Raw genomic sequence first — 224810 nt, 5'->3', positions numbered from 1 at the left:
CACAGACCTATAGCAGCGTCGCCACCATAGCGACGGCCCGAATGGCAACGCTTGGCGGTGCGGCGAACAGCCTTGGTCGCGCGACTGGCATAGCCGCGGCCGGATTGACGACGCTCGGTCGCGTGGCAGGTGCCATCGCCGGCCCGCTCGGCTTCGCTGCCACCCTTCTGATATCGGCCGCTACCGCTGCGGGTCTCTTCCGCGACCGCTACCGCGAAGCCATGAACACCGTCCGAGATGGCGACCTGTTCACGTCCAAGAAGGAACTGGAGGACGCACGCGCCGGCCTGGACGACATCAACGGGCAGCTTCAGCTTTACGGCGATATCGTCGCCGGGCTGGAGGGCAAGAGCGCGCTCAGCGGGTTGCAGCAAGCCGAACTGAAGAGCGCACGCGAGAAGATCGCCGAGCTACAGCAGCAGCGTGCAGCGCTCGAAAAGACCGTCGCTCAAAGCGAGCGCTACGTTTCGTCGACAGACACGGAACGGAAAGTGTCGCAGCGCGTGCGGTTGATTGCGGACATGGAAACGAAGGTCCGCAACGAATACCGCGCGACCATGGAAGAGCAAGACCGGCTCGCCAATGCCGGAACTATCTCACAAGAGGAATATAACCGCAGCCGATTGGAGGCGATGAACCGCCTCACCGATGGCCTCAGCGCGGTCTATCGCCAAGCGATTGACGAACAGCGGACGGCGCTCGCCACCGCGACCAAGGAAGACGCGGCGGTTATCTCCGGCGTGATCGCGGAGCTTCAGGAGCGTCTTAGCCGGATCACCGCGCAAGCTGCGGCACAACGAGAGTTGCAGGCGAAGCCGCCGACGTTCGTCGCTCCCACCAGCGACAGCCCGGCACAACAGCGTGACAGCGACAGGCTTGAAAACCGGCTCGACCAGATGCGTGCGAAGGCGTCGCAACTTCGTGCCGCCCTGGCTGATACCGGCACCGAGTTGGCGAAGTGGACCACGCTGTTCAAGGAAGGCCAGTTCGCCAACGCCTCAGACGCCACAAAGACCAAAATCCTACAAGCCGCAGCCGAGCTTGACGAACTTGACGCACTCCGGGCGAAGGCGGCTGAGGCAGCGAACGCGCGTGCGAGCGCACGACAGGAAGTCGAAACCATCGCCGAACAGACACGGGCGATCCGCCGCGGCTTCATGGATCGCGCCGCGGCCGGACAAGACTACCTCAATTCGGAGATCGACAGGCTACGGCGTCTCCTAGAGGCGACCGAACTCACCGGTGCCGAACGCAAGCGCGCAGAGGCCGACGTTCAAGCATACGTTGCCGCCCTTCGCGAACAGACCGCGCGCGAGACGGAGTCTCAGGTGGACGCCCTCTTGCGCCATTGGTCAGACGGAACCGAGCGCATGGGTAACGCGACCGCTAATTGGCTTCAGGACGCGACAGACAATCTTGCGGAGTTCGCGACCACCGGCAAGCTGAACATCCGGGACTTCGCGGAGTCCGTCATCCGCGACATCATCCGCATTCGTATGCAGGCCAACATTGCCGAGAAGGCGAGCGGCTGGCTTGGTTCGCTGATGGATAAGGCGGCGAGCGTCATCCTTGGCGGCATCGGCGGATCGGCCGCGCCCTCCGCTCAATACGCCAACATGGGCGGCGGTGGCTATGAGTTGCACACGGGCGGCGTTCCGGGCCTGGATACTGCCTGGATGGGCGCGCCTCGCTACCACACCGGCACCGGCGGGGCGGGTCTCCGATCTGACGAGATGCGCGCCGTTCTTCAGGTTGGCGAAGGCGTCTTCACCAAGGGCCAGATGAAAGCCATGGGCATGATGGGCAATCTGGCACTCAACACGCCCATGATGATCGACGCTGCCATCGGTCGTGCCCTGAACGGCACCGCGCCACACGGCATTGCGATGAATGCCGAGCGCGGCACCGCCCCCCGTCAGACGCAGCAACCCATCTCCGTCGAGATCCATAACGAGACTGGCGTTGCCGCAGAGGGTCACGCGAATACGCGCGTCAATGGGGAGAAGGTCGTTCTCGACATCGTGCTGAAGGCGGCGAGTCGACCGGGACAGTTCCGGGACTCGATGAAATCCTTCATGCGCAGTTGATATGACTACGATCCTATCGAGGATAAAATGATGAGGCAGCTTCCCGCCCGGCGCCTGGAACTCGGCAGGCGCTATCGCAATATTTTCAATGACTTGGCGCGCCAGATCGGACGCGCCGAACCGGCTCCCAGCGAGGTCCAGATGCTTCGCCGCGCCGCGACCCTCGCGCTGTTCTGCGAACGCGACGAAGAGGCCGTAGCGAACGGCGATCCGATTGACCAAGACAACTACCGGCGGAACGTCGCGGCGCTGAAGCAAGTGCTCGTCGCACTCGGCTTGGCGAAGAAGGCGCGCGACGTCACCAAGGCCGACAGCCGGTTCATCGACCAACACACGGCGGCGCTGATCGACGCCGACTGACGATATTCCTCTTGTGTTACGTTTCCATACGAACATATATAAACGTAACACGAAGGGGAAAGCCGATGGCATCGGGCAAGTTCGTCAGCTACATCCGGGTCTCGACAGCGCAGCAAGGTCGTTCCGGGCTTGGCCTGGAAGCGCAGCAGAAGGCGGTGCGCGACTACCTGAACGGCGGCTCTTGGGAACTGGTAGCCGAGTTCGTCGAGGTCGAGTCCGGCAAGCGCACGGATCGCCCGGAGCTAGACAAGGCCATCAAGGCAGCCCGGAAGGCTGGCGCGACCCTCATAATCGCCAAGCTAGATCGCCTCGCCCGTGACGTGCACTTCATCTCCGGGCTGATGAAGGCAGGCGTCGAGTTCACCGCCGTCGATATGCCGGCCGCGAACCGCCTCACGATCCACATTCTCGCTGCCGTCGCTGAGCACGAACGCGAGATGATATCCGCCCGCACCAAGGCAGCCCTACAGGCAGTGAAGGCGCGCGGCGTGAAGCTCGGCAACCCGACCAACCTAGACGTGGCGCAAGCGAACAGCCGTGCGGTGCGTGTCGCGCGGGCGGAACAGCATGCCGCGAACATCCTGCCCATCGTGCGCCAGATACAGGCAGCCGGTGCCACGTCTCTACGTGCCGTCGCTGCGGCCCTGAACAGCCGCGGCGTTCGCACGCCACGCGGTGGCGAGTGGTGCGCGACCCAAGTAAAGCGCGTGATCGATACAGCAACCGCCTAAAAGGCCCGCAGAGCGACGCGCATAAGCGACAGACTATTTCCGCACCCTGACAGTCACGCGAACCAGAACGCGCATCAGAGATGCCGCAAGAGCGTCTGCGGCAACCCCACCCCCTCGTCAGCATTACAGCGACTGAGCCGGGAGGGGTGTCTTTCGACTAGGCTGACGCTCTCGCTAAAGCGTATCCACTTCTCGTGTCTTCAGCCCGAGAGGTTTGCCCCGCCGCTCTACAATCACGTTCTTCATCATCATGGCGATGATATCAAGATCGTCCTTAAGCCACTGAATTTGCTCGTCCACCTGTTCATCCGAAAGGCAGCCTGGACAAAGCGCCCCACCGACGGCCGTCACGTGGACACCACTAGCGTCGAACTGAACACCGAACTTACCGACAGCCGAGGTCATGGTTTCCTCCTCCATTGCGCCAACTATATCTCAAGCGCGGCCCTCAGTGCGAGTCCATGCTCGCAGATTAAATACCTTCGACCATGCCCAGCGCTTGCTTCATGGACAAAGCGCGAGCATGTCAGATGACCATCTGACACATTTCCAATCTGACAGATGAGTGAAGCCACCAATCTAACACCAAAAACAAGCATCATCTGTCAGACAACTTGTCGTATTAATTGCAGGCAATTCCGGCTATAATATACCCCTCACAGAATGCCACGATAGCCGGAAGCCCTATGCTCGATTATGACAAGATCAACACCCTTGACGACCTGAACGCGGCCCTTCAAGAGCGTGGCCTTCCCTATACCGCCTCCAAAGCGACCAAGGGGCCGGACTACCGGATTGAGCTACACGACCGGCGGACCGATGCCCTTGCGTTCTTCGCCCCACCCGGCGCGCCGTGGCAACTCGTCCTTATGCTGATCGAAGCGTTCATGTTCGGCTGCTGGCACTCGGCGCTGATGCTGCGCAGCGAGGTCGACGCCGTCATGACGCGCATCGCCCAGGCTGAACGATCCGTCGCGGCCCTGAAAGCGACGCAGGCTATCGACCCGGCCGCAGCCACGATCAACTGACGTGTCGACCATGTCCAATTTGGTCACGCGCCGGGACCGCCTGAACTGGCAACGCGACCTCCACACCCTATACGCGCTGCGGCTTGCCCGCATCCTCCGCGATCCGGTGCGCACGCCACGTTCAGTATATTGGGTAGATCCTACCACCGATCTCCAAACCCAGATCGACCACCATGCGAGCCAACACGAAGGCGGACTCTTCATCTCTCAGAAGTTCCCGGAGTGGTCGCGAACGACGCCAAGGATCAAGGCCACATACGGCACCGTAGCGCTTGGACAGACGAGCGTTCCCCGCTTCATGACGGTAAGGCTGGGGCCGAACCGTATCGAGCGCGCCCGGAAAGACCCGCGATCATTCCTGCGGAGCGTCAAGCGCGAGATGGACGCCAAGCTATACCGCCGGCTCGACCGCAAGCTCGACTATTGGTTCATCGTCGAAACGTCTGTCACCTCCAACCCATGGGGCGGCAGGACGAAGGTCACGGACCCGCACATACACGGCGTGATCGGCGCAGCCTCAGCGGAGCTTGAAGCCGTTGAGGAAGCCCTCCGGTCCCTCTCAGGCGACTACGGCGACGACAGGCCGACCGAGAAGGGCCGCAAGATCGCCAAGAGGCTCGCTGTCGAACTACAGCCCATCACCAACTCCCTCGCTCTCGCCGGCTATGTCACCAAGGACCCGCGGTTTGCGGCCATGTGCGTCCACGGCAACAACTTCACACAGACCCGGAACCTCAACGCCATCGGCAAAGCTAATTATGAGTTCCACACGAAGCTATTCGGCGCTTGTAAATCAGCTATGACTGAATATTCGATAAATCACAATTCCACGCTTTCTAGTCATTGACTCGGCTCGCGCAGCCCAGATAACCTCCGATCACTAACGCAATCGGAGACAATCAACTTGAACACCAAGACCATATCCCTGGAATCTTCCGTCGACCTGATCGAAGCACTCACGCGCCACGACCTGACCCGCTGCGGTGCCGCCTTCATCCACCGCGGCGAGCATCCCGACCTCGGCGCCATCGTGGTTGTTCAGTCAGACGATGCCGCAACCGTTATCACCGGCACGCGCTGAGGCTGCCGGTCGACCGAAAAAAAGCACGTGCCGTGAAGAAATCCGGAGCAAACCGAAGATCGCTGTCTATAACGAGTCCGAGCCCACCGGAACGAACGAGCAGCGCAGCAGACGGGAGAACAAAATGGAGTTGATGCGGCAGTCATATACGATCACGCGGGACTACGGGACGATGCTGGCGAAGTCCGGTGACGGCAGCACGCGAAAGGCGATCCGTTACGATTACGGCGGGGCGGCGGGCTTTGCTTATCGAGGGATCAAAATTTACGGTGTCGGCCGCAGCCCTGTCGACGTTTTCTTTTGCGACGACGGCACGACTATCATCACGTTTACCGACATCATCGCCTTCCGTCGGAACTACGGAGACGAAAATGTTGTCGCGCATGCGCTGCGGCAGTCGGAACGCAGCGTGGCAGAGAATGTGCCGGAAGGGCGCATGCAGGCACTTCGCGAGAAGCGCGACCACGATTTCGCCGACGCCTTCGTGAAGGCGTATCACGCCTGCCATGGGCTGGCGCGCGAACGAATGGACCGCGACTGCATCGCGAAGAAGGGCGAAAGCTGGATGCGCTACGTGAACCTACTCGACGCAGCCTAGCAGGCAGCACATACCGACGACGTAACGGCCGGGCACTCCCCGGCCGTTTTTGTATTCTCGCCCTCGGAGTCGGCTATCCCGACGCTCAGCAAGCCCAGACCACCGCGGCTCGCTACGCCTTAGCGCTGCCTCCGACTGCTACACATTGCGCCGGCCGACAGGCTCTAGGATGCTGATTTCACTGGAAAATCAAGGCTATGGCTGGGGCGCCAGGATTCGAACCTGGGAATGGCGGGATCAAAACCCGCTGCCTTACCGCTTGGCTACGCCCCAAACGCGGCTAGGGAAATAGAGCGAAAGGCGGTCCGCTGCAACGCCGAGAGTGCGGCGCGACGCGAGTCGTGGCGTCCATGTGACGCAGATTGCTTCCTCCTCGGGCACCCGCGTAGCATGGTCCCGTCATAAACAGGCCCGGATCAGCGGCACAGGATCGGCGGCCGCAGGCAGGCAGGCTCGATTTCTCGGGGGAGACGCAGCCATGCTCGAGGATTTCAACGTGGTCGACGTCCTCAATACGGGCGTGACCGGCTTCGCCTTCCTGATGCTCCTTGTCGGCTACCGCCTGCTCTCCACGGTGCAGTCGAAGGTCCTGGACAAGCGCGTCGAGGACTTCAGCTCGATCGAGTATTTTCGCGAGTGGCACAACCTGGTCAACGGCCAGCTGGCGAATACGCGGTACTTCATGATGTTCTCCGCGCTCCTTTTCGCCGGAGGCATAGCCCTGCTGGTCTACCGCCCCGTGAGCAGCATCTCCCTCGTCGTCTTCCCTTCCGAAGGCGTCGCGCCGCGCATCCTGCTTCAGCATGAGGAGGTCGCGCTCGACCGCAACGGTGCCGTCATGCTGCGGGTGAGAACCGACCAGAATGTGACGGTCCGCCTCGACGATCTCCTCAAGGAGATGCAGGAGCGTGCGCTCGAAGTGAAGAATCTTCGCGCACAGATGAACACGTTCGTGGCGCGGACGGAGGCGACCTCGCACGAGGTCGGCTTCTGATGCGATTCCTCCGTTACGCGATCATCGCCCTGGGCCCATGCTACGCTCCCCTATCCGCAGCCCTTGCCCAACAGGCGGTGCAGCAGCGCCTCGATGAGGCGAGAACCCTGGTCGGAAAGCATGACTACGACGCCGCGATCGAACAGCTTCGTCAGGCGCGCGACGCGGCCGGGGACGCAGACAGGGCGCGGGTCGACAACGCACTCGGCTGGACGCTGTTCACCGCGGGCGACGCGAAGGGCGCACAGCAGCAGCTCGAGCAGGCCCAGCGGCAGGCGGAGCGGTCGGCCGATGCGGATCTCAAGACCCGGATCGCGAACAATCTCGGCGTCGTGCTGTTCAGCCAAGGCGAGTTGGAGAAGGCGCGCGCGCAGTTCGAGGGGCCTGCGGCGCGCGGCAGCGACCTTGCGATCCGCTATCTGGGCCTCATCGACGAGCAGGTGCAGGCGAACCGCGTCAACGAACTGATCAGCGAAGGCATCTATGCGCGGCGCGCGTTGATGTTCGAGGCGGCGACCGAAGCCTATACGAAGGCGCTTGAACTCGCGCCGCGCAATCCGCGGGCGCTGGAGTATCGCGGCTATGCAAATTATCGCCTCGGACGTCTCGATGCGGCGCTGCCGGACCTGGAGCGCTCCCGCGAGCTAGACCCGGCCAACATCAACACGGTCATCAATCTGCTCAAGGTTCACTGCAAGGCCCGCAACGGCGCGGCCGCCGAGAGGGTGGCCGCAGACGCCCGGAACCTGCTCCTCGAAAACATGGCGGTGGTGCAGAGCGACCGCGAACTTCGCGAGGTTTGCGGCCGCGACCTCGCAAGGTTGCTTCCGTGAAGGATCACAAATCGAGGGTCTGCGACGGATCGACGATCCAGCCTTCGAGCGGATCGCAGGCGGCGGGAATGCCGAAGTTGGGCCGCCCGAGCGCCCAGGCTGCCTGGACTGCGCACAGCAGGGAATCGAGCCTGTCGCCGGTCGCGTCGGCGACGAGGTCGGTCGCCGCGGCACGATCCAACGCGACCGCAAAGCCGTAAGCATCGTGGAATGCCGATGACGCCAGGCCGGTGACGATTGCCTCGCGCGCGGCGTGCTGCGCGACGGACTGTCTTCCGCGGTCGTCGGACTTGTAGCCCGCCCGGCCAACGAAGCGGCGGGCCACCAGTGCCGGATAGGCCTCGAGAATCACGCGATCATCGGTCGTCGTCCGGCAGGGCGGGATGCTGGCCCGCGCCCCGGCGATGCGTGGCGCGCCGGCATGGTACATGCGCCCTACCGGCACACCGTAGAGCTTCTGCGGGCTGATGGAGCGCGCAAGTCGATCTGTGACCCGCCGGTGCTCCTTGTCACCCAGGGCACGATAGCGCTTGTAGTCCTCCAGCACCGCGACGAACGCCGGCCGGGTCAGCGCGCCGGCCATTTCGGCGCACAGCTGCCACTCGATGGGCCACCCGACACCCTCGACGAAGCGACGGGACTGTCCGAACGGGAAGTCGAACCCGACGATCCAGGGGCCGGGTTCGGCGAGCATCGCCTGGAAGGCTTCGAAGCCGGGGATCGCGCGGATCCGCTCCAGTAGGAGCGAACCCTGGACGAGCCGGCAATCGGCGCGGGTGATCGGCTTGCGTCGCGACGGTGCGCAGGTGAAGTCGACGCCGCCGATCAGCATCGATGCCTACTGCCGCCGCGGACGTCGGCGGATGCGCCATTCGGTGCAGGGATCGCCATAGTCCTGCCGCCGCAGAACCTCCAGCACGAGGAAGCGGTCGTGCACGTCGAGCATACCCTGCCAGAGTCCGTTCCAGCCGTCGAACACCGAGGGTGCCAGCGGACCCAGGTCCGACATCAGGCGCCAACCCGTCTGGCGGACCAGTACCGCCTCCCCGTCCGCCTCGACCTCCGCATGATCGCCTTGGCCGGTGATGAAGGCGGCCATCAGGTCGGCGAAACCCCGGGGCGATCGGTCGGTCACGCCGAGGATGCCGGCGATCTCCTGATAGTGCTGCAGGCCGACCAGGCGCCCGGCGGTATTGCCGAGATAGGCCGCGTCGTTCGGCCCGAAGAGTTCGGCCAAGCGCGGAAGGCCGGTGCGGATATACTCCATGGAATAGTTGCGGTTGGCCTTGGCGAGTCGCTCCGGTGGCCAGCTGCCCTCCGGCAGGCGCAGCGCGGTGTCCGGGTCGAACGGCGGCGGCTCCTCGCCGGGCGAGAAGATCAGGCGCTCCTCCGGCGAGAGGTCGCGGTCGTACTCGCGGAAATAGCCGGCGAGGCCGTACTGCGCGTCGGTCGTCTGCGCGGTGCAGACGAAGCCGAGCCGCGGATTCTTCAGGCTGATGCCGTTCTGAGCGTACCAGCCGCGCAGCATGCCGCGCGAGACTTCGGTCGGGACGCCGCAGATCGCCACGCCATCGTACACCCAGCGCGGCGGCACGAAGCGGACCCAGGCCTTGGTGTCCGATTCGCGCATGAACTCGACCTGCACGCCGCCGACGCTGTTCGACAGGTAATGGTAGCCGGCGCAGGCCACGGCGTGCGGCAGCCCGCTCAAGCCGAGCTTCTCCAGGCCCGGGAGGAACTTCTGGTGATGCTGGTGGCGGAAAATCCGGAACATCCACTCGCCGGCGTCCGCTCCGCCCTTGCGGCTGGCCACCGTGAGGATGAGACCGGTGAAGTAGCGATGGTAAAGGGCGGCGACGGCGCGCCAGCCGGCGGCCTCGTCGGCGGGTACGAAGGCAGTCACGATGTTGCGGCTCCGCGCTTCAGGAGGTTGGTCCAGTCGGCGAGCCCCTGCAGCATCTCGCCCATGATCTTGCGGGTACCCTCGTCGGTCAGTCGACCGTCGGCGTCGAACTTCTGCGGCGCGCCGCCGATGAACACTTCGGGCCGGTTGAGGACGCGTCCGTCGAGGAAGATGAAGCACTGCCGCAGGTGATACTGCGCGCGCGCCGTGCCGAGCACGCCGCCGGACGCGCCCATGATGCCGATCGGCTTGCCCGCGAACGGCTGCTCCGGCGGGCGCGACGCCCAGTCGATCGCGTTCTTCAGCACGCCGGAGATCGAGTAGTTGTACTCAGGCGTGGCGAACAGCAGTGCGTCGGCGCCGCGGATCGCGTCGCGTAGCGCCTCCGCCGACGGCGGGAAGCCTTGCTGGCGAACGTCGTCGTCATAGAGGGGGAGCTCGCCGATGCGGTCGAAGATGTCGATCGTCATCCCGGCCGGCGCGAGTTCTTGCGCTGCACGCAACGCGGCCGAATTGTACGAGCCCTTTCGCAGACTGCCCGAAATGCCGAGCACCTTCAGCACGCTCTCGTCCGCCATGACACCAACCTCCTCGTTGCGAGCCAGCAGCGTACAGGCCGCCCGCCGCTGGTCAATCGTCGCCGGTCCGTTACCGCCCATCCGCGGGAACCGGCGATCGGGGCGATGCGGTGGCAGCGGCGCGACACCACGTTCCAACCGAACGTCGCCGCCTGAGAAGGATCCACGCCCGGGATGGGACGAGACCGCCGCGAGCCAGCACCGCCCGTGACGCCCGAACGGCTGCATGCTGCGGCACTCCGGCATCTGGCGCGCTATGCCTGTTCGGTCGCGAGCCTTCGGCGGGTGCTGGGTAGGCGGGTGGACCGGTCGGTCCGCGCCCACGGCACCGATCCCGAAGCGGGTCGGCAGATGGTCGAAGCGGAACTGCAGAGACTGATCGCGGCGGGGCTGCTCGACGACGCGACCTATGCCGACACGCTGGCGCGGTCGCTGCGCCGGCGCGGCGCCTCACGCCGGCTCGTGCGTGCACGCATGAGCGAGAAGGGCGTCGGCGGCGATCTCGCGGTGGCGACGCTCGCCGAGGAGGAGGACCCGGCCGCAGCGGAACTGGAGGCGGCGATGGCGCTCGCGCGCCGCCGCCGGCTCGGCCCCTGGCGTTCCGAGGCCGAGCGTGCCGCACGCCGCGACCGGGACCTTGCCGCACTGGCCCGGGCCGGATTCGATCTTCAGACCGCACGGGCGGTCATCGACGCCGAGCCGACGGCCGACTGAGCTTCCATCTCGCGGACCGCTCGGACCGTATGCGATTCCGTCGGCCGGGCGAGACCGCTATCTTCCGTCAGCCGAAGCCGGAGCAGCCGAAGATGTCGCTCGAACTCGCCCACACCGAATATGGCCCGACCACGGACCTGCCGACCCTGTTCGTGCTGCACGGCCTCTACGGCTCGGGCAGGAACTGGGCGACCGTCGCGAAGACGCTCGCCGACGACCGCCGCGTGGTGACCGTCGATCTGCGCAACCACGGCGACTCGCCCTGGGCGGACGCCATGGACTATCGCAGCATGGCGGAGGATGTCGGGGCGCTGATCGAAAGGCTCGGTGCGGCGCCTGCGGCAGTGCTCGGGCACAGCATGGGGGGCAAGACGGCGATGATGCTGGCCCTGATCGCGCCCGATCTCGTCGAGCGACTGGCGGTGGTCGACATCGCGCCGGCCCCCTACGACAAGCCGGGCGTGCTGGTCTACGCCGACATGCTGAAGAAGCTCGATCTATCGACCATGTCTCGGCGCGGCGACGTGGAGCGTGCGCTGACGGCCGACGTCCCCGATCCGACCGTCCGCGCATTCCTGGCGCAGAACATCGTCACGGGCGACGACGGCGCACTCCACTGGCGGCTGAACTTGGATGCCATCGACACCGGCATCGCCGACCTGATCGACTGGCCCACGCTGCCGGCCGGCGCCAGGTACGAAGGTCCGGTGCTCGTCCTGGACGGGGGCGCGTCGGGTTATGTGCGACCGGACGACGAACCGGTCATCGCCGCGCTGTTCCCGAACGTCCAGCGCCAGACCATTCCCGGCGCCGGGCACTGGGTGCATTTCGAACAGCCGAAAGCCTTCCTGGCGGCGATCAGTGCATTCCTCGACCGGCGCTGACGCCACCTCCGACCGCGCCGTCGCTTTCCGGATTTCGCTCTACTACGCCATGCTGTTCGGGATGGTCGGCGTGGTACAGCCGTTCTTTCCGGTCTGGCTGAAGTCGCGCGGCTTGGATGCGGCCGAGATCGGCGTCGTGATGGCGGCGATCATGTGGGTGCGCGTCGTCTCCAACCCCGTGGCGGCCGGCTTCGCCGATCGCTTCGGCCGGCGCAAGCGCATGGTGACGATGCTCGCGCTGGGCGGCGCGCTGACCGGTCTGCTCTTTCCGTTCAGTTGGGGCTTCTGGGCCGTACTGGCGGTGGCGGCGCTGCAGACCGCCATCCAGGCGCCGGTCATGCCGCTCGGCGACAACCTGATCCTCCTGACCGCGCGCGACCGCGGCCTCGACTATGGCCGGATGCGGCTGTGGGGATCCGTGGCGTTCATCGTCACATCCATCGGGATCGGCACCGCGCTCGCCGGCCACGGCGAAGATCTGATCATCTGGACCATCGTCGGCTGCCTGTTCGGCGTGTTCATCGCCACCTCACTGCTTCCGAACAGGACGACGCCACCCGCGCATCGCGGCAGCCGTCCGGCACTGGCATTGCTGGGCATGCCGCCGTTCCTGCTGTTCGTCCTGTGCGGTGGGCTGAACATGGCGAGCCATGCGGTGCTGAACGCCTTCGCGACGATCCACTGGCGCGCCGCCGGGATCGGCGAGGACTTCATCGGCATGCTGTGGGCGATCGGCGTCATCGCCGAGGTCGTCGTCTTCGCCTTCGGCCAACGGCTCCTGCGCCGCCTCGGCATCGTCGGGCTGATGGCCCTCGGCGCCGGCGCGGGTGTCGTGCGATGGACCGGACTGGCGCTGACCGAGGATCCGATCCTCCTGCTCGGCTTCCAGTCGCTGCACGCGCTGACCTTCGGCGCGATGCACCTGGGCGCCATGGCCTTCATCCAGCAGGCGGTGCCGACGCGGCTCTCGGCGACGGCACAGGCGCTCTATGCCTCTCTCAGCATGGGCGTCGCTGTCGGCCTCACGACGATGGCGTCCGGCCTCGTCTACGAGGCGCTCGGTGCCTACGCGTTCCTGGCCATGACGGTGCTGTCGCTCGGCAGCCTCGCTGCGAACCTCGCTCTGCGCCGCGTCTGGCGCGGCGAGGAGATCGCCTGAGGCTGTCGGGTCAGACGATCGAGCCGCGCGCCGAGATCCCCCCGTCGATGGTCACGATGCAGCCGGACATGTAGGCGGCCTTCGGCGACGAGAGGAAGACCATCAGATCGGCCACCTCCTCGGACGAAGCGGCGCGTTTCGCCGGGAAACCGCGCAGCAGGTCGGGCCAGCGCTCGGCATCGCCAAAATCGGTCTGGGCGCGCTGGCGGAGCATCTTGTCCATGCGCTCCGTCGCGACCGGCCCCGGGTTCACCGCCAGCACGCGCACGCCGTGGTCCAGGCCGCGCCCGCCCATCGCCTTGGTGAAGGCCATCAGGCTGGCGTTGCCGGCCGAGCCGGCGACGTAGTTGAAGTCCGGGTTCTCGCCGGAATTGCCGATGTCGTTCAGGATCACGCCGTGCCCGCGCTCGCACATGCGCGCATAGAAGGCGCGCGTCATGGCGATGTAGCCGAAAACCTTCAGTTCCCAGCCGTCGCGCCACGCCTTTTCGTCGACCGCGTAGATCGAGCCCGACGGTATGGCGCCGGCATTGTTGATCAGGATGTCGACGTCGAGAGTCGCGGCGATCAGCTTCTCACGCGCCGCAGCGTTGGTGAGGTCGAGGGCATGCGGATGAACCTTGGCCGGGCTACCGGCCTCGATCTCCGCCTTTAGGCTCTCCAGTTCGGCGCCCGACCGCGCGGTCACATGGATCGCCGCGGCGCCCTCCCGGGCGAAGGCGAGGGCCGTGGCCCGGCCGATGCCCTTCGAGGCGCCGGTGATCAGGACGCTGCAGCCCGTCAGTCCGAGATCCATGCCCGCCCTCCGTCAGTAGTCGTGATGCCGCAGATGCTCGGCATAGCGCCGGAGACCGTCAGCCAGATCGATGCGCGCCGAGAAGCCGAAATCCTCGCCTGCGGCGTCGGTGGTGAGCAGGCCGATGGGGTAGTCGTGCGGATGGCCGTCGCCCTCCAGCACGAAACCGGCACCCGGCACGGCGGCTGCGATCTGCGCCCCGATCTCTTCCATCGGCAGCCGGGTGCCGCCGGACACGTTGTAGACGGCGCGCGGCAGGCTACTCGCTGCGAGCGCGCGAACGATCGCGTCGACGACATCGTCGACGTGGATGTACTGGCGCGGCCAGCCGCGACCGTAGGGAAGAAACAGCGGCTTTCCCTTGAAGCCCGACCTGATCGCGTTGCGCACCGGACAGGCGGTGGTACGGCCGGGACCGTAGACCATCGCCACGCGCAGGGAGGTGCCGTCGATGCCCTGCGTGCGGACGTAGGCGCGCATCAACGCCTCGCCGCAGATCTTGCTGGCGCCGTAGGGGTCGGTGGCGCGCAGAGGGGCCGCCTCGTCGACGACTTCGGCGTCATGCGCGCCATAGGCCATGATCGACGACAGGAAGATCACCCGCTTGGCGCCGCTGTGGCGCGCCGCTTCGAGCAGGCTCTGCGTGCCCTGGATGTTCGCCTCGAAGACCTGCTCCGGGTGGTCGTTCGCCACCATCGGGCCAGAGATGGCGCCGCAATGTGCGATGCGGGTCACGCCGTGCTCGCCGATCAACCCGATGACCCGGTCGATGTCGTTCGTCGTGGTCTCCGCGAGAATGCAGCCGGAGAGAGTTTCGGCCAATCCAGATGGGAGCACCTTGTCGAGGCCGACGACCGTCTCGCCCGCGTCGGTGAGCCGGCGGCAAAGGGCGCGGCCGATCATGCCGCCGGCGCCGGTGACGAGGATCGCCATCAGGCGCCCCTGCCGCTGACGAGAACGTAGCCACCGTCGGCGACCAGCGTCTCGCCGACCACGTAGTCCGCGGCCGGCGACGCGAGGAACAGCGCCAGTTGCGCCATCTCGCCGGCACTGCCGAAACGGCCGCTGGGGATGCCGGCCAGGGCCTTGGCGCGGTCCATCGGATCGGCCAGCAGCTTGGCGTTCATCGGCGTCAGCGTGCGGCCCGGACCGAGGGCGCAGACGCGCACACCGAGCGGCGCCCATTCCGCACCGGCCGTCTTCGTGAACTGGACGAGCCCGGCCTTGGCGACGGCATAGATGCCTCGGCCGATCGCGGCGTCGAAGGCGAGCTGCGAGGCAGTATTCACGATCACAGACATCGTATCGGCACTCCTCGCCCGCTCGGCCATGCGGGGCGCGAGCAGCCGGGCGAGGGTGATCGGCCCGATCAGGTTGGTGCGCAGGATCCGGTCGATCACCGCCGGGTCGGTCTCGATCAGCGGAGCGACCTCCAGGATGCCGGCATTGTTGAGGAGGATGTCGACGCCGCCGACCGCCTCGGCGAGGGCGGCGATTGAGCCGGCGTCCGACTGGTCGAAGGTGAACGCCTCGCCCTTCACGTCGCCGGCGATCTTCGAGAGGCCGTCCGCCACCCTGTCCGCCAGAAGCAGCTCCGCTCCCCCCGCGGCGAAGGCACTGGCCATAGCCGATCCGATCCCGCCGGCGGCCCCCGTGATCAGAACCCGCTTGCCGATCAACCAATCCGTGTTCGTCTGCATGTCGTCCTCAATGCGCCCCGGGAGACGTCAGTCGCCGCACCTGCACCCTGCTGCCGGGCGGCGCGCCGAGAATGGCGATGCCCTGCTCGTCCAGCAGCAGACGACCGGCGCCGACGTCGGTGTCGATCCTGGTCCAGGCGCGCAACGCGGCACCCGTCGTCGGCACGAGTTCCAGCATCGCCCCCTCGACCAAACCCAGCTTCTCGGCGTCTATCGGATTGAGGCGGCAGATGCGCCGGCGGCTCGGCCCGTTCTCGGCATAGCCGGACAGGTCGGATCGCTCGACCGTCAGGTGAAGGCGCCCGGCGCGGATCGCGGCACGCCGCGCCGCCGTCGCTTCGGCATCCGCCGTACCCTCGTCCGTCACGACGACGCCATAGATCGTGTACGCGGTCTCCGCCGAGACGTAGCCTTCCTCGGCGTCGTCGGCGACAACCTCCGGGTCGCGCTCGAGCGGATCGCCGTAGCCGCCGCCGCCGGCCGACTGCAGCAGCAGCGCGTCGCCCGCACGGATCGGATGACCGCCGATCTTGCCGGGCGTCGGGAAAGGCAGAAGCTTACCGTCACGGCGCAAATAGGAGGCGACCGTGGCGCCGCTCTCGCCCCCCTGCACGCCGAACGGCGGCACGACCGCGCCGTCCGCGAGCAGCGAGTAGGACGCTTCGCCGCGCACCAGCTTCAGCGAACGGCGCAGACCGAGGCCGCCGCTGTGCATGCCGGGCCCGCCGGAATCGGTGCCGAGGCGCGACCACTCGACATGCAGCGGATAGCGCACTTCGAGCACCTCGCTGGACTGCACGGTGTGCAGGTCGCCCCAGTCGATCGCCGCCATGGCGCTCGGCCCGTCCGCTTCGAGGAAGCCGCCGTTGCCGCCGCAGGACCATTCGTAGTGGACGTATTCCTTCTTCGTCTTTGGGTCGATGCCGCCGATATTGTTGTGGAACGACGTCCGGTGGATATCGCCCGACACCAGTTCGGGACAGGCGCGGGACAGGGCCCCGAGCATGCAGGCGATGACACGTTTGCGGATCTCGCCGTGCGATCCCGCCGGCGCCGGGTGCGTGACGTTCACGATGGTTCCGAGCGGCGCCACGACCTCGACCGGCCGGAACGAGCCCTGGTTCAGGGCCTGCTTGGGGTCGAGCACCGACTTCAGCGTGATGAAGACCGAGGCGGCCGAGACCGCGAGGGTCGAATTGACGGGCGCCGCGACCTGACGCGAAGCGCCGGTGAAATCCGCTTTCAGCGTGTCGCCGGTGATCTCCAGCCGCAGCGGGAGGAGCAGCGGCTCCAGGCCGTTCTCGCCGAATGTCTCCAGATAGTCCTCGTAGAAGAAGACGCCGTCCGGCAGCGTCGCGATGCGCGCCCGCATGCGCGCCTCGGACCGGTCGAGGTTCAGTTCGACGCAGCCCAGCAGCGTCTCGAGTCCGTAGCGGCGTACCAGTTCCCCGATGCGACGCTCCGCCGTCCGGCAGGCGGTGATGCCCGACTGGAAATCGCCGACCCGCTCCTCGCGCACGCGCATGTTCGAGAACAGGATCTCGAGCGCCGCCTTGTTGGGGCGTCCAGCCTCGATGATCTTGATCGGCGGGATACGGATACCCTCCTGGTAGATGTCGCGCGCCGTGCCCGACATCGACCCGGGAACCGAGCCGCCGACGTCCGACCAGTGCTCGCGCACCGCCGGGAAGAAGACGAGGCGGCCGTCCAGGAAGACGGGATAAATGATCGTGACGTCGTTCAGATGCGTGCCGCCCCGATAGGGGTCGTTCATCAGAATGACGTCGCCCGGCTGAATGTCCTCGCCGAAGTCTGCCAGCGCCGCCTCCACCGACCAGGGCAGGGGCACGACGTGGCTGCCGATGTCCTCGGACTGGGCGACGACCTGGCCGGCCTTGTCGAAGAGGCCGCAGGAGAAATCCCGCGCCTCGTAGATCGCGACCGACCGCGCGGTGCGGAACACCGTCGCCCGCATCTCGCGGACGACGGAGATGAGGCCCTCGGTCACGACCTCGAGCGTGATCGGATCGATATCAGCCATGGGTCGCCATCCGGTCCAGCAGCAGGTTGCCATGCGTATCGACGCTCGCCCGGAAGCCCGGCGGCACCAATGTCGTGGCGCCGATCTCCTCGACGATGGCGGGACCGTCGAACGCGGCACCCGCGAACAGGCCTGCGCGGGCATAGATCGCCGTGGGCAGCGCCGCACCGCCGAACACGACGGGGCGGGTGCCGAGAAGGGCAGCGCGGAGTTCGCCGCCGGGCGGCATGGCCGGCAGCGGTGGCTTGTCGGTCATGCCGATGGCGGTGACGCGGAACGCGACGACCTCGACCGGCGCATCGTCCGCCTGGACGTAGCGCTCGGCGTAGACGGCGTGGAAGGCTCGGCGGATATCGTCCGGCCCGGCCTCGGCCCCCTCGATCACCGCCCGAAGGTCGAAAGACTGGCCGATATAGCGCATGTCGAACGAGAGTTCGAAACGCGTGCGGTCGGCGGCGAAGCCGTCCTCCGCGACACGGCGTGCGGCCTCCTCGCGAAGCGGGGCCAGCACCGCCTCGACGTCGGCCGGGGTCGCATCGTCGAGCCACATGATCCGGGTCTGCATGACCTCGTGCCGCACGTCGGCGACCAGCAGGCCGTAGGCCGAGAAATTTCCCGGCATCGGCGGGACGACGACGCGCGGCATCATCAGTTCTTCGGCGACGAGTGCCGCGTGGAGAGGGCCCGCGCCGCCATAGGCCAGGAGCGAGAAGTCGCGCGGATCGAGCCCGCGGGTGACCGAGATCTCCTTGATCGCCGCGGTCATCCGGACGACGGCGAGCTGGATTATTCCCTCGCCCATGGCCCGCGCATCGAGGCCGAGCGTGGCGCCGACCTCCGCGATCATGGTCTCCGCCGCCGGCGCGTCCAGACGGATATGCCCGCCCAGAGGATCCGCCGGTGCGAGCCTGCCGAGAACGACGTTCGCGTCGGTCACGGTCGGCTCCGTCCCGCCCTTGCCGTAGCAGGCTGGACCCGGAACGGCACCGGCGGAGCGCGGACCGACGGCGAGGAAACCACCCGCCTCGACCGTGGCGATGCTGCCGCCACCGGCGCCCACGGTGACGATCTCGATCTGCGGGACGCGATTCGGGAAGTGGCCGACCATGCCTTCGGACGTGACCTCGAACCGGTAGCCTCGAATCATGGCCACGTCGCTGCTCGTCCCACCCATGTCGTAGGTGATGATGTCGCCGAGACCGGCGAGCGACGCCACGTGGGCAGCCGCGATCACGCCGGCCGCCGGCCCCGACAGCATCGAATGGACCGGCAGTGCCGCGATCCGTTCCGCCGACCAGGTGCCGCCGCCGGAGGTCATGACCGCCACCGGCCGCGCCAGGCCCTGCGCGGCGAGGGCGTTCTGCAGATTGGTCAGATAGCGGCTCATCGGCGGTGCCACCGCAGCGTTCAGTGCGGTGGTCGAAAAGCGCTCATACTCGCGATATTCGGGCAGCACGTCCGCCGAAGCGCACAGCGGCATGCCGGGCAGCAGCTCCGCGCAGATCGCCGCCGCGCGATGCTCGTGCGCCGGGTTGCGATAGCTGTTGATGAAGCAAACAGCGACCGTCTCGTAGCCCTTGGCGGCGATCGCGCCGCAGGCGGCGCGGACACCGGCTTCGTCCAGCGGCTCGATCTCCTCGCCGTCGGGCCCCAGCCGGCCTCGCACCTCGAACACGTCGGACCGACGGACCATGCCGGGCGGACGCGTCGCCTTGATGTCGTAGACCTTCAGCCGGTTGCCTCGCCCCAGGATGAGCACGTCCCGAAAGCCCTCGGTCGTGATCACCGCCAGGCGTGCGCCCTTGCGCTCCAGTGCCGCGTTGGTGGCGACGGTGGTGCCGTGCGCGAAGGTCTGCACCTCCGGCAGCGCACCCCCGCTCGCCGCGACCGCGGCCACCACGCCGCGCGAATGATCGCCGGGCGTCGACGGAACCTTGGCGAGGCTCAACCGTCCCGCCGCAGCGTCGTAGAGAACAAGGTCGGTGAACGTGCCGCCGACGTCGACACCCATCCAAAGCACTCGACTACTCCTAAACTGAGACGTGAGGATGGGGCGCGGTTGCTAGCGCCCCAGATAGGAGGCCAGAACCTCAGGGTTGCCGATCAATTCGGGCGCAGGGCCGCGATAAGCGATCTCGCCGTCCTTGAGGACGTAAGCCTGGCCCGCAACGGCGGCAGCGACGCCGACATTCTGCTCGACCAGGAGCATCGTCAGGCCGCGACCATGCAGCAGCCTGATCGTTTCGATCAGGGCGTCGACCAACACAGGCGAGAGCCCCACCGACGGCTCGTCGAGGAGCAGCAGCTTCGGGCGCGACATCAGCGCCCGTGCCACCGCCACCTGCTGCTGCTCGCCGCCGCTGAGCGAGCCGGCCTTGTGGGTCTGCTTGTCGCGCAGGCGCGGGAAGAGGCCGTACATCTCCTCCAGGTCGTCGCGGATGCCCTTGCGGTCGGTGCGGGTCGCAGCGCCGAGATCCAGGTTGTCGCGGACGCTCATGTTGGCGAAGACCTCGCGGCCCTGCGGCACCTGGACGATGCCCGCCTTGACCATGGCGTCGGACGGCCTGCCGGCCATCTCGGTGCCGAGGAACCGGACCGTGCCCTTGCGCGGCGTCACCATGCCACTGAGCGTGTTGATGATCGTCGTCTTGCCCGAGCCGTTGCCGCCAAGCAGTGCGACGAGCGCTCCCTGCGGCACCTCGAAGGAGACGTCGCGGAGCACCTCCGTCACGCCGTACCAGACGTTCAGGTTGGCGACCTCAAGCATGCTGCTGATGTCCGAGATAGGCTTCGACGACGCGCTGGTCGGCGCGCACCGTGTCGGGCAGGCCCTCGGCGATCTTGCGCCCGGAGCCGAGCACGACGATCCAGTCGGAGACGCCCATCACCAGACGGATGACGTGCTCGATCATGATCAGCGTGATCCCCCGCTCGTCGCGGATGCGGCGGAGCAGTGCGTCCAGTTCCGCCACGCGGTTGACCGACAGACCGACGGCCGGCTCGTCGAGAAGTACGACCTTAGGCTCGTAGATCAGCGTGCGTGCGATCTCGACGATGCGCTGCTGGCCGAAGGAGAGTGCGCTGCCCGGGCGGTCCGCGAAATGGGCGAAACCGACATAGTCGAGCGCCTCCATCGCACGGCGACGCATCTCCGCCTCCTCGGTGCGCATTTTGGTCGTACGGAAAACGGCGCCAGCGAGGCCGGACGAGCTCATCAGGTGCAGCCCGGCCATCATGTTCTCCAGCACGGTCATGCCGGCGAACAGCTGCGAGGCCTGGAACGTGCGGCGCAAGCCGAGGCCGGCGATCCTGCTGGGCTTCATGCCCGTGAGGCGCGTGCCGTTGAGCAGGACCTCGCCGCTCGTCGCCGGCGTCATGCCGCAGATGACGTTGAGCAGCGTCGTCTTGCCGGCACCGTTCGGGCCGATGATGCCGGTGATCTTGCCAGGCTTGAAGTCGATGCTGATGTCGTCGAGCGCGTGGACGCCGCCGAACGCGACCGATGCACTGATGACCTGGAGGACGGACTGCATCAGTCTTCTCCGGCCTGCGCGGCGGCGGGTGCGGGCTCGGTCGCCGCCCTCCGGACCCGGCGCGGCGCATAGCGCAGCGGCTCCTGCCAGCCGGGCAGCCAGCGCTTCAGGAGGACGACGACGCCCGTCGGCTGGAAGAGCATGAAGAGCAGCAGCAGGCCGCCGAACACGATCTCGATCGGGAAGGCGATCTCCTTCACGCCCTCCTGCAGGACGACGATCAGCACGCCGCCGATCAGCGAGCCCGCGATCGAGCCCATGCCGCCCAGCACGACGGCGGCCTTGTGCATGACCATCTGCAGCAGGTCGAAACTCTCCGGCCCGACGAAGCCGAGCACGCCGGCATAGAGCGCGCCGGCAGCACCGGCGAAGAAGCCGGACATCGCGAAGGCGAGCGCCTTGTATTTCAGCAGATCGATGCCGAGCGACTGGGCGGCGATCTCCCGGTCGCGGATCGCGACGAAGGCCCGGCCGATCGGCGATTCCATCGTGTGCTTGGCGACGAAGAAGAGCAGCAGGCACACGACCCAGGAGATGAAATAGATCGCTTGGCCGCCGGAGACGGGCAGGCTGCCGAAGTCGATCGGCGGCGGCACGAACCCGCCGGCGCCGAATGTGACCGGCGTCCAGTGCATCATCAGCCACAGCGTGAACTGCGCGAAGGCGAGCGTCGTCAGCGCCAGATAGATGCCGCTGAGCCGCAGCGCCGGCAGCGCCAGTAGGGTGCCGACGCTCATCGCGATCAAGGTGCCCGCCGGTGCGCTGAACCAGTAGGGCAGCGCGAAATGCTTCATCAGCAGGCCGGTGCCGTAGGCGCCGATGCCGTACATCGCCGCGTTGGCGAAGGCGAGCTGGCCGGCGAAGCCGATCAGCAGGTTCAGGCCGAGCGACAGGATGATGAACAGGATCATCAGGTTGGCGACGAACAGGAAGTACTGGTTGGCGCCGAACGGGATGACGAAGAGGAAGGCGAAGACGGCGAGGCAGAAGGCGCGCCGCCCGACGAGGTGGCCCAGCATCAGACCCTCCGCCCGGCGCGCTGGCCGAACAGGCCGGTCGGCAGGAAGACCATCACGACCATGATCACGATGAAGGCCGCCACCTCCTGCAGGCCGGTGTCGATGTAGCCGGCCGACAGCTGCTCGATGATGCCGATCAGCAGCCCGCCGACGATCGCGCCGGTGATGCTGGTCAGGCCGCCGAGCACCGCGGCGGCGAAGGCCTTGATGAAGAGGGCGAAGCCGATGTCCGGATAGAGCATCGTCAGCGGCGCCATCAGCACCGCGGCGGCGCCGGCGACGGCGGCACCGACGGCGAAGGTGTACATGTAGACGCGGTCGGTACGCAGGCCGACCAGCTTCGCTGCCTTCGGGTTGTCGGCCGTCGCCTGCATGAACCGGCCGGCGCGCGTCAGGCGGAAGAAGAGGACGAAGACCAGCATCACCGCCACGGCGGCGCCGACCACGACCAGCTGCTGCGACATGATCATGATGCCGCCGAACAGGATCGGCTCCGGCGAGACCAGCGGCGGGAAGGTCAGGAAGTCGCCCTTGCCGCCCCACAGCCAGCGCGCCACGCCCTTCAGCACGAAGGAGAGGCCGACCATCGCCAGCAGCACGCTGACCAGCGACTGGCGCTGCATCAGCGGCCGGAAGGCGACGCGGTCGACGACGATGCCGAGGACGAAGGCGCCGATCACCGCCAGCACGAGGGACGCCAGGTAGGGCCAGCCGAACATCACGTGGAACGTGAAGGCCATGAAGCCGCCCAGCATGAACATCTCGCCGTGCGCGAAATTCACCACCCCCGTCGCCTTGTAGACGACGACGATGCCGAGGGCGACGAGGGCGTAGAGCGCCCCCGTCGTGATCCCCGTCGCCAGCAGATAGCTGAACATCTCCATGACGCGGACCCGTACCTTCTGCGTGCCGACCGGCGGAGGCCCGCGGTCAGTCGATGATCGTCGGCTTGCCGTCGACCAGCTTCAGCCAGCCCGGGTCCTGGTTGCACTGGCTGGGGTTGGGCTCGCCGCCGCAGCTGATCTCGCCGGCGTAGACCGCGGTCTCCATGCCCTTGATCGTGCCCATCGCCTCGAGGAATTTGGCGCGGGTGAGGTCAGGTCCGGCGCGCTTCAGCGCCTCGACCATCACCTGGGCGCTGCCGATGCCGTTCAGGTTGAAGGTCGACAGCTCGTCGTTCGGGAAGAGCGCCTTGATCCGGTCGGCCCAGGGCTTCATCTCCGGGCTGCCCGGCTGGTACTTGGTCGGCGTGATCGTCACGAACCTGTCGAGCGCGCTGTCGACGCCGACCTGCTTGCGGAAGGCGTCGAGGTCGTTGATGCCCGTCTGGCCGATCCACATCGGGCTGTAACCGAGCTTCAGCGAGTCGCGGATGATGACCGCACCCGGCTTCGGATAGAGCAGCATGACGATCGCGTCGGCGCCCGACATGCGCAGCTTCAGCGCCTGCGGCGTGGCGTCGTTCGCGTCGATCTGCAGCTCGACGTTCTCGACGAACTTGACGCCCTTCTGCTCGGCATAGGCCATCAGCGGCTTGTAGCGCGCCTCGGCCCAGGCGTCGGTCATGCGGATGACCGCGATCTTCTTCGCCCCGCTCTTCAGCGCCCGGTCCAGCTGCGCCCGGCTCTCGATCGAGGAGGTCAGCTGGGTCGTGTAGATGTTCGGCTTCACCGGATCGGTGATCGCGTCGGCGACGGCCGAGTTGATCACGGTCGGGATCCCCGTCTTCTCCAGCTCCGGCGTCGCCGCCAGCGTCGCGTTGGAGCAGGCGCCGCCGATGATCGCGAACACCTTCGTCTCGTAGGCCAGCTTCTTGACCGCCGCGATGGCGCCCTCGGGCTTGCAGTTGTCGTCCTCGCGGATGAGGACGAGCTTGCGGCCGTGGACGCCGCCCTCGGCGTTGACCTTGTCGAAGACGGCGTCGACGCCGTTCATCACCAGCTTGCCGTACATGTAGACCGGGCCGGCAAACGGGCCGAAGGCGCCGATCTCGATCCGGTCCTTCGTCACGCCGGGCACGTCCTGCGCGGCGGCGGGCAGCGCCCCCGCCATCGCGGCCAGTCCCGCAAGTCCGGCAGCCCCCGCCAGCGTCACCAGTGTCCTGCGCATGCGCCCTCGCCTCCCCGTCGGTCGGAACTCCCGCCGTCGGATCAGCAAGGACCGGGCCAACGCCCCGCGCCCCCCGCACCGCGAGCCCCGGGAACGCCTCTTGCAAGACGCTGCCGGAGAAGCCCGCACCAGACGCCCGCAACGGAGGCACGCCTTGAAGGTCGGCATCTACCTCGCCACGCAGTTCACGCCCGGCACGCCGCTCGGCCCCCAGGTCGACAACCTGGTCGAGCAGGTCCGCGTCGCCCGGGCGAACGGCTTCGCCTCGGTCTGGGCGGCCCAGCATTTCATCACCGCCCCGGTCCAGATGTTCCAGACCGTGCCGCTGCTGGCGCGGCTGGCGCCCGAGGCGGCGGGCATGCAGATCGGCCCCAACATCCTCGTCTTCCCGGCGCTGGAGCCGGTCATGGTGGCCGAGGAGAGCGCCACCATGGACTGGCTGAGCGACGGCAACTACGTGCTCGGCGTCGGCCTGGGCTATCGCGGCGAGGAGTTCGGCGCCCTCGGCCGCAGCCTGGACGAGCGCGTCGGCCGCATGCGCGAGGGCCTCGACCTCGTCCGCCGCCTGTGGACCGAGGACCGCATCACCCATCACGGCAAGCACTTCCACCTCGACGACGTCGGCCTCTCGCTCAAGCCGAAGCAGCCGAAGGGCCCGCCCGTCTGGGTCGCCGCCGTGGTCGAGAAGGCCATCGAGCGCGCCGCCGTCCTGGGCGACGAGTGGCTGATCACCTTCTACCCGACCATTACGGCGCTGGAGGGCCAGCTGAAGCTCTACCGCACCGCCCGCGCCGCGGCCGGCCTGCCCCCCGCCACCGACTATCCGCTCTGCCGCGAATGCTATGTCGGCCCCGACATGGCCGCCGCACTCGCCGCCGCCGAGGGGCCGCTGAAATACAAGTACGCGGCCTACGCCTCCTGGGGACAGGACAAGATCCTGGCCCACGAGGACCGCTTCGACCAGCCGTTCGGCGACTTCCGCACCGACCGCTTCATCATCGGCGACGAGGCCGCCGTGCGCGACGAACTCCAGCGCTATCGCGACCGGCTGGGCGTCGAGCACTTCATCATGCGCATGCAGTGGCCCGGCCTGGACCAGGACCTGGTCCTGAAGAGCATCGAGCGCCTGGGACGCATCGCCGCGACGCTGTGATCCCTTTCCTTCCGTCATTGCGAGCCGAAGGCGAAGCAACCCAGGGCCACGGCCTGAGCGCTCGCCCTGGGTTGCTTCGGCGCTGCGCGCCTCGCAATGACGGAGGTGAGGGGCGCGCAATGACGGAGCGAACGGCCACCGCCACCGATTGACGACACCTCCCGCCCGGGCGGACCATCCGTCCGCCCCCCATCCCCACCGCACAGGAGCGAGCCCTTGCCCACCATCACCACCGACGACGGCGTGAAGCTCTATTACGAGGAGACCGGCTCCGGCTCGCCGATCGTCTTCGTCCACGAGTTCGCCGGCGACCACCGCAGCTGGGAGCCGCAGGTGCGCGCCCTGTCGCGCCGCCACCGCTGCATCACCTACGGCGCCCGCGGCTTCCCGCCGTCCGACGTGCCGCCCGATGCGTCCTCCTACTCCCAGGCCCGCGCCTGCACCGACATCCGCTGCGTCCTCGACGGGCTCGGCATCGACAAGGCCCATATCGTGGGCCTCTCGATGGGCGGCTTCGCCACCCTGCATTTCGGCCTCACCTACCCCGAGCGCGCCCTCTCCCTGCTCATCGCCGGCTGCGGCTACGGGGCGGAGAAGGAGCAGAGCGCCAAATTCCGCGGCGAGGCCGACATCATCGCCGACCGCCTGCGCCGCGACGGCATGCCCAAGTTCGCCGAGACCTATGCCCTCGGCCCGACCCGCGTGCAGCTCCAGAACAAGGACCCGCGCGGCTGGCGGGAATTCGCCGACCAGCTCGCCGAGCACTCCGCCGAAGGTTCGGCCAACACCCAGCAGGGCGTGCAGAAGGAACGGCCGTCGATCTTCGACCTGGAAGAGGGCATGAAGAAGATCACCGTCCCCACCCTCATCGTCACCGGCGACGAGGACTGGCCCTGCCTCATCCCCAACATCTTCATGAAACGCGCCATCCCCTCGGCCGCCCTCTTCGTCATGCCCAACACCGGCCACACCCTGAACCTGGAGGAGCCGGACCTGTTCAACCGCGCCATCGCCGACTTCGTCGCCCAGGTCGAAGCCGGCCGCTGGCCCATGCGCGACCCCCGCGCGACCATCGAAAGCATCACAGGGGTAAAGTGACGCGGCGCGGCCGCGGGCGGTCAGTTGGTGCGGCGTCGCGGGCGGAGGGTCCACCGCGACGGCGGCCCGGCCGCGAGGCCGGGATAGGTTTTTGTGGGGTTTTATGGGGGTGCCGCGGCCCCTTGTGAAACGTTGTGGAACACTATTCGGGAAACGTTGCACGGCGGGCGCGGCGCGCCTGCTGCGCGACGGATGGTGTTTCATTCCCTTTCGTGGGGTGCCGCCGCAGCCTGTGAAACGTTGTGGGACACTATTCGGGAAATGTTGCACGGCGGGCGGCGGAGCGCCTGCGGCGCGGAGGGTGGTGTTTCATTCCTTTTCGTGGGGGTGGCGCGGCAGCCTGTGAAACGTTGTGGAACACCGTTCGGCGACGTTTCACGACGGAGCGGCGGAACGCGCGCGCGGCGGTCGTCCTTCCCGCCGCCCGGACACGCCGCCCCATGGCCGGCATCGCCGGCCGGTAGCGCCTGTCTCGACCATGTCCAACAGCAGTGCCCCGCGCGGGGGGAAGAGCCACTATATCGGATCATTATCCTAGGTCGCCAGTGCGAACCGTCGCGTCGCCGGCAGATTCAGCCGGCTTGACCGGCGGCGCGCTTTCAGTTGACCTCTGCCCGATTTAAGGGGTGGCGGAAACGATTCGGACCGTCGGCCGGCTGGCATTGCCGTCGCGACCCGCGCTGACCGATCACGACGCCGTTCGTTGAGGAAACAGGTGATCAAGCAATTTGTCGAAGGATCAATAGAGGAGCAGAATGGCTACAGATGCGGATCTTTTGAATGTCAGCGCAGCGTCTGAGCGCTTTTTCCGGCTTTATCAGGGGCATTGCCGCTCGCCCAGTCGGGACACGCTGTTTGCCTTGCTTGAGGCGGGGCACAGTTTGAACGATCGACTGAGAATTAGCCTAGGCGTAGATTTTTTTTCTATCCCGGAATTTACAGCCCTGAAGTGTCTTCGCAATTATTTTCACCACAGACAAGAATTACGGCACATCATCCGAATAATCCCGGTCGGCGATTATCCTATTTTGACGGACTTGATGATATTGTGCCTTGTTCCCCGAGATTCTGTCATTGCGGCAATTGACGAGACTACGCCTATCAGAACGAGGCACGGAAAGCTTGTGAGGACGTTTTCCATTGGTACGGCCCGCTTGTAAATATAAACCCTGCACTATTTAATTTTGTGGTGGCCGCTTACGAGCGGCTGACCGATCAGGGCGTCCACTTAGCAGGAGATGCAGTCGAAGAATTTGAGGCCAGCTATCGCTATGAGGAGGAGCATGACCTTCTTCATGTTGTCGACGGCAGGCTTGCCACCTCAGCAGGAAGCATCAGTGACGTGCTTACTGACATTGCGGCCGGGTGGACTGATCATGAATCGGGAGCACGGCAGAAGAGCTAGCTATGTTAGTTGAAGTAACCGCCGTTGATCAGGAAGACTAAGATCAAAATGGGAACACTCAAGCATTCTATGCATTCGAATCCGAAAGCCCAGTTCGCTGGTTGATAGAGCGATTGAGAAGCCTCATTGCCATCGCCTGAGCATACGCCCCCCGGTCCCACCGCCGGAAATAGGAGTGGACGACCTGCCAGGGCGGGTAGGTCGTGCGGGAGCAGATCCTAGCCCCATGTCGATGCGTAGGAAATTGAGCATCGCATTCCCCGACTCGCGCGAAGCCGCCTTGCGCGGCCGAGCGCCGGGGTTCGCTTCGGTGAACAGCGGTGCGATCAGCGTCCACTGACCGTCCGTCAGGTCGGTGTCATACGCTCGCCGCTGCGGCGCTTCCGTCTCGGCATCGGCGTCGGTTCTCCACGTCGGGTCCGACACGCCAAGAATCACAGAACTGCCGCAGTGGGAACCTTTCTCAAACTCCTCTCAGTACCCGTATTTCAGGCGACGCATTTCGAACGCGGCTTTGCCGCCTTCGAGGGTTTCCCCAACGAGTTCCCGAACATACTCCGAGTCAATCGAACCGAGATTCCGGTCCGGCAGGTGCACTTCTGATCCGTCCGAAGATCCGGCAGGTTCCAGCGCCGCAATGAGTTCGGCGTCGCCAAGGACAGGAATGTTCGCGTTATGTGTCGCGAAAACAAACTGACGACGCCGTTTCTCCTGCTTGATCTGCGGCACGATCCCATCGGTAATGAACCGATTGTCCAGATCGTCCTCAGGCTGGTCGATCAGAAGCGGCCCCGGCGATTCCAGCAGGAGAAGCAGGAGAACGGCCGTGGCCTTTTGTCCGGTGGATAGCTCGTCCAGTTTACGCCACACGGCCGGAGCTCCTTCCCGCGCAACATTTAGCTGCACGGTTGTGGTCGCCGGCAGGTCGATCTCTTCCAACTCCATGATGAAGGACGATTCTGCACCGGCAAGCTTCTCCGCCTGTGCGGGTGGCATGGGAAACGCGTCAACTATCGCCCCCTTGCCTTCGCGGCAGGCCTGCGCAAGCGCACGCACCGAAAGCGGCTGCTTTTTGTTCAGCGCATTCACCATATCGGAGACGCGGCCGCCGAGCCTGCGCAGATGTTCTTCAAGCGCGGCCCGATCGCCTGTCGCGGTAACGCTCACCCGAACCCGATCGCCCAGTTTGCGGCTAACCTTCTTCGCGGCGCGTTCAAGCGCGCGGAATTGTGCGGATTTCGTATCCTCCCATTCCTCGAGCGCCTTGCGGCGCTTCTTGTTCGCCTCCTTCAGATCATCCCCCAGCTTGGCCTGCCGGCTCTTTTTCGGCTCAAGCTGCTCGATCCGTTGCAGCACGGCGGTGTACTCGCTCCCGTCTATGCCGTCCTTCGCGAGTTCTCTCAGCGTCTTCTGGTGCGCTTCCTCCACCTGTGCGCTGCGGCCAGCCCATTCCGTGCGAACGTCCTGCAGACCCGCCCGCGCCTTTGTGATCGCATCGTCAAGGCTTGCTAGCGCAGCAGCGGTTTCGGTCTTGAACGTCTCGATGTGCGGCCTGGCCTTGCGAAGGATGTCGGCGCCGCCGAGTTCTTTCAGGCCGTCTTCGTCTAAGCGGGAGACGTCGGGAACGTACTCGTCGCCGAAGGCGTCCCGCATTTCCTGGGCATCGTCGATGATGGAATCGACGCTTTTCAGGACACCTTCTTCCGTGACGAGCTGCTTCTTGTCTTTCAGCTTCTCCTCAAGACCGAGATCCTTGTAGCGCTGCAGAGTTTCGCGCAGTCCGGGAAGCGCGGCAAGCTCCTCGTCGATCCGCTTCAGTTGCGTCTCGATACCGGCAATTTCCGTCCTCGTATCACCGAGACGATTGCTGAGTTCGCTGCGCTTTGCCGCATCACCGGGGGCGGTATCGACAAAGCGATCAAGAAGTCCCGTCAGGCGTTCAGGGCTGCGAGCTAGCTCCGATATCTCATGCTGTCCGAATATCTCGATTCCGACAGATACGTCGCGGGTCGAAAGCTCTGTCAGCTCGCCGGACGAATCCTTCACGGTGGGGCGGTTCCCCACAGTGCGCTCGATGAGATATTCTCGTGGCGACGGGGTATGCGAGCGCAGAAGAAGTGAAACTTTCGTTCCGGCGCCGAGCACCTGCGACACGAACGACTTGTGCAACTTGCCGGCTTCATCGCCGAGAGGCGCGATATCCAGCACAAAACGCACACTTTCGATGATGGTGGACTTGCCGGTTCCACGGCCGCCGATCATCACATTTAGGTTTTCATTGAAGTGAATACCGATTCCGTCGAGAAAGCCGCCCTCCCACGCAATCGCCAGCAATTCACTGTGATCCTCCGGCTCGTCATCGGAGACGAGACGGATGCGAGATACCGGGTCAAGGAAGGCTTGTTTCAGACCCTCCACCGATACCGATGCCATCTTGATCCAGCAGCACGCGCCCGGCGCGGCAGCCTGCGCAGGCGAGCTCACGTCCTGTGCGTTGACAACTGCGATCGGACGCTCGCGCATATAGTCCGCATTACGGTTCTGGATGATCGGCCGATGGTTCTCCGGTGCGCGGTCGACCGGCCCCGGAAGACAGCAGGCGTGCAAATGCTCGTGCCGCCAAGCCTTGATGGCTGGCTGCCCGCGTAGCGTTGCCAGCAAACCGCCGGCGGAACATACATGAGCGGCCACCGGAATACCGCCCCATCGCCGGGTGCAGGCCGTCATCAGTTCGTCGCAGTCCTTGGTTCCTGCGGGAGAATCTTCCGAATCATCATGAACGCCGCATTCGCCAATGAACCGATCGATCTTGTCGACATCAGTACCGGGATCGAAGAGACACAGGATATGCACGCCGTCCTTCGAACAGGCTTCGAAGCCGCGGAAGACATGCAGGCCGCGCTGCTCCGCAGCGACCGCAAGACTAAGCCCGGACTTCACGCGGTAATGATCGGTGATGGCAATGACTTCGACGCCCTGGTCCTGCAGCGCATTGAGCACGGCAGCGTTATAGCTGTCCTCATCCGCGAAGCTCTCCCCCTTCGGATGGCGCTCCACATACTCGTATGGATTGACCTGCAATGCGCATTTGTAGAAGCGTGCGCCGGATGGACGCTGCAAGGCAGCGCTCACAACAGGGGGCAACTTCCCGATCCCTGCCGATTGCTCCATTGAAGTCTCCAGTTTTGTCACCTGATCCTGAATTTGACATAGAATAAAACATTTATATCTGGGCAATTACCGGCATTTTATTCGCGGGCAACTGAAAACTTCGCGCCATACCCAGGCAATGCGGTGAACACCGATATGCGTTAGCCGTCCATTGAGTTTATGAGTTTAGCCGACAGAGGAGCGTGGTCCAGCCGCAACCGGCGCAGATGACTTGCAGACCCCCGCCCGGCGCAATTTTTACCACTGCCCCTTCACGCGCTCCGCAGCCGCGGCAGGAAATACGCGAGCAGGCCGATGGCGGGCAGGAAGGAGCAGATACGGTAGACCGTCTCGATGCCGTACTGGTCGGCCGCCTGGCCCAGGATCGCCGCGGCGATGCCGCCCAGGCCGAAGGACAGGCCGTAGAAGAAGCCGCCGACCAGGCCGATGCGGCCGGGCAGCAGCTCGATGGCGTAGATCAGGATTGCGGCGAAGGCGCTGGACATGATCAGGTTGATGATCACCGTCAGCACGCCGGTCCAGAACAGGTCGGCATAGGGCAGTGCCAGCGTGAACGGCAGCGCCCCCAGGATCGAGAACCAGATGATTCGGTTGCGGCCGATCCGGTCGCCCAGCATGCCGCCGCCCAGGGCGCCGGCCGCCGAGGAGACCAGGAACAGGAACAGCATCACCTGCGAGAACTGGACGGACACGTCGAACTTGCCCATCAGGTAGAAGGTGTAGAACGAGGTGAAGCTGGACGAGTAGGCGCTCTTCGAGAACAGCAGGATGATCAGCACGACGATGGCGCCGACGGCGCCGGCCGTGATCGGCGCGGGCGCCTCGGCGGCGTGGCCCACCTGTCCCTTCGCCAGCCGGCGCGGTGCGAAGGGCGCATAGCGGCCCGCCGTCCACACCATCAGCACCATCGCGACCAGGGCGGCACCGGAGAACCAGCCCAGGCTCTCCTGGCCGCGCGGCACGATGATGAAGGCGGCGAGCAGCGGCCCGAGCGCGCCGCCGGCCTGGCCGCCGACCTGGAAGATGCCCTGGGCGAAGCCGTGGCGGCCGCCCGAGGCGTTGCGCGCCATGCGCGTCGCCTCCGGATGGAAGATCGACGAGCCGATGCCGACGCACGCCGCCGAGACCAGCAGGAAGCCGTAGCTGCCGGCATGCGCCAGCCCCAGCAGGCCGGCCAGCGTGAAGCCCATGCCGACGACCATGGAATAGGGCATCGGGTGCTTGTCGGTGTACATGCCGACCACCGGCTGGAGCAGCGACGCCGAGATCTGGAAGGTCAGCGTGATCAGCCCGATCTGCACGAAGTCGAGCCCGTAGGCGTCCTTGATGATCGGATAGATCGCCGGGATCAGCGACTGGATCATGTCGTTCAGCAGGTGCGTGACGCTGAGTGCGACCAGCACGGGCAGGGCGGCCTGCCGGGTGGACAAGGCCGGGGCGCTGATGGTCATGGGGTCCGATCCGGCGATGAGGCGTTGCGGGGGTGACGCCTGCGCGTCGGAAGGTCGGACGCGATCGTACGGTCCCGGCGCGGCAAAAGGGAAGCGGCCGAGCGCCCGCGGTGCCGCGGGGCTGCCATGCGCCGAAGTCTTGCGGCGGCCTAGGGCGGGGCAAGCCCCGCCCCTACGCGGGCGCCTGGCCTCGCGCCTTGCGGCGGGCGTCGCCGATGGCACGCAGTCGCTCGCGGTCTTCCGGGCGAACGCGGTTGTAGCGGTCGCGCCAGTCGGGGTCGTCGGACTTCCAGTCGAACGGCGCACGGACGGTAGTGCGCGGGCCGGTCGCGGTGTCGAGCAGGTGCAGGGCGCGGCGCAGGATCTCCGTCTGCATGTCCGCGTCCCACGGATGGCCGCAGGGGTTGCCGAGCGGAAAGTCCGTGAAGAGGAAGCGCGGCACGCCGCAATGCTCGACGATGTCGCGCGCCGAGCCCAGGACCACCGTCGGGATGCCGTTCGCCTCGAGATGCCGTGCGGCCAGACTCACGGTCTGGTGGCAGACGGGTCAGAGCGCGGTGAGGATCGCGGCGTCGGCGCCGTCTTCGCGCAGGCGCCGCAGGATCTCGGGCGCGTCCTGGCCGATCGTCTTCTGCTGGCTGTAGTCGGTGGGGGCCGCGTGGAAGTGCGCCGCCAGCGCGCCGAGCGTGCCCTCGGCCACCAGCCGCCGCGCGGCGTCGATCGGCAGGAAGGTCTCGCGGTCGTCGGTGTGGGTCGACTCCTTGTCCCAGGCGACGTCGGTGTCGAAGGTCGCCGGCGGATGGTCGACCGATCCGCTCCACACCTGCTTGCGGTTGCGCGCGTCGCGGTGCGAGCGATCGCCCGGCCCGGCGGTGCAGATCAGCGCCACGGTCATATCCGCCACCGGCTTTTCGGGGCGCGCGAACGGCACGTCGTCGTGGTGCGCCCAGACATAGTCGTTGGCATAGCCGAGGGCGCGATAGTAGAGCCGCGTCCGCTCCATGTAGGGGACGGGCGGCCCCGAAGCCTGGTCGTGAGCCTGGGCTGGCATGGCGATCCTCCGCTTCTTCTTGTGCGAACCCATCCATTGAAGAGCGAACCGGGGGCGGCTGCAACATGCGGCTGCTGCCCGTGCGTGGGCTCTGGGTCCCGGCGTTCCGCTTCGCTCCAGCCGGGAAGGTGCGGCATTGGGGGGCGATGGCGTTTCGGGGGCGGCGGGTTCATCCTGGCGCCGGCGAACGGGTGGGAGTCGGGGCGGCATGGCGCTGGATGCGGAGACGTTTTCGCTGCTGCTGGAGGCGACGCGGCGGCTGGTGGACGGGGTGCTGATCCCGGCCGAGGCCGAGGCCGACCGGACCGGCGACATTCCGCCGGCCGCGCAGCGGGCGATGCGCGAGATGGGGCTGTTCGGGCTGACCATCCCGGAGGCGCACGGCGGGCTGGGCCTGAGCCGCAGCGAGGAGGTGCGCTTCCTGTTCGAGTTCTGCCGCGCCTCGCCGACCTTCCGCTCGCTGATCGGCACGACGGTGGGCGTCGGCGGCAAGGCGATCCTGCTGGACGGCACCGAGGCGCAGAAGACGCACTGGCTGCCGCGGATCGCGCGCGGCGAGACCATCGTCTCCTTCTGCCTGACCGAGCCGGACAGCGGCTCCGACGCCAAGGCGCTGAAGAGCCGGGCGCGGCGCGACGGCGACCATTGGGTGATCGACGGGTCGAAGCGCTTCGTCTCGAACGCGCCGCACGCCGGGCTGTTCGTGGTGATGGCGCGGACGGATGAGAGGGTGACGGCGTTCCTGGTGCCGGCGGACACGCCGGGCATCACGGTGGCCCCGCCGTGGAAGAAGATGGGACAGCGCGGCGCGCAGGTGGCGGACGTGTCGTTCGACGGCTGCCGCGTGCCGGCGGACGCCGTGCTGGGCGGCGAGGCCGGCATCGGCCGCGGCTTCAACACGGCGATGAAGGCGCTGGACGACGGGCGGCTGCACATCGCGGCGGTGGCGGTGGGATTGGGCCGGCGGCTGGTCGAGGAGATGCTGGCCTACGCCCGCACCCGCCGCCAGTTCGGCGAGCCGATTGCGTCCTTCCAGCTGATCCAGGCGATGCTGGCCGACAGCGAGGCGGAACTGGCGGCGGCGCGCGCCCTGGTCGAGGCGACGGCGGCGCGGCGCGACGCCGGCGAGCCCGTCACCCGCGACGCCGCCAGCGCCAAATATTTCGCGACCGAGGCCGTGTGGCGGATCGCCGACCGCGCGGTGCAGCTGCACGGCGGCTACGGCTACATGAACGACACGCCCGTCGAGCGCCTGTTCCGCGACGCGCGGCTGCTGCGCCTGTTCGAGGGGACGAGCCAGATCATGCAGCTGGTGATCGCGCGCGAGATGCTGCGCGACGCGTGAGGCCGGCCGGCGTGAACCCGCCGGGCTGCCGCTCGCTACGAAGATATCGGTGCCGATCCGGCCCGCACGGCGTTCCTCCACGCGGGAGCGCGGCCAGGGAGGGCGCGCGGGCACGGAGCGGAACGGCGGATGGCGGAGGCGCGCGAAACGGGACTGCTCCGGCCGGGGGCGACCTGCTGGCGGGTGGAACGGGCGCGGCGGGCGGCGATGCTGCCGGACGGGGCCGCCTATTTCGCGGCGATGCGGGCGGCGATGGAGCGGGCGCGGCGGTCGATCCTGCTGGTCGGCTGGGACTTCGACGCCGAGATGCGGCTGGGGCCCGCCGGCGGCGCCGAGGCGGAACAATTCCATGAGCTGATGCGCCGGCTGCTGGCGCGGCGGCCGGAACTGCGGGTGCGCATCCTGATCTGGGACATGGCCTTCGCCTTCCGCATCCAGCGCCGCTCAGGGCCGCGGCAGGCGGCGGCGGCCCTGCCGCGCGGCAACCTGGACTTCCGCCTGGACGGCGGCCACCCGTTCGGCGCCTCGCACCACCAGAAGATCCTGGTCGTCGACGACGCGGTCGCCTTCTGCGGCGGGTCGGACTTCTCGCGCAACCGATGGGACACGCCACGGCACCTGCCGCGCGACCCGCGCCGGCGCAGCCGGGAGAACGCGATCTACGGCCCGCGCCACGACGTGATGATGGCGGTCGACGGGCCGGCGGCGGTCGCCCTGGCCGACGTGGTGCGCGAACGCTGGCGGCGCGCGACGGGCGAGACGCTGGCGCTGGAGACCGCCGGGGCGGAGGATCCGTGGCCGGAGGATCTGGTCCCCGACATGCACGACGTCGCGGTGGGGATCGCGCGGACGGAGCCGGCGCGCGACGGGCGGCCGGCGGTGCGCGAGGCGGAGGCGCTGCACCTGGCGGCGATCGCGGCGGCGCGGCGCTGGATCTACATGGAGAACCAGTATTTCACCTCGCCGGTGATCGGCGCCGCCCTGGCCCGGCGGCTGGCCGAGCCGGACGGGCCGGAGGTCGTGGTCGTCACCGCGGCGCAGAGCGGCGGTCGCTCCGACCGGCTGACCATGGACCATGCGCGCAACAGCCTGATCCACCGCCTGCAGGCGGCCGACCGGCACGGCCGCTTCCGCGCCTTCGCGGCGATGGCCGACGGCGACGTGCCGATCATCGTTCATTCCAAGGTGACGGTGGTCGACGACCGGCTGCTGCGGGTGGGCTCGACCAACCTGAACAACCGCTCGATGGGCTTCGACACGGAATGCGACATCGCCGTGGAGGTGCGCGACGAGGATGGGCGGACCGCCGTGCGGCACATGCTGGACCGGCTGCTGACCGAGCATCTGGGCCGCGGGGCGGGCGAGTTGGAGGCCGCGCTGTGGCGCACCGGCAGCCTGACCGCCTGCGTCGATCAGCTGAACCCGGCGACCGGGCGGCGGCTGCGTCCCTTCGACGTGCCGCGGCCGACGTTCATGGACCGGGCGATGGGACGGCTGCACCTGCTCGACCCGTCCGGGACGGGGGACAATCTGCAGCCGTGGCGGCGGCTGCGGCTGGGCCGGGGGACCTAGCGGCTGCGCCAGCGGTGGAGCTCGGCGGCGGCGAGCAGCGTGCTGCCGAGCAGCAGCGGCACCAGGAAGTAGACGACCCGGAACAGGATCAGGGCGCCGGCCACGTCGCCCTGGGACAGGAGCGCGCCGACGACGTATTCCAGCACGCCGAGCCCGCCCGGCACGTGGCTGACCAGCCCGGCGAGGTTGCCGAGGACGTAGGCGCCGACCACGTCCGCATAGGCCGCGCCCCGGCCGAGCAGCTGGTACAGGGTGGCCGCGACGAAGGCGAAGTTGACCGCGCCGAGCGCCACCTGCGCCGCGGCGATGCCGACGGTGGGCAGGCGGAAATCGTAGCCGCGGATGTGCAGCGGCCGGCGCAGCCGCCAGGCGAGCAGCACATAGGCGGCGGCGGCGGCGAGGCAGAGGCCGCCGACCGCGGCGGCGGCACCGGGCGGCACGCCGATCATGCGGCCCAGGTCCGGCCGCAGCAGGAGTGCGCCGCCACCGAGCGACACCAGGCCGAGGGCGACCGTAACGCCGCAGAAGAGGATCACCTGCCCGACCTCCACGGCGCCGACGCCCCAGCCCGAATAGAAGCGCCAGCGCAGGGTGCCGCTGCTGAGAGCGGCGACGCCGACATTGTGGCCGATGGACAGGGCGACGAAGGAGGTGAGCGCCACCCGGCGATAGGCGAGCGGCCGGCCGACATGGCGCAGGGCGAGCGCGTCGAAGCCGGTCAGGCACAGATAGCTGGCGGCGGCACACAGGAAGGCGAGCCCGATGTCGAGCCCGGCGATGGCGGCGAGCGAGCCCACCACGCCGTCCCAGCCGGCCGCGCTGAACGTCCGCCAGCCCAGCCACAGGCCGAGCGGCAGCATCAGCAGCGGGATCAGGATGGAGAGGCGCCGCAGACGGGCAGCCATCCGCGGCCCCCTCCTCCGCGCCGTCTCAGTAACGGTCGTAGCTGTCCCGTCGATCGCCCAGGATGCCCCACGGCCTGCCGGCGGCGGCGCCGCCCATCGCAGCGGCCAAACCGAGCAGGGAAGCGATCGTCAGCCACGTCGCGGTGGTCGCCAGCACCGACGCGGCGGTCTGCGCCATCTCGAGGGCCTTCTGCTGGATCTGGTCCAGCGTCTGCCTGACGTCTTCGACGGCTGCCTCGATGCGCGCCTCGGTCGCCTGAAGGATCTGTCCGGCCTGCTCCGGCGTGACGCCGAGGCGGCGCTCGAGGGTGCTCAGCACCTCCTGGCGATCCTCTTGCGAGAAAACGGCATCCGGACCCGCCACCAAGCTGTCGACCGCCTCGTTGACGTCGGTGCCGATGTCGCCCGGCGTCCGCAGCGCGTCCGTCAGCGCGTCACGCAGGACGCGGATCGCACGCTCCTGCTCCCGCTGGCTGACGACATTCCGGAAGGCCTCACGCGCCTCCTGGCGCAATTGCGCCGGCGTGATGTTGTTCTGCTCGAGCGTCTGCCGGATCTCCGGCGGCAGCGCATCGGCGGAGATCTGAGAGGCGATTTCGGAGAAATCGGGAAAGGAGAGGTCGTCCGGCACCACCGTCTGCGCCACGTTCGCGGCGCCACGGGCCGTATTGCCGATCATCGTGGAGGCCGACCCGAAAAGGGCACCGCCGCCGGCGATCGCTGCCCATGCCAGGAGAAGCGTCGCCAGCGCCCAGACCGCGACGCCGTGGAGGAGGGACGCGACTGTGCGCGGAATACCTGCGAGCCGCGAGCCGACAAAGCCGCCGACCGCCAGCGCGATCAGCTGCGTGATGATGAAGTAGATTCCGGATCCGATCGCCATCCCGGACAGAGGGTCGCTCTCGTAGAGCGGATCGACGGCGGCCGCGCCGATCGCCAAGCCGAGCGTGGTGAAGAATACCATCAGCGCCATCGCGACGACCGTTCCGGCGAAGATCGCTCCCCATGAGACGCGCCGGATCATCGTATCGCCGGACAACATCGTGCCGCCGTTGGTAACGCGGGCTGCATTCATGTCCTGCCGTCCTCTAAGTAGCGGTTTGCGGTGCGACGCCCGATCGAGCGGCGGCGGGGCAGGTCCGGCACGTGGCGGGCCGGACACGTGGCGGACCGGACACGAGCCGATGCCGGCATCACCTCCCGAGGCGGCGCCGTTCGGCGTTCAACCCTGCCGCCTGCAGAGAGTTCACGCGAGCCGGACAAAAACAGCCGGCGGAGGGTCGGCGCCGGCGCGTGGGACGCCGCAGCCCGCTTCATCTGCACACGCGCAGCACGAGGAACAAAGGCGTGCGGCTGGAGTTGCCGAGGGCGAACACGATGAGGTTCGCATGAGGGATCCGCAGAATCGGGTTCGCACAACCAGGTTCGCACAACCGGGTTCGCGCACGAAGGGGAGTCATGGTCGGTTCGAAAGACGGCGGACGCCACCGCTGGTCGCGGTTGATCCTCCGACGGATCCTTCCGCTCGTGATCCTGGGCCTGCTGGCGGTCGCAACCGCGGTGTCGTTCCTGCCGCTGATCGAGACCAATGCCTGGTGGGTGAGGTACGCGGACTTCCCGCGACTCCAGCTGGCGACCGCCATCGTCCTGCTGCTGGCGGCGCTCCTGGGGCTCGGCCGGCACGCCGGAAAGCGTGCCCGCACGACGGCGCTGCTGGCGGTCGTGCTGCCGGCGGCGGCGGTCGGCTACCACGCCCATAAGCTCTATCCGTACACGGGATTGTCGGCGCAGGCGGCGGCGGGCGTGGAGGAGTGTCCCGCCGAGCGCACGCTGAGCGTGATGGTCGCCAACGTCCAGAAGCGGAACGAAGACGCTTCGGAATTCCTGAGGCTGGTCGAAGACGTCGACCCGGACGTTCTGCTGGTGATGGAGACGGACGGCTGGTGGGACCGGCGCCTGTCGCCGCTGAGATCCACATTCCCGGAGGCGGTGCAGCACATTCCCGAAAGCCACGGGGCCTTCGGGATGCATCTTTTCTCGAAGCTGCGGCTGGCTTCCCCGGCGTTCCGTTTCCTCTTCGATGCGGACACGCCCACCCTCTTCACCGGGATCGACTTGCCGAACGGGGTGACGGTGCAGTTCCTGGGCCTGCATCCGCGTCCGCCGCTGGCGTGGTCGCAGCCGACCGCACTGCGCGATGCGCACCTGCTGAGCGCGGGACTGGAAGCACGGTCGACCAAGATGCCGACGATCGTCGCCGGCGATTTCAACGCGGTGCCGTGGGAGCCGGCGACCCGCCGCTCGGCCCGGATCGGCGGCCTCCTGGACCCGAGGATCGGCCGTGGCTTCTACCCCACGTTCCGGACGGACGACCTGCTGATCTCCTGGCCCCTGGACCAGATTCTGTACCAGGAGGCGTTCGGGCTGCTCGATTTCGAGACGCTGCCGGCCTTCGGATCGGACCATTTCCCGGTCTTTGCCCGGCTCTGCCACGGGGCGCCCGGCCTCATGCCGCATGCGGCACCGGCACTGCGGCCCGGCGACCTGGAAGAGGCGCAGGTATCGATCGAAGCCGCCCGCGCCTCGATCCGGGACAGGAGCCCGGAGCGGCGGTGAGGCTCTTCAGGGTCCGGACGCCCGACCGGCGCCATGCAGCCGTACGCGCCCGGTCTCAATCGGCCGGCGCCGCCGCATAGTCGGCGTCGCCGACCTTCTCGAACCATTGCGTGCCGCCGCTGCCGGGCTCGACCTCGGACATGGCGAGGTGGACGAAGAGGCGGTCGGGCGCCGCCCCGTGCCAGTGGCGCACGTCGGGAGGTATGCGCACCGTGTCGCCCGGATAGAGCGCCCGCACCGGCCCGCCCTCTACCTGGAAGCGGCCGATGCCGGAAAGGACCCACAGCACCTGGCCCAGCGGATGCGCATGCCACGCGGTGCGCGCGCCAGGGGCGAAGGACACGCTGGTCGCGCGCATGCGCGACGGCGCCTCGCCGACGACCACCTCGTCCTGCCAGACCTGGCCGGTGAAACGGTCGGGCGGCGCGGTCCGGGTGGGACGGTCGGCGGCGCGAATGATCTCCATGGGCTCCTCCACTGGACCGGCCCCTCCATGGGCCGTTCTTCACACCGGGTCATCGCTCGGCTTCTCGAGCACAGCCTAGCGCGCGGTGCGGAACGGCGGTAGGGGCGGAGGTGGCCAGGGATGGAGGTGCCAGGGGATGGAGGTGGCAGGGGCGGCTGTCCGGGATGGCCGCCGGTCAGCCGCCGAGATGGCGGCCCGGCGGGTCGGCGGCACCCTCCTCGCGAGGCCGCTCCGGAACCGTCGGCGAGCTCTCCGCCGCGGCGCCGGCGCCCGCGTCGGGGGACGCCGCCGACTGGAACGGGTAGAGCGTGATGAAGCCGTCGCTCTCGACGGCAGCGTGCGTCGTCCTGGTGAACAAGGCGCGTCCCCCCAATTTTTTGTTGTTGTCTGTTGTTCGTGTCTTTCTCGCTAGCCCGTTCGGCCGATTCTACACCGGGCTTTTCCCAATGCGCCCCCAATCTGACGGATGTCATCCTTTTGAAGCATAGCCTAGCCGAGGTCCATCCTGTAATGAAACAGGCAAGGCGGGTATCGCCTCGACAGTAATGCTACGCCAATACTACCATCGTACTCCGCACTAATCTGCGGATCGGCGGCGATGTTTCGCCTCGCGGCCTGCAGCGCCCGCCGGGGAAAGCCATCGGGGGTTTCCGACAACGAAAGAACAGCACATGAACCGGAGACTGGGATTCCTCGTCAGCGTGGGATTGTGCCTGGGGTCGGCCCAGGCCGGTGCGAGCATCGACATGAGCAAGGCGCGCATCCTCTCCTGCGCCGGGCCGCCCAACCATGAGGTCCGCGTCGGTTCGCTGGAGTATCTGTACTACAAGGGCCGCGTCGCGACGGGCGCACTGCCGACCGGCACGGCGGAACTGATCCGCGGCGAGGAGTGCGAGACGGTCATCGTGCTGCAGAACGGCCGCGGCGTCAGTGCCGACTGGCGCCGCTCCACAGACATCCTGCGCGGCCAGCTGTGCACGCCACGGGTCAACCGCTGCCTGCAGGACTGACCGCGGAACGCGCGACGGCTCGGCAGTCCCAGTAAGCCCGGTGGTCAGTCCGGCGCCCTGCTCCGCCGTCAGCCCATATAGCTGCGCAGGCCGCCGTCGCGCAGAAAGATGCGCACGAGGTGGCGACGGCGATCCTCGTCTGGCCAGTCGACATACTCGGTACGGCAGTGGGCGACGGCCATGTTGTTGAGGAACTGGATCTGGCCGGCCTCCAGCGTGAAGTCGACGCGGTGGCCCGGCAGGCTCAGCGTGTCGAACAGTGTCTCGATCGCCTCGCGGCCGAGGGCGTCGAAGTCCTCGCCGACCAGTTCGTAGCCCTTGTAGAGCAGCCACTTCACGAAGCGCGCCTTCACCCGCCCTTCATGCCGCCAGAAGACCGGATAGCGGTGGACGATCGGGTCGTCCTCCGGGTGCTCGCCCTGGCGGTTCCAGACGAACGGCTTGTATAGCCGCGCCAGCAGATCCGGCCGCGCACGCGCCAGTTCCTCGTGCGCCGTCAGGAAGCTGGAGACCGAACTGAGGCCGCCCGACTGCGCCGTGCGCAGGACCAGCAGGCCGATAGTGGGCGGCGGAAAGTTGAAGCCGTAGTCGGTGTGCCAGGACAGGTCCTGGTTGGTCAGGTCGCCGCGCACCCGCGTGTCCATCTTCACGCCGATGTCGCGCACGTCGTAAAGCAGCCGGCCGTCGAAGGACTGCGCCACCGGCCGCGCCAGCATCGACGAGAGCACCCAGTAGACCGCCTTCATCTCCTCCTTGGAGTAGCGATCGACGGGCAGCCGGTCGAGCACGGCGAAGCCGACGCCGTCGTCCAGCGTGCCGCGCACCGTGCCCGCCATGAATTCGCGGCAGGCGTCGAGCGCATAGTCCTCCTGCCCCAGCAGTTCGATGCGCATCGGGTTGCGGCGCAGGGTGGCGACGAAGCGGTCGATCTCGGCCAGGCACGCGGGCGGGATCGGCTTCAGCCAGTCGCCGCGCCCGACATCGGCCGCGGCCCAGACGGCGGGACCGGTAAGCGGCGCCGACGGCGGCAGGTCGGTGCCGGTCGGGATGATCTGCATGGGGTGCCTCGGGCGTTGCACGGTCAGGGGACGTGGCCGCATTGCAAGCGCCGGGCCGCCTACCATGGCATGTCCCTTGCTTCGATGGCGCAGGAGAACGGGTGGCGTCGCCGCCGCGCTGCCGCCGCGATCGCGGGAAACCGCCGGCGGACAATCGAAGAGCAGGGGCTTCATTCCATGCGTATGACCAAATGGCTCGGCGCGCTGGCGCTGACCGCGACGATGCTGTCCGGTGCGGCCCTCTCCGGCGGCGCACTGTCCACCGCACATGCACAGGAGATCAAACTGCGCATCGGGCATGTGCAGTCGATCACGACGCCGACCGGGCAGGCATCCACCCTGCTCGGCACGACGGTGAAGGACCAGACCAAGGGGGCCGTCACCGTGGACATCTTCCCCGGCGCGCAGCTGGGCGGCGAACTGGAGATGCTGTCGCAGGTGCGCCTGGGCAGCCTCGACATGGCGATGCTCGGTTCCGGCATCGTCGCGGCGATCGAGCCCTCCTTCAGCCTGACCGAGCTGCCCTACATCTGGAAGGACGGACCGACCGGCTGGAAGGTGCTGAACGGGCCGGTCGGCGAGAAGATGCTGGCCAGCCTGGAGGCGAAGGGCATGAAGGGGCTGGCCTTCGGGATCTGGGGCGACCGCGGCATCCTGCTGAACGGTCCGAAGATCGAGAAGCCGGAAGACCTGAAGGGCCTGAAGATCCGCGTGATCGAGAACCCGCTCTACGTCCGCACGGTCCGCGCCTACGGCGCCAACGCCGTGCCGATGGCGTGGCCCGAGGTCTATACCGGCCTGCAGCAGAAGACGATCGACGGCGTCGAGACCAACTATCACGGCATGGACGATTCCAAGCTCTACGAGGTCGGCAAGGAACTCGCCGTGGTCAACCACATCTACACGGCGACCGTCTACGTCATGAACCTGAAGAAGTTCAACGCGATGACCCCGGACGCGCAGAAGGCCATCGTCGCGGGCGCCAAGGCTGCGGGCGCGTTGCTGAACCAGAAGAGCGCTGACGCCAACGCCGACGCCATCGCCAAGATGGAGAAGAGCGGCGTGCACATCAGCCGGCCCGACCTCGCCGCCTTCCGCGCCGCCACCAAGCCGGTGCGCGACTATTTCACCACCATCGTCGGCCCCGAGCTGATGCAGGAGGTCGAAGAGGCGCAGAAATAGGCGGCCGGCACGTAGCGGGGCGGAGGCCGCCGCCATGCCGTTCGTCACCGTCGACGGCGTGCGTCTCTGGTACGAGGATGTCGGCGAAGGCTCGCCGCTCGTCCTCTGCCACGAGTTCGCCGGGGACATGCGCGCCTGGGAGCCTCAGGTGCGTGCCCTCGCCCGCCGCCACCGCATCGTGCGCTGGAACTATCGCGGCTATCCGCCGTCCGACGTGCCGCCGGACGAGGCCGACTACGGCCACGACCGGCTGGTGGCCGACCTGCTCGGCCTGCTCGACGCGCTCGGGCTGGAGCGGCCGCACGTCGGCGGCATCGCGACGGGCGGCAACCTGGTCCTGAATTTCGGCATCGCACACGCCCACCGGGCGAAGAGCCTGATCGTCTGCGGCGCCGGCGCCGGCACGTCCGACCGGGCGAACTGGCTGGCCGGAGCCGCGAAGATGGCCGACGACATCGACGCCATGGGCGCCGAGGGCATCGTCGCCAACGTCGAGCACGCCGCGCAGCGCACGGTCTTCCGCGACAAGGATCCGAAGGGGTGGGCGCAGTTCGTCGCGACGATGCGCACGCTCGATCCGGTGGGCGCGGCGCACATGGTGCGCAACGCCCTGTCACGCCGCCTGCCCGTCACCGACCTGGGCGAGGCGATCGCCGCCCTGCGCATGCCGGTGCTGGTGGTGGTCGGCGACCAGGACGTGCCCGCCTTCGAGGCGAGCCGCTTCATCCGCGACACCGCCCCCCACGCCGGCCTCGCCGTGCTGCCGATGTGCGGACACACGCTGAACCTGGAGGAGCCGGCGGCGACCAACGCGCTGTTCGCCGACTTCCTGGCCGCTGTCGACGCCGGCCGCTGGGGCGGCTGGTCGGCGGGACCGTAACAGCCCGAAAGGCACGCCATGTATTGGGGCATGTACGAGATACCCCTGGGGTTTCTCGTCTTCTCCGGGATCATGCTTCCCGTCACCGCAGTGCTGCTGTGGAGCATCCGCGACGACTTCCGCACCCGCGGCGGCCGGTTCGACGCGATCAGGCTGATCGAGAACGCGATCGGGCTCTACCTGCTGACGGCGATGGTCTGCGCCGCGGGTATGCAGGTCCTGGTGCGCTATATCGGCGGCGAGTTCGACTTTCCCTGGACCGAGGAACTGGGCCGGCTGCTGCTGGTGTGGACCGCCTTCTGGGGTGCGGCCGTGATCCAGCGCTCCGGCGACCACATCGCGGTCTCGATCCTGTTCGACCGCCTGCCCGCCGCAGCACGGCGGATTGGCATGGTGCTGATCCAGCTGGTGACCGTGGCGGCGATGGCGCCGGTCGTCTGGTACGGCTGGCAGACGGCCCAGTCGCTGAACATCATGGCGACGCCGTCGCTGAACCTGCCGCTCTCCGCCTTCGCCTATCCGGTGCCGGTCGGCGGGGCGCTGTTCATCGTGCACACCCTGTTCCTGGCCTGGCGCTACGCCACCGGGCAACGGGTCGACTCCGAGGCCGAAGGCGAACAGGAGGCGGCAGTCTGAGCATGGATCCGCTTCTCGTCGTCTGCATCACCTTCTTCTCCCTGCTGTTCCTGCGCGTGCCGGTGGCGATCGTCCTGATCGTCGCTTCGCTCACCGGCCTGCTGCTGTCGCCCAACGCCATCCAGATCGAGACGCTGCCGACCGCGATGTGGCAGGGCGTGAACCACTTCGTGCTGCTGGCCGTGCCCTTCTTCATCCTGCTGGGCGACCTGGCGCTGGTCAGCGGCGTGACGATCCGGCTGGTCAACGTGGCGCGCGCCTTCGTCGGGCACATCCACGGCGGGTTCGCCCACGTCACCGTGCTGACCAACATCGTCATGGCCGGCATGTCGGGGTCCGACCTGGCCGACGCCGCGGCGACTGGCAAGCTGCTGATCCCGGCGATGGACAAGGCGGGCTATCCACGCGCCTACGCCGCGGCGGTGGTGGCGGGTGCCGCGATGATCGCGCCGCTGATTCCGCCGTCGATCGCCTTCATCCTGTTCGCGGCGGCGACCGAGGAATCGGTCGGCCGACTGTTCCTGGGCGGTGCCGTTCCCGGCCTGCTGCTCGGCCTGCTGATGATGGTGCAGGCCTATGTCGTGGCGCGTCGGCGCGACTATCCGCGCGAGGCGAAGGTGCCGTACCGCGAGCGGGCGCGCCTGACCGTCGTCAGCCTGCCGGTGCTGTTCATCCCCTTCGTCGTGCTGGGGTCGATGCGCGCCGGTTACGCCACGCCGACCGAAGCGGCGATGCTGGGCGTCATCGCGGTCGTCGTCATCGGCGGCCTGATCTATCGCGAGTTGACCCTGCCCGCCATGGCGCGGCAGTCGCTCGCCGCCCTGCGCACCATCGGCTCGGTCTTCATCCTGATCGCCGCGGCGTCCCTCTTCGGGCAGGTGCTGACGCTCTACGGCGCCGCCGACGGCGTGGCCGAGTGGGTGAAGGGCGTCACGGACGACCCGGTGCTGTTCCTGCTGGGCATCAACCTGCTCTACCTGCTGATGGGCTGCATGCTGGATTCCGTGCCCATCATCCTGGTGTTCGTGCCGCTGATCATGCCGGCGGTCGAGCAGCTGGGCATCGATCCGGTGCATTTCGGCGTGATCACGGTGTTCAACCTGATGATCGGCCTGGTGACGCCGCCCTACGGCCTGACCATGTTCCTGCTCTGCCGCATCGCCGGCATCTCGGTCCAGTCCTTCTGGCGCTACATGTGGCCGATCTTCCTGACCATGGTCGTCACCCTGCTGCTGCTGACCCTGATCCCCGGCCTGTCGACGTGGCTGCCGAACCTGCTCATGCCGCTCGGCTGAAAACCGAGCGCGCCGCCGCGGCGCAGCCCGGACAGCGGGTCACGCGATCGTAACCCGCGGCCCCTCATTCTCCATCCCGCGTCGAACCTGAGCCGGCGAACAGCTTCTCCCGCACAGGCCGCCTGCGTCGGATTTCGAAGGCGAACACGAGCGACGGAGCGACCGGGCCGGACTGCCCGCCCCCGACCGTCGGTCAATCGCTTTCAGGCGCGCGCGCTTCGACGATTTCCTTGAGGCGTTCCACCAGGAGCGCCCCCATCAGGCGTTCGCCACGAATTGAGAAACTGGTGCGCCCGGCAGGATTCGAACCTGCGACCCCAGGATTAGGAATCCTGTGCTCTATCCTACTGAGCTACGGGCGCCGGGGATGGTGTGGGACCGGTCCGTAGGTGACGGGTAGCATATTCGGGACCGGTTTGCAGCAGGGTTGGCCGGGGCCACGGGAAGGCGGCCCCGGCTCGTCTTCAGCGCATGACGAAGGGGTTGGCGGGGGCGTCCTGGGACGTGGAGATCCACACGCTCTTGGTCTCCAGGAACTCGCGGATCGACTCCATGCCGTTCTCGCGGCCGAGGCCGGAATATTTCATACCGCCGAAAGGCATCATGTAGCTGATCGCGCGGTAGGTGTTCACCCACACCGTGCCGGCCCGCAGCGCCTTCGACAGGCGCACCGCCCGGCCGATGTCGCGGGTCCACACGCCGGCGGCGAGGCCGTAGATCGTGTCGTTGGCGATCCGCACAGCCTCAGCCTCGTCCTCGAAGCCGATGACCGACAGCACCGGCCCGAACACCTCCTCGCGCGCGATCTGCATCTCGTTCGTCACGTCGACGAAGACGGTCGGCTCGACGAACTGGCCGCCGCGGATGCCCTCGCCGCTGGCCGGCTGGCCACCGAGCACGCAGCGGGCGCCCTCGGACCGGGCGATGTCGATGTAGCGCAGCACCTTCTGATACTGCGCCGGCGTCGTCACCGGGCCGATGTTGGTGGCGGCATCCATCGGGTCGCCGATCCTGGCGGAGCGCGCCACCTCCAGCAGCTTCTCGACGAACTGTTCGCGGATCGAATTCTGCACCAGCAGGCGCGAGCCCGCGATGCAGGTCTGGCCGGTGGCGGCGAAGATGCCCGACACCGCGCCGGACACGGCCGCCGTCATGTCGCAGTCGTCGAAGACGATGTTCGGCGACTTGCCGCCCAATTCCAGCGACACGCGCTTCATGCTGCGCGCGGCGGTGGCGTAGATCTGGGCGCCGGTCGTGTCGGAGCCGGTGAAGGCGACCTTGGCAACGTCGGGGTGGACGACGAGGGCGTTGCCCGCCTCCTGGCCATATCCGGCAACGACGTTGAACACGCCGTCGGGGAAGCCCGCCTCCTTCGTCAGCGCGGCGAATTCGAGCGTGCTGGCCGAGGCGAACTCGGACGGCTTGACCACCACGGTGCAGCCGGCGGCGAGGGCCGCCGCGCACTTGAAGGCGACGAAGAGCAGCGGCGAGTTCCAGGCCGTCAGGCAGGCGACGACGCCGACCGGCTCGTGCCGGGTGAAGGCGAACATGTCGGGCTTGTCGATGGGAACCACCGCGCCCTCGAGCTTGTCGGCGAGGCCGCCGTAATACCACCACCATTCCGGGTGGTATTTCAGCTGGCCGAGCATCTCGGAATAGAGCTTGCCGTTGTCGCGCACCTCGACCTCGGCGAGGCGCTCGGCATGCTGCACGACGAGATCGCCCAGCCGGCGCATCAGCTTGCCGCGGGCGGAGGCGGTGAGCGCCGGCCAGGCGCCCTCGCGGAAGGCGCGCGCGGCGGCCTTGACCGCCAGGTCAACGTCCTTGTCGGTCGCGCGCGGGATGCGCGCCCAGACCTCGCCCTTGTAGGGGTCGACGCTGTCGAACCATTCCTTGCCGACCGGGTCGACATAGGCGCCGTCGATGAACAGCTGATAGGTCTTCATGTGAGGCTCCAGCAGAATTGCCGCATTTTCCGGTGACCGCCCGCGCCCTCAGAGCGTGAGCTTCATGCCCTCGTGGCTGGCGGCGAAGCCCAGGCTTTCGTAGAAGCGGCGGGCGTCGGGGCGGGCCTTGTCGGTGGTGAGCTGAACGAGGCCGCAGCCGCGGGCGCGGCATTCGGCGATCGCCCATTCGAACATGCGACGGCCGAGGCCGCCGCCACGCTGCGATGCGGCGATGCGCACGCTCTCGACCTGGCCGCGCCACAGGCCGAGGCGTGACAGGCCGGGGATGAAGGAGAGCTGCAGGCAGCCGACGACCGTGCCGGTCGCCCTGTCCTCGACCACGGCGAGAAACTGGTTGGGGTCGGCGTCGATGGCCGCGAAGGCGGCGACGTAGCGCGGGTCCGGCGGCATGGCGGGATTCTCGCGCCCAGCCCCCAGCACGTCGTCGGCGAGCAGGCCGACGATGGCGGGCAGGTCCGCCTCGGTCGCACGGCGGAAAAGGAGATCTTCGGTCATCGTGCGAGCGGGAAGGGCGGCGGATCGCGCCGCCCCTCCCGTCCCTCTGTCGTCAGGCCGTCAGCCGACGTCCGGCTCGTTCGAGAAGATGACGGTGCCGGACGCGGCGAACATGCCCCCGACGCCGTGGCAGACCGAGATCTTGGCACCCGGGACCTGCGCCTCGGAGGTGCCGCGCATCTGCCGCACGCTCTCCTGCAGGGCGTACATGCCGTACATGCCGGAATGCATGTAGGAGAGGCCGCCGCCGTTGGTGTTCAGCGGCAGCTTGCCGCCCGGCGCGGTGTTGCGCTCCCAGATGAAGTCGCCCGCCTCGCCGCGGCCGACGAAGCCCAGATCCTCCAGGCCGTAGAGCGGCAGGTGGGCGAAGGCGTCGTAGATCATCAGGTGGTCGACGTCGGCATGCTTGATGCCGGCATTGTCGAAGGCCGTCTTGCCGGCCACGCGGAAGGCGCGGCTGGTGGTGAAGTCCTCCATCTGGCTGACCATCGTCGTCTCGACGCTCTCGCCGGTACCGAGGATGTAGACCGGCTTGGTCGGGAAGTCCTTGGCCCGGTCGGCGCTGGTCAGGATCAGGGCGCCGCCGCCGTCTGTGACGAGGCAGCACATCAGGATGCGGAACGGCCAGGCGATCATCCGGCTGTTCAGCACGTCGTCGACGGTGATCGGGTCGCGGAACGAGGCGCGCGACTGCTTGGCGGCCCACTCGCGCTGTACGACGGCGACGTTGGCGATCTTCTCCACGTCGATGTTGTACTTCTTCATGTAGCGGAGCGCCGGGATGGTGAACATCGTCGTCGGTCCGTAGGTGCCGTAGGGCGCCTGGAACTGGCCCTCCAGCTGGCTCGGGCCGATGCCGACGATGGGCTTGCCGATCATCGACTTGCCGCTCTCGCCGTGCGTCACGAGCACGGTCTTGCACAGCCCGGACTCGATCGCCGCGATGGCGTGGCGGACGTGGAGCATGAAGGAGCAGCCGCCGACCGTCGTGCCGTCGACCCAGGTCGGAACGATGCCGAGATAGTGGGCGAGCTCTGTCGGGATCTCGCGCGCCGTGGCAATGCCGTCGATGTCGGACGGCTTCAGGCCGCAGTCGGCCATGGCGTTGAGGGCGGCGTCGGCGTGCAGCTGGAGCTGCGACATGCCGGGGACCTTGCCGAGTTGGCTGGTCTCGGAGGCGCCGACGACGGCGATGTTCTTACGCTTCATCATGGCCGGATCACCCTTTCGCCGGACGGAACTTGGGCAGGTGAATGGTGTCGCTCACCTTCTCGAAGGTGACCTCCAGCGCCATGTCGAGCGGCAGCGCCTCGGGCGTCTGCTCGGAGTCCACGATGTTGGTCATCATGCGCGGGCCCTCGGCCAGCTCGACCACGGCGATGGCGTAGGGGGCGTCCTTCTCGAAGCCCGGCGCCGGCCGATGGTTGATGACGTAGGAGTAGAGCGTCGCCTTGCCGCTCGCCGTGAACGTCTCGATGTTCTTCGAGCCGGTGTAGGGGCTGAACGGACGCGGCGGGAAATACGCCTTGCCCGTGTCCTTGCAGCGCTGGAGGATCAGTTCGCCGCGCGCACAGCCATCCCAGAAATGCTGGGTCTCGGGCGTCGGTTTCGGAATCGGCTTCTTCGCTTCGGCCAAGGGTCACCTTCCCTTCGTTGGGCCCCTTCCCGGGGGCGCTGGATCTGAAGTGGCGCGATTGTCGCGGCGCGGGCCGGGATGCGCAAGGGAGGCGCGGCGGGCGGATGGAGCCGCCGCGTCAGAGATGCCGCCCGATATCCATGCGGACGTGGAGGATGCGGACGACGACCAGCCGGCGGTCGTCGATCCGGTAGACGATCACGTGCGACCCGCTGTCGGCGGCGCGGCAGCCCGCGGAGACATGGCCGATATCGCGTCCGGTCGACCTGCCGGTGCACAGAGCCTCGCACACGGCATGGATCTGCCGGACATAGCGCTCCGCCTGCTCGGTCCCCCAGGTCTCCGCCGAGTAGTCCCAGATGCCTTCGAGATCGCCGCGCGCCAGCGGCGTGAAGGCGATGCGCCTCATCGCGCGCGGCCGGCCGTCCGCTTGCGCTCGATGAAGGCGTCGAAGTCGAACGGCTCCGGCGGTCCGCTTGCGTCGCCCTCCGCGATCGCGTCGCGCAGCGCCTTCAGCTTCAGCTCCTGCTCTTCGAGAAGGCGCAGGCCGGCGCGGACGACCTCGCTCGCGGAGCCGTACCGCCCCTCCGACACCCGCGAAGCGACGAAGGTGGAGAAGTGATCGCCGAGAGCGATGGATGTCGTCTTCGCCATGAACCCCTCCTGGACCGGCGGCCGGCTGAGATTACCAAATATTGGCAACGAGGCGGCGCCGCAAGCCGCTTGAATTTCGAACCGCGCCGTCCTTTTTAAGGTCGGCTCCGACCCCTCCGAGGCTCTCCTTGAACGCCACCGGCTCCTCCGCGACACCGCCGCGTCCCAGTCTGCGCGACCGTATCGGCGCCTGGGTGGACTCGCCGCTGGTGCAGCGGGTCGTGATCGGCCTGATCGTACTGAACGCGATCACGCTGGGCCTGGAGACGTCGCCGACGGCGATGTCCGCGGTGGGGCCGTTCCTGCTCGCGCTCGACGTCGCCATCGTCGCGGTGTTCACGGTCGAGGTCGGGCTGCGCCTGTTCGCGCGCGGGCGGCACTTCTTCCGCGACGGCTGGAACCTGTTCGACCTGGCCATCGTCGTGCTGACGCTGGCGCCGGCGAGCGAGAATCTGAGCGTCCTGCGCACCTTCCGGATCCTCAGGGTGCTGCGCATCATCTCGGTCGTGCCGCGGCTGCGGGCGGTGGTCGAGGCGCTGATCCGCTCGCTCCCCGGCCTGGGCGCCATCGCCGGCCTGCTGGTCGTGCTGTTCTACGTCGCCGGGGTGATGACGACGAAGCTCTACGGCGCGTCCTTCCCGGAATGGTTCGGCAGCGTCGGCGCCTCGATGTACACGCTGTTCCAGGTGATGACCCTGGAGAGCTGGTCGATGGGCATCGTCCGGCCGGTCATGGAGGCGCATCCCTATGCCTGGATCTTCTTCGTCCCCTTCATCCTGGTCGCCAGCTTCACCGTCCTGAACCTGTTCCTCGCGATCATCGTGAACTCGCTCCAGCACCTGCAGCAGGAGGAGACCGAGCACGCCCTGGAGACGGCGCGCGAGATCGCCCACGACGAGGCGGCAGCCCTGTCGCGCGACATCGCCGCATTGCGCCGCGAGATCGCCGACCTGCGCGCCGGCCTGGGACACGGCGCCCCGCCCGAAACGCGCCACGAGACCGGCCCCGGGGAACGACGGGGCGGCTGAAGGCGTTCGGAACGACGAGCCTCACAGGAGCCGCCCATGCCCGAAAACACCGCCCCCGGCCGCGCCCCCGGTTTCGCCAAGCGCCCCGACTACAAGCTCCTCTTCGAGCCGACCGAGAAGCGGGTGCGGGTGCAGCTCGGCGGCCAGACCGTGGCGGACAGCACGGCGACGCTGCTCGTCCTGGAGCAGGGCCATACGCCCGTCTACTACTTCCCGCGCGACGACGTCCGCATGGACCTGCTGACGCCGACCGACCGCAGCACGCACTGCCCGTACAAGGGCGACGCCCGCTACTGGACCGTCGCGGCCGGCGGCCGCACCGCCGAGGACGCCGTCTGGAGCTACGAGGCGCCGTTCGACGAGACGAAGGCCATAGCGGGCTACATGGCCTTCTACTGGGACCGCATGGACCGCTGGCTGGAGGAGGACGAGGAGGTCTTCGTCCACCCGCGCGATCCGCACGTCCGCATCGACATCCGCGGCAGCAGCCGCCCGGTCCGCGTCGAGCTGGACGGCACCCTCCTGGCCGAGACCAAGCGGGCGCGCGTCCTGTTCGAGACCGGCCAGCCGGCCCGCTGGTACATCCCGCCCGAGGACGTGCACACCGAGCTGCTGGTCAACTCCGACGACACCCACACCGCCTGCCCCTACAAGGGCACCGCCCGCCACCTCTCGGCCCGCATCAAGGGCGCGGTCACCAAGGACGTCGCCTGGACCTACGCGATGCCGACGCCGGAAGCGCGCCGGGTGGCGGACTATGTCTGCTTCTACCCGGAGAAGGTGACGCTGTCGGTTGGCAGGGGTAAGGACTGAGCCGGCGCCTCCTCTCTAACCCCCCTTCTCCTCTCTCACCGCACCTTCCCGGACGCGGCGCGCCAGCGTCGCGCGCCGGGATCCAGGGCGGGCGCTGGGGCGGGGCGTGCGGGGAGGTTTTCCGGGCGGCTCCTGGGTCCCGGCGCTCCGCTGCGCTGCGGCCGGGAAGGTGTGAGAGGGGGAGGCGGCGCCTCACCCCGGCCGCTCCCATTCCGGGTCCCAGCCGTAGAGGTCGGACTGGCCGCCGCGGACGAGCGGGTCGGGATGCCTCGCCCAGGATGGGGCGGCGGGGTTGAGGGCGATGGGCGGGGCGATGCTGCGGAGGTAGGCGAGTTCGGCTTCGAGCGCCGCCTCGGCGCGGGCTTCGCGGGAGGCGATGGGATCGGGGTCTTCGTCTTCGACGTCGTCGATGGAAGGTTCCCTTTCCTTCCCTTCCATTCCTTTTTGTTGGTCGCCCCGGGGGTCGAGCCCCATCCGTTCCAGGTCGGTGAAGGGCGTGAACTCGTCCAGCGGCCGGCCTTCGAAACCCTCGTAGACGTGCGGCACGATGATCGGCTCCGGCTTCTCCTCCGGTTCCGGCGCCAGGCCCCGGCGCCATTCGGCGAGCCAGCCCTCGGCCTCCGCGGCGGCGTGGCCGGGCCATCTCGGGTCGATGCCGTCGAGCAGCGGGTCGGATCCGGCGAAGCCGCCGCAGGGGCTGGCCGCGTGCTTGTCCGGGATCAGGCCGGTGGCCTTCGCCTCGATCTCGATGCAGCGGACGGCGGTGCGGTAGTCGCCCTTGGCGGTGGCCAGCTTGGCGAGTGCCCGGAGCCGGTCGACCATCTCGGCGATGCCGGTCTGGCGGGCGATCTCGCGGCGGACGCGGAGGTCCTCGACGCGGCGGCGGATGTGCGGGCGGCCCAGCATGACGCTCGCCTGCTTGGCGGCACTGTCGGGGGCATATCCGGCCCAGCGCGCGGCGGCGGCACCGCTGGCACCGCGGGCGACGTGGCGGCAGAAGATCTCCTGGCGATCGGTGAGGGGCGGGGGTGTGTCGGGCATGGCGGTCCTCCCAGGGGGAGGCACCATCATGCGCTTATAGTCCTAGGAATACAAGTCCTCACTCGTCCTCCCTCACCACTTCTCCGGCCGCAGGGGCGCAGCCCCGGAGAGCCGGGGCCACTGCGACGGATGGTGCGTGGGCCCTGGGCTGCTTCGTCGCTCTGCTCCTCGCAGTGACGAAGGAGAGGGGGCGCTCCGGCCGGGGAAGTGGGACGGGGCGTCGGAGCGGGAGGGGGCCGGTGAACGATCCGGAGGGCCGCGGCTTCATGGTCCGTTGGATGGGCGTTCGCGTGCCCGCGCGTCATGATGGGCGCGCGGCGCGCGCGGATGCGACGCCGTCGACGACTGGGGGTCCCGTGTTCGGATTCGAAGCCTACCATGTCCTGTTCGCCGCACTCGGCGTCAGCATCATCCTGTCCTTCTGGCTGCCGCGCTTCCTCTCGGGCCGGGAGCCGGCGACGTCCGCCCTGCTGATCCTCACCGGCCTCGCGGCCTTCGTCTGGATACCGGGCATGCCGCAGGCGATCGAACCCGTGGCGTCGCCGCGCGTGTGGGAGCTCGTGAGCGAGCTCTGCGTGATCGTCGGCCTGTTCGGCACGGGCCTCAGGATCGACCGCTTCGCGAGCCGCCCGCGTTGGATGCCCACGGCGCGGCTGCTGGTCGTCGCGATGCCGCTCTGCATCCTGCTGATCGCGCTGGTCGGCTGGACCGTCGCCGGCATGACGCTGGCCGGCGGGCTCCTGCTCGGCGCCATCCTGGCGCCGACCGATCCGGTGCTGGCCGGCGACGTGCAGGTCGGGCCGCCGCACGAGGGCGGCGAGCATCCGGTCCGCTATGCCCTCACCACCGAAGCGGGGCTGAACGACGGCCTCGCCTTTCCCTTCGTGCATCTGGGGATCGCCGTGGCGGTCGCGGGGGGATTCAGCCTGGAGCTGGCCGGCGAATGGCTGGTGCGCGACCTGATCTTCCGCGTCGTCGTCGGCGCGGTGGCCGGGGCGGCGGTCGGGTGGCTGCTCGGCAAGATCCTGTTCGACTGGCCACGCGACAACGCCCTGTCGAAGACCGCCTCGGGCGTCGTCGCCCTGGCGGGCGTCCTGCTCGCCTACGGCCTCACCGAGCTGCTCGAGGGGTACGGCTTCATCGCCGCGTTCGTCTCGGGGTACGCGCTGCGCCGGTCGGAGACGCATGACCGCTTCCACCGACGCCTGCACGATTTCTCGGAGTCGCTCGAACACGCGCTGACCGCGATCATCCTGATCGCGCTCGGTGGCGCGCTGCCGGCGCTGTGGCCGCATTTCTCCTGGTCGCACGCGGCGACGGGTTTGGCACTGATCTTCCTGATCCGCCCGCTGGTGGGGTGGGTGTCGCTCGCCGGGACTCGGATACGGGGGCGCGAGAGGCTCGTCGTGTCGTTCTACGGCGTGCGCGGGATCGGCTCGGTCTATTACCTCGCCTATGCCGGCCATCACGTGGAACTCGTGAACGAGCACCACATGTGGGCGACGGTCGCCTTCACCATCCTCCTCTCCACCATCGTCCACGGCCTGACCGCCGGCTTCGCAGTCGAACACGTCACCGGCGAACACCAGACCGGCCCGACAATGCCGCCGCGTGGCGCGGAGCGGTGATGGGCGGGAGGTGCGGCGGCGGCGCCGCTGGCGACGTGGCGGCAAAAGAGGCCCTGGCGGTCGGTGAGGGTCGGGGGCGTGTCGGGCGTGGCGGGTCTCCCCGGGGGGAGATACCATCATGCGCTTATAGTCCTCGGAACATGGTGTCTGATGCGCCGTTCGGGGCTCTCCCGGCAGAGCGTCCTGCTCCATCACTCCGCGGGCAACGAGTTCTGCGCAACCAAGCCGCGGCCCTCAAGCCTACCGTGGCACTCCAACATTGCGCCGCTACTCAATCACCAGTTGTCTCATCTTTTCTCTATAGCGCATTAAGTGCTTGTTCACCTGCTCCATGTCCGCTCGGAGTTCATCAAATCTAGGGAAATTCTTTTGAATATCCTGAGGATCAATCACAAGCTCCCCACTGGTTTTGTTGATCTCATTATCATACCAGCGCCTAAATCGCGCCTGCCACTGCGTGAGGTGCGGCCGCAATCCCTCATTGAGCACCTCAATAGACAGCTTTACGATCGCCTGGGTGCTGCTGCTTCGCACACGCTTTACTGGAACAGATTTTACAAGCTCTCGTGTTACGGCGAAAAAATGATACCAGGAATCGTATATCTCCGCCACCACATCATGATCGAAATCAATCGGAAGGCCGATCTTGCGCGTACTGAGTTCGACCCAGATTGCATACGCCACTTGTCTGTCATCTAGATTAGGGCGAAGCTTGATTTTGCTGCTGCCGACGCCAATTTCTGCCTCGTCGATCTCAAAACTCTTCCACGCCCGTTCGACGAGCAGTTTGCGCGCGATATACGACAACCCCAGTAGCAGCAGAACCCCGCCCACCCATACGCTCACGGTGACCGAGATCGTCCAGTCTGGGAGAAGTTCTACCGACAGGAGGTTTAGCGGTTCAGCCATGTTATTCATTGTTCGCAGTAGGCAAGATTATAATCAGGTAGGTCGCGAGCGGGCGAGGCTAACTCGGCGCCGCGCCTAGGGGGCCGCCGGCCAGTCCACAGCTTTCCAGCTCTGCAGCGCTCATTGGCTCGAACCAGACTTTTCGACGTCTTAGATCGGCCCTCACGACCCCCCGCCGCTTTTCTTGTAGTTCGCGAAACACAGCATAGCCCTGCAATATCGCTGACTCCCAAAGCCACATCGGTAGCTTCTCAGCCTCGTATCCGCGGACAAAACGTTTCACGTCCTTCAGCAAATCCAAGCCGAGTGTCTGAGTGTGAGCGAAAAAATGGTGGCGCTTTGCCGTTTCGAAAATCCAGGTGGTCAGACCTTCTTCTATCAGGTTTGCACGCGCCCCGTCCTCATTTTCATCAACCGCTCTTTGACTTTTCCGCTTTATCTTCAATAACGCGCGCGTAGTTGGCGACCAGCCTAGCACGGCGGCATGGGAGAGATGAAATACATCATGGAAGCGATAGTCGTCCTCAGGCTGATGATTGTCGGTCAGCCGGTCACCAAGTAACATTCCCCCGGATTTCTGAAATACATAATCTGTACCATTGACGTTGCGCTCATAGATGAGCACGCGCATCTTGCGCGGTAGTTGCTCGTCAATATGCAGACCCTCATCCGGCGCATTCGGAAAAACGCGCTTTGTCGGCCATCTGTCCTCTGTTTTATCTATGTTGTACTGCGCAGCCTCTTCAAGACTGACCTCGGCGGCGGCGGCGGCGCGCGCAAGAGGTCGAAAAAATTTGATGAGATCGCCTCTCAGTGCGTCAGGATTGCTCCGGTGCGCGCCAGCGGCAAAGCGCTTAGCCAGGTCGCCAGCTTCGCCCGCCAGCTCCAGCAGCGCCGCCTCGAATCCAGCTTCAGACGGACCAAGCGCTCCATGTAGGTCTGAAAACCGCAGGGCCTCGTCGCCAACGCCTGCCGCGGCTGTTCGGGCAAGAACCTCGACCAGGGACGTACCACCACGACGGGCAATTGCGCTACTATACCATAGTACATCGCCGAGTTCCTCTGCCACCGCTTCATGATAGCCAAAAAAGCCGTCGGTATCGCGACGCTTCTTTTTGAAAGCACTGATCAGGCTCCCAACCTCGCCTACCAGCCCAAGGAGCGCAGTATCGGTGTCGCCAGCGTGGAGTTGGTCTGTTCCCGCTGCATGCGCCTCAAATTCCGCTACTGTTACCCGTCGTACGCTTGCCATGCCCGTCTCCCACGTGCCTACTGCTATCTGTATGGCTGACAGCGCACATCGTGGGGCTATAATCCGCCCAAGCTCAATACCACTCGTGGAGAATCATCATCCGTTCCCCCTCGCCCTCGCCGCCTCGGCGCGGTGCCTCGTCGATTGCGCCGACGGCAGTTTATGATACCTACTGGTTCTTCGCTGCAGAACGGCTCGCTACGTATTATCGCCGGATCGCCGGGCTGCGAGGGCCCTGGTCAATAGACCCTATCCTTAACACGTATCGATTTACAAATACATTCCGGGCGGCTGACCGCGTCAGCCAGTACCTCATTCGGGAAATTCAATACAACGAATTTCGATCCCAAGACCCCGATGAGTTATTCTTTCGGACCTTGCTGTTCAAGATATTCAACAAAATTGAAACGTGGGAGCGACTTGAAAGTGTACTAGGGCCGCTGTCTTGGTCCGACACGCCAATGGAACAGATTGATGCCACACTGGAATCCATTATCCGAGATCGTCGGAGCATATACTCCGCGGCCTACATAATGCCTGTGCCGGCACTTGGTGGAATTCGAAAGCACAGTAACCACCTTCGCCTTTTGGGACGCATGATGGCGGACCGGCTGCCGGATCGGATACGTCAAGCGCCTGATTTACAGAGTGTATTCGAGCATCTTCTCCAGTACCCAGGAATCGGTCGATTTTTAGCGTTTCAGTATGCGATTGACTTGAACTATTCCTCGCTTTTGGATTTTGAGGAGAGCTTTGTAATTGCCGGCCCGGGCGCACTCGACGGAATTGCGAAATGCTTTGGCGCTGCCGCTGTTGAGTTTCCCGAAGAGATCATCTACCATGTAACAGAACGGCAAGCGGATGAACTGACGAAACGGGGGCTGAATTTCGCCGGGTTGTTTGGACGCCCGTTGCATCCTATCGACGTTCAGAACTTGTTCTGCGAAGTTTCGAAGTACGCGAGGGTTGCTCATCCTAATGTGGTCGGCATATCGAATCGTACGCGAATAAAGCAGATATACAGAACCTCTGACCGCCCGTTTTCCCCGCCGATGTTCCCGCCAAAGTGGAATGTCCAATGCGATGGCTTTGCCGAGGGCACCGCTAAACCCTCAAAGCAATTCTTACTTATTTAGCAACGTTATGCGCGCACACGTCAGTTTTACTCCGATTTGAGCGCCCGCTTTGCGACAGATAATCTAAATGATTCGGTCAGACCGTATGGAGTACCGTGCCTCGCTCTGTCTGAATTGAAACGGGTCGCCAAGGACGAGGTTAAAGCACTGTCCGTATGTCTCAGTGATCCAGCGTAACAATGGGCGGCATGTCGGCTCGTCGTAAGTTCGGTGACTTCGTTGATTCCGATATCCAATTGCCGTTAGAATCGCCGGAGGCACCCTGGGCGCATTCTCTCCGAAATAGATAAAACGGTCAGATAGTAAAACCCGATCAGTGCTGGTATCGTGGCTCATATTGTACGGATCTGCAGAGCCGTCTGGACGGCTATGATGCGAATCTGCCTGCCGCCAAGTGCACGGATAGCCCTCCTGGTGGTAAATATTATCACCAACCATCGCTTTGCGACTTCCATTCCGAGAGGGCCGCTTCCGCTTAAAATCAGGGTTCGCCCAGTATTCGCTGAATGTCATTGAGCGCGTAACCTGCATCGCAAAGATGCAGCGCCCGGTGGCCTTTAGCTTCGAGCCTCCCATGCCGATCACCCAGTCTCCTAGAACAGCCACCCGGCGAATGGTCGGCTTGCAGGTGGCGAGCGTGCAGATGCCATGAAACGGGTTCGGTGCGAACCCAAAATCACGCGCTACCACGTAGACGTAGACCTTGCTCATCTTTAATCAGCAGCGGGAAGTGGCGGCACCAAAAGTCGGTTCGCGTGAAGCTCCATCAGGCTTTTTGAAAGAATTATCCTGACCTTCGACCGCAGAAATAATGCTGTCCGCGTTCCAGTTCACTATCGCATCGCCGTAGTCGTTGAGCGCCGCGGGTATATCTGCCTCGGTACCTCCGCGGGCGTAAACGCCCAAGATTCGCTTCCCAAGTTCGTTCGCTTTGCGGATCTCCCAATTCACCCAGTCACGTGAATGGGTTTCCTTGCCGATTATAACTATCACGGTCGATGCCCATGACATTTTCATACGAAGCAAGCGCTTGATGGTGTTGTCGCTTACCAAGCCCCGTTCCAGGCGGCGCTGGTTGGCTGGCTTCGCTCGTATCGAACTGTTACGGATCTCGTATCCTGCCCGCGCAAGCATGCTGGTGAGCCGAGAAACATGAGCATCGTCGGCGTGATGATGACTGATGAAAACATGCTTTCGCCGTGCCATCCGACATGCCTCCCGTGCTCTTGAAGCGAGATATCAAGGAGGTAGTCATTCGGAGTAAGTTGGTCCACCACTACTTTTCGCGCATGCGCCAAAACCACCAACTCCATCGCCTCCCGCTTGCCCCGCAGCAGGGCGTTCCTGCCCCGCAACGGCGCTCCCCGACGGCAGAATGCGGGAGTGGAGGGTGCGGCCTGGAATCGGACATCGCTGATACGCCCGGCTATGGCAGCGTGGCGGGCTTGGCCGTAAGGGGGCGGAGGGGGCAAGTGGACATGGCGGCCACTTCGGCGGCCCGACCGCCCCCTCAAACCGGTCGCCGCGCCTTGAACGCCGCCGTCAGGGTGCCGTCGTCGAGATAGTCGAGTTCCCCGCCGACGGGGACGCCGTGTGCCAGGCGGGTGACCGCGACACCGCTGTCCGACAGGCGTTCGGCGATGTAGTGGGCGGTGGTCTGGCCGTCGACGGTGGCGTTGGTGGCGAGCACCACCTCGGTCACCGCGCCGGAGGCGATGCGGCCGAGCAGGGCCGGGATGCGCAGGTCGTCCGGCCCGACGCCGTCGAGCGCCGAGAGCGTGCCGCCGAGGACGTGGTAGCGGCCGCGGAAGCCGCCCGCGCGCTCCAGCGCCCAGAGGTCGCCGACGCCCTCGACGACGCAGATGGCGGCATGGTCGCGCGCCGGGTCGCGGCAGATGGCGCAGGGGTCGGTGGCGTCCAGGTTGCCGCAGACCGAGCAGGTACGCACCGAGGCCGCCGCCTCGGTCATGGCGCGCGCCAGCGGCTCCAGCAGGGTCTCGCGCCGCTTCAGCAGGTGCAGCACGGCACGGCGCGCCGAGCGCGGCCCGAGGCCGGGCAGGCGCGCCAGCAGCTGGATCAGCCGGTCGACGTCGGAGAGGGCCACGCGGGGTCCGCCACCTCTACGGGAGCGCTCGGGACGGCCCGCCTCAGAAGGGCAGCTTGAAGCCGGGCGGCAGCGGCAGGCCGCCGGTGAGCTTGCCCATCTCCTCGGACATGCGCGCCTCGACCTTGACCCGGGCGTCGTTGAAGGCCGCGGTGATCAGGTCCTCCAGCACCTCGACCTCGTTCGGGTCGACGATCGCCGGATCGATCTTCAGCCGGCGCAACTCGCCCTTGCCGTTGAGCGTGACGCTGACCATGCCCGCCCCGGAGGAGCCGGAGACTTCGGCGGCGGCGAGCTGCTCCTGCATCTCGCCCATCTTCTGCTGCATCTCCTGCGCCTGGCGCATGAGATTTCCGAGATTCTTCATGTGTCTTCCTCGTCGAAGCCGTCACTGAAATCGAGATCGGCCATGTCCGCGTCGAAGGGGGCGGAGGGCCGGCCGTCGGGCATGGACTCGTCGGGCATCGCCTGTTCCGCGGCGGCCGCGGGCGGCTCGTCGGCGGGCGGGCCCGGCTCGCGCACGGTGGCGATCGCCGTGCCGGGGAACGCGGCCATCACGGCCCGGACCAGCGGGTGTTCGGCCGCCGTCTCTCGCAGGCGCTGGAGGCGGGCCTCCTCCTGCTGGGCGAGCGTCGGCTCGCCCGCGTCGCCGGAGACGCTGACCACCCAGCGGGTGCCGGTCCACTGCGTGAGCTTGGACGCCATCGTGCCGGAGAGGTTCTGCGGCGCCAGCGCCGTCGGGCGGATCTCGATGCGGCCGGGGCGGAAGGCGACCGGATGGACGTTCCGGCAGAGATTGGCGTGGAGCAGCATCTCGCCGTGGCTGGCGAACATCGCCACCGCCTCGGCGAAGGAGGCGGGGCCAGCGGGGGTTCCGGTGGGCGTTTCGGGGGCCTGGACGACGGGTTCGGGGGGTGGCTCGGCGCGCGGCGGCTCGGGCGGCGTGGTGCGCGCCGGCTCCGGGTCTTCGTGGCGCGGCGCCAGGGCGGCGCGGGCCTGGGCGGTATGCGTCGGTGCGGAAGCGCTCGGACGCGGCGGCTCGGGTTGCGCCGGGGTGACCAGGGGCGGCAGGGGGCGCGCCTCCCGGGCCGGGGCGGGCGGCGCGGAAGCCGTCGGGGCGGAAGCCGTCGGGGCTGTCGCTGCCGGCCGGTCGGCGGCGGACGCCGTCGCGCGGGCGGTGGGGTGTGCCGCCGTCTCGACCGCCGGGTGGGCCGCGGGCACGACGCCGCGGGTGCCGCCGCCGCCAGAACCGGAACCCCCGGCGGGGCCGGCTCCGCCCTCGCCGGCGAGCTGCGCCACGATCTCGGCCGGCGTCGGCAGGCTGGCGGCATAGGCGATGCGGACGAACAGCATCTCCACCGCGAGGCGCGGCGCCGGCGCGTGCTGGGTCTCCGACAGGCCCTTGAGCAGCAACTGCCAGAGGCGCGTCAGAACCGGCATGGAGAGCTGCGCGGCGAGGCCCTTGCCGCGCACCCGCTCGGCCTCGGCCACCGTCATGTCGTCGGCGTCGTCGGGCGCCACGCGCAGGCGGGTCAGCCAGTGCGTCAGCTCCAGCAGGTCCTGGATCAGCGCCACCGGGTCGGCGCCGGCGTCGTGCATGTCGGCGAACAGCACCAGCGCCGCACGCGCCTCGCCGCGCAGCAGCGCCTCGGCCAGGTCGAAGACGCGCGTCCGGTCGGCGAGGCCCAGCATCTCGCGCACCTGGCCGGCCGAGACGGGGGCCGGGCCGGCATGGGCGATCGCCTGGTCGAGGATCGACAGGCCGTCGCGCACCGACCCGTCGGCGGCGCGCGCGACCAGCGCCAGCGCCTCGGGCTCCAGGGTGACGCCCTCGGCGCGCGCGACGCGCTCGAAATGCGCCATCAGCACCTCGGAGGCGACGCGGCGCAGGTCGAAGCGCTGGCAGCGCGACAGGACGGTGACGGGGACCTTGCGGATCTCGGTGGTGGCGAAGATGAACTTCACATGCTCGGGCGGCTCCTCGAGCGTCTTCAGCAGGCCGTTGAAGGCCTGCGTCGAGAGCATGTGCACCTCGTCGATGATGTAGACCTTGTAGCGCGCCGAGACGGGGCGGTAGCGCACGCCCTCGATCAGCTCGCGCACGTCGCCGATGCCGGTGCGGCTGGCGGCGTCCATCTCCAGCACGTCGACATGCCGGTCCTGGGCGATGGCCACGCAGTTGTCGCACACGCCGCAGGGCTGGATGGTCGGGCCGCCTTTGCCGTCCGGCCCGGTGCAGTTCAGGGCGCGGGCGATGATGCGCGCCGTCGTCGTCTTGCCGACGCCGCGCACGCCGGTGAGGATGAAGGCGTGCGCCAGCCGGCCGGATTCGAGCGCGTTGGACAGGGTGCGGACCAGCGCTTCCTGGCCGATCAGCTCGGAGAAGGTCTTCGGCCGGTACTTGCGGGCGAGGACGCGATAGGGCTGCGCCGCCTCGCCGGAGGGAGGCGGAAGTCCGGGAAGGCCCGGTTCGGTGGGGATATCCGGGGCCGGCGACTGGCCCGGTGCCGACTGATCGTCCATCGTGGCCCGTGGCAACTCAAGAATGCGGCGGCGCGGAATGAGGTGGGAGACTGGACGGCGACCCGAGCCGAAACTCGTTACGGCTGCTTCCTTCCGGACCTGACCGGGTTGGCGAGGGACTCGTCCGCCGCCAGCCTCCCACGGCACTATATCAGGAGGCGGGGTACGGGTCGCAAGTCTCCCAAGCGCTGGACGGCGCGTTCAGCGATCGTCAATCTCATAGCGCCTAACCTGCGATCCGCGGCCGCCGTCCGGCAGCCGCCAATCGTCTCCGGAGAAAATTAGATGTTGCGTCGGTTCGTCACTGCCGGCCTGCTCGCGCTCGGCCTGTTCACCGCCGCGGGCGCCCACGCCCAGGGCAAGCAGGATTTCACGCTGATAAACAAGACCGGCTATACGATCGAAGAGGTCTATGTCGGGCCGACCAAGTCGGACGAGTGGGCCGACGACGTGCTCGGCAGCGACGTTCTCGAGACCGGGCAGCGGCTGAACGTGACGTTCCCGAAGCGGGCGGGCACCTGCAAATGGGACGTCAAGGTCGTCTACGACGATGCCGAGGAAGCCGAGTGGTACGGCTTCGACCTCTGCACGGTCTCCAAGATCACCCTGTTCTACAACCGCAACTCCGGCGAGACTTGGGCCGAGTACGAATAGGGCGCGGCAACGGCACCAGGGGCGCCGCTGCCGCCGCGGGAGCGGACGAGAGCGGGACATGCGCATAGGGGTGCCGCTCAACGCGCTGCGCGCCTTCGAGGCGGCGGCGCGGCACGGATCGGTCAAGGCGGCGGCCGAGGAACTGGGCGTCACGCCGTCGGCCGTCAGCCACCAGCTGCGCGTGCTGGAGGAGGTGCTGGGCGTCGACCTGCTGCGCCGCTCGGGCGCCGGGCTGGAGGCGACGGCGGCCGGCCGGGCGCTGGCGCCGGACCTGACCGCCGGCTTCGGGCGCATCGCGGCCGGCCTCGCCCGGCTGACCGAGGCGCGGACGGCGGGGCCGCTCCGGCTCAGCATGCTGCCGACCTTCGCGGTGCACTGGCTGTCGCCGCGGCTGGCGACGTACCCGTTCGAGACGGCGGGGAGCGCCCTGCTGATCTCGGCGACGCAGGAGGCGGTGGATCTCGCCGCCGGCGACGCGGACGTCGCCATCCGGCATGGCCGCGGAGAATGGCCGGGGCTGGAGGCGGAGCTGCTGTTCGCCGAGACGGTGACGCTGCTGGCGGCGCCCGGGTTCGGTGCCGGTGCAGACCCGCGCGCGGCGGTGAACGGCGCCAACCTGTTCCTGTCGCAGCACCGGCGCGCCGACTTCGAGGCCTGGAACGCGTCGCTGCCCGGCGGGCCGCTGCGGCCGGCGGCGGTGACCACGGTCGATTCCGCCGGCCTCGGCCTGTGCGCCGCCATCGACGGCGCCGGCGTCACCCTGGCGGGGATGGAGATCGCCGCCGCCGACATCCAGGCGGGGCGCCTCGCGGCGCCGTTCCCGCACCGGCTGGAGACCGGCGGCGCCTACTGGCTCGTCTACCCGCCCGGCCTGCGCCGCGACCGCCGGGTCAGGCGCCTGCGCGCGTGGCTGGCGGCACAGGTCGGGCCTCCCGGCCACCACCGCCGGCTCGACCCCTAGCCCGCCGCGCTCACGCGAACCCGAACCACCAGACCGCACCGGGAACGGCTGCCGACAGCAGGGTCGCGGCGAAGACCAGGGCGCCGTCCCGCATCAGCATCCCCGCCGCGAACAGCGCCACCACCGTCGCGGCGATCGAGCCCGACGTCGGGACCACCTCCATGAAGGGCATGAACAGGGCGATGCAGAGCATGAGCGACAGCGGCAGATAGAGCCACGGGCGCTTGATCAGGAACGTCATCCGCGGCCGGAGCACGCGCTCGACCGCATGTACCGGCCTGCGCAGCCAGCCGATCGCCTGGCACACGCGCTGCGACGGGATGCGCCGCCCGGCGAGGAAACCGGGCAGCCAGATGCAATCGCGCCCGGCGAGCATCTGGACGACCATCACGGCGACCGCGAGGCCGACCGTCGCCGTCAGCCCCGGAACGGCACTGGCCGGAGAAGCCGCGAGCAGCGCGAAGATCATGATCATCGCGGCGAAGGATTTCCTGCCGAGTGCGTCCATCATGTCCTGGACGGTGATGCTCCGGCCGTGCACCGACCGCTCCAGGTGTTCCAGGACCTCGCTGAGCGCGCGTGTGCGTTCTTCCGGCATGGGGGCTCCTCGGCGCCGACGGATCCGCCCCGTTTCCGGATCGGCGCTTGCGGCGGTCGGCGGAAAACGCCCGGCCGCCACGCGAGGTTCCGGCGGTTGCGGCGAGTCTCCGCAGGGAAAGCCGGCGTGGCTGATGGTGCTCGTCGCGGCAGGCGGACTGACGGATCGGGAGTCGGATGCCGCATTGCGGGGCTACCGAGCGCTCTTCTGGGCCGGCATCGCCGTCATGACGAGCCTCGTGATCTGGTACGACCGCGCGCTGTTCAGGACGGGATCGCCCGTCCTGAACCAAATGCCGCCAACGCCGGAGCGACGGATCTTCCGCCCGAGCGGGCTGGGCCTCGTCTCCTGCTTTATCGGCGTCATCGCCTATGCGACCGCGAGCGTTGCCGCAACGGCATGGCTCTGCCTGACCCACGGGATGGGCGGAGACGGCCGGCGCGCCTTCACGATGATCGCGGCGACCCTGTTGAGCGCGCTGCTCTCGGCGCTGGCCGTCGTCGTCCTTTGGCGGGTGGGAAGCGATCCGGACCGCGCCAGTCGCCAGGCCCTGATCCTCGACCGGAACGGCCTCACGATCGACGGTTGGAAGCCGCAGCGGTTCGACTGGTCGGACGTGACGGACATCCGGCATTTCACCCTGTCTCGGAAGGGCTTCAGACAGCACCAGCTCGAAGTGCGGCTGCGCGACGGCGCACCGGGGTTACGGCGCCGCTGGTGGAGACGGCAAAACATCGTCCGGCATCCACTGGCAAACCTGCCGGAGTACCCCGACCAAATCGTCGGCGAGGCGAGAGCCTTCCTCGACCGTGCCCGGCGGGAGCAGGCCGCCGCGCCGCCTCACCCCTCCCCCTCCCAATAGTCCACGCCGTCGCGCGTCCGGACGTTGAGTGCCACGCGGCGGGCGGCCTTGTCGCCGCCGGGGGCGGCGCCGGCGAAGACGGTGAGTTTGCCGGAATCCGGGTATTCCATGACGTCGGGCTCGTTCATCGTGCTGACGGCGAGGTAGCGCAGCGGCTCCGGCCCGAGGGCGGCGATTTGGTGGGCAGTCTCGGGGCCGCCCGAGGGACAGACGACGACGTCGCCGGCGGCGACGGCGTGGACCTGCCCGCCGAAGCGCAGTTCGCCGCGGCCCGACAGGATCACGAACATCTCGTCGTTGGCGTGGTGGCAGTGATACGGCCAGGCCTTCTTGCCGGGCGGCACCTCGACGAGGCGGGCGCCGAGGCGGCGGGCGCCGGCCGGTGCCGCCACGGGCGCCATGCGCGCCTCGAAACTGTCGCCGTGCGCCTGGGTCTGCAGGGGGAGGCCGGCGAGCGTGACGACGGGGGACGGCGGCATGGGAACCTCGCAGGGGCTTTTAGGTGGGGTGGCTGTGGGCACGGCGCCCATGGGAGCGCCAGCCGCCGAACACCGCAACTGAGAAAGGCTCAGCCGGACCGGCATTCTCCTCAACCCGTCCTGGTCAAGGTTCCCTGGCGCCCGGTCCTATCGGTCGTACAGGAGCTTGCGGCGATAGGCCTCCGCGGTGCCCATTCCCAGGTTGGCGATGTTGATGAGGCACGCGGTCAGGAACCGCTCGCGCGCCACCACGTCGCGATTGTCGGTCGCGGCGATGGCTTCCTGGTTCTTCAGGTTCGCACTGTTCCAGATATCGTTGCCGACATAGTCGGCGAGGCCGCGGAACGTGGCGTCCTGCACCTGGTCGAGGACCTGGATCCCCTTCGCCGTCCGGGCGAGCCGCGAGACGGCCTCGTAGTCCCGCTTCGACATCAGGCCGACCTGCTCCGACTTCAGCGCCTGCTGCGCGACGAGGTGGCAGTAGAGCATGTCGTCGGGACGCATCATGTGCATCTTCTCGGGTTCCTGCTTCTCCGCCTGTTGTTTCTCCGTCTGTTGCTTTTCCGGCGGCTGCTGAGCGGCCGCCGTCCCGGCCAGCGCGAGCAGCACCACGAGCCATCGGTACATCGTCCACCTTTCAGCGTCTCATTCCGGACCGGCGTTCGTCGCGAAGCCGTTCGGGACGAACCACAGGCACAACGCCGGAACGGCCGTCGCGTCACCAATTTCGTCCGCGCCCGTCATCGGCACGGCACGTGACGGCTTTTCTGGCCTGCGTCACGTCGTCTCGCTAATATCGCGTTTTTCCCGCCCCCGCGGAGACAGGCGCGATGCGCGATTTCCATATTCCCGGCCGCTCTGCGGCGCGTTCCACGAACGCCATGGTGGCGACGTCGCAGCCGGCGGCGAGCCTGGCGGCACTCGACGTGCTGCGCGCCGGCGGCAACGCCGTGGACGCCGCCGTCGCCGCCTGCGCCGTGCTCTGCGTGGTCGAGCCGGAATCGACCGGCATCGGCGGCGACTGCTTCTGCCTCTACGCGCCGGCCGGTTCGGGCAAGGTCATCGCGATGAACGGATCCGGCCATGCGCCGGCCGCCGCGACCGCCGACTGGTACCGCGAGCGCGGCATCACCGCGATCCCCGACATGACGCCGCACTGCGTGACGGTGCCGGGCGCCATCGACGCCTGGTCGCGGCTGGTCGCCGACCATGGCCGCAAGGGCCTGGACGAGCTGCTGCAGCCGGCGATCCGCTATGCCGAGCAGGGCTTCGTCGTGCACGGCCGCGTGGCGCTCGACTGGGCCGGCGAGGCGGCGAAGATGCGGAAGGACGAGTCCGCCGCGCGCCTGTTCGGCACGCCGCTGGCCGAGGGCGAGCGCTTCGTCCAGAAGGAACTGGGCCGGACGCTGCGCATGGTGGCCGAGGGCGGCCGCGACGCCTTCTATACCGGCGAGATCGCCGAAGACATCGTGGGCTACCTGCGGTCCAAGGGCGGGCTGCATACGCTGGACGATTTCGCCGCGCAGCAGGCCGAATATGTCGAGCCGATCACGACCGACTATCGCGGCTATACCGTGCACGAGTGCCCGCCGAACGGGGTGGGCATCATCGCGCTGCTGATGCTGAACATCCTGGAGGGCTACGAGCCGGCGCCCGGCGGGCCGCTGTCGGTGACGCGCCTGCACCGCCTGATCGAGGCGACGCGCCTCGCCTTCCGCGACCGCAACGCCTTCGTCGCCGACCCGCGCATGGCCGACGTGCCGATGGCGCGCCTGCTCGACAAGGCCTATGCGGCCGACCTGCGCGGCTTCATGAGCGACGAGCGCTCGATGGCCGACCTGCCGCCGGCCGGGCTGCCGCCGCACGAGGACACGGTCTATCTCTGCGTGGTCGACGAGGACGGCAACGCCTGCTCGTTCATCAACTCGCTGTTCAAGGCGTTCGGCAGCGGCATCATGGCGCCCAAGTCCGGCGTGATGCTGCAGAACCGCGGCCTGGGCTTCGTGATCGACCCCGACCATCCGAACTGCATCGCGCCGCGCAAGCGCCCGATGCACACCATCATCCCCGGCATGCTGACCAAGGGCGGCGAGGCGGTCATGCCGTTCGGCGTGATGGGCGGCCACTACCAGCCGGTCGGCCACGCCTGGGTGCTGACCAGCATCCTGGACTACGGCATGGATCCGCAGGCGGCCATCGACCTCGCGCGGCTCTTCGCCTTCGAGGGCCAGGTCGAGGTCGAGCGCGGCATCGGCTTCGAGGCGTGCGAGGCGCTGAGCCGCCTGGGCCACAAGCTGAAGCCGATCGACAAGCCGCACGGCGGCGGACAGGCGATCTGGATCGACCGCGAGCGCGGCACCCTCACCGGCGGGTCGGACCCGCGCAAGGACGGGCTGGCCCTGGGCTACTGACCCGCCGATGACGACCGCAGCAGCGCCGGCCGCCGGCCGCGAGGTCCGGGCGATCGGCCTCGTCACCAGCGCCCATTTCCTGAGCCATTTCTATCAGCTGGCGCTGCCGCCGCTGTTCCCGCTGATGGCGCAGGCATACGGGCTGAGCTTCCTGCAGCTGGGCGTCATCATGACGGTCGCCGGCGTGTCGACCGGCCTGACCCAGACGCCCGTGGGGTTCCTGGTCGACCGGATCGGCGCGCGCAACCTGCTGATCGGCGGCCTGTCGCTCTATGCGGTCGCCATCGCGGGGTTCGGCCTGACCGACAGCTACTGGATGATGATCCTGCTGGCGGCGATCGGCGGGATCGGCAATTCGGTCTTCCACCCGGCCGACTTCTCGATCCTGTCGGCCTCGGTCGACAAGGGGCGGCTGGGCCGCGCCTTCAGCTATCACGCCGTCAGCGGCAACCTGGGCTGGGCGGCGGCGCCGATCGTGATGATCGCCCTGGCGCAGCTGTTCGGGCTGCACGTCGCGTTCCTGGCGGCGGGGGCGGCCGGCCTGATCGTGGCGGCACTGCTCGCCAGCCAGTTCAGCCGGCTGGCCGAGGAGAGCGGGCGCAAACCAAAGGGTGGCGCGTCGGCGGGTGGCTCCGCGGCGGGTGGCGAGGTCAGATCCGGCGTGGCGCTGCTGCTGTCGCGGCCGGTGATGATGTGCTTCCTGTTCCAGTGCGTCTTCGCCATGGCCTTCGGCGGCATCCGCAATTTCAGCGTGGCGGCCCTCGACGTGCTCTACGGCGTGCCGCTCGCCGTCGTGACCACGGCGCTCAGCGCCTACCTCGTCGGCAGTTCGTTCGGCAACCTCGTCGGCGGCTGGCTCGCCGACAAGACGCACCGGCCGCTGCTGCTGTTCGTCGCCATCGTGCTCGCCGTCTCCGCGCTGACCGGGATCGTGGGCGCGATCGCCATGCCGTTCGCCGTGCTGACGGCGGTGTTCGGCCTCGCCGGGACCCTGCAGGGCAGCCTGCTGCCGTCGCGCGACCTGCTGGTCCGCTCGGTGGCGCCGCCCGGCCAGATCGGCAAGGTGTTCGGCTTCGTCTCCAGCGGCCTCGGCCTGGGCGGCGCCGTGACGCCGGTGCTGTATGGCTGGATCATGGACAATGGCGACCCGCGCTGGGTGTTCTACGGCAGCGCGCTGTTCATGCTCCTGGCGCTCGCGACCTATGTCGAGACGAACCGGCAGGTGGTGTCCGGGCGGGAAACGAACCCGGGGTGACGCGGCCGCCCCGCCTACCCTAAGCTTCCCCCTTCCGATCCGCGCAAGACGGATCGCGACGGGAGGAGACAGACCATGACCGCCATACCCCGCCCCTGGCTGCTGGCCGGGGCGATCGCCCTGGCCGCCGCGGGCGCCACCTGCAGCGTGCAGGCGGCCGAGAAGATCACCTGGAACCTGTCGACCTGGGGCCCGCAGCGCGCCTACACCGCCGGCATCGAAGCGATGGCCGAGCAGGTGGAGAAGGCCAGCGGCGGCAACTTCACGATCCGGATCCACTACAGCGAGGCGATCTCGCCGGCGAAGGAGAACCTGGACGGGCTGAAGATCGGCGCCTTCGAGATGGCGACGATCTGCACCGCCTATCATCCCGGCAAGAACCCGGCGATGACGACGCTGGACCTGCCGTTCCTGCCGCTGCCGACCCTGAAGATCCAGCAGGACGTGTCGGAGGAGCTCTACAAGGAAGAGGCGATCAAGAAGGAGATGGCGCGCTGGAACGCCGCCGTCACCTTCCGCTCGCTGCTGCCGCAGTCCGAGTTCATGGGCAACGGGCCGGCGCCGCTGAAGCTGGAGGACTGGAAGGGCATGCGCGTGCGCGCCCTGGGCGGTACCGGCCAGGCGATGACCAAGCTGGGCGCGGTGCCGACCACCGTCCCGGCGCCGGAGGTCTATACCGGCATCGAGCGCGGCATGTTCCAGGCGGCGGCCTTCCCGTTCAGCTACTCGCACGGCGCCTATAAGATCCACGAGGTGTCGAAGTGGTACACCTTCAACATGGCGCCGGGGTCGAACCACTGCCCGACACTGCACAGCATCACCGCCTTCGAGGCGCTCCCGGCCGAGTACAAGGAGATGCTGATGGCGACGAAGGAGCCGGCCTACGAGGCGCTGATCGCCGGATACAAGGCGGCCGACGACAAGTGGATCCCGATCTTCGACAAGGCCGGCCTGACGCGCATCACCTATGACGACGCGCAGCTGGCCGAGCTGCAGGAGAAGGGCGCAAAGCCGGTCTGGCAGGACTGGGCGAAGGAGATGGACGGCAAGGGGGTCCCCGGCCAGCACCTGCTGGACGTCGTGCTGAAGGCGGCGAAGCAGGCCTCGGGCTCCTGACCCGGCCGCCGCCCACGTTTACTTCGGCAGGGGCGATGCATAGGTAGCTCGGACCGATCCGAGGAGCCACGCCATCGCCCCCGCCGCCCGCACAACCGTCCGCACGTCCCGCCGATGCATCCGCGCGCTGGCCGCCTTGGCGATGGTGGCGGTCTCGGCCGCGAATCCGGCCGGTGCCGCGGAAACGATCGAGGTCGCGGACGGCCGGCCGGTGGCCGTGCACCGGCCGGCGGAGGCCCCCGACACCCCGATGCCGCTCGTCCTGGTGCTGGCGGGCGGCGGCGATACGGCCGAGGACGTGCTGAAGCGCCAGGGCTGGACCGGCACGGCCGACGCCTCCGGTTTCGTCGCGGCCGGCCTGGAGGCCATGCCCGCCGACCCCGGTGCCCCGGCACAGCCGCTCCGCAACCCGCGCGTCTGGACCGACGGCTCGGCGCCGCCCGCCGCAAAGCCGCGGCCGGACGACGTGGCCTATGTGCGCGCCGCCATCGAAGCGGTGTCGCGGCGCCACCCGATCGATCCCGGCCGCATCTATGCCGTGGGCTTCGCCGACGGCGGCGGGATGGTCCAGCGGCTGGCGGTCGAGATGCCGGGCCGCCTCGCGGCGGCGGCGTCGGTCGCCGGCCATCTGCACGTTCCCGGCAACGGCGAGCGGCCGCCGCCGCTTCTCCTGATCTTCGGCGGCAGCGACCCGCTGGTGCCGCTGAACGGCGGTCAGGTCTCGGCGCCCGGCATCTCCGACCACCGTCCGCCCGCGGTGCTCGCCACCGTCGGCCGCTGGGTCGCCGCACTCGGCTGCCCGGACGCGCCGGCCGCGGCGGTCGACGGGCCGCGCGTCGAGCGCCGGCTGTGGGCGCCCTGCGCCGGCGGCGGCGAGCTGGCTGTCGTGCTGGTGCGCGACCTCGGCCATCACTGGCCGGGCAGCGGCGGCGGCGGCCCCCTGCCGGCGCGCCTCGCCGGGCCGACCAGCGACGCCGTCGACGGCACCGCCGAGATCTGGGCGTTCCTGCGCCGGCACGCGCGAACCAGGGGCGCGGCCGCGCGCTGAAAATGCGCCGGCGCGTAGATTCGAATCAGTCGCTGGCGCCAGACCCGTAGGCTATAACCGCCGCCATGCGCACCGAGACACGCACTCGCGCCGAGGAGATCCGCCTGCGGCTGGCCGACGATATCGTCTGCGGCCGGCTCGCCCCGGGCATCGCGCTCGAGGAGGAGGAACTGGCGCGCCAGTTCGGCGTGTCGCGCACGCCGGTGCGCGAGGCGATCCGCCAGCTGGAGGCGATCGGCCTGGCCGTGGCGCGGCCGCATCGCGGCGCCGTCGTGGCGCCGATCACCGGGGAGCGCCTGGACGAGATGTTCGCGGTGCTCGGCGAGCTGGAGGCGGTGTGCGCGCGGGAGTGCGCGACGCGCATGACGGGCGGCGAGCGCAGCGCGCTGTCGGCGCTGCACGAACGCATGCGCCGGGCCGTGCGCGACGGCGAGCTGGAGGCCTATGCCGGCCTGAACGACTCCTTCCACGACGCGATCGGCAACGGCAGCGCCAACGGCTTCCTGACCGACCTGACGCTCTCGGTCCGCGCGCGCCTGCAGCCCTTCCGCAAGGCGCAGTTCTATGCGTCGCTGGAGCGGCTGAGCCAGTCCTGGGCGGAGCACGACCGGGTGGTCACGGCCATCCTGCAGGGGTCCGGCCCGGCGGCCGAGAACGCCATGCGCGACCATATCCGCACGTCGCGCCGCAACTACGACGTGATCGCGCCGCGCGCGGTGAGCCGCATCTGAGAAGTGTGGGCCGGCTTGCCATCGAACGGCGGGGTGCGCTATGGCAGCAGGCGTCGATGCGGACGTGGCGAAATCGGTAGACGCAGCAGACTTCAATTGGAGTGCCCGCGGGGAAATCCGCGGCGTAGAACCGCTCAAAGTCGGGGAAAGCTGAGGGGCCGCGGCCCGATGCCGATCCCGAGCCAAGCCCCGGCCGCGCCGCCGGGGAAGGTGTAGAGACTGGACGGGCGGCGCCTAACGCCGGTGCGACGCGCACCGGCCAGGGCGAAGGGACAGTCCAGACCACGAACGCCGGCCGCACGCGCCGGCGGCGGCGAAAGCCGAAGTGGTACGAAAATCTGCCTCTCTCAGAGAGTACGGGTTCGAGTCCCGTCGTCCGCACCACGTTTCCGCCGCACCTACGCGAAGTAGTGCGGCACGAAGCGGCTGGTGTTCTTGGTGACGGCGTCGTCGTCCTCGCGGATGCCGATGCCGGCGGGCTGCGAGGCGATGACCCAGGAGCCGATGACGGCGCGGTTGCCGCCGAAGTCGGCGAGCGGCGCGAAGCCCTGGTAGACCTCGCCGGGGCGGGCGTCGGTCAGGCCGCCCGGGTGGACGACGACGCCCTGGCCTTCCCGGCCGAGGGCGGGCTTGGCGACCACGGGTCCCGCTATGTCGCGCGGGTCGAGCGAGGCGGGCAGCAGGTTCGGGTGGCCCTCGAACATCTCCCACAGGATCGGCAGGATCGCCTTGTTGGAGAGGACCATCTTCCACGGCGGCTCGATCACCTGGAGCCGCGACGGGCCGATATAGGCACCGAAATTCTCCTCGATCAGCCACTCCCAGGGATAGAGCTTGAAGAGGCTGCGGATGTGGCGGTCGTCGGCGTCGACGAAGCCGAGCCCGTCCCAGCCGATCTCGTCGATGAAGAGGAAACGCGTGTCGAGCCCGGCCTGCAGGGCGGTGTCGCGCAGATATTCGGTCGTGCCGAAATCCTCGTCGTGGTCGCGCACGCAGGTGAAGTACAGCGTCTCGGCGATGCCGTACTTGCCCCAGGCCTCGACCAGCTTCTCGTGGATCGAGTTGAACTGGTCGTCGTCGGGGCGCAGGGTCTGCAGCCACTCCCACTGCACGACGCTCGCCTCGAACAGGGCGGTCGGCGTGTCGGCATTGTATTCGAGCAGCTTCGGCGGGCCGCTGCCGTCGAAGCTGAGGTCGAAGCGACCGATCATGTTGCGGTCGAAACGGCGCCAGCTCTCGTCGATCAGGCCGTGCGCCGCCTCGGGAATGGCGAGCCGGGTGTAGAGGCCCTCCTGGACGACGCGGTCGACCGCCAGCAGGCAGATGCGCTCCAGTTCCGCCGTGGCGTCCTCGATCGCGTCGATCTCGGCCGCGGAGAAGCGGTAGCAGGCGTCCTCGGTCCAGTAGCGCTGGCCGTCGATGGTGTGGAAGCGGAAGCCCATCGCCTCCGCGCGCTCGCGCCAATCGGCGCGCGGTTCGATCGCGATCCGCTCCATGCCGTCCCGCTCCCTGGCTTATCCGCTCTCGGTCGTTCCGCCCCCGCCGGTCAGCTCGACGAGCTGTAGCCGGACCGGCCGAAGCCGCCGCGCGCCACGTTCTGCTGGCGCGCCATCTCGAACTTCGGCACGCCGACGCTGCCCGCGGCGCGCGCCGGCGGCGGCATGCGCGCGCTGTCGAGACGGCCGACGGTGCGGTCGCGGCCGGTATAGGCGTTGTTCTGGGTGTCGCGGTAGATCGGCGCCGCGGCATAGCCGCCGCCCATCATCCGGCCCATCATGAAGCCCATCATCGCCGGCATGAACCAGCTGCCGCCGCCGGCGTTCGCCTGGGCGGGGTCGCCCTCGGCCGCGGTCTGGCGCGGCGCGGGGGTGCAGTTCTCGACCCCGAACTCCGCCTCGCACTCCTCGCGGTTCGCGAACTTCGGCGCCGTCTCCACATGGGCCGTCTCGGCGCGCTTGTAGGCTTCGAGACACTCCTTCTGGTCGTAGGAGGATTCGCAGGCCTGCGCGTCGGTGAAGAGCTGGCCTTTCGTGGCCACGTCGACCGGATCGTCGCAGCCGGAAAGCATGAAGGCGCCAGCACTGCCCAGCAGCACGAGACGGATGGAGCGGGAGCGTTTCATGCGGTTTTCCTGCCTTCTGTCGAGCCTGACGGAATGTGGTGCGGCAACACGCGAGATTGAAGGTTCGCCGATACCTACCATGTCTCTGCCCAGGGCGATGCTCCGACCATGTGCGTCGGCGGACATTTCGTGCCGGGTGGCGTGATCGCTTCACCGCACGCGCTCACCGGCACAGGAGTCTGGCACTCGGGATGCGAGAGTGCTAAAAGCTGCGCCAGCGATTTCAGATCGTGAGAAGGAGACACCACATGCCGGCATTCAAGCCGTTGCACGACCGCGTACTCGTGAAGCGCATCGAGCAGGAAAAGAAGACCTCCGGCGGGATCATCATCCCGGAGACCGCCCAGGAGAAGCCGCAGGAAGGCGAGATCGTCGCCGTCGGCCCGGGCGCCCGCGACGAGAGCGGCCGTCTGCAGCCGCTCGACGTCAAGGTCGGCGACCGCATCCTGTTCGGCAAATGGTCGGGCACCGAGGTGAAGATGGATGGTCAGGAATTCCTGATCATGAAGGAGTCGGACATCATGGGCGTCGTCGCCTGACCGGCTGACCGACCTCCCGTTCCGGCCCTCTACTCTACAATCCAAGGACAGAAACACATGGCAGCCAAAGACGTGAAGTTCGGCGGCGACGCGCGCGACCGTATGGTGCGCGGCGTCAACATCCTCGCCGACGCCGTCAAGGTGACGCTCGGCCCGAAGGGCCGCAACGTGATCATCGACAAGGCGTTCGGCGCGCCGCGGATCACCAAGGACGGCGTCAGCGTCGCCAAGGAAATCGAGCTTTCCGACAAGTTCGAGAACATGGGCGCGCAGCTCGTCAAGGAAGTCGCGACCAAGACCAGCACCGAGGCCGGCGACGGCACGACGACCGCCACGGTCCTGGCCCAGGCGATCGTCCGCGAGGGCGTGAAGGCGGTTGCCGCCGGCATGAACCCGATGGACCTGAAGCGCGGCATCGACATGGCCGTCGAAGCCGTCGTGAAGGACCTGCAGTCGCGTTCGCGCAAGGTCTCGACCAACGACGAGATCGCCCAGGTCGGCACGATCTCCGCCAACGGCGACCGTGAGGTCGGCCGCATGCTCGCCGAGGCGATGCAGAAGGTCGGCAACGAGGGCGTGATCACGGTCGAGGAGGCCAAGAGCCTCGAGACCGAGCTCGACGTCGTCGAGGGCATGCAGTTCGACCGCGGCTACCTGTCGCCGTACTTCATCACCAACGCCGAGAAGATGATCGTGGAAATGGAGGACTGCTACATCCTCCTGCACGAGAAGAAGCTCTCCGGCCTGCAGCAGATGCTGCCGGTGCTCGAGGCCGTGGCGCAGAGCGGCAAGCCGCTGCTGATCATCGCCGAGGACATCGAGGGCGAGGCGCTGGCGACCCTGGTCGTCAACAAGCTGCGCGGCGGCCTGAAGGTCGCGGCGGTGAAGGCCCCGGGCTTCGGCGACCGCCGCAAGGCGATGCTGGAAGACATCGGCGTCGTCACCGGCGGCGAGGTCATCTCCGAAGACCTCGGCATCAAGCTGGAGAACGTGACCCTCGACATGCTCGGCCGCGCGAAGCGGGTGCGCATCGACAAGGACAACACGACGATCGTCGACGGCAACGGCGGCACGGACGATATCCAGGCACGCTGCACGCAGATCAAGGCGCAGATCGAGGAGACCTCCTCGGACTACGACCGCGAGAAGCTGCAGGAGCGTCTGGCGAAGCTCGCGGGCGGCGTCGCGGTCATCCGCGTCGGCGGTTCCACCGAGATCGAGGTGAAGGAGCGCAAGGATCGCGTCGACGACGCGATGCACGCAACCAAGGCGGCGGTCGAGGAAGGCGTCCTGCCCGGCGGTGGCACCGCGCTGCTGTACGGCACCAAGGCGCTGGACGGCCTGAACCCGGTGAACAACGACCAGAAGGTCGGCGTCGACATCATCCGCAAGGCCCTGCAGGCTCCGGCGCGCCAGATCGCCGAGAACGCGGGCGCCGACGGCGCGGTCGTCGCGGGCAAGCTGCTCGAGCAGAACGACACGAACTTCGGCTACGACGCCCAGACCGGAACCTATGGCGACCTGGTGAAGGCCGGCATCATCGACCCGACCAAGGTCGTGCGCCTCGCCCTCCAGGACGCCGCGTCGGTGGCGGCCCTGCTGGTCACCACCGAGGCGATGGTCACCGACCGTCCCGAGAAGAACGGCGGCGGCGCTGGCGGCGGCATGCCCGGCGGCATGGGCGGCATGGGTGGAATGGGCGACATGGGCGGCATGGGCTTCTAAGCCCGGCGCTCAGGTAAGCCGGCCACCCGGCCCGAGCTCACGCTCGACGCCGGACCACGACGAGGAACCCCGCCGCCGTACCCACGGCGGCGGGGTTTCTTTTTGCGTGGCGGCGCGGCCGCGGTACCGTCCGCGACTGCGGCCCGGGCCTTCCATCCCACCCGATCGGTCCCTTCCGATCGATTGGAGGGGCGACCCTTCCGCCAGCCGAGGCGTTCGCCCGAGATGCTGTCCGTCTTCGACCTGATCGCGATCCTGCTGGTGCTGACCGCCCTGTTCGGCTGGGTCAACCATCGGCTCATCCGCCTGCCGCACACCATCGGCCTGTTGATGATGGGACTGGTGGCCTCGCTGGTGCTGGTCGGCGTGGAACTGCTGTTTCCCGACGAGACGGTCTACGAGCAGCTGATCGACCTCCTCCGGCGGATCGACTTCCAGAGCACCGTGCTCGAAGGCATGCTCGGTTTCCTGCTGTTCGCCGGGGCGCTTCACGTCGACCTGGCCGTGCTGCGCAGCCGTGCCTGGGCCGTCGGATCGATGGCGACGCTCGGCGTGCTGATCTCCACGGCAATCGTCGGCGTCGGCTTCTGGCTGGCGGCCGGGGCGCTGGGCGTGGCGCTGCCGTTCACCTGGGCGCTGGTCTTCGGCGCGCTGATCAGCCCGACCGATCCGGTCGCGGTGCTGTCGACCCTGAAGGCGGTCCGCGTCCCCGAAACTCTCGAGACCGACATGATCGGGGAATCGCTGTTCAACGACGGCGTCGGCGTCGTGATCTTCACGGTGGTCCTGGCGGTGGCCGCCGGCGCCGCCGGCGAGGGCATCGATCCCCTGCATGTCGCCGAACTGTTCTTCGTCGAGGCGCTGGGCGGTGCGCTGCTGGGTCTCGCCGCGGGCTACGTCGCGTACAAGGGGATGGAGGCGATCGACGACTATCCGATCGAGGTCCTGCTGTCGCTCGCCCTGGTGACCGGCACCTACGCGCTGGCGACGCACCTGCATCTCAGCGGGCCGATCGCCATGGTGGTCGCCGGCCTGCTGATCGGCAACCACGGCCAGCGCCACGCCATGAGCGACCGCACCCAGCGCTACCTCTTCGGCTTCTGGACGCTGATCGACGAGATCCTGAACTCCGTGCTGTTCCTGCTGATCGGCCTGGAGGTGCTGGTGCTGCGGTTCGACCTGTCGTTCCTGTGGCTCGCGGCGGCCGCCGTGCCGCTCGTCCTGTGCGCGCGCCTCGCCGCCGTCGCGGTGCCCGTCGGGCTGCTGTCGCGGACCCAGCGGTTCATCCCGGGGACGATCCCCTGCCTGACCTGGGGCGGGCTGCGCGGCGGCATCTCGGTCGCCCTGGCGCTCTCCATCCCGGAGGTCGCCGAGAAGTCGACGATCCTGGCGGCGACCTACACGGTGGTGATCTTCACCATCGTCGTGCAGGGCCTCAGCCTGCGCGCCCTCGTGGCCCGCGTCGTCAGGTCCGACGGATGACCCGCGGCCGGCTGGTACGCTTCGCGCGGGAACTCTACGAGGGCGGCACGCCGCGCGCGCACGCCTTCCGCTACGGGCTGCTCGTCTTCGACATCGTCACGATCCTGTTCGTCATCGCGACGTCGTTCCTGCCGCACACCGCGACGACCGAGGCGCTCGACGCCGTCTTCGGCCTGCTGATCCTCGCCGACTTCACGGCGAGAATAGCCATCGCCCGGCGCAGGACGGCGACGCTGCTCCACCCGATCAGCGTCGCCGACATGGCAGCGATCGTGTCGTTCCTGATACCCTTCACCGGTGCCGGCCTCGGCTTCCTGCGCGTCCTGCGCACCCTGCGCCTGCTGCACACCTACCAGATGCTGGGCCGTCTGCGCGGCGACTTCCGCTTCTTCCGCCGCAACGAGGAGATCCTGGTCGCCGTCGTCAACCTGCTCGTCTTCATCTTCGTCATGACGGGGCTGGTCTACGAGACCCAGCACTGGAGCAATCCCGACATCGCCAACTATGCCGACGCCCTGTATTTCACCGTCACGGCGCTGACGACGACGGGCTTCGGCGACATCACCCTGCCCGGCACGGGCGGACGGCTGATATCGGTCGCGATCATGATCGTCGGGGTGACGCTGTTCCTGCGCCTCGCCCAGGTGCTGTTCCGGCCGACCAAGGTGCGGCACGAGTGCCCGACCTGCGGCCTGACCCGCCACGACCCCGACGCGGTCCATTGCAAGCATTGCGGCGAAACCCTGCACATCGAGACCGAGGGTGCGCTCTGAGAATCGGGCGGTAGCCGGCCTGCGCGTCTCGCGACACCGGGGTGCCGATTGACACCGCGCTCGATTGGCCGACACGATGTCCGGACAAGCAAGATGTCCGCACGGTTCACGCGCGGACGACAAAACATCAGGAGGAGACGCGGATATGCTGCATGGACTCATGCGAGTGGCCGCGCGGGCGGTGCTTCCGGCGGTCGCCCTGGGCATGCTGTCGACCGCCCAGGTCTCGGCGCAGACGCCGGCCGTGCCGGATTATTATCCCGCCGACTACGCGAAGATGATCGAGGCGTCGAAGAGCGAGGGCGATCTCCTCGTCTACTCGATCATGGCCCAGTACAACTGGGCGCCGGTCCTGGAAGACTTCAAGAAGCTCTATCCCTGGATCAACGTCAGCACGCTCGACCTCAACAGCAACGAAGTCTTCACGCGCTACTATGCCGAGCGCAGTTCCGGGGCGAAGACGACGGACCTGATCGTCAGCGCCAACGTGGACGGCTGGCTGGAGTTCTTCGACAAGGGCGCGGTCGAACCCTACGCCTCGCCCGAGGAGAGCAAGCTGCCGAAATGGGCGAAGCCGCACGACGGCGCCTATGCGGTCTCCACGACCCCTTTCACGATCGTCTACAACAAGCTGGTCCTGCCCGAGGACAAGCGGCCGCGCGGCATCCAGCACCTCGCCAAGCTGATCGAGGAGAACCCGGCGCTCTTCAAGAACGCCATCGGCGGCTACAACGTCGAACTGTCGCCCTTCGCCCAGGCCGTCAGCCTGGCCTATCTCGCCAAGACCGGCGAGGCCGGGCAGAAGGCGCTGGAGACCGTCTGGAAGCAGACGCGGCCGGAGATGTCGACCGGGCCGATGATGGCGAAGCTCGCCAGCGGCGAATACAAGGTCCTGTACTTCGGCTCGGGCGTCGTCGTCTTCCCCAAGATCAACGACGCGGTCAACAAGAAGGTGATGGGCTGGAACTTCATCGAGGACGGCACACCGTTCTTCCTGCGCCTGATGGCGATCCCGAAGGGCGCGCCGAATCCGAACAGCGCCAGGCTGCTGCTCGACTTCATCCTGTCGCACACCGGACAGGCGGCATTCGGACGCGGCGGCCTGACACCCTACCGGCCCGGCGTAAAGAAGGAGGAGGTCGCCTTCTACACCTACGAGTCGATCCGCGAGGAACTGGGCGAGGAGAACCTGTCCTTCATCGACTACGACCCGGCGATGGTGAAGAAGATCCCTGGCCTGGTCGAGCGCTGGAAGCAGGTCACGCAGTCCAAGTGAGACCGGCCCGGTCCGGGGGCTGAGCCGCCGGACCGGGCATCGACCTGGCCCGACCGACAACGGGAACGCAGATGGCCACCATCGCCGAAGCACCGGCGGCGAACACGCCGGTGCCGATGTTCGACCGCAACGTCGCGATCCAGTGGGGCATTGCCGGCATCACGCTGCTGCTCGTCGTGCTGCCGCTGCTGCCCGTGCTGTACCAGGCGTTTCTCGACAAGCCGCTCTACGACGAGACCGCGACCCTCTCCCTGAGCAGCTTCTCGCGGCTCGTCTCGGCGCCCGACTTCGCCGAGATCGTGACCAATACCGCCTGGTTCGCGGTCGGCACGACGATCATCGCCCAGGGGCTCGGCGTCCTGGGCGCCATCCTGATCGGCCGCACCGACGTCCCCGGCCGCGCCTTCTTCGGCGACCTGCTGCTGTGGCCGGTCTTCCTGTCGCACCTGGTCATGGCCTTCGGCTTCTTCAGCATGTACGGCCCGTCCGGCTACGTGACGCTGTTTGTGCAGAACCTGATCGGCTTCGAGCCGTGGAACCTCTACACGATCGGCGGCATGGCGGTGGTGGCCGGCATCGCCCAGGCGCCGCTCGCCTATCTCTACTGCATCGCGGCGGCGAGTTCGGCCGATCCCAACCTGGAGGACGCCGCGCGTTCGGTCGGTGCGGGCACCTGGACCGTGCTGCGCAGCATCACCCTGCCGCTGATGCGGCCGGCGATCATCTACGGCACGGTGATGAACTTCGTCATCGCCATCGAGATGCTGTCGATCCCGCTGGTGTTCGGCGGGCCGGTGCAGATCGAGACCTTCACGACCTGGCTCTATCACAAGGTCTTCATGGCGGCGACGCCGGACTATGCGCTGATCGCGGCGGCGGCGTTCCTGCTGCTCGGCGTGGTGGTGCTGCTCCTGCTGCTGCAGGGCCGCCTGATGCGCCATGCCGGCCGGTTCGTCACCGTCGGCGGCAAGGCGACACGGCCGCGGCGCTTCCCGCTCGGCAAGTGGCGCTGGGTCGCCTTCGGCGGCCTCGTCTTCTACGCCGTCTTCGGCATCGTCGTCGTCCTGGGCGGGCTGGCCCTGCGCTCCGTCACGGTGCTGCTGACGCCGCTGCTGCCGATCTGGGACATGTTCACCTGGCAGCATTACGAGGTGATCTTCACCTACCCCGTCTATATCCGCTCCATCTACAACACGATCATCATCGCGCTCGCGGTCGGCCTGATCGGCACCTTCCTGATCGCCCTGATCGCGCTGGTCGCCAACCGGTCGCAGTTCCGCTTCGGCCGGCTGCTGGAATATGTCGCGATCACGCCGCGCGCCGTGCCGGGCATCATCGCCGGCATCGGCATCTTCTATGCGATGGGCCTGTTCCCGCCGCTGGGCTGGCTGCGCAACACGGTGGCGCTGCTGGTGATCGCCTACCTGATGCGCTACCTGCCGACCGGCTTCGGCGCCATCGCGCCGGCCCTCACCCAGATCAGCGCCGACCTCGACAACAGCGCCCGCACGATGGGTGCCGACTGGTGGCGCGTCTGCCGTTCCATCCTGTTCAAGCTGCTGAAGCCGGCGATGTTCTCCTGTTTCGCCCTGCTCTTCATCATGAGCCTGAAGGAGTATGTGACGGCGGTCTTCCTGTTCGCGCCGGGGAGCGAGGTCATCGGCACGACCATGCTGCAGTTCTGGGTGAACGGCGACAACGGGCCGGTCTCGGCGCTCGCCACGATCCAGATCCTGATCACCGTCCTCTTCGTCTACGGCGCCCGCAAGCTGATGGGAGTGCGCATCTATGGCTGAACTGCGGGTCGAGGGTCTGGTCAAGACCTTCGGCGAGGTGCGGGCCGTCGACGACGTGTCCTTCACCGTCGCCGACGGCGAGTTCCTGACGCTGCTGGGGCCGAGCGGCTGCGGCAAGTCGACGACGCTGGCCGCCGTCGCCGGCCTGGACCGGCCGGACGAGGGGCGGATATCGCTGGGCGGCAACGTCTTCTTCGACGGCGCCACCGGCCGCTTCGTCCCGCCCGAGGGGCGCGAGATCGGCCTGGTGTTCCAGTCCTACGCGCTGTGGCCGCACATGACGGTGCGCGAGAACCTGGAGTTTCCGCTGAAGCTGCGGAAGGTCTCCAAGGCCGAGCGCGACCGGCGCATCGACGAGGTGCTGGCACTGGTCGAGATGCAACCCTATGCCGCGCGCTATCCGCACGCCCTGTCGGGCGGCCAGCAGCAGCGCGTGGCACTGGCGCGGACGCTGGTCTACCGGCCGAGCCTGCTGCTGCTCGACGAGCCGCTGTCGAACCTGGACGCCAAGCTGCGCGAGCGGGCACGGACCTGGCTGCGCCACCTGCAGAACCAGGTCGGGGTCACCACCGTCTACGTCACCCACGACCAGAGCGAGGCGCTGGCGCTGAGCGACCGGATCGCGGTGATGAACGCCGGCAAGATCGTGCAGCTGGCCGACCCGTGGACGATCTACGAGCGGCCGCTCGACCCGTTCGTGGCGGACTTCATCGGCTCCAGCAACTTCTTCCAGGGCGAGGCGCTGGAGGCGTCGGACGGCAGCGTGCGCGTGGCGATCGCCGGCCTGCCGCCGCTCTCGGCGATCACGCCGCACAGCATCCGCGCCGGCGAACGCGTCACCGTCTCCGTCCGGCCGGAGCGCATCCTGCTGGCGGGCCTCGCGAACGCGCCCGGCTTCGACGGCGGCACCGTATGGCAGGTGCGCATCGAGGAGCGCACCTATCTGGGCGCGCGCCACCAGACGCTGGTCCATGCCGGCGAGCACAGCTTCCGGGTCGAGGCGGACCAGGCGGCGACCGGCGAAGCCGGGTTCGCGCACATTCCGGCGGAAGCCTGTATCGTATTCCCGGCCCGCCTGGCCTGATCCCACTTCACGCGAACGACCGGACCCACCGATGCCCCTGCCGAAGATCGAATTCGAACCCGATGCCGCGGGGCCGCTGCGCGGCATCCGCGTGCTGGACTTCTCCCGGCTCGTCGCCGGCAACATGGTCAGCCTGCAGCTCGCCGACTACGGCGCCGAGGTGGTGAAGGTCGAGGCGTGCAAGCGCGGCGACACGCTGCGCGACTGGAAGGAGAAGGGCCTTTCCGTCCACTGGAAGGTCTATGGCCGCAACAAGAAGAGCATCACGCTCGACCTGAAGTCGCCGCAGGCGCGACAGGTGATTCTGGACCTGCTGCCGAAGTTCGACGTGCTGATCGAATCCTTCCGCTTCGGCTATATGGAGCGGCTCGGCCTGGGGCCGGAGCAGCTGCACGCGGTCAACCCGAAGCTGGTGATGGTGCGGGTGTCGGGCTTCGGCCAGACCGGACCCTACTCGCCGCGGCCCGGCTTCGGCACGCTGGTCGAGGCGATGTCCGGCTTCGCCTCGCGCAACGGCTTCGAGGACCGCGAGCCGGTGCTGCCGCCGCTCGCCATGGCCGACATGATCGCCGGCCTCTACGGCGCCATGTCGACGGTAATCGCGGTGCGCGACATCGAGCAGAACGGCGGCACGGGCCAGGTCATCGACCTCAGCCTGCTGGAATCGATCTTCTCGATCCTGGGGCCGGAGGCGGCGATCCACCGGGTCACCGGCAAGAAGCGCCGCCGCGTCGGCTCGGCCTCGGAGCAGTCGTCGCCGCGCAACGTCTACAAGACCAGCGACGAAGGCTGGGTCGCGATCTCGGCCTCGACCCAGTCGATGACCGAGCGCCTGTTCCGCGCCATCGGCCGCGACGACCTGAACCGCAATCCAGAGTTCGCGACCAACGCCGAGCGCATCAAGCGCCGCGACGTCGTCGACGGCATCGTCGGCGGCTGGATCGGCGCGCGGACTCTGGACGAGAACATCCGCTTCTTCGAGGAGCAGGGGGTCACCGCCGCCCCGGTCTACGACATCGCGCAGTTCATGGAGGACCCGCACGTCCAGGCGCGCGGCATCCTGGTCGAGGCGCCGGACGACGAGATGGGCACGGTGCCCATGCACCTGCCGGTGCCGCGCCTCAGCGGCACGCCCGCCAAGCTGCGCACCCCCGCCCCCGACCTCGGCCAGCACAACGACGAGATCTACGGCCTCGTCTACGACGCCGACCGCATCGCCGCGCTGAAGGCCGACGGCGTCATCTGATTTCAGGAGCCGCTCCGATGGATCCCTACAAGAAAGACCTCCCCCTCTGGCGCTCGCTGCTGTTCGTGCCGGCGAACGTGCGCGCCTATGTCGAGAAGGCGCACACGCGCGGCGCCGACGGCATCATCCTCGATCTGGAGGACAGCGTGCCGCTGGCCGAGAAGGCCAACGCCCGCGGCATGGTGGCCGAGGCGGCGAAGCTGGTGTCGCGCAACGGCGCCGACGTGCTGGTGCGGGTGAACGCGCCGCTCGAACTGTGCGTGCGCGACCTGGAGACGGTGGTCTCGCCGGAGATCTGCGCGCTGCTGCTGCCCAAGATCGACAGCGCCAGCCATGTGCGCCTGCTCGCCGAACTGGTCGACCGGATCGAATCCCAGAAGGGCATGCCGATCGGCCACACCAAGTTCTCGATCCTGGTCGAGACGGCGAGCGCCTTCGCCCGCGTCGAGGAGATCGCCATGGCGCATCCGCGCATCGTCGCGGTCGGCCTGGGCAGCGAGGACTTCGCCCTCGACACCGGCGGCCTGCCCGATCCGGACGTGCTGCTCTACCCGAAGCAGCGCGTCGCGATCGCGGCGCGCGCCGCGGGCGTGCTGCCGATGGGCATCATCGGTACCGTCGCCGACTTCAACGACGAGGAGGGCTATCGCCAGGTGGTCCGCAACTCGCGCCGCTTCGGCTTCGCCGGCGCGTCCTGCATCCACCCGAAGGTCGTGTCGATGCTGAACGACGGCTTCGGCCCGACCGCCGAGGAGGTGGCCGCGGCGAAGCGCGTCGTGGAAGGCTTCGAGACCGCGAAGGCCCAGGGCCGCGCCTCGATCACCGTCGACGGCAAGATGATCGACTACCCCATCGTCGACCGCGCCGAGCGCCTGCTGGCGCTGGCGGCGCGGATCGAGGCGAAGGTGAAGCGGGCCTGAGTTCGCCCGGTGGCGGCCACGGCGCCCGTCACATTACCTTGGCGACCTCGAAATGCATGCCGTCGCGCCGGGTGAAGTGGCCGCCCCAGTAGAAGCCGTGCGCATGCGCGATCTCGACCAGTTCGCGCACGCATCCCTCCTTGCCGAGGAGGGCCGGCACAGCGCCGAGGCCATTCCACTTCACATTGATGTCGAAGGCCGTACCGAAGGCATGGTTGCTGAGACTAGCGCCGCCGCGGACGAGGCGCGGGACGTACGAGCCCGCCCAGGTCAGGACCCGTGGACGCAGCCCGGCGCGATCCCAGGCAGACCACAATGCGCGCGTCTGATCCGCCACCAGCCGATGCATGAAGATCCGGCCGGAACCCGGCGCACCGTCGACGCCGCGCAGTTCCGGGACCACCACCGGCACTATGTTCGCCTGCGCCCATCCGTCGGTCACCCGGATGTTTTCGAAGTTGCCCGGGACCGGCTCGTGCACGAAGGCAAACGCTCCGAAAATGGCCTGGCGGGCCGCAGTGCCGACGAGCGGCGGAAAGTCCGGCTTGGCCGGCCAGTCGGGGCCGTTCCTGTCCAAGGAGCCGACGGAAGCGATCGACGTCGCCGCGTCGGGCATGCCAAGCAAACGGGCCTTGGCTTCGGTTTCCCGGTCGAAGCGGCCGGTCGCGGCGAGGCCGTGCACTTCCTGAAAAGCCCTCACGGCCGCCTCGGTGTCTTCGCCGAAGATTCCGTCGACGCCTTGTGGATCGAAGCCTTTGCCCGTGAGGAAGATCTGCAACGTCTCGACCGCATCGCCCCTGTCACCACGCTTCAAGACGGCCATGGCTGCCTCCGATGCCTATGCAACGCACGGGATCGTACGCCCGATCCAGTCCGAGGCGGTGAGCACGGTCACCCTGCGGACATCACAACGGCGGCATCGGTGCGTGTGAAAACGGCTTGACAAGCCTGCGCCGGCGCGCCCCAATGTCAGGACAAATCGAGGCGTGGAGGTCGGCTGAAGCTGGCAACACCCGCCCGGAAGCTGGAGGAAACTGTGCGGCGGGCGCCAGCCCCCGCGCGCATTTCGCTTCCGCGCCGCGGGTCCCGCGGCACGTAGGGAGACAGGCGCGCATGGGCGATACGGCTTTCGGCTTCGTGGACTGCGACGTCCATCCGGCCGCGCCGGACATGAAGACCCTGGTGCCGTATCTCGACGATTACTGGCGCGAGACGGTCGTCACCCGCGGCATCGACGGGCTCGAACTGTCGTCCTTTCCGCCGGGCGCCAAGGCGCACGGCCGGCCGGACTGGCGACCCGACATCGGCGGCAAGCCGGGATCCAGCCTGGACCTGATGCGCGCCCACCTGCTCGGCCCGTTCGACACGCGCTTCGCCATCCTGAACTGCATGCACGGCGCGCTGGCGCTGTTCAACGCCGACCTCGCCGCCGCACTGGCGAAGGCGGTGAACGACTGGATCGCCGCCGAGTGGCTCGACCGCGAGCCGCGCCTGCGCGCGTCGATCGTCGTGCCCGGGCAGGATCCGCACCTCGCCGCCGAGGAGATCGAGCGGCGCGCTGGCGACCGGCGGTTCGTCCAGGTGCTGATGCTGGTCTCGCACGACATGCCGCTCGGCAAGCGGCACTACTGGCCGATCTACGCGGCGGCCGAGAAACACGGCCTGCCCGTCGCCATCCACGCCGGCAGCGGCTATCGCCAGCCGACCACGGCGAACGGCTGGCCCTCCTATTTCGTCGAGGACTATGTCGCGCAGTCGGCCTCGTTCCAGAACCAGCTGCTGAGCCTTGTGGCGGAGGGCGTGTTCGCCAAGCATCCCGGCCTGAAGGTCGTGCTGACCGAATCCGGCTTCACCTGGCTGCCGAGCTGGACGTGGCGCGCCAACAAGACGTGGCGCGGCGTGCGGCGCGAGACGCCCTGGGTCGACCGGCCGCCGTCCGAGATCGTGGCGGAGCATGTCCGCTTCACGCTGCAGCCGACCGACGAGCCGCCGGAGCCGGCGCTGTTCGAGCGGGTCGTGGACCAGATGGGCTCGGACGCGCTGCTGCTGTTCTCGACCGACTATCCGCACTGGCATTTCGACGAGGACAGGGCCCTACCGCAGGGGCTGTCCGCGAGCCTCGTCGCGAAGATCGCGCGGGACAACCCGCTCGCGACCTATCCCAGGCTAGGGGAGACCGTGCAATGAGCGTCGACACCCTCGACCGGCCACGCGACGGCGCCGCAACCGGCGCACAGGCGAAGCTGTCGGTGATCGATTGCGACATCCATCCGATGCTGCGGTCGCCGAAGAGCCTGCACCCCTTCCTCTCGACGCGCTGGCGCGACTTCGTCGACAGCTACGGCCCGCACACGCGCCTGCCGTTCCTCGGCAGCCCCGCCTATCCGAAGGCGACGCCGGCCCTGTCGCGGCGCGATTCCTGGCCGCCGAACGGCGGGCCGCCGGGCAGCGACCTGGACTTCATGCGCGAACAGCACCTGGACCCGAACGGTGTCGAGTACGGCATCCTTCAGGTGCTGTATCCGGCGGTGAAGGACCAGCGGAACCTGGAGTTCGCGGCGGCCCTGGCGCGCGCCGTCAACGACTGGCAGGTCGAGGAATGGGCGCGGCCCGAGCCGCGGCTGAAGGCCTCCATCTCGCTGCCCTGCGAGGACCCGGAGGCGGCGGTCGCCGAGATCGAGCGGCGCGCGGGAGACAAGCATTTCGCCCAGATCTTCCTGACCGCGCGCACCAGCGAGCCGCTCGGTCGCAAGCGCTACTGGCCGATCTTCGAGGCCGCGGCGCGGCACGGCATCCCGATCGGGATCCATTCCGGCGGCGCCAACGGCGTGCCGCTGACGCCGGGCGGCTGGCACTCCTTTTATATCGAGGATCATTTCGGCAACGCGGTTGCGATGCAGACGGCGCTGGCCAGCATCGTCTTCGAGGGCGTGCTGGAACGCTGGCCCGACCTGAAGATCGTCGCCGTCGAGGCCGGCTTCGGCTGGGTCCCGACCTGGACGTGGCGGATGGACCGCCAGTGGGCGCGCTTCCGCGACGAGGTCCCGCACGTCGCGCACCCGCCGTCCACCTACATCAAGCGCAACATCTGGTTCTCGACCCAGCCGATCGAGGAGACGGACCGCCGCCGCGACCTGCGCGACACGCTGGAGTGGGTCGGCTACGACCGAATCGTCTTCGCGACGGACTATCCGCACTGGGACTTCGACGATCCGCGCTACGCCTTCAAGGTGGCACTGACCGACGAGCAGCAGCGCAGCATCTTCACCGGGAACGCCCGCGCGGTGTACGGGCTGGCCTGACGATGGGTCGTCACGTCGTCGCCAAGGTGGGCGAGATTCCGTCGGGCGGCTGCCGGCTGGTCCATGCCGGCGGCCGCGACATCGTCGTGTTCGAGATGCAGGGTGACTATTACGCGCTGCTGAACCGCTGCCCGCACGAGGGCGGCGGCCTGTGCCACGGCGACCGGGTCGGCATGGTCGAGGCCGACACGCCCGGCGAGTACCGCTTCTCGCGCGCCGGCGAGATGGTAAAGTGCCCCTGGCACGGCTGGGAGTTCGACATCCGCACCGGCCAGTCCTGGTCCGACCCGCGCCGCACCTTCGTGAAGAAATATCCGGTCTCGGTCGAGCCGGGCACCGAACTGGTCAAGGGTCCCTACGTGGCCGAGAGCTTCCCGGTCACCGTCGAGGATGACTACGTGATCCTGGAGGTCTAACCGGACCGGCCCGCCGGTCTGCGGCAGTAAGGGGAAAAAGCATGGCGACGGCACAGGCGGATACCGGCATCCGGGTCACACCCAGCGGCGACACCCTGGGTGCCGACATAAGCGGCGTCGACCTGTCGCGGATGGACGATGCGCTGTTCGGCGAGATCCGCCGCGCCTGGCTCGACCATCTGGTGCTGCGCTTCCGCGGCCAGACGCTGGACGACGACGCGCTGGCCGATTTCAGCCGGCGCATCGGCGACCTGGACATGGCGCCGACCGGACGCACCGGGCGGCCGTTCCAGCCCGAGCGGCCGGAGATCGCCGTCATCTCCAACATCGTCGTGGACGGCAAGCCCGTCGGCAGCCTGGGCGCGGGCGAGGCCGAGTGGCACACCGACATGTCCTATAACGACGTGCCGCCCGACGCGAGCGTGCTCTACGGCATCGAGGTGCCGGAGGGGGCGGGCCACACCTGGTTCTGCAACATGTACGCGGCGTTCGAGGCGCTGCCGGCGGACATGCGCGCGCGGCTGGAGACGCTGACTTGCAAGCACGACGCGACGCGCAACAGCACGGGCGAACTGCGCGCCGGCTTCGACGAACACTACACGCCGGAGAATCTGCCGGGCGCCGTCCACCCGCTGGTGCGGACGCACCCGGAGACGGGGCGCAAGGCGCTGTTCCTCGGCCGGCGGCGGAACGCCTACGTCATGGGCGTGCCGGTCGCCGAGAGCGACCGGCTGCTCGACGAACTCTGGGCGCATGCCATCAAGCCGGAATTCTGCTGGGTGCAGCACTGGCGCGTCGGCGACGTCGTCATGTGGGACAACCGCTGCACGCTGCACCGGCGCGAGCCGTTCGACCCTGCGCTGCGCCGGCGCATGCACCGGACGCAGATCAAGGGCAGCCGGCCCTACTGAACGTCGGATGCCGCCGGCAGCCGCAGGGTCGCCGTCGTGCCCATGCCGACCGTACTCGCGAGGGTCAGCGAGCCGCCGTGACGCTCGGCGATCGACCGCGCGATGGGGAGGCCGAGGCCGGTGCCCTCGTGCTTGCGCGCGAGCGAGCTGTCCGCCTGACGGAACGGCTCGAACACCATGTCGAGATGCTCCGCCGCGATGCCGATGCCGGTATCGCGGCAGACGATGGCGACCGTCGGCCGGCCGTCGCCATCGGTCTCCGCCGCGGCGGTCAGGTCGATGCGGCCGCCTTCCGGCGTGAACTTCACCGCGTTGGACAGGAGGTTCAGCAGCAGCTGGCGGAGGCGCTTCGGATCGGCCCGGACGACGATGCCGGGGCGAACGGCGAGATCGATGACGACCGACTTCCGGATGGCCTGCTCGCGGACGAAGCCGACACACTCGCTTGCCACTTCGAGGACGTCGACCGGTTCCGGATGCAGATCCATCCGGCCGCTCTCGAACTTCACCAGGTCGAGAATGTCGTTGATCAGCGAGAGCAGGAAGCGGCCGCTCTGCAGCACGTCGACGACGTAGCCCTTGTACTTGTCGTGCCCCAGCGGCCCGAACGCCTCCATCTCCATGACCTCGGAGAAGCCGATCACGGCGTTCAGCGGCGTGCGCAGTTCGTGGCTCATCATCGCCAGGAACTCGCTCTTCGCGGCCGCAGCCGCATTGGCCGCCTGGAGGGCCTCATCGAGTTGCCGGTTGCGCTCCTTCAGCGCCGCGAGCGTCGCCTCGAGTTGGGCGCGGTAGGCGGCGGCGTCCGCCTCCGCAGACACGCGGTCGGTCACGTCCGAGGCCGAACCGCGGAAGCCCTCGAACAGCCCGTCCTGCTCGCCGAAGATCGGCACGGCCGACATGCGGAACAGGCGCTCGCCGCCCGCAGCGTCGACGGCGGCGAAGAGCACGTCGTAGAAGGCGGCACGCTGGCGCGGCCGCGGCAGCCGCGCCGCGGGCCGGTCCCTGTCGGCGACGAACCGACCGAGTTCGAAAAGGCCGGTTCCCTTGACGGCCTCCGCCGGCCGGCCGAGCAGAGTGCCGTCGCGCGTCGCGACGAAGACGAGGCGCCAGTCGCGATCGCACTCCCACACCCAGTCCGAGACGACGCGCATCAGGTCGTCCGAGCGGTCCCGTGCGCGCCGCAGCGCCGCCAGCGCCTGCTGCTCCCGGGTGGTCTCCTCATAGATCGTGAGGATCTGGTGCGTGGCCGCGCCCTCGTCGCCGAAGCGGCGATGGACCGCGTTGAACTGCCGCTCGGCGCCGTCGCGCCGCAGCGTCGTCAGGGTCCGGATACCGCCCGGCTGGCGGGCCGCCCGCACCGCGACATGGCGCGGCAGGGCGCGGGGAAGCGGCTCGCCGTGCAGGGCGAACAGTTCCTTCAGCGGACGGCTGGCATGGAGGATCTCGCCGTCGGCCGTCGCCAGATGACACGGCCCGAGACCATCGAGCAGGGCGGCAAACAGGAAGGTCGGCGGCGCACCCGGCGCCTCGTCGCCCGCGTCCGGCGCGGTCATGCGACCCGGACGGAGCGGGGTTCCATGTGGCGCGTCAGGTAGGGTCCCTGCACATAGTTGGCGCCCTGCTCGTAGGCCCAGGTCATCTCGGCCTCGGTGGCGATGCCGCCGACGACGCTCTCGATCCGCAGCCGCTGCGCGATTTCGAGCAGCTTGCGCGCGATCACCTGCTTGTAGGTGTCGGCATCGACCGATGCGACGATGCCCCGGTCGACGAAGATGATGTCGGGCTTCAGCGTCTCGATCAGCGAGAGCGACGACGCACCGGACCCGACGCCGCCGAGTGCCACCCTGAATCCGGACCCGCGGTAGAAGTCGAGGATGGTGCGCAGGTGGCGGGGGTCGTCCCAGCGTTCGGGCGCCACGATGGTGAAGCAGACGGCGTCCTTCGGGGTGCTCGTCGCCTCCAGCGCCGCCACCGTGGTGCGCAGACAGAAGGTCGGGTCGTAGATCGCGGCCGGCGAGAACGTGACGAAGATGGGCGTGTCGATACGCTGCGCCTCGGCCTCCTTGATGGCGGCGATCCGCGCCAGCCGGTCGGCCTGGAACAGCAGGCCGGCCTCCTGCGCGATCTGCAGGAGGGCCACGCCGTCGACCTCGTCGCCGGACGCATTCCGCACCGCGACGTCGGCCTGATGGGCGAAGACCTCGTCGACCGCATCGGCGAAGGCGATCGGCGCGAACCGTACCGACAGGTCCTCGCGGGCCAGCGCATCGAGCAGCCAGTTCGAATCCTGGAACGCCAGCATCTGCCGCAGGCTGGTCACGGCGGGATAGTCGCGGCGGCCGGGACCGTCGCCCGGCGAGACGGCGAGGATGCGCGTCGCCCTGATCTCCTCGGAGGAGAGGACGTCGAGCAGCCGGCCGCCGATCGACCGGAAGGTCGCGGGGTCGACCGAAAGCACCGAGGCACCGGTTTCCGGATCCGGCCGCCAGGCGGCGCCCGTCTCCTCGAACGTCCGACGCACCTTGGCGTGCGAATGACCCAGCGGAAACCAGAGATAATAGTCGCGCGGCCCGTCGATCTTCGACGGAAGCACCTCGCAGCGCGGACAAACCGACATGCCGACCCTTCTTCAGGCGACCCAGGGAAGGCCATTACAACCGCAGTTGGTTAACGGAACCTCAAGCGGGTGCGCGCGCCCGGTCCGTGGCCGCCAGATCCAGCGTCCATACCTCGCCGACGAGATCGAGACCGAACGACCGGTGCGGGCTGCTCTCGACCAGGGTGAAGCCGGCCGCCTGATAGATCCGGCGCGCCGCGACGAGGATGTCGTTCGTCCAGAGGTCGAGCCGGCGGTAGCCGAGCGCCCGGGCGCGCGCGATGCAGGCATCGACGAGCCGTCCGCCGATGCCGAGCCCGCGGGCATCCGGTTCGACATAGAGCAGCCGAAGCTTTGCGGCACCCGCCGCCTCGCCGCGCACGAGGAAGACGGACCCGGCGATGCGGCCGGCATGCTCGGCGATCCACGCATCGTCGCGACGGGGGTCGAAGTCGGCCGAGAACCGGCCGACGATCTCCGCCACCATGCCTTCGAAGGTGCGATCGAAGCCGTACTCCCGGTCGTAGAGCACGGCGTGGCGGTGCACCACCCAGCCGAGATCGCCGATCTCGGGTGGCCGAAGCCGGACGTCGGCGGGGCGACGCGTCCGGTCGCCGGGATCGAGCAGCGTCCTGATCTCGCCCATGGCGTGCGTCAGACGGCCGCGCGCCCCGTCGTCGAGCGGTGCCAGGATCGCCTCCATCTGCGCCCTGCTGCCCTGGTCCAGCCGCGCGAACAGGGCCCGGCCCGCCTCGGTCAGGGAGAGCAGCCGGTGCTTGCCGTGATCGGGGCTGACGCGGCTCGCGACCAGGCCGCGCGTCCGGAAGCGCGCGACGATGCGGCTGAGATGGGCCTTGTCCATGTCCAGCGTGCGCGCGAGGTCGGCCGCGGTCTGTTCGCCGCCCTTCGCCAGCTCGTAGACGACCCGTGCCTCCGCCAGGGAGCATTCGCCCGGCGGCAGGTGCTCGCGCAGCAGGCCGATCTGCCGCGTATAGAAGCGGTTGAAATCGCGGACCTCAGCGACCGTCTGCACCATCGCCTCCCGATATGTTGTCTGTGACAACACATAGCATGCGAGACGGCCGGCGGGGAAGAACCCCGCCGGGTCAGTCGCGGACGACGATGTTCAGGAGGCGGCCGAAGAAGCCGGTGAAGCGCAGCGGGCCGGTGGTAACCGCGAGGCAGATGCACTCGCCGTCCAGGTCGGCCACCGGCGTGTGGACGATGCTGCTGTCCGCACAGGCGACGTCGCCGCGGGCATAGCTGGCCTCGCCGTCGCTGAAGCCGCCGGCGAGGACGAGCGTGAGTTCCTCCCCGGCATGGCGATGCTCGGGCAGCGCGGCACCGGGCGCTATGCGATACATGCGCACCGCATTGCCGCGTGTCCCCAACGACATGCGGAACTCGCGCACCTTGCCGCCATAACTGCGCCAGGGAAGTTCGTCGAGCGGGCGGCCGAGATAGGAGCGCAGCGGCTCCGGGATCACAGGGTCCGGCCGAACGGTCCGCACCGGCGGCGGCGGCGGATCGCCGGCGACGCTGAGACGTTCGAGACAGTCGTTCAGGGCTGACGGCCGCAATGCGGCCGTCTCGACCCCCTCCAGCAGCGCGCCGCCCAGCGCGTCCAGCCGGGCCGCCCGCGCCCGGCACGCCGCGCACAGCGCGAGGTGGGTGCCGATCAGCAGCGCCAGCGACTCGTCCTGCGCGCCCGTCGCATAGTCGAGAAGATGCTCGTCGGTGGGATGGAACTGCGGCATCACGAGATATCCCCGAGGGCGGCGCGCAGCTTCGCGAGCCCGAGCCGCAGGCGCGACTTGACCGTACCGAGCGGCAGGCCGAGGCTTTCGGCGATGGCCGTGTGGGTCTTGTCCTCGAAGAACGCCAGTTCCAGCAGCGCCTTCTGGTCGCTCGGCAGGCGCTGCATCGCGCTGGCGAGCGCCGGCGCGTCGAGTCGTGCCTCCATCTCGCGATGCGCCGGGTCTTCCTCGGCGCGCATCTCGGTCTCGACCACGTCGATCTCCGGTCGGCGCGCCCGGCGGATCAGGTCGATCCGCCGGTTCCTGGCGATCGTGAACACCCACGTGCTGACGCTCGCCTTCGCCGGATCGTACATCGCCGCACGTTGCCAAACCGTGATCATCACGTCCTGCGTCACATCCTCTGCCGTCTGGTCGTCGGCACCACCGCGGCGAAGAAACGCCTTCACCCGAGGCGCCATCACCTCGAAGATCGTGCAGAACGCCGCGCGGTCGCGCTGAAGCGCCACGGCACGAACCAGACCGGTCAAATCCTCCACGCGTTCCCCGTCAGCGCATCGCTCCCGCCTCTTCGGCCGCAGTCGGGCGAATGGCTCGAGACTCCGCACCTTCGGAGCCAGCGCACACGCCACGGCGTTCATGCGTCCTCCCCGATGTCTGTGGCGCTTACGCGGCCCATGCCGGGTCGGATCACAGCGCGACTATATGATCCGTCGCGCCGCGGTGCACGTAGCTATGGCCCGAAACGAGAGGCCGCCGCCGAGAAAACCGGAACGGCCGGGTACAGGACAAGAAGGGCCGAAGACGAGCATGCGCATTGCGGTTGTCGGAAGCGGTATCGCGGGGTTGGCGGCGGCGTGGTCGCTGTCCCGGCGGCACGAGGTCGTCCTGTACGAAGTCGAGCGACGCCTGGGCGGCCACGCCCATACGGTCACGGTACGCCTCGACGGGCGGCTGGTGCCGGTGGACACCGGCTTCATCGTCTACAACGAGCTGAACTACCCGAACCTGACGGCGCTGTTCGGCCAGCTGGGCGTCGCCACCGTGGCGAGCGACATGTCGTTCGCGGTCTCGCTCGACCGCGGCCGCTACGAATATTCCGGCAGCATCGCCGGCCTGGTCGCGCAGCCTGCGAACGTCGTGCGGCCGTCGCACTGGGCGATGCTGCGTGACGTGGTGCGCTTCTACCGCACCGCGCCCGGACTGCTCGATCGCGGGATGCGGGCCGACACCACCATCGGCGACGTGCTCGCCGAGGGGGGCTATTCGCGCGTCTTCCTCGACCGGCATCTCCTGCCCATGGCGGCGGCGATCTGGTCCTGCCCGCTGGGCGACGTGTCGCGGATGCCGGCGGAGACGTTCATCCGCTTCTTCGACAACCATCGCCTGTTCAGCCTGGGCGAGCGGCCGCGCTGGCGCACCGTCGTCGGCGGCAGCCGGGAATATGTGCAGCGCCTGGCGGCGGATTTCGACGGCACCATCCGGCTGGGCGCACCGGTCGCGGCCGTGCATCGCACGCCGGCCGGCGTGACGGTGCGCGACGGCAGCGGCCATACCGACCGGTTCGACGCCGTGGTGATGGGCTGCCACGCCGACCAGGCGCTGCGCATCCTGGGCGACGAGGCGACGCCGGCGGAACGGCAGACGCTGAGCGCCGTCGGCTTCCGCCCGAACCGCGCGATCCTTCACACCGACCGATCGCTGATGCCGCGCCGCCGGCGCGCCTGGGCCAGTTGGAACTACATGGCGCGCGGCGAGGATGCCCGCGGCAGCGAGGCGGGCGTTGCGCTGAGCTACTGGATGAACCGACTGCAGCCGCTGGGGGTGCGCAAGCCGGTGATTCTATCGCTGAACCCGCTCGACGAGCCCGCGCCCGAGACGGTGCTCGGCAGCTGGAGCTACGACCATCCGGCGTTCGACGCCGCGGCGGTCGCGGCACAGCGGCGCCTTCCGGCGATCCAGGGGACGGCGGGAACCTGGTATTGCGGCGCCTGGACCGGCTTCGGCTTCCACGAAGACGGCCTGTCGTCGGCGCTGGGCGTGGCCCGCGCCCTCGGCTGCGCCGCCCCCTGGGAGCCGCCCATCGATCCGCGTGTCACGGCGCCGGTGGCCACCGACTATCGCGTCGACTCCCTGGAAGCGGCATGACCGCCGCGGCGTCAGCGGGCTTCGCGAGCCGGATTTTCGTGGGCCGCGTGGCGCATGCGCGGCTGCGCCCGTTCCACCACCGCTTCGCCTACCGCGTCTTCACGATGCTGCTCGACCTGGACGAACTGCCGGCGCTCGACCGGTCGCTGCGCCTGTTCGCGTACAACCGCGCCGGCCTGTTCAGCTTCCACGACGCCGACCACGGCCCGCGCGACGGCACGCCGCTGCGACCGTGGATCGAGGCGAGGCTGGCCGAGGCGGGGATCGACCTCGACGGCGGCCCGATCCGCCTGCTGTGCTTCCCGCGCGTGCTCGGCTACGTCTTCAACCCGCTGACGGTATGGTTCTGCCACGACCGCGACGGACGGCTGGGAGCCATCCTCTACGAAGTGTCCAACACGCGGGGCGAGCGGCACGGCTACGTCGTTCCGATCGGCGACGGCGGCAGCACGCACCGCGCGGAGAAGGCGTTCTACGTCTCGCCGTTCATCGGCATGGAGGCCACCTACCGCTTCCGCCTGCGGGGACCTGACGAGCGCCTGCACATGATGATCCGGGAGGACGTGCCGGAGGGGCCGCAGCTGGTCGCCACTCTCTCCGCCCACGCACGCCCACTCGGCGACGGCGCCCTGGCGCGGCTATTCTTCTCCCACCCGATCCTCACGCAGAAGGTGATCGGGGCGATTCACTGGGAGGCGCTGCGACTGTGGCTCAAGGGCGCGAAAATCCACCCACACACACCGCGCGGCGGCGCGATCCGGCTGTCCGCGGGAACGGGCACGGAACGACGGGAGATGCCGGTTTGAACGCCGCTGCCGATGCGCTGGGCGGACCGCCGCGGCGCTGGACCCGGGCCGTCGCCGGCCTGCATCTCCGCTTCGCCGAGGCGGCGGTCCTGCGCGCGGCGGCGCAGCGGCTGCGCCTCGGCGCGCTCGACCTGACGCTTCCCGACGGGCGGCGGCTCCACCTGCACGGCCGCGAGCCGGGTCCGTCCACGTCGCTCACCATCCGCGACCGCCAGGCGTTCCGCCGCATCGTGACCGGCGGCGACCTGGGCTTCGCCGAAGCCTATGTGCGCGGCGAGGTCGACACGCCCGACCTGACCGGCTTCATCGCGTTCGGCTCGGCGAACTGGGAAGCGCTGGCGGGCGACCTCGGCGGCTCCCTGCCGTCGCGCCTCATCGCCCGGCTCGGCCACCTGCTGCGCCCGAACTCGCGCCGCGGCTCGCGCCGCAACATCCTGGCGCACTACGACCTGGGCAACGATTTCTACGGCGCTTGGCTCGACCCGAGCCTGACCTACTCGGCCGCGCTGTTCGAAGGCGAGATCGAGGATCTCGGGGCGGCACAGGTGAACAAATACCGCCGCGCCGCGGAGGCCGCCGGCCTGCGTGCCGGCAGCCGCGTGCTGGAGATCGGATGCGGCTGGGGCGGCTTCGCCGAATGGGCGGCGCGGGAGATCGGCTGCACGGTGACGGCGCTGACCATATCGGACGCCCAGCATGCGCACGCCTCGCAGCGCATTCGGGCGGCCGGCCTGAGCGATCGCGTGGAGATCCGGCGCCAGGACTATCGCGACGTCCGGGGCGCCTATGACGGCGTCGTCTCGATCGAAATGTTCGAGGCGGTGGGCGAACGCTACTGGCGCACCTTCTTCGAGACCGTCGCGCGCTGCCTGGTCCCCGGCGGCCGGGCGGCGGTGCAGGTGATCACCATCGACGACGCCGTCTTCCCGGCCTATCGGCGGGGCACCGACTTCATCCAGCGCTACGTCTTTCCGGGCGGCATGCTGCCGTCGCCGGCGGCGTTCCGCGCGGCGGCCGCGGAAGCGGGACTGACGCCGCAGCCGGAGCGCCGCTTCGGCGGCGACTATGCGCGCACGCTGAACCTGTGGCGCGAACGCTTCGAGGCGGCCTGGCCGGAGATCCGCGGCCAGGGCTTCGACGAACGGTTCAGACGGCTCTGGCGCTACTACCTCTGCTACTGCGAGGCGGGCTTCACCATCGGCAACATCGACGTGATGCAGATCCCGCTGGTCCGCACGTAGGGCATGGTGGCGCAGAGGATGGCCGCGACCGGCAGGCCCGGCGAGCGACCGGTCGAGCGGCTGCCCGCCGGGCTGCTGGCGGCGTACGGCATACCCGGCCTGCCGCTCGCGGCGCTGCTGCTGCCGCTCTACATCTACCTGCCGAAGGCGTATGCCGACGAACTCGGCCTCGGCTTCGCCACCGTCGGGCTGGTCCTCTTCGCCGCACGCATCGTCGACCTGGTGCAGGATCCGCTGGTCGGATGGCTGTCCGACCGGCTTCCGGCGAACCGGCGGCGCCGGCTGCCCATGCTGGTCGGAACGCCGCCGCTGCTGGTCGCGATCTTCTTCCTGTTCCTGCCGCCCGCGGATGCCGGCGCCGGCTATCTCCTCGGCTGGACGCTGGCCGTCTATCTCTGCGCCGCCCTGGTCCTGCTGCCCTGGTATGCCTGGGGTGCCGAGATCTCCGCCGACTACGACGAGCGCAGCCGGATCGCCGGCTGGCGCGAGGCCTGCCTGCTGCTCGGCACGGTGACAGCGGCGTCGATCGCCGTGGTGACCGGCGACGGGCTGGGCGCGCTGGAGGTGCTCGGCTGGGCGCTGCTGGTGGCGCTGCCGGCGACCGTCGTCTTCGCGGCGTGGCGCATTCCGGAAGCGGGTCAAACGCCGTCGCCGGTGGCGCTGCTCGCGGTCGGGTGGCGCCGCGGCGCCAGGGCGCTGTTCGGCAACCGGCCGTTCGTCCGCCTGCTGGCGGCCTATCTGCTGAACGGCATCGCCAACGGCCTGCCGGCGACGCTCTTCCTGCTCTATGTCGAGCATGTCCTGCAGGCGCCGGGCTGGTCCGGTCCGCTGCTGCTCGTCTACGTCGTCTGCGGCGTCGCGGCGATCCCGGCTTGGCTGGCGCTGTCGTCGCGGATCGGCAAGCACCGCGCCTGGATCGCCTCGATGCTGGCCGCCTGCCTGCTCTTCGCGCCGGTGCCGTGGCTCGGTGCCGGCGACACCGGCTGGTTCCTGCTGGTGTGCATCGGGACGGGCATCTGCCTGGGCGCCGACCTGGCGCTGCCCGGGTCGATGCAGGCGGACGTCACCGACCTCGACGCCGTGCGCAGCCGTCGCGCCCGCGCCGGGCTGCTGTTCGCGGTCTGGGGCATGGCCACCAAGCTGGCGCTGGCCGGTGCGGTCGGCATCGCCTTCCCGCTGCTGGCGCTCGCCGGCTTCGAAGGCGCCGGGTCCGGGGCCGGGACCGGCGAGACGCCGTCCGGCGCCCTCTTCGTCCTGTCCGCGCTCTACGCCCTGCTGCCGATCGGCTTCAAGCTGGCGGCGGCCTTCGTCGCATGGGGATACCCGATCGATGCCGCACGCCAATCCCGCATCCGCCGCATCCTCGACCGCCCCGAGGCGCGCCGCGGGGCCGCCGCATAGCCGACGCGCCCGCATGGTCCGGCTCGCCGGGGCCCTCCTCGGCGCGGCGGCGCTGCTCGCCGGCTGCGGCGGCATGAAGCTCGACGACTTCGCCGGCCGCACGCCGGAACTGCGCCTGGAGCAGTATTTCGCCGGCGAGACCAAGGCGTGGGGCGCCTTCTTCGACCGCTTCGGCAAGGTGCAGCGCCAGTTCACCGTCGACCTGAACGGCACGGTCGAGGGCGACACGCTGACCCTGGTCGAAGACTTCGTCTACGACGACGGCGAGACCGAGCGCCGGATCTGGACCATCGTCAGCACCGGCGAGCGGACCTACGAGGGCACCGCGAACGGGGTCGTCGGCAAGGCGACGGGCGCGGCCCGCGGCAACGCCGTCAACTGGACCTACGAGTTCGACCTGCCCGTCGGCGACGGGACCTGGCGGGTCACCTTCGACGACTGGTTCCTGCTGCAGCCTGGCGGGGCGCTGATCAACCGCGCCGAGGTCACCAAGTTCGGCGTCTCGCTCGGCGAGGTCTACGTGACGTTCGTCAAGCCCTAGACGCTTCGTCCCGGAAGTGCACGGCGAGCCAGACGGTCGGCGCGTCGGAGGCGGTCCAGGCGACGCGGTGGCGCCGATGCGCCGGGATCAGCAGATGGTCGCCGGGCCGCAGGGTGCGCACGTCTTCCTCGTCCTCGAACTGCAGCCCAGCGGCGCCCGCGACCAGCAGCACCCATTCCGCCTCCTCCTGGTCGTACCAGAAGCCCGGCGGACTGGCCTGCCCGGTGGACACGATCCGCTCGATCCGCAGTCCCGGCCGGTCGAGCAACGCGTCGATACGCTCGTCCCCGGCCGCTCCGGCAAGGTGCGCGAAGAGGTTGCCGTCCGTGCCCGCGTCCGCTCCGGCCATGTTCCGCCCGCCGCGATGATGCGGCCATGCTCGCCCGCGCCCGCCGCAGGGTCAACACCGGCCTGAACACTCCTTATTGTCGTGAGACGAACGTCTCATTATAATCGACGCGTCTTTTGACGATTGCCTGGAGGGTGGCGATGGCCCTGACACGTGAGGATATGGACCGGAAGATCGACGCGCATTTCGGCTTCGAGGCGCGCGACGACGTCGAGGGCGTCCTGGCGACGCTGACGGACGACGCCGAGCACGACATCGTCGGCTGGCCGACGGGCCCGACCCAGGGACGCGAGGGCGCGCGCGCCTTCTACGAGACGCTGTTCGCCGACCTGGCCGACGGCCGGGTGGAGTGTGTGAAGCGGCTTTACGGCGACGATTTCCTCGTCGACGAATCCATCTGGCGCGGCCGGGCCGTCGGCAAGCCGTTCGGCCTTCAGGGACGCGGCCGGCCGCTGGAATTCCGCCTGCTCCACGTCGTCGAGTTCGCCGACGGCGGCGACATCCGGCGCGAGAACGTCTGGATCGACATGGGCGCCGTCTTTCGCCAACTGCCGCAGGACTGACATGGCCGACGGAAACGGCGAGGACGGCAGCGCAGGGATCGGCGGCGCCGGGAGGCGCAACCAGAAGCGCAGGACGCGGAAGGATCTGCTGCGGGCGGCGGCCCGCCTGCTGCGCGACGGCGACCGGCCGAGCCTGGAGCAGGTGGCCGAGCAGGCGCTCGTCTCCCGCGCGACGGCCTATCGCTATTTCCCGAACCTCGACGCCCTGCTGCTGGAGGCGGCGCTCGACATCGCCGTGCCGGACGCCGAGGCGCTGTTCGCGGATGCCGACGCAACCGACCCCGTCGCCCGCCTCGAACGTCTGGACGACGTCCTGCACGCCATGGTGCGCGACCACGAGCCGCAGCTGCGCCTGATGCTGGCCCTGTCGCTGCAACGCGGTCTGTCGGACGACGCCGACGTCCCCGCCCGCCAGAACCGCCGGACGCCGCTGATCGAAGCGGCACTGCTGCCGGCGGCGGGGACATTCGATCCCGCACAGCTGCCGCTGCTCCGGGACGCGCTCGCCCTTCTGGTCGGGATCGAGGCGCGGATCGTCTTCGAAGACGTCCTGCAGCTCGACGATGCCGCCGCCGCCGCAGTCCGGCGCTGGGTCATCGGCGCGCTGGTCGACGCCGCGCGGCGCCCGCCAGCCTGAGCGCGCCCCGGCGCGTCGGTCGGCCTCGTTCGCCGTCAGGAACATCGCCTGCTCCAGCGCGGCGAAGAACTGCTGATAGGGGCGTGGCGATCACTCTCCCGACGGTAAGGTCCCGCGGTCAGCCGACGGCCGCGAGCGCAAACGCCGTGAACCGGGGTTCGCCGGACCGTGTCACTATCGCACAGCCTGCAGGCCGGCAGGCGCAGGGAGAACGCCATGCAGCCGCTCGTGGATCTTACCGGAAAGAAGGGGCTGGTCGTCGGCATCGCCAACGACAGCAGCATCGCCTATGGCTGCGCGTCGGCGTTCCGTGCCTGCGGCGCGGACCTGGCGGTCACCTATCTGAACGACAGGGCGCAGCCGCACGTGCGGCCGCTGGCCGAGTCGCTGGGCAGCGGCATCGTCGTGCCATGCGACGTGCGCGAACCGGGGCAGCTGGAGGCGGTCTTCGCGCGGATCGAGCGGGAGTGGGGACGCCTGGACTTCCTGCTGCATTCCATCGCCTTCGCGCCGCGCGAGGACCTGCATGCGCGCGTGGTCGACTGTTCGCGCGACGGCTTCCTCCTGGCCATGGACGTCTCCTGCCACTCCTTCCTCCGGATGGCCAAGCTGGCCGAGCCGCTGATGGCGGACGGCGGCTGCCTGCTGACCGTCACCTTCTACGGATCGGAAAAGGTGGTGGCGAACTACAATCTGATGGGACCGGTGAAGGCGGCGCTGGAGAGCAGCGTGCGCTACATGGCGGCGGAACTGGGGCCGAAGGGCATCCGGGTGCACGCGGTCTCGCCGGGGCCGCTGAAGACGCGCGCGGCGTCCGGCATCGACCGGTTCGACGAACTGCTGGAGCAGGCGGCGGCCCAGGCACCGCAAGGCCATCTGGTGACGATCGAGGATGTCGGCGCGACCGCCGCCTTCCTGGTGTCGGATGCCGCGAAGGCGCTGACCGGGTCGATCGCCTTCGTCGACGGCGGCTACAACATCGTCGCCTGAACCGCCCGAACCCTCCGTGGTACTGGCGCCCGTCTTGCAGCGCTCTTGGCAGCCGGCGGGGTGCGGGGGTCTACTGCGCTGTCGGTCGGTCGCCCGGAGGAGAAAGCGGATGCCACAGTTAGCGAATGAACGCGTCGCCTGGTTCAACGGCAGTTTCGTGCCGGAGCGGGAGGTGATGATCCCCTTCCGCGACCGCAGCTGGAAATACGGCGACGGCGCCTTCGACATGACGCGGACCTTCGACGGCCGCATCTTCCGGATCAAGGAGCATATCGACCGCTTCTACCGCTCGCTGCGCTATCTGCGCATCGATCCGGGCATGCCGGCGTCCGAGATGGTGGCGCTGTCGGAGGAGATCGTCGAGCGCAACAACCACCTGCGCGGCCCGGACGGCGACTGGTGGGTCGGCCAGCGCGTCAGCCGCGGCGTCGACGCCGTCGGCGACGAGGGCTGGGAGCATACGGGTCCGAACGTCGTGATCGAGATGATCCCGCTGCCGTTCAGGAAGCGCGCGCACCTGTATCGCGACGGCGCGAAGGTGATGGTGCCGCCGATGCGGCGCACCGCCCCCGACATGCTCAGCCCGCGCGCCAAGACGCACAACTACCTGAACATGATCGTCGCCGAGCAGCCGGTGAAGGCGGCCGACCCCGAGGCCTGGGCGCTGCTGCTGGACGAGAACGGCAACCTCGCCGAGGGGATGGGCAGCAACGTCTTCATCGTGCGCGACGGTGCCCTGCAGACGCCGCGGGCGAAGTTCGTGCTGCCCGGCGTCAGCCGCCAGATGACCATGGACATGGCGGCGAAGCTGGGCATCGGCTGCGTCGAGCGCGACATCGACATGTTCGACGCCGCCACCGCGGACGAGATGTTCCTGACCTCGACCAGCCTCTGCATCCTGCCGGTCAGCCATTTCAACGGCCAAGCCGTCGGCGACGGCGGCGTTCCGGGGCCGGTGACGAAGCGCCTGATCGACGCCTATTCCGCCGAGGTCGGCTGCGATTTCGTGGCACAGTATCTGAAGCACCTGGACTGACGCTGGCCGCAACGGCCCGGCGGACCTGCCGTCGTAACTTCCCACCCCGCCCGCCGTTCACTGCCGCATGACGAACGGAGACGGATCATGATGGCACGACCGCTGGGCTGGAGCGTGATCGCTCTGTGCGCCCTCTTCGCCGCCAGCGCGGGGGCCGCGCCGCCCCCGCACGCCGGCGGCGGCAAGGGCGGCGGCGACCACGGCAAGTCCGACCGCGGACCGCCCGGCCGTTCCGACCACCATTCCGACGATCGGGGCGGCGGGTCCCGGACGAAGGGGCCGCCGGACAGGGACCAGAGCCACAGGGACCAGAGCCACAGGGACCAAGGTGGCCGGGACCACAGTGATCGGGACGACCGCGGCGGATCGCGCCACGCCGACGGCCGCTTCCGCGACGACCACCGCATCGCCGTGCGGGACTACTACAGCGACGTGCGCCACTGCCCGCCCGGCCTCGCCAAGAAGCGCAACGGCTGCATGCCGCCGGGACAGGCGAAGAAGTGGCATGTCGGGCGCCGCCTGCCGCGCGAGGTCATCTATTACGACCTGCCGCACGACCTGGTGATCCGCCTGCCGCCGCTGTCGTCGAACCATCGATATGTCCGGGTCGGCGCAGACATCCTGCAGATCGTGGTCGGCACCGGCCTGGTCATCGACGCGATCGAGGATCTCGGCCGCATGTAGCGGCCGTCATCCCGGGTCGAGCAGCGTCGCGTCGTCGTTGCGCACGCTGTTCACCCGGGGCGACACCGTCCAGGCCCGCACCGCGTCGGCCGGGCAGGGCTTCAGCAGGTCCTGCAGTTCCTTCGGCTCGGCCGGCTCCTCGCCGAGCCAGCGGCCATAGGCCTCCGGCGGCAGGATCACCGGCATGCGTTCGTGGATATGGCGCAGCGCCTCGTTCGCCGCCGTTGTCACGATGGTGAAGCTGCGCAGCCACTCCCCCGCCTCGTTCTTCCAGCCCTCCCACAGGCCGGCGAAGCCCCAGATCGTCCCCGCCTCGGCCGGCCCGACGGCGTAGGGCACCTTGCCGGCGTCGGTCTTCGCCCATTCGTAGAAACCGTCCGCCGGCACGATGCAGCGGCGCCTGGCGAACGCCTTGCGGAAGGCGGGCAGCGTCGCGACGGTCTCGGCGCGGGCATTGATCATCTTCGCGCCGATCTTCGGGTCCTTCGCCCAGCTCGGCACCAGCCCCCAGCGCAGCAGGTCGAGCGACCGCGCGCCGGCCTCGGGATTGAACCGCACCACGGGCAGGCTCTGCGTCGGCGCGGCGTTCCAGGTCGGCCGCCAGTTCGGCAGCGGCCCGAGCACCCGGAACCACCCCCGGATCAGTTCCGGCGGCGTCGCCGAATGATACCGTCCGCACATGCCGCCTCCCGCGCGCTGGTTCCCGTCATCGAGCGCCGATCCTAATGCGGATCGACCGTCCGGTTCGACGGCGCAGATCGGCCGCGCGGATCGACGGTGACGAGACCGGCCGGCCTCGCGCGCCGCGCCGTCTCCCCCTATGCTCCGCCGCGCGGACGCCGCAGCGGCCGCGCCCGCCGTTCGATAACCGAGGTTGAAGATGAGCGACCCTGTTCCCGCGATCACCGAAGCCGAGGCGACCGGAGAGATCGCGGAGATCTACGCCGATATCCGGCGCGTGCTGGGCGTCGAGGTGGTCAACCTGATCTGGCGGCACCTGGCGATCCACCCCGGCGCGCTGCCCTGGGCATGGGGCACGCTGCGGCCGCTCTATGCCGACGGCACGATCACGGCCGAGGCGGCGGCGCTGCACGGCGACCTTGACCTGCCGGACCTGCCGCCGATGCCTGTCGAGGTCCTCGCGGCGGCCGGACTGACGGATGCCGACCTGGCCGCCATCGCGAACGTGCTGGCGGCCTACGACCGGACGAACGCCATGGCGCTGGTGGCCCTGTCCGCGCTGCTCCGCGGCCTGTCGGACGCGGCCGGCGGCGCCGGCGGCACGTCGCACGGCGCCGCCCTACCGGCCGCGGGTGCCGACCGCGCCGCCGGCGGCGCGATCCCGCTGCCGAAGCTGCTGACCCTGGACGAGATGGCACCCGCCACGGCGCGGCTCGTCCGGGCGCTGAATGGCCTCGGCACCCGCCGCGAGGACGCGATCCTCGCCAGCATGTACCGTCACCTGGCGCACTGGCCGCCCTATCTGGCGCTCGCCTGGACTATCCTGGCGCCGCTGGACGGCGACGGCCGCCTCGACGGCGCGATCGCCGACGCGGTGGCGAAGGCGGGTACCCGTGCCGCGGGCATCGCCGACCGGCTCCCGCAGCACGGCACCGCACCGGACGCCGCCCTGGCCGCCACGATCCGCACGGCCATCGAACCCTTCGTCGGCGACGTCATCGCGAAGATGGTCGTGATCTGCGCCATCCTGCGGAACGCCACGCGACGGTAGCCGCGCCAGCCATGCGGGACGCGCACGACGGGCGGCTCAGGCCGCCATCCGGCCGCGGTTCCGCTCGGCCAGGATCGGGCGGACCAGACGGGCGAAGCGCTCGGCCTCCGCGTCGTGGAGATAGCCGGACAGGCAGAAGGAGTGGCAGCCGAGGTCGATGAACTGCTGCAGCGTATCGGCGCACTGCTCCGGGTTCCCGACGATCGCGATGCCGGCGCCGGGCCGGACGCGGGTGATGCCGGTCCAGAGGTGCGGCGCGATCAGCTCGCCGTGGGTGCGGGCGAGTTCCTGGACGCGCCGGTTCGCCGCCGAGCTGGCGTAATGCTCGCGGATGTAGCGCGCCTGACCCTCGGTGGTGTCGCGCACCAGTTCGTGCGCCGCGTCCCACGCCGCTTCCTCGGTCTCGCGGCAGACGATCTGCAGACGCATGCCGAAGCCGATGTCGTCGGCCCTGCCGTGGACCGCGGCGAGCGCGCGGATGTCGCGCATGTTGGCGGCGATCCGGTCCGGCGTGTCGCCCCAGAAGAGATGCACGTCGGCATGCTTCGCCGAGATCTCCCAGGCTTGGCCGGAGCCGCCGCCGAGATAGAAGCGCGGATGCGGCTGCTGGAACGGTGGCGGTGCGATGCGTGCGCCGCGCAGCGTGTGGAAGCGCCCTTCGAAGTTCAAGGCGCCCTTCGAAGTCCACAGCGCCTTCAGGATCGAGACCTCCTCGTCCATCAGGGCGTAGCGCTCCTCCTTGCTCCAGCGGATGCCCTCGGCCGCGGTCTCCGTATCGCTCTGCCCGGCGATCAGGTTGACGGCGACGCGACCGCCGGACAGCTGGTCGAAGGCGGTGATCATCTTCGCCAGCAGGACCGGGTTCACGTAGCCCGGCCGGGCGGCGACCAGCATGCGGATCGACTGCGAGCGGCCGATCATGACGGCGCTGGCGATGTAGGCGTCCCAGCAGGCGGTGCTGACCGGCACCAGCAGATATTCGAAGCCGGCGGCCTCCGCCGCCGCGACGACCCGATCGAACATCGCCAGCGAGGGCGGGATCTGCGCAGCGGCGTCGCCGTAGCAGGTGGTGTCGCCGGACGTCGGCAGGAACCAGCCGAATTCGAGAGGGCGCATCGTGGGCATCCATCGCAGCGGGTCCTGCAGTCTAGGCCGGACCCGCGTCGCCGGTAAGAGGCGCCGCGCCCCGCGATCCTTACGCGTTCCTTACGCCCGGGCGCCGCATCACGCATGGCCCCCTTACGGCCCCCGCCCGCAGATTGATGCAGGTTCAACTGCGGAGCGGATCGCGATGCCCGACCTGATCTACCTGACGCTCGGGGTGGCCCTGTTCGTCCTGTCCGGCGTCGGCGTGCGCCTCTGCGAACGGCTGTGAGGGCGACATGACGCTCGAATTGATCGTCGCCGGCGCCGTGGCAGGGGCGCTGCTCGCCTACCTGCTGTTCGCGCTCGTGCGCCCGGAACGGTTCTGAGGAGGCGGCCATGGCATCCGACCTTCTCCTCTTTCTGCTCTACGCGCTGATCGTCGGCGGGCTGGCCTGGCCGCTCGGCGTGTACATGGCGCGCGTCTTCTCGGGCGAGCGCGCGCTGCTGGCGCCGGTCGCCGGACCGCTCGAACGCGGCATTCTCGGCGCCCTCGGCCCGGCGGCGCTGCGCGACCAGCACTGGACGCGCTACGCGCTCTCGGTGCTGGCCTTCAACCTCGGGGGGTGGCTGTTCCTCTACGCCGTGCTGCGGCTCCAGCATCTTCTGCCGTGGAACCCGCAGGGCCTGCCGCCGATGTCGGCGGACCTCGCTTTCAACACGGCGGTCAGCTTCGTGACCAACACGAACTGGCAGGCCTATGGCGGCGAGACCGCACTCTCCTACTTCAGCCAGATGGTCGGCCTGACGGTGCAGAACTTCCTGTCCGCCGCGACCGGCATGGCCGTGGCGGTGGCCGTCATCCGCGGCTTCGCGCCCACGAAGAGCCAGACGCTCGGCAACTTCTGGGTCGATGCGACCCGCGCCGTCCTCTACGTGCTGCTGCCGCTGTCGATCCTCGCCGCGCTCGTCCTCGTCTGGCAGGGCGTGCCGCAGACCCTGCAGGCCTATGTCCACGCCACGACGCTCGAGGGCTCGGACCAGCTGATCGGGATGGGCCCGGCGGCCTCGCAGATCGCCATCAAGCAGCTCGGCACCAACGGCGGCGGTTTCTTCAACGTCAATTCGGCGCATCCGTTCGAGAACCCGACCGTGCTCTCGAATATGGTGCAGCTGGTCTACATCCTGCTGATCCCAGCCGCCTTCTGCTTCCTGTTCGGCCGGATGGTGCGCGACATGCGCCAGGGCGTGGCGATCTTCGCGGCGATGGGCCTCCTGTTCGTGGCCGGGCTGGCCGTCGTCTACGGCGCCGAGCTGCGCGGCAATCCCCTCCTCGACGCGCTGCCGATCGACCAGGCGGCCGGCAACATGGAGGGCAAGGAGGCGCGCTTCGGCGTGGGCCTGTCCGCCCTGTGGGCGACGGCGACCACGGCCGCGTCGAACGGCTCGGTCAACGCCATGCACGACAGCTTCACGCCGCTCGGCAGCCTGCCGCTCCTGCTGAACATGCAGGTCGGCGAGGTGATCTTCGGCGGCGTCGGCGCCGGCTTCTACGGGATGCTGCTGTTTGTCGTGCTGACCGTGTTCCTCGCCGGCCTGATGGTCGGCCGGACGCCGGAATATCTGGGCAAGAAGATCCAGGCCAAGGAGGTGAAGCTCGCCGTGATCGCCTTCCTGTCGATGCCGGTCGGCGTGCTGGTGTTCGGCGCCCTGGCCGCGACCGTCCCCTCGGCGCTGACGGCGGTGCAGGACCCCGGGCCGCACGGCCTCAGCGAGATCCTCTACGCCTACTCGTCCGCCACCGGGAACAACGGCTCGGCCTTCGCCGGCTACGGCGCCGCCGCACCGTTTCACACGACGCTGCAGGGCATCGCCATGATGCTCGGCCGCTACGCCTTCATCGTGCCGATGCTGGCCATCGCCGGCAGCCTCGCCGGAAAGGCGTCGGCGCCGGCATCCACCGGCACCTTCCCGACCCACGGGCCGCTGTTCGTCGTGCTGCTGATGACGGTGGTCCTGATCATGGGCGGCCTGACCTTCTTCCCGGCGCTGGCCCTGGGGCCGCTCGCCGAGCATGTGTCGATGGCCGCCGGCCAAAGCTTCGGAGGTATCTCGCCGTGAGCGCAGTGCGGCAGGAACGGCCGCTGCTCGACGGGCGGCTGGCGCTTACGGCGGGCCGCTCCGCCCTCGCCAAGCTCGACCCGCGGGTGCTGGCCCGCAACCCGGTCATGTTCGTGACCGCGGTGCTCGCCCTTCTCACCACCGGCCTGTTCGTCCGCGACCTCGCGGTGGGTGCCGCCACGGCGGGACTGGTCGGCCAGATCTCGTTCTGGCTGTGGCTGACGGTCCTCTTCGCCAACTTCGCCGAGGCGATCGCCGAGGGTCGCGGCAGGGCGCGCGCCGACAGCCTGCGTGCCACCCAGACGGACACCCGGTGCCGGCGCCTGCGCGGCGATCCCAGCCGGCGCGACGACGCCGAGATGGTCTCCAGCCGCAGCCTGCGCGTCGGCGACCTGTTCGTCGTGGATGCCGGCGAGATCGTGCCCGCCGACGGCGAGGTCGTGGACGGGGTGGCGTCGGTCGACGAGTCGGCAATCACCGGCGAGTCGGCGCCCGTCATCCGGGAGTCGGGCGGCGACCGGTCGGCCGTGACCGGCGGCACGCGCCTCGTCTCCGACTGGCTGGTGGTGCGCGTCACGGCGGAGCCGGGCCGGAGTTTCCTCGACCGGATGATCGCCATGGTCGAGGGCGCGAGCCGGCAGAAGACGCCGAACGAGATCGCGCTCAACATCCTGCTGGCCGGGATGACGATCATCTTCCTGCTGGTCGTCGCGACGCTGGAGCCGTTCGCGCTCTTCTCCGGCACCGCGATACCGGTGGCCTACCTCGTCGCCCTGCTGGTCACGCTGATCCCGACGACGATCGGCGGGCTGCTGTCGGCGATCGGCATCGCCGGCATGGACAGGCTGGTGAAGGCGAACGTCGTCGCGAAGTCCGGCAGGGCCGTCGAAGCGGCCGGCGACGTCGACACGCTGCTGCTCGACAAGACCGGGACGATCACCTTCGGCAACCGCATGGCCGAGGAGATGATCGCGCTGCCCGGTGTCCGCGACGACGACCTGGTCGAGGCGGCGCTGATCGCCTCGTTCGCCGACGAGACGCCGGAGGGCCGCTCGATCGTCGCCCTCGGCCGACGCACGCTCGGACACCCGGCCGAGGCGCTGGAGAGCCGGATCGCCAAGTCGCTGGCCTTCTCGGCGCAGACGCGGCTGTCCGGTGCCGACCTGCAGGACGGCAGCGTGGTGCGCAAAGGCGCCGCCGATGCCGTGCTCCGTCATGCCGAAGCGACCGCGACGCCGGCACTCGCCCGGATCGTCGAACGGATCGCCAAGTCGGGCGGCACGCCGCTGCTCGTGTCGCGCGACCGGCGCATCCTGGGCGTCATCCACCTGAAGGACGTGATCAAGCCGCACATACGCGAGCGCTTCGCCGAGCTGCGGCGGATGGGCATCCGCACGGTGATGATCACCGGCGACAATCCGCTGACCGCGGCCGCCATCGCCGCGGAGGCCGGCGTCGACGACTTCCTCGCCGAGGCGACGCCCGAAGGCAAGTTGGAGCTGATCCGCAAGGAGCAGGCCGAGGGCAAGATGGTCGCGATGTGTGGCGACGGCTCGAACGATGCGCCCGCCCTCGCCCAGGCCGACGTCGGCGTCGCCATGAACTCCGGCACGCCGGCGGCGAAGGAGGCGGGCAACCTGATCGACCTCGACAGCGACCCGACGAAGCTGATCGAGATCGTGCTGGTCGGCAAGCAGCTGCTGATCAGCCGCGGCGCCCTGACCACCTTCTCCGTCGCCAACGACGTCGCCAAATATTTCGCGATCCTGCCGGCGCTGTTCGTCACGGTCTATCCGGGCCTGCAGGTGCTCGACGTCATGCGGCTGTCCAGCCCGGCGAGTGCCATACTGTCGGCAGTCGTCTTCAACGCCCTGGTCATCGTCGTGCTGATCCCGCTCGCCCTGCGTGGCGTCCGCTATGCGCCGGCCTCCGCCGCCGCGCTGCTGCGCCGCAACCTGCTGATCTACGGCCTGGGCGGCCTCGCGGCACCGTTCGTCGGCATCAAGCTGATCGACATGGCCGTCGCCGCTCTCGGGCTCGCCTGAGGAGATGCGCATGCTGTCCCAGACCAGACCCGCGGTCGTCCTGCTGGGCGCGATGATCGCGATCACCGGGCTCTGCTACCCGCTCGCCATGACCGGCGTCGCGTCGATGCTCTTCCCCGACCAGGCGCGCGGCAGCCTGATCGTGCGCGACGGAACGATCGTCGGTTCCGCCCGCATCGGGCAGGCCTTCACGAGCCCCGGCCACTTTCACGGCCGGCCGTCTGCGGCCGGCGACGGCTACGATGCCGCGAACTCGGGCGGCACCAACCTCGCACCGACCAACCGCGCCCTGATCGAGGCGGTGCGCGACCGCACCATGGCTCTGGCGCACGCGGCGCCCGGCGTCCGGGTGCCGGTCGACCTGGTGACGTCTTCGGCGAGCGGCCTCGATCCCGACATCTCGCCGCAAGCCGCCCAGCTTCAGGTGGCGCGCGTCGCCGCGGCGCGGTCGCTGGCCGAGGACGCGGTCACACACTTGGTCGAGCGCGGCGTTCGACCCCCCTTCCTCGGCCTGTTCGGGCCGGCGGCCGTCAACGTGCTGCAGCTGAACCTGGCGCTCGACGGGCTCGGCACGCCGCCCGCCCGGCCGTAGCGAGGCCGCATGACCGACGCCCCGCAAGAAACGGACGGCAGCAGCCCGGAGGCGCGCATCGCCGATGGCCGCAGCACGCGCCGCGGCCGGCTGAAGATCTTCCTCGGCGCCGCACCCGGCGTCGGCAAGACCTACGCGATGCTGGAGGCCGCCCTGCAGAGGGCGGCCGACGGTGTCGACGTGCTCGCCACCCTCGTCGAGACACACGGCAGGGCGGAGACCGACCGGCTGCTGCGCGGCCTGCCGATGCTGCCGCGGCGGCCGCATTTCTATCACGGGCATATCCTGCAGGAGCTCGACCTCGACGCGGTGATCGCGCGCCGGCCGTATCTGGCGCTCATCGACGAACTGGCCCACACCAACGTTCCCGGCAGCCGGCACGACAAGCGCTGGCAAGACGTGGAGGAGGTGCTCGACGCCGGCATCGACGTCTACACCACGCTGAACATCCAGCACCTGGAGAGCCTGAACGACGTCGTCGCCCGGATCTCCGGCGTGCGCGTGCGCGAAACCCTGCCGGACCGCGTCCTGGAGATGGCCGACGAGATCGAGCTGGTCGACCTTCCGCCGGAGGAGCTGATCGAGCGGCTGCGCCAGGGCAAGGTCTACCTGCACGACCAGGTCGCGCGCGCCATCCAGAACTTCTTCTCCAAGGGCAACCTGACCGCCCTGCGGGAGATGGCGATGCGCGTCGCCGCCGACCGGGTGGACGCGCAGATGCTCGACCACATGCGCACCCACGCCATCGCCGGCCCGTGGCCGACGCACGACCGCATCATGGTGTGCATCAACGAGGCACCGGTGGCGAAGGCGCTGGTGCGCGCGGCCAAGCGGATGGCGGACCGGGCGCATGCGCCGTGGCTGGCGGTGCACGTGATCTCCTCCTCCAGCGAGGCGCTGCCGGAAGCGGCGAAGAACGGCATCGCCGAGACGCTCCGCCTCGCCGAATCGCTGGGGGCCGAGCCCGCCAGCGTCAACGCCGACGTCGACATCGCCGAGGAGCTGCTGGCGTTGGCGCGGTCGCGGAACGTCAGCCGGATCGTCATCGGCCGGCCGCGGCCGCGGCGGCTCCTGGCCTTCCTGACGCGCGAGAGCGTATCGGAGACGCTGCTGCGCCGCGCCGACGCGTTCGAGGTGACGGTGGTCGCGGCGGAGCGGGAGGAACCCGGGCAGACGCCGATCGGACCGGGCCGGATCCATGTCGAGAAGGACCCTAAAACCTATCTGATGGCCACCGGCATCGTCGCCGGCGCCACCCTCGCCGCGTTCGGCATCGACCGGATCCTGCCGGTGGCCAGCCTGTCGCTGATCTTCCTGACGGGCGTGCTGCTGACGGCGACCCGCTACGGGCTGTGGCCGTCGCTCTACGCCGCGACGATCAGCTTCGTCGCCTACAATTTCTTCTTCACCGAGCCCTACCACACGCTGCTGATGCACCGGCGGGACGACCTGCTGACGCTGGTGCTGTTCTATGCCGCCTCCCTGCTGGCCGGGAACCTCGCGGCGCGGCTGCGCAACCAGGCCGTGGCACAGCGCAGGATCGCCCGGCGCACCGGGAGCCTCTACGCGTTCAGCCGCCGCCTCGCGACCGCCGCCTCGCAGGACGACCTGGTCTGGGCCGCCGTCAGCAACATCGCCGCCGTGCTGCGCTGCGAGGCGATGATCCTGTCGCCGGACCAGGAGGGCCGCCTGAAGATTGACGGCGCGTTCCCGCCGCGCGACGACTTGGAGGTCCGCGAGCGCAGCGCGGCGGAATGGGCGTGGCAGCACGGTCAGGCCGCCGGATGGACGAGCGGCACGCTGCCCTCGTCGCGCTGGCTCTTCCTGCCGCTGAAGACGGCGCTCGGGACCCAGGGCATCATCGGCGTCACGTTCGAGCGCGGCGCGCGCCTGGCACCCGACGACCGGCGGATGCTCGACGCGATGAGCGACCAGATCGCCGTCGCGATGGAGCGCCACCGCCTCGCCTCGAACCTGGAGCAGGCGCGGGTCTATTCCGAGACGGAGCGGCTGCGCGCCGCCCTGCTCTCCTCCGTCAGCCACGACCTGCGCACGCCGCTGGTGTCGATCATCGGGGCGGCGAGTTCCCTGGTCGAGGCCGACGGGCCGCTGGGGCCGGCGGGACGCCGGCAACTGGCCGAGACGATCCGCGAGGAGGGCGAGCGCCTCGACCGCTACGTGCAGAACCTGCTCGACATGACCCGCCTCGGCTATGGCGCGCTGAAGCTCCGCCGGCAGCCGAGCGACCTGCGCGAACTGGTCGGGGCCGCGATCCGCCAGCTGGGGTCGTCGCTCGCCGCACACCGGGTCGAGCTCGATCTCGATGCGGATCTGCCGCCGGTCGACGTCGACCCCGTGCTCATGGCGCAGGTGTTCGCCAACCTGCTCGACAACGCCGCCAAATACGCCCCGGCGGGGTCGGTCATCGCGGTCGCCGGGCGGGCCGCCGGGGATATGGCGGTCGTCGCCGTGACCGATGGGGGACCCGGCATCCCGGCCGAACACCGCGACCGGGTCTTCGACATGTTCTACCGTGTCGCCGCGACGGACACGCAGCGCGCCGGGACCGGCCTGGGCCTGGCGATCTGCAAGGGGATCGTCGAGGCGCACGGCGGCGCCGTCCGCGCCACGGAGCCGCCACCGCCCGGGAAGGGAACCCGCATGGAGATCAGCCTGCCGCTCGCGTTCGGGGACGCCGCACGGGAATGACCGGCGGCGCGCGCATTCTGGTGGTCGACGACGAGGCGCAGATCCGGCGCTTCCTGCGCGTGGCCCTCGACGCGCACGGCTACGAGGTGCTGGAGGCTGCCACGGGCCGCGAAGGCGAAGGCAGGGCCGCCACCGAGCAGCCGGACCTCGTCATCCTCGACCTCGGCCTTCCCGACACGGACGGAAAGGCGGTGGTGGCGCGGATCAGGGAGTGGTCGCAGGTGCCGATCCTCGTCCTGTCCGTGCGCCAGGACGAGGCGGAGAAGGTGCAGGCCCTGGACGCGGGCGCCCAGGACTATGTGGTCAAGCCGTTCGGCATCAAGGAGCTGCTGGCCCGGATCCGGACCCTGCTGCGCGACCGGAAGGGGCCCGGCAGCGTCCCGGAGGGGCCCGTCCTCGCGGTCGGCGACCTGCAGGTCGACCTGCGGGCACACGAGGTCCGCCGCGGCGGCGAACCCGTCCGCCTCACACGCAAGGAGTTCGACCTGCTGGCCATGCTGGCGCGGCACAGGGGGCGGATCCTGACGCACCAGACCCTGCTGAACGAGATCTGGGGGCCCGCGCACAGGGACGACACCCACTATCTCCGGGTCTTCGTCCGCCAGCTCCGCCAGAAGCTCGGGGACGACCCCGCCGCGCCGCGCTACATCCTGAACGAACCCGGCGTCGGCTATCGGCTGCTCGACCCCGAGGGTTTCTGACGCCGACGTTTCCCGCCCGCGCCGCTCAGCCGCCGGCCGCGCCCGTCCGACAATGGCCGAGGAAGAAGCGCAGCATCTCGCGCGCCGCGTCGGGGCCGCGGGGATCGGTGTAGGAGCCGGATGGACTGCCGCCGGCCCAGGCGTGCCCGGCACCGTGGATCGTCCATTGCTCGGCCACCACGCGGCCGGCCGGATCGGCGTGGATGGTCCGGCTGTAGGCGTGGCCGTCGGGCGCGCGGCCGCGCTCCACGGTGGCGGCGGTTGCGATGCCGGCCGTCGCCCCGCCGACGACGGCGGCGGCATTGCGCGGATGGACGGTGGCATCGCGGTCGCCGTGGAAGACGATCACCGGCACGACGGCGGATCGCTCGCCGCCATCGGGCTGCCCCTCGCCGGGAGCGCCCCGGCGCATGGCGGCGAGGGCGGACGACAGGTCGCTGGCCGATCCGGCGGCGAGGCCGGAATGGACCCCGGCCGCGGCGTAGAGGTCGGGATAGGCCGCCGCCATCACGGCCGCCGCGGCACCGCCGGCCGAGAGGCCCGCGACATAGACCCGCGCGGGATCGACCGGGTGGTCCCGCATCACCTGGCGCGTGATGCCGGCGATCAGCGCCGGCTCGCCCCGGCCGCGGCGCTGGTCGCCGGGGCTGAACCAGTTCCAGCACTTCTTCGGATTGGCGGACGCGGGCTGTTCCGGATAGGCCACGAAGCAGCCCTCCGCCTCGGCGAGCGCGTTCATCCGCGTGCCGGCGGCGAAGTCGTCCGGCGACTGGGTGCAGCCGTGCAGCATGACGATCAGCGGCAGCCGTTCGCCGGTGCGGCCGCTCGGCACATAGAGTCTGTAGGCGCGCGTGCCGTGTTCGCCGGTGTGGGACGCCGCCGTGAAGGCGGCCCCCTCCGGCAGCGGGGCGGGCGCCTCGCGGGTGAAGGCCGAGGGGTCGGACGCCGCGATGCCGGCACCGGCGGCGACCCGCGCCGCGAGCCGCTGCAGGGTCTCGCCCAGGCCGGCACGGGGCCGCGGCTCCGGCCCGCGGGCGGAACCGGCGGTGGGCCGAGAATTGGGCCTGGGGTCGCGCCTGGCATCGGGCTCCTCGACCGTGACGAAGTCGGCGTCGATCACGGTGCCTGCAGATGCGGTCTGCGGCTCTGAGGCCGGTCGGCCGTGGAGCAGGCGCTGGATGAGGGCGGTCGCCTCGCCCAGCCTGCCGGTGCCGGTCAGCCGCGTCGCCTCGGTCATCCCGTCGCGGAATCGATTGGACATGTCGGTGCTTTCAAGGGCCCGGAATCGGGCGGTGCGGCCTCGGGAGAGGCGATATGGGCTTGGACAGGTGCAGCAGGTCCCGCCGCTAGGTCATGCGGTCGGCCAATGCCTTCTTCACGGCGGGCGTGGCGTGGAGTGCGCCCAGGACGGCGAGGGAACCGATGGCGGCACGCGCCAGTTCCGGCGTCACGTCCGCGGCGATGCTGGCGAGGCCGAGGACGCGGATGTCGAGGATCTCCCCCGCATCGCGCGCCGCCTCAAGGTCGGCGCGGCTGAAATGGCGCAGCCCGAGATCGACGCTCTTGCGCGTCACCGCCCGCCGAACCGCCTCGCCATGCCGCTCGATCTGGTTGCGGATGGCGGTCCGGATGAAGTCGGTGCGGTTCGAGTAGAACCCCTCCTGCACCAGAAGGTCGACGTGGCCCAGGTCGACGAAGCCGAGATTGATCGTGATCTTCTCGCTGTCCGCCCTGGTCCGGCCTCGCTGGGTATCATCGGCCATCCGCGATCGCCATCCACTCACCATCCACATGGATGGTTATATGGTGCGGTGCACGCATGCTGCAAGCCGCTGTCGAACGGGGTCGGGTGGCAGGGCGACATGACCGCCGGGCGATCGGGTAGTCCTGCAGATGCATTAGCAGATACTGCATTCGTCCGATGCAATTGCTGCAGCTGACGGATTTCGAGGAGTTCCGCCGACGCGCATGCTGCCTTTATCGGCAATGGAGGACGAACAGATGAGCATCGAACAGACGGCACGTGACTTCTTCGAGGCATGCGAAGCGGGCGGCGGATGGGAGGCGTGCAAGGCGCATTGCCACGATGGGGCAAGCTTTGCCTGCCAGGCGGATACGCTGGCCGGGATCACGACGCTGGCCGACTACGCCGAGTGGATGAAGGGCCTTCTGGGCCCCATCCCGGACGGGCGCTACGAACTGACCGCTTTTGCCGCGGACGCGGCACGCAGGACCGTCGTAGCCGCGGCGGTCTTCCACGGCACCCAAACCGGGCAGGGTGGACCTGGCGCACCGACTGGACGCGCTCTCGCGTCGGATTACGCGTACGTGATCGCGTTCGATGGTCCCCGCATCCGGCACATGACGAAGATCTGGAACGACACGCAGGCGCTACGGCAGCTCGGTTGGAATTGACGCGCCGGCACATCCTGGCGCTCCCCTTCGCCGCGCGCGTCGGTCTGGGCCTCTCCGTGCGCTGCTCAGAAGCATTTGCACAGGCTCGCGCACAACGCTGGCAGCAACTCTGACGGGCGCATGATCGACAATGAAGCGAGAGGAGACGATCGAGACAGTTCACGCGCATCAGGAGCGCTCTGAGCGCGTTCTTGTGCATGCGATCGGCATCGATATGGCGCGGTCATCACAGCGAGGGCCAAGCCACCATCAATCGGCCGTCATCCGCCCCACGCAGTCACGCCACCCGCGCGCGGACAGCCCAGGCCCTGGCGTTCAGCGTGATCGAGCCGTCGGCTTCCCGGGGCAGGTCGGCCTCGAGCTTCTGCCGGAGGCGCACGCGGGCGGCGGGGTCGAGGCTCGCGCAGTAACCGGGCGCCGGGCCCGTCCCGAGGGTGAAGGGCTGCCAGTAGTCGTCGAAATCGGCGAAGGTCGTCGCGACCTCGATCGCGGTGCTCTCGACCGACATAAGACCCGCCTCCATCGCCTCGGCCGTGAGGCTCTCGGGCCTGCAGAAGGGAAAGCGTTTGCCTTCCGTCAGGTCGGCGGCCGCGGGGTCGAGTGCGACCGCCGCGTCCCAGAAGGCGCGCATGAATGCGATGCCGCCGCCGGGATAGTCCCAGACATAGAAGCCGACACGCCCTCCCGGTCGCGCGGCGCGGCGCATCTCGCGCAGCGCCTTCATCCGATCGGGCACGAAGTTCAGAACGAGCCCCGAAACGACCACGTCCCGGCTCGCATCCTCGACTTCGAGAGCCTGGGCGTCACCGACCTGGAACGCCGCCCGCGGATCGGCAAGCTTGGCGCGAGCGGCGTCGACGAACCCCGACGACGGATCGACGGCGAGCAGGCTCCGGGGCGAAGACCGCTCAAGGATCGCAGCGGAGAGCGCGCCGGTGCCGCATCCGACCTCGAGCCAGTCCAGACCGGCGGGCACGTTCAGCCAATCCAGAAAGAGCGGCGCGATCCGGCCGCTCCAGCGGCCCATGTAACGGTCGTAGCTGCTGCCAGCGCCCCATGCATCGTGACGGGAGGCGACACTCATGGCCATGACCTCCAAGTCGATCCGGCAAGTCGATCCGGCGACCCGCTCACGCCGAGCGCTCTGACGCGCACGTATCAGGCGCGCCAGCGATCCCAGAGGCGACGGCCTGGGCGTTGATGCGCAATGAAGACTGCGCCGCCTCATCAATTCCCGGCCGGGGACTCGATCGCCAGAGTCGATCAGTTCCAACGCACTTCGTAAATGGGGACGGGGCAGCCGAACCCTTTGATAGCGCGAGCGGGATGCTCAATAAGTGCGAAGGCGCCCTTCACCAGCTTATAGACCTCGGCGGACACCAGGATCTGATCAGGCTCCGCCCCCTGACACAGGCGCGCGGCCATTTGCACGGTGCTTCCGAACAGGTCCTGGGCATCGACTATCGGCTCTCCGACATCGATACCGATCCTCACCTGGAGCTTTTCTCGACTCCCGAGGTTGAACGCCTCGAAGGCACGCTGGACAGCGCGAGCGCATCCGACAGCGCTCCCAGGATCAGTGAACGACGCCATGATGCCGTCACCCGTGTGTTTGACTTCCCGCCCTGCTTGATCTCGCAGTGCGCGACGCACGAGTGCGTCATGCGCTCGCACCATCTCGACTGCACGGATATCGCCGAGCCGCGCCGTCATGCCTGTGGAGTCGACTATGTCGGTGAACAGGATTGCACGCACGGCAGAATCTATCTCAGGCCCCGCTCCCGGCGCGCTTGGCGCCGGATCGGACACTCGGCCAAGAAAGGCTTCGACCGCAGATAGATCGACCTCGATCACATGCTTGGCGACATCTCCGTGCGCTTCATCATGCACACGCATAGCCGTTTCGATATCCGGTGCGTCGATCAGGCAGAACCCATTGCCGCGGGTCGCGTCGAACCAGTAGGTGAGAAAGCGAACGCCGTATCGCTCCTGGACCTCGAGATCCTTCCGGTGCGCTTCCGCAATATCCGATGCGGTGAGGCCACTCAGCTCATGTCGGTCCAGGAAGATCGGCATCGGCGTAGTCCCCTGCGAGTGCGACTGCAGAAATACAGTCCTGTTGACGGCGGAAAGGGCGAGCCTTGTGCGTAAGCCGTCGACCGCACACCAAGCATAAAGGTTCGGGTGCATGATCGCGAACGAGCCAGCGGCTTGCCCCGGAAACCGTTTCCAACGTCGAGCTACGCACGACCATAGCAGAACCGCGATGAACGACATCACACACAGAACCTCGGCTGACGTGGAGGCGCACCTCAAGCGCTACGAGCGCGAGGTTCGGGAGGAGCTGACGGCGTCTGCCGATGGGGACGATGCGCCCGGTCTCTCGGACCTTCGCGTAGGTGGCGTCGAGCCAGAGATAGGGCCCGGAGATCACCGCGGCGACCTCCCTGGGCGAGCCTCCAGTAAACCGGCCGCGCGCGACGCCCCCTCCGACCGGCCTTTCTGGAAGAAAGGGAAACGTCGGTCGACGGACTCTGACGTGATCGGTGCTCCTGTTCTCCGATCCGTCCCTGCTCCACTGCGGCATTCACGACCTGGACTACAACGCATCATTGCGCCGCGCCACGTCACGTATTAGCATTCACTGGCTTAGGAGCGCGTGTGGCGGTCAAGTAGCCCGCGTTATCTTTGCTCCTCTCATTGCATCCTGTAGTGCCTTGAATGGTCGCGTGAACTCACGCCCAGACGCTGTGCATGAGAACGGCGGATTACCTGCGAATTACCGCTGCACCCGGCATTTACCAACGCGTCCAGCGCCGCTCTCGGTGGAGGATCGCCATGGATACAGACGCAATCTTACAGCGGCACGAAACAGCTCTGATGCAGCTGCCGAATGTCCAGGGTGTGGGCATCGGCGAGAAGGGCGGCAAGCCAGCTATAAAGGTCTTCGTTAGTCGCAAGGTGCCGAAGGGCTCTCTGGCCGAGAGTGATGTCGTCCCTACGCAAATCGAAGGCGTGCCCACGGACGTCGAGGAGGTCGGAACAATATCGGTGCAGAGCACCTGAAGGGAAGGAGATGACCGATGAATCTCGATCCGAAAAAGATGATCCTCGATCCCAAGGAGGCGGCGCGAGCGCAGAAAGCGCACGCTGCGGCAGTGGATGAGCTGATGAAGCCGGAACGCATGCCGGCCAATCTGGTCGGCATGGGCTATGGCGTGAAGTGGACCAATGGCGAGCCCACCGGAAGGCCCGCGCTCCTCGCCCTGGTCTCGCAGAAGATGGACAAGGCAGACCTTCCCGAATCCGAACTGATTCCGCCCAAGATCAACGAGATGCAGACGGATGTCCTGGCGATTGGAGAGCCGTTTGCGGGGCAGGCGGAGCCGATCGAGGTCGGGATCGAGGCACTGGCGCGTCGGGCGCGGCCGGCGTCCGGCGGCTACAGCGTGGGGCACCGCCTGATTACGGCGGGCACCATCGGGACCTGCGTGTATGATCTTGAGGGAAGCGGAAGCAATCCGGCGGGAATACCAAGCCGCTACTACATCCTGAGCAACAACCACGTCTTGGCGAACAGCAACAACGCCAGTCCGGGGGATTCGGTGTTGCAGCCCGGCCCGTTCGACGGCGGAACCGAGCCGGCAGATCGCATCGCCCGGCTCACCCGTTTCGTGCCTATCACGTTCGAGCCGCCCTTGCCGCGGGCGCTGCATCGGAACTTAGTCGACGCCGCGGTCGCGGAGGGCGAGTTCCACGACCTCAGCCGGGAGATCCACTGGGTCGGCTATCTCAGGGGCTGGGTGCCGCGCTCGCAGGTGACGGTAGGAATGACCGTGCATAAGACCGGGCGGACGACGAGCTATACGACCGGTCGGATCACGGCTATCAACGCCACGATCGACGTGAACTATGGCGGTGGTCGAATCGCGCGTTTCCGCGACCAGATCGTCACCACCAACATGTCGGCCGGCGGCGATTCCGGCAGCGTCGTCGCTGAGCGGCAGGATAACCGCGCAGTCGGCCTGTTGTTCGCTGGCTCGCCGGTCGCAACCATCCTCAACCAGATTCAGCACGTGCGCTCTTTGTTGAGGGTTGAGATCGTCTAGAACAGACGCAAGGGCCGCCTTGGCGGCGGCTCCTGCGCTCACTCTAGTGCAGCTTCCGCCGCGGCTTCTTCCGGTTGCAGGCCGCGGCGGAACGCCGCCTGCCAATCGTAGGGGGACTGTTCTATCTCGCCACCGAGAATGGCGTATTCACATTCCGCCCAGGCGAACCAGGAGGTGAAATCGCTGTGGGGCATGACCGCCCCTGGACGTGCAAACGTGACGACATTGGTGCTGTCCGGCATGTAACCGCCTTTCCGTTGCCTCACTCGCTCTCTAGAAGAGGGTTATGCAAGTTCTGGTTCCCACCGACCTCACCTGATCAGTCACGTTTCTGCAAGCGACGGAAGCTTCCTCTTTGACAAGAGAGGAAACCTGCGGGGTGGCTTGGTGGATGCGAATGTTGCCAGCCTTGTCTGAATGTAAGTTCGGCCACGGGCGGTCGAGGATTAGCCGCTATTCCGGCGACACGACGACCCGATCACCATCGATGACCACCAGACGCCGGTCCCGATACGCTGTCGCCGCCGTCTGATGCCAAGTCCATTAGCGATCTCACGCAAGCGAGGGAGCCATGATCCCACGTTGGAAATGGCCAGTCCTTCATCCACCACAGCATCGAAGTCCTAGACGGCGGGCGCATCTGCCTGGGGATGCTGCCGTTACGCCGATCTCGGTAGATCGCCCTTTCACAGCCGCCTTCGGGATTTCCGCAGCGGTCGCCAATCAACCACAAACACCCAGGCTGCAGGATCGTCGACAGCAGGAGCGGTGCGCGCAGACGCGCCGAGCCAACGCGACCACGGCGGAGCTGTGATGAACGACGTCACGCATCAGCCTCCGATCGACGCGGAGGTGCACCTCGAGCGCTGTGAGTGCGACTGCAGCCCAGTCGCTTTCGCGGACTCGCGCTGCCACTGCGGAAGCTGCGCCTCTGCATCGGAGCCGATCACATAAGCCGCAGCAGCATGCCGGCTCATGCCGGTATGCGCCGCGAAAGCCGCCGCGAAATCGGTCTCGACCCGCTGGCGCCGATCGTTGTCGAGCCGCGCGGATAGCCATCCCGCGATGAGTGCGTCTATCTCGTGCTGTTCCACTGCCTGCTGCACCGCCACCCAAAGATTCGCGGTCATTATAGCGGCGCGGCGCCACCGTTTACGCGCGATTCGCACGTCAGCTGTCAGCAAACTGCGACTGATCTCTCGCCGACCAATCCGGCCGACGAGGTCCGCCGGAACCGGACACCTATAGTAGTAACGAGACCGCCGACGGCTGAGCCCGAGCAGGTATCCCATGACGCCCCTGTGTAGCAGCTGCGTGCAGCAGTGCCGGGCATCAAGGATCAAACCATTGATTCTGAAGGTTTTGGTGGAGCCGAGGGGGATCGAACCCCTGACCTCCGCATTGCGAACGCGGCGCTCTCCCAGCTGAGCTACGGCCCCACCGGCTGGACAGCGGGCGTATATGTCGGGGAAAGGGTTGTGGCTGTCAAGCGGTGCGACGGAGTCGATGTCGGCGCCGTTGCGGCAGGGCGGCGCAGGCGGGACGGCGCGGTTGCACCGGGACCGCCCCCTGGATATAGGTTAGGCCGCCAAGCGGGGCCGGAACCGGGGGCAAGTCGCGGAATGAACGCGCTCACCGTCACGATCGTCGAGCTGATCGCCACGGTCATCGACCTGTATATCTGGGTGCTGATCATCTCCGCGGTGATGAGCTGGCTGGTGGCGTTCGGCGTCATCAACACGAACAACCGCTTCGTCTATACGGTGCTGGACGTGCTGTGGCGCCTGACGGAGCCGGTGCTGCGGCCGATCCGGCGGCTGCTGCCCAACCTCGGCGGCATCGACATCTCGCCGGTCATCCTGATCCTGCTGCTCTACTTCGTGCGCAACCTTCTGATGCGCCTCGCCTTCGGAATGTAGACGGCGTGGAGGGCGCATCGCCCTTCGGCCGTGCCGGCGACGGCGTGACGTTCGGCGTGCGCCTGACGCCGCGGGCGAAGCGACCGGGCTTCCTGGGCGTGGCGGCGGGGGCCGACGGACGGCCGCGACTGCTGGTCGCGGTGGCCGCACCGCCGGTCGAGGGCGCCGCGAACGTCGCACTGATCGAATGGCTTGCCGCGGCGTGGCGGGTCCCCAAGTCTGCGCTGAACATACGGACGGGCGCCGGCGGACGCGAGAAGGTGCTCCACCTCGCCGGCGACCCGGATGCGCTGGAGCGGCGGCTCGGCGAATGGCTGAACGGTGCCGCGGGTGGCGCGGCCTGAGGACGAGTGGTGACGATGGGCGACGTGATCGACGGCAAGGCATTTGCGGCGGGACTGCGCGCGACGGTGGGCGGCCAGGTGGCGGCGCTGACGGCGGCCGGCGGCCACCGCCCCGGCCTGGCGGTCGTCCTGGTCGGCGCCGATCCGGCGAGCCAGGTCTATGTTCGGCACAAGGTGGAGGCGACGCGGGAGGCCGGCATGGAGTCCTTCCGCACCGACCTGCCGGCCGAGACCTCGGAAGCGGACCTGCTGGCGCTGATCGCGCGGCTGAACGCCGACGACGCGGTCGACGGCATCCTGGTGCAGCTGCCGCTGCCGCCGCAGATCGACGCCGACAAGGTGCTGCTGGCGATCGACCCGGCCAAGGACGTGGACGGTTTCCACCCGATCAACGTCGGCCGGCTGAATGCCGGCATGCCCGCACTGGCGCCCTGCACGCCGACCGGCTGCATGATGCTGCTGAAGGACCGGCTGGGTGACCTGAGCGGGCTGCGCGCCCTGGTGCTGGGACGGTCGAACATCGTCGGCAAGCCCATGGCGGCCCTGCTGCTGCAGGCCAACTGCACCGTCACCATCGCCCATTCGCGCACCCGTGACCTGGCCGAGGAGTGCCGACGCGCCGACATCCTGGTCGCCGCAGTCGGCAAGCCGCGCATGGTGCGCGGCGGCTGGATCAAGCCGGGCGCCACGGTGATCGACGTCGGCGTCAACCGCATCCCGACCGACGACGGCAAGACGCGGCTGGTCGGCGACGTGGCCTTCGACGAGGCGGTGCAGGTCGCAGGCGCCATCACGCCGGTCCCCGGCGGCGTCGGCCCGATGACCATCGCCGTCCTGCTGCACAACACGCTGGTGGCGTCCTGCCGCCGGCATGGGGTAGACCTGCCGGCAGCCTGAGCCGGACCGCATGCGGCGCGGAGGGAGACGGAGACGGGATGGACGCGGCGCTCCAGGAGCTGGCACTGGCAACCGCCACCTTCGTCCTCGGCCATCTCGTGCTGTCGAGCCTGCACGTCCGCCGTCCGCTGATCGCCCGCCTGGGCGAGAACGGCTTTCGCGGCGCCTATTCGCTGGCAATCACCGCCGCCTTCGTCTGGATGCTGTTCGCGTATGCCGCGGCCCCGTTCGTGCCGCTCTGGGCGCCGCCCGACGGCATGCGATGGATCCCGGTGCTGGTCATGCCGGTCTCGCTGCTGCTGCTGGTCTGTGCCTTCACGACGCGCAACGTCACGGCGGTGGGCGGCGAAAACCTGGGACCGGTCACCGACCCGACGCCCGGCATCATGCGGATCACCCGCCACCCCTTCCTGGTCGGTGCCGCCCTCTGGGCGGCGGCGCACCTGCTGACCAACACCGACGCCGCGTCCCTGATCCTGTTCGGCGGCGTCCTCGCGCTCGCCGGCGCCGGCATGCTGCATATCGACCACCGCCGCCGCATCACCATGGGCAGCGACTGGGGACCGGTGGCGCTGACGACGTCGGTGGTCCCGTTTCTCGCCATCGCGACGGGCCGGACGCGGCCGGACTGGCGCGGCATCGGCCTGTGGCGGGTCGCGGTGGCGCTGGCGGTCTATCTCCTGTTGCTCGTCGTCCACCAGCCGCTGTTCGGCGTCTCGCCCTTTCCCTGACCATTTGAGGAACCCGCCATGGCCGCCGACCTCGGACCGAACGCATATCTGATCGGCGTCGCCGGCTCACGCGACCGGCTCAACACGCCGGCGCTGCTGCTCGACCTGGACGCGCTGGAGCGCAACATCGCGGCGATGGCGGCTTTCGCCCGCGCGCACGGCGTCGCGCTGCGACCGCACAGCAAGACGCACAAGTCGGTGGAGATCGCCCGGCGGCAGATCGCGGCCGGCGCCGTCGGCATCTGCTGTGCCACGCTGGGCGAGGCGGAGGTGATCGCCGGTGCCGGCATTCCCGGCGTGCTGATTACCTCGCCGGTGGTGCAGCCGGACAAGGTCGCGCGGCTGATCACGCTGAACGCGAAGGCGGAAGGGCTGATGGTGGTGGCGGACGATCCCGCCAACGTGTCGGCCCTGGCCGCGGCGGCCGCAGCGGCCGGCAGGCCGCTGACCGTGATCGTCGACGTCGAGGTCGGCAGCCGTCGCACCGGCGTGCAGTCGGCCCAGGCGGCGACGGCGCTGGCCCGGCAGATCGCCGACAGCGAATCACTGCGGTTCGGCGGCATCCAGGGCTATGCCGGCAACCTGCAGCACAAATACGACTATGCCGAGCGCAAGGCGCTGTCCGACGAGATGACCGCCTGGCTGCGGCAGGTGTCCGACGCACTGGCCGCCGAGGGCCTGCCGCCGGCCATCGTCGCCGGCGCCGGGACGGGCACGCACGAGTTGGATGCGCGGGCCGGGCTGATGACCGACCTGGAGGTCGGATCCTATGCGGTGATGGACGTGGACTACGACGCCGTCGCCCTGCGCGAGGACGACGCGCGGCCGTTCGAGGACGCGCTGTTCGTCCGCACCAGCGTGGTCAGCGCCACGCACGACGATTTCGCGGTCACCGACGCCGGACTGAAGGCCTTCGCCACCGATGCGCCGTCGCCGCCGCGGATCGCCCGCGGCGCGCCGGAAGGATCGACCTACGGCTTCGCCGGCGACGAGCACGGCCGGGTCTTCTACCCGGCTGCGGCCGAAGGCACCGGACCGCGCCTGGCGATCGGCGACGCGGTGGAGTGCGTGACGCCGCACTGCGACCCCACGGTAAACCTGTACGACCACTATCATGTCGTTCGTGGCGACACACTGGTCGAGATCTGGCCGGTGGACGCACGCGGGCGGCGGTAGGACGGTCTATACAGTCGCGACATTACCCCTGTCTGCGGCGTAACGGGATACGACCTTTCTTTCCGGCCGCATCTGCCCGAAAGCCATTAGGTCTGCATTAAGGCGTATGCGGTACGAAAGCGTTCCGAAATTTCGGGACTTTCGCGCATGCATGCGCCGCGATCCACCTTCGAAGCCATGATGCCGCCGCTGGCGCTGGCCGTGTCCAGCGTCGTGGCGGTGGCCGCCATGACGCTGACACCGCACGACGGCGCCCCCGTGGCGGCCCTGTTCGCACCCTCGCTCTCGCGCGCCGAGATCCTGGAACGCGTCGCCCTGGCCGACGCCGCACTGGTGCGCCACGGCGCGTTCGACAGCATCGTCGTCGCAGCGGCGGACACACCCGGCCTTCCCGACCGCCTGCGGCGCGCCGGTGCCTGGATCGTGTTCGATCCGGTCGCGATCGGCGGCTGCCTGTAGCCGGGACCGCCATTCCATCGCCCTTGCCATTCCATCGCCCTTGCCATTCCATCGCCCTTAGAGAACGGTAGATCATCCATGTCGAACGACCTCGTCGGGATTCGCCGCGCAGCCGACAGATTCCTGATCTGGCTCCTGTGGCTGCACCTGCCCGTGGTCGCGGGCGTGTCGCTGGCGCTCGGCGAGCCCATGGCGGCACCGGCCCTCGTGGTCGCCGGCCTCGCCGCGTCGGCGACGCTGGTCCGGCTGGTCTACGGCTCGAGCCTGACGACGCACACGACGATCGCCGTCGCGCTGGTCGGCATGCCGTCGCTGCTGGTGTTCCTGTTCGAGGGCTATGCCTGGCAGATCGACCTGCACATGTATTTCTTCGCGGCCCTGGCGATCACCGCGGCGTATGCCGACTGGCGCGTGATCCTGGCCGCGGCGACGACCATCGCCCTTCACCATCTCGTGCTGAACTTCCTGCTGCCCGCGGCCGTGTTTCCGGGCGGCGCCGACCTGGGCCGCGTGGTGCTGCACGCGGTGATCGTCGTGCTGGAGACGGCCGTTCTGATCTGGGGCGCCTTCAGCCTGAACCGGGCGCTGACCTCCGCGGCCGCGGCGCTGGCCGCGGCGGAGACGGCGAACGTCGAGATCGCGCGCCTCAACGAGGAGCGGCGGGCCCTGGAGGCCGAGGCCGAAGAGAAGCGCCGGCAGTGGCTGGCCGAGCTGGTCCAGAGCTTCGAGGCCGAAATCGGCGAGATGATCCAGACCGTCGTGGCCTCGTCGGGGCAGCTGAACGGCACCGCGCGCCGGATGGACGGCGTGGCGGCGCGCAGCACGCAGCAGGCGGCGTCGGTCGCGACGGTGGCCGGCCAAACGGCGATCAACGTGCAAACCGTCGCCTCGGCCTCGGACGAACTGGCGGCCTCGATCCACGAGATCACCCAGCAGGTGACGAACTCGCAGCGCGTCGCCGGGCGGGCGGCGGACGAGGCCGAACGGTCGGATGCCACGGTCCATGCGCTCGTCGAGGCCGCGCAGAAGGTGGGCGGCGTCGTCGAGCTGATCCACTCGATCGCCACCCAGACCAACCTGCTGGCGCTCAACGCGACCATCGAGGCCGCCCGCGCCGGCGAGGCGGGCAAGGGCTTCTCGGTCGTCGCCTCCGAGGTGAAGAACCTCGCCAGCCAGACCGCCCGCGCGACGGAGGAAATCACCGGCCAGATCAAGTCGATGCAGTCGCTCAGCGGCGATACCGCCGCCGCGATCCGCGGCATCGCCGGGACCATCGCGACGATCGACGAGATCGCAGCGGGCATCGCCGCCGCCGTCGAGGAGCAGAACGCGGCGACGTCCGAGATCGCGCGCAACGTCCAGCAGGCGGCCGACGGCACCAGCCGCGTGTCGAGCGACATCGCCCGCGTCAACGAGGCGGCGGCCGAGACCGGTTCGGCGGCGGCGGAGCTGCTGAGCGCCTCCGAGGAACTGGCGATGCGCGCCGATGCGATGCGCAGCCGGGTCTCCGCGTTCCTGGGGAACCTGCGCGCCGCCTGAAGCGCGGCGTTCACGCCCGCCTGCACGGGCGTTCACCCCGGCCCTCCCTTGCGGCGCGCCTTCCGAGGACGGAAGATGCGCCGCGGGAGAACCACGCCATGAAATTCGGCATCTACGTCGCCTCGCAATGGCCGCAGGGCACCGACCTGGGGCCGCAGCTCGACAACCTGCTGGCCCAGGTGCGCATGGCGCGCCTGAACGGCTTCGATTCGCTGTGGACGGCGCAGCATTTCCTGACCGCGCCGATGCAGATGTTCCAGACCGTGCCGCTGCTCGCCCGGCTGATGGCCGAGGCCGACGGGATGGAGGTCGGCCCGGCGATCATGCTTCTGCCGATGCTGAACCCGGTCGTGGTTGCCGAGGAGGCCGCGACGCTCGACTGGTTCTGCGGCGGCCGCTACGTCCTGGCCGTGGGCATGGGCTATCGGCAGGAGGAGTTCGCCGCACTGGGCGTGCCGTTCGAACAGCGTGCCAAGCGTTTCGGCGAGGCCATCCGGCTGATCCGTCGCCTGTGGACCGAGGACGAGGTCGACTTCGACGGCAACTTCTATCAGGTGAAGGGCGTCGGCCTGAGCCTGAAGCCGAAGCGGCCGGGCGGCCCGCCGATCTGGATCGGCGGCGCGGCGAAAGCCGCCGTCGAACGGGCGGCACGCCTCGGCGACGGCTGGATCTGCAGCTTCCGGCCGACCCTCCCGGAACTCGTCGACCAGTTCGCGACGTTCCGTGCGGCGCGCACCGCCCACGGCCTGCCGGAGCCGATCGACTATCCGATCTGCCGGGAGGTCTATGTGGGCACGAGCGACCGGACGGCACTCGACGAGGTGCGCGGGCCGCTCGTCTACAAGTACGAGGCCTATGCCAGCTGGCGTAGCGAGGCCGACCAGGCGGCCGGCGGCTTCGCCAAGCAGTTCGACAATTTCGTGCGCGACCGCTTCATCATCGGCGACGCGGAGCGGGTCAAGGACGAGATCCAGCGCTATCGCGAGACGCTGGGCGCAAACCATCTGATCCTTCGGGTACAATGGCCGGGCCTGGACCAGGCGAGCACCCTGAAGAGCATCGAGCGGCTGGGCCGCACGATCGCGGAGATCCGATGAGCGATACACCCGAGACCGGCTCGATCTGGGCCGTACTGCCGATCAAGGACATGTCGGCCGCGAAACAGCGCCTGTCCCCGGTGCTGGGGCTGCACGAGCGGCGCGGCCTGTTCGCCGCGATGGCGGAGGACGTGCTGTCGGCCATCGCCGCGGTCGACCGGTTCGACGGCATCCTCGTGGTCACCGGCGATCCCGACGGGCGGGCGCTCGCCGAACGCTACGGTGCCGAAGTGTTGAGCGAGGCCGAGGATCAGGGCCAGACCAGCGCCGTCACCGCCGGCGCCACGGCGCTGCGCGCCCGCGGTGTGGGCACGCTCCTGGCGCTGCCGGGCGACGTGCCGACGACCACCGCCGACGAGATTCGCGACGTCCTCGCCGCCCATGGCGCGGCACCGGCGATGACGATCGTGCCGGCCGGGGACGGACGCGGTTCCAACTGCGTCGTCTGTTCGCCGCCGGACCTGATCCCCTTCGCCTTCGGAAACGACAGCTTCCGCCCGCACCTCGCCGCCGCGCATGCCGCCGGCGTGCGGCCGCGCGTCATCCGACGGCCGGGCATCCGCCTGGACATCGACACGCCGGACGATCTGCGCATGCTGCTGCAGCGGCCGGCCGACACCCGCGCCCACGCCTTCCTCGAATCCTCCGGCATCGCCGCCCGGCTCGCCGGAGGCGCCGTGACCATGAAGGGCTGACGATGAGCCACTCCATCGCGCTGACAGCGGATTCCGTGATCGACGCCGCCCGCGCCGGCCGCCGGCCGACCGCGGCCGAGGCGATGCGGCTGGTCGAGGTGAACGACCTGGGCGGCCTGACGGCGGCCGCCGCCGAACTGCGCGATGCCGGCCACGGCCGGCTCGTCTCCTATTCGCGCAAGGTGTTCATCCCGCTCACCCACCTCTGCCGCGACGTCTGCCACTACTGCACCTTCGCGCGGCCGCCGAAGAAGGGCGAGCGCGCCTTCATGACGCGCGACGAAGTCCTGGCCGTCGCCCGCGCCGGGGCCGCCGCCGGCTGCAAGGAGGCGCTGTTCACCCTGGGCGACCAGCCCGAGACACGCTATCGCGTGGCGCGCGAGGAGCTGCAGGCGCTCGGCCACGACAGCACCCTCTCCTACCTGCGCGAGATGGCGAAGGCGGTCCTGGACGAGACCGGCCTGATGCCGCACCTGAATCCCGGCATCATGACCGCGGCCGATTACGCCGCGCTGAAGCCGGTTTCGGTGTCCATGGGCATCATGCTGGAGAGCGCCTCGCCGCGTCTCTGCCAGAAGGGGGGCCCGCACTGGGGCTCGCCGGACAAGGACCCGGCCGTGCGGCTGGCCAGCATCGCCGCGGCGGGCGAGGCCGGCGTGCCCTTCACCTCCGGCATCCTGATCGGCATCGGCGAGACGCGGGCGGAGCGGATCGAATCGCTGCTGGCGCTGCGCGACCTGTCGGACCGCTACGGCCACATCCAGGAGATCATCGTCCAGAATTTCCGGGCGAAGCCGGACACGCGCATGGCGACGGCCCCGGAGCCGTCGCTGGACGAACTGCTGTGGACGATCGCCGCCGCGCGCCTGATCTTCGGGCCGGCGATGAACATCCAGGCGCCGCCGAACCTGAGCCCGGGCGAACTGGAGCAAATCGTCGGCGCCGGCATCAACGACTGGGGCGGCGTGTCGCCGGTGACCCCCGACTTCGTCAATCCGGAGGCGCCCTGGCCGCACCTGATCCGCCTCGCCGACGACACGGCGGAAGCCGGCAAGCTGCTGGTCGAGCGGCTGGCGATCTATCCGGCATGGACGCGCGACGCCGGCCGCTGGCTCGACAAGGGCCTGCAGACGCCTGTGCTGCGCGCCGTCGACGCCGACGGCTTCGCGCGGACCGAAACCTGGGCGCCGGGCGACCCCGTCGATCCGCCGGCGGAGGAGGTCGAACTGGCCACGCGGCGCCTGCCGCCGGGCCGGGGCGTGTCGCCGGAGGTGCAGGAGATCCTGGCGCGCGCGGCCGACGGCGCGGCATTGGACGAGGCCGCGATCGTCCGCCTGTTCGCGGCCCGCGGCGCGGAATTCGCCGCGGTGTGCGCCGCGGCCGACGCGCTGCGCAAGCGGATGAACGGCGACGTCGTCACCTACGTCGTCAACCGGAACATCAACTACACCAACGTCTGCTATTTCCGCTGCCAGTTCTGCGCCTTCTCCAAGGGGAAGATGAGCGAGAACCTGCGCGGCAAGCCGTACGACCTGGACCTTCCGGAGATCCAGCGCCGGGTGCGCGAGGCGTGGGAGCGCGGGGCGACCGAGGTCTGCATGCAGGGCGGGATCCATCCCGACTATACCGGGCAGACCTATATCGACGTGCTGCACGCGGTGAAGGCGGCGGTGCCGGACATCCACGTCCACGCCTTCACGCCCCTGGAGGTGTGGCAGGGTGCGGCGACGCTGGGCGTGCCGGTGCCGCGGTTCCTCGGCATGCTGAAGGAGGCCGGCCTGGGCACGCTGCCCGGAACGGCCGCCGAGATCCTGGACGACGAGGTCCGGGCGATCATCTGCCCCGACAAGATCGACACCGACCAGTGGCTGGAGGTGATGGAGGCGGCGCACGGCGTCGGCCTGAAGTCGACCACCACGATCATGTACGGGCACGTGGAGACGCCGACGCACTGGGCGCGCCACCTGATCCGCCTGCGCACGCTGCAGGCGCGCACCGGCGGTTTCACCGAGTTCGTACCCCTGCCCTTCGTCCACATGGAGGCGCCGATCTATCTGAAGGGCCGGGCGCGCAAGGGCCCGACCTTCCGCGAGGCGGTGCTGATGCACGCGGTCGCGCGCCTGGCGCTGCATCCGCACATCACGAACATCCAGACAAGCTGGGTGAAGATGGGCCCCAAGGGCGTGGCCGCCTGCCTCGCCGCGGGCGCCAACGACGTCGGCGGAACGCTGATGAACGAGACGATCACCCGTGCCGCGGGCGCCGGCCACGGCCAGGAGATGCCGCCCGAGGCGATGGAGGCGATGATCCGCGCCGTCGGCCGCGAACCCCGGCAGCGCACCACGCCGTACGGCGAGCCGCCGGCGGCGCAGGTCGCGGCCTCGTACGGCGCGGCGCCGCTGGCCGAACCGGTCAACCGCCCGGCGAAGAAGTTCGAGCGGCGGGAGAAGCCCGCGCTGGTGCGTGTCGAGGGCCGCAGCGGTACCGCGTGATGACCGGCGGTCTTCAGGGCTTGCGATGGATCGCCGGGGAACGCTGCGGCGCCTGACCCGTTACTGATCCTCGAAGAGGCACGGCCGGCGCCGCCGGCACGGCGAGGATGGGACAGGGATCGCTCGATGGCGACGCTATTCGCGGATCTGGTTCGGGACGCGACCCGGCTCGTACGCAACGAGTTCGAGCTCGCCCGGACGGAACTGGGCGAGAAGGCCGACAAGGTCAGCGGCGCCATCGTCCTGCTGATCGTGGGCCTGCTCGTCTCCTTTGCCGCCGTCACCGCCGCCCTGCGGACCCTGGTCTTCCTGCTCTCGCCACTGATCGGCGAGGCGGTGGCCGGGTTGATTGTCGGGGGCGGCGTGCTGCTCGTCGGCCTTCTCCTGGTCCTTTGGGGTCGACGCTCGATGCGCGCGCGGGCGCTCGCGCCCCGGCGAACCCTCCATACCCTGCGTCACGAGGAGCAACATCGATGAGCCGGTCCCCCGAGGAGATCGAGCGCGACATCGAGGCGACCCGGGCATCCCTGGTCGCGACGGTCGGAGAAATCGAGCGGCGGCTCACGCCGGGGCGCATTCTCGACGACATGCTCGACGGCGCCTTGAACGGCCGCGACCGCAGCGACTTCGTCGAGCTGGTCCGCCGCCACCCCATCCCCGTGGCGCTCGTGGGCGCGGGCCTCGTCTGGCTTCTCCTGTCCGGGAAGCGGAAGCCACGACGCGCGGCCGCGCCGCCGGCGCCGCGCGACGAGTGGACGGAGCGGCTGCCACCGCCGGCGCATGCACCCATCATGGCCGAGCCCGACCCTCTCGCCGATCCGCATCCGGCCACCCGACTTCATACCGGCTGAACCGCCGCCGCGGCGAGACCGCCTCGGCGGTAGCCAGCAGCGGCCCGGGGCTTCAGAATGGCGATGCCCGCGCAACTCTCATCGCGCGGGCATCGTTCGGTGTTCAGTCGGCTCGTCCGGTCGCCCGTACCGATCCTCCTGAGAGCGCTGTCTGCAGGCGGAGCGGCAGGGCGTCCGGTCCCAGACGGCTAAGACGAGGATCAGCCCAGACCGAGGAACGAAAGTATCGCGATGACGACGACCACGACGCCGATGATATAGAAGATGCTGTGCATAGCCGTCTCCGGGCCGTTAGTTGATATTCCTGCTGCAAACGCGGCGCGAGAAGCTTGGTTCCATCATGGCACCGCATCGGTTTTCGGGGCGCGACTTGGCATCGGTGCGCCTCCGATACTGGGCTCGGTAGATCCGATTTGCACGTCCGCCGGGCCGCCACCCGGCGCCACCTCCTCTACGCCGGGAAGGTCCTGACGGCGAATGTCGTTCCTGTTCGTCCAGTTCCTGACGGGGCTCGCCAGCGCCTCGTCGCTCTTCCTCGTCGCATCCGGGCTGTCGCTGATCTTCGGCGTGACGCGGGTCGTGAATTTCGCCCACGGCTCGTTCTACATGCTGGGCGCGTTCTGCGGATACAGCGCGGTCGGCCTGCTCGCCCCGGTCCTCGGCGACGCCTTCGGGTTCTGGATCGCCGTGCCGCTGACCGCGGCGGCCGTGGCCGTGCTCGGCGCCGCCCTCGAGATGACGGTCCTGCGGCGGATCTACGGCGCCCCCGAACTGTTCCAGCTGCTCGCCACCTTCGGAATCCTACTGGTCCTGGCCGACGCGACCCTCGCCGTCTGGGGGCCGGAGGACCTGCTCGGGCCCAGGGCACCGGGCCTCGCCGGTGCGGTGCAGGTCTTCGGGCAGGCGGTGCCGACCTACGACCTGTTCCTGATCGGTGTCGGTCCGGTGGTGCTCGGCCTGCTCTGGTTCTGCCTGCAACGCACCCGCTGGGGCGTCCAGATCCGCGCGGCCACCGAGAACCGCGAACTCACGGCCGCCCTCGGCATCAATCAGCGGCGCCTGTTCACCTCGGTCTTCGCCGTCGGGGCCGGCCTCGCGGGCCTCGCCGGCGCACTGGAACTGCCGCGTCACCCGGCCAGCCTCGGCATGGACCTGGGCGTGATCGTCGAGGTGTTCGTGGTCACGGTCGTCGGCGGGATGGGCAGCATTCCCGGTGCGTTCGTCGCGGCGCTGCTGATCGGTCAGCTCCAGGCGTTCGGGATCCTGGCGTTCCCCGAGATCACGATCGTCCTGCTGTTCCTCTTCATGGCGGCGGTGCTCATCGTCCGCCCGTGGGGCCTGCTGGGTCGCCCCGAGGCGCCGGCCGCCGCCCGTATCCTCCAGGCCGAAGCGCCGTTGCGGCCGCTTCCCGCTTCCGGCAAGGCGGCCGCCCTGGCGATCGCGCTCCTCCTCGCCGCGATGCCGCTGGTGGCCGGGCCCTACATGCTCTCGGTCGCCACCGAGATCATCGTCTTCGCCCTCTTCGCGGCCAGCCTGCATTTCCTGACCGGCATCGGCGGCATCGTGTCCTTCGGCCATGCCGCAGGCTTCGGGCTCGGCGCCTATGGTGCCGCCCTCGCCGTGCGCTGGCTGGAGGCGGGCATGCCGGCCGGTCTCGCGGCCGGCGTGGCCCTGGCAGCGGTTGGCACCGGGATCTTCGGTGCGTTCTGCATACGGCTCTCGGGCGTGTACCTCGCCATGCTGACGCTCGCCTTCGCCCAGATCTGCTACGCGGTCGCGTTCCAGTGGTACGACGTCACCGGGGGCGACAACGGCCTGATCGGGATCTGGCCGCCGCGCTGGGCCTCGTCGCCGGAAACGCTCTACTGGCTGGCCCTCCTGCTGTGCGGCGCGGGTGCGATGGCGTTGCGGCATATGGTGCACGCGCCGCTCGGCCTGGGCATGCGCGCCTGCAGAGACTCCCCGCTGCGCGCGGAAGCGTCGGCCATAGACCGGCGCGGCATCCGCTGGGCGGCGTTCACCCTGGCCGGCATGGCGGCCGGCTTGGCCGGCGCGTTCTACGCCTTCTTCAAGGGCAGCGTCTTTCCGGATGCCCTCGGCGTGGGCGTCTCCGTCGACGGTCTGGTCATGATGCTGCTCGGCGGTATCGGCACCCTGTCGGGACCGCTCGTCGGCGCGGCCGCCTACAAGGCCACGCAGGTCGAACTCGCCGCCGCCACCGACTTCTGGCGCGCGCTCCTCGGCCTGGGGATCGTCCTGCTGGTGGTCCTGTTCCCGCGCGGGATCGCCGGACAGCTGCAATACCTCTGGTACCGGTGGGTCCGATGACGACGCTGGCCGTATCGAACCTGCGCAAGTCGTTCGACGGCGTGCGCGCAGTCGACGGGATCGGCTTCGAGGTCGCGGCGGGGGAACTGGTCGCGATCATCGGCCCGAACGGCGCCGGCAAGAGCACCTGCTTCAACTGCGTCAACGGACAGCTGCGGCCCGATGCCGGCAGCGTGCGCCTGGACGGGCGCGAGCTGGTCGGCCTGCCGCCGCGCGAGGCCGCCCGGGCCGGGATCGGGCGGACGTTCCAGATCACCGCCGCCTTCGGCTCGCTGTCCGTACGCGAGAACGTTCAGGCCGCGCTGATCGCCGGGCGCCAGCGCATGCTTTCGATGCTGCCGGTCGCGCGGCGGCTCTACGTCCAGGAAGCCGATGCGCTGCTGGACCTCGTCGGCATGCGGGCGCTGGGCGACGCCACCTGCGGCGCGCTGGCCTATGGCGACCTGAAGCGCGTCGAACTCGCGATCGCACTCGCGCAGGATCCACGCATGCTGCTGATGGACGAGCCGACCGCCGGCATGGCACCGAGCAGCCGGCGCGACCTCATGCGCCTCGTCCACGGGATCGCGAAGAACCGTTCCGTCGGCGTGCTGTTTACCGAACACGATATGGACATCGTCTTCGGCTATGCGGACCGCGTCCTCGTCATGAGCCGGGGCCGCCTGATCGCCTCCGGCCCACCCGACACCGTGCGGGCCGACCCGGCCGTGCGCGAAACCTATCTCGGGACCGACTGATCGCGGAGCAGCCGGCTGACGGTGACCCTACAGGCTGATAAACATCGGGAGACCATGGTGGCGGAGATGCGGATGCGACCGGCGAAGTTCCTGTTCATGGCGGCGTTGACCGCCGGCGTCGCCGGCTGTGCGGCCGCGACGCCCGGTGGCGGTGCGCCCGCACCGGCGGTGGCGAGCCCTGCGGCGACGACGGCGCTGCCCGCCGCGCGTCTGTCCGATTTCGCGGGTCCCTGGGCGGGCCATACCGAACAGAACACCGCGGCGAAGCGCGCTGCGACACTCCTGATCGAGGAGCAGCCCGGCGGCGGCTTCAGCGTGACGTGGGCCAGTTTCGAGGCGGGCGACGTGGCGGGATCGGTACGGCAGCGCGAGCGGAAGATGACCTTCCGCCAGACGGCGGAGACGGGGATCTGGGTGGCCGACGAAGCGTCACCGGATCCGTTCGCCCATCTCGCCGCGTGGGCGCGGATCGTCGACCGGACGTTGCGGATCGACATCCTGGGCCTCAGGCGCGACGGCCAGCTGGAGCGGCAGGTCTACGAGCGCCGGCTCGACGACGGCGGCATGATGATGCTGACCTATCGCCGTTTCGTCGAAGACGAGCTGACGCGGACGATCGAAGCCGACTTCATGCGCCTCTGACGCCGTGACTCGATGCGCCTCCGGCGCCGTGACTTGCGATGCGCCTCCGGCGCCGTGACTTGCGCCGATTCTGCCACATGAATCAGGCGTAAGTGGCGTAGGTCACATGCACAACCGTGCCTTCGTTGACAATGTAGTGGTGCTCATGGAGCATCCGCATTGACGGTTCTGTGTCGGGGGGCAAGTAGTGAAACGGCATTTGGCGGCGTTCGCCTTGGCGGCGACCGTGGCTGGCACTGCCATAGGGGCAGCGGCTCAGACCAGCGACCAGGCTGCGGAACGCGCTCGCTACGACGCCCTGTTCCAGACACTGCTCGAACGGCCTGCGGATCTCGACGCCATGTTCGAGTTCGCCGCGCTGGCGGCACGGCTCGGCGAGTATGACGCCGCCATCTCCACGCTGGAGCGCATGCTCATCTACAATGCCGACCTGCCGCGGGTTCGGCTCGAACTCGGCGCGCTCTACATGCGCATCGGTGCCGACGAGATGGCGCGGGTCTACCTGCAGGACGCGCTGACGGCACCCGAGGTGCCTGATCCGGTAAGGGAACGGATCGAGACGCTGCTCGCCCAGATCGACCAGCGGACGGCGCGCAACGTGTTCGCGGGCTCGGTCTTCGGCGGCCTTCGCTATCAGACCAATGCGAATGCGGGCCCCGATTCCAGCCAGGTTCAGGCCTTCGGCCTCGACGCGCGGCTCGACGACGAGTTCCGTGCGGACGACGACTTCAACGCGTTCCTCTCCGGATCGCTGGTCCACCGCTACAATTTCGACTCGCCCTACGGCGAGTGGTGGGAGACGCGGCTGACGGGCTACGGCGCCTGGCAGTTCGACTTCACCGACCTGGACATCGCTCTCGCGGAGATTCAGACGGGCCCGCGCATCGCGCTCAACCCGGGAGAGTGGAAGGGCACGTCGCTGCGGGTCTACGCGCTCGGCAACGTGGTCGACCTCGGCCGACGGCTGCTCTACGCCAGCGTCGGCGGCGGTGCGGAGGTCAGTCAGGTCGTCAACGACCAGGCGATCGTCGATCTGGGCTACGCGTTCCGCTACAAGGACTATCACAACTCGGACCGGTCGCCGAACGCGGACGACTATACCGGCGACGAGCATACGCTCGGCCTGACAGGCCGCTACGCGATCGATCCGGACTGGATGATGTTCGGCGGCGTCACCGTCATCCGCGACGACGCCAAGACGGCGCATCAGTCGAACTGGGAATACGGGCTGCTGGCCGGCGTGCGCTACAGCTACGCCGCGCCGTTCGAGTCCATCCAGCTGCCGTGGCAGGTCGCGCTCGCCGTCTCCTTCGGCGAGCGCTGGTATGACGATGCCGACGTGGCCGTCAATCCGAACACCGACCGGTCCGACAACATCTGGCAGGTCAGCCTCAATCATTCGGCGCGCGTGACCTCGGATATCTCGATCGAGAGCCAGATCCGGTACGAGGATCAGGACTCGAACCTGACCAACTACAGCTACGACAACTGGTCCTTCACGCTCGGCGTGCTGGCGACGTTTTAGTAAAGGTGATCGCTATGCGGCCTTACCACTGGCTGACCGTCGCTTCGGTGATCGCCGCGGCACTCGCCGTGGCGCCACAGGCAGCCGACGCCGCGCGCGTCGGCACGACCGCGGCCGTCAATCCGGAAGCGACGGGCACGCCGCCGGGCGGGGCAACCCGCACGCTCTTCATCGGCCAGGACATCGTCTTCGAGGAGAAGATCGTCACGGCCGGCGCCGGTCAGACGCAGATCCTGTTCCTCGACCAGTCGGCCCTGACGGTCGGCCCGAACTCGGAAGTCGTCATCGACCGCTTCGTCTACGACCCCGACCGTTCGACGGGCGAGATGGTGGTGTCGGTGACGAAAGGACTGTTCCGCTTCGTCGGCGGCAAGATCAGCTCCACCAGCGGCGCCACGATCCGGACGCCGACCGCGACCCTGGGCATCCGCGGCAGCGTGGTACTCGGCGCGTCCGATCCGCTCGACATCGTCTTCGTCGCCGGCAGCACGCTGAACGTCAGCAACGCTTCCGGTAACCTGAACATGGATTCCCGCTCCATCGGACGGCGGGTCGTGACGAACGGCGGCGCCCCACAGGACGGCGGTAGCGCCTCGGCGGCCACGTTGCGGAGTTATCTGGCCGCCCTGAACACGCCGGGCAGCGGCAGCGCCCCCGAGCAGCCGACGGATGTCGGCGCGCGGGCGGGTCTGGGCAACAGGCTTCCCGGCGGCAGCATCCTGCATTTCGCGGCGGCCAACTACGCCACCGGCGGCAGCACCAGCAACCTGCAGCCGGGGACCGCCGGCGGCGCCAGCCAGATACGCGACGTCGTCGAAACCGGCGCCAACACCCAGGTCCGGGATGCCGTTACAGGGGGTGGATCGCACTCGCCCGGAGGCGGACTCGGCGGGATCTTCGGCGGATTGCCCTCGGCACCAGGCGGTTCGCCGGGAACGCGCACGACCGATACGATCGAAGGCTATGGCACAAGCCTACGGTTCACTTACGACGGCACGGGCGACCCGATCGCGCTGCTGTCGAATTCGACGGATCTGGAGGGCGTGATCGTCGCCGCAGGCAGCCCGACGCCGACCCTGACCATCGAACGCAGCGTCGAGGGCGATCACATCGACGCCGATCTGCGCCTCGACCGGCTCTACGAGTTCGGGAAGGGCCGCTCGGTCAACAGCCTCTTCTTCGACGACGACACATTCGCCGCCATCATCTCCCCGAACGGGCCCGGCGGCACGCCCGGCGGGCCGGTCACCGTGATGGTGACCCACGACCTCCTGCAGGCGCCGCAGGGGGTCGACGAGACGAAGCTCTGTTCCTGCTCCTTCCTGACGTGGGGCTATTGGGCGGCGGACGTGCCGGGAGCGTCGAGCAGCGAAACGCCGGGGCAGCGTGACTTGGTGGCGCTCGGCACCTGGGTCGCGGGCAAGCTTCCGACCGCCGCGGACATACCGACGACCGGGACCGCCAGCTATGCGGGGCATGCGGTCGGCAGCGTCGTCGACAACGGGCAGTTCCGGATGGCGACCGGCAGCATGACGGCGAACTTCGACTTCGGCACCCGCTCCGGGTCCATGCACATCAACGACTTCGACAACCGGGACTATACCGGTTCGGCGAGCGCCGTGACGAACCGCATGTCGATCAACGTCATCTCCAGCGACGGCAACGTCAGCGGCAACGTCGTCGGTTCATTTGCCAGGAACGGCAGCGATCCGGTCGGCGGCGTGATCGGCGACCTGATCCTGAGCGGAACGAACGGCTCCGGCGGCAGCTATGTCGGCGTCGGCACGATCGCCGGGCAGAAGGCGACCGGCCAGAACTGACCGGCGCCGGCGTCGGCAGCCTCCTGCCCTCAGTTCAGGGCGAAGTGGGGGGTCGTCCGGAAGTCGGCCGGGCTGACGATCCCCCGCTGCGCCACACGCACCGTGTGGATCTTCGCCTCGATCTCGCGCTCCCAGAAATCGAGAAACTTCTGCAGCGCCGGATATTTCGGCGCCGCGTCAAGCTTCTGCCAGACGAACGTCTGCAGCAGGCAGGGGTGGTCGGGCAGGCGGTAGACGATTTCGGCGGTCGTCAGCCGCCATCCCATGAGCTGTCTCTCCAGATCGGTCACGGTCCTTCTCCCTTGAACCGTCCCACGAAAGTGTCAGGACCAGGGAATTTCGGCACACGCTCGCGCAGAAATCAATAAAATCAATGGACTAGCAGCCGCTTCCAGCGACTGCTGCCAGCGCGCCGAAATTTGTTAGCAGTCAGACACTGAGAGTGCTAAAAACCCCCTTGAAAGGATCCTGTGCGGCGCATAGATCCGGGCCGTCGCGGCCCCGGGATTTAGGGCCGCAGGTCGTATCGGGATCCTCTACAGCATATTCGAGGGAGCAGTCAGATGCAGTTCAGGCCTCTGCACGACCGTGTCGTCGTCAAGCGCGTCGAAGAGACGACGAAGACGGCGGGCGGCATCATCATTCCCGACACCGCCAAGGAAAAGCCGCAGGAAGGCGAAATCATCGCCGTCGGCCCGGGCGCCCGCAACGAGAAGGGCGAGATCCAGGCGCTGGACGTCAAGGTCGGCGATCGCATCCTCTTCGGCAAGTGGTCCGGCACCGAAGTGAAGCTCGACGGTCAGGATTACCTGATCATGAAGGAGTCGGACATCATGGGCATCGTCGAAGGCGGTGCAGCGGCGAAGGCCGCCGCCTGAACCGGCAGCATCCACTGCACGTCGAAGCCCTGACCAACTAAGGAACGATCGAAATGGCTGCCAAGGAAGTCAAGTTCAGCACGGACGCGCGCGACCGCATGCTGCGCGGCGTCAACATCCTCGCCGACGCGGTGAAGGTCACGCTGGGCCCGAAGGGCCGCAACGTCATCATCGACAAGGCGTTCGGCGCACCGCGGATCACCAAGGACGGCGTCACCGTCGCCAAGGAGATCGAGCTCAAGGACAAGTTCGAGAACATGGGCGCCCAGATGGTGCGCGAAGTGGCCTCGAAGACCAACGACGTGGCCGGCGACGGCACGACGACCGCGACGGTTCTCGCCCAGGCGATCGTCCGTGAAGGCGCCAAGTCGGTGGCCGCCGGCATGAACCCGATGGACCTGAAGCGCGGCATCGACCTCGCGGTCGCAGCGGTCGTCGCGGACCTGAAGAGCCGGTCGGTGAAGATCAAGACCAGCGAGGAAGTGGCGCAGGTCGGCACGATCTCCGCCAACGGCGACAAGGCGATCGGCGCGATGATCGCCGAGGCGATGCAGAAGGTCGGCAACGAGGGCGTCATCACGGTCGAGGAGGCCAAGAGCCTCGAGACCGAGCTCGACGTCGTCGAGGGCATGCAGTTCGACCGTGGCTATCTCTCGCCGTACTTCATCACCAACGCCGAGAAGATGACCTGCGAGCTGGAGAACCCGTACATTCTCCTGCACGAGAAGAAGCTGTCGAACCTGCAGTCGATGCTGCCGGTGCTCGAGGCCGTGGTCCAGAGCGGCCGGCCGCTCCTGATCGTCGCCGAGGACATCGAGGGCGAGGCGCTGGCGACGCTGGTCGTCAACAAGCTGCGCGGCGGCCTGAAGGTCGCGGCGGTGAAGGCACCGGGCTTCGGCGACCGCCGCAAGGCGATGCTGGAGGACATGGCGACCCTGACGGGCGGCCAGGTCATCTCCGAAGACCTCGGCATCAAGCTGGAGAGCGTGACGCTCGACATGCTCGGCCAGGCGAAGAAGGTCGCGATCACGAAGGACGACACCACGGTCGTCGACGGTGCCGGCGAGAAGGCCGACATCGAAGCGCGCTGCACGCAGATCAAGGCGCAGATCGAGGAGACGACCTCGGACTACGACCGTGAGAAGCTTCAGGAGCGTCTGGCGAAGCTGGCGGGCGGCGTCGCGGTCATCCGCGTCGGCGGTGCCACCGAGATCGAGGTGAAGGAGAAGAAGGACCGCGTCGACGACGCCCTGAACGCCACGCGCGCGGCGGTCGAGGAAGGCATCCTGCCCGGCGGCGGTTCGGCCCTTCTCTACGCGATCAAGGCGCTCGAATCGGTGAAGCCGGAGAATGCGGACCAGCGCGTCGGCGTCGAGATCATCCGCCGCGCGATCCAGGCCCCGGCACGCCAGATCGCCGAGAACGCCGGGTCGGACGGTTCGGTGATCGTCGGCAAGATGCTGGAGAGCACCGACGCCAGCTGGGGCTACGACGCCTCCGAAGGCAAGTACTGCGACCTGGTGAAGGCCGGCATCGTCGATCCGACCAAGGTCGTGCGTACCGCGCTGCAGGACGCCGCGTCGGTTTCCGGGCTGATGATCACCACCGAGGCGATGGTCGCCGAGAAGCCGGAGCCGAAGTCGGCCGCGGGCGGTCCGGGCGCCGGTGGCATGGGCGGCATGGGCGACATGGACTTCTGATCGCGTCACGACGCGACAGGATCTCCCACGCGAAGGGGCCGCGGCGATGCCGCGGCCCCTTTACGCATTTGGATCGGGTTCGCTCACCCGGTGTTCCGGCGTCGTCAGTCCTCGCGTCGCGGCGGCTCCGGCATGCGCCAGAGCAGCATAGTGCCGATGACCAGCAGGATGAGGATCGTCGACATGCCGATGCGCTGGCTGCCGGTCACGATGATCGTCCAGCCGACGAGGGTCGGGCCGATGAAGGAGGTGACCTTTCCCGACAGGGCGAAGAGACCGAACATTTCCGTCTCCATGCCGCGCGGCGCCAAGCGCGCCATCAGCGAACGGCTCGCCGCCTGGACCGGGCCCATGAAGATCCCCAGCAGCAGTGCGAAGATCCAGAACGTCGTCTCGGACTGGGCAAGGAGCACCGGCACGGCCAGTCCGATCATCGCGACGAGGCTGAACGCGATCGTCCGCTTGGAGCCGAACAGATCATCGATCCAGCCGAAAGCAAACGCACCCAGACCCGCCGTCACGTTGAGCGCGATCCCGAAGACGATGATCTCCTCATAGTCCATGCCGATCGTCCCGGCGGCATAGAGGCCGCCCATGGCGAACAGCGTGTTGAGGCCGTCGATGTAGAACAGGCGGGCGATCAGGAAGCGGGCGATCTCGCGATGCGCGCGCAACGTCTTCACCGTCCCGCGCAGCTGGCGGAGCCCCTTCCCCACCGCCTCGCGCATGCGCAGGCCCTGCGGGGCGTCCGGGACGAACAGAAACAGCGGAACCGCGAAGAGCAGAAACCAGACGGCCACGAAGGGGCCGACGATGCGCACATGCTCGGACTGCGCCTTGTCGAGCCCGAACAGCGGCTGCTCCGCCTGGACGAAGAGCACCAGGGTTAGCGCCAAGCAGACGAGCCCGCCGGCATAACCGAGCCCCCACGCCCAGCCCGAGAGGCGGCCGAGATGGGACTGGCGCACCAGCCCGGGAAGCATCGCATTGTAGAAGACGGTGCCCATCTCGAAGCCGATGTTGGCGATCGAGACCAGGACCAGCGCCCACAACGCCCACGACGGATCCGGCTCAACGAACCAGAGCATGGCGGTCGCGACGACGCAGGTGCCCGAGAGGGCGGCGAGCCAGAGCTTGCGGCGGCCGCTGAAGTCCGCGATGGCGCCGAGGATCGGACTGAGAATGGCGATGAGAATGCCGGAGAGCGCCTGGGCGAAGGCCCAGTGCGCCGTACCGTCGGCACCCTTGCCCGACACGCCGAGTTCGAAATAGGCGCTGAAGACGAAGGTGATGATGACGGTCGGAAAGGCGGAGTTCGCCCAGTCGAACAGGCACCAGGACCAGAGCGCCCGTGCCGGCACGCCATCGGGCCGCGAGGCCGAGTGGGTGACGGCGCGCGTTGCGGCGGCCGGCTCGGGAACCTCCGTCACGCGGCCGCCAGCGCGCGGAGCTGCCCGTTGACGACCGTCAGCATGGCGATCTCGAGCATGCCGGCCGACCCGATCTCCTCCATCGTGCGATCGTAGCGGGCCACCGCTGCCGGCCGCTGCGCCGTCCAGGCCTCGACCGCCGCCTCGGCATCGCCGGACGCACCGGCCGCCAGCACCTGGGCGGTGAGGGTCGCCTGATGGCCGAAGACGTCATCCAGGAACGTCTCGACAGCCAGCTGCTGCCACGCGGTGCGCGTCGTCATGGTCGACGCCGCGTCGCGCAGCCGATCCAGGCCGAAACGCGTGGCCACGGCGAACCAGACGTGGGCCGCCGCCTCGACGGACATCCCGCAGCTTCGGGCCAGGCGCACCACGTCGGGCGCACCGTACAGCACGTCGAGCCCCGCCACCGCGCGCGCGATCTTGTCCGGCACGCCCGCTTTCTGCAGTTCGGAGCGCCGCGCCGCCACGGACCGGCGCTCGTCCTCGAACAGCTCGCGCGGCAGGTTCGCACAGAAGTCGGCGATGCCCGGACGGTAAGCCTCCAGATGGGCCGCCATGTCGAGTGGATTGCCGCCGTGCCGCAGGAACCACAGCGTGCCGTGCTCGACGAGGCGTCGCCCGTCGAGCAGCATGCCGATCTGCACCGCGGCCGGCACCCGATTGTCGAGCCCTTCGATCGCCTCCCAGAGGTCGCGCAGGCCGAAAGCCGCCACCGCGATCGAGAAGGCGCGGGCGACATCCCCCGCACCACGGCCCGACCGGTCCTGCAGACGCTCGACGAAGCCGATGCCCGCGCGATCGACGACGGTGTTGGTGACGAAGGTGGTGACCAGCTCGCGGCGGAGGCGATGCCCGGCGATCTGGCTGCGCCAGCCGTCGCGCAGCGTGGGCGGAAAGTATCGGACGAGATCGTCCACCAGCTCCGGATCGTCCGGCAGGCCGGTCGCCAGCAGTTCCTCGTAGAGCACGATCTTCGAGTAGGAGAGCAGAACCGCCAGTTCGGGCCGCGTCAGGCCGAGACCGGCGGTCTCGCGTTCGCCGATCACCTCGTCGTCGGGCAGGAACTCGATGCTGCGGTTGAGCTGCCCCGCGCGTTCGAGGCGGCGGATGAAGCGGGCATGCTGCGGCAGCAGCGCGGCCGCCTCCGCCTCGGTTACACTGATCGCACCGCTCTGGAGATAGTTGTGTGCGAGCACCAGTTGCGCGACTTCGTCGGTCATCTGCTTCAGCAGCGCGTCGCGCTGCTTCATCGTCAGCTCGCCGGCATCAATGGCGGCGTTCAAAAGGATCTTGATGTTCACCTCGTGGTCCGAGGTGTCGACGCCGCCCGAATTGTCGATGAAGTCCGTGTTGATGCGCCCGCCGGCGAGTGCGTACTCGATCCGTCCGCGTTGGGTGACGCCCAGGTTGGCACCTTCGCCGACCACCTTGGCGCGGATCTCGCCGCCGTTCACCCGGTGCGCATCGTTGCTGCGATCGCCGACCTCGGCGTTGGTTTCCTCGGCCGACTTGATGAAGGTGCCGATGCCGCCGAACCAGAGCAGGTCGACCTCGGCGCGGAGCATGGCGGTCATCAGCGCGCTCGGCGTCACCTGGGCGGTGTCGATGCCGAACAGCGCCTTCATCTCGGCCGAGACGGGGATCGCCTTGGCCTGACGGCTGAAGACTCCGCCGCCCTGCGAGATGAGGCCGGGATCGTAGTCGGTCCAGTTCGACCGCGGCAGATCGAACAGGCGCTTCCGCTCCGCCCAGCTGGCTTCGGGATCGGGATTCGGATCGACGAAGATGTGCAGATGGTTGAAGGCGCCCACCAGACGCGTATGGCGCGACAGCAGCATGCCGTTGCCGAACACGTCGCCCGCCATGTCGCCGACGCCGACGCAGGTGAAGTCGTCGGACTGGATGTCGCGGCCGATCTCGCGGAAATGGCGCTTCACCGATTCCCACGCGCCGCGCGCCGTGATGCCCATTCCCTTATGGTCGTAGCCGGCGGAGCCACCGGAGGCGAAGGCGTCCTTCAGCCAGAAGCCGTACTCGGCCGACAGGCCGTTGGCGATGTCGGAAAAGGAGGCCGTGCCCTTGTCGGCCGCGACGACGATGTAGGGGTCGTCGCCGTCGTGGCGGACGACGTCGGCGGGCGGCACGATCGCGTCGCCGTCGCGGTTGTCGGTGACGTCGAGCAGCCCCCTGACCAGCAGCTTGTAGCAGGCGATGCCTTCGGCCTGGAGCGCTTCGCGGCCGCCCTCTGTCGGCGGGCGCTTCAGCACGAAACCGCCCTTGGCGCCGACCGGCACGATGACGGCGTTCTTCACCATCTGCGCCTTCATCAGGCCAAGGACCTCGGTGCGGAAATCCTCGCGCCGGTCCGACCAGCGAATCCCGCCGCGCGCGACCTTGCCGCCGCGCAGGTGGATGCCCTCCATCCGGGCCGAATAGACGAAGATCTCGAACATCGGGCGCGGCAAAGGCAGCTCTTCCACCTTCGCGCAGTCGTATTTGATGGAAAGGTAGGGTTTGGGCCGCCCCTCGGTGCCGGTCTGCCAGTGGTTGGTGCGGACGGCGGCCTCGGCGAGGTTGAGGAAGCGGCGCAGGATGCGGTCCTCGTCCAGGCTCTGCACCGCCTCCAGCGACGACGCGATATCGTCGGTGATCGCCGCCACGCGCTGCGGGTCGTGCCGCGCCGGATCGAAGCGCGCCTCGAACAGGGCGACGATGCTGCCGGCGATGCCGGCATGGCGGGCGAGCGTCTCCTCCATATAGGCTTGGCTGAACGGCGCCCCGACCTGGCGCAGATAGCGCGCGAAGGCGCGCAGTACGACGATCTGGCGCCAGTCCAGGCCGGCGGCAAGGATCAGGCGGTTCAGCCCGTCACTCTCGAGTTCGCCCGTCCAGATGCGATCGAAGGCGGTCTGGAACTTGTCGCGCACCGCCCGCAGGTCGACGGCCGACCGGTCCGCCGTCTCCAGACCGAAATCATGGATCCAGACCCGCCGGCGGCCGGCGGGTTCAAGCCGGTACGGCACCTCGCCGATGACCCGCAGCCCCATATGCTCCAGCATCGGCAGGATGTCGGACAGCGGTACGGGCGTCTCGGCATGGTAGAGCTTGAAGCGCAGTTCGTGCTGCCCGGCTTCGATCGGCCGGTAGAGGTTCATCCCCAAGCCACCGCCGGCGCCCATACCGTCGAGCAGAGCGATGTCGGCCACGGCCAGATCGGCGTGATAGGTCTCGCGGTAGCCGGCGGGAAAAGCCTCGCCGTAGGTCCGCCAGGCGGCGAGACCACGCTCCTCGCCGAGATGGGCCACCAAGGCCTGCTGCAGCCGATCCGACCATGACCGGCCGGCTTCCGCGAGCCGCCGTTCGATCTCGGCTGGGTCGTATTCGGGCACCTGGCCCGGCGTCGTCCGGACCAGGAACTGAATCCGCGCCAGGGGCTCGTCGGACACCTGCGTCGTGAACGCCGTGACCTCGCCGGACAGGGCGGTCTCCAGAATCCGGGCGAAGCGCAGCCTGATTCCCGTGTTGTAGTGATCGCGGGGGGCATAGACGAGGCAGGATACGAAGCGCTGGAACGGATCGGCGCGGGTGAAGAGCGCGATGCGCTGGCGCTCCTGGAGGTGAAGAATCCCCAGCGCCGTCTCCAGGAGATCGTCCTGGCCGATCTGGAACAGTTCGTCGCGCGGATAGGCCTCCAGGATATGGACGAGCGCCTTCTCGTCATGGCTGTTCGGCGCGAAGCCGGCCTGTTGAACGACCTGCGTGACCTTGTGGCGGAGGATCGGTATGCGACGCGGGCTGCTGTTGTAGACGACCGAGGTGAACAGGCCGAGGAAGCGGCGCACCCCTGCGACCCGCCCGTCGGCGTCGAAGCGCTTCACCGTCACATAGTCCATGTGGACCGGACGGTGGACCGTGGACCGCGCATTCGCCTTGTTGATGTCGATGAGGATCGGCGACTTCAGCGATTCGATCGCGGCAGCCGGTAGAACCGCGAGCCCGGCCGGCGCATCGTCGGGTTCGAGCCGTTCGCTGCGGAGAATGCCGAGGCTGGAGCCGGGCTCCGGAACCGCCTTCAGTTCTCCGGAGCCGCCTTCGAACCTGTAGTCGCGGCAGCCGAGGAACGTGAAGTGATTGTCGTCGAGCCACTGCAGGAAGGCCGCCGCTTCCGCTGCCTCCTCGGTGGATACGCCGCGGTGCGCCTGGCTCGTCAGGTCGGCGACGGTCGCCTGCAGACGATCGCGGATCGCCTGCCAGTCGGCCACGGCAACCCGCACGTCGGCCAGGACCCGGACGAGATTCGCGCGAATGGTCTCGAGTTCATCGAGGTTCGTCACCTCGTCCATCTCGACGTGCATCACCGACTCGGCGGCCCCGCCCGCCGCGCCGATCGCCGCGATACGGCCGGCCTCGCGGGTAACCGGGATGATCGGGTGAATGACGAGGTGGACGGTGTGACCCCGCCGGTTCAGCTCGGCCGTGACCGAGTCCACCAGAAAGGGCATGTCGTCGTTGACGACCTGCACGACGGTATGGGTGGATTCCCATCCGTCCTCGCTGAGCGTCGGCTTGTAGACGCGTACCTTGGCCGTTCCGGGGGGCCGATCCGATGCGAACCGCAGCATCGAGAGTGCCGCGCCGTACAACGTCTCCGCCCCGACGCCCAGGATGTCACTGGGCGGTACGTGCGCGTAGAACCGCCGGATGAACTCCTGCGCGAGCGGGGCGGCGTCGGATTTCAGTTTGCTGCCGGCAATAGCGACGACTTCGGCGATAAGATCCGCCGTCAGCCGCTGTCCACGGACTGCCATGCGCTTCTCCCTGGTCTTCGAGACGTGCAGCCGGCTGCGATACTAGCCGTGCCGGCCAATCGAAGTAACACCCGGACGTTACAGACCACATGCCGGGTAGGGAGAGGACGAGGCCGACCGGGGTACCCGGCGCAAACGCCTCGGCAGGCTACTGGTTCATCTGCTGGAAGAAATCGCCGTTGCTCTTGGTCTCGCGCAGCTTGTTCAGCAGGAACTCCATCGAGTCCTGAGCACCCATCGGCATCAGGACGCGGCGCAGCACCCACATCTTAGAGAGCGTGGCACGGTCGACCAGCAGCTCCTCCTTGCGGGTACCGGACTTGCCGATGTCGATGGCCGGCCAGATGCGCTTGTCGGAGAGCTTGCGGTCGAGGACGATTTCGGAGTTACCGGTGCCCTTGAACTCCTCGAAGATCACCTCGTCCATGCGGCTGCCCGTGTCGATCAGGGCCGTCGCGATGATCGAGAGCGATCCGCCCTCCTCGATGTTGCGCGCCGCACCGAAGAAGCGCTTCGGCCGCTGCAGCGCGTTGGCGTCGACGCCGCCGGTCAGCACCTTGCCCGAGGACGGAACGACCGTGTTGTAGGCGCGGGCCAGGCGGGTGATCGAGTCGAGCAGGATGACCACGTCGCGCTTGTACTCGACGAGGCGCTTCGCCTTCTCCAGGACCATCTCGGTCACCTGGACGTGGCGGGTCGCCGGTTCGTCGAAGGTCGAACTGATGACCTCGCCGTTCACCGAACGCTGCATGTCGGTGACTTCCTCGGGCCGCTCGTCGATCAGCAGCACGATGAGGTAGACGCCCGGGTTGTTCGCCGAAATCGCATGGGCGATGTTCTGCAGCATCATCGTCTTGCCGGTACGCGGCGGCGCGACGATCAGTGCGCGCTGGCCCTTGCCGAGCGGCGTGACCAGTTCGACCACGCGGGTCGTGTAGTCCTTGGTCTTGGTCGGATCCTGGTATTCCAGGTTCAGCTTTTCTTCCGGATAGAGCGGCGTCAGGTTGTCGAAGTTGATCCGGTGCCGGACCTTGTCGGGCTCGTCGAAATTGATGCTGTTGAGCTTGAGCAGTGCGAAGTAGCGCTCGCCCGACTTGGGACCGCGGATCTCGCCTTCGACGGTGTCGCCGGTGCGCAGACCGAAGCGCCGGACCTGGCTGGGGCTGACGTAGATGTCGTCCGGCCCGGGCAGGTAGTTCGCCTCGGGCGAGCGCAGGAAGCCGAAACCGTCCGAGAGAACCTCGAGCACCCCGATGCCGAGGATGGTGACCTCCTGCTCGGCGAGCTGCTTGAGAATCGCGAACATCATGTCCTGCTTGCGCAGGGTGCTCGCATTCTCGATCTGCAACTCCTCGGCGAGAGCAAGGAGTTCCTGCGGCGTCTTCCGCTTGATGTCCTGAAGGTTCATGACCTTCGGCTTCGGGTCCAACAGGAGCGTGTCCGTCATGGGCGACTTCCGGAAGTGGCGCTTTTGAACAGAAGGGATTGCTCCCGGCGGGGGGAGCTAAAGAGAAGGGCACCGCCAACAGGCGATCAAGGAGAGGTCAGCTCTGATGATACAGCCAGCCGAGCGCCGTCGGTCCAGCGGAGGTGCAGAATTTATGTAGACGGGCGAGAGACGAGAGTAAAGGGCCAAATTGGGTAGGTCATCAAAATGGCCGCACAACCACCATCACCACGATGCCGATCATCGCGAGCGTCGGCACCTCGTTCGCCACGCGGTAGTACCGGGCTGGCCGGCTGTTCCGATCGGCCGCGAACTCCTTGTACCGGGCGGCGAACACGTGATGCGCCACCGTCAGGCCCACAACCAGGGCGAGCTTCGCGTGGAACCAACCCTGCGACCAGTCGATGACCCCCGGGGTGAAGACCAGCATCGCGCCGAACAGATAGGTCGCGATCATCGCCGGGTTCATGATGTAGCGGAGGAGGCGCCGCTCCATCACCTTGAACTGTTCCGACGTATCCGAGCCGGCTGCCCAGGCGCAATGGTAGACGAACAGGCGCGGCAAATAGAGGAGGCCCGCCATCCAGGAGATCACGCTGACGATGTGCAGCGACTTGGTCCACGGATAGAGCGTGATCAGCAGGTCGGACATGGCGTCAGCGCCTGCTGTTCGGGCAACCCGAGAATCCGACCGGACAGAGCCGGTTGCCGAACTGCGAGCAGATCGGCTTATCGCTGACCAGCATGCGCCGGACCAGTTCCGCGAGGCCGGCCACGAACTGCTCGTCGGCCTTGACGGTCGGGACGCGGACGTAGCGGGGGACACCGGCATGTGCCGCGACCTCGGCATATTCCATGTCGAGTTCCACCAGGGTCTCCGAATGCTCGGAGACGAAGGCGATCGGCAGGAGGACCAGCGCGCGACGCTCCGCCCCGGCGAGCTTCACTTCGTCCTCGGTATCTGGCTTGAGCCAAGCCTCCGGTGTGGCCCGGCTCTGGTAGCTGACGCGCCAGTCGACCTCGCCCAGCTCCGGCGCGCGGTTGCGCACCGCCTGCGCCAGGGCCGCAGCACTCTGTTCGACCTGCCATTGGTACGGATCGCCGTTGCGGACGACCCGCTCCGGCAGCCCGTGCGCCGAGAGCAGGACACGGACGGCACCGGCCTGGCGCGCTTCGCGAATCGCCGGGATGACCAGGTCGGCATAGGCGTTGATGAAGCCCGGAAGGGTCGGGTAGCAGCAGACGGTCCGGGTCGGAACGTCCAATCCGTGCCGATCCGCGACGGCGAACCACTCGCGCAGCGACGATGCCGTCGTCGTCGTCGAGAATTGCGGATAGAGCGGCAGCAGGACGACGAGATCGGGTCCGTAGGCCTTGATCGCCTGGACCGCCTCGTCCGCACGCGGATTCCAGTAGCGCATCGCGATGAAGATCTGCACGTCGCCATTGCCGGCGAGCAGGTCGGCGAGCGCCCGCGCCTGATCCTCGGTGTTCGGCAGCAGCGGCGAGGAGCCGCCCATCTTCGCGTAGATCTCGCGGGCGGCGGGCGTACGGCGGCGCGACAGAAACTGCGCGAGGAGCGTCCTGAACGGTCCCGGCAGGGTGAGGATCGCCGGATCGTTGAAGAGGTTGAAGAGAAAGGGCCTTATCGCATCGGGACTGTCCGGTCCCCCGAGATTGAAGAGCACGACGGCTATGCGACTCACGCGCGATTCCCCTCACCGCGGAGCAGAGCGGCCAGCATAGCGACGTGCTCCGGCGGTGTCTGCGGAACGATCCCGTGACCGAGATTGAAGACGAACGGTCCGCCGCCGAGCGATGCGCGGATATGTGCGATTCCGTCCGCTAGGGCCGACCCGCCGGCGACGAGTTCCCAGGGATCGAGATTGCCCTGCACGGCGACATGCGGCTGAAGATGCCGGGCCGCCCAGTCGGGGGAGATCGCCTGATCGATGCTGACGGCGGCAAAGTCACCGCACGCGGCATAGGCCGACATAGCCGGCCCGACGCCGCGGGGAAAGGCGATTACGGGAACGCCCGGATGCGCCGCCCTTACCGCGGCGGCGATCCGCCGGCACGGGTCGAGGCAAAGGCGCCGCATCGCCCGTTCGGGCAGGACCCCGGCCCAGGTATCGAAGAGCTGCACGACCTCGGCACCGGCCGCGATCTGTGCGCAGAGGTGGGCGACCGTCGCCTGTTCGAGCAGACGGATCAGCCGGTCGAACCCGTCCGGGTCGGTGAAGGCCCAGCGCTTGACCGTGCCGAAGTCCCGGCTGCCTCGACCTTCCACCATGTAGCAGGCCACTGTCCAGGGGGCCCCTGCGAAGCCGATGAGGGCCGTTTCGCCGGGCAGAGCGCCCGCGACGCGGTCCACCGCCTCGTAGACGGGTGCGAGCCGTTCCGTCACGCCCTGGACATTCAGCCGCTCCAGGTCCGCCGCACAACGCACCGGTTCGAGGACGGGCCCTTCGCCTTCGCGAAAGGCCACCTCCTGCCCGAGCCCGTGCGGAACCACGAGGATGTCCGAGAAGATGATCGCCGCATCCATCCCGTAGCGGCGGATTGGCTGCAGCGTCACCTCGGCCGCCTTGGCCGGCGTGTAGCAGAGGTCGAGGAAACCGCCGGTCCCGGCCCGGACGGCACGATACTCGGGAAGGTACCGCCCGGCCTGACGCATCAGCCAGAAGGGCGGTCGGGCAGCGGGTTCACCGCCTAGGGCCCTCAGAAACGGCTTATCCGCGGCAGGCGGCATCTCGGCCTCGAATTCGTTCACGTGCCAGGAACATCCAGAAAGAATCTTAAATAGGTTGAGGCGGTAGATGGCGCGAGGATAACGGGGATTGTTGGTAACGCGGCGGTTACGCACAGATCTATCCACATATCCCCCGCTGCCAAGCCTCGTCGCGCCGTTCCTCCGGACAAGCGGGCACAAGCGGCGCGCGCCAATGGTGATAGAAGCGGGGAAAGTGGGGATAAGCCAAGCAATCTGCGGCGGGCGGCGATCCGTCCTCATGTTTCGTCGATAGCGGGCACGTTGTGAGCGGCCGATGGAGGGAAACTCCAACTGCGGGTATGGTATCGGACCGCCCCGGGATAACCGGTCATCGATCCACAGGTTCACCGAACAGTTTGCGAGACCCCTTCGCCCATGAAGAAGGTCCATCTCCACCTGGTTTCCGACGCGACCGGCGATACGGCGCGGAGCGTCGCGCGGGCCTGTCTCGTGCAGTTCGACGACGTGGAGTTCACCGAGCATTTCTGGGTGCTGGTCCGGACGCAGGAGCAGATGGAGCGGGCGATCGACGGGATCGCCAGCCAGCCGGGCATCGTGGTCTGCACCGTCCTCGACGAGACGCTGCGCAACACCCTGGAGCAGGCGTCGCGCCGGATGAACGTGCCGTTCATTCCGGTGCTCGATCAGCTCCTCGGCGCCCTCGGAGCGATCGTCGGGACGCCGAGCCGGCGGACGCCGGGGCGCCAGCATGCGATGGATGCCAGCTATTTCGACCGCATCGACGCCATGCAGTACATGACGGCACACGACGACGGGCAATCCACCTGGAGCCTCGATCAGGCCGACGTCGTGCTGGTCGGGGTGTCGCGGACGTCGAAGACACCGACCTGCGTCTATCTCGCCAACCGCGGCCTCCGGTCGGCGAACGTACCCTATGTCCCGAACGTGCCGCTGCCGCGCGAGCTCTTCGCGTTGCGCCGCACGCTCGTCGTCGGCCTGACGCTGGATCCGATGCGGCTGGTGCAGATCCGGCGCAATCGTCTCCTGGCATTGAATCAGGAGGAGACGTCCTATGTGGAGATCGACCTGGTGAAGGCTGAGATCGCCGAGGCGCGTCGCGTCTTTCTCAGTCACCGTTGGCCGATCATCGACGTGACCAGGCGCTCGATTGAAGAGACGGCGACGGCGATCATCCAGCTGATCGCCGACCGGCAGGAGGAAATCGTCAGGACGTGACCGACGCGAAGGAACAGCTTCTCCGAGGCCCGGCACCGGTGCCGGTGATCCTGGCCTCGGCCAGCCGCGCGCGCGCGGCGATGCTCGAACAGGCCGGCCTCGACTGCATCCGCCAGCCCGCCAACGTCGACGAAGACGAGGTCAAGCGCAGCCTGCGTGCGGCCGGCGCCGACGTCGCGTCCGTCGCACAGGCCCTTGCGGTGCTGAAGGCGGAAACGGTGTCCCGGCGGCAGCCCGGCGCTCTCGTCATCGGTGCCGACCAGATGCTCGATTGCGACGGTGTCTGGTTCGACAAGGCCGATGGCCGGGACGGTGCGCGGTCAACCCTGCACGCCCTGCGCGGGCGCGACCATCGCCTGATCAGTGCGGCCGTCGTCGTCCGCGACGGCGCGCGGATCTGGCAGCACACGGACAGCGCCGTCCTGAGCATGCGCCGGTTGACGGACGATTATGTCGAGCGCTACCTGGATAGCCTGGGCGAGGCGGCCTGGAGTTCCGTCGGCGCCTACCAGTTGGAAGGGCTCGGGGCGCAGCTTTTCCGGCGGGTCGAAGGGGACTTCTTCACGGTGCTCGGACTGCCCCTGCTGCCGCTGCTCGACTTCCTGCGCGCCCAGCGCGTGCTGGCCGAATGAGACCGCGCCGAATGAGACCGCATCGATGATCCTGACGGGGAAGGCCCGCATCGCCGGCGTCATGGGGTGGCCGGTGTCGCATTCGCGCTCGCCGCGCCTGCACGGCTTCTGGCTGGAGCGGTACGGCATCGACGGTGCCTATGTTCCGTTCGCCATCCGGCCCGAGGACGTGGAAGCGGCCTTGCGGGCACTGCCGAAGCTCGGCTTTGCGGGGACGAACGTGACCGTGCCGCACAAGGAGACCCTGCTCCGGCTCGTCGACGACGTCGACCCGGTGGCGCGGCGGATCGGCGCGGTCAATACGGTGGTGGTCGGCGCGGACGGCAGTCTCTCCGGCTCCAACACCGATGCGTTCGGTTTCCTGGAGCATCTGCGTGCTTCGGCGCCCGGTTGGTCGCCGGCAGCGGGCCCGGCGGTGATCCTGGGCGCGGGCGGCGCGGCGCGGGCGGTCTGCGCCGCACTGGCCGACGCCGGCGTCGGCGAGATCCGGATCCTGAACCGCACCCGCGAGCGGGCCGACGCCGTCGCATCCCTGGCGCCGGGCGTGGCGTCGAGCTTCGACTGGCGAGAGCGGGGAGCGGCGCTGGGCGGTGCGGCGCTTCTCGTCAACACGACCACATTGGGAATGGCCGGCCAGGCGCCGCTCGAACTCGACCTCGCCGACCTGCCGACGACGGCGGTGGTCGACGACATCGTCTACGTGCCGCTGGAGACGGAACTGCTGCGCGCCGCGCGCGCACGCGGCAACGTGGTCGTCGACGGGCTCGGCATGCTTCTGCATCAGGCGCGGCCGGGCTTTGCCGCCTGGTTCGGCGTGGAGCCGCAGGTCGACGACGCCCTGCGCGATTTCCTTCTGGCGGATCTGACACGATGAAGCGACCCGTCATCATCGGGCTGACCGGCTCCATCGGAATGGGCAAGAGCACCGCCGCGCGGATGTTCCGAGACCTGGGCATCCCGGTTTTCGACGCGGACGCGACGGTGCACGTGCTGCTCGGCCCCGGCGGCGGTGCGGTCGCGGCGGTCGAGGAGGCGTTCCCCGGCGTCGTCAAGGACGGTGCGGTCGACCGGGGCGAACTGGGCAGGCGCGTCTTCGGCGACAACGCTGCCCTGCGCCGCCTGGAACGCATCATCCACCCGCGGGTCTTTCGCGCCGAGCGGCGTTTCATCGCCAAGGCGATGCGCGAGCGCAAGCGGATGGTCGTTCGGGACGTCCCGCTGCTGTTCGAGACGGGGGGCGACCGGCGTTGCGACGTGACGGTCGTGGTCTCGGCACCGGCGCACATGCAGGCGCAGCGGGTGCTCGCCCGGCCCGGAATGACGCGCGAGAGGTTCGAGGCGATCCGCGCCAAGCAGATGCCCGACGCACAGAAGCGGCGCCGGGCCGACTTCGTCGTGCCGTCGGGCCTCGGACGCGGGTTGACGCGACGGGCCGTGACGGGGATCGTGCGCAAGATCATGGACGGCAAAACGAAGGGACGGCGCCGACGGCATGCGTGAGATCGTTCTCGATACGGAAACGACCGGCCTGGACCCGCTGATGGGGCATCGCCTGGTCGAGATCGGCTGCGTCGAGCTGGTCAACCATCTCCCGACCGGCCGGCACTGGCATACCTTCATCAACCCGCAGCGCGACATGCCGAACGAGGCCTACGAGGTCCACGGCCTGTCCGAGCATTTCCTGTCCGACAAGCCGCTGTTCGAGGCCATCTGCGACGAGTTCCTGGCGTTCATCGGCGACGCGCCGCTGATCATCCACAACGGCGCCTTCGACATGGGCTTCCTGAACGCCGAACTGCAGCGCTGCAAGCGTCTGGCCCTGCCGATGGAACGGCTGGTCTGTACCCTGGAGCTGGCACGCAAGCGCTTCTCCGGCGGCTCGAACAGCCTGGATTCGCTGTGCCGCCGCTTCGGCATCGACCTGAGCGTGCGGACGAAGCACGGCGCCATCGTCGACTGCGAACTGCTGGCCGAGGTGTATCTGGAGCTCTGCGGCGGCCGCCAGCCCGGCTTCCTGCTGGGCGCGACGGGAAGTGCTTCGACCGTGATCGTCGTGGACCGTCCGCACCGGCCCGCGCGGCCGCATGCGCCGTCCGACGACGAACTCGCCGCGCATGCGGCCTTCATCGAGAAGCTGTCGGATCCTCTTTGGCGGCTGGCCTGAGCGGCGGCGCGTCCCGCGTCCCGATCGGGGAGACCTTCAGTACCGCGCGCGACCGCCGGAGCTGCACCCAGGCGACCGCGCCCAGCACCATCGCCGCCCCGATCGCCTGATTGAGACCGAAGCGTTCGTCGAGCAGCAGGATGGCCGCGCAGATCGCGATCAGCGGCTCGAGATTCATGACGATGGCCGCGCGAACCGGGCCGAGACTAGCGACCGCCGCGTACATGAAGGTCACGCCGAGGGTGAAGAAGAGCGCGGTGCCCCCGAGGCCCAGCCACCCGATGTCGCCGACCGGCCATGCGGGGCCGCCGTGGGCGGCCAGCAGCACCGCGTTGAAGGCGAGCGCCACGCTCATGCTGCGCAGGTTGAGCGGCAGCGTCGAACCGCCTGCCAGGGGTGCCACGCGGCTGATCGCGAGGATGTGCGTGGCGGCGCCGAAGGCCGCCACGCCGGCCAGTGCCAGACCGCGCGGGTCCACCTGGGTCAGCTCCACGCCGAGGGCGACGCAGAGTCCCGCGAAGGCGACGGCGAGGCCGGCGAGCTTGTGCCACCCCAGCGGCTCGCCCTCGGTCCAGCGCGCGCCGACCGCGACGATCAGCGGGAAGGTGTAGAAGATCAGCACGGCGAGGCTGGCGGGGATGAAGAAGATCGATCCCATGTAGCCGAGCGACGTGACCGTCGACAGCAACCCGAGACCGAGCGAGCCCCAGTTGGCGCGCGCCGGCAGGCGCAGGCCTCGGCGGCTGACCAGGACCAGCATGCCCACGGCCAGGACGCCGGCGACGAACCGTGCGGTGGTCGCGGTCGGCACGTCGGCGCCGGCGTCGTATGCCAGCCGCGCCATCGACGGTGCCACCCCGTAGGAGATCGCGCACAACAAGGCCAGTGCGACGCCGCGCGGGTCGCCCATCGGACCGTTTCCTTCCACGCCCTGTTCTCGTGTCGCGACCGTCCTCGGCGTGGACCGACGGCCGTCCGAAACCGCTAGTCGCGGAAGGCGGGCATCACCTGTTCGCCAAACCGGCGCATCGAGGCGAGGTTCTGTTCGTGGTCCATGTCACCGAAGCCGGTCTGGCACAGGAGATGGCGGACGCCGACATCGCGCAGTTCGGCGACCTGTTCGCGCACCCGTGCCGGCGAGCCGTAGAGGCAGCCCGTCTCCAGCACGAAGGGCAGTGCGTCGGCGTCGCTGATCTTCGGGTCGGTCCAGGCGTTGAGCATGACCGGGTCGATCGTGAAGTCGGGCGGATTGTAGGCCTCGCGGACGTGCATCATGTGCGACCGCGTCTGCAGCAGGAGGGCCGACAGCTCGTCCTCGGCCTGCGCGTCGGTCTCGGCGACGTAGACGTTGCGCCACAGGGCCGCCTGGGCCAGCAGCCGCTCGCATGTCGCCGCGTCGTGGCCGCCTTCTGCGAGACCGGCGGCGTAGAGATCCCAGCGCTCCTTGATCCGCGCCACCGGAAGGCGCGCCGTCAGGATCGGGATGCCGCGCCGGCCGCAGTCGGTGAAGGACCCGGGCGAGATGACGCTGCGCCAGAGCGGCGGCCCCGGCTGCTGCACCGGCTTCGGGCGGATCTGCGGGACCTGGACCTTGTAGAAGCGCCCTTCGTACGAGAGCGGAGCCTCGCGCCAGGCACGCTGAAGGATGTCGACGGCCTCCTCCATGCGTTCGCGGCTGTCGTCGCTGCGCAGTCCGTGGCCGACGAATTCGTATTCGTTGTAGACGGTGCCCTTACCGACCCCGACGTCGATCCGGCCCTTGCTGAGATTGTCGAGGAGTGCGAGCTGGGTCGCCAGCCGGACGGGATGGTGGAAGGGCATCTGCACCACGGCGAAGCCGATCCGGATGCGTTCCGTCCGCATCGCCAGGGCGGCGGCGAAGAGCAGCGCGTCGTTGTAGACGCTCTCGCCGGTGAAATAATGCTCGGTCAGCCAGACGTCGCCGAAGCCCAGGCGCTCCGCCTCGCAGACCTGTTCGATCTGCTGGTCGATGCGCGCGGCGTCCTCCTCCGGCGAGGGCGACAAGGACAGGGTGAGCCATCCGAACTGCATTGCGATCTCCCGTCCGTTTCCTGCCGATGCTGCGCCGCGAGAACGCTAGCCTCCCTCCGCCGCCGCATCAACGGCCGGCTGCCCCTTTTCAGCGGGTGCGGGGCCGGGAGCGCGACCGGCGAGGATGACCGCCATGGCCGCGAGTTCGAAGGCGGCCGCAGTCGCCAGCACCGGGCCGTAGCCGCCGAGCAGGTCGCGCAGCGCGCCGTAGACGGCCGGACCGAGGGCGGAACTGAATTGGATGACCATGGCGGCGGCGCCGTAGATCGCGCCGTAGGAGGCGGCGCCGAACTCGCGCCGCACGACGATCGGCGAGAGCGTCGTGATCTGGCCAAGGCAGAAGCCGTAGACGAGGCTTCCGCCGATCAGGACCGGCATCGTGGGAAAGACGGCGATGGCGAGGAGTACCAACGCCTGTGTCCCCATGATCGCCCCGGTATAGTGGCGCAGGGACACCACGTCGGCGACGCGTGCGAGGATAAGGCGGCCGATCAGCCCCGCCGTGCCCGTCGCACCCACGAGCCAGCCGGCCCCCGTCGCCCCGATGAGCGGTTCGGCCAGCTTCATATGGTGCGTCAGGAAACCGACCTGGACGACCAGTCCGAGGGCGAAGGCGATCGTCGTCGTTCGCAGCGCCGATGTCCGGATGGCGGTGGCCCTGGTCCAGCCGGCCGCCGGTGTCGCGGCCGGCCCGGCTCGGACGGGAAGCGAGGGCGCGCCGTCGGGCATCAGCCCGATGTCCTGCGGCCGGCGGTAGCGGAGCACGAAGAGCGCGAGCGGGACGAGCAGCAGCACCGTCAGCACCCCGCCGCCGCGGGCGGCCGCCGGGAACCCGAACTGCTGGATCGCCAGGACGAACAGCGGCACCACGACCATCGCCCCGACGCTGGCCCCGGTCAGTGCCATGGCGATGCTGCGGCCCTGGTGGCGCTCGAACCACGGGGCCACCGTGGCCGACAGGCCGGTAACCGACATGACCGAGTAGCCGAGGCCCAGGATCACGAAGGCGGCGTAGAGCTGCCAGACCGCGGAGACGCTGCCGACGGCGGCGGTCCCCACGCCGAGCGCCATCGAACCGGCGACGAACATGAGGCGCGAGCCGTGCCGGTCGATGGCGCGGCCGACGAACATCGCGGACAGGGCGGCAGTCAGATAGAAGACCGTGACCCCGGACGAGACGAGCGCGATCGGCCAGCCGTGCGCCTTCGTCACCTCGGCGAGGTAGACGCTCGCCCCGAAGGTGCCGAAGCCCCAGGTGAAGACGGCCGCGACGAAGCAGACGCCGACGACGCGCCATCCATAATAGATCGGGATCTTGCTGGTCGGGGCCATGGAGTCCGCCGGTTCGCGGCGCCGCACGGTAGACGCCACCGCGTTTCTACCGCCGCGCCGCGCCCCTGCCCATGACCCCCCTGCCCGACACTTCCCTGGCGAGTGCCGTCAGTGCTGCGGGCTGCCGGCCGGTGCCTCGATATGTTCGCCGTGGCTGACCAGGGGCCGGTTCCCCGCCAGGCGCCGAAGCAGGACGTAGAAGACGGGCGTCAGGAAGATGCCGAAGGCCGTGACGCCCAGCATGCCGAACAGTACCGCGATGCCCATCGCCTGGCGCATCTCGGCACCGGCACCTGTGGAAAGTGCCAGCGGCACGACGCCCATGATGAAGGCGAAGGATGTCATCAGGATCGGCCGCAGCCGCAGGCGGCTGGCCTCGACCGCCGCCTCGTAGGGCGAACGGCCGGCGAGCTCCAGCTCGCGCGCGAATTCGACGATCAGGATGGCGTTCTTCGCCGACAGCCCGACCAGCACGATCAGCCCGATCTGGGTGAAGATGTTGTTGTCGCCGCCCGTGGCCCAGACGCCGGCCATCGCCGCCAGCAGGCTCATGGGCACGATCATGATGATCGCGATCGGCAGGGTCAGGCTCTCGTACTGGGCCGCGAGGACGAGGAAGACGAGGAACAGCGCCAGCGGAAAGACGAGGATGGCCGAGTTGCCGGCCAGGATCTGCTGGTAGGTCAGTTCGGTCCATTCGTAGTCGAAGCCCTGGGGCAGGGTTTCCGCGGCGACGCGGTCGATCGCCGCCTGCGCCTCGCCGGTCGAATAGCCGGGCGCGGGGCCGCCGTTGATGTCGGCGGTCAGGAAGCCGTTGTAGCGCATCGCGCGCTCCGGCCCGGCGCTGGGGCGGACGCGCAGGAGGGCCGACAGCGGGACCATCTCGCCGCCGGCGGAGCGGACCTTGAGCTGGCCGATGTCGTCGACGCGGGCGCGGAACGGGGCGTCCGCCTGGACGCGCACGGAATAGGTGCGGCCGAACAGGTTGAAGTCGTTGACGTAGAGCGAGCCCAGATAGATCTGCAGGCTGTCGAAGACGTCGGTGACCGCGACGCCCAGCTGCCTTGCCTTGGTCCGGTCGATGTCGGCGTAGAGCTGCGGCACGTTCACCTGGTAGCTGGAGAACAGGCCGGCGAGTTCGGGCGCCGTGCGCGCCTTCGCCAGGAACGCCTTGGTCGCTTCGTCGAGCGCCTGGTAGCCCAGGCCGGCGCGGTCCTCGATCTGCAGCTTGAAGCCGCCGATCGTGCCGAGGCCCTGCACGGGCGGCGGCGGAAACATGGCGATGAACGCGTCCTCGATGGCCGCGAACTTCGCGTTCAGCTGATCGGCGATGGCGCCGCCGCCGAGTTCCGGCGTGGTCCGCTCGGCGAACGGCTTCAGGCCGACGAAGACGATCCCGGCGTTCGAGCTGTTGGTGAAGCCGTTGATCGAGAGGCCGGGGAAGGCGATGGCGGATTCGACGCCGGGCTGGGTGAGCGCGATGTCGCCCATGCGGCGGATCACCTCCTCGGTCCGGTCAAGGGTCGCGGCGTCGGGCAGTTGTGCGAAGCCGACCAGATACTGCTTGTCCTGGCCGGGCACGAAGCCGCCGGGCACGGTGCGGAACAGCAGCCCGGTGGCGCCGATCAGGACGAGGTAGATCGCCATCATCACGGTTTTGCGCGACAGCACGCCGCCGACGCTGCGCGTATAGGCGCGGGTCGCACCGCCGAACCCGCGGTTGAAGCCGCGGAACAGCCAGCCGAGCGACCAGTCCATGGCGCGCGTCAGCCGGTCCTTCGGTGCGTCGTGCCCCTTCAGCAGGAGCGCGGCCAGCGCCGGCGACAGGGTCAGCGAATTGATCATCGAGATGACGGTCGAGATCGCGATGGTCAGCGCGAACTGGCGGTAGAACTGTCCCGTCAGGCCGCTGATGAAGGCGAGCGGCACGAAGACCGCGACCAGGACGAGGGCGATGGCGATGATCGGCCCCGACACCTCGCTCATCGCCCGGTAGGTGGCGGCGCGCGGCGACAGGCCGTTCTCGATGTTCCGCTCGACGTTCTCCACCACGACGATGGCGTCGTCGACGACGATGCCGATGGCGAGCACGAGGCCGAACAGGCTGAGCGCGTTGATCGAGAAACCGAACAGGTACATCACGGCGAAGGTGCCGACGATGGAGACCGGCACGGCGACCAGCGGGATGATCGAGGCACGCCAAGTCTGCAGGAACAGCACGACGACGAGGACGACCAGCAGGACGGCTTCGAGCAGCGTGTGCACGACCGCCTCGATGGAGGCGCGCACGAACTGGGTCGTGTCGTAGACGATCTCGTAGTCCACACCTTCCGGCATGTTCCGCTTGATCTCCTCCATGACCCTGCGGACCTCGTCGGCGATCTCGATCGCGTTCGAGCCCGGCGCCTGGAAGATCGGCACCGCGACGGCCGACTTGTTGTTCAGCAGCGAGCGAAGCGCGTATTCCGCGGCGCCGAGTTCGATGCGCGCCAGGTCGCGCAGGCGCGTGACCTCGCCGTCCGTACCGCTCTTGACGATGATGTTTCCGAACTCTTCGGCCGTCTGGAGCCGGCCCTGGGCATTGATCGAGAGCTGTACGTCGAGGCCCGGAATCGCCGGGGCGGCGCCCACGGCGCCGGCGGCCGCCTGGACGTTCTGCGCCCGGATCTCCCGCACGATGTCGGAGGCCGACAGGCCGCGTGCCGACACCTTCTGCGGGTCGAGCCAGACGCGCATAGCGTAGTCGCCGGACCCGAACAGCTGTACCTGACCGACGCCGTCGATGCGCGCCAGACGGTCCTTCACGTTCAGGACGGCGTAGTTGCGCAGGTAGGTCATGTCGTAGCGGTCGTTCGGCGACAGGAGATGCACGACCATCATCAGGTCGGGCGAGCTCTTGATCGTCGTCACGCCGAGGCGGCGCACCTCTTCCGGCAGCCGCGGCTCCGCCTGGGAGACGCGGTTCTGAACGAGCTGCTGCGCCTTGTCGGCATCGGTGCCGAGGCGGAAGGTGACGGTCAGCGTCATCAGGCCGTCGGTCGTCGCCTGGCTGCTCATGTAGAGCATGTCCTCGACGCCGTTGATCGCCTCCTCGATCGGGGTGGCGACCGTCTCGGCGATGACGCGCGGGTTGGCGCCGGGATACTGGGCGCGCACGACCACGGAGGGCGGCACGACGTCCGGATACTCCGAGATCGGCAGGATGCGCAGCGCCAGCAGGCCCGCGACGAGGATGAGGATCGACAGCACGCCGGCGAAGACCGGACGGTCGATGAAGAACCTGGAGAGGTTCATGGCGTTTTCGCTCGCGTCGGGAAGCCGCGCGGCACGGCCGGCGGCGGAACGGCATCGGAGAGGGCGGCGGAGTGGGCGCCGTCAGGCGCCGCCGTTCTCCATGGGGACGGCCTGCGGCGCGATCAGCGCGCCGGGCCGTATGCGGTGCAGGCCGTTGACGACGATGCGCTCGCCTTCCTTCAGGCCGGAGGTGACGATGCGCAGGCCTGCCGCGGTCGGCCCGAGGGTGACCTCGCGATAGGTGGCCTTGTTGTCGCCGTCGACGACCATGACGTATTTCTTGTCCTGGTCGGTGCCGACGGCGCGCTCGGTGATCAGCAGCGCCGGTTCGGCTACCGGCCGTCCCATCCGGATGCGCACGAACTGGCCTGGCATCAGCCGCCCGTCCGGATTGTCGAAGACGGCGCGCACGCGCACCGTGCCGCTGCGCGGGTCGACGGCGTTATCGACCAGCTGCAGGCGGCCGGTGAGCGGCGTGCCCGTGTCCGCGGCGGTGCCCATCTGCACCGGGATCAGGCCGATTTCGGCGCGCGCGTCCTTGCCCTGGGGCAGCAGGCTCAGGGCGCGGGTCACGATCTGTTCGTCCGCCTCGAAGCCCGCATAGATCGGGTCGACCGAGACGAGCGTCGTCAGGGCGGGCGCTTGCGGACCGGCGGACACGAGGTTGCCCACGGTGATCTCGCGCCGGCCGACCCGCCCCGACACGGGCGCCTCGATGGTGGTGTAGCCGAGGTCGAGGCGGGCGGCCTTGAGCGCCGCCTCGGCACCGGCGAGGTTGGCGCTCGCCTCGCGGTAGGCGTTGACGCGCTGATCGAGGTCGCGATTCGAGATGTTGCCGGTGGTGGAGAGCGACTGCGCCCGGTCCTGTGCGCGGCGCGTCAGGACCACGTTGGCCTGCGCCGCCCGAACCTGCGCCTGGGCGCGTTCGACGGCCGCGGCGAACGGGGCGGGGTCGATCGTGACGAGAAGGTCGCCCTTCTTCACCAGCGCGCCCTCACGGAAATGCACCGCCTGGATGGCTCCGGCGACGCGCGAGCGGATTTCGACGCGCTCCACGGCCTCGAGCCGGCCGGAGAACTCGTCCCAGGGGGAGACGGCGTGCTGCTCGACGCGCGCGACCGAGACCGGTGTCGCCTGCGGCGTCGCCTGGGCGGGGGCCTCGGCCTTGGCGCCATGCCCGATGCTGTCGAGGATGAAGGGAGCGCCGAGCGCCCCGGCGCCTGCCAGGACGGCAACGGCCAGCAGGACGCTCTTGGTCGGGAAAGAGGACATGTCAGGCTCCTCTGGCGCGGCCGGCGGCATCGTTCGGAACGAGCCGCGGCGCGCCGATACTTCGGATGTCGCCGGATAGGGATTGCCGGTCCGGCACGGGCCTACCGCTGCCGGTCCGGCGCAGGCGCCGTCGACTGGTCATCGGTGAACTCCGGTTGTTCGCCATGCCGTGGCGCGACGGGCGCGGCAGGGATGTGCTGCGCTGCAACAAAGGGTATGGATGCCGTGCCGCGGGATAAAGGCGCGTTTCGGAATTTCATTTTTCCCGCTGGTGAACAATCGCTACCATCCGCCGCAGCCGGTGGACGGTGGCCGAGGGCAAGCCTATGGATCAATTGGCGGCGATGCGCGCCTTCGTGCGCGTGGTGGAGGCCGGAAGCTTCACCCGCGCGGCGCAGACGCTGGATATTCCCAAGCCGACCGTCACGAAGCTCGTGCAGATCCTGGAGGCGCACCTGCGCACCAAGCTGCTGCACCGCACGACCCGGCGCGTCACCGTCACCGACGAGGGAGCCGCCTACTACGAGAAGGCGAGCAAGCTGCTCGGCGACATCGAGGCGCTGGACGGCAGCATGACGCTCTCCCAGGGCAGGCTGCACGGCAGGCTGCGCATCGACGTGCCGGCGGCGGTGGCCCACCGCATTCTCATTCCGGCGATGCCGGACTTCCATGCGCGCTATCCCGAGATCCAGGTAAATGTCGGCGTGTCCGACCGGCTGGTCGATCTCCTCGGCGAGAACGTCGACTGCGTGATCCGCGCCTGCGACCCGGGCGAGCAGTCGCTGGTGGCGCGCAAGCTGGTGACGCTGCGCGGCGTCACCTGCGCCTCGCCGGGCTACGTGCAGCGGCACGGCAGGCCCGAGCATCCGTCCGACTTGGCGGCGGATCACCGCATCGTCGGCTTCTTCACCGGCAGTTCCGGCGGTGCGCCGCTGTCCCTGGAATTCCTGCGCGACGGCGAGGTCCTGGAGATCGACGGCCGTCCGTCCGTGTCGGTGAACGAATGCACGTCCTACATCGCCGCCAGCGTCGCCGGGCTGGGCGTGATCCAGGTACCGACGATGCTGGTGGACGAGCACCTCGCCGACGGGCGGCTCGTCCCGGTGCTGAACGACTGGGAGTGCGGGCCGCTGCCCCTCTTCATCGCGTATCAGCCGACGCGGCACCCCAGCAGCAAGCTGCGGGCCTTCGTCGACTGGGCCGTCGAACTCTTCGGGCAGATCGACGACGCCTTCCTCACCACGACGCCGCCCGCGCCCGCCGCCGCGGCCTCGGCGGCGCGCGCCTCGCTCAGTTCCTGACGCGGGTCGCCTCGGCGATCGCCGGGTCGATCTCCAGGCCGAGGCCCGGCGCGTCGGGCGGCAGCAGGAAGACGCCGTCCGGCGTGACCTCTTCGCGCAGTGCCGGTCCCGTAAAGAGCTGCGTCTGGAACGCCAGCAGCGCGTTGTCGGGCATGAAATACTCGATCCACTGCACGTTCGGCAGTCCGGCCGCCATGTGCAGATGCACCGCCTGCAGGTTCCAGGGCGAGACCGGGATGCCGTTGGCGGTGGCGAAGGCGTGGATGCGCAGCCAGTCGGTGATGCCGCCGGTGATCGCCGCGTTCGGCTGGACGATGTCGACCGCCTCCATGCCGATCAGCCGCTCGAATTCGCCGAGCCCCACATGCTGCTCGCCGCCGACGATATAGGTGCCGCCCGACCGTTCGCGCACGCGCCGGTAGCCCGCGATGTCGTGCGGCGGCACCGGCTCCTCCAGCCAGTAGACGTCGTACGGCTCCCACGCCTTCAGCTGCTGGACGGCGGTGTCGACGTCCCAGCTGCCGTTGACGTCCACCATCAGGCGGATGCCGGGGCCGATGGCGGCGCGCACCTGGCGCACCCGCTCGGTCGCTTCGGCCGGCGTCACGAAGCTACGCGTGCCGCGGATCTTGAGGGCCTTGTGCCCGTTCGCCACGTCCTTGGCGGCACGCTCGGCCAGCTTGTCCGCCGGCAGGTGATGGGCGCAGTTGGCGTAGGTGGGAATCTTCTCGCGGCGGCCGCCGAAGAGCGCCGCGACGGGCACGCCGGCCGCCTTGCCCTTGATGTCCCAGAGGGCGAAGTCGACGGCGGCCGTGGCGAGACGCATCAGCCCCTCCCCGCCCCGACGCGGGATCGCCTCGTGCATCCGCCACCAGAGGCGCTCGGTCAGCATCGCATCCTCGCCGGCGATCACCGGCTGGATGATGGTCTCGATCAAAGCCGTCAGGATGGGCGCGCTCGCAGAGGACGCGGTCGCGAAGCCCATGCCGGACGGTCCATCGTCGGTCGAGACGGTCACAATCAGGATTTCGCCGCCGTAGCCGGGGGCCGCGGCCTTGGCGTCGGAGCGGTATCGGTCGACGGTGACGCTGGCGATCTTCAAGGCGCTTCTCCCACTGCGCGACGGGCGGCCGGTCTCTGCCGACGGCGTGTCCGATGATCGACCGCCCGTCCTCCCACGGTCAACCGGCAGCCTGGATCGCTCGCGCTTGACGTGCGTCAATGCCGTCGAAGGCTTGCCGGTGCAGGTTCGTCCCGATGATCCGCCGGCTGGCGGCACAGTACGAGGAGCAACGGATGGCACATCAGCCCAGCTTCATCCGCTGGTTTGCGGACCTCGGAATCGGCGACGTCGCCCTCGTGGGTGGCAAGAACGCCTCGCTCGGCGAGATGTACCGCGAACTGGTGCCGATGGGCGTGAACGTGCCCAACGGCTTCGCGGTCACCGCCGACGGCTATCGTCACTTCGTCGAGCGTGCCGGTATCGACGCGGCGATGCGCGCGCTGATCGCCGGCCTCGACAAGCGCGACATGGCGGATTTCGCCCGGCGCGGGCGGGCGCTGCGCGACCTCGTCTATGGGGCGCCCCTGCCGGACGACATGGCGGCGGAGATCGTCGAGGCCTACCGACAACTGGAAGCGGCCTATGGCGGTCATACGAGCGTCGCGGTGCGCAGCAGCGCCACGGCGGAGGACCTGCCGAGCGCCTCCTTCGCCGGGCAGCACGAGAGCTTCCTCAACATTTCCGGCGATGCGCAGGTGCTGGACGCCGCCAAGCGCTGCTTCGCGTCGCTGTTCACCGACCGGGCGATCTCGTACCGGATCGACCAGGGATTCGATCATCTGAAGGTGCTGCTGTCGGTGGGCATCCAGAAGATGGTGCGCGCCGACCTGGCCTCGAGCGGCGTGATGTTCTCGCTCGACACCGAGTCCGGCTTTCGCGACGTCGTCTTCATCACGGGCGCCTGGGGGCTGGGCGAGACGGTCGTCCAGGGGACGGTCGATCCAGACGAATTCTACGTCCACAAGCCGACCTTCGATGCCGGCCGCCGCTGCGTCCTTCGCCGCACGCTGGGTGCCAAGCAGCAGAAGATGATCTACGCCGAAGGGTCGAGCCGTCACAGCACCCGGACGGTAGAGACGGCGGACGCCGAGCGCGACCGCTTCTGCATCTCCGATGCCGAGGTGATGCTCCTCGCCGATTTCGCGACCAAGTGTGAGAAGCACTACAGCGCCAAGGCCGGCGAGCACCGGCCGATGGATATGGAGTGGGCCAAGGACGGGCTGACCGGGGAGCTGTTCCTGATCCAGGCGCGGCCGGAGACGGTGATCTCGCAGCGCGCCGCCGCAGGGTTCGAACGCTGGATCATGAAAGGCACCGCCGAGATTCTCGCCCGCGGGCGGGCGATCGGCGAGCGGGTCGGCTGCGGCGCCGTGCGGATCGTCCGGGGCCCCCGCGACCTGGAACGCTTCGAACCGGGTGGCGTCCTCGTGGCCGACACGACCACGCCCGACTGGGAGCCGGTGATGAAGACGGCGTCGGCCATCGTAACAAATCGCGGCGGGCGGACCTGCCATGCGGCCATCGTCGCCCGCGAACTGGGCATCCCCGCGGTGGTCGGCGCGGCGACCGCGACCGAGACGCTGGCGGACGATGCCATCGTGACGGTGTCGTGCGCCGAGGGCGACGAAGGGCGGGTCTATGCCGGCACCGTGCCCTTCGAGACGGAGGTGATCGCGATCGGCGACACGCGTCGGCCGCGCACGCACGTGATGATCAACCTGGGCAACCCCGAACTGGCGTTCCGGACCAGCTTCGTTCCGAACGACGGGGTCGGCCTCGCCCGGCTGGAGTTCATCATCTCCGAGCATGTGCGGGCCCATCCGATGGCCCTTCTCCACCCCGAGCGCGTGACAGACCCGCAGGCGCGCAGCGAGATCGGGCGTCTGACCCGGCACCATGGCGGCGACGGCGCCGCCTTCTTCGTCGAGAAGCTGTCGGAGGGGGTGGGAACGATCGCCGCGGCCTTCTGGCCGAAGCCGGTGATCGTCCGTCTCTCGGACTTCAAGACGAACGAATATGGCAGCCTGGTCGGCGGTGCTGCGTTCGAGGCCGCGGAGCCCAACCCGATGCTCGGGTTCCGCGGTGCGGCGCGCTACGGCCACCCCGCCTATGCGGAGGGGTTCGCGCTGGAATGCGCGGCCTTGCTGCGGGTCCGCCGCGACATGGGCCTGACCAACCTCAAGGTCATGGTGCCCTTCTGCCGCCGGGTGGACGAGGGCGCGTCCGTGGTCGCGCTGATGGCGAAACACGGGCTCGTTCGCGGCGAGGATGGGCTGGAGGTGTACGTGATGTGCGAGATCCCCAACAACGTCATGCAGATCGACGCCTTCGCCCGGATCTTCGACGGCTTCTCCATCGGTTCGAACGATCTCACCCAGCTGGTCCTCGGCGTGGATCGGGATTCCGAGATGGTCGCCTTCGACTATGACGAGCGCGATCCCGGCGTGCTGGAGACGATCCGGCTCGCGATCGAGGGGGCCCGGCGCAACGGCCGGCACGTCGGCATCTGCGGGCAGGCACCCTCGGACTATCCCGAGGTGGCGGACTTCCTCGTTCGCCACGGGATCGATTCCATCAGCCTGACGCCCGACCGCGTCGTGCCGACCACCGCCATGATCCTGAAGCTGGAGGACGAACTCGGCCGCGGCGGGTGACGCTCAGCCGCGGAGGCGTCCCGGCGCGATCCACCAGGCGGGATGCTCGGCGGCGACACGGGTCGCGGCCGCCTCCGCCAGGCCGGCGCTCTCGTACAGGCCGAAGCAGGTGGCGCCGCTGCCGGAGAGGCGTGCCAGCAGGCATCCGGGCGTCGCAGCGATCGCGTCCAGCGTCGGCGCGATGTCCGGCGCGAGCCGGATTGCCGCTTCGGCAAGATCATTGTCGTACAGCGACAGAAACCGCGCCAACTCCGCGGCACTGGCGATCTCGCCAATGAGGTTGCCGCCTGGGAGACGCGGAACGGAAAAGCGGTCTATGCGCGTTCGGAACACGGCTGCCGTCGACAGCGCGACCCGCGGGTTAACGAGGAGGATGCCGCAAGGCGGAAGCGCGGAAAGCGGCACCACGGTTTCCCCGATGCCAGACACCAGCGCCGGCGTGCCGGCGAGGCATACCGGCACATCGGCGCCCAGAGCGAGCCCCAGGTCCGCCAGCCGGCGCTGGTCGGGATCGATGTTCCACAGCCTGCAGAGGGCGAGGAGCGCGGCGGCGGCGTCGGCGGATCCGCCGCCGATGCCGGAGGCCACGGGAAGGTTCTTCGTCAGGCGGATGTCGGCCCCGTCCGATATCGCATACGCCGCCTGCAGCCCCGTTGCCGCGCGGTGGACGAGATTGTGCTCCACCGGCCCGTCCAGTTCGTCGGCGAAGGGTCCGTCGACTGAAAGCCTGAGGCCGTCGGCGGGCCTGACCGACACGACGTCGTGCGCGTCGGCGAACGCGACGAGGCTTTCGATCAGGTGGTAGCCGGCCGGCCGCCGTCCGACGACGTGCAGGAACAGGTTGATCTTGGCATGCGCGGCGGCGGTGATGGCCGGCGGCATCACGACAGCGGGATTGTCATGCGCGTCAGCCGCCGCGAGCGGCCTTTACCGGACAGCCGTCGAGGCCGCATTCGACCTTCGCCTCGATCGCCGCGACGCGCTTCTCGTCCGGATCCATGCGCAGCGCATGGGCCCACTGGAACCGCGCCTCGTTCCGGCGGCCGACCTTCCAGTAGGCGTCGCCGAGATGCTCGTTGATCGTCGGGTCGCCCGGTTCCAGCTGAACCGCGCGCTCGAGTTCGCGCACGGCCTCTTCATAGCGGCCGGTGACGAAATAGACCCAGCCCAGGCTGTCGGCGATGAAGCCGTCCTCGGGTCGCAGCTCTGAGGCACGGCGGACGAGGCCTTCCGCTTCTTCGAGATTGTCGCGGCGGTCAATCCAGGAGTAGCCGAGATAGTTCAGCACATAAGGCTGTTCCGGGCTGAGCGTCAGGGCCTGCTTCAGGTCGGCCTGGGCACGCTCCCATTCTCCCGAGCGTTCCAGGGCGATGCCGCGGGCGTAGAAATAGCCCCAGTGCTGCGGCTGCAGCGTATCGACCTGCTCGATCGCGCGATCGTAGGCCTGCGTGGCCTCCTGAAACCGCTCGCGACCGCGCAGGATGTGGCCGAGCGCCAGGAGCGTCTCGACTCCTCCCGGCCGCTTGTCGGCGGCAAACGCCTCCAGCACGCGCACCGCTTCGTCGGTCCGATCCTGCTGGTCTAGGTTGCGTGCGACCCGCAGTGCCAGTGCGGCAGCGAAGGGCGTGTCCTCGCCCACCGCCGCGTAGAGCGCGAGCGCGTCGGCATACCGTTTCTGCGTCTCCAGGATCTCGCCGATGAGCAGGGTGCTCATCGGGTAGCCAGGGCGCAGGCCTTCGGCCAGTCGCGCATGAACCAGCGCCATCGCCAGTTCGCGGTCGTCATAGTAGATGCCGGCGAGATTGAAGAGCGTTTCCGCAATTCCGTCCCGTGCGTCGCGGATCAGAGGTTCGGGAGTGCCGCCGGTCGCCACGGGCTCGGGCATCAGCGTGACCGATTGCGGGTGGGTCTGCTGATAGGCGTCGCGCAGGGCGGAAGCCTGTTCGGTATCGCCCTGCCGCGCGTAGAAATTCGTCGCCAGCTGCACCACTCGCAGCGACGGGTCGCCATCACCCTCCATCAGGGACGAGAAGGCGGCCGCCGCGGCGTCGGGGCGGCCTGCGACGTCGTTGATCAGCGCCCGATGCAGGGCGAGAAGCCGCAGGAAGCCTCGCTGGTTTGTGCTCGATTCCAGGGCCGCGAGGGCCGCGTCGCGTCCCTGATCCGCCAGGGCGATCCATGCCAGCAGTATCGGGCGCGCGGCCGCGTTGTAGCGCAGCGGCGGGATCGTTTCGACGAGCTTGCGTGCCGCCGCGTAGTCGCTCTGCCGGACTTGCTCCAGGGCGACGCGCATGACGGAAAGGGTGAGGCCGTCCTGGGCGTCGACCAGCTTCCGTGCGTGCGGCAGCGAGGCGTCGAAACGGCCGTCGCTGAGCTTCAGCAGGAAGACCCGCTGCTGCAGTTCCAGATTGTCCGGTGCCAGCGCCAGCGCGCGTTCGAGTTGGTCGGCTGCGGTGCCGAGATCGAACTCGCGCTCGGCGTGGCGGCCGGCCAGATAGGCGCCGGAGAAGGACCGGCCCCATAGCGACGTGCTCCGCCTGTCCGGTTTGACGACCGGCTCGTCGACGGCAGGCCGGGAAGGACCTGCCGCCCAGACCGCCGACGGCGCGAGGGCCAGCAGCGACACGGTCAGGCAAAACGCGCGGGCTATCGACGACATGCGTCAGCCACCTCCGAGAGGATCTTCGACGGCGTGACGACCGTCCCCGTCACATGTTCGGATAGTTGGGCCCGCCACCGCCCTCCGGCGTGACCCAGACGATGTTCTGGGTGGGATCCTTGATATCGCATGTCTTACAGTGCACGCAGTTCTGAGCGTTGATCTGTAGACGAGGGCTGCCAGCGTCCTCGACGATTTCATACACGCCCGCGGGACAGTAACGCTGCTCCGGCGCATCGTACAGCGGAAGATTGACCTCGGTCGGGACGGCCGGGTTCTTGAGCGTGAGGTGGACGGGCTGGTCCTCCTCGTGATTGGTATTCGACAGATAGACCGAGGAGGGCAGGTCGAAGCTGATCTCGCCGTCCGGACGCGGATAGTCGATCGGCTTCGCCTGATCCTTCTTCACCAGACTTTCGTTGTCCGCCTTCTGGTGGCGCAGCGTCCAGGGCGCCTTGCCGCCGAGGAGCTTCTGGTCGATGCCGGCATACAGCATGGCGCCCCAGAGCCCCCAGCGGAACGCCGGCTTGAAGTTGCGGGCCTTCCACAGTTCCTCGTGGAGCCAGGATGCCTTGTAGGCCTCGGGATAGGCGGTCACCTCGTCATGCCCTTCGCGGCCGGACTTCAGCGCCTCGTAGGTCGCTTCGGCGGCCAGCATGCCGGTCTTGAGAGCAGCGTGGCTGCCTTTGATCCTGGGCACGTTCAGGAATCCGGCATCGTCGCCGATCAGCATGCCACCCGGAAACACGAGCTTCGGCATGGACTGCACGCCGCCGGCGCTGATCGCCCGCGCCCCGTAGGCGATGCGCTTGCCGCCTTCCAGGTAGCTGCGGATGGCGGGATGGGTCTTGTAGCGCTGGAATTCCTTGAACGGGTTCAGATACGGGTTCTTGTAGTCCAGGCCGACGACATATCCGATCGATACCGTGTTGTCCTCGGTGTGGTACATCCACGAACCGCCATAGGTGTCCGTCTGCATCGGCCACCCGGCCGTGTGCATGACCAGACCCTGCTGGTGCTTGGCCGGATCGATCTGCCACAGTTCCTTCAGGCCGATGCCGTACTTCTGCGGCTGACAGCCCTCACGCAGCTTGAACCGGTCCATGAGCTGGCGTCCGAGCGAGCCGCGGCAGCCTTCGGCGAAGAAGGTGTACTTCGCGTGTAGCTCCATGCCGGGCGTGTAGCTGCCCTTCTGCTCGCCTTCGCGGGAAACGCCCATGTCGCCGGTGGCGACGCCCTTCACGCTGCCGTCCTCGTGATAGAGCACTTCGGCTGCCGCGAAGCCGGGATAGACCTCGACGCCCAACTCCGCTGCCTGCTCGCCGAGCCAACGGCACAGATTGCCGAGGCTGCCGGCATAGTTGCCGTGATTGTGGAAGGTCGACGGCAGGAGGAAGTTCGGAATCCGGGTCGACCCCTTCTCGCTGAGAAGGAGGAACCGGTCTTCCTTGACCTCGGTCAGCAGCGGCGCGCCCTTCTCCTTCCAATCGGGGAAGAGTTCGTTCAGTGCCCGCGGATCGAACACCGCGCCGGAAAGGATGTGCGCGCCGATCTCGGAACCCTTTTCCAGGACGCACACGCTGACATCGTGGCCCTGCTCGGCCGAGAGCTGCCGGAGCCTGATCGCAGCGGCCAAGCCGGCGGGACCTCCGCCGACCACCACGACGTCGAACTCCATGCTTTCGCGTTCCATCATTTCCCCTCGTCGGCTATACCTGGGGCCTCGGCGAGAGCCGAGGCTCTGGGTCCGGCGGCGCCTACGTCCAGGCGCGCGACGGTCATAAAGGCGGTCAAGATAGTGCACAGGGACAGCGGTTGCCATGCCGCCGCGCCATGAACTCGGCGAGGTTCTGCGCTGGCTGATCGAGGCCGGCGCAGACGAAGCCGTGGGTGACCACCCCGTCGACCGCCTCGCCGGCACCCCTCATCAACCTGTTGCGGTGAAAGATGTTCCGGTTCGGATCGCGCCTCCGGCCGCGGGGCCTGTATCGGCCGCGACACCTCCGTCCGTAGCGTCGCCCCGGCCGGCAGCCGTCCCGACAGCCGCCGGCGACCTGTCGGACGTGACGGACATCGACGCCCTGCGCCGCCGGGTCGAGGCCTTCGAGGGCTGCACGCTCAAGCGGACGGCGACGAACACGGTCTTTGCCGACGGCAACCCGAAGGGCCGCCTGATGCTGGTCGGCGAGGCGCCCGGCGCCGAGGAGGACAGGCGCGGCTTGCCGTTCGTCGGGGCGAGCGGCCGCCTGCTCGACCGGATGCTGGCGGCCATCGGCCTCGATCGCGACACCGTCTTCATTTCCAACGTGATCTATTGGCGGCCGCCCGGAAACCGAACGCCGCTCCCGGCTGAGGTGGCGGCCTGCCTGCCCTTCGTCGAGCGGGCGATCGAACTGGTCGATCCTGCCGTGCTGGTGCTGCTCGGTGGCGCCTCGGCGAAGACGCTGCTGGGCCGGCAGGAGGGAATCATGCGCCTCCGCGGCCGCTGGCACAGCTTCGCCACCCCGCGGATGGCACGGCCGATACCGACCATGGCGACGTTCCATCCCGCCTATCTGTTGCGGTCTCCCGGACAGAAGCGCGAGGCGTGGCGCGACTTTCTCGCGGTTCGAGAGCGGCTCGACACGGAGGTGTGAGGGTTGTCGGCGACGGCGGCGCAGACTCCCGCTTGCCAACCCCCGCGACGGTAAACTACTTGTTAGCCCGCCGTGGAACAGACGACTGAAACACGGGCCGGCGTAGCGCGGCCAACGACCCCCGGAAATCGCCGCCTGCTGACGGGCATGGCGGCGGCATTCGTGTTGTCCGCATCGGTTACGGCGGCTGCCGGCTTCGATATGGGCCTCGGCGACATGAGCGCCGCACAGCCCGGACAGATGCCCCGGGTCCTCGACGCCGACGATGCGACCCGATACCGCAGCATCTTCCACCTCCAGGAAGACGGCAGGTGGAAGGACGCTGACGGGGTCATCGCCGGCCTGCGCGACCGCGTCCTGATGGGCCACGTTCTCTTCCAGCGTTACATGCACCCCACCCGCTACCGCTCCTCCTACGAGGAACTCCGGTCGTGGATGGCGGACTATCGCGACCATCCGGATGCCGAACGCCTCTATGAGCTGGCGATTCGCCGCAAGCCCAAGGATGCGCCGGCGCCGCTGGTCCCCGAAATCGGTTCGCCGCCTGCGGATGTCGCAGGCACGCCGGTCGGTACCCAGGCGCCGCCGCGCATCATCGTCACCTTGCGGGCGGCCCAGGTGTCGGCGCGGGTGAACGAACTGATCGGAAAAGGCCTGCTGGCTGAGGCCGAGAAGGCGGCGGCCGACGCGGCCGATTCCATTTCCCTCGCGGCCTTCGACCGGATCCGGTCGGATATCGCGATGGCCTACTATGTGGCCAACGACAACACGAAGGCTTATGAGCTGGCTTCAGCGGGGGCCTTCCGCTCCAGCGACAGCGTATCCGTCGGACATTGGATCGCCGGCTTGGCGGCGTTCCGCATGGGCTATCTTCGTAGTGCGGTCATCCATTTCGAGGAGCATGCGCGCTCTCCGGCTGCACTGTCCTGGAACGTGGCGGCGGGATCCTACTGGGCGGCGCGGGTGCATCTGCGTTTGCGTCAGCCGGAACAAGCCGAGTCGTGGCTGCGTGCGGCCGCGGAGCACCCGCGGACGTTCTACGGTCTCATTGCCCGGCGGGCGCTCGGCCTGGACAGCGCGCTCGACTGGTCCGAACCGGCCTTGTCGAAGGCCGATGTGGAGAGGGTGCTGAGCATTCCCGGCGGTCGCCGGGCGATTGCCCTCGCCGAGGTCGGGCAGACCGTCCTCGCCGAGGAGGAGCTTCGGGCACATATCTGGAAGATTGGCCCCGAGCATGCGCGGTCCCTTCTCGCCGTCGCGGATGCCATACAGCTGCCTCACACCGCAGTGAGGGCGGGAAGCCGCCTCGCGCAATTTGGGGCGACGACGCGCGATCGGGCACTGTACCCCACGCCGCCCTGGGTGCCGGCGGAAGGGTTCAAGGTGGATCGCGCCTTGATCTATGCCTTCATGCGCCAGGAGTCGCAGTTTCACACCCGGGCGACCAGTCCGGTGGGCGCCCGCGGGCTCATGCAGCTGATGCCGGCGACGGCGACGTCGTTGACCGAAGACTACGAGTTCACCGGGAAGACCCAGGAGGTTCTCTACGAACCCCAGCTGAACGTGAGCTTGGGCCAGCAATATCTGGCCTATCTGCTCGATCGCGGCGAGGTGGAGGGCAACCTTTTCAAGCTCGCGGTCGCGTACAATGCGGGTCTCGGGAACCTGCGGAAATGGGAGCGCAACGGCGACTTCCGTAACGACCCGCTGCTGTTCATCGAGACGCTGCCGGCGCGCCAGACGCGCATCTTCGTCGAGCGTGTGCTGTCGAACTTCTGGATCTATCGCCAGCGCATGGGGCAGGCCAATCCGTCCCTCGATGCGGTGGTGGCGGGCGAGTGGCCGCGCTATGAGGGCCTGGATCCCACGCCGCTGAACCTGGCCGAAAATGTCAAAAATTGACGAGAGCCGTCCGTTCGTTGCGGTGAATATCGCCGTGATGACCGTCTCCGACACGCGCGACGAGGCGGGCGACGTGTCGGGCCGTACCCTCGTGGAGCGGGTGACGGGCGCGGGTCACACGCTCGCCGATCGTGCCATCGTTCGCGACGAGCAGGACGAGATCGTGGGCAGGCTGCGAGCCTGGATCGCCGATCCCGGGATCGACGTCGTCATCGCCACCGGCGGCACCGGCGTGACCGGCCGCGACGTGACTCCCGAGGCTTTCGCATCGGTGTACGAGAAGGAGATCGCCGGTTTCGGCGAACTCTTTCGCTGGCTGAGTTTTCAGAAGATCGGCACGTCGACCATACAGTCGCGTGCGACGGCCGGCGTCGCAGGGGGTACTTATCTCTTCGCGGTGCCGGGCTCGCCCGGTGCGTGCCGCGACGCCTGGGACGACATCCTGCGGTGGCAGCTCGACTACCGCTACCGGCCGTGCAATTTCGTCGAGATCATGCCGCGCCTGCAGGAGCACGTGAAGCCGCGCAAATAGCGCCGCTTGCAGCATCCCGGCCTACTCCGCCGCCTCGCGCCGCTCGCCGTAGGCTTCCAGGTCGTAGCCGCGCAGATAGTCGGGGAGCGGCACACCCGCCTTCAGCCGGGGGTCGGCGACGGGCTCGCCGGCGACCACCTTGAGCGGCAGCACGCCTGCCCAGACATCCAGTTCGTAGTCCGGCTCGTCGTCGACCGGCGGGCCCGTGCGGATCTTTGTCGCCGCCTCCTCGATGGGCATCGAGAGGACCATGGTGGCCTTCAGCTCCTGCTTGGTGACCGGCCGAATCTCGGCCCACCGCCCGGGAAACAGGCGCTCGGTGAAAGCTTCCAGCGTCTTCAGCTTTTCCGCCTCGTCGGTGACCGCCTCGGCTTGCCCGAACATCATCACGGCGCGGTAATTGACCGAGTGGTGGAAGCCGGAGCGGGCGAGGACGAGGCCGTCGATCAGGCTGACGTTGACGCAGACGGGAACGCCGCCGCGCACCGTCTTCAGCATCCGGCTCGCCGACGAGCCGTGCCAGAACAGCCTGTCGCCTTCGCGCCAGTAGCTGGTCGAGGTCACATAGGGGTGGCCGTCGAAGACGTAGCCGACATGGGCGACGAGGCCGGCGTCCAGCACAGCATAAGTGGACTGGCGATCATAGTGCGCACGCTTGTTCAGGCGCTTGATCTTCGTCTTCGCGGTCGGCTTGAAGTCGCTCATCTCAGCTCCTCTGGGCGGACGTCGGCCGACCGGGGGCCGACAGGGGCGGCCCGCAGCCATGCGATTCCGTCGCCGGCGTCCACCATTGAACGGCAGCGACGGTAGGCGCACAGTGGCCCTGGCAAAAGTGCCATTTCGCGTGATCCTTCTAGAGCCACTTCGAGCAGTTGTCATGGCAGACCGGACCGCCGCCGCTCCCCGCGCCCGCCGGACGACCCTCGTCTCACTAGGGCTGGCGCGGGACAACGCCACGCCGCTGCACCGCCAGCTCTACGACCAGTTGCGCGAGGCTATCCTCGCGGGACGTCTGGCGCCCGGCGTCCGGCTGCCGTCGACGCGGGCGCTCGCGAGCGAACTCCGCCTGTCGCGCAACACGGTGGCCACGGCTTTCGAGCAGCTGCTGTCGGAAGGCTATGTGGAAGGCCGCGTCGGGGCGGGAACGTTCGTCTCCTCCGTACTGCCGGAGATGCTGCTCGGAGCAGCCGGCCCGGCGGCGGGCACCGCGGGCGGCGGCATTCCGGCGCGACCGTCGCGGCGCGGCGAGGCCATCGCCCAAGCCGTTCCGCGCCGGCCGGACCGGCATCCCGCCTTCGCCCTGGCTGCGGCGGAACTCGATGCGGTGGCTTCGCGCGAATGGGGCCGCGCGATGGTGCGCTGGTGGCGCCACCCGGCCGGCGAGCTGATGCGCCAGCGCGATCCGTCGGGCTGGCTGCCGCTGCGCCGGGCGATCGCCGCCTATCTGCGCGCCGTCCGTGCAGTCCGCTGCGACCCGGACCAGGTGATGATCGTGTCGGGCGCACAGGCGGGTGTGGACCTCGCGGCGCGGCTGCTGCTCGATCCGGGCGAAGAGGCCTGGGTCGAGGAGCCGGGCTATGCCGGCCTGCGTGCGGCCATGCTGGCGGCGGGGGCGACGGCAATTCCGGTGCCGATCGATGCGGAAGGCATATCGGTCGCCGCCGGCCGCCGGATGGCGCCGTCTGCACGGCTGGCGGCCGTCACGCCGTCGCACCAGTTTCCGCTGGGCGTGACGATGAGCCTCGCCCGCCGGCTGTCGCTGCTGGACTGGGCGCGCGAGGCAGGGGCGTGGATCCTGGAGGACGACTATGACAGCGAGTACCGCTATGCCGGCAGGCCGCTGGCGGCGCTCCAGGGTCTCGACCAGGACGGGCGGGTCATCTACGTCGGCACCTTCTCCAAGGTCCTCTTCCCATCGTTGCGGCTCGGCTATCTGGTCCTGCCGGCGCCGCTGGTCGACCTATTCCGCCGCGCCCGAGCCGCCGTCGACGACCATGCGCCGGCGATCGCCCAGGCGCCGCTCGCCGACTTCATCGAATCCGGTCAGTTCGCTGCGCACCTCAGGCGGTGCAGGACGCGATACGCCGAGCGGCGCGCGGTAATGATCGATGCCATCGACACCCATCTGGGCGGACTGCTGCGGCCGGCTCCGGGCGAGGGAGGATTGCACCTGCTGGCCGATCTGTCCGGCAGTGCGGGCTTCGACGACCGGGAGGCCGCGCGCCGTGCGTCGGCGCAGCGCGTCAGTGTCACTCCCCTCTCGAGCTACTATGCGGCTAAGCCGGACCGCAGCGGCCTGCTGATGGGCTTCGGCGCTGTCGACGACGCGGAGATCGTCGCCGGCGTGAAGCGGCTCGCCCGGGCGCTGGCGTCGGTGCCTGCGTCGCCCGCCTAGCGGTTCATGCGGTTGTCGACAAGATCATTGACGACGCCCGGCTCTGCCAACGTGGATGTGTCACCCAGGTTGGATTGATCGTTCTCGGCGATCTTGCGGAGGATGCGGCGCATGATCTTGCCCGAGCGCGTCTTCGGCAGGCCGGGTGCCCATTGGATCAGGTCCGGCGAGGCGATCGGGCCGATCTCGCGGCGCACCCACTGGACCAGTTCCTTGCGCAGCTCTTCGCTGGGCTCCTCCCCGGCGATCAGGGTGACGTAGGCGTAGATCCCCTGGCCCTTCAGGTCGTGCGGATAGCCCACGACCGCGGCCTCCGCCACCTTCGCGTGGGCCACGAGGGCGCTCTCCACTTCGGCAGTGCCGATGCGGTGGCCCGAGACGTTGATGACGTCGTCCACCCGGCCGGTGATCCACCAATAGCCGTCCTCATCACGGCGCGCGCCGTCGCCGGTGAAGTAGGTGCCGGGATACATGGCGAAGTAGGTATCGTAGAAGCGCTGGTGGTCGCCGTAGACGGTCCGCATCTGGCCCGGCCAGCTGTCGAGCAGCACGAGGTTGCCGGATGCGGCACCCTCGATGCGCTTGCCCTGTTCGTCGACCAGTGCGGGCCGGACGCTGAAGAAGGGCAGCGTCGCCGAGCCCGGCTTCAGCGCGGTGGCGCCCGGCAAGGGCGTGATCAGGATGCCGCCGGTTTCGGTCTGCCACCAGGTGTCGACGATCGGGCAGCGCCGCTCGCCGACGACGTTGTAGTACCAGAGCCACGCCTCGGGATTGATGGGTTCGCCGACCGACCCGAGGAGGCGCAGCGACTTGCGACTCGCCTTCTTCACCGGCCCCTCGCCGTCGCGCATCAGGGCGCGGATAGCGGTCGGCGCAGTGTAGAAGATGTTGACGTTGTGCTTGTCGACGACCTGCCAGAAGCGGCTGGCATCGGGATAGTTCGGCACCCCCTCGAACATCAGCGTGGTGGCGCCGTTGGCGAGCGGCCCGTAGAGGATGTAGCTGTGGCCCGTGACCCAGCCGACGTCCGCCGTGCACCAGTAGATGTCGCCATCGTGATAGTCGAAGACGTACTGATGCGTCATCGAGGCATAGACCATGTAGCCGCCGGTCGTGTGGAGCACGCCCTTCGGCTTCCCCGTCGATCCCGACGTGTAGAGGATGAACAGCGGGTCCTCGGCGTTCATCGGCTCCGCCGGGCAGTCGGCCGAGGCCTTTGCCATCAGGTCGCCGTACCAATGGTCGCGGCCTTCCTTCATGTCGATGGCGGCGCCGGTGTGCTTGACCACGACACATGTCTTCGCCGAAGGCGCATGCTCCAGCGCGGCGTCGGTGTTCTTCTTCAGCGGGATCGGCCGCCCGCCGCGCACGCCCTCGTCGGAGGTCACGACCAGCGACGATCCGCAGTCACTGATCCGGCCGGCGAGGCTCTCCGGAGAGAAGCCGCCGAAGACCACCGAATGGATCGCACCGATGCGGGCGCAGGCGAGCACCGCGACGGCGATCTCGGGGATCATCGGCAGGTAGATGGTGACGCGGTCGCCCTTCTTGGCGCCGAGCGACTTCAGGACGTTGGCGAACTTGCACACTTCGGCGTGAAGCTCGCGGTAGGTGATCCTGCGGTCCTTCGACGGGTCGTCGCCTTCCCAGATGATCGCGACCTGGTCGCCGCGCTTCTCCAGGTGCCGGTCGAGGCAGTTGTAAGAGGCGTTGAGGGTGCCGTCGTAGAACCAGCGGATGTGCAGATCGTCGGCCTCGAAGGAGACGTCCTTCACCTTCGTATAGGGCGTGAACCAGTCGATGCGCTTGCCGTGCTCGGCCCAGAAACCTTCCGGGTCGTCGACCGAGCGGCGGTACATGTCCTCGTACTTCGCCTTATCGATCAGGGCGGACTTGGCGAAAGCCTCCGGCACGGGAATCAGCTGGTCGGACATCGGCGCATCTCCTGCAGCGGCACCGCTCGCGCGCGGCGTTCTGGTGTCGCAGAGTATGAGACGGGGCCCCGGATGGGCAAGGCGCCGGTCCGGACCGCCCTTCACGCTGCGCGAACACCGGCGTAGCCTTGGCTCACAAGTCCGCAGCGACGGACGGCAGCGAGGAGACGCCAATGACCTACGAGACAATCGAGGTGAAGCCGGTGACGCCGCGCATCGGCGCCGAGGTGTTCGGCGTCGACCTCGGCAAGCCGCTCGGCAACCGCACCTTCCAGGAGATCCACGACGCCCTGATGCAGCATCAGGTGCTGTTCTTCCGCGACCAGGAGATGGACCTGGATCGCCACAAGGCCTTCGGCCGGCTGTTCGGCGAACTGCACGTGCATCCCGGCTCGCCCGGACCGGAGGGCCATCCCGAGGTCCTGCTGATCCATGCGGACGCCAATTCCAAACATGTCGCCGGCGAGAAGTGGCACTCCGACGTGTCGTGCGACGAGCGGCCGCCGATGGGCAGCATCCTGCACATCCACACGCTTCCGGACTCGGGCGGCGACACGCTGTTCTCCAGCATGTATGCGGCCTACGAGGCGCTGTCGGAGCCGATGAAGCGGTTCCTGGAGGGACTGACCGCGGTGCATGACGGCGAGCACGTGTATCGCGGCCGCTATACGCACCAGGTCGGCGACGACGCCGGCAAGGTCTATCCCAAGGCGGTCCATCCGGTGGTCCGGACGCACCCGGAGACCCGCCGCAAGGCGCTCTACGTGAACAGCTTCTTCACGACGCGCATCCAGGAACTGTCGAAGAGCGAGAGCGACGCGGTCCTGAAGCTGCTGTGGGACCATGTCGCCGACCCGATGTTCCAGTGCCGCTTCCGCTGGCGGAAGAACTCGGTGGCGTTCTGGGACAATCGCTGCGTCCAGCATCAGGCGATGTGGGACTATTTCCCGCAGGTGCGCTCGGGCTTCCGCGTGACGGTGCAGGGCGACCGGCCGTTCTGAGGTCGCCTTCCGGCAATCGGTCTTTCCGCGAGCGCGGGCGCTCCTATGTGAAGGCTTGCGTTTAGCCTTCCGAGGGAGCGATCCGCGATGTTCGATGCCAAGCGTCTGCTCGACCAGTTCCTGGGTGCGGGGGGCCAGTCCGGGTCCAAGGGAGGCCAATTCGACCTCGGCGGCATGCTGTCCGGCCGCACCACCGGTGGGGCGACCGGTGGAATGGGCGGCAGCGGCGGCCTGACCGAAGCGCTGGGCGGGCTCGCGACCGGCGGTTTCGGCAAGGGTGCGCTCGTCGGCGGGCTCGCCGGCGTGCTGCTCGGCGGCAAGAAGCCGCGCAAGCTCGCCGGGTCCGCTCTCAAATATGGCGGGCTCGCCGTCGTCGGGGCGCTGGCGTACAAGGCATGGCAGGACTGGCAGGCGGGACAGGCGCCGGGTGCCACGGCACAGGCGGCGCCCGGTCAGGACGCTTTGCCGCCGCCGCCCGCGGGCACCGCATTCCAGCCGGCCCCGGGCGAAGGCGAACAGCGTGTCGGCCTCGCCCTCGTCAGGGCGATGATCGCCGCCGCCAAGGCGGACGGCCATATCGACGCCGAGGAGCAGAAGCGGATCTTCGGCCAGGTCGAAGTCCTGGATCTCGACGGCGAAGCCAAGGCCTTCGTCCTGGACGAGCTCTCGAAGCCGCTCGACATCGATTCCGTCGCCGCGGCGGCCCGCACCCCGGAAGAAGCGGCCGAGATCTATGCCGCCTCGCTGATGGCGATCGATCCCGACGATCCGGCCGAGCGCGGCTACCTCGCGATGCTGGCCGGGCGCCTGAAGCTGGATCCGGCACTGGTCGACCATCTCCACGCGAACGTGAAGGCACTCGGCTAGACCGGCCCTACTCCGCAGCCTGCGCCCGGGCCCGGGTGGGCGCCTCGGGTTCCAGCGTATAGGTCGTGAAGCTGCGGTTGATGGCCGGCAGCGGGGCCACTTCCATCACCCCGCGCGCCGGCTCCATCAGCACCATCGCCACGCTGGCCGACAGATTGCCCTCGAAATTGTCGCGCGGCGGGCGGCAGACCGACCAGGGGCTGGCGAAGTCGTCGAACAGCGCCTCGCGCAGATGGTCCATCGTGATGGAGCCGATGTGAGGCTCCAGCAGGGTGCGCACGCGGCGGTCGCGGTAGAGGCTGTCGGGCACGTTGATCAGCCCGGTGTCCTTCAGCTTCGACAGGGCGACCGGGCTGACGAAGTGGTTCGCGTGGGTGAGGACGCCGCGTTCGGGATAGAGCTGGAAAGCCTCGTCCGGCGCGCATTCGAAGTCGATCGCGAAGCCGGGCGCGTAGCTGACGATCATATTGTTGGCGGCCGACTTGGGCGTCGTCGCGACGACCCGCAGCGCCAGCGCATAGTGCGCGCACTCCAGCACCTTGCGCCGGATCAGCGCCAGCGGCACGCCCGGCCGGCGATAGTCGCGGTCCGATTCCAGATAGTTGGCCGTGATCGCGATGCCGGCCGCGTTCAGGCCCGACCGGCCCAGGCCGCCCGCCTCGGTGAAGGTCATCAGGTCGGGGCCGTCGTCGCGATGTACCTTCAGCACCACGGCCGTCTCGGCGCACTCGGCCTTCCAGTCCCAGTTCTGGCCGTGGAACAGGACGCCGTCGCGCGTCGCCTCGGGCAGGATGACCGCGCCGGTGCAGCCGTCGGGATCGTCCTGGGGCGCATGTCCCTCGAACCGGTTGAGCGCCAGCTTGAGGATCTCCGTGCGGGCGTTGAGCAGCGCCACGGACGCGAAGGGCACCCTGGCGCCCTCGGCGATGCCGCGCATCTCGACGACATAGTTGGGATCGAAGCCCTCGATGATGGGCAGGTAGCGCTCCACGAGGCCGCCGACGTCCGCGGCCGAGAGGCGCAGCGCCTCGAGCTGCTTCGTGTAGTGGGCGATGCCGCCTTCGATCCGTCCGGCGGCCTGTCGGCCATAGGCGCGGCCGCGTTCGAGCGGCGGGCCGGATACCTCGATCAGGGGGAACGGCTGGACAGACATCGGGCGCGGCTCCGCTTCGGTCGGACGAGAGCCGATCCTGCGGGGGATGCCGTCGGGCTTCAACGAAAATGACGGCTGCGTGCCGGAAGCGGGCGGTGCGGTTGCCCGAAACGACGAAGGGGCCGCGTTGGCGGCCCCTTGGGATCGTTCGACCGGTCGAGAGTCTACTTGATCTTCTGTTCCTTGAACGCGACGTGCTTGCGCGCGACGGGATCGTACTTCTTCATCTCGAGCTTTTCGGTCTTCGTCCGCGGGTTCTTCTTCTTGACGTAGAAGAAGCCGGTGTCGGCCGAGCTGACCATCTTGATCAGAACGGTGTTGGGCTTCGCCATGGGGGATCCTCGTGAGTCCTGCCGTCTCTGGGCATTCGAATAGGAAGCCGGCTGGTCCGTGTCAACCGGCGTGAGCGATTCGGCGGTCGCGTGCGGCTATTGCGCCGCGCCGCGGATCAGGCGATCAGGTCGGGTTGTCGATCCGCTTCCAGCCGCGAAATCACGTCTCGAAGCCAGAGCTTGCGCTTCTTCAGGCGCTGCACCTGCACCTGATCGTATGGCAGGCGTTCGGTGAGCGTTCCGATCGCGTAGTCGAGATCGCGGTGTTCGGCCTTCAGGTTCTCGAGTTTTTCCTCCGCCTGCATGCTCCATACCCTCGCTTCTTGGCGGGCGCAGAATAGCACAAACGGGTTACGCAGGAGGAGATCTCGCGTCACGCCGCCGCAAATTAAGGCAACAGCGCGGAGGCGGTACCGCGGCGCACCCGACGCGTTTTCATCTGGAAAGCCGGGGAGTGGTCGGCGACACTGTCGGCTCGGTCGCTTCGGCGCAGTCCGGGCCCGACAAGAACCTCGCCCGCCCTCGGACCTGACAATGTCATGCCGGAACCGGCATATCGAAGCCTCGACCGGATCGAGCGAGGAGAGAGCATGAGCAAGCGCATCGGGATTCTCACCAGCGGCGGCGACTGTGCCGGGCTGAATGCGGTCATTCGGGCGGTGACGCTGCATGCGACGGCCAGTTTCGGCTGGACGGTGATCGGCATTGAGAAGGGCACCGCCGGCCTCATGGCGCGGCCGGTCCAGGCGCGCGCGCTCGACCCGAAGCAGTTCGACGGGCTCTTCCTCCGCCGCGGCGGCACCATTCTCGGCACCACCAACAAGGGTGATCCCTTCGCCTTCCCGATGCCCGACGGATCGGTGCTCGACCGGTCCGAGGAGGTGATCGAGGGGTGGCGCACGCTCGGCCTCGACGCGCTGATCGGAATCGGCGGCGACGGCAGCTTCGCGATCCTGCGCCGCCTGGCGAACCAGGGGGGCATCGAACTGGTCGGCGTCCCGAAGACGATCGATAACGATATCGGGATCACCGAGAACTCCGTGGGATACACGACGGCGGTGGCAGCGGTCACCGATGCGCTGGACCACCTTCAGCCGACCGCTGCCAGTCACGACCGGGTCATGGTGCTCGAGGTGATGGGCCGCGATGCCGGTCATATCGCGCTGAACGCCGGCATCGCCGGTGGTGCCGACGTGATCCTGATCCCCGAGATACCGTACAGGCTCGAGGCGGTGGCGCAGAAGATCCTGGACCTGAAGCGCAACGGCCGAAATTTCGCGCTGATCGTCGTCGCGGAAGCCGTGAAGATGACCGACGGCGCCGCGGTCACGCGGGAACATGTCGGCGGTGGCGCCACATACGGCGGCGTCGGCCACTGGCTCGGTGCGAAGGTGTCGGAGATGACCGGCGCCGAGACGCGGGTGACGGTCCTGGGCCACATTCAGCGCGGCGGCACACCCACCCCCTACGACCGTTTCCTCGCCACGTCGCTCGGCGTGGCGGCCGTGGACGTGATCGCCGAAGGGCGTTCGGACCGCATGGTCGCGTGGAGCAATCGACGGGTCATCGACGTGCCGCTCGCGGATGCCATCGCCCATTACCATGCGGTTGATGTGACCGGCCCGGTGGTCCACACCGCCCGCGCGCTCGGCATCTGCCTGGGGGATATCTGAGCGAGCCCATCGATACCGGCATTTGGCCGCCCAGTGCCTTCTGGGACTGGTCCGTGCGGACTTATGCCAAGCCGGGCGTGGCGGAGGCCTGCCTAGCCCTGCAGAACCGCCATGGACTCGACGTCAACATGTTGCTGTTCGCAGTCTGGGCGGGGAATCAGGGGTCTATTCTCCCGGAGAGCGCGATCGCTGAGGCCATCGCGCGGGTGTATCGCTGGCATACCGGGATCGTCCGCCCTCTGCGCAGTTTGCGACACCTGTTGAAGGCGGATCCGCATGGGGTCGACCCCGAGCAGGCGGCGGCTCTGCGGGCACGTATCTCAGCCATCGAACTCGATGCTGAACATATCGAGCAGCTGGCTATCGCGGACCTTCTTCCGGCCCCTGATTCGAACTGCGCCGTTTCTGCCACTCAGAGCAACATTGCCGCCTACGCTCGCGTCGTCGCGCTTTCATGGAGCGAAGCAGACCGGCGGCACCTCGCAACCATCGTCGCAGCCGCGTCGCGTCCGTAAGGCGAGAGAGAACGTGCACGCAATCTCAAGCGCCGGCCCGCGAGCTAGCCTAGGCTTCGATTCCATGCTTGCCGTTTCCATACGATGCTCTCGCCACGGCCAGGATTTCGGGTCCACAGGTGCCACGCATGCCTGTGGGGGTGCGGCGTCAGCGCGAACGCTGGCACCGCCTCCGGAGCACTGGTATCGTGCGCGGCCTTTCGGTCATTGCCGACCGTCGCATGTGAGGATCTATGGCGGATTCGAAGACCATTCTCGACCTGCTCGACGCGGGTGAGGGTGAAGCCGTTGCGTTGGCGGCGCCCGGCCGCGCGCCCCTGACCTACAAGGCGCTCCAGAAGCTCGCCGGCCGAACGGTCGATGCACTCAACGATTTCGGCATCGGCCGCAACGACCGCGTGGCGATCGTGCTGCCGAACGGCCCGGAGATGGCGGCGGCCTTCGTGTCCATCGCGACGGGCGCCACCACCGCGCCGCTGAACCCCGCCTACCGGGCCGACGAGCTGGAATTCTACATCACCGACCTTCGGGCGAAGGCCGTGGTCGTCCCCGAGGGCGAGGACGTGGCCGCGGTGGCGGTGGCGGAGAAGCTGGGCATCCCGTTGCTGCGCCTGGCCGCCGACGAGAGCGCCGGTGCCGGCAGCTTCACGCTCCTCGCCGAGGGGGGCCGGGCGCGGACCGAGAAGGCCGCCTCCAAGGGATATGCCGGTTCGGCCGACGTGGCACTCGTGCTCCATACCTCCGGCACCACCTCGCGGCCGAAGATCGTGCCGCTCAGCCATGCGAACGTCTGCGCCTCGGCGGCGCACATCGACGCGACGCTCAAGCTGACGCACGAGGATCGCTGCCTCAACATCATGCCGCTGTTCCACATACACGGCCTGATCGCGGCCGTGCTGTCGAGCTTCGCGGCGGGCGGTAGCGTCTTCTGCACGCCGGGCTTCAACGCCTTGCACTTCTTCCGCTGGCTCGATGAGGCGGAACCGAGCTGGTACACGGCCGTGCCGACCATGCACCAGGCCATCCTGGCGCGCGGCGACCGCAACAAGGAGTCGGTCGCGAAGGCGAAGCTGCGCTTCATCCGCTCTTCCTCGGCCTCGCTGCCGCCGCCGGTGATGCGCGAACTGGAGGCGCTGTTCGGCTGCCCGGTCGTCGAGTCCTACGGCATGACCGAGGCCTCGCACCAGATGACCTCGAACCCCCTGCCGCCGCGGGCGCGCAAGGCCGGCACGGTCGGCATCGCCGCAGGTCCCGAGGTCCGTATCATGGACGAAAAGGGCTTGTTCGTACCCTCCGGGTCGCGCGGCGAAGTCGTCATCAAGGGACCCAACGTGACCAAGGGGTACGAGAACAATCCCGAGGCGAACGAGGGCGCATTCGTCGACGGCTGGTTCCGCACCGGCGATCAGGGCGTCTTCGACGAGGAGGGTTACCTCACCATCACCGGTCGCCTGAAGGAGATCATCAACCGTGGCGGCGAGAAGATCAGCCCGCGCGAGGTCGACGACGTGCTCTGCGAGCATCCGGCGGTCGAGCAGGTCGTGACCTTCGCCCTGCCGAACAAGATGCTGGGCGAGGATGTCGGGGCTGCCGTCGTCCTGCGCGAGGGCCAGGCCCTGACCGAGCAGGAACTGCGTGACTGGGCGGCGGAGCGTCTCGCCGACTTCAAGGTGCCGCGCTCGGTCGTCTTCCTCGACGAGATCCCCAAGGGCGCCACCGGCAAGCTGCAGCGTATCGGCCTCGCGGAGAAGCTCGGGCTGGTGAAATGAAGATCTGCATCTACGGCGCCGGTGCGATCGGCGCCCATCTCGGCGGCTTCCTCGCGCGCACCGACGCGCAGGTCAGTCTGATCGCCCGCGGCCCCCACCTGGCCGCAATGCGCCAGAAGGGCCTGCGCGTCATCACCGCCGACGAGGACTTCACGGTCCCGGTGGCGGCCAGCGAGGATCCGGCCGAGCTCGGGCCGCAGGACTATGTGATCGTCACGCTGAAGGCACACCAGTCGCCGGGGGTCGTGGAGCGGATGCAGCCGCTGCTCGGGTCCGACACGGCGGTCGTCACCGCGATGAACGGCGTGCCCTGGTGGTACTTCCACGGTCTCGACGGTCCTTGGAAGGACCGGGTGATCGAGAGCGTCGATCCGGGCGGGGCGCAGTGGCACGGCATCGGTCCGCGTCGCGCCATCGGCTGCGTCGTCTATCCGGCCGCCGAGATCGTCGAACCCGGCGTGTGCAAGCACATCGAGGGCGACGCCTACGGCCTGGGCGAGCCCGACGGCTCGCGCTCCGACCGGGTCCAGGCCCTGTCGAAGAAGCTCATCGCCTCCGGCCTGCGCGCGCCGGTGCGGCCGTCGATCCGCGACGACATCTGGGTGAAGCTCTGGGGCAACATGTCGTTCAACCCCGTCTCGGCGCTCACCCTGGCGACCATGCGCCAGATCGGCACGGACCCGGGCGTGCATGCGGTCGTCCACCGCCTGATGACCGAGGGGCAGGCGGTCGGCGAGGCGCTGGGGGCCAAGTTCCGCATCTCGATCGACCGCCGCATCCAGGCCGGCGTCGACGTCGGTGACCACCGCACCTCGATGCTGCAGGACCTGGAGCGCGGCCGCCCGATGGAGATCGACGCCCTCGTCGCGGCCGTGGCCGAGCTCGGCGACCTCGTCGGCGTGGACACGCCGGTGCTCGACGCCGTGCTGGCGCTCACCCAGCTCCGCGCGCGGGTCGCCGGCCTCTACCCGACCGGCTGAACCGGCCGCCTAGCCGCGCGGCAGCGCCTTTTCCGCGAGCCGCGTCCAGAAGGTCGCGCCCCAGGTCAGCGCCTCGTCGTTGAAGTCGTAGCCGGGATTGTGCACGACGGTGCCGCCATGCTGGCCGAGGGCGCCGTTGCCGATGTTGACGTAGGCGCCGGGCTTCTCCTGCAGCATGAAGGCGAAGTCCTCCGAGCCCATGCCGGGCGGCGACCCGACGGTCACGTTGTCGGCGCCGCAGACCTCCGACGCGACCTCCGCGCAGAGCGCAATGTGCGCCGGATCGTTGCTCAGCGGCGGATAGCGCCGCTCGTAGCGCACCTCCACCCGCGCGTCGTAGGCGGCGGCGATGTTGGCACAGATGCGCCGCATCGATGCCTCGGTCTGGTCCTGCACCTCCGGCTTGAAGCAGCGGACCGTGCCGCGCAACACCACGCGGGGCGGAATGACATTCCAGGTGTCGCCGCCGTGCACCTGGGTGACGCTCAGCACGACGCTCTCGATCGGGTCGACCTGCCGGCTGGCGATGGTCTGCAGCGCCATGACGATCTGCGCCTGGACGACCACCGGGTCGATGCCCTGGTGCGGCCGGGCGGCGTGGGTGCCGTAGCCGTCGATCGTGATCTCGAAGATGTCGAAGCCCGCCATCGACGGGCCCTCGCGCATCTGCATGCGGCCGACGGGCAGGCCCGGCCGGTTGTGCATGCCGTAGACCGCGTCCATCGGGAACCGGTCGAACAGGCCTTCCTCGATCATCACGCGGGCACCGCCCTCGTTCTCCTCGGCCGGCTGGAAGACGAAGTAGACGGTGCCGTCGAAGTTGCGCGTCTCCGCCATGTAGCGGGCGGCGCCGAGCAGCATCACCGTGTGCCCATCATGGCCGCAGGCGTGCATCTTGCCGGGCCGCTCGGAGGCGTAGGGCACGCCCGTCGCCTCGGTGATGTCGAGGGCGTCCATGTCGGCGCGCAGGCCGATCGCCCGGCCGTTGTCCGTCTGGCCGCGCAGGACGGCGACCAGCCCGGTCTTCGCGATGTTGCGGTGCACCTCCAGGCCGAAGGACTCCAGCTTCTCCGCGACGAAGGCCGAGGTCCACTCCTCCTCGAACGCCGTCTCCGGATGGCGGTGCAGCTCGCGCCGCCAGGCGGTCAGCTCGGACTGGAACTCGGCGATGCGGTTGATGATCGGCATGCGGCTGGTCCTATTGCGGTCCGACGAGCGGTTCCTGCGGGTGGGTGCGGTCTTCCGCCTCGACGAAGGCGAGGACGATGCCGTGCGTCTCGGCGGCGTCGATACGCAGCGCCGGCCGGTCGTCCGCATGATCGTGCACATAGTCGTGCGTCTCGACTCCCTGTGCCTCCAGGATGTCGCGCGTCTTGTGCAGGTGCCCGACCTCCAGTACGAGGCCGCAGACGCAGGGGACGTGCGGCGGCCGCGTGCCCGGCGCCCAGCGTTCCAGCGCGGATTCCGACAGCAGCCGCAGCGCGCCGCGGCCAAGCCGCCAGACCAGGCCGCCATGCGCGTCCTCGTCCGGTTCGGCGCCGAGCAGGCCGGCGAGCCGCATCCGGCTCTCCGCCAAGTTGGCGGTGCAGATCGCGACCTCCAGGATGCCCAGCGTGCCGTTGGGGTGGTCGAGGAGCGTCGGCTGCCAGATGACCTCCGGCGTCACATGCTCGATGAAGATGAAGCGCGCCTCGGGGAAGGCCTCGGCCGTGGTGTAGACGTTACGGAACTTCGCCCGCCGCGTGCCGGAGCCGTAGGCGGCGTCGCGCTCCAGGGCGCGCATCGGGTTGATGCCCGGCGTGCGCCGGCTGAGCGTCTCGTAGGCGCCGGCCGCGTCCTTCACGCCGAAGGCGACGATGTGCGCCCCCTCGTACTTCGCCAGCATCGCCTTGGCCGAGCTGTGCAGGTTCGGGTCGGTGATGCCGAGGATCTCGAGATAGCCGCGCACGAACATCGCGCAGTGGTTGCCCGAGCCCCAAGGCTCGACCGGCCCGCCGGGCGTGATGGCGCCGGAGTGCAGGCTGCGCGGCGTCAGGCGGAAGCCCAGCCGCTCGTAGGTCGCCTCGCCCATGTCCAGGTCGCCGACCGCCACGCCGATATGGTCGAGCTGCAGGTCGGCGAGGTCGAGGCGGATCGGTGCTGCCGGCGGTGAGGCCTCCGGTGCGGCGGTCGGTGCGGCCACGGGTGCCGGGTCGGCGGTGACGGTCCAGGTCGGCGTCGTGGCCGACCCGGCGGACACGGCGGTGATGGACGGGGTGTCGGCGACGAGGCTGCGGTCCGCCTGCACGAACTCCAGGACGCAGCCGCCGGCCTCGGCGGCGCTGATCCAGAAGCTGTCGGGCCGCTCGCCGCGGTGCGCGACGAAGCCGGCCGCCGTCAGATAATCGAAGGAGCGCGCGACGTTGGCGACGCCGATGCGCACGGCGGCGATGCAGGGCCGCTCCGGCGGCCGCTCGTCCTCGTAGAGTGCCGCGAAGGCCACCGGGTCGGCCACCGCGATGCTGCCGCCGCCGCGGGCCGCGAAATGCGTGACGCCCGCCTCAAACTGCTGGGTGGCGTCGCTCAGGATGCCGCCGACGCGGTCGGTGAGCGTGCGCGTGTCGCGGCCGCAGAGCACCACCTCTTCCAGCGAAACGGCGCCGTTGGCGTGGGTCATCAGCGCGTCCTGCCAGATGACCTCGGGCGTCTGGTGCTCGATCAGGATCCAGCGCGCCTCAGGCGTCGCCGCGTCGCGGCTGAAGATGTTGCGGAAGCGCATCTCGCGCTCGCCGTCGCCGTAGGGCGCCTGCCGCCGCCGGTCGACCGGCGGGTCGAAGGCGTCCTGTACCGCGCCCAGCCGCTCATAGGTCGGATCGGCCCGGCCGCAGCGGATGGCCAGGATGTGTGCCCCCTCGCCCTTCGCCAGATGGCCGGCCCACGGGTTCGGCGCCGCCGGGTCGACGATGCCGATCAGCTCCAGATAGCCCCGCCGCAGCGGCACGATGTGGTTGGCCGAGGCCCAGTTCTGCGTCGTCCCGGTCGCCTTGTCGAAGCCCATCTGGCGGCTGCGGCGCGACAGGGTGAAGCCCAGCCGGCGCCACAACGCCTCGCCGGCATCGAGCCCGTGGACCATGAATCCGACATGGTCGAGTTCCAGTGCCGTCACCGCAGCTCCTCCTCTTGGCAGGCGGCGATGCTAGCCGCCGCGGCAGGCGATGGAAAGGGCGCCGCGCCCTGCCCGCCCCGCCTTATCCCTGCACGATGAACGGCTTGGCCATGCGGTCGTAGTCGCCGTAGCCCAGAGTGTCACGCAGTTCGGCCGGGGCCATGGCCGAGGCGGCCTCGGCTTCGCCGGCGGCGAGGGCGGCGAGGCCCGCCTTCATCCCGGCGGCGGCGGGCGACAGCATGCCGGTCGGGTAGGTGCCGATCTTGAAGCCCAGTTCGGCGGCCTGCTTCTGCGACGGCGTGGCGCGCGGCGCGCCGGGCGACAGCACCGCGAAGGACGGCCGGCCGGCGGCGGCGGCGACCGCCCGGCGCACCTCGTCGTCGTCGGCCGGCGAGTCGAGGAAGAGGATGTCGGCCCCCTCCTCCACATACATCTCGATGCGCGCCACCGCCTCGTCGATGCCCTGGGTCGGGCGGCAGTCGGTGCGCGCCAGCACCAGGATGCCGCTCTCCTTCGCCGCCTCGACCGCGGCGCGGATCTTCATGCGGGCGTCCTCGCGCGGCAGGCAGGGCTTGCCGGCGGCGGTCAGGGCGCGCGGCGTGATCTTGTCCTCGATCAGCACGGCGGCGGCGCCGGCCCGGCCATAGGCGCGCACGGTGCGCTGCACGTTCATCGCGTTGCCGTAGCCGTGGTCGCCGTCGGCCAGGACCAGCGTCTGCGGCGCCGCGCCGTGCACCATCTGGAAGCTGTCGAACATCTCGCCGAACGAGACGAGGTCGAGGTCCGGCCCGCCGAGCCGGCTCGCCGCGACGCAGGAGCCCGAGAGGAACGCCGTCTTGAACCCGGCCGCGGCCGCCAGCTTGGCGCTGAGCCCATCCCACACCGCCGGCATCACGACGAAGTCGGGCTGCGCCAGCAGGGCGCGCAGGCGGTCGGGGGCGGATGCGGTCATGGGCTGGATCCTCGCGGTCGGGGCGTCGGTGTGGCGCCGACGATAGGACCCCGCCCGCCGCCCCACAAGCCGGGGCCGGCGGGACGGTCTCTCCGGGCGGGGAAGCGTAGTGAAGGGGTGGGATGAGGGGTGGGAGCGGCGAATAGGTTTTCATGGTGTTTTATGGGGGTGCCCCTGCGACGCCCCGCTGCGGCGGATAGGTTTTCATGGTGTTTCATGGGGGTCCGCCTCGCGGTCCCTCTCGCGGTCTCCCTGGCGGTCCCCGGCGTGTGCGGGTGGGCGAACATTCCCTTTCATGGGTTTTCGTGGGTCGCGGCAGCGGGTTCCCGTCCGGCGTCCGGTATCGGGCGATGCCATCTTCACGGTGTCCGACAGCAGGGCCCGGACCGCCGCGCGCCGCGCCGTGCCATCCAGGACATTATTCATATAGCTGACGGCGAACGCCCGGCCAAGGCCCGCACGGCCCGCCCCTGCGACCTGTGGCGATGATTCCGCCATGTCGAAAACCGCGACCCCCGCGCGGCTCAGCCCGCCGCGGCGATGGACGCGGGCCGGGGTTCGTCTAGGGTGCGCGCCTCACATCACCCGGAGACACGAATGCGTCGGTTCCTGTTCGCGTGCACCCTGCTGGCGGGGTTCGGCACGCTGGTTACGACCGGCGCATCGGCGCAGTCGGTGTATGACGGCGTCCGGGCGGAGGACATGCAGCGCATCGTCGCCGGCATGGGCCATCCCGCCCAGATCAAGGAATCCAAGAGCGGCGCCCCCTTCATCTCCAGCGCCGCGAACGGCCTCGACTTCAGCATCGCCTTCCCGAACTGCCAGGAGGGCCAGCGCTGCCGCTCGATGACCTTCCAGACTTGGTGGAAGCCCGGCGACCGGCTCGACCTGCGCGACCTCAACGAATGGAACACCAAGCGCCGCTACACCACCGCCTTCCGCCGCACCGACGGCGGCCTGGGCATCCGCATGGACGTGAGCGTCGACGGCGGCGTGACGGAGAAATACCTGGAGAACGTCTACAAGGGCTGGTCGCAGTTCCTGGACGTGTTCGACGGGTACAGGAAGACGGGGAAGTTCTAGGGGGAGCGAGGGCCGAGGCCATGCCGGCGAACGACGTTCGCCTACGACGCCTGTTCCCCGATCAGCTCAATCGCCCGGCCGATGTCGACGATCTGGGCCTCGAGGCGCTTGATGCTGGCGACCAGGTAGATCTCCCGTTCCTGCAGCGGACCCGTTGTGCCCGTGAGGTTCGGCAGAATGGCTCGCAGCTCGACCAACTCGGCGCGGCGCGTCTTCAGAATAGCGGTGTCGTTCGCCTGCGCGCGCCGCAAGGCGGGGATCTCGCTGCGCAGGGCTTCGATGTCGTCGGCCATGGCACTATTCCTTCGGCAGGTTGCCAAGACTAGGTGCCCACCTGGGCTGAGTACAAGCACGCGACCGGAACAGTCGGGTCGGATGATAGTACAAACGGTGGGAGACTAGGCTGGCGGCGATGGGTCCGACACCTTCAGCTGATCCGGGATGCGGGGATGGCGCCGCCAAGTTGCGGGGCAGCAACGCCGCGTGAGGCAGGGCGGAGGGCTCCGGCCCCTCGCTCCCTTCGTGGCTTAGTTTGCCCGTGCCCGCTCTATCGTCCGCCCAGCGGATCCCGCTTCCCATGCAGATGACAGGTGCTGCTCGCGCGCGGGTGTAACGGCGAAGCGCGACGATCTGACGAGGCTTCTGGGATGCGCCGCCGATGCCGAAGGATGGCATCGCAGACTGACCCGACGATCCGCACGCGCTGATCTGCGAAGGGGGCGAAGTTGCGATGCCGCGCGTGTTCACGGCCTGTGCTGGTCCCTCCGGCGCCGCTGGCGCGGTGCGGCTGCTGGTGACTGTGGTGCCGCTGGGCGCCGCCGCTTGCCCGTTTCGTCCTATATCCTCACGGTCACGCCAGGTACCAAACCGAGAAAAAGCGCCTTTGCACCGACCAGAAGCGTCAGAGACACAACGCCGAGCCATAGTCCCTGAAGGGCTGGCAACTCTGACCCGTGTCGATGCAGATACCTGACCAGGAGCGCAGCTCCCGCAACCTCGGCGGCCCACACCAACGACGAGACAGCCTTCAGCCCAGCGAGCCATTCGTCACCGAGCACGGCCAATACCGAGAGCAACAGCACCCACCCAAGCACGGCGCAGATACCGAGCCAGAACGTCTTGCCGCTGACAATATCACTCTTCGTCAGCACATAGCCGACTGTGAGGGTCCACAGCGAGCAGGCAGCGAGGGACCATGCGGAGATCGACCCAAACCCGTTCCACGCGTAATTGCCCTTTGCAAATACATGGACTGCATTCGCGGCAATCGAAGAGATGGCCAGCCACAGCCCTGTAGAAACAAGGAGTGCGGCAAACACAAGCACACGGCTCGACGGAGTGAACATAGTCAACTTAATCCAGGTCTGTCGCGATAATCATCTGCTCAGTGCCCTTGCGAATACGTATCAGCTGAGCTTATCGCGTCGCGTTCCGTGATCGCATCGGGTTCACCATAGTCCGTCATGGCCGGCGCTGCACGGGGCGTTGAAGCGTCGGCCCTGGGTGCCGGGTCGAGCCCGGGCATGACACGGAGAGGGATGGGCGCGGGTGTCGGGGTTGCGGCGCCGGGCGTGTTCACGGTATGTGCTCGTCATGCGCCGGGCTATGGGCGGCGCGGTGGATATCGGAGCGGCGCGTCGGCGCGCGCGGCCGGGACAGAGCGTTGAGACGGGGTTGCGTTGGCGGAGGGGGTCGGGCGCTGGTTCGAGGAGGTGGCGGGGTCGCTGGCGGCGGAGACGGCGGCTACGCAGCTGCTGGTCGGGCTGGTGGTCCTGCTGCTGGTGGCCGTGGTGTGGCTGGGTCTCGGCGTGCGGCGCGGCCGCCGGGCCGAGGTGGATCTGGAGCGGGCGCTGCGCGACGAGACGGCGGCGGCGCGCGCGGAGGCGGCACGGGCCGCGCGGGATCTGCGCGAGGAGGTGGCGGCGACGCTGCACCGGCTGGGCGGCGACCTGCGCGGCGGGGTGGTCGAACTGACCACCATGCAGACCGAGCGTCTGGAGGCGGTGAAGGCGGCGGTCGAGACGCGCCTGGACGCGCTGCGCGCCGACAACGCGGCCAAGTTGGAGGCGATGCGCGCCACCGTCGACGAGAAGCTGCACGCCACGCTGGAGCAGCGCCTGGGCGAAAAATTCGGGCTGGTCGGGCAGCAGCTGGAGCGGGTGCACAAGAGTGTGGGCGAGATGCAGGCGCTGGCCGCCGGGGTCGGCGACCTGAAGCGCGTGCTGGCCAACGTGAAGACGCGCGGCACCTGGGGCGAGGTGGCGCTGGGCGCGCTGCTGGACCAGGCGATGACGGCGGACCAGGTGGGCCGCAACGTCGAGATCCGGCCGGGCAGCGGCGAGCGGGTGGAGTTCGCCATCAGGCTGCCCGGGGACGGCGCGTCCGGGGCGTCCGGCGCCGCCGGCGCGGGAACGGCCGGGTGTGTCTGGCTGCCGCTCGATTCGAAGTTTCCGGTGGAGGATTACGAGCGGCTGGTGCTGGCGACCGACGCCGGCGACCGGGCGGCCGAGGAGGCGGCGCTGCGCGCGCTGGAGACGCGGGTGCGGCGCTCGGCCCAGGAGATCGGCGCCAAATACGTCCACCCGCCGCACAGCACCGACTTCGCCGTGATGTTCCTGCCGACCGAGGGCCTGTACGCCGAGGTGCTGCGCCGGCCGGGCCTCGCCGACGCGCTGCAGCGCCAGTACAGGGTGGTGCCGGCGGGGCCGACGACGCTGAACGCCATCCTGAACAGCCTGCAGATGGGCTTCCGCACGCTGGCCATCCAGCAGCGCTCGTCCGAGGTGTGGCGGCTGCTGGCGGCGGTGAAGAGCGAGTTCGGGAAATATGGCGACGTGCTCGACAAGGTGCAGCAGCGCCTGCGCCAGGCGGAGCGCGACATCGACGCGGTGCGGGTGCGCGAACGGGCGATCGGGCGGCGGCTGGAGGCGGTGCAGCGGCTGCCGGGGGAAGCGCCCGCGGAGGCTGCCGCGCCAGTGCCCGGGGAGGACGAGGCGGCGGAATAGCCGCCGCGCCGCTATCGGCAATCGCACTATCTCGTATCCGCGGGTCGCGGTACAGTGGTGCCGCAAAACGCGTGTCGATGGAGAGACCGCATGACCGACGATTTCGAGAGCCCGAAGACCAGCGCGGACGAGACCGACATGCGGACTCGGAAGGCCTGGTCGACGCCGCAGCTGACCGTCAGCGCGGCGGACGATGCGGAGGCCGGGCCTGGGGGTGTGACCGACGCCGGCATCTTCAGCTGAGGCGCGCGTAGCCTTCGTGCTGAGGAGCCGCCGGAGGCGGCGTCTCGAAGCGCGCGGGCGGGCCGAGGCTGGTTCGCGGACCGGCCGTCCCCGCCCTTCGAGACGCGCCCGGTGGGCGCTCCTCAGGGAGGGGGCGGCCTATCGTCCCTCAGCCTTGTCCATGGCGTCCCAGTTGAAGCGGTAGGGCTCCTTGCGGGCGAAGCGGGCGACCGCGTCCTCGTGGTAGGCGGTCTGGCGGCAGGCGAGCTGGCCGGCGAGTTCGGCCTCGATCATCTGCTCCGGCGTACTGTCCAGCGACATGTTGAACAGGCGCTTCGCCTGGGCGAGGGATTCGGGCGAGGCCTCGGCGAAGCGGCGGGCGATGCGGGTCGCCTCGGGCAGCAGGTCGGCCGCCGGGTGGACGGCGTCGGCGATGCCCAGCGCCAGCGCCTCGTCCGGGAAGACGGAGCGCGCGGTGAAGGCGAGCTGCTTGGCGCGCGCCGCACCGACACGGCGCGGCAGGGTGTAGCCGACGCCCATGTCCGGCGTCAGGCCGATGCGGCCGAAGGACAGGCTGCAGCGCGCCCGGTCGCTCATCAAAAGCATGTCGGCGGTCAGCGCCAGGCTGAGCCCGCCGCCGAAGGCGATGCCGTCGACCGCCGCGATCACCGGCTTCGGCAGGTGGATCAGGCCGTAGATCCAGCCGAGGATGGCGCGCAGGTTCTCGTTGCGCTCCGCGTGGCTCATGGCGGAGGCACCGCCCATGCGCTTCACGTCGGCGCCGGAACAGAAATCGCCTCCGGCACCGGTGATCACCACGGCGGCGATGGCGTCGTCCTCGCGCACACGGTGGACGAAGGCGGGCATGCCGATGCGCATCATGTCGCCGTCGAGGGCGTTCTTGGCGTTCGGCCGGTTCAGCGTAAGCAGCCCGACGCCGCCCTCCACGGCGAGCGTCAGGCTGTCGGAACCGGGGATGAGCTGTTCGGTGCGCGTCTGTGACATAGGGCGGCCTCCCGTCTGGATCGGCCGGAGTTTATACGGACAAATGCCGGAAGCGACAGGGACAGCCGAAATGGAGAGGCAGGTCAGTCCGCGGGCCCGGCGCCGTCCGCGCCCCGACCCTTCCGTCGCGCGGTGCGCTGCGCCGGGAGAGGCTTCGGGATGGGCATCGGACTTGCCCCCTCGCTCCGGACGGGGGCGCGGAACAGGCGGGGTTCGGCGAGGTGGAAGCCCTGGAGGTAGGTGACGCCCTCGGCCGCCAGGGCGGCGGCGGTCTCGGCGCTGTCGATGCCTTCGGCGACCGTGGTCAGGCCGAAGCCGGCGGCGAGGCCGACCAGGGTGCGGACGAACAGGCGGCTGCGCTCGTCGGCGGCGACCTCGTCGACGAAGGAGCCGTCGATCTTGACCATGTCGACGGGCAGCGCCTTCAGGTGGCGGAATGAGCTGTAGCCGGCGCCGAAATCGTCGAGGGCGACGCGCGCGCCGAGCTCGCGCACCGAGGCGACGAAGCGGGCCGTCTCGCCGATCTCGCGGATCGCCGCGGTCTCGGTGATCTCGACGATCAGGCGGCGCGCGAGGTGGGGCTTGCCCTTGAGCAGGGCGACCAGGGCGCGCAGCCAGGCCGGGTCGTTGGCGGTGAGGCCGGAGATGTTGATGGCGAGCACGACCTCCGGGTCGGCGACGAGCTCGGCGACGGCGAGGCTCAGCACCTTGCGGTCGATCTGGCGGATCAGGCCGAGCTGCTCGACGACGGGCACGAACTCGGCGGCGCCGACGATCTCGCCGGTCTGCTTGCGCAGGCGCAGCAGGCATTCGTAGAAGGCGATGCGGCCGCCCTTCGCCTCGATCACCGGCTGGTAGGCGAGGACCAGCCGCTCCTCGGCGAGCGCCCGCTGGACCAGGCGTGCGACGATCATGTCCTGGCGCAGGTCGCGGCGCTGTTCGTCGCTCAGCCGGTACAGCACGAAATGGTTGCGGCCGTCGCGCTTGGCCTGGGCGAGCGCCGTCTCGGCGCGGGCGACGACGTCCTGGGCGCTCTGCGCCGCCTCGGGGAAGACGATGCCGCCGATCGAGACGGTGGCGGAGACGGGACCGCCGGCGGTGGCCAGCGGCTGCTCGCCGAGGCTGCGGATGATGCGTTCGGCCAGATGCTGGACGCGCGTCTCGCCGCCCTTGTCGAGCAGGACGCCGAAGGCGTCGCCCTCAATGCGGCCGATGACGTCGCCCGGCCCGACCAGCCGGTCGAGCCGCTCGCCGAGGCTGACGATGGCGGCATCGCCGTTCTCGAAGCCGAAGGCGTCGTTGATGCGCGCATGATGGTCGATGTCGACCAGCAGGAAGCCGCCGCGCCGGCGGCGCCGGCCGGCCTGGGCCAGCGCCTGCTCGATCGCCTGGCGCAGGCGGCTGCGGTTGAAATGGCCGGTCAGCTCGTCGTAGCTGGCGAGATATTCGAGCCGCTCCTCGGCGAGGCGGCGCGAGGTCATGGCGCGCAGCGTGCCGGCGAGACGGACCGGCCGGCCCGACGCGCCGAACTCGGCCGCACCGCGCTCGTGCACCCAGCGGAAGCCGGTGCCGGAGCGGATGCGGTATTCGCACTCGAAGCGCTCGCGGGTGACGAAATGCCGGGCGAGGCACTTCAGCCGCAGCGGCAGGTCGTCGCCGTGGATCGCACCGGCGAAGGCGTCGCCGGTGGCGAGGACGGCGCCCTCCTCCAGCCCGAACGCATCGGCGACCGGCCCGAACCAGCCGATCGTGTCGGCCCGGAGGTCCCAGTCGTACGCGACGTCGCCCGACGCCTGGAGCGCCGCATGCAAACGGTTCGTCTTTTCGCCGTCAACGGGCATGGGCTACCTGCGGTGGACCGCGCGTCCTGCGCTCTCGACGGTTGTGTTCCGCCCGATCCGACCCTAGGCCAGCCCGCTTAAGAAAGACTTACCCCGCATACGGCGAAAATGCCCGCGATGTGGCGCCGCGACCTCAGGCGACGCGCTTCAGCGCCGCCGCCACCGTCTCGAAGATGCGGTCGACATGGCCGCGGTCGGCGATCAGTGGCGGCGAGAAGGCCAGCGTCTCGCCGGCGAAGCGGGTGTAGACGCCGTTCTGCCAGCAGTCGAGGAACAGGTCGTAGCTGCGCGCCGTGGGATGCGCGCCCTCGCGCGGGCTGACCTCGATGGCGGCCATCATGCCGAAGTTGCGGATGTCGATGACGTTCGGCAGGCCCTTCAGCGAATGGATCGCGTCCTCGAAATAGGGGGCGAGGTCGGCGGCGCGCTGGAACAGGCCCTCCTCCTGGTAGACGTCCATGGTGGCGAGGCCGGCGGCGACCGCCAGCGGATGCGCGGAATAGGTGTAGCCGTGCGTCAGGTCGATCATCCACTCCGGCCCCGACATGAAGGCGTCGTAGATGCCGCGCCGCATGACGACCGCCGAGGACGGCACGGTGGCGTTGGTCATGCCCTTGGCCAGGGTCATCATGTCCGGGACGACGCCGAACGTCTCCGACGCGAAGGCGGTGCCGGTGCGGCCGAAGCCGGTGATGACCTCGTCGAAGATCAGCAGGATGCCGTGCTTGTCGCAGATCTCGCGCAGGCGCTTCAGATAGCCCTTCGGCGGCGGCAGCACGCCGGTGGAGCCGGCGACCGGCTCGACGATGCAGGCGGCGATGGTGGAGGGATCGTGCAACTCGCACAGCCGCTCCAGGTCGTCGGCGAGGTGGGCGCCCCACTCCGGCAGGCCGCGGCTGAACGCCATCTGCGACAGATCGTGGGTGTGGCGGATGTGGTCGACGCCGACCAGCATGTGGCCCCACGCCTTGCGGTTGTTCTTGATGCCGCCGACCGCGGTGCCGCCGAATCCCACGCCGTGATAGCCGCGCTCGCGCCCGATCAGGCGGTAGCGCTGGCCGTCGCCGCGGGCGCGGTGATAGGCGATGGCGATCTTGAGCGCGGTGTCGACCGCCTCGGAGCCGGAGTTGGCGAAGAAGACCGTGTCGAGGTCGCCCGGCGCGAGCACGCCGATGCGCGAAGCCAGCTCGAACGCCTTCGGGTGGCCCATCTGGAAGGTCGGGCCGAAGTCGAGTTCGGCGACCTGCTTCTGCACCGCCTCGACGATCTTCGGGTGGCAGTGGCCGGCGTTGACGCACCACAGGCCGGCCGAGGCGTCGATCACCTGGCGGCCGTCGGGCGTGCGGAAATACATGCCCTCGGCGCCGACGACGAGCCGCGGGTCCTTCTTGAACTGCCGGTTCGCGGTGAACGGCATGAAGAAGGCGTCGAGGTCGTTCGTTTCCATATGGGCGAGCGTCGAGGAGGACATCGGGAGATCCCTTTTCCGAAAGCGCGGCTGACGGAGGCACGGGGCCCGCGGCGCGCAGATCTGGGGCCGCAGGCTAGCACGATCGCGGGCAGGGGCAAGGCGGCTGAAATGTCACCGCCTCACCCCGCGGACCTCATGCCGCAAGGGACGCGCGGACCTTGCCGATCATCAGCGCCGCCCGTGCGGCCTCGCGGCCCTTCTCGACGAAATGCGCGCGGAAGATGCGCCGGTGATGCTCGGTCTCCTGGAACTGGTGCGGCGTCAGGGAGACCGAGAGCACGGGCACGCCGGAATCCATGCCGGCGCGCATCAGCCCGTCGACGACCGCCTGGGCGACGAAGTCGTGGCGGTAGATCCCGCCGTCGACGACGAAGGCGGCGGCCACGACCGCGGCGTAGCGGCCGCTCGCCGCCAGGTCGCGGGCGAGCAGCGGCAGCTCGAAGGCGCCGGGCACGTCGAACACGTCGACGGCCTCGGCCGGGACGAGCTCGTGGAAACCGTCGAGCGCACGGTCGACGATGTCGGCGTGCCACTGGGCTTTGACGAAGGCGTAGCGGGTGGGTGTCATCGCGATCTCCTCTGGCTAACGGACACGTCACCCAAGGCGATCACGAGCGGACCCGATGCCCGGCGCGGGCAGCAGGAACGCACGTTCTCTTCCATCCGGACTGTGACCGTCGGCCCAGGCATCGCACCTGATCTGCTCGACCCTTCCGCACGCGGAAGGCGCTCGCGGGCTCGCGGCTGACGCCGCATACCGCCGGTGGGGATTTCCGCCCCGCCCTGAGAACGCGCGAACGGTATGATAAAGCCGGCAGGCTGACAATCGCGGTGGGATACGTCAGCGCCGCGAGGCCGACCCGAAACCCAGCAGGACGATGGCGGCGGCGAGCAGGATCGCGGCGAATCCCAGCATGTCGAGCAGGCTGGGTCGGTCCCCGATCAGCGCCATGGCGCCGAGCACGCCGACGACCGGGATCATCAGCGTCGTCATCGCCGTGGTGGTGGCGCTGATCCGGTCGAGCATGCCGAACCAGAGGAAGTAGGCGAGCGCGTTCGCCAGGACGACGTGATAGAGCAGCGCCCAGGTCACCTCGATGTCGATCGGCCCGACGAGCGCGGTGGTGCCGGTGACGAGCATGCCCGTCGCGGCCAGCGTCGCCGCGGCCGCGAGCTGCCATGCGGTCGCCGCCATGCGGTCGGCGTCGATCGGCTTCCACTTCTGGAAGACCGTGCCGGAAGCCCAGCTGACGGCGGCGAGCAGCGGGAAGAAGAGGCCGAGCAGGTTGCCCTCGCCGGCGAAGACCGGCACGGCGAGGAGGGCGAGCCCGAGGGCGCCGGCCGCGAGGGCCCAGGCGCGGGCCGGGTCGAGCCGCTCGCCGAGCAGCAGCCGGGCGAACAGGGCCGACCAGAGCGGCATGGTGAAGGTCAGGATCGCCGCGCGCGAGGTCGAGGTCGCCAGCTGGGCGAAGGCGACGGCGATGTTGAACAGGCCGATGTTGAGGACGCCGGCAACGGCCGTGCGGACCCACATGGCGCGCGGCACGCGCAGGCTGCGGCCGAGGGCGGTGGCCAGCGCGAACAGGATCACCGCGCCGCAGGCCATGCCGAACGCACGCAGCATGAAGGGCGGCATGGCGGTCAGCCCGATCCGCACCGCCGGCCAGTTCAGGCCCCAGATGACGGCCAGAACGACCGGTACCAGACGGATCAACCCTGCCCCCAGATGCCAACGGCCGCCGACACCGCTCGCGCGCGGCACCGACGACCGTCAGACTACACGGGGATACCCGGCGAACAAGGGCTCCCCGGGAACGGCGGAAGGGGTCAGTCCTTCCAGCGCGGCAGGGCCAGGAGCTGGTCCTTCGTCAGGCCGGTGCTGAACCGGTCGCCCTCCAGGGTCAGCTGGTCCAGCATCACGACGACTTCCTCGTCGCCGATACCGAGGAAGCCGCCGCTCTCGACCGCCACCGCGACGATGCTGCCGGCGCTGTCGACCAGCACTTCGTCGACCTCGCCGATCTTCTCGCCGCCCGTGCCGAAGACGTTCATGTCCTCGATCTCGTCGACGGTGCGGTTGAAGGGCTGGACGATCGCGCGGTCGTCCTCGGCCTCCCGGTAGCCCACCGCCTGCGTGCCCTGCGCCGAGGCGGCGGCGGGGAGTGCCGTCGCTACGGCGACGGTCGCGGCGAGGAGGATGTTTCGCATCGGTCAGAGCTCCGTTCTCGGGAAAGACCGAGCAAAAACACCCTTCCGCCGCAACCGTTCCGCCGCCGCGCCGGCGGCATGGCCCTACTTGTCGAGCCAGACCTCGTCGTAGCGCCAGCCGTTGTAGATGCTGTTGACCATCAGCCCGTAGTTCTTGACGTAGGGCTGCCAGCAGCCGGCGGCGACGCCGTGGAAGATGATCGGCCGCACGACCTCGTTGGTCAGGAACGCGTCGATCTCCCAGACCAGCTGCTTGCGCTTCTCCAGATCCGTTTCGGCCGACTGCGCGTCGAACTTCTTCTCCAGATCCTTGTTGCAATAGCCCGTATAGTTGCGCAGCGAGCCGCAGGCATAGTTCTCGTAGAAATGCTGATCCGGATCGTCGACGGCGCTGCCCGTCTGGTTGATGCCGACGGAATACTTCTTCTGGAACACCGTGTTGTAGTAGACGGCGCTCTCGATGATCTCGAGCTCCGCGTCGACGTAGATCTCGCTCAGCTGGTCGAGGAAGATGACGGCGGGGTTGCGGAAGGTCGGGATGTTGCGGGTGATCACCTTCAGCTTCATGCGCTTGTCGGGGCCGTAGCCCTTCTCCCGCATGATCGCCCGCGCTTCCTCGCGGTTCTTCTCGACGTCGCCGTAGCCGACGAGGGTCTTCACCTTCTCGGTCGGCAGGCCCCAGACGCCTGCGGGCGGCGGCAGCAGGGTGCCGCCGATCGACGCCTTGCCCTCGTTCAGGATCTCGTTGAAGGCGTCCCGGTCGAGCGCCAGCGCCATCGCCCGGCGCATCTTCGGGTCGTCGAAGGGCGGTGCGGACTCGTTGATGATCAGGTTGGTGCTGACATTGCTCGGCCGCATCGTGCACTGGGCGTGCGGCGCCTGGGAGTTGATGTCCTTCAGCAGCGGCGGCGACACGTCGCTGGGGAAGGTGATGTCCTGGTTGCCGGCGATGAAGGATAGCATGCGCGTCGACTGGCTGGCGATGATCGCATACTCGATGCCGTCGAGGTACGGCAGCCCCTTGCGCCAGTACTCCTTGTTCTTCTCGAGCTTGATGCTCTCGTTCTGGTTGAAGGAGACGAACTTGAACGGCCCCGTGCCGATCGGCTTCTTGCGCATGTCGTCGGTCGAGACATGGCAGGGATAGATCGGCGTGTAGCCCGACGCGAGGAGATTGAGCAGCGACGGCTGGCGGCGCTTCAGCTCGAACGTGACCTCGTGATCGCCGTTGGTCGAGACCTGCTCGACATTGCCGTACCAGGCGCCGCGCGGGTTGCGGCGCAGCTTCTGCGTCGTCGACTTCTCGGTCAGCATGTCGAAGGTGCATTTGACGTCTGCCGCGGTGAACGGCTTGCCGTCATGCCACTTGACGCCCTCGTGCAGCTTGAAGGTCAGCTTCGTGCCGTCGTCGTTCCATTTCCACTCGGTGGCGAGCTCCGGACGGATGCTCTCGGTCGAGTTCTGCGGCACCTTCTGGTCGTAGATGACCAGGTTGTTGAATACGGCCATGAACGGCACCACGACGGCGACGGTGGCTTCCTCGTGGATCGACGGACTGGGTGGATTGTTGAACTGCTGCGCCTTCAGGATGCCGCCGGCCTTCTGCGCCGCCGCGCCGCCGAGCGGCACCGCCGCCAGCAGACATGCCGCGAGCAAGGATGGCACCACACGGGCCCTGATACGGTGACTGCGTCCCATCGTCTCCTCCTGTTTTCTTTTTTGGGGGTGGACGTCCTACCGTTGCTGCGTACCGACTAACCGATTGCTCCCTCCCTGTTCCGATGCGTCGAGTATGTCTGGCGCCGGCGCCGCGACCAAGGCCTGCGCGTCGGTCGCGGCGCCGTCTCTGCCAACCTACTTCGCGACGGCCGCGGTGATGACCACCTCGATCAGGTAGCCGTCCAGGTCGGCGACGCCGATGGTGGCGCGGGTCGGCAGGTTCGCCGGCGCCAGCCATTCCTTCCACGCGACGTTCATCGCGGGCTTCGCCTTCATGTCGGTGACGAAGACGAGCGCCGACAGGATGTGGTCACGGCTGGAGCCATGCGTCTTCAGCAGGTCGTCGAGCTGGGCGAAGACCTGCCGGGCCTGGCCTTCCATGTCCAGGCTCGCGTCTTCGGCGACGACGCCAGCGAAGTGGAGGACGCCGTTGTGCTCGACCACCTCGTGCATGATGCCGGCATATTCTGCGCTGCGCTTGATCATCTCTCGTTCCCTGACGCGTCTCGAAAACGCGGACGATAGCCCATCCGCGGCGGCGCGCATCCCCGGATTTCGGGCGTGCGGGGGCCGCCACGCTTGACTCCGACATGCTGTCCGGACAACCTGGGGTGATCATCCAGCCGCAAGAGTCCGGAGAGGAAACGCATGCCCGTCGATCAGGCGCAGACGCAGGCCACGGTCCCCGACAGTGTCGACGTCGTCATCGTCGGCGCCGGCTTCGGCGGCCTCTACATGCTGCACCGGCTGCGCGGGCTGGGCATGTCGGCGCACATCTTCGACGTGGCGAGCGACGTCGGCGGCACCTGGTACTGGAACCGCTATCCCGGCGCGCGCTGCGACGTCGAGAGCATGCAGTATTCCTACTCCTTCTCCGAGGATCTGCAGCAGGAGTGGCGCTGGTCCGAGCGCTTCGCCGGCCAGCCGGAGATCCTGCGCTATGCCGGCCATGTCGCGGACCGGTTCGACCTGCGCCGCGACATCACCTTCGAGACGCGCGTGACGCGCGCCGCCTTCGACGAGACGAGCGGCCGGTGGATGGTCGAAACCGATCGTGGCCACCGGGTCAGCGCACAGCACTGCGTCATGGCGACCGGCTGTCTGTCGGCGGCGAAGCTGCCGGAGATCCCCGGCATCGACAGCTTCCAGGGCCGCACCTTCCATACCGGCGCCTGGCCGCACGAGCCTGTCGACTTCGCTGGACGCCGGGTCGCGGTGATCGGCACCGGCTCGTCGGCGATCCAGGCGATCCCCGTCATCGCCGAGCAGGCGAAGCACCTCACGGTCTTCCAGCGCACGCCGAACTTCAGCATCCCGACCCGCAACCGGCCGATGGAGCCGGAATACGAGGCCGAGTGGAAGGCGGAATATGCCGAGCGCCGCCGCAAGGCGCGGGCGATGCGCACCGGCATCCTCTACGACATCGATCCGCGCTCGGCGGCCGACGTGCCCGAGGAGGAGCGGCGCCGCCACTACGAGGCGCGCTGGGAAGTCGGCGGCACCGCCTTCATGGGCGCGTTCCACGACCTGCTGACGAAGAAGGCGTCGAACGACACGGCAGCGGAATTCGTCCGGGGCAAGATCGCCGAGATGGTGAAGGACCCGAAGAAGGCCGCCATTCTGCAGCCGCGCAACCACCCGATCGGCACGAAGCGTATCTGCGTCGACAGCCACTATTTCGATACGTTCAACCGCGACAACGTCGAACTGGTCGACCTGACCGGCGACCCGATCGAGGCGATCACGCCGACGGGGGTGCGCGTCGGCGGCCGCGATTACGCCGTCGACGACATCGTGTTCGCCACCGGCTTCGACGCGATGACCGGCACGCTGCAGAAGATCGACATCCGCGGCACCGGCAATCAGAGCCTGGCGGACAAGTGGGCGGCGGGGCCGCGCACCTATCTGGGGCTGATGAGCGCCGGGTTCCCCAACATGTTCATGATCACCGGCCCCGGCAGCCCGTCCGTGCTGAGCAACATGATCGTGTCGATCGAGCAGCACGTGGACTGGATCACCCGCTGCCTGGACGACATGCGCGCCAGCGGCGCCACGCGCATCGAGCCGACCCTGGCGGCCGAGGACGCCTGGGTCGAGCACGGCAACGAGGTCGCCCACCGCACCCTCTATCCCGAAGCCAACTCCTGGTACATGGGCGCCAACGTGCTCGGCAAGCCGCGGGTCTTCATGCCCTATGTCGGCGGGGTCGGCGTCTATCGCGAGAAATGCGACGCGGTGGCGGCCAACGGGTACGAGGGCTTCACCCTGGACGCGCCGCCGCGCCGCGCCGCGACCGCCGCGGAGTAGACGGTACCGGAATCCGTCAGCCGGGGGTCCGTCAGCCGGCTTGCGTGGAGGGTCCCGGCGCGGGACCGTCCACGTGCGCGGTTGCGCCGCCCGGTATGACATCGGCGCGCAGCCGCGGCAGGGCGTGCGGATAGCGTTGCTGGACGAAGGCGACCATCCGCTCGCGCACCTCGCAGCGCAGATCGAAGGTACGGCCTGCGTTGCTGGCGCTGGCCAGCATCCGGATCTCCATCGTGTTCTCCCTGAAGTCCGTCACCTGCAGGGCGACGACCCGGCCGTCCCAGAGGTCGGATGACTGCACGACCCTCTCCAGTTCGGCGCGCAGCTCCGCTACCGGCACGGTGAAGTCGACGTAGAGGAAGACGCTGCCGATGAGCGCCGAGCCCTCGCGCGTCCAGTTCTGAAACGGCTTCTCGATGAAGTAGCTGAGCGGCACGATCAGCCGGCGCCAGTCCCAGATCCGCACCACGACGTAGGTCGCGGTGATCTCCTCGACATTGCCCCACTCGTTCTCGACGAGGAGCGCGTCGTCGATGCGGATCGGCTGGGTGATCGCCAGCTGGATGCCGGCGAACAGGTTCTTCAGGACGGGCTGGAGCGCGAGCCCGACCACCAGACTGGCGGCGCCGGCGGAGGCGAGCAGGCTGATGCCGTACTGGCGGATGCCGTCGAACGTCATCAGCGCCGCCGCGATGGTGACGATGATGATCAGGATCTCGGCGATGCGCTGCAGGATACGGGTCTGGGTAACGTGCTTGCGGGCCAGGAGATTGTCGGCCGAATCCAGCTTGAAGCGCCGCAGGTGGACGACCAGCCAGATGTGCAGCGCCGTCCTCGCCATCCAGCCGATCAGCAGGATCAGGCCGAGCAGCATGAGGTGCCGAACGATGCCCGCCCCTTCCGGGGACAGCGGTGCGACGGAGGCGGCGAGCATCGTGGCGACCATCAGGAAGGCCAGGCGAGACGGTCGTCGGGTGCGCGTGACGAGCGACCGGCGGAACAGGTTGTCCGTGCTGACGAGACGCAGCACGGCCGCGAACAGGATCCGGTGCAGCCACCAGGCCAGAACGACCGCGACTGCGATGACGGCGAGGCTGATCGCGCGGTCGGGAACCCAGGGAAGGCTCGCCTGCAGCGACGACAGATAGTCTGTGAGGCGGTCCATGCGCGCTCCGGCCGATTGGTCTCGCTCCCCTTTTCCGAGGTGTGCAAGGCCCGCCCCGAAGTCCACCGCCGATCCCGCCGGTTACCTCGGCGCGCGGGGCGGTCGGGCGAACAGGATGGCGAGCGTGCCGGCGAGCGAGAGGGCGGCGAAGACCTCCAGCGACAGCGTGTAGTCGCCGGTCCAGTCGCGCAGGGCGCCGGAGAGAAGCGGACCGGACGCCTGGGCGGTGACCTGGATGGTGAGGGCGACGCCGCGGATCGCGCCGAAGCTGCGCCGGCCGAAATAGTCGGCCCAGGCGATCGGCAGGACGGTGGTCAGGCCGCCGATGCCGATGCCGAACACCATGGCGGCCAGATAGGCGTGCAGCGCGCCGGTGACGGCGGCGAGGGCGACGGCGCTGGCCGAGAGGCAGACGCCGACGACCATCAGCGCGGCGCTGACGCCGATCCGCCGCGTCACGATGCCGAGGCCGAAACCGGCGATCGCCGAGGCGAAGGAGAAGGTGCTGATCACCGTCGCGGCGACGGTGGGTGCCAGACCGCTCTCGATCAGGTGCGGCGCCTGATGCAGGCTGATGCCCGCCTGCACCGGGTAGATCAGCAGGGTGTAGAGCGCCAGCATCCAGAAGGCCGGGGTACGCATGGCCTGGGCGCGGGTGAAGACCGGCTCGGCGATCGGGTCGCTGCTGGCCCCGGCGCCGGCCCTGGCGTGCGCCGCGGCGGTGGCGGCGCGGCTGCGGTCGGGCAGGAGGCCGAGATCCTCCGGCCGGCGCGCCATCAGCAGCCAGGTCGGCAGCAGGCCGATGGTGAGCACGGTGATGCCGACGGCCACCCAGCCGCTGCGCCAGTCGCCCGCCTGGATGGCGAAATGCGCGATCAGCGGCATCGACATCAGGCCGAACATCTGCGCCAGCGTCGCGATCGACGTGGCGAGCGGACGCCGCTCGACGAACCAGCTGTTGATCGCGCCGTAGATGCCGAGGTCGAACGGGCCGGCGAAGTTCATCCGCCCGATGCAGTAGAGCAGGTAGAAGAAGAGCAGCGAGCCGATCAGCGACAGGCCCATGGTGGCGAAGCCCGTGGCGACGATCGCCAGGCAGAGCATCGTGCGCGCGCCGTGCCGGTCGAGAAGGACGCCGAGATAGGGCGAGGTCACTGCGGCGAGCAGGCCGCCGAGCGACACGGCGCCGGAGATCGCGGTGCGCGACCAGCCGAAGTCGGCGGTCATCGGCTCGACGAAGATCGAGAGGGTCGCGACCGCCGGGCCCTGGCGCGCGAAGCCGGCGCAGCAGACGCAGCCGAGCACGACCCAGCCGTAATAGAAGGGCAGGCGCGCGTTCAGCAGGGCGGGCAGGCGGGTCACGGCTGTGTCTCGCCTCCCGGCGCGGATCCACGGTTCGGCAGCGACCATAGACCGCCACTCCGCGCCTGTCGTCCCGTCCCCGCGCCGACCCCGTTCCGTCGAAAGCCGGTCCGTGCGACCTTGCCCGGGGGCGCCGCGGGCGGCGCCGAAACGACGAAGAGGGAAGAGCGAGACATGGAAGACGCGGTGCTGCTGCAGTCGCTGGAAGACGGCCTGCTGACCTTGACGATGAACCGGCCGGACCGGCGGAACGCACTGACCCTCGTCATGCTCGAGCAGATGCTCGAGGCCGTGCAGGCGGCGGAGCGCGACCCGAACGTGCGCGCCATCGTGCTGACCGGCGCCGGGCAGGCCTTCTGCTCGGGCGGCGACGTCAAGGCGATGGCGACCGGCAGCGAGCGCGACGCCAGCTTCGACCGGCGCGTGCGCAACCTGCGTGCCCGCATGGAGGTTGCGCGCCTGCTGCACCACATCCCGAAGCCGACGATCGCGGCGATCCGCGGTGCGGCGGCCGGCGCCGGCCTGTCGCTGGCGCTCGCCTGCGACCTACGCATCGCCACGCCGGGATCGAAGTTCACCACGGCGTTCGGCAAGGTCGGCCTGTCGGGCGATTTCGGCGGCAGCTACTTCCTGCCGCGGGTCGTCGGCCCGGCCAAGGCGCGCGAACTCTACATGCTGAGCCCGGTGCTGACCGGCGAGGAGGCGGCGGCGATCGGCCTCGTCAACCGCGTCGTGCCGGACGACCGCTTCGACGCCGAGGTCGCCGCGATGGCGCAGAGCCTGGCCAGCGGCCCGACCGTGGCGCTCGGCTACATCAAGGAGAACATGAACCTGGCGGCCTATGCCGACCTGGCCACCGTGTTCGACGCGGAGGCCCTGCGCCACACCAGCTGCGGCCGCACCGAGGACCACATGGAGGCCGCCCAGGCGTTCGTCGACAAGCGTGCGCCGGTGTTCAAGGGACGCTGAGCGGCGTCCGCAGGGCCGGGCCCAGCGGCCGGGTGATGGGCAACGGTCCGGTCTTGCGGCATGCTGGCGCGAACCATGATGACGGGGAGCGCAGCGTGAGCCAGGAGTTCGTCAAGACGCGCCGGGAGGGGCCGGTCGGCATTCTCACCTTCGACCGGCCGGAGGTGCTCAACGCCTTCCACAACGAGGCGATGGCCGAGAATGTCGCGGCCCTCGCCGCCTTCGAGGCCGACCCGGCGGTGCGGGCGATCGTCGTCCACGGCGCCGGCCGCGCCTTCTCCGCCGGCTTCGACATGAAGGCCTCGGCGACGCGCGACATGTCGACGGTCGACAAGGTCCAGGCGCAGATGGAGCGGCAGTTCGACTTCATCATGTCGTTCTGGCGCTGCGAGAAGCCGACGGTGGCCGCGGTGCACGGCTTCTGCATGGCGGGCGCCTTCGAGGTGGCGCTGGCCTGCGACCTGACGGTCGCCGCCGAAGGCACGCGCTTCGGCGAGCCCGAGGTGCGCTTCGGCACCGGCATCGTCGCGATGCTGCTGCCCTGGATGGTCGGCCCGAAGCACGCCAAGGAGATGCTGCTGACCGGCAACGACAAGATGGACGCCAGGCGCGCCGCCGAGATCGGCATCGTCAACGAGGTGGTGCCGGGCGGTCCGGACGAGGTACTGGCGCGCGGGCTGCAACTGGCGACGGACATCGCCGCGGCGGCCGGCCCGTCGGTCTTCTTCACCAAGCGGGCGATCAACCGCACCTATGAGATCATGGGACTCTGGGACGCGCTGAAGGCGTCGCTCGACATCGACGTTATCCTCAACGCCACGCCGAGCGAGGAGAAGGCCGAGTTCGGCCGCCTGCGTCGCGAACAGGGCCTGAAGGCGGCCCTGGCCTGGCGCGACTCGCGCTTCTCGGACAACCGCTGAGCGGGGCCGCGGCGTGATCCGTCGGCGCGCGGGTCCCGTAGACCGAGATTGCAGCCCGCGCGTCGCGGGCGTCCCGCCGGTTGGAAACAGCGTGTGCCCGGTACGGCCATCCTCGTCTCGCTAGGCGTTCTGCAGCTCCTGTCGGCGCTGCCGAACAGGGTCGACGCGCTGACGCCGGATGCGTTCCTGCGGGTGCCGTACGAACTGCCTGCGATCCTGCTGATCCTGCTCGTCTCGCCGCCACGGTGGCGCCCGCTCACCTGTCGGCTGCTCGCGGCGGCGACGGGTGCCGCGGTCGCGCTGAAGCTGGCCGACATGGCGGCGCATGCGGCGCTCGGCCGGCCGTTCGACCCGGTGCTGGACCTGCATCTCGCGGCGGCCGGCTGGGACCTGCTGGTCGGGGCGATCGGGATGGGACGGGCGCTGCTCGCCGCCGCCGCGGTGGCCGCCGTCCTGGCCGGAGCGGTCGCCGCGACACATCGCGCGCTCGGCGTGCTCGCCCGTGCCCTGCCGGCACCGTCGGCCGGTGGCAGCCATCGCGTCGCGTGGGCCGGTGCGGCAGCGCTCCTGCTTGCCGGCGCCGCACTGCGCCCGCCGGTGGATGGGGCCAGCGCCGGCGGTCTGGTCTACGACAGGACGGGCGGGGCGATCGCCGGACTGGCCGACCTGCGGTCGCTCCGGGACGAGGCGGTGTCCGACGCCTTTGCCGACGTCGCGGACGGGCGGCTGCTGTCGGGGCTCGCCGGCCGGGACGTGCTGCTGGTGTTCGTCGAATCCTACGGACGCTCGGCGATCGAGGATCCGCGCTATACGGCGACCGTCGGCCCCGCGCTGGACGCGTTCGAAACGGCGGTGGCGGCGCGCGGTCTGGCGATCCGCTCCGGCTGGCTGACCGCGCCGATGGTCGGCGGGCAGAGCTGGCTGGCGCACGGCTCGGTGCTGTCCGGCCTGTGGATCGACAGCCAGCAGCGCTACGACAGCCTCGTGGCCGGCGAGCCGCGGTCCCTGGTGCGCGATTTCGGCCGCGCCGGCTGGCGGACCGTGGCGGCGATGCCGGCGATCACCGCGCCGTGGCCGGAGGGCAGCCGCTTCGGCTTCGACCGCATCTACGTGGCGGACGACTTCGGCTATCGCGGCGCGCCCTTCAACTGGGTCACCATGCCCGACCAGTTCACGCTGGCCGCCTTCGACCGGCTGGAGCTGGCGGCCGCCGACCGGCCGCCGGTGATGGCGACCATGGCGCTGATCTCCAGCCACGCGCCGTGGACGCCGGTGGCGCCGCTGCTCGACTGGGCGTCGGTCGGCGACGGGACGGTCTTCACGCCGCATGCCGCGGTCGGCGATCCGCCCGAGGTCGTATGGCGCGACCCGGAGCGGGTGCGCCACCAGTATGCGCTGGCCGTGGCCTATTCGCTGCGGACGCTGGCGGCCTATGTCGAGGCCTACGGCCGCGACGAGATGGTGCTGATCCTGCTGGGCGACCATCAGCCGGCGCCGCTGATCACCGGCGCCGGCGCGTCGCGCGACGTGCCGGTCCACATCGTCGCGGCCGCGTCCGTCGCGGAAGCCGCGGCCGGCCCGTGGGACTGGGTGCCGGCGGCGCGGCCGGGCGACGTGCGGCCGCGGCGGATGGACGCCTTCCGCGAGCGGCTGCTTCGGGCCTTCACGCCGCCGGCGACGCCGCCCGCCGCGCCGATACGGCCGGAGACGCTGTCGCAGTTCGCACCCGGCGGCCGTCACAACACCGTACGAAACTGACGGCGTTTCGCTGTGGCGAAACGCGAGGTGTGCGCCGCCTCACTGGTTCGCGCCGCGGGTGCGCATACGTTCCCGGCGCGCGACGGCCGCGGCCGCCGTGCGGATCGGGAGTGGTCGAGATGGTCAATCGGTTCACGGAAATGCCGGCGCTCGGCCGGCCGGCGGCAGAGTCCGTCGCACGGGCGCGGGCGGCGGCGGCCGGGCAGCGCATCGCCACGGCGAACATGCTGTCGGGCGGGGCGATCCCGCAACAGGGCGCAACGGGGCAGGCCGAGGCTCGGCAGGGTGTCGGCCAGCTGTCGGCACGGCAGCGCGCCTGCGACAGTTTCTGGCGCTGCGCCAGCGTCACCCGGCTGGTATCGCAAGGCAACTGAAGGCGCTATCATACCGCTGTATTCAGCTTCGTCCGGAGACGAGCGTGGCGGCCACCGCGAAGATGGACAAGCGAAAGGTATTCGCCTCGCACGAGCTCTTCAGCCGGTTCAGCCCGGCCGAGATCGAGCGGTTGGTGAGCTTTTCGCACGCCCGCGCCTATGGCGCCGGCGAAGTGATCTTCGAGAAGGGGTCGCCCGGCCAGGGGCTGATGGCGGTCCTGTCGGGGCGCGTGCGGATCAGTTCGCCGTCGCCCGAAGGCCGCGAGATCGTCCTCAACATCATCCATCCGGGCCAGATCTTCGGCGAGATCGCCCTCCTCGACGGCAAGGAGCGGACCGCCGACGCGACCGCCATGGAGGCCTGCGAGCTGCTGATCCTGGAGCGGCGCGACTTCGTGCCGTTCCTGGAGAAGCACCCGGACATCTGCCTGCGGCTGATCGCGGTCCTGTGCGAACGGCTGCGCCGGACGACCGAACAGGTCGAGGACGTGCTTTTCCTCGACCTGCAGGCGCGGCTCGCGAAGACGCTGCTGCATCTGGTCGACGCGCACGGCCGGCCCGTGTCGAACGGAGTCGCGCTGGGTGCGAAACTGTCCCAGCGCGACCTTGCCAACATGATCGGCGCATCGCGCGAAAGCGTGAACCGCCAGCTCAGCCTCTGGGAAGAGGAGGGGCTGATCAGCCGGGATCGGGGCGCCATCACGATCCTCGACAGCGCCGCGCTGCAGATGCTGGTGGGCGCCGAAGCCTGACGCCCCCGGCAGCCGGCTACGGCGTCAGATCCGGCCCGCGGCGGCTGCCGGCACCAGGATCTCCTGCGCACGGTTGGCGTCGCGGCTGCGGTCGCGGAAGTCGTTCAGCTGCTTGAACAGCGTCGCGAACTCGTCGGTGCCGCCCGCCGCCGCATACATCGCCTGGAGCGCGTTCAGCGAGTCGTAGGCCCAGATCGTGCGGTAGTTGCCGGTGTGCTTCTCCGTCGTCGAGAAGACGGCATAGGTGCCGCGATAGTTGACGCCCTTCGGTGCGGCCGCCGCCAGCGCCGCCTCGTTGTCGCGCAGCCACGCGCCGAAGCGGTCGCCGTGCTCCAGCGCGACGTCGTAGCCCCAGACCATCGTCACCGCGCCGACCAGCGTCTTGTTCTTGACCAGCGCCTTGATGTTGGCGCCCGGCTCCCCGGCGCGGGTTCCGCCGGGATCGGTGAGGATGAAGGTTTCGCCGGTCCGCACTTCCGGATCCAGCGCGACGGCGGTCGGGGCATCGAGGCTGTCCCGGGACTTGATCATGCCCTTCAGGCGTTCGAGATCGCTGCTGCTCACGTCCGACTCCTCTTCGTTATGGTTGGCACTGTTCGACGATGCCCGACTCCAGGAGCGTGGCGAGCCCCTGATCGAGCTGGGCTTCGGCATCCGGCGTCGGCGGCACGGCCTCGAGATAGGCCTGGGCCAGCGCTTCCGGCGACAGTCCCTGGCAGAGCTCGAGAATGAGCCATGCGTTCAGGTTCAGCCGATAGAGCCGCGGGTCGGCCGGCGTGAAGACGACGCATGTCTCCAGTTCCGGCACGGGCCTAACCCGCACGCCGGGGACCAGCCTGTAGCAGCCATTCTGGGAGGACACGCAGGTCGACTCCGTCGTTGAGGGTGACGTCGAAGGGATCGGGCGCGCTCCACCGGCGATGGAACGCGTAGGCCGTCGACCGGCAGCCGCCGTGCGACCCCTGGGTGGTGGAGCAGGTGCCGCAGGACTTCTCTACCGCGCCGGCCCGCAGTTCGCGGTAGAGCGGATCGTCCCAGGTCGGCAGGATGCCCTGTTCGCGGACGTCGCCATAGTCGACGAACTCGCGGAGATAGGAGCAGCCGATCGATCGGCCGAACGGCGTGACCGCCGCCATCTGCCAGCAGCAGTTGCCGTCGTTGGGGTGCCAGGACTGCATCAGCTTGATGCCCGGCGGCGGCCGCAGCCCGTCGATCGCCGCCGCCATCTCGTCCATCGACAGGGCAAGCTCGGCCCAGTGCCGCTTGGCGCGGCCGATCGGATAGAGGCGCAGGATGCCGACCTTGCGCACGCCGAGCGACTGCGCCAGGGCCATGTAGTCGTCGAGTTCGGCCACGTTCGTCCGGTTGAGGATCAGCAGCATTTCCGTCGGGATGCCGGCGTCCAGCAGGGCGGCGATCCCGGCGCAGGCGCGGTCGAAGCTGCCCGGCGTGCCGGTCATGGCGTCGTGGGTCGCGGCACGGGCGCCCATCACGTCGACCAGGCAGCCGCCGAGCCCGACCGCCTTCAGCTGCTGCGCGAGTGCGGGGGTGACGAGCGTGCCGTTGGTACGGATCCGCGTCATCATGCGGCGCGCGCAGTGGCGCAGCAGGGCGAGCAGGTCGTCTGTGCGGCGGAAGGGCTCTCCGCCCTCGATGAAGAGCGAGACCACGCCGTCGTCGATCAGGCCGTCCACCAGCGCCCGCCACTCGTCGGCCCGCATTTCGTCGCCTGCGCGGGCGGGATCGCAGTCGGCGTAGCAGTGCTTGCAGTCCAGATTGCAGGTCTGGGTGCAGGAGAGGGTGACCTTCAGCGGCCGCTCGAGATGGTAGGGGTTCTTCCTAGGCACTGGGGGCACTGGGCTCACGTCGCCCTCCAAGTCGTTCGAGGGCGCCGGCGAGATTGAGCCAGCCGAATCCGTGGCCCGCATGCCAGCCGTCGCGCGCGGGCGGCCGGTCCGCCGATGCGATCAGGGCTTCGCGGATGGCGGCCGCGTCGGCCGTCGGGTTCGCCTGGAGCAGCAGGGCGATCGCGCCGGTCACGTGCGGTGCCGCCATGCTGGTGCCGGACATCGCCGCCCGCGGCGCCCTTGCTGCCGGCCGCCCGCGCTTCGGCGGCGGGTCGCCCTTCGAGACCGCCGCCCAGACGCTGTAGCCGGGGGCCGTGACATGGGGATTCTCGCGGCTGTCGCGGGTCCGGCCCTGGGCGCTGAACATCGCGAGGTCGCGATTGACCGCCAGCGCATAGTGCGCACCGACCACCACCGTCCCGATTCCGCAGGCCAGCGACGCCAGCGTGCAGGCGGGGTCCGCGTCCTCCGCGGCGAAGCGCGACTGTCCCGGATCGTCCCGGTCGATCCAGGCATCGAAGCGCACCGCCCGGTCGCAGCGCGGCACGAGCCTCACCCGCCAGGTACCCTTCCTGCCCGAGGGCCGGATGACAGCCGTCAGCACTTCCAGGTTCTCGTCGATATGGCGGCTGCCGACGACGGCGCCTGCATGGACGTCGTCGCGGCTGACCGCCCCCGTCGTACCGGGTTCGACGATGCCGAGCACGGTACCGGCCGGATCGGTGAGCTCCAGCGCGAGCGGGCCGTCGGCCCATATTTCGAGCTGGTTCGGACCGTCGTCGCCCTCGGGAAACTGCCAGCCGAGGCTGCGGTCGCCGTCCGGCGCGATGGTGCCGGCGGCGTGCAGCGCGGCGGCGCCGGCGTTGCCCGCCGCCACGACGATCGCCCGGCCCGGGACCTTCAGGAAGATGTCCATCGTGCGTTCCACGACGCTCGTCCCGTCGTGGCTGCCGCCGTTGGTGCCGAGGCTGAGATTGACCACCGCCGGGCGGTCGCCGGCGCGCGCGAAGATGTAGGCGACTGCATCGAGCACCGCGGCGGTGCGGTTGAGATCGGGGTCGCCGTCCCAGGCGTAGCGTCGGAGCTGGACGAAGACGATGTCGGCTTCCGGCGCCATGCCGCGACAGCCGGTGCCGCGGCCGTTGCCCGCCGCAATGTCCATCACATGCGTGCCGTGCGCCGCCTCGACCTTACCGGCGCGGAAATAATTGGCGTGCGGGTCGTAGCCCAGCGCCGCGTAGGGATCCGCCTCGCCGAGGGCGGCGTCGATGGCCGCGCGGTCGTATTCGCGGCCGTAATCGGCCTCGGGAATGCCGCCGGCGCCGTTCTGGTCCCAGAGGTGGAGCAGCCGCGTCGTTCCGTCGGCGCGGCGAAAGTTCCGGTGGGCGAAGTCGCAGCCATAGTCGACGATGCCGACGACGACGCCGCGCCCGTCGAGTCCCGCCGCCGACGGCAGGGTCGCGAAGGTCGGGCCGCAGGCATCCTTGACCGAGTGGTCGAGCTGCGGCCTCAGGCGGGGGCCGACGAAGAGCGCGTCGACCGCGCCGCTCTGCAGCAGTCCGGCCGCCGTCTCCAGGGCGACCCGGCCGCCGCCCTCGGGGATGTCGACCGCGCCCTGGAAATGGTAGGCGCGGCCCGGCTCCGCGGGGTCGTCCGGGAAGCTACGGCGGGAGAATATGCGACCGTCGTCGCGGAGGACGAATCCGGGCTGCAGGCCGTCGATCGCGGTGCGGACGGCGCCCCCCTCGGCCAGGAAGGGAAAGCGGGAGGCCGTCGCGAACACGTCGCCGGCAGCGACCGGGCGACCGCCCCGGACCTGGTCCAGCGCGGCGATCTCCAGCAACGGGTCGAGACGCTCGATCGCCAGCTGCAGGCGGCTGCGCGTATCGACCGTTTCGAGGCGGTAGCGGCTTCGGTCCGTCGCAGGCATGATCGTGGGGTATGTCGGTTGGTACGGCGCGGTAACTGCAAGCCTTGCAGGGGCCCATCCCCGGCGCAAGGCGATTGTACATGATGCGTCCTTTTTCCACCTCGGGGAACGGACGTCGCCGCGGACGGAGCGTCGGGTGAACGAGCGATCGCCGGTTGAAATATCCTGCGCCAGTTGCGGCACCGTCAGTCCCGCAGGCTTTCGTTTCTGCGGGAATTGCGGCGCCCGCCTGACGGCGACGGCCGGGTCGGGCCGGGAGGGTCTGGCGCAGAACCCCGCCGCTCTCTCCGAGCGGCGGCAGGTCACCGTGATGTTCTGCGACCTCGTCGGGTCGACGCAGCTCTCCGAACAGATGGAGCCGGAGGATCTGCGCGAGCTGATTCTCGACTATCGGGACGTCTGCGCCGCCAGCGTGGCCCGCTACGACGGCAGCGTGGCCCGCTATCTCGGCGACGGCATCCTGGTCTATTTCGGCTACCCGAAGGCGCACGAGGACGATCCCCGGCGCGCGATCCTGGCCGCCCTGGATATCCGCCTGGGGATGCAGCGCCTGAACGACACCTTCGTGGCGCGCGACTGGCCGCCGCTGGAACTGCGCATCGGCATCCATACCGGCCTGGTGATCGCGGGCGATATGGGCACCGCCATGACGCACGAGCCGATGGCCGTGGTCGGCAGCGCTCCCAACGTCGCCGCGCGCCTGCAGGCCCAGGCGGCGCCGAACGCGATCGTCATCAGCACGGCGCCGAACGCGATCGTCATCAGCACGGCGACGCACGACATCGTCGAGGGCTTCTTCGAGTTCAGGGCGCTCGGCGCCCGCGTCCTGGCCGGGATCGCCGAGCCGGTGGCGCTCTACGAGGTGCTGAACGAGACGGGTGCCCGGGACCGGCTGGGCGCCCGCCCGCATCGCAGCATGCTGCTCGGCCGGACGCGCGAGCTGGAGCTGCTGCGCGATCGCTGGGCGCGGGCGGGGCACGGCGCCGGACAGTTCGTGCTGCTCGAGGGCCCCGCCGGCATCGGCAAGTCCCGACTGCTGATGGCCCTGCAGGAGGAGGCGGGCATCGGGCCGGACGCCCTGTTGCGCTGCCACTGCTCCGAATACTACGAGACGACGGCGTTCCATCCGATCGCCGAACTCGTCGACCATGTCGCGTCGGGCGGCAGCCCGCTGGCGCGGCATCTCGATCCGGGCCTGCCGGCGCTTCTCGACCCGGCGCTGGCCGAGGCGCCCTCGGATCCGGCCATGGACCCGGAGCAGCGTCGGCAGAAGCTGATGGACGGCCTCGTCGGCTGGCTGTCGGCGGCGTCGCGCGAGCGGCCGGTGCTGTTCGTCGCCGAAGACCTTCACTGGGCCGACGACTCGACCCGAAGCTTTCTTCGGCTGCTCGGCGAGAGCCTGTCCGGCAGCCAGCTGATGGTGGTCGCGACGACCCGCCCCGGCGGCGGAAGTTCCGTGGCGGACCTGCCGGGCCTGCTTCACCTGCCGCTGCACGTGCTGTCGCTCGACCAGGCGCGCGACCTCGTCGTCCGCACCGCCGGCAAGCCACTCCCCGACGACGTCGTCGGCCTGATCCTGGC

At 68.7% G+C, this 224810-nt stretch carries 210 protein-coding genes, 3 tRNA genes, 1 other RNA gene and 1 riboswitch (2 of these 215 running past the window's edge); of the genes, 113 read left to right on the top strand and 101 right to left on the bottom strand.

Translation table 11 applies throughout. The features are described from left to right. From ABIE65_RS09385 to ABIE65_RS09375, 3 genes are all read left to right on the top strand, one after another. On the top strand, window positions 1-2087 hold the 3' portion of the coding sequence (locus ABIE65_RS09385) for a tape measure protein (RefSeq protein ID WP_354077282.1). Its footprint begins 1447 nt before the window's first position; the window shows 2087 of its 3534 coding nt (coding positions 1448-3534); the start codon falls outside the window, past its left edge; the stop codon is at window positions 2085-2087. 30 nt (window positions 2088-2117) lie between these two features. Continuing rightward, complete coding sequence (locus ABIE65_RS09380; RefSeq protein WP_354077281.1) at window positions 2118-2447, top strand: hypothetical protein; 330 nt, start codon at window positions 2118-2120, stop codon at window positions 2445-2447. Window positions 2448-2512: 65 nt separating this feature from the next. Then, a complete protein-coding gene (locus ABIE65_RS09375; protein ID WP_354077280.1) occupies window positions 2513-3178 on the top strand; it encodes a recombinase family protein in 666 nt (221 codons plus the stop codon). Window positions 3179-3352: 174 nt separating this feature from the next. Here the strand turns inward: ABIE65_RS09375 and ABIE65_RS09370 are convergent, their stop codons facing one another. After that, window positions 3353-3583: a hypothetical protein gene (locus ABIE65_RS09370; protein ID WP_354077278.1), complete on the bottom strand. Its 231-nt coding sequence runs from the start codon at window positions 3581-3583 to the stop codon at window positions 3353-3355. 281 nt (window positions 3584-3864) lie between these two features. Here ABIE65_RS09370 and ABIE65_RS09365 point away from each other — a divergent pair, with 281 nt between their 5' ends. The 4 genes from ABIE65_RS09365 (at window position 3865) to ABIE65_RS09350 (ending at window position 5885) form a co-directional block, all read left to right on the top strand. Further along, window positions 3865-4206, top strand: a complete 342-nt coding sequence (locus tag ABIE65_RS09365) for a hypothetical protein (RefSeq protein ID WP_354077277.1) — start codon at window positions 3865-3867, stop codon at window positions 4204-4206. A gap of 10 nt (window positions 4207-4216) precedes the next feature. Continuing rightward, window positions 4217-5053 carry a hypothetical protein gene (locus ABIE65_RS09360; protein WP_354077276.1) on the top strand — a complete coding sequence of 279 codons (837 nt, stop codon included), beginning with the start codon at window positions 4217-4219 and terminating at the stop codon, window positions 5051-5053. A 57-nt stretch (window positions 5054-5110) separates the two neighbouring features. Continuing rightward, the gene (locus ABIE65_RS09355; protein WP_354077275.1) at window positions 5111-5287 is read left to right on the top strand and encodes a hypothetical protein; all 177 of its coding nucleotides are present in this window, start codon (window positions 5111-5113) and stop codon (window positions 5285-5287) included. 124 nt (window positions 5288-5411) lie between these two features. Continuing rightward, complete coding sequence (locus tag ABIE65_RS09350) at window positions 5412-5885, top strand: hypothetical protein (RefSeq protein ID WP_354077273.1); 474 nt, start codon at window positions 5412-5414, stop codon at window positions 5883-5885. Window positions 5886-6083: 198 nt separating this feature from the next. Here ABIE65_RS09350 and ABIE65_RS09345 read toward each other — a convergent pair. Continuing rightward, window positions 6084-6158: transfer RNA gene (locus ABIE65_RS09345), tRNA-Gln, on the bottom strand. Between the two features lie 205 nt (window positions 6159-6363). Between ABIE65_RS09345 and ABIE65_RS09340 the strand changes: the two genes are divergently transcribed. Together ABIE65_RS09340 and ABIE65_RS09335 are read left to right on the top strand one after the other, a co-directional pair. Continuing rightward, window positions 6364-6879: a hypothetical protein gene (locus ABIE65_RS09340; protein WP_354077272.1), complete on the top strand. Its 516-nt coding sequence runs from the start codon at window positions 6364-6366 to the stop codon at window positions 6877-6879. Beyond that, window positions 6879-7712, top strand: coding sequence for a tetratricopeptide repeat protein (locus ABIE65_RS09335; RefSeq protein WP_354077271.1), 834 nt, complete (start codon window positions 6879-6881; stop codon window positions 7710-7712). Before ABIE65_RS09340 ends, ABIE65_RS09335 begins: the two co-directional genes overlap by 1 nt. 4 nt (window positions 7713-7716) lie before the next feature. On the opposite strand, the gene ABIE65_RS09330 is transcribed toward ABIE65_RS09335, so the two are convergent. Genes ABIE65_RS09330 through ABIE65_RS09320 form a run of 3 tightly spaced genes read right to left on the bottom strand, consistent with a single transcriptional unit; the run spans window position 7717 to window position 10421 of the window. Then, the gene (locus tag ABIE65_RS09330) at window positions 7717-8544 is read right to left on the bottom strand and encodes a hypothetical protein (protein WP_354077269.1); all 828 of its coding nucleotides are present in this window, start codon (window positions 8542-8544) and stop codon (window positions 7717-7719) included. A gap of 6 nt (window positions 8545-8550) precedes the next feature. Further along, on the bottom strand, window positions 8551-9615 hold the full coding sequence (locus tag ABIE65_RS09325; RefSeq protein WP_354077268.1) for a hypothetical protein: 1065 nt from the start codon (window positions 9613-9615) through the stop codon (window positions 8551-8553). After that, window positions 9612-10421 (bottom strand): NADPH-dependent FMN reductase, encoded by an 810-nt coding sequence (locus tag ABIE65_RS09320; protein WP_354077267.1) that lies wholly within the window; start codon window positions 10419-10421, stop codon window positions 9612-9614. The genes ABIE65_RS09325 and ABIE65_RS09320 overlap by 4 nt, the downstream gene beginning before the upstream one ends. On the opposite strand from ABIE65_RS09320, the gene ABIE65_RS09315 reads away from it, so the two are divergent. The 3 genes from ABIE65_RS09315 (at window position 10401) to ABIE65_RS09305 (ending at window position 12950) form a co-directional block, all read left to right on the top strand. After that, window positions 10401-10907: a RecX family transcriptional regulator gene (locus ABIE65_RS09315; protein WP_354077266.1), complete on the top strand. Its 507-nt coding sequence runs from the start codon at window positions 10401-10403 to the stop codon at window positions 10905-10907. The two genes, ABIE65_RS09320 and ABIE65_RS09315, sit on opposite strands and share 21 nt — an antisense overlap. Window positions 10908-10999: 92 nt before the next feature. After that, window positions 11000-11791 (top strand): alpha/beta fold hydrolase, encoded by a 792-nt coding sequence (locus ABIE65_RS09310; RefSeq protein ID WP_354077265.1) that lies wholly within the window; start codon window positions 11000-11002, stop codon window positions 11789-11791. Continuing rightward, window positions 11769-12950 (top strand): MFS transporter, encoded by a 1182-nt coding sequence (locus ABIE65_RS09305; RefSeq protein ID WP_354077264.1) that lies wholly within the window; start codon window positions 11769-11771, stop codon window positions 12948-12950. The genes ABIE65_RS09310 and ABIE65_RS09305 overlap by 23 nt, the downstream gene beginning before the upstream one ends. A 10-nt stretch (window positions 12951-12960) precedes the next feature. On the opposite strand, the gene ABIE65_RS09300 is transcribed toward ABIE65_RS09305, so the two are convergent. The 10 genes from ABIE65_RS09300 to ABIE65_RS09255 are packed head-to-tail and all read right to left on the bottom strand — an operon-like array spanning window position 12961 to window position 24148. Next, window positions 12961-13746 carry an SDR family oxidoreductase gene (locus ABIE65_RS09300; protein WP_354077263.1) on the bottom strand — a complete coding sequence of 262 codons (786 nt, stop codon included), beginning with the start codon at window positions 13744-13746 and terminating at the stop codon, window positions 12961-12963. Between the two features lie 12 nt (window positions 13747-13758). Continuing rightward, window positions 13759-14679, bottom strand: a complete 921-nt coding sequence (locus ABIE65_RS09295; RefSeq protein WP_354077262.1) for an NAD-dependent epimerase/dehydratase family protein — start codon at window positions 14677-14679, stop codon at window positions 13759-13761. Next, window positions 14679-15446, bottom strand: coding sequence for an SDR family NAD(P)-dependent oxidoreductase (locus ABIE65_RS09290; RefSeq protein WP_354077260.1), 768 nt, complete (start codon window positions 15444-15446; stop codon window positions 14679-14681). The genes ABIE65_RS09295 and ABIE65_RS09290 overlap by 1 nt, the downstream gene beginning before the upstream one ends. 7 nt (window positions 15447-15453) lie before the next feature. Next, window positions 15454-17487 (bottom strand): hydantoinase B/oxoprolinase family protein, encoded by a 2034-nt coding sequence (locus ABIE65_RS09285; RefSeq protein WP_354077259.1) that lies wholly within the window; start codon window positions 17485-17487, stop codon window positions 15454-15456. Beyond that, a complete protein-coding gene (locus ABIE65_RS09280; RefSeq protein ID WP_354077426.1) occupies window positions 17480-19498 on the bottom strand; it encodes a hydantoinase/oxoprolinase family protein in 2019 nt (672 codons plus the stop codon). Before ABIE65_RS09280 ends, ABIE65_RS09285 begins: the two co-directional genes overlap by 8 nt. 51 nt (window positions 19499-19549) lie before the next feature. Beyond that, window positions 19550-20254: an ABC transporter ATP-binding protein gene (locus ABIE65_RS09275; RefSeq protein ID WP_354077257.1), complete on the bottom strand. Its 705-nt coding sequence runs from the start codon at window positions 20252-20254 to the stop codon at window positions 19550-19552. After that, window positions 20247-21020 (bottom strand): ABC transporter ATP-binding protein, encoded by a 774-nt coding sequence (locus tag ABIE65_RS09270; RefSeq protein ID WP_354077256.1) that lies wholly within the window; start codon window positions 21018-21020, stop codon window positions 20247-20249. Before ABIE65_RS09270 ends, ABIE65_RS09275 begins: the two co-directional genes overlap by 8 nt. Beyond that, window positions 21020-22039 carry a branched-chain amino acid ABC transporter permease gene (locus ABIE65_RS09265; RefSeq protein WP_354077255.1) on the bottom strand — a complete coding sequence of 340 codons (1020 nt, stop codon included), beginning with the start codon at window positions 22037-22039 and terminating at the stop codon, window positions 21020-21022. The genes ABIE65_RS09270 and ABIE65_RS09265 overlap by 1 nt, the downstream gene beginning before the upstream one ends. Next, window positions 22039-22923 carry a branched-chain amino acid ABC transporter permease gene (locus tag ABIE65_RS09260; RefSeq protein ID WP_354077253.1) on the bottom strand — a complete coding sequence of 295 codons (885 nt, stop codon included), beginning with the start codon at window positions 22921-22923 and terminating at the stop codon, window positions 22039-22041. The genes ABIE65_RS09265 and ABIE65_RS09260 overlap by 1 nt, the downstream gene beginning before the upstream one ends. A 46-nt stretch (window positions 22924-22969) precedes the next feature. Then, window positions 22970-24148 (bottom strand): ABC transporter substrate-binding protein, encoded by a 1179-nt coding sequence (locus tag ABIE65_RS09255; RefSeq protein ID WP_354077252.1) that lies wholly within the window; start codon window positions 24146-24148, stop codon window positions 22970-22972. A 154-nt stretch (window positions 24149-24302) separates the two neighbouring features. Between ABIE65_RS09255 and ABIE65_RS09250 the strand changes: the two genes are divergently transcribed. Then, window positions 24303-25301: an LLM class flavin-dependent oxidoreductase gene (locus ABIE65_RS09250; protein ID WP_354077251.1), complete on the top strand. Its 999-nt coding sequence runs from the start codon at window positions 24303-24305 to the stop codon at window positions 25299-25301. 216 nt (window positions 25302-25517) lie between these two features. Beyond that, on the top strand, window positions 25518-26399 hold the full coding sequence (locus tag ABIE65_RS09245) for an alpha/beta fold hydrolase (RefSeq protein ID WP_354077249.1): 882 nt from the start codon (window positions 25518-25520) through the stop codon (window positions 26397-26399). Window positions 26400-28278: 1879 nt separating this feature from the next. Here ABIE65_RS09245 and ABIE65_RS09240 read toward each other — a convergent pair. The 4 genes from ABIE65_RS09240 to ABIE65_RS09225 form a co-directional block, all read right to left on the bottom strand. Further along, entirely contained in the window at window positions 28279-30975 is a 2697-nt protein-coding gene (locus ABIE65_RS09240; protein WP_354077247.1) for a TrlF family AAA-like ATPase, read from the bottom strand. A 251-nt stretch (window positions 30976-31226) separates the two neighbouring features. Continuing rightward, window positions 31227-32426 carry an MFS transporter gene (locus ABIE65_RS09235; RefSeq protein WP_354077245.1) on the bottom strand — a complete coding sequence of 400 codons (1200 nt, stop codon included), beginning with the start codon at window positions 32424-32426 and terminating at the stop codon, window positions 31227-31229. Window positions 32427-32598: 172 nt separating this feature from the next. Then, window positions 32599-32955: a hypothetical protein gene (locus ABIE65_RS09230; protein WP_354077243.1), complete on the bottom strand. Its 357-nt coding sequence runs from the start codon at window positions 32953-32955 to the stop codon at window positions 32599-32601. Window positions 32956-32973: 18 nt separating this feature from the next. Beyond that, entirely contained in the window at window positions 32974-33477 is a 504-nt protein-coding gene (locus tag ABIE65_RS09225) for a glycine/sarcosine/betaine reductase selenoprotein B family protein (RefSeq protein WP_354077242.1), read from the bottom strand. Between the two features lie 208 nt (window positions 33478-33685). Here ABIE65_RS09225 and ABIE65_RS09220 point away from each other — a divergent pair, with 208 nt between their 5' ends. Both ABIE65_RS09220 and ABIE65_RS09215 read left to right on the top strand, forming a co-directional pair. Then, on the top strand, window positions 33686-34822 hold the full coding sequence (locus tag ABIE65_RS09220; RefSeq protein ID WP_354077241.1) for an acyl-CoA dehydrogenase family protein: 1137 nt from the start codon (window positions 33686-33688) through the stop codon (window positions 34820-34822). A gap of 129 nt (window positions 34823-34951) precedes the next feature. Next, a complete protein-coding gene (locus ABIE65_RS09215; RefSeq protein ID WP_354077239.1) occupies window positions 34952-36394 on the top strand; it encodes a phospholipase D-like domain-containing protein in 1443 nt (480 codons plus the stop codon). Here the strand turns inward: ABIE65_RS09215 and ABIE65_RS09210 are convergent. After that, the gene (locus ABIE65_RS09210; protein WP_354077238.1) at window positions 36391-37299 is read right to left on the bottom strand and encodes a putative bifunctional lysylphosphatidylglycerol flippase/synthetase; all 909 of its coding nucleotides are present in this window, start codon (window positions 37297-37299) and stop codon (window positions 36391-36393) included. The genes ABIE65_RS09215 and ABIE65_RS09210 overlap by 4 nt on opposite strands. Before the next feature lie 25 nt (window positions 37300-37324). Further along, window positions 37325-38374, bottom strand: a complete 1050-nt coding sequence (locus ABIE65_RS09205) for a hypothetical protein (RefSeq protein ID WP_354077237.1) — start codon at window positions 38372-38374, stop codon at window positions 37325-37327. A 383-nt stretch (window positions 38375-38757) separates the two neighbouring features. Between ABIE65_RS09205 and ABIE65_RS09200 the strand changes: the two genes are divergently transcribed. After that, window positions 38758-39915: an endonuclease/exonuclease/phosphatase family protein gene (locus tag ABIE65_RS09200; RefSeq protein WP_354077236.1), complete on the top strand. Its 1158-nt coding sequence runs from the start codon at window positions 38758-38760 to the stop codon at window positions 39913-39915. A gap of 55 nt (window positions 39916-39970) precedes the next feature. Here ABIE65_RS09200 and ABIE65_RS09195 read toward each other — a convergent pair whose 3' ends face one another. Then, window positions 39971-40381: a (R)-mandelonitrile lyase gene (locus tag ABIE65_RS09195; protein WP_354077234.1), complete on the bottom strand. Its 411-nt coding sequence runs from the start codon at window positions 40379-40381 to the stop codon at window positions 39971-39973. Window positions 40382-40556: 175 nt separating this feature from the next. After that, complete coding sequence (locus ABIE65_RS09190) at window positions 40557-40739, bottom strand: hypothetical protein (protein WP_354077232.1); 183 nt, start codon at window positions 40737-40739, stop codon at window positions 40557-40559. A 313-nt stretch (window positions 40740-41052) separates the two neighbouring features. Between ABIE65_RS09190 and ABIE65_RS09185 the strand changes: the two genes are divergently transcribed. Beyond that, window positions 41053-41391, top strand: a complete 339-nt coding sequence (locus ABIE65_RS09185) for a hypothetical protein (protein WP_354077231.1) — start codon at window positions 41053-41055, stop codon at window positions 41389-41391. A 68-nt stretch (window positions 41392-41459) separates the two neighbouring features. Here the strand turns inward: ABIE65_RS09185 and ABIE65_RS09180 are convergent, their stop codons facing one another. Continuing rightward, a complete protein-coding gene (locus ABIE65_RS09180) occupies window positions 41460-42449 on the bottom strand; it encodes a TauD/TfdA family dioxygenase (protein ID WP_354077230.1) in 990 nt (329 codons plus the stop codon). Window positions 42450-42626: 177 nt separating this feature from the next. Here ABIE65_RS09180 and ABIE65_RS09175 point away from each other — a divergent pair, with 177 nt between their 5' ends. The 4 genes from ABIE65_RS09175 to ABIE65_RS09160 are packed head-to-tail and all read left to right on the top strand — an operon-like array spanning window position 42627 to window position 46442. Then, window positions 42627-43631 (top strand): TRAP transporter substrate-binding protein, encoded by a 1005-nt coding sequence (locus tag ABIE65_RS09175; protein WP_354077228.1) that lies wholly within the window; start codon window positions 42627-42629, stop codon window positions 43629-43631. A gap of 34 nt (window positions 43632-43665) precedes the next feature. Beyond that, window positions 43666-44511: an alpha/beta fold hydrolase gene (locus ABIE65_RS09170; protein WP_354077227.1), complete on the top strand. Its 846-nt coding sequence runs from the start codon at window positions 43666-43668 to the stop codon at window positions 44509-44511. Between the two features lie 18 nt (window positions 44512-44529). After that, window positions 44530-45147, top strand: coding sequence for a TRAP transporter small permease (locus ABIE65_RS09165; RefSeq protein ID WP_354077226.1), 618 nt, complete (start codon window positions 44530-44532; stop codon window positions 45145-45147). Window positions 45148-45149: 2 nt separating this feature from the next. Next, entirely contained in the window at window positions 45150-46442 is a 1293-nt protein-coding gene (locus ABIE65_RS09160) for a TRAP transporter large permease (RefSeq protein ID WP_354077225.1), read from the top strand. 285 nt (window positions 46443-46727) lie between these two features. Here the strand turns inward: ABIE65_RS09160 and ABIE65_RS09155 are convergent. The 7 genes from ABIE65_RS09155 to ABIE65_RS09125 all read right to left on the bottom strand — a co-directional run bounded on the left by ABIE65_RS09155 (window position 46728) and on the right by ABIE65_RS09125 (window position 51194). Next, window positions 46728-46804 (bottom strand) — tRNA-Arg (locus ABIE65_RS09155). A gap of 102 nt (window positions 46805-46906) precedes the next feature. Beyond that, complete coding sequence (locus ABIE65_RS09150) at window positions 46907-48388, bottom strand: aldehyde dehydrogenase (RefSeq protein ID WP_354077224.1); 1482 nt, start codon at window positions 48386-48388, stop codon at window positions 46907-46909. 48 nt (window positions 48389-48436) lie between these two features. Then, window positions 48437-48904: a GNAT family N-acetyltransferase gene (locus ABIE65_RS09145; RefSeq protein WP_354077223.1), complete on the bottom strand. Its 468-nt coding sequence runs from the start codon at window positions 48902-48904 to the stop codon at window positions 48437-48439. 60 nt (window positions 48905-48964) lie between these two features. Beyond that, window positions 48965-50116: a thiolase C-terminal domain-containing protein gene (locus ABIE65_RS09140; protein ID WP_354077222.1), complete on the bottom strand. Its 1152-nt coding sequence runs from the start codon at window positions 50114-50116 to the stop codon at window positions 48965-48967. Window positions 50117-50123: 7 nt separating this feature from the next. Beyond that, window positions 50124-50540, bottom strand: coding sequence for a Zn-ribbon domain-containing OB-fold protein (locus ABIE65_RS09135; RefSeq protein WP_354077221.1), 417 nt, complete (start codon window positions 50538-50540; stop codon window positions 50124-50126). Between the two features lie 118 nt (window positions 50541-50658). Beyond that, complete coding sequence (locus ABIE65_RS09130; RefSeq protein ID WP_354077220.1) at window positions 50659-50949, bottom strand: type II toxin-antitoxin system RelE/ParE family toxin; 291 nt, start codon at window positions 50947-50949, stop codon at window positions 50659-50661. Further along, window positions 50946-51194 carry a type II toxin-antitoxin system ParD family antitoxin gene (locus tag ABIE65_RS09125; protein WP_354077219.1) on the bottom strand — a complete coding sequence of 83 codons (249 nt, stop codon included), beginning with the start codon at window positions 51192-51194 and terminating at the stop codon, window positions 50946-50948. Before ABIE65_RS09125 ends, ABIE65_RS09130 begins: the two co-directional genes overlap by 4 nt. A gap of 128 nt (window positions 51195-51322) precedes the next feature. Here ABIE65_RS09125 and ABIE65_RS09120 point away from each other — a divergent pair, with 128 nt between their 5' ends. Together ABIE65_RS09120 and ABIE65_RS09115 are read left to right on the top strand one after the other, a co-directional pair. Next, window positions 51323-52222 (top strand): ion transporter, encoded by a 900-nt coding sequence (locus ABIE65_RS09120; RefSeq protein WP_354077218.1) that lies wholly within the window; start codon window positions 51323-51325, stop codon window positions 52220-52222. Window positions 52223-52258: 36 nt separating this feature from the next. Continuing rightward, window positions 52259-53035 carry a DUF427 domain-containing protein gene (locus tag ABIE65_RS09115; protein ID WP_354077217.1) on the top strand — a complete coding sequence of 259 codons (777 nt, stop codon included), beginning with the start codon at window positions 52259-52261 and terminating at the stop codon, window positions 53033-53035. A 192-nt stretch (window positions 53036-53227) separates the two neighbouring features. On the opposite strand, the gene ABIE65_RS09110 is transcribed toward ABIE65_RS09115, so the two are convergent. Beyond that, a complete protein-coding gene (locus ABIE65_RS09110; protein WP_354077216.1) occupies window positions 53228-54076 on the bottom strand; it encodes a terminase small subunit in 849 nt (282 codons plus the stop codon). 239 nt (window positions 54077-54315) lie between these two features. Between ABIE65_RS09110 and ABIE65_RS09105 the strand changes: the two genes are divergently transcribed. Next, window positions 54316-55704, top strand: a complete 1389-nt coding sequence (locus tag ABIE65_RS09105) for a cation:proton antiporter (protein WP_354077214.1) — start codon at window positions 54316-54318, stop codon at window positions 55702-55704. Between the two features lie 267 nt (window positions 55705-55971). Here ABIE65_RS09105 and ABIE65_RS09100 read toward each other — a convergent pair whose 3' ends face one another. Further along, on the bottom strand, window positions 55972-56613 hold the full coding sequence (locus tag ABIE65_RS09100) for a hypothetical protein (protein ID WP_354077212.1): 642 nt from the start codon (window positions 56611-56613) through the stop codon (window positions 55972-55974). Between the two features lie 58 nt (window positions 56614-56671). Beyond that, complete coding sequence (locus ABIE65_RS09095) at window positions 56672-57865, bottom strand: nucleoside triphosphate pyrophosphohydrolase family protein (RefSeq protein WP_354077211.1); 1194 nt, start codon at window positions 57863-57865, stop codon at window positions 56672-56674. 92 nt (window positions 57866-57957) lie between these two features. On the opposite strand from ABIE65_RS09095, the gene ABIE65_RS09090 reads away from it, so the two are divergent. Continuing rightward, complete coding sequence (locus tag ABIE65_RS09090; RefSeq protein ID WP_354077425.1) at window positions 57958-59001, top strand: nucleotide kinase domain-containing protein; 1044 nt, start codon at window positions 57958-57960, stop codon at window positions 58999-59001. 63 nt (window positions 59002-59064) lie between these two features. Here the strand turns inward: ABIE65_RS09090 and ABIE65_RS09085 are convergent, their stop codons facing one another. The 6 genes from ABIE65_RS09085 to ffs all read right to left on the bottom strand — a co-directional run bounded on the left by ABIE65_RS09085 (window position 59065) and on the right by ffs (window position 63767). Continuing rightward, complete coding sequence (locus tag ABIE65_RS09085) at window positions 59065-59712, bottom strand: Nmad2 family putative nucleotide modification protein (protein ID WP_354077210.1); 648 nt, start codon at window positions 59710-59712, stop codon at window positions 59065-59067. 6 nt (window positions 59713-59718) lie between these two features. Continuing rightward, on the bottom strand, window positions 59719-60207 hold the full coding sequence (locus ABIE65_RS09080) for a TIR domain-containing protein (protein ID WP_354077209.1): 489 nt from the start codon (window positions 60205-60207) through the stop codon (window positions 59719-59721). Window positions 60208-60511: 304 nt separating this feature from the next. Next, window positions 60512-61105 carry a recombination mediator RecR gene (recR, locus tag ABIE65_RS09075; RefSeq protein ID WP_354077208.1) on the bottom strand — a complete coding sequence of 198 codons (594 nt, stop codon included), beginning with the start codon at window positions 61103-61105 and terminating at the stop codon, window positions 60512-60514. 43 nt (window positions 61106-61148) lie between these two features. Next, window positions 61149-61472, bottom strand: coding sequence for a YbaB/EbfC family nucleoid-associated protein (locus tag ABIE65_RS09070; RefSeq protein WP_354077207.1), 324 nt, complete (start codon window positions 61470-61472; stop codon window positions 61149-61151). After that, complete coding sequence (locus ABIE65_RS09065; RefSeq protein ID WP_354077206.1) at window positions 61469-63628, bottom strand: DNA polymerase III subunit gamma/tau; 2160 nt, start codon at window positions 63626-63628, stop codon at window positions 61469-61471. Before ABIE65_RS09065 ends, ABIE65_RS09070 begins: the two co-directional genes overlap by 4 nt. Before the next feature lie 42 nt (window positions 63629-63670). Further along, an RNA gene (gene ffs / locus ABIE65_RS09060) (signal recognition particle sRNA small type) lies at window positions 63671-63767 on the bottom strand. A gap of 146 nt (window positions 63768-63913) precedes the next feature. Between ffs and ABIE65_RS09055 the strand changes: the two genes are divergently transcribed. Continuing rightward, window positions 63914-64282 carry a hypothetical protein gene (locus tag ABIE65_RS09055; RefSeq protein ID WP_354077205.1) on the top strand — a complete coding sequence of 123 codons (369 nt, stop codon included), beginning with the start codon at window positions 63914-63916 and terminating at the stop codon, window positions 64280-64282. Between the two features lie 58 nt (window positions 64283-64340). Continuing rightward, the gene (locus tag ABIE65_RS09050) at window positions 64341-65243 is read left to right on the top strand and encodes a LysR substrate-binding domain-containing protein (RefSeq protein WP_354077204.1); all 903 of its coding nucleotides are present in this window, start codon (window positions 64341-64343) and stop codon (window positions 65241-65243) included. Between the two features lie 10 nt (window positions 65244-65253). Here ABIE65_RS09050 and ABIE65_RS09045 read toward each other — a convergent pair whose 3' ends face one another. Beyond that, a complete protein-coding gene (locus ABIE65_RS09045; RefSeq protein WP_354077202.1) occupies window positions 65254-65841 on the bottom strand; it encodes an exopolysaccharide biosynthesis protein in 588 nt (195 codons plus the stop codon). Between the two features lie 133 nt (window positions 65842-65974). On the opposite strand from ABIE65_RS09045, the gene ABIE65_RS09040 reads away from it, so the two are divergent. Then, entirely contained in the window at window positions 65975-66703 is a 729-nt protein-coding gene (locus tag ABIE65_RS09040) for a hypothetical protein (RefSeq protein ID WP_354077201.1), read from the top strand. Here ABIE65_RS09040 and ABIE65_RS09035 read toward each other — a convergent pair. Both ABIE65_RS09035 and ABIE65_RS09030 read right to left on the bottom strand, forming a co-directional pair. Beyond that, window positions 66682-67182: a cupin domain-containing protein gene (locus ABIE65_RS09035; RefSeq protein ID WP_354077199.1), complete on the bottom strand. Its 501-nt coding sequence runs from the start codon at window positions 67180-67182 to the stop codon at window positions 66682-66684. The two genes, ABIE65_RS09040 and ABIE65_RS09035, sit on opposite strands and share 22 nt — an antisense overlap. A 147-nt stretch (window positions 67183-67329) precedes the next feature. After that, window positions 67330-67809, bottom strand: coding sequence for a hypothetical protein (locus ABIE65_RS09030; RefSeq protein WP_354077198.1), 480 nt, complete (start codon window positions 67807-67809; stop codon window positions 67330-67332). 203 nt (window positions 67810-68012) lie between these two features. On the opposite strand from ABIE65_RS09030, the gene ggt reads away from it, so the two are divergent. The 5 genes from ggt to ABIE65_RS09005 all read left to right on the top strand — a co-directional run bounded on the left by ggt (window position 68013) and on the right by ABIE65_RS09005 (window position 73743). After that, on the top strand, window positions 68013-69593 hold the full coding sequence (ggt, locus tag ABIE65_RS09025) for a gamma-glutamyltransferase (protein WP_354077197.1): 1581 nt from the start codon (window positions 68013-68015) through the stop codon (window positions 69591-69593). 7 nt (window positions 69594-69600) lie between these two features. Then, the gene (locus tag ABIE65_RS09020; protein ID WP_354077196.1) at window positions 69601-70848 is read left to right on the top strand and encodes an MFS transporter; all 1248 of its coding nucleotides are present in this window, start codon (window positions 69601-69603) and stop codon (window positions 70846-70848) included. A gap of 75 nt (window positions 70849-70923) precedes the next feature. Next, entirely contained in the window at window positions 70924-71964 is a 1041-nt protein-coding gene (dctP, locus tag ABIE65_RS09015; RefSeq protein WP_354077194.1) for a TRAP transporter substrate-binding protein DctP, read from the top strand. Window positions 71965-72106: 142 nt separating this feature from the next. Beyond that, a complete protein-coding gene (locus ABIE65_RS09010; RefSeq protein WP_354077193.1) occupies window positions 72107-73012 on the top strand; it encodes a CE1 family esterase in 906 nt (301 codons plus the stop codon). 65 nt (window positions 73013-73077) lie between these two features. Then, the gene (locus ABIE65_RS09005; RefSeq protein ID WP_354077192.1) at window positions 73078-73743 is read left to right on the top strand and encodes a GntR family transcriptional regulator; all 666 of its coding nucleotides are present in this window, start codon (window positions 73078-73080) and stop codon (window positions 73741-73743) included. 398 nt (window positions 73744-74141) lie between these two features. On the opposite strand, the gene ABIE65_RS09000 is transcribed toward ABIE65_RS09005, so the two are convergent. Together ABIE65_RS09000 and ABIE65_RS08995 are read right to left on the bottom strand one after the other, a co-directional pair. After that, on the bottom strand, window positions 74142-75239 hold the full coding sequence (locus ABIE65_RS09000; protein ID WP_354077191.1) for a glutathionylspermidine synthase family protein: 1098 nt from the start codon (window positions 75237-75239) through the stop codon (window positions 74142-74144). A gap of 50 nt (window positions 75240-75289) precedes the next feature. Next, window positions 75290-75865, bottom strand: coding sequence for a DUF1190 domain-containing protein (locus ABIE65_RS08995; protein WP_354077189.1), 576 nt, complete (start codon window positions 75863-75865; stop codon window positions 75290-75292). 248 nt (window positions 75866-76113) lie between these two features. Here ABIE65_RS08995 and groES (ABIE65_RS08990) point away from each other — a divergent pair, with 248 nt between their 5' ends. The 9 genes from groES (ABIE65_RS08990) (at window position 76114) to ABIE65_RS08950 (ending at window position 86706) form a co-directional block, all read left to right on the top strand. Beyond that, window positions 76114-76404 (top strand): co-chaperone GroES, encoded by a 291-nt coding sequence (gene groES / locus ABIE65_RS08990; RefSeq protein ID WP_354077188.1) that lies wholly within the window; start codon window positions 76114-76116, stop codon window positions 76402-76404. A gap of 57 nt (window positions 76405-76461) precedes the next feature. Further along, entirely contained in the window at window positions 76462-78129 is a 1668-nt protein-coding gene (gene groL / locus ABIE65_RS08985; protein ID WP_354077187.1) for a chaperonin GroEL, read from the top strand. 225 nt (window positions 78130-78354) lie between these two features. Then, complete coding sequence (locus ABIE65_RS08980) at window positions 78355-79611, top strand: cation:proton antiporter (protein ID WP_354077185.1); 1257 nt, start codon at window positions 78355-78357, stop codon at window positions 79609-79611. Beyond that, window positions 79608-80384, top strand: a complete 777-nt coding sequence (locus ABIE65_RS08975; protein ID WP_354077184.1) for a potassium channel family protein — start codon at window positions 79608-79610, stop codon at window positions 80382-80384. Before ABIE65_RS08980 ends, ABIE65_RS08975 begins: the two co-directional genes overlap by 4 nt. Before the next feature lie 145 nt (window positions 80385-80529). Beyond that, window positions 80530-81660: an ABC transporter substrate-binding protein gene (locus ABIE65_RS08970; protein ID WP_354077182.1), complete on the top strand. Its 1131-nt coding sequence runs from the start codon at window positions 80530-80532 to the stop codon at window positions 81658-81660. Between the two features lie 71 nt (window positions 81661-81731). Next, complete coding sequence (locus tag ABIE65_RS08965) at window positions 81732-83456, top strand: ABC transporter permease (protein WP_354077181.1); 1725 nt, start codon at window positions 81732-81734, stop codon at window positions 83454-83456. After that, window positions 83449-84540 carry an ABC transporter ATP-binding protein gene (locus ABIE65_RS08960; RefSeq protein ID WP_354077180.1) on the top strand — a complete coding sequence of 364 codons (1092 nt, stop codon included), beginning with the start codon at window positions 83449-83451 and terminating at the stop codon, window positions 84538-84540. Before ABIE65_RS08965 ends, ABIE65_RS08960 begins: the two co-directional genes overlap by 8 nt. 31 nt (window positions 84541-84571) lie before the next feature. Then, window positions 84572-85786, top strand: coding sequence for a CaiB/BaiF CoA transferase family protein (locus ABIE65_RS08955; RefSeq protein WP_354077179.1), 1215 nt, complete (start codon window positions 84572-84574; stop codon window positions 85784-85786). A 17-nt stretch (window positions 85787-85803) separates the two neighbouring features. Continuing rightward, window positions 85804-86706 (top strand): HpcH/HpaI aldolase/citrate lyase family protein, encoded by a 903-nt coding sequence (locus ABIE65_RS08950; RefSeq protein WP_354077178.1) that lies wholly within the window; start codon window positions 85804-85806, stop codon window positions 86704-86706. 28 nt (window positions 86707-86734) lie between these two features. Here the strand turns inward: ABIE65_RS08950 and ABIE65_RS08945 are convergent, their stop codons facing one another. Continuing rightward, on the bottom strand, window positions 86735-87529 hold the full coding sequence (locus ABIE65_RS08945; RefSeq protein ID WP_354077177.1) for a peptidoglycan-binding protein: 795 nt from the start codon (window positions 87527-87529) through the stop codon (window positions 86735-86737). A 290-nt stretch (window positions 87530-87819) separates the two neighbouring features. Here ABIE65_RS08945 and ABIE65_RS08940 point away from each other — a divergent pair, with 290 nt between their 5' ends. Genes ABIE65_RS08940 through ABIE65_RS08925 form a run of 4 tightly spaced genes read left to right on the top strand, consistent with a single transcriptional unit; the run spans window position 87820 to window position 91335 of the window. Beyond that, a complete protein-coding gene (locus tag ABIE65_RS08940; protein ID WP_354077176.1) occupies window positions 87820-88893 on the top strand; it encodes an amidohydrolase family protein in 1074 nt (357 codons plus the stop codon). Further along, window positions 88890-90008: an amidohydrolase family protein gene (locus tag ABIE65_RS08935; RefSeq protein ID WP_354077174.1), complete on the top strand. Its 1119-nt coding sequence runs from the start codon at window positions 88890-88892 to the stop codon at window positions 90006-90008. Before ABIE65_RS08940 ends, ABIE65_RS08935 begins: the two co-directional genes overlap by 4 nt. Before the next feature lie 2 nt (window positions 90009-90010). After that, the gene (locus ABIE65_RS08930; protein ID WP_354077173.1) at window positions 90011-90424 is read left to right on the top strand and encodes a Rieske (2Fe-2S) protein; all 414 of its coding nucleotides are present in this window, start codon (window positions 90011-90013) and stop codon (window positions 90422-90424) included. A gap of 41 nt (window positions 90425-90465) precedes the next feature. Then, window positions 90466-91335, top strand: a complete 870-nt coding sequence (locus tag ABIE65_RS08925; RefSeq protein ID WP_354077172.1) for a TauD/TfdA dioxygenase family protein — start codon at window positions 90466-90468, stop codon at window positions 91333-91335. Here the strand turns inward: ABIE65_RS08925 and ABIE65_RS08920 are convergent. The 5 genes from ABIE65_RS08920 to ABIE65_RS08900 all read right to left on the bottom strand — a co-directional run bounded on the left by ABIE65_RS08920 (window position 91329) and on the right by ABIE65_RS08900 (window position 96230). After that, on the bottom strand, window positions 91329-92891 hold the full coding sequence (locus ABIE65_RS08920) for a PAS domain-containing sensor histidine kinase (protein WP_354077171.1): 1563 nt from the start codon (window positions 92889-92891) through the stop codon (window positions 91329-91331). The two genes, ABIE65_RS08925 and ABIE65_RS08920, sit on opposite strands and share 7 nt — an antisense overlap. Beyond that, window positions 92888-93955, bottom strand: coding sequence for an EAL domain-containing protein (locus tag ABIE65_RS08915; protein ID WP_354077169.1), 1068 nt, complete (start codon window positions 93953-93955; stop codon window positions 92888-92890). The genes ABIE65_RS08920 and ABIE65_RS08915 overlap by 4 nt, the downstream gene beginning before the upstream one ends. 61 nt (window positions 93956-94016) lie before the next feature. Beyond that, window positions 94017-94967: a bifunctional helix-turn-helix transcriptional regulator/GNAT family N-acetyltransferase gene (locus ABIE65_RS08910; RefSeq protein ID WP_502918518.1), complete on the bottom strand. Its 951-nt coding sequence runs from the start codon at window positions 94965-94967 to the stop codon at window positions 94017-94019. Window positions 94968-95040: 73 nt separating this feature from the next. Beyond that, window positions 95041-95691, bottom strand: a complete 651-nt coding sequence (locus ABIE65_RS08905) for a ChrR family anti-sigma-E factor (protein ID WP_354077168.1) — start codon at window positions 95689-95691, stop codon at window positions 95041-95043. Beyond that, window positions 95691-96230, bottom strand: a complete 540-nt coding sequence (locus ABIE65_RS08900) for a sigma-70 family RNA polymerase sigma factor (protein WP_354077167.1) — start codon at window positions 96228-96230, stop codon at window positions 95691-95693. Before ABIE65_RS08900 ends, ABIE65_RS08905 begins: the two co-directional genes overlap by 1 nt. Window positions 96231-96501: 271 nt before the next feature. On the opposite strand from ABIE65_RS08900, the gene ABIE65_RS08895 reads away from it, so the two are divergent. Genes ABIE65_RS08895 through ABIE65_RS08875 form a run of 5 tightly spaced genes read left to right on the top strand, consistent with a single transcriptional unit; the run spans window position 96502 to window position 101828 of the window. Further along, window positions 96502-97839 carry an NAD(P)/FAD-dependent oxidoreductase gene (locus ABIE65_RS08895; protein ID WP_354077166.1) on the top strand — a complete coding sequence of 446 codons (1338 nt, stop codon included), beginning with the start codon at window positions 96502-96504 and terminating at the stop codon, window positions 97837-97839. After that, complete coding sequence (locus ABIE65_RS08890; RefSeq protein WP_354077164.1) at window positions 97836-98645, top strand: DUF1365 domain-containing protein; 810 nt, start codon at window positions 97836-97838, stop codon at window positions 98643-98645. The genes ABIE65_RS08895 and ABIE65_RS08890 overlap by 4 nt, the downstream gene beginning before the upstream one ends. Further along, window positions 98642-99886 (top strand): class I SAM-dependent methyltransferase, encoded by a 1245-nt coding sequence (locus tag ABIE65_RS08885; RefSeq protein WP_354077163.1) that lies wholly within the window; start codon window positions 98642-98644, stop codon window positions 99884-99886. Before ABIE65_RS08890 ends, ABIE65_RS08885 begins: the two co-directional genes overlap by 4 nt. 18 nt (window positions 99887-99904) lie before the next feature. Continuing rightward, window positions 99905-101287, top strand: coding sequence for an MFS transporter (locus ABIE65_RS08880; RefSeq protein WP_354077162.1), 1383 nt, complete (start codon window positions 99905-99907; stop codon window positions 101285-101287). Window positions 101288-101300: 13 nt separating this feature from the next. Next, complete coding sequence (locus ABIE65_RS08875; protein ID WP_354077160.1) at window positions 101301-101828, top strand: DUF3833 domain-containing protein; 528 nt, start codon at window positions 101301-101303, stop codon at window positions 101826-101828. Here the strand turns inward: ABIE65_RS08875 and ABIE65_RS08870 are convergent. After that, on the bottom strand, window positions 101818-102177 hold the full coding sequence (locus ABIE65_RS08870) for a cupin domain-containing protein (protein ID WP_354077159.1): 360 nt from the start codon (window positions 102175-102177) through the stop codon (window positions 101818-101820). The genes ABIE65_RS08875 and ABIE65_RS08870 overlap by 11 nt on opposite strands. Window positions 102178-102317: 140 nt before the next feature. On the opposite strand from ABIE65_RS08870, the gene ABIE65_RS08865 reads away from it, so the two are divergent. The 5 genes from ABIE65_RS08865 (at window position 102318) to ABIE65_RS08845 (ending at window position 106087) form a co-directional block, all read left to right on the top strand. After that, on the top strand, window positions 102318-102740 hold the full coding sequence (locus ABIE65_RS08865) for an ester cyclase (protein ID WP_354077157.1): 423 nt from the start codon (window positions 102318-102320) through the stop codon (window positions 102738-102740). Window position 102741: 1 nt separating this feature from the next. Next, on the top strand, window positions 102742-103377 hold the full coding sequence (locus tag ABIE65_RS08860) for a TetR/AcrR family transcriptional regulator (RefSeq protein ID WP_354077155.1): 636 nt from the start codon (window positions 102742-102744) through the stop codon (window positions 103375-103377). Between the two features lie 216 nt (window positions 103378-103593). Beyond that, complete coding sequence (fabI, locus tag ABIE65_RS08855; RefSeq protein WP_354077154.1) at window positions 103594-104367, top strand: enoyl-ACP reductase FabI; 774 nt, start codon at window positions 103594-103596, stop codon at window positions 104365-104367. Window positions 104368-104476: 109 nt separating this feature from the next. Continuing rightward, complete coding sequence (locus tag ABIE65_RS08850) at window positions 104477-105403, top strand: aminotransferase class IV (RefSeq protein ID WP_354077153.1); 927 nt, start codon at window positions 104477-104479, stop codon at window positions 105401-105403. Between the two features lie 87 nt (window positions 105404-105490). Next, window positions 105491-106087, top strand: coding sequence for a hypothetical protein (locus tag ABIE65_RS08845; RefSeq protein ID WP_354077152.1), 597 nt, complete (start codon window positions 105491-105493; stop codon window positions 106085-106087). Between the two features lie 6 nt (window positions 106088-106093). Here ABIE65_RS08845 and ABIE65_RS08840 read toward each other — a convergent pair whose 3' ends face one another. Continuing rightward, on the bottom strand, window positions 106094-106768 hold the full coding sequence (locus ABIE65_RS08840) for an SOS response-associated peptidase (protein WP_354077151.1): 675 nt from the start codon (window positions 106766-106768) through the stop codon (window positions 106094-106096). A 199-nt stretch (window positions 106769-106967) separates the two neighbouring features. Between ABIE65_RS08840 and ABIE65_RS08835 the strand changes: the two genes are divergently transcribed. Then, on the top strand, window positions 106968-107819 hold the full coding sequence (locus tag ABIE65_RS08835) for a hypothetical protein (RefSeq protein WP_354077150.1): 852 nt from the start codon (window positions 106968-106970) through the stop codon (window positions 107817-107819). Window positions 107820-107855: 36 nt separating this feature from the next. On the opposite strand, the gene ABIE65_RS08830 is transcribed toward ABIE65_RS08835, so the two are convergent. Continuing rightward, a complete protein-coding gene (locus tag ABIE65_RS08830; protein WP_354077149.1) occupies window positions 107856-108935 on the bottom strand; it encodes an LLM class flavin-dependent oxidoreductase in 1080 nt (359 codons plus the stop codon). A 266-nt stretch (window positions 108936-109201) separates the two neighbouring features. Here ABIE65_RS08830 and kdpF point away from each other — a divergent pair, with 266 nt between their 5' ends. From kdpF to ABIE65_RS08800, 6 genes are read left to right on the top strand one after another with little or no spacing between them, the layout of a single operon-like run. Further along, entirely contained in the window at window positions 109202-109291 is a 90-nt protein-coding gene (gene kdpF, locus ABIE65_RS08825) for a K(+)-transporting ATPase subunit F (RefSeq protein WP_354077148.1), read from the top strand. Window positions 109292-109301: 10 nt separating this feature from the next. After that, complete coding sequence (gene kdpA, locus ABIE65_RS08820; protein ID WP_354077147.1) at window positions 109302-111023, top strand: potassium-transporting ATPase subunit KdpA; 1722 nt, start codon at window positions 109302-109304, stop codon at window positions 111021-111023. Further along, on the top strand, window positions 111020-113068 hold the full coding sequence (gene kdpB, locus ABIE65_RS08815) for a potassium-transporting ATPase subunit KdpB (RefSeq protein WP_502918517.1): 2049 nt from the start codon (window positions 111020-111022) through the stop codon (window positions 113066-113068). The genes kdpA and kdpB overlap by 4 nt, the downstream gene beginning before the upstream one ends. Before the next feature lie 10 nt (window positions 113069-113078). After that, window positions 113079-113660: a potassium-transporting ATPase subunit KdpC gene (gene kdpC / locus ABIE65_RS08810; protein ID WP_354077146.1), complete on the top strand. Its 582-nt coding sequence runs from the start codon at window positions 113079-113081 to the stop codon at window positions 113658-113660. 9 nt (window positions 113661-113669) lie between these two features. Further along, on the top strand, window positions 113670-116369 hold the full coding sequence (locus tag ABIE65_RS08805) for a DUF4118 domain-containing protein (RefSeq protein ID WP_354077145.1): 2700 nt from the start codon (window positions 113670-113672) through the stop codon (window positions 116367-116369). Beyond that, on the top strand, window positions 116366-117070 hold the full coding sequence (locus ABIE65_RS08800) for a response regulator (protein ID WP_354077144.1): 705 nt from the start codon (window positions 116366-116368) through the stop codon (window positions 117068-117070). Before ABIE65_RS08805 ends, ABIE65_RS08800 begins: the two co-directional genes overlap by 4 nt. A gap of 25 nt (window positions 117071-117095) precedes the next feature. Here ABIE65_RS08800 and ABIE65_RS08795 read toward each other — a convergent pair whose 3' ends face one another. Both ABIE65_RS08795 and ABIE65_RS08790 read right to left on the bottom strand, forming a co-directional pair. After that, window positions 117096-118331: an extracellular catalytic domain type 1 short-chain-length polyhydroxyalkanoate depolymerase gene (locus ABIE65_RS08795; RefSeq protein ID WP_354077143.1), complete on the bottom strand. Its 1236-nt coding sequence runs from the start codon at window positions 118329-118331 to the stop codon at window positions 117096-117098. Window positions 118332-118416: 85 nt separating this feature from the next. Beyond that, window positions 118417-118833, bottom strand: a complete 417-nt coding sequence (locus ABIE65_RS08790) for a ribbon-helix-helix domain-containing protein (protein ID WP_354077142.1) — start codon at window positions 118831-118833, stop codon at window positions 118417-118419. A 238-nt stretch (window positions 118834-119071) separates the two neighbouring features. On the opposite strand from ABIE65_RS08790, the gene ABIE65_RS08785 reads away from it, so the two are divergent. Beyond that, on the top strand, window positions 119072-119485 hold the full coding sequence (locus tag ABIE65_RS08785) for an ester cyclase (protein ID WP_354077140.1): 414 nt from the start codon (window positions 119072-119074) through the stop codon (window positions 119483-119485). A gap of 277 nt (window positions 119486-119762) precedes the next feature. On the opposite strand, the gene ABIE65_RS08780 is transcribed toward ABIE65_RS08785, so the two are convergent. Together ABIE65_RS08780 and ABIE65_RS08775 are read right to left on the bottom strand one after the other, a co-directional pair. Beyond that, window positions 119763-120569, bottom strand: a complete 807-nt coding sequence (locus ABIE65_RS08780) for a class I SAM-dependent methyltransferase (RefSeq protein ID WP_354077139.1) — start codon at window positions 120567-120569, stop codon at window positions 119763-119765. A gap of 179 nt (window positions 120570-120748) precedes the next feature. Next, window positions 120749-121561, bottom strand: coding sequence for a nickel-binding protein (locus tag ABIE65_RS08775; RefSeq protein WP_354077138.1), 813 nt, complete (start codon window positions 121559-121561; stop codon window positions 120749-120751). A 762-nt stretch (window positions 121562-122323) separates the two neighbouring features. Between ABIE65_RS08775 and ABIE65_RS08770 the strand changes: the two genes are divergently transcribed. Further along, the gene (locus ABIE65_RS08770; RefSeq protein WP_354077137.1) at window positions 122324-122551 is read left to right on the top strand and encodes a hypothetical protein; all 228 of its coding nucleotides are present in this window, start codon (window positions 122324-122326) and stop codon (window positions 122549-122551) included. A gap of 17 nt (window positions 122552-122568) precedes the next feature. Beyond that, window positions 122569-123594 carry a chymotrypsin family serine protease gene (locus ABIE65_RS08765; RefSeq protein WP_354077136.1) on the top strand — a complete coding sequence of 342 codons (1026 nt, stop codon included), beginning with the start codon at window positions 122569-122571 and terminating at the stop codon, window positions 123592-123594. Between the two features lie 38 nt (window positions 123595-123632). On the opposite strand, the gene ABIE65_RS08760 is transcribed toward ABIE65_RS08765, so the two are convergent. From ABIE65_RS08760 to ABIE65_RS08750, 3 genes are all read right to left on the bottom strand, one after another. After that, window positions 123633-123836 (bottom strand): hypothetical protein, encoded by a 204-nt coding sequence (locus tag ABIE65_RS08760; protein ID WP_354077135.1) that lies wholly within the window; start codon window positions 123834-123836, stop codon window positions 123633-123635. 588 nt (window positions 123837-124424) lie between these two features. Next, the gene (locus tag ABIE65_RS08755) at window positions 124425-124886 is read right to left on the bottom strand and encodes a DUF6538 domain-containing protein (protein ID WP_354077134.1); all 462 of its coding nucleotides are present in this window, start codon (window positions 124884-124886) and stop codon (window positions 124425-124427) included. Between the two features lie 71 nt (window positions 124887-124957). Beyond that, window positions 124958-125033 (bottom strand) — tRNA-Ala (locus tag ABIE65_RS08750). 183 nt (window positions 125034-125216) lie between these two features. Here ABIE65_RS08750 and ABIE65_RS08745 point away from each other — a divergent pair. The 17 genes from ABIE65_RS08745 to ABIE65_RS08665 all read left to right on the top strand — a co-directional run bounded on the left by ABIE65_RS08745 (window position 125217) and on the right by ABIE65_RS08665 (window position 142846). Next, complete coding sequence (locus tag ABIE65_RS08745) at window positions 125217-125513, top strand: YggT family protein (protein ID WP_354077132.1); 297 nt, start codon at window positions 125217-125219, stop codon at window positions 125511-125513. Window positions 125514-125518: 5 nt separating this feature from the next. Beyond that, on the top strand, window positions 125519-125857 hold the full coding sequence (locus ABIE65_RS08740) for a DUF167 domain-containing protein (protein ID WP_354077130.1): 339 nt from the start codon (window positions 125519-125521) through the stop codon (window positions 125855-125857). Between the two features lie 15 nt (window positions 125858-125872). Beyond that, complete coding sequence (gene folD, locus ABIE65_RS08735; protein ID WP_354077129.1) at window positions 125873-126754, top strand: bifunctional methylenetetrahydrofolate dehydrogenase/methenyltetrahydrofolate cyclohydrolase FolD; 882 nt, start codon at window positions 125873-125875, stop codon at window positions 126752-126754. A 38-nt stretch (window positions 126755-126792) separates the two neighbouring features. Beyond that, window positions 126793-127485, top strand: coding sequence for an NnrU family protein (locus ABIE65_RS08730; protein WP_354077128.1), 693 nt, complete (start codon window positions 126793-126795; stop codon window positions 127483-127485). 18 nt (window positions 127486-127503) lie between these two features. Then, window positions 127504-128661: a DSD1 family PLP-dependent enzyme gene (locus ABIE65_RS08725; protein ID WP_354077127.1), complete on the top strand. Its 1158-nt coding sequence runs from the start codon at window positions 127504-127506 to the stop codon at window positions 128659-128661. A 147-nt stretch (window positions 128662-128808) separates the two neighbouring features. Next, entirely contained in the window at window positions 128809-129120 is a 312-nt protein-coding gene (locus tag ABIE65_RS08720) for a hypothetical protein (RefSeq protein ID WP_354077126.1), read from the top strand. Between the two features lie 78 nt (window positions 129121-129198). Next, window positions 129199-130659 carry a methyl-accepting chemotaxis protein gene (locus tag ABIE65_RS08715; RefSeq protein WP_354077125.1) on the top strand — a complete coding sequence of 487 codons (1461 nt, stop codon included), beginning with the start codon at window positions 129199-129201 and terminating at the stop codon, window positions 130657-130659. Window positions 130660-130757: 98 nt separating this feature from the next. Further along, entirely contained in the window at window positions 130758-131756 is a 999-nt protein-coding gene (locus tag ABIE65_RS08710; RefSeq protein ID WP_354077124.1) for an LLM class flavin-dependent oxidoreductase, read from the top strand. Continuing rightward, window positions 131753-132451, top strand: a complete 699-nt coding sequence (cofC, locus tag ABIE65_RS08705; protein WP_354077123.1) for a 2-phospho-L-lactate guanylyltransferase — start codon at window positions 131753-131755, stop codon at window positions 132449-132451. The genes ABIE65_RS08710 and cofC overlap by 4 nt, the downstream gene beginning before the upstream one ends. Before the next feature lie 2 nt (window positions 132452-132453). After that, complete coding sequence (gene cofH / locus ABIE65_RS08700) at window positions 132454-134943, top strand: 5-amino-6-(D-ribitylamino)uracil--L-tyrosine 4-hydroxyphenyl transferase CofH (RefSeq protein ID WP_354077122.1); 2490 nt, start codon at window positions 132454-132456, stop codon at window positions 134941-134943. Between the two features lie 126 nt (window positions 134944-135069). Further along, complete coding sequence (locus tag ABIE65_RS08695) at window positions 135070-135420, top strand: phage holin family protein (RefSeq protein ID WP_354077121.1); 351 nt, start codon at window positions 135070-135072, stop codon at window positions 135418-135420. Continuing rightward, window positions 135417-135794 (top strand): DUF3618 domain-containing protein, encoded by a 378-nt coding sequence (locus ABIE65_RS08690; protein WP_354077120.1) that lies wholly within the window; start codon window positions 135417-135419, stop codon window positions 135792-135794. The genes ABIE65_RS08695 and ABIE65_RS08690 overlap by 4 nt, the downstream gene beginning before the upstream one ends. Window positions 135795-136271: 477 nt before the next feature. Then, window positions 136272-138122: an ABC transporter permease gene (locus ABIE65_RS08685; protein WP_354077119.1), complete on the top strand. Its 1851-nt coding sequence runs from the start codon at window positions 136272-136274 to the stop codon at window positions 138120-138122. Further along, the gene (locus ABIE65_RS08680; RefSeq protein ID WP_354077118.1) at window positions 138119-138859 is read left to right on the top strand and encodes an ABC transporter ATP-binding protein; all 741 of its coding nucleotides are present in this window, start codon (window positions 138119-138121) and stop codon (window positions 138857-138859) included. Before ABIE65_RS08685 ends, ABIE65_RS08680 begins: the two co-directional genes overlap by 4 nt. 72 nt (window positions 138860-138931) lie before the next feature. After that, window positions 138932-139501 carry a hypothetical protein gene (locus tag ABIE65_RS08675; RefSeq protein ID WP_354077117.1) on the top strand — a complete coding sequence of 190 codons (570 nt, stop codon included), beginning with the start codon at window positions 138932-138934 and terminating at the stop codon, window positions 139499-139501. A gap of 226 nt (window positions 139502-139727) precedes the next feature. Further along, a complete protein-coding gene (locus tag ABIE65_RS08670) occupies window positions 139728-141026 on the top strand; it encodes a surface lipoprotein assembly modifier (RefSeq protein ID WP_354077116.1) in 1299 nt (432 codons plus the stop codon). Between the two features lie 14 nt (window positions 141027-141040). Further along, complete coding sequence (locus tag ABIE65_RS08665; protein WP_354077114.1) at window positions 141041-142846, top strand: FecR family protein; 1806 nt, start codon at window positions 141041-141043, stop codon at window positions 142844-142846. A gap of 29 nt (window positions 142847-142875) precedes the next feature. Here ABIE65_RS08665 and ABIE65_RS08660 read toward each other — a convergent pair whose 3' ends face one another. Continuing rightward, window positions 142876-143136 carry an usg protein gene (locus ABIE65_RS08660; RefSeq protein ID WP_502918516.1) on the bottom strand — a complete coding sequence of 87 codons (261 nt, stop codon included), beginning with the start codon at window positions 143134-143136 and terminating at the stop codon, window positions 142876-142878. Between the two features lie 273 nt (window positions 143137-143409). Here ABIE65_RS08660 and groES (ABIE65_RS08655) point away from each other — a divergent pair, with 273 nt between their 5' ends. Both groES (ABIE65_RS08655) and groL (ABIE65_RS08650) read left to right on the top strand, forming a co-directional pair. Then, entirely contained in the window at window positions 143410-143724 is a 315-nt protein-coding gene (gene groES / locus ABIE65_RS08655) for a co-chaperone GroES (RefSeq protein WP_354077112.1), read from the top strand. A 53-nt stretch (window positions 143725-143777) separates the two neighbouring features. Beyond that, the gene (gene groL / locus ABIE65_RS08650) at window positions 143778-145424 is read left to right on the top strand and encodes a chaperonin GroEL (RefSeq protein ID WP_354077111.1); all 1647 of its coding nucleotides are present in this window, start codon (window positions 143778-143780) and stop codon (window positions 145422-145424) included. 104 nt (window positions 145425-145528) lie between these two features. On the opposite strand, the gene ABIE65_RS08645 is transcribed toward groL (ABIE65_RS08650), so the two are convergent. From ABIE65_RS08645 to hemE, 6 genes are all read right to left on the bottom strand, one after another. Beyond that, entirely contained in the window at window positions 145529-146854 is a 1326-nt protein-coding gene (locus ABIE65_RS08645; RefSeq protein ID WP_354077110.1) for an MFS transporter, read from the bottom strand. Then, window positions 146851-151665 carry an NAD-glutamate dehydrogenase gene (locus ABIE65_RS08640; RefSeq protein ID WP_354077109.1) on the bottom strand — a complete coding sequence of 1605 codons (4815 nt, stop codon included), beginning with the start codon at window positions 151663-151665 and terminating at the stop codon, window positions 146851-146853. Before ABIE65_RS08640 ends, ABIE65_RS08645 begins: the two co-directional genes overlap by 4 nt. Window positions 151666-151813: 148 nt before the next feature. Beyond that, window positions 151814-153073, bottom strand: coding sequence for a transcription termination factor Rho (gene rho, locus ABIE65_RS08635; RefSeq protein WP_354077420.1), 1260 nt, complete (start codon window positions 153071-153073; stop codon window positions 151814-151816). A gap of 241 nt (window positions 153074-153314) precedes the next feature. Next, on the bottom strand, window positions 153315-153764 hold the full coding sequence (hemJ, locus tag ABIE65_RS08630) for a protoporphyrinogen oxidase HemJ (RefSeq protein ID WP_354077108.1): 450 nt from the start codon (window positions 153762-153764) through the stop codon (window positions 153315-153317). 4 nt (window positions 153765-153768) lie between these two features. Continuing rightward, on the bottom strand, window positions 153769-154818 hold the full coding sequence (gene hemH, locus ABIE65_RS08625; protein ID WP_354077107.1) for a ferrochelatase: 1050 nt from the start codon (window positions 154816-154818) through the stop codon (window positions 153769-153771). Then, entirely contained in the window at window positions 154815-155864 is a 1050-nt protein-coding gene (hemE, locus tag ABIE65_RS08620) for a uroporphyrinogen decarboxylase (RefSeq protein ID WP_354077419.1), read from the bottom strand. The genes hemH and hemE overlap by 4 nt, the downstream gene beginning before the upstream one ends. 396 nt (window positions 155865-156260) lie before the next feature. Between hemE and ABIE65_RS08615 the strand changes: the two genes are divergently transcribed. From ABIE65_RS08615 to dnaQ, 5 genes are read left to right on the top strand one after another with little or no spacing between them, the layout of a single operon-like run. Beyond that, window positions 156261-157082, top strand: coding sequence for a pyruvate, water dikinase regulatory protein (locus ABIE65_RS08615; RefSeq protein WP_354077106.1), 822 nt, complete (start codon window positions 156261-156263; stop codon window positions 157080-157082). Then, on the top strand, window positions 157079-157714 hold the full coding sequence (locus ABIE65_RS08610) for a Maf family protein (protein ID WP_354077105.1): 636 nt from the start codon (window positions 157079-157081) through the stop codon (window positions 157712-157714). The genes ABIE65_RS08615 and ABIE65_RS08610 overlap by 4 nt, the downstream gene beginning before the upstream one ends. Window positions 157715-157739: 25 nt before the next feature. Beyond that, window positions 157740-158588: a shikimate dehydrogenase gene (locus ABIE65_RS08605; RefSeq protein WP_354077104.1), complete on the top strand. Its 849-nt coding sequence runs from the start codon at window positions 157740-157742 to the stop codon at window positions 158586-158588. Continuing rightward, entirely contained in the window at window positions 158585-159214 is a 630-nt protein-coding gene (gene coaE / locus ABIE65_RS08600) for a dephospho-CoA kinase (protein ID WP_354077103.1), read from the top strand. Before ABIE65_RS08605 ends, coaE begins: the two co-directional genes overlap by 4 nt. Next, the gene (gene dnaQ, locus ABIE65_RS08595) at window positions 159207-159878 is read left to right on the top strand and encodes a DNA polymerase III subunit epsilon (RefSeq protein WP_354077102.1); all 672 of its coding nucleotides are present in this window, start codon (window positions 159207-159209) and stop codon (window positions 159876-159878) included. The genes coaE and dnaQ overlap by 8 nt, the downstream gene beginning before the upstream one ends. Here dnaQ and ABIE65_RS08590 read toward each other — a convergent pair. The 5 genes from ABIE65_RS08590 to ABIE65_RS08570 all read right to left on the bottom strand — a co-directional run bounded on the left by ABIE65_RS08590 (window position 159838) and on the right by ABIE65_RS08570 (window position 167828). After that, the gene (locus tag ABIE65_RS08590; protein WP_354077101.1) at window positions 159838-160788 is read right to left on the bottom strand and encodes a DMT family transporter; all 951 of its coding nucleotides are present in this window, start codon (window positions 160786-160788) and stop codon (window positions 159838-159840) included. The genes dnaQ and ABIE65_RS08590 overlap by 41 nt on opposite strands. 74 nt (window positions 160789-160862) lie before the next feature. Further along, on the bottom strand, window positions 160863-161930 hold the full coding sequence (locus tag ABIE65_RS08585) for an LLM class flavin-dependent oxidoreductase (protein WP_354077099.1): 1068 nt from the start codon (window positions 161928-161930) through the stop codon (window positions 160863-160865). Between the two features lie 45 nt (window positions 161931-161975). Further along, window positions 161976-163262, bottom strand: coding sequence for an MFS transporter (locus ABIE65_RS08580; protein ID WP_354077098.1), 1287 nt, complete (start codon window positions 163260-163262; stop codon window positions 161976-161978). 108 nt (window positions 163263-163370) lie between these two features. After that, window positions 163371-166556, bottom strand: coding sequence for an efflux RND transporter permease subunit (locus ABIE65_RS08575; RefSeq protein WP_354077097.1), 3186 nt, complete (start codon window positions 166554-166556; stop codon window positions 163371-163373). An 81-nt stretch (window positions 166557-166637) separates the two neighbouring features. Continuing rightward, window positions 166638-167828, bottom strand: coding sequence for an efflux RND transporter periplasmic adaptor subunit (locus ABIE65_RS08570; RefSeq protein WP_354077095.1), 1191 nt, complete (start codon window positions 167826-167828; stop codon window positions 166638-166640). A 326-nt stretch (window positions 167829-168154) separates the two neighbouring features. Between ABIE65_RS08570 and ABIE65_RS08565 the strand changes: the two genes are divergently transcribed. Continuing rightward, on the top strand, window positions 168155-169129 hold the full coding sequence (locus ABIE65_RS08565) for a LysR family transcriptional regulator (protein ID WP_354077094.1): 975 nt from the start codon (window positions 168155-168157) through the stop codon (window positions 169127-169129). On the opposite strand, the gene ABIE65_RS08560 is transcribed toward ABIE65_RS08565, so the two are convergent. After that, window positions 169119-170231 (bottom strand): mandelate racemase/muconate lactonizing enzyme family protein, encoded by a 1113-nt coding sequence (locus ABIE65_RS08560; RefSeq protein ID WP_354077093.1) that lies wholly within the window; start codon window positions 170229-170231, stop codon window positions 169119-169121. The two genes, ABIE65_RS08565 and ABIE65_RS08560, sit on opposite strands and share 11 nt — an antisense overlap. Before the next feature lie 194 nt (window positions 170232-170425). Between ABIE65_RS08560 and ppsA the strand changes: the two genes are divergently transcribed. After that, window positions 170426-172846, top strand: coding sequence for a phosphoenolpyruvate synthase (gene ppsA, locus ABIE65_RS08555; RefSeq protein WP_354077091.1), 2421 nt, complete (start codon window positions 170426-170428; stop codon window positions 172844-172846). 3 nt (window positions 172847-172849) lie between these two features. Here the strand turns inward: ppsA and ABIE65_RS08550 are convergent, their stop codons facing one another. From ABIE65_RS08550 to ABIE65_RS08540, 3 genes are read right to left on the bottom strand one after another with little or no spacing between them, the layout of a single operon-like run. Further along, on the bottom strand, window positions 172850-173728 hold the full coding sequence (locus ABIE65_RS08550) for a 4-(cytidine 5'-diphospho)-2-C-methyl-D-erythritol kinase (RefSeq protein WP_354077418.1): 879 nt from the start codon (window positions 173726-173728) through the stop codon (window positions 172850-172852). A 25-nt stretch (window positions 173729-173753) separates the two neighbouring features. Then, window positions 173754-175505, bottom strand: a complete 1752-nt coding sequence (locus ABIE65_RS08545) for a tetratricopeptide repeat protein (protein WP_354077089.1) — start codon at window positions 175503-175505, stop codon at window positions 173754-173756. Between the two features lie 49 nt (window positions 175506-175554). Beyond that, on the bottom strand, window positions 175555-177198 hold the full coding sequence (locus ABIE65_RS08540; protein ID WP_354077088.1) for an electron transfer flavoprotein-ubiquinone oxidoreductase: 1644 nt from the start codon (window positions 177196-177198) through the stop codon (window positions 175555-175557). Between the two features lie 127 nt (window positions 177199-177325). On the opposite strand from ABIE65_RS08540, the gene ABIE65_RS08535 reads away from it, so the two are divergent. From ABIE65_RS08535 to moaB, 3 genes are all read left to right on the top strand, one after another. Next, the gene (locus tag ABIE65_RS08535) at window positions 177326-178141 is read left to right on the top strand and encodes a uracil-DNA glycosylase (RefSeq protein ID WP_354077087.1); all 816 of its coding nucleotides are present in this window, start codon (window positions 177326-177328) and stop codon (window positions 178139-178141) included. Between the two features lie 165 nt (window positions 178142-178306). After that, a complete protein-coding gene (locus ABIE65_RS08530) occupies window positions 178307-180043 on the top strand; it encodes a lytic transglycosylase domain-containing protein (RefSeq protein ID WP_354077085.1) in 1737 nt (578 codons plus the stop codon). Next, entirely contained in the window at window positions 180030-180575 is a 546-nt protein-coding gene (moaB, locus tag ABIE65_RS08525; RefSeq protein WP_354077083.1) for a molybdenum cofactor biosynthesis protein B, read from the top strand. Before ABIE65_RS08530 ends, moaB begins: the two co-directional genes overlap by 14 nt. Before the next feature lie 21 nt (window positions 180576-180596). Here moaB and ABIE65_RS08520 read toward each other — a convergent pair whose 3' ends face one another. After that, the gene (locus ABIE65_RS08520; RefSeq protein WP_354077082.1) at window positions 180597-181280 is read right to left on the bottom strand and encodes a pyridoxamine 5'-phosphate oxidase family protein; all 684 of its coding nucleotides are present in this window, start codon (window positions 181278-181280) and stop codon (window positions 180597-180599) included. A gap of 172 nt (window positions 181281-181452) precedes the next feature. On the opposite strand from ABIE65_RS08520, the gene pdxR reads away from it, so the two are divergent. Next, entirely contained in the window at window positions 181453-182970 is a 1518-nt protein-coding gene (gene pdxR, locus ABIE65_RS08515; RefSeq protein ID WP_354077081.1) for a MocR-like pyridoxine biosynthesis transcription factor PdxR, read from the top strand. Here the strand turns inward: pdxR and acs are convergent. After that, window positions 182967-184904 carry an acetate--CoA ligase gene (gene acs / locus ABIE65_RS08510; protein ID WP_354077080.1) on the bottom strand — a complete coding sequence of 646 codons (1938 nt, stop codon included), beginning with the start codon at window positions 184902-184904 and terminating at the stop codon, window positions 182967-182969. The genes pdxR and acs overlap by 4 nt on opposite strands. Before the next feature lie 173 nt (window positions 184905-185077). On the opposite strand from acs, the gene ABIE65_RS08505 reads away from it, so the two are divergent. Together ABIE65_RS08505 and ABIE65_RS08500 are read left to right on the top strand one after the other, a co-directional pair. Continuing rightward, entirely contained in the window at window positions 185078-185905 is an 828-nt protein-coding gene (locus tag ABIE65_RS08505) for a TauD/TfdA dioxygenase family protein (protein WP_354077079.1), read from the top strand. Window positions 185906-185992: 87 nt separating this feature from the next. Beyond that, complete coding sequence (locus tag ABIE65_RS08500; RefSeq protein WP_354077077.1) at window positions 185993-186772, top strand: tellurite resistance TerB family protein; 780 nt, start codon at window positions 185993-185995, stop codon at window positions 186770-186772. A gap of 7 nt (window positions 186773-186779) precedes the next feature. On the opposite strand, the gene ABIE65_RS08495 is transcribed toward ABIE65_RS08500, so the two are convergent. From ABIE65_RS08495 to ABIE65_RS08485, 3 genes are all read right to left on the bottom strand, one after another. Then, window positions 186780-187925: a C45 family autoproteolytic acyltransferase/hydrolase gene (locus tag ABIE65_RS08495; RefSeq protein WP_354077076.1), complete on the bottom strand. Its 1146-nt coding sequence runs from the start codon at window positions 187923-187925 to the stop codon at window positions 186780-186782. A gap of 164 nt (window positions 187926-188089) precedes the next feature. Continuing rightward, window positions 188090-188257 (bottom strand): 50S ribosomal protein L33, encoded by a 168-nt coding sequence (rpmG, locus tag ABIE65_RS08490; protein WP_354077075.1) that lies wholly within the window; start codon window positions 188255-188257, stop codon window positions 188090-188092. Between the two features lie 116 nt (window positions 188258-188373). Further along, a complete protein-coding gene (locus ABIE65_RS08485) occupies window positions 188374-188562 on the bottom strand; it encodes a YdcH family protein (RefSeq protein ID WP_354077073.1) in 189 nt (62 codons plus the stop codon). A gap of 285 nt (window positions 188563-188847) precedes the next feature. On the opposite strand from ABIE65_RS08485, the gene ABIE65_RS08480 reads away from it, so the two are divergent. The 4 genes from ABIE65_RS08480 (at window position 188848) to ABIE65_RS08465 (ending at window position 193194) form a co-directional block, all read left to right on the top strand. Next, window positions 188848-189930: an ATP-dependent 6-phosphofructokinase gene (locus ABIE65_RS08480; protein ID WP_354077072.1), complete on the top strand. Its 1083-nt coding sequence runs from the start codon at window positions 188848-188850 to the stop codon at window positions 189928-189930. Continuing rightward, entirely contained in the window at window positions 189912-190445 is a 534-nt protein-coding gene (locus ABIE65_RS08475; protein WP_354077417.1) for a TIGR02444 family protein, read from the top strand. Before ABIE65_RS08480 ends, ABIE65_RS08475 begins: the two co-directional genes overlap by 19 nt. A 233-nt stretch (window positions 190446-190678) precedes the next feature. Beyond that, a complete protein-coding gene (locus ABIE65_RS08470; protein WP_354077071.1) occupies window positions 190679-192214 on the top strand; it encodes an acyl--CoA ligase in 1536 nt (511 codons plus the stop codon). Beyond that, on the top strand, window positions 192211-193194 hold the full coding sequence (locus ABIE65_RS08465) for a 2-dehydropantoate 2-reductase (RefSeq protein WP_354077070.1): 984 nt from the start codon (window positions 192211-192213) through the stop codon (window positions 193192-193194). Before ABIE65_RS08470 ends, ABIE65_RS08465 begins: the two co-directional genes overlap by 4 nt. A 9-nt stretch (window positions 193195-193203) precedes the next feature. Here ABIE65_RS08465 and ABIE65_RS08460 read toward each other — a convergent pair whose 3' ends face one another. From ABIE65_RS08460 to ABIE65_RS08450, 3 genes are all read right to left on the bottom strand, one after another. Then, window positions 193204-194382 carry a M20 aminoacylase family protein gene (locus ABIE65_RS08460; RefSeq protein WP_354077069.1) on the bottom strand — a complete coding sequence of 393 codons (1179 nt, stop codon included), beginning with the start codon at window positions 194380-194382 and terminating at the stop codon, window positions 193204-193206. Between the two features lie 10 nt (window positions 194383-194392). Further along, window positions 194393-196339 carry a VOC family protein gene (locus ABIE65_RS08455; protein WP_354077068.1) on the bottom strand — a complete coding sequence of 649 codons (1947 nt, stop codon included), beginning with the start codon at window positions 196337-196339 and terminating at the stop codon, window positions 194393-194395. An 82-nt stretch (window positions 196340-196421) separates the two neighbouring features. Further along, window positions 196422-197291, bottom strand: a complete 870-nt coding sequence (locus tag ABIE65_RS08450; protein ID WP_354077066.1) for an isocitrate lyase/PEP mutase family protein — start codon at window positions 197289-197291, stop codon at window positions 196422-196424. Window positions 197292-197888: 597 nt separating this feature from the next. Here ABIE65_RS08450 and ABIE65_RS08445 point away from each other — a divergent pair. Beyond that, window positions 197889-198374 (top strand): YbjN domain-containing protein, encoded by a 486-nt coding sequence (locus ABIE65_RS08445; RefSeq protein ID WP_354077065.1) that lies wholly within the window; start codon window positions 197889-197891, stop codon window positions 198372-198374. Between the two features lie 41 nt (window positions 198375-198415). On the opposite strand, the gene ABIE65_RS08440 is transcribed toward ABIE65_RS08445, so the two are convergent. Next, window positions 198416-198667: a hypothetical protein gene (locus ABIE65_RS08440; protein ID WP_354077064.1), complete on the bottom strand. Its 252-nt coding sequence runs from the start codon at window positions 198665-198667 to the stop codon at window positions 198416-198418. A gap of 543 nt (window positions 198668-199210) precedes the next feature. Next, the gene (locus ABIE65_RS08435; protein ID WP_354077063.1) at window positions 199211-199720 is read right to left on the bottom strand and encodes a hypothetical protein; all 510 of its coding nucleotides are present in this window, start codon (window positions 199718-199720) and stop codon (window positions 199211-199213) included. A 333-nt stretch (window positions 199721-200053) separates the two neighbouring features. Here ABIE65_RS08435 and ABIE65_RS08430 point away from each other — a divergent pair, with 333 nt between their 5' ends. Further along, the gene (locus ABIE65_RS08430) at window positions 200054-201379 is read left to right on the top strand and encodes a DNA recombination protein RmuC (protein ID WP_354077062.1); all 1326 of its coding nucleotides are present in this window, start codon (window positions 200054-200056) and stop codon (window positions 201377-201379) included. A 90-nt stretch (window positions 201380-201469) separates the two neighbouring features. Then, window positions 201470-201622, top strand: coding sequence for a hypothetical protein (locus ABIE65_RS08425; protein ID WP_354077060.1), 153 nt, complete (start codon window positions 201470-201472; stop codon window positions 201620-201622). Window positions 201623-201760: 138 nt separating this feature from the next. On the opposite strand, the gene ABIE65_RS08420 is transcribed toward ABIE65_RS08425, so the two are convergent. The 8 genes from ABIE65_RS08420 to ABIE65_RS08385 form a co-directional block, all read right to left on the bottom strand. Further along, window positions 201761-202606 (bottom strand): enoyl-CoA hydratase/isomerase family protein, encoded by an 846-nt coding sequence (locus ABIE65_RS08420; RefSeq protein WP_354077059.1) that lies wholly within the window; start codon window positions 202604-202606, stop codon window positions 201761-201763. 83 nt (window positions 202607-202689) lie between these two features. Beyond that, entirely contained in the window at window positions 202690-204447 is a 1758-nt protein-coding gene (locus ABIE65_RS08415) for a putative bifunctional diguanylate cyclase/phosphodiesterase (protein ID WP_354077058.1), read from the bottom strand. 133 nt (window positions 204448-204580) lie between these two features. Then, window positions 204581-205918, bottom strand: a complete 1338-nt coding sequence (gene aptA / locus ABIE65_RS08410; RefSeq protein ID WP_354077057.1) for an omega-aminotransferase AptA — start codon at window positions 205916-205918, stop codon at window positions 204581-204583. A 133-nt stretch (window positions 205919-206051) separates the two neighbouring features. After that, window positions 206052-206486 (bottom strand): 6,7-dimethyl-8-ribityllumazine synthase, encoded by a 435-nt coding sequence (locus tag ABIE65_RS08405; RefSeq protein WP_354077056.1) that lies wholly within the window; start codon window positions 206484-206486, stop codon window positions 206052-206054. Window positions 206487-206565: 79 nt separating this feature from the next. Then, window positions 206566-206713: riboswitch (FMN riboswitch) on the bottom strand. A gap of 46 nt (window positions 206714-206759) precedes the next feature. Then, a complete protein-coding gene (locus ABIE65_RS08400) occupies window positions 206760-207632 on the bottom strand; it encodes a DMT family transporter (RefSeq protein ID WP_354077055.1) in 873 nt (290 codons plus the stop codon). A gap of 113 nt (window positions 207633-207745) precedes the next feature. Next, the gene (locus ABIE65_RS08395; RefSeq protein WP_354077054.1) at window positions 207746-208126 is read right to left on the bottom strand and encodes a PRC-barrel domain-containing protein; all 381 of its coding nucleotides are present in this window, start codon (window positions 208124-208126) and stop codon (window positions 207746-207748) included. 84 nt (window positions 208127-208210) lie between these two features. Then, entirely contained in the window at window positions 208211-209824 is a 1614-nt protein-coding gene (locus ABIE65_RS08390) for an ABC transporter substrate-binding protein (RefSeq protein WP_354077053.1), read from the bottom strand. A gap of 156 nt (window positions 209825-209980) precedes the next feature. Then, window positions 209981-210331 carry a RidA family protein gene (locus ABIE65_RS08385; protein WP_354077052.1) on the bottom strand — a complete coding sequence of 117 codons (351 nt, stop codon included), beginning with the start codon at window positions 210329-210331 and terminating at the stop codon, window positions 209981-209983. A 162-nt stretch (window positions 210332-210493) separates the two neighbouring features. Here ABIE65_RS08385 and ABIE65_RS08380 point away from each other — a divergent pair, with 162 nt between their 5' ends. Beyond that, window positions 210494-212152 (top strand): flavin-containing monooxygenase, encoded by a 1659-nt coding sequence (locus ABIE65_RS08380; protein WP_354077051.1) that lies wholly within the window; start codon window positions 210494-210496, stop codon window positions 212150-212152. 31 nt (window positions 212153-212183) lie between these two features. On the opposite strand, the gene ABIE65_RS08375 is transcribed toward ABIE65_RS08380, so the two are convergent. Both ABIE65_RS08375 and ABIE65_RS08370 read right to left on the bottom strand, forming a co-directional pair. Beyond that, window positions 212184-213317, bottom strand: a complete 1134-nt coding sequence (locus tag ABIE65_RS08375; RefSeq protein ID WP_354077050.1) for a mechanosensitive ion channel family protein — start codon at window positions 213315-213317, stop codon at window positions 212184-212186. An 81-nt stretch (window positions 213318-213398) separates the two neighbouring features. Further along, window positions 213399-214679 (bottom strand): MFS transporter, encoded by a 1281-nt coding sequence (locus tag ABIE65_RS08370; protein ID WP_354077049.1) that lies wholly within the window; start codon window positions 214677-214679, stop codon window positions 213399-213401. Between the two features lie 174 nt (window positions 214680-214853). Between ABIE65_RS08370 and ABIE65_RS08365 the strand changes: the two genes are divergently transcribed. The 5 genes from ABIE65_RS08365 to ABIE65_RS08345 all read left to right on the top strand — a co-directional run bounded on the left by ABIE65_RS08365 (window position 214854) and on the right by ABIE65_RS08345 (window position 219452). Continuing rightward, complete coding sequence (locus ABIE65_RS08365) at window positions 214854-215648, top strand: enoyl-CoA hydratase (protein WP_354077048.1); 795 nt, start codon at window positions 214854-214856, stop codon at window positions 215646-215648. Between the two features lie 95 nt (window positions 215649-215743). Continuing rightward, on the top strand, window positions 215744-216568 hold the full coding sequence (locus tag ABIE65_RS08360) for an enoyl-CoA hydratase/isomerase family protein (protein WP_354077047.1): 825 nt from the start codon (window positions 215744-215746) through the stop codon (window positions 216566-216568). A gap of 93 nt (window positions 216569-216661) precedes the next feature. Next, complete coding sequence (locus tag ABIE65_RS08355; protein WP_354077046.1) at window positions 216662-218326, top strand: alkaline phosphatase family protein; 1665 nt, start codon at window positions 216662-216664, stop codon at window positions 218324-218326. A 119-nt stretch (window positions 218327-218445) separates the two neighbouring features. Further along, window positions 218446-218700 (top strand): hypothetical protein, encoded by a 255-nt coding sequence (locus ABIE65_RS08350; protein ID WP_354077045.1) that lies wholly within the window; start codon window positions 218446-218448, stop codon window positions 218698-218700. Between the two features lie 44 nt (window positions 218701-218744). After that, window positions 218745-219452: a Crp/Fnr family transcriptional regulator gene (locus ABIE65_RS08345; protein WP_354077044.1), complete on the top strand. Its 708-nt coding sequence runs from the start codon at window positions 218745-218747 to the stop codon at window positions 219450-219452. A gap of 24 nt (window positions 219453-219476) precedes the next feature. Here the strand turns inward: ABIE65_RS08345 and ABIE65_RS08340 are convergent, their stop codons facing one another. From ABIE65_RS08340 to ABIE65_RS08325, 4 genes are read right to left on the bottom strand one after another with little or no spacing between them, the layout of a single operon-like run. Next, window positions 219477-220016: a hypothetical protein gene (locus tag ABIE65_RS08340; protein ID WP_354077043.1), complete on the bottom strand. Its 540-nt coding sequence runs from the start codon at window positions 220014-220016 to the stop codon at window positions 219477-219479. 16 nt (window positions 220017-220032) lie between these two features. Beyond that, complete coding sequence (locus ABIE65_RS08335) at window positions 220033-220260, bottom strand: PqqD family peptide modification chaperone (RefSeq protein WP_354077041.1); 228 nt, start codon at window positions 220258-220260, stop codon at window positions 220033-220035. Between the two features lie 4 nt (window positions 220261-220264). Further along, window positions 220265-221299 carry a radical SAM protein gene (locus ABIE65_RS08330; RefSeq protein WP_354077040.1) on the bottom strand — a complete coding sequence of 345 codons (1035 nt, stop codon included), beginning with the start codon at window positions 221297-221299 and terminating at the stop codon, window positions 220265-220267. Next, window positions 221292-223229 (bottom strand): S8 family serine peptidase, encoded by a 1938-nt coding sequence (locus ABIE65_RS08325; RefSeq protein ID WP_354077038.1) that lies wholly within the window; start codon window positions 223227-223229, stop codon window positions 221292-221294. Before ABIE65_RS08325 ends, ABIE65_RS08330 begins: the two co-directional genes overlap by 8 nt. A 136-nt stretch (window positions 223230-223365) precedes the next feature. On the opposite strand from ABIE65_RS08325, the gene ABIE65_RS08320 reads away from it, so the two are divergent. Further along, window positions 223366-224810: the 5' portion of an AAA family ATPase gene (locus tag ABIE65_RS08320; protein ID WP_354077037.1), read on the top strand. Its footprint extends 1771 nt past the window's final position; the window shows 1445 of its 3216 coding nt (coding positions 1-1445); the start codon lies at window positions 223366-223368; its stop codon lies beyond the right edge, outside the window.

This window comes from Constrictibacter sp. MBR-5 (assembly GCF_040549485.1).
Classification (GTDB): domain Bacteria; phylum Pseudomonadota; class Alphaproteobacteria; order JAJUGE01; family JAJUGE01; genus Constrictibacter.
This window is presented reverse-complemented; position numbering and strand designations above follow the sequence as displayed.

Excerpts from the sequence above, each read along its gene's own strand:
- ABIE65_RS09380 (WP_354077281.1), top strand. The coding sequence starts at position 2,118 with ATGAGGCAGCTTCCCGCCCGGCGCCTGGAACTCGGCAGGCGCTATCGC.
- ABIE65_RS09375 (WP_354077280.1), top strand. The coding sequence starts at position 2,513 with ATGGCATCGGGCAAGTTCGTCAGCTACATCCGGGTCTCGACAGCGCAG.
- ABIE65_RS09370 (WP_354077278.1), bottom strand. The coding sequence starts at position 3,583 with ATGACCTCGGCTGTCGGTAAGTTCGGTGTTCAGTTCGACGCTAGTGGT.
- ABIE65_RS09365 (WP_354077277.1), top strand. The coding sequence starts at position 3,865 with ATGCTCGATTATGACAAGATCAACACCCTTGACGACCTGAACGCGGCC.
- ABIE65_RS09360 (WP_354077276.1), top strand. The coding sequence starts at position 4,217 with ATGTCCAATTTGGTCACGCGCCGGGACCGCCTGAACTGGCAACGCGAC.
- ABIE65_RS09350 (WP_354077273.1), top strand. The coding sequence starts at position 5,412 with ATGGAGTTGATGCGGCAGTCATATACGATCACGCGGGACTACGGGACG.
- ABIE65_RS09340 (WP_354077272.1), top strand. The coding sequence starts at position 6,364 with ATGCTCGAGGATTTCAACGTGGTCGACGTCCTCAATACGGGCGTGACC.
- ABIE65_RS09335 (WP_354077271.1), top strand. The coding sequence starts at position 6,879 with ATGCGATTCCTCCGTTACGCGATCATCGCCCTGGGCCCATGCTACGCT.
- ABIE65_RS09330 (WP_354077269.1), bottom strand. The coding sequence starts at position 8,544 with ATGCTGATCGGCGGCGTCGACTTCACCTGCGCACCGTCGCGACGCAAG.
- ABIE65_RS09320 (WP_354077267.1), bottom strand. The coding sequence starts at position 10,421 with ATGCAGCCGTTCGGGCGTCACGGGCGGTGCTGGCTCGCGGCGGTCTCG.
- ABIE65_RS09310 (WP_354077265.1), top strand. The coding sequence starts at position 11,000 with ATGTCGCTCGAACTCGCCCACACCGAATATGGCCCGACCACGGACCTG.
- ABIE65_RS09300 (WP_354077263.1), bottom strand. The coding sequence starts at position 13,746 with ATGGATCTCGGACTGACGGGCTGCAGCGTCCTGATCACCGGCGCCTCG.
- ABIE65_RS09295 (WP_354077262.1), bottom strand. The coding sequence starts at position 14,679 with ATGGCGATCCTCGTCACCGGCGCCGGCGGCATGATCGGCCGCGCCCTT.
- ABIE65_RS09290 (WP_354077260.1), bottom strand. The coding sequence starts at position 15,446 with ATGCAGACGAACACGGATTGGTTGATCGGCAAGCGGGTTCTGATCACG.
- ABIE65_RS09285 (WP_354077259.1), bottom strand. The coding sequence starts at position 17,487 with ATGGCTGATATCGATCCGATCACGCTCGAGGTCGTGACCGAGGGCCTC.
- ABIE65_RS09280 (WP_354077426.1), bottom strand. The coding sequence starts at position 19,498 with ATGGGTGTCGACGTCGGCGGCACGTTCACCGACCTTGTTCTCTACGAC.
- ABIE65_RS09275 (WP_354077257.1), bottom strand. The coding sequence starts at position 20,254 with ATGCTTGAGGTCGCCAACCTGAACGTCTGGTACGGCGTGACGGAGGTG.
- ABIE65_RS09270 (WP_354077256.1), bottom strand. The coding sequence starts at position 21,020 with ATGCAGTCCGTCCTCCAGGTCATCAGTGCATCGGTCGCGTTCGGCGGC.
- ABIE65_RS09265 (WP_354077255.1), bottom strand. The coding sequence starts at position 22,039 with ATGCTGGGCCACCTCGTCGGGCGGCGCGCCTTCTGCCTCGCCGTCTTC.
- ABIE65_RS09260 (WP_354077253.1), bottom strand. The coding sequence starts at position 22,923 with ATGGAGATGTTCAGCTATCTGCTGGCGACGGGGATCACGACGGGGGCG.
- ABIE65_RS09255 (WP_354077252.1), bottom strand. The coding sequence starts at position 24,148 with ATGCGCAGGACACTGGTGACGCTGGCGGGGGCTGCCGGACTTGCGGGA.
- ABIE65_RS09240 (WP_354077247.1), bottom strand. The coding sequence starts at position 30,975 with ATGGAGCAATCGGCAGGGATCGGGAAGTTGCCCCCTGTTGTGAGCGCT.
- ABIE65_RS09235 (WP_354077245.1), bottom strand. The coding sequence starts at position 32,426 with ATGACCATCAGCGCCCCGGCCTTGTCCACCCGGCAGGCCGCCCTGCCC.
- ABIE65_RS09225 (WP_354077242.1), bottom strand. The coding sequence starts at position 33,477 with ATGCCAGCCCAGGCTCACGACCAGGCTTCGGGGCCGCCCGTCCCCTAC.
- ABIE65_RS09220 (WP_354077241.1), top strand. The coding sequence starts at position 33,686 with ATGGCGCTGGATGCGGAGACGTTTTCGCTGCTGCTGGAGGCGACGCGG.
- ABIE65_RS09215 (WP_354077239.1), top strand. The coding sequence starts at position 34,952 with ATGGCGGAGGCGCGCGAAACGGGACTGCTCCGGCCGGGGGCGACCTGC.
- ABIE65_RS09210 (WP_354077238.1), bottom strand. The coding sequence starts at position 37,299 with ATGGCTGCCCGTCTGCGGCGCCTCTCCATCCTGATCCCGCTGCTGATG.
- ABIE65_RS09205 (WP_354077237.1), bottom strand. The coding sequence starts at position 38,374 with ATGAATGCAGCCCGCGTTACCAACGGCGGCACGATGTTGTCCGGCGAT.
- ABIE65_RS09200 (WP_354077236.1), top strand. The coding sequence starts at position 38,758 with ATGGTCGGTTCGAAAGACGGCGGACGCCACCGCTGGTCGCGGTTGATC.
- ABIE65_RS09195 (WP_354077234.1), bottom strand. The coding sequence starts at position 40,381 with ATGGAGATCATTCGCGCCGCCGACCGTCCCACCCGGACCGCGCCGCCC.
- ABIE65_RS09185 (WP_354077231.1), top strand. The coding sequence starts at position 41,053 with ATGAACCGGAGACTGGGATTCCTCGTCAGCGTGGGATTGTGCCTGGGG.
- ABIE65_RS09180 (WP_354077230.1), bottom strand. The coding sequence starts at position 42,449 with ATGCAGATCATCCCGACCGGCACCGACCTGCCGCCGTCGGCGCCGCTT.
- ABIE65_RS09175 (WP_354077228.1), top strand. The coding sequence starts at position 42,627 with ATGCGTATGACCAAATGGCTCGGCGCGCTGGCGCTGACCGCGACGATG.
- ABIE65_RS09170 (WP_354077227.1), top strand. The coding sequence starts at position 43,666 with ATGCCGTTCGTCACCGTCGACGGCGTGCGTCTCTGGTACGAGGATGTC.
- ABIE65_RS09165 (WP_354077226.1), top strand. The coding sequence starts at position 44,530 with ATGTATTGGGGCATGTACGAGATACCCCTGGGGTTTCTCGTCTTCTCC.
- ABIE65_RS09160 (WP_354077225.1), top strand. The coding sequence starts at position 45,150 with ATGGATCCGCTTCTCGTCGTCTGCATCACCTTCTTCTCCCTGCTGTTC.
- ABIE65_RS09150 (WP_354077224.1), bottom strand. The coding sequence starts at position 48,388 with ATGAAGACCTATCAGCTGTTCATCGACGGCGCCTATGTCGACCCGGTC.
- ABIE65_RS09145 (WP_354077223.1), bottom strand. The coding sequence starts at position 48,904 with ATGACCGAAGATCTCCTTTTCCGCCGTGCGACCGAGGCGGACCTGCCC.
- ABIE65_RS09140 (WP_354077222.1), bottom strand. The coding sequence starts at position 50,116 with ATGATGAAGCGTAAGAACATCGCCGTCGTCGGCGCCTCCGAGACCAGC.
- ABIE65_RS09130 (WP_354077220.1), bottom strand. The coding sequence starts at position 50,949 with ATGAGGCGCATCGCCTTCACGCCGCTGGCGCGCGGCGATCTCGAAGGC.
- ABIE65_RS09125 (WP_354077219.1), bottom strand. The coding sequence starts at position 51,194 with ATGGCGAAGACGACATCCATCGCTCTCGGCGATCACTTCTCCACCTTC.
- ABIE65_RS09115 (WP_354077217.1), top strand. The coding sequence starts at position 52,259 with ATGCCCGAAAACACCGCCCCCGGCCGCGCCCCCGGTTTCGCCAAGCGC.
- ABIE65_RS09110 (WP_354077216.1), bottom strand. The coding sequence starts at position 54,076 with ATGCCCGACACACCCCCGCCCCTCACCGATCGCCAGGAGATCTTCTGC.
- ABIE65_RS09100 (WP_354077212.1), bottom strand. The coding sequence starts at position 56,613 with ATGGCTGAACCGCTAAACCTCCTGTCGGTAGAACTTCTCCCAGACTGG.
- ABIE65_RS09095 (WP_354077211.1), bottom strand. The coding sequence starts at position 57,865 with ATGGCAAGCGTACGACGGGTAACAGTAGCGGAATTTGAGGCGCATGCA.
- ABIE65_RS09085 (WP_354077210.1), bottom strand. The coding sequence starts at position 59,712 with ATGAGCAAGGTCTACGTCTACGTGGTAGCGCGTGATTTTGGGTTCGCA.
- ABIE65_RS09080 (WP_354077209.1), bottom strand. The coding sequence starts at position 60,207 with ATGGCACGGCGAAAGCATGTTTTCATCAGTCATCATCACGCCGACGAT.
- ABIE65_RS09070 (WP_354077207.1), bottom strand. The coding sequence starts at position 61,472 with ATGAAGAATCTCGGAAATCTCATGCGCCAGGCGCAGGAGATGCAGCAG.
- ABIE65_RS09065 (WP_354077206.1), bottom strand. The coding sequence starts at position 63,628 with ATGGACGATCAGTCGGCACCGGGCCAGTCGCCGGCCCCGGATATCCCC.
- ABIE65_RS09055 (WP_354077205.1), top strand. The coding sequence starts at position 63,914 with ATGTTGCGTCGGTTCGTCACTGCCGGCCTGCTCGCGCTCGGCCTGTTC.
- ABIE65_RS09050 (WP_354077204.1), top strand. The coding sequence starts at position 64,341 with ATGCGCATAGGGGTGCCGCTCAACGCGCTGCGCGCCTTCGAGGCGGCG.
- ABIE65_RS09045 (WP_354077202.1), bottom strand. The coding sequence starts at position 65,841 with ATGCCGGAAGAACGCACACGCGCGCTCAGCGAGGTCCTGGAACACCTG.
- ABIE65_RS09040 (WP_354077201.1), top strand. The coding sequence starts at position 65,975 with ATGGTGCTCGTCGCGGCAGGCGGACTGACGGATCGGGAGTCGGATGCC.
- ABIE65_RS09035 (WP_354077199.1), bottom strand. The coding sequence starts at position 67,182 with ATGCCGCCGTCCCCCGTCGTCACGCTCGCCGGCCTCCCCCTGCAGACC.
- ABIE65_RS09030 (WP_354077198.1), bottom strand. The coding sequence starts at position 67,809 with ATGTACCGATGGCTCGTGGTGCTGCTCGCGCTGGCCGGGACGGCGGCC.
- ggt (WP_354077197.1), top strand. The coding sequence starts at position 68,013 with ATGCGCGATTTCCATATTCCCGGCCGCTCTGCGGCGCGTTCCACGAAC.
- ABIE65_RS09020 (WP_354077196.1), top strand. The coding sequence starts at position 69,601 with ATGACGACCGCAGCAGCGCCGGCCGCCGGCCGCGAGGTCCGGGCGATC.
- dctP (WP_354077194.1), top strand. The coding sequence starts at position 70,924 with ATGACCGCCATACCCCGCCCCTGGCTGCTGGCCGGGGCGATCGCCCTG.
- ABIE65_RS09010 (WP_354077193.1), top strand. The coding sequence starts at position 72,107 with ATGGTGGCGGTCTCGGCCGCGAATCCGGCCGGTGCCGCGGAAACGATC.
- ABIE65_RS09005 (WP_354077192.1), top strand. The coding sequence starts at position 73,078 with ATGCGCACCGAGACACGCACTCGCGCCGAGGAGATCCGCCTGCGGCTG.
- ABIE65_RS09000 (WP_354077191.1), bottom strand. The coding sequence starts at position 75,239 with ATGGAGCGGATCGCGATCGAACCGCGCGCCGATTGGCGCGAGCGCGCG.
- ABIE65_RS08995 (WP_354077189.1), bottom strand. The coding sequence starts at position 75,865 with ATGAAACGCTCCCGCTCCATCCGTCTCGTGCTGCTGGGCAGTGCTGGC.
- groES (WP_354077188.1), top strand. The coding sequence starts at position 76,114 with ATGCCGGCATTCAAGCCGTTGCACGACCGCGTACTCGTGAAGCGCATC.
- groL (WP_354077187.1), top strand. The coding sequence starts at position 76,462 with ATGGCAGCCAAAGACGTGAAGTTCGGCGGCGACGCGCGCGACCGTATG.
- ABIE65_RS08980 (WP_354077185.1), top strand. The coding sequence starts at position 78,355 with ATGCTGTCCGTCTTCGACCTGATCGCGATCCTGCTGGTGCTGACCGCC.
- ABIE65_RS08975 (WP_354077184.1), top strand. The coding sequence starts at position 79,608 with ATGACCCGCGGCCGGCTGGTACGCTTCGCGCGGGAACTCTACGAGGGC.
- ABIE65_RS08970 (WP_354077182.1), top strand. The coding sequence starts at position 80,530 with ATGCTGCATGGACTCATGCGAGTGGCCGCGCGGGCGGTGCTTCCGGCG.
- ABIE65_RS08965 (WP_354077181.1), top strand. The coding sequence starts at position 81,732 with ATGGCCACCATCGCCGAAGCACCGGCGGCGAACACGCCGGTGCCGATG.
- ABIE65_RS08960 (WP_354077180.1), top strand. The coding sequence starts at position 83,449 with ATGGCTGAACTGCGGGTCGAGGGTCTGGTCAAGACCTTCGGCGAGGTG.
- ABIE65_RS08955 (WP_354077179.1), top strand. The coding sequence starts at position 84,572 with ATGCCCCTGCCGAAGATCGAATTCGAACCCGATGCCGCGGGGCCGCTG.
- ABIE65_RS08950 (WP_354077178.1), top strand. The coding sequence starts at position 85,804 with ATGGATCCCTACAAGAAAGACCTCCCCCTCTGGCGCTCGCTGCTGTTC.
- ABIE65_RS08945 (WP_354077177.1), bottom strand. The coding sequence starts at position 87,529 with ATGGCCGTCTTGAAGCGTGGTGACAGGGGCGATGCGGTCGAGACGTTG.
- ABIE65_RS08940 (WP_354077176.1), top strand. The coding sequence starts at position 87,820 with ATGGGCGATACGGCTTTCGGCTTCGTGGACTGCGACGTCCATCCGGCC.
- ABIE65_RS08935 (WP_354077174.1), top strand. The coding sequence starts at position 88,890 with ATGAGCGTCGACACCCTCGACCGGCCACGCGACGGCGCCGCAACCGGC.
- ABIE65_RS08930 (WP_354077173.1), top strand. The coding sequence starts at position 90,011 with ATGGGTCGTCACGTCGTCGCCAAGGTGGGCGAGATTCCGTCGGGCGGC.
- ABIE65_RS08925 (WP_354077172.1), top strand. The coding sequence starts at position 90,466 with ATGGCGACGGCACAGGCGGATACCGGCATCCGGGTCACACCCAGCGGC.
- ABIE65_RS08920 (WP_354077171.1), bottom strand. The coding sequence starts at position 92,891 with ATGACCGCGCCGGACGCGGGCGACGAGGCGCCGGGTGCGCCGCCGACC.
- ABIE65_RS08915 (WP_354077169.1), bottom strand. The coding sequence starts at position 93,955 with ATGTCGGTTTGTCCGCGCTGCGAGGTGCTTCCGTCGAAGATCGACGGG.
- ABIE65_RS08905 (WP_354077168.1), bottom strand. The coding sequence starts at position 95,691 with ATGCCGCAGTTCCATCCCACCGACGAGCATCTTCTCGACTATGCGACG.
- ABIE65_RS08895 (WP_354077166.1), top strand. The coding sequence starts at position 96,502 with ATGCGCATTGCGGTTGTCGGAAGCGGTATCGCGGGGTTGGCGGCGGCG.
- ABIE65_RS08890 (WP_354077164.1), top strand. The coding sequence starts at position 97,836 with ATGACCGCCGCGGCGTCAGCGGGCTTCGCGAGCCGGATTTTCGTGGGC.
- ABIE65_RS08880 (WP_354077162.1), top strand. The coding sequence starts at position 99,905 with ATGGCCGCGACCGGCAGGCCCGGCGAGCGACCGGTCGAGCGGCTGCCC.
- ABIE65_RS08875 (WP_354077160.1), top strand. The coding sequence starts at position 101,301 with ATGGTCCGGCTCGCCGGGGCCCTCCTCGGCGCGGCGGCGCTGCTCGCC.
- ABIE65_RS08870 (WP_354077159.1), bottom strand. The coding sequence starts at position 102,177 with ATGGCCGGAGCGGACGCGGGCACGGACGGCAACCTCTTCGCGCACCTT.
- ABIE65_RS08865 (WP_354077157.1), top strand. The coding sequence starts at position 102,318 with ATGGCCCTGACACGTGAGGATATGGACCGGAAGATCGACGCGCATTTC.
- ABIE65_RS08860 (WP_354077155.1), top strand. The coding sequence starts at position 102,742 with ATGGCCGACGGAAACGGCGAGGACGGCAGCGCAGGGATCGGCGGCGCC.
- fabI (WP_354077154.1), top strand. The coding sequence starts at position 103,594 with ATGCAGCCGCTCGTGGATCTTACCGGAAAGAAGGGGCTGGTCGTCGGC.
- ABIE65_RS08850 (WP_354077153.1), top strand. The coding sequence starts at position 104,477 with ATGCCACAGTTAGCGAATGAACGCGTCGCCTGGTTCAACGGCAGTTTC.
- ABIE65_RS08845 (WP_354077152.1), top strand. The coding sequence starts at position 105,491 with ATGATGGCACGACCGCTGGGCTGGAGCGTGATCGCTCTGTGCGCCCTC.
- ABIE65_RS08840 (WP_354077151.1), bottom strand. The coding sequence starts at position 106,768 with ATGTGCGGACGGTATCATTCGGCGACGCCGCCGGAACTGATCCGGGGG.
- ABIE65_RS08835 (WP_354077150.1), top strand. The coding sequence starts at position 106,968 with ATGAGCGACCCTGTTCCCGCGATCACCGAAGCCGAGGCGACCGGAGAG.
- ABIE65_RS08830 (WP_354077149.1), bottom strand. The coding sequence starts at position 108,935 with ATGCGCCCTCTCGAATTCGGCTGGTTCCTGCCGACGTCCGGCGACACC.
- kdpF (WP_354077148.1), top strand. The coding sequence starts at position 109,202 with ATGACGCTCGAATTGATCGTCGCCGGCGCCGTGGCAGGGGCGCTGCTC.
- kdpA (WP_354077147.1), top strand. The coding sequence starts at position 109,302 with ATGGCATCCGACCTTCTCCTCTTTCTGCTCTACGCGCTGATCGTCGGC.
- kdpC (WP_354077146.1), top strand. The coding sequence starts at position 113,079 with ATGCTGTCCCAGACCAGACCCGCGGTCGTCCTGCTGGGCGCGATGATC.
- ABIE65_RS08805 (WP_354077145.1), top strand. The coding sequence starts at position 113,670 with ATGACCGACGCCCCGCAAGAAACGGACGGCAGCAGCCCGGAGGCGCGC.
- ABIE65_RS08800 (WP_354077144.1), top strand. The coding sequence starts at position 116,366 with ATGACCGGCGGCGCGCGCATTCTGGTGGTCGACGACGAGGCGCAGATC.
- ABIE65_RS08795 (WP_354077143.1), bottom strand. The coding sequence starts at position 118,331 with ATGTCCAATCGATTCCGCGACGGGATGACCGAGGCGACGCGGCTGACC.
- ABIE65_RS08790 (WP_354077142.1), bottom strand. The coding sequence starts at position 118,833 with ATGGCCGATGATACCCAGCGAGGCCGGACCAGGGCGGACAGCGAGAAG.
- ABIE65_RS08785 (WP_354077140.1), top strand. The coding sequence starts at position 119,072 with ATGAGCATCGAACAGACGGCACGTGACTTCTTCGAGGCATGCGAAGCG.
- ABIE65_RS08780 (WP_354077139.1), bottom strand. The coding sequence starts at position 120,569 with ATGAGTGTCGCCTCCCGTCACGATGCATGGGGCGCTGGCAGCAGCTAC.
- ABIE65_RS08775 (WP_354077138.1), bottom strand. The coding sequence starts at position 121,561 with ATGCCGATCTTCCTGGACCGACATGAGCTGAGTGGCCTCACCGCATCG.
- ABIE65_RS08770 (WP_354077137.1), top strand. The coding sequence starts at position 122,324 with ATGGATACAGACGCAATCTTACAGCGGCACGAAACAGCTCTGATGCAG.
- ABIE65_RS08765 (WP_354077136.1), top strand. The coding sequence starts at position 122,569 with ATGAATCTCGATCCGAAAAAGATGATCCTCGATCCCAAGGAGGCGGCG.
- ABIE65_RS08760 (WP_354077135.1), bottom strand. The coding sequence starts at position 123,836 with ATGCCGGACAGCACCAATGTCGTCACGTTTGCACGTCCAGGGGCGGTC.
- ABIE65_RS08755 (WP_354077134.1), bottom strand. The coding sequence starts at position 124,886 with ATGGGATACCTGCTCGGGCTCAGCCGTCGGCGGTCTCGTTACTACTAT.
- ABIE65_RS08745 (WP_354077132.1), top strand. The coding sequence starts at position 125,217 with ATGAACGCGCTCACCGTCACGATCGTCGAGCTGATCGCCACGGTCATC.
- folD (WP_354077129.1), top strand. The coding sequence starts at position 125,873 with ATGGGCGACGTGATCGACGGCAAGGCATTTGCGGCGGGACTGCGCGCG.
- ABIE65_RS08730 (WP_354077128.1), top strand. The coding sequence starts at position 126,793 with ATGGACGCGGCGCTCCAGGAGCTGGCACTGGCAACCGCCACCTTCGTC.
- ABIE65_RS08725 (WP_354077127.1), top strand. The coding sequence starts at position 127,504 with ATGGCCGCCGACCTCGGACCGAACGCATATCTGATCGGCGTCGCCGGC.
- ABIE65_RS08720 (WP_354077126.1), top strand. The coding sequence starts at position 128,809 with ATGCATGCGCCGCGATCCACCTTCGAAGCCATGATGCCGCCGCTGGCG.
- ABIE65_RS08715 (WP_354077125.1), top strand. The coding sequence starts at position 129,199 with ATGTCGAACGACCTCGTCGGGATTCGCCGCGCAGCCGACAGATTCCTG.
- ABIE65_RS08710 (WP_354077124.1), top strand. The coding sequence starts at position 130,758 with ATGAAATTCGGCATCTACGTCGCCTCGCAATGGCCGCAGGGCACCGAC.
- cofC (WP_354077123.1), top strand. The coding sequence starts at position 131,753 with ATGAGCGATACACCCGAGACCGGCTCGATCTGGGCCGTACTGCCGATC.
- cofH (WP_354077122.1), top strand. The coding sequence starts at position 132,454 with ATGAGCCACTCCATCGCGCTGACAGCGGATTCCGTGATCGACGCCGCC.
- ABIE65_RS08695 (WP_354077121.1), top strand. The coding sequence starts at position 135,070 with ATGGCGACGCTATTCGCGGATCTGGTTCGGGACGCGACCCGGCTCGTA.
- ABIE65_RS08690 (WP_354077120.1), top strand. The coding sequence starts at position 135,417 with ATGAGCCGGTCCCCCGAGGAGATCGAGCGCGACATCGAGGCGACCCGG.
- ABIE65_RS08685 (WP_354077119.1), top strand. The coding sequence starts at position 136,272 with ATGTCGTTCCTGTTCGTCCAGTTCCTGACGGGGCTCGCCAGCGCCTCG.
- ABIE65_RS08680 (WP_354077118.1), top strand. The coding sequence starts at position 138,119 with ATGACGACGCTGGCCGTATCGAACCTGCGCAAGTCGTTCGACGGCGTG.
- ABIE65_RS08675 (WP_354077117.1), top strand. The coding sequence starts at position 138,932 with ATGCGACCGGCGAAGTTCCTGTTCATGGCGGCGTTGACCGCCGGCGTC.
- ABIE65_RS08665 (WP_354077114.1), top strand. The coding sequence starts at position 141,041 with ATGCGGCCTTACCACTGGCTGACCGTCGCTTCGGTGATCGCCGCGGCA.
- groES (WP_354077112.1), top strand. The coding sequence starts at position 143,410 with ATGCAGTTCAGGCCTCTGCACGACCGTGTCGTCGTCAAGCGCGTCGAA.
- groL (WP_354077111.1), top strand. The coding sequence starts at position 143,778 with ATGGCTGCCAAGGAAGTCAAGTTCAGCACGGACGCGCGCGACCGCATG.
- ABIE65_RS08640 (WP_354077109.1), bottom strand. The coding sequence starts at position 151,665 with ATGGCAGTCCGTGGACAGCGGCTGACGGCGGATCTTATCGCCGAAGTC.
- rho (WP_354077420.1), bottom strand. The coding sequence starts at position 153,073 with ATGAACCTTCAGGACATCAAGCGGAAGACGCCGCAGGAACTCCTTGCT.
- hemJ (WP_354077108.1), bottom strand. The coding sequence starts at position 153,764 with ATGTCCGACCTGCTGATCACGCTCTATCCGTGGACCAAGTCGCTGCAC.
- hemE (WP_354077419.1), bottom strand. The coding sequence starts at position 155,864 with ATGCCGCCTGCCGCGGATAAGCCGTTTCTGAGGGCCCTAGGCGGTGAA.
- ABIE65_RS08615 (WP_354077106.1), top strand. The coding sequence starts at position 156,261 with ATGAAGAAGGTCCATCTCCACCTGGTTTCCGACGCGACCGGCGATACG.
- ABIE65_RS08605 (WP_354077104.1), top strand. The coding sequence starts at position 157,740 with ATGATCCTGACGGGGAAGGCCCGCATCGCCGGCGTCATGGGGTGGCCG.
- coaE (WP_354077103.1), top strand. The coding sequence starts at position 158,585 with ATGAAGCGACCCGTCATCATCGGGCTGACCGGCTCCATCGGAATGGGC.
- dnaQ (WP_354077102.1), top strand. The coding sequence starts at position 159,207 with ATGCGTGAGATCGTTCTCGATACGGAAACGACCGGCCTGGACCCGCTG.
- ABIE65_RS08590 (WP_354077101.1), bottom strand. The coding sequence starts at position 160,788 with ATGGGCGACCCGCGCGGCGTCGCACTGGCCTTGTTGTGCGCGATCTCC.
- ABIE65_RS08585 (WP_354077099.1), bottom strand. The coding sequence starts at position 161,930 with ATGCAGTTCGGATGGCTCACCCTGTCCTTGTCGCCCTCGCCGGAGGAG.
- ABIE65_RS08580 (WP_354077098.1), bottom strand. The coding sequence starts at position 163,262 with ATGGCCCCGACCAGCAAGATCCCGATCTATTATGGATGGCGCGTCGTC.
- ABIE65_RS08575 (WP_354077097.1), bottom strand. The coding sequence starts at position 166,556 with ATGAACCTCTCCAGGTTCTTCATCGACCGTCCGGTCTTCGCCGGCGTG.
- ABIE65_RS08570 (WP_354077095.1), bottom strand. The coding sequence starts at position 167,828 with ATGTCCTCTTTCCCGACCAAGAGCGTCCTGCTGGCCGTTGCCGTCCTG.
- ABIE65_RS08565 (WP_354077094.1), top strand. The coding sequence starts at position 168,155 with ATGGATCAATTGGCGGCGATGCGCGCCTTCGTGCGCGTGGTGGAGGCC.
- ppsA (WP_354077091.1), top strand. The coding sequence starts at position 170,426 with ATGGCACATCAGCCCAGCTTCATCCGCTGGTTTGCGGACCTCGGAATC.
- ABIE65_RS08550 (WP_354077418.1), bottom strand. The coding sequence starts at position 173,728 with ATGCCGCCGGCCATCACCGCCGCCGCGCATGCCAAGATCAACCTGTTC.
- ABIE65_RS08545 (WP_354077089.1), bottom strand. The coding sequence starts at position 175,505 with ATGTCGTCGATAGCCCGCGCGTTTTGCCTGACCGTGTCGCTGCTGGCC.
- ABIE65_RS08540 (WP_354077088.1), bottom strand. The coding sequence starts at position 177,198 with ATGGAACGCGAAAGCATGGAGTTCGACGTCGTGGTGGTCGGCGGAGGT.
- ABIE65_RS08535 (WP_354077087.1), top strand. The coding sequence starts at position 177,326 with ATGCCGCCGCGCCATGAACTCGGCGAGGTTCTGCGCTGGCTGATCGAG.
- moaB (WP_354077083.1), top strand. The coding sequence starts at position 180,030 with ATGTCAAAAATTGACGAGAGCCGTCCGTTCGTTGCGGTGAATATCGCC.
- ABIE65_RS08520 (WP_354077082.1), bottom strand. The coding sequence starts at position 181,280 with ATGAGCGACTTCAAGCCGACCGCGAAGACGAAGATCAAGCGCCTGAAC.
- pdxR (WP_354077081.1), top strand. The coding sequence starts at position 181,453 with ATGGCAGACCGGACCGCCGCCGCTCCCCGCGCCCGCCGGACGACCCTC.
- acs (WP_354077080.1), bottom strand. The coding sequence starts at position 184,904 with ATGTCCGACCAGCTGATTCCCGTGCCGGAGGCTTTCGCCAAGTCCGCC.
- ABIE65_RS08505 (WP_354077079.1), top strand. The coding sequence starts at position 185,078 with ATGACCTACGAGACAATCGAGGTGAAGCCGGTGACGCCGCGCATCGGC.
- ABIE65_RS08500 (WP_354077077.1), top strand. The coding sequence starts at position 185,993 with ATGTTCGATGCCAAGCGTCTGCTCGACCAGTTCCTGGGTGCGGGGGGC.
- ABIE65_RS08495 (WP_354077076.1), bottom strand. The coding sequence starts at position 187,925 with ATGTCTGTCCAGCCGTTCCCCCTGATCGAGGTATCCGGCCCGCCGCTC.
- rpmG (WP_354077075.1), bottom strand. The coding sequence starts at position 188,257 with ATGGCGAAGCCCAACACCGTTCTGATCAAGATGGTCAGCTCGGCCGAC.
- ABIE65_RS08485 (WP_354077073.1), bottom strand. The coding sequence starts at position 188,562 with ATGCAGGCGGAGGAAAAACTCGAGAACCTGAAGGCCGAACACCGCGAT.
- ABIE65_RS08480 (WP_354077072.1), top strand. The coding sequence starts at position 188,848 with ATGAGCAAGCGCATCGGGATTCTCACCAGCGGCGGCGACTGTGCCGGG.
- ABIE65_RS08470 (WP_354077071.1), top strand. The coding sequence starts at position 190,679 with ATGGCGGATTCGAAGACCATTCTCGACCTGCTCGACGCGGGTGAGGGT.
- ABIE65_RS08465 (WP_354077070.1), top strand. The coding sequence starts at position 192,211 with ATGAAGATCTGCATCTACGGCGCCGGTGCGATCGGCGCCCATCTCGGC.
- ABIE65_RS08460 (WP_354077069.1), bottom strand. The coding sequence starts at position 194,382 with ATGCCGATCATCAACCGCATCGCCGAGTTCCAGTCCGAGCTGACCGCC.
- ABIE65_RS08450 (WP_354077066.1), bottom strand. The coding sequence starts at position 197,291 with ATGACCGCATCCGCCCCCGACCGCCTGCGCGCCCTGCTGGCGCAGCCC.
- ABIE65_RS08445 (WP_354077065.1), top strand. The coding sequence starts at position 197,889 with ATGCGTCGGTTCCTGTTCGCGTGCACCCTGCTGGCGGGGTTCGGCACG.
- ABIE65_RS08440 (WP_354077064.1), bottom strand. The coding sequence starts at position 198,667 with ATGGCCGACGACATCGAAGCCCTGCGCAGCGAGATCCCCGCCTTGCGG.
- ABIE65_RS08435 (WP_354077063.1), bottom strand. The coding sequence starts at position 199,720 with ATGTTCACTCCGTCGAGCCGTGTGCTTGTGTTTGCCGCACTCCTTGTT.
- ABIE65_RS08425 (WP_354077060.1), top strand. The coding sequence starts at position 201,470 with ATGACCGACGATTTCGAGAGCCCGAAGACCAGCGCGGACGAGACCGAC.
- ABIE65_RS08420 (WP_354077059.1), bottom strand. The coding sequence starts at position 202,606 with ATGTCACAGACGCGCACCGAACAGCTCATCCCCGGTTCCGACAGCCTG.
- ABIE65_RS08415 (WP_354077058.1), bottom strand. The coding sequence starts at position 204,447 with ATGCCCGTTGACGGCGAAAAGACGAACCGTTTGCATGCGGCGCTCCAG.
- aptA (WP_354077057.1), bottom strand. The coding sequence starts at position 205,918 with ATGTCCTCCTCGACGCTCGCCCATATGGAAACGAACGACCTCGACGCC.
- ABIE65_RS08405 (WP_354077056.1), bottom strand. The coding sequence starts at position 206,486 with ATGACACCCACCCGCTACGCCTTCGTCAAAGCCCAGTGGCACGCCGAC.
- ABIE65_RS08395 (WP_354077054.1), bottom strand. The coding sequence starts at position 208,126 with ATGCGAAACATCCTCCTCGCCGCGACCGTCGCCGTAGCGACGGCACTC.
- ABIE65_RS08390 (WP_354077053.1), bottom strand. The coding sequence starts at position 209,824 with ATGGGACGCAGTCACCGTATCAGGGCCCGTGTGGTGCCATCCTTGCTC.
- ABIE65_RS08385 (WP_354077052.1), bottom strand. The coding sequence starts at position 210,331 with ATGATCAAGCGCAGCGCAGAATATGCCGGCATCATGCACGAGGTGGTC.
- ABIE65_RS08380 (WP_354077051.1), top strand. The coding sequence starts at position 210,494 with ATGCCCGTCGATCAGGCGCAGACGCAGGCCACGGTCCCCGACAGTGTC.
- ABIE65_RS08375 (WP_354077050.1), bottom strand. The coding sequence starts at position 213,317 with ATGGACCGCCTCACAGACTATCTGTCGTCGCTGCAGGCGAGCCTTCCC.
- ABIE65_RS08365 (WP_354077048.1), top strand. The coding sequence starts at position 214,854 with ATGGAAGACGCGGTGCTGCTGCAGTCGCTGGAAGACGGCCTGCTGACC.
- ABIE65_RS08350 (WP_354077045.1), top strand. The coding sequence starts at position 218,446 with ATGGTCAATCGGTTCACGGAAATGCCGGCGCTCGGCCGGCCGGCGGCA.
- ABIE65_RS08325 (WP_354077038.1), bottom strand. The coding sequence starts at position 223,229 with ATGCCTGCGACGGACCGAAGCCGCTACCGCCTCGAAACGGTCGATACG.